Annotated in this window: 158 protein-coding genes, 2 tRNA genes and 1 pseudogene; 107 read left to right on the top strand and 54 right to left on the bottom strand. The window is 66.2% G+C overall.

All coding sequences use genetic code 11. From position 1 onward, the window contains the following. The 5 genes from HNP55_RS19360 to HNP55_RS19380 form a co-directional block, all read left to right on the top strand. On the top strand, positions 1–209 hold a 209-nt coding region (locus HNP55_RS19360; protein ID WP_184303256.1), incomplete at its 5' end, for a transposase. Positions 210–298: 89 nt separating this feature from the next. Then, positions 299–661 (top strand): hypothetical protein, encoded by a 363-nt coding sequence (locus HNP55_RS19365; RefSeq protein ID WP_184303258.1) that lies wholly within the window; start codon positions 299–301, stop codon positions 659–661. Next, entirely contained in the window at positions 658–834 is a 177-nt protein-coding gene (locus HNP55_RS19370) for a hypothetical protein (RefSeq protein WP_184303260.1), read from the top strand. Before HNP55_RS19365 ends, HNP55_RS19370 begins: the two co-directional genes overlap by 4 nt. A gap of 51 nt (positions 835–885) precedes the next feature. After that, a complete protein-coding gene (locus HNP55_RS19375) occupies positions 886–1344 on the top strand; it encodes a hypothetical protein (protein WP_184303262.1) in 459 nt (152 codons plus the stop codon). Continuing rightward, positions 1308–1847 (top strand): UPF0149 family protein, encoded by a 540-nt coding sequence (locus HNP55_RS19380; RefSeq protein WP_348648735.1) that lies wholly within the window; start codon positions 1308–1310, stop codon positions 1845–1847. The genes HNP55_RS19375 and HNP55_RS19380 overlap by 37 nt, the downstream gene beginning before the upstream one ends. A gap of 14 nt (positions 1848–1861) precedes the next feature. Here the strand turns inward: HNP55_RS19380 and HNP55_RS19385 are convergent, their stop codons facing one another. Then, the gene (locus tag HNP55_RS19385; protein ID WP_184303265.1) at positions 1862–2542 is read right to left on the bottom strand and encodes an FMN-dependent NADH-azoreductase; all 681 of its coding nucleotides are present in this window, start codon (positions 2540–2542) and stop codon (positions 1862–1864) included. A 128-nt stretch (positions 2543–2670) separates the two neighbouring features. On the opposite strand from HNP55_RS19385, the gene gcvA reads away from it, so the two are divergent. Further along, a complete protein-coding gene (gcvA, locus tag HNP55_RS19390; RefSeq protein WP_184303267.1) occupies positions 2671–3552 on the top strand; it encodes a transcriptional regulator GcvA in 882 nt (293 codons plus the stop codon). 191 nt (positions 3553–3743) lie between these two features. Here gcvA and HNP55_RS19395 read toward each other — a convergent pair whose 3' ends face one another. From HNP55_RS19395 to HNP55_RS19405, 3 genes are read right to left on the bottom strand one after another with little or no spacing between them, the layout of a single operon-like run. Continuing rightward, positions 3744–5204: a TolC family protein gene (locus tag HNP55_RS19395; RefSeq protein WP_184303269.1), complete on the bottom strand. Its 1461-nt coding sequence runs from the start codon at positions 5202–5204 to the stop codon at positions 3744–3746. Between the two features lie 18 nt (positions 5205–5222). Continuing rightward, on the bottom strand, positions 5223–8288 hold the full coding sequence (locus HNP55_RS19400; protein ID WP_184303272.1) for an efflux RND transporter permease subunit: 3066 nt from the start codon (positions 8286–8288) through the stop codon (positions 5223–5225). 16 nt (positions 8289–8304) lie between these two features. Beyond that, the gene (locus HNP55_RS19405; protein ID WP_184303274.1) at positions 8305–9426 is read right to left on the bottom strand and encodes an efflux RND transporter periplasmic adaptor subunit; all 1122 of its coding nucleotides are present in this window, start codon (positions 9424–9426) and stop codon (positions 8305–8307) included. Between the two features lie 306 nt (positions 9427–9732). Between HNP55_RS19405 and HNP55_RS19410 the strand changes: the two genes are divergently transcribed. The 5 genes from HNP55_RS19410 (at position 9733) to HNP55_RS19430 (ending at position 14581) form a co-directional block, all read left to right on the top strand. Beyond that, on the top strand, positions 9733–10779 hold the full coding sequence (locus HNP55_RS19410; RefSeq protein WP_184303277.1) for an AraC family transcriptional regulator: 1047 nt from the start codon (positions 9733–9735) through the stop codon (positions 10777–10779). Positions 10780–10912: 133 nt separating this feature from the next. Further along, positions 10913–11305 carry a LiaF transmembrane domain-containing protein gene (locus HNP55_RS19415; protein ID WP_184303280.1) on the top strand — a complete coding sequence of 131 codons (393 nt, stop codon included), beginning with the start codon at positions 10913–10915 and terminating at the stop codon, positions 11303–11305. Continuing rightward, positions 11302–11997: a LiaI-LiaF-like domain-containing protein gene (locus HNP55_RS19420; RefSeq protein WP_184303282.1), complete on the top strand. Its 696-nt coding sequence runs from the start codon at positions 11302–11304 to the stop codon at positions 11995–11997. The genes HNP55_RS19415 and HNP55_RS19420 overlap by 4 nt, the downstream gene beginning before the upstream one ends. 262 nt (positions 11998–12259) lie before the next feature. Beyond that, a complete protein-coding gene (locus HNP55_RS19425) occupies positions 12260–13000 on the top strand; it encodes a hypothetical protein (RefSeq protein ID WP_184303285.1) in 741 nt (246 codons plus the stop codon). 234 nt (positions 13001–13234) lie between these two features. Further along, positions 13235–14581 carry a S1C family serine protease gene (locus HNP55_RS19430; protein WP_184303288.1) on the top strand — a complete coding sequence of 449 codons (1347 nt, stop codon included), beginning with the start codon at positions 13235–13237 and terminating at the stop codon, positions 14579–14581. Positions 14582–14669: 88 nt separating this feature from the next. Here the strand turns inward: HNP55_RS19430 and HNP55_RS19435 are convergent, their stop codons facing one another. The 3 genes from HNP55_RS19435 to HNP55_RS19445 are packed head-to-tail and all read right to left on the bottom strand — an operon-like array spanning position 14670 to position 17367. Continuing rightward, positions 14670–16142, bottom strand: a complete 1473-nt coding sequence (locus tag HNP55_RS19435) for a peptide MFS transporter (protein ID WP_184303289.1) — start codon at positions 16140–16142, stop codon at positions 14670–14672. After that, positions 16139–16729, bottom strand: coding sequence for a hypothetical protein (locus HNP55_RS19440; protein WP_184303292.1), 591 nt, complete (start codon positions 16727–16729; stop codon positions 16139–16141). Before HNP55_RS19440 ends, HNP55_RS19435 begins: the two co-directional genes overlap by 4 nt. After that, the gene (locus tag HNP55_RS19445) at positions 16726–17367 is read right to left on the bottom strand and encodes an MBL fold metallo-hydrolase (protein ID WP_184303296.1); all 642 of its coding nucleotides are present in this window, start codon (positions 17365–17367) and stop codon (positions 16726–16728) included. The genes HNP55_RS19440 and HNP55_RS19445 overlap by 4 nt, the downstream gene beginning before the upstream one ends. A 612-nt stretch (positions 17368–17979) precedes the next feature. Between HNP55_RS19445 and HNP55_RS19450 the strand changes: the two genes are divergently transcribed. The 8 genes from HNP55_RS19450 to ccoG all read left to right on the top strand — a co-directional run bounded on the left by HNP55_RS19450 (position 17980) and on the right by ccoG (position 29690). Beyond that, positions 17980–19038: a YhcG family protein gene (locus tag HNP55_RS19450; protein ID WP_184303299.1), complete on the top strand. Its 1059-nt coding sequence runs from the start codon at positions 17980–17982 to the stop codon at positions 19036–19038. Positions 19039–19200: 162 nt separating this feature from the next. Then, entirely contained in the window at positions 19201–20544 is a 1344-nt protein-coding gene (locus HNP55_RS19455; protein WP_184303302.1) for an SWIM zinc finger domain-containing protein, read from the top strand. Beyond that, on the top strand, positions 20541–22109 hold the full coding sequence (locus HNP55_RS19460) for a DUF5691 domain-containing protein (RefSeq protein ID WP_184303305.1): 1569 nt from the start codon (positions 20541–20543) through the stop codon (positions 22107–22109). Before HNP55_RS19455 ends, HNP55_RS19460 begins: the two co-directional genes overlap by 4 nt. Positions 22110–22119: 10 nt before the next feature. After that, positions 22120–23214 (top strand): ATP-binding protein, encoded by a 1095-nt coding sequence (locus tag HNP55_RS19465; RefSeq protein WP_184303308.1) that lies wholly within the window; start codon positions 22120–22122, stop codon positions 23212–23214. A gap of 5 nt (positions 23215–23219) precedes the next feature. Continuing rightward, positions 23220–25469, top strand: coding sequence for a DUF5682 family protein (locus tag HNP55_RS19470; protein WP_184303311.1), 2250 nt, complete (start codon positions 23220–23222; stop codon positions 25467–25469). Beyond that, positions 25466–26644, top strand: a complete 1179-nt coding sequence (locus HNP55_RS19475) for a VWA domain-containing protein (RefSeq protein ID WP_184303314.1) — start codon at positions 25466–25468, stop codon at positions 26642–26644. Before HNP55_RS19470 ends, HNP55_RS19475 begins: the two co-directional genes overlap by 4 nt. A gap of 101 nt (positions 26645–26745) precedes the next feature. Beyond that, complete coding sequence (locus HNP55_RS19480) at positions 26746–28068, top strand: sigma-54 interaction domain-containing protein (RefSeq protein WP_184303316.1); 1323 nt, start codon at positions 26746–26748, stop codon at positions 28066–28068. Positions 28069–28244: 176 nt separating this feature from the next. Continuing rightward, a complete protein-coding gene (ccoG, locus tag HNP55_RS19485) occupies positions 28245–29690 on the top strand; it encodes a cytochrome c oxidase accessory protein CcoG (RefSeq protein WP_184303319.1) in 1446 nt (481 codons plus the stop codon). A 17-nt stretch (positions 29691–29707) separates the two neighbouring features. Here ccoG and HNP55_RS19490 read toward each other — a convergent pair whose 3' ends face one another. The 3 genes from HNP55_RS19490 to HNP55_RS19500 all read right to left on the bottom strand — a co-directional run bounded on the left by HNP55_RS19490 (position 29708) and on the right by HNP55_RS19500 (position 34812). Then, positions 29708–32398, bottom strand: a complete 2691-nt coding sequence (locus HNP55_RS19490) for a bifunctional acetate--CoA ligase family protein/GNAT family N-acetyltransferase (protein ID WP_184303322.1) — start codon at positions 32396–32398, stop codon at positions 29708–29710. 48 nt (positions 32399–32446) lie between these two features. Then, entirely contained in the window at positions 32447–33373 is a 927-nt protein-coding gene (locus HNP55_RS19495) for a histone deacetylase family protein (RefSeq protein ID WP_184303324.1), read from the bottom strand. Between the two features lie 575 nt (positions 33374–33948). After that, entirely contained in the window at positions 33949–34812 is an 864-nt protein-coding gene (locus HNP55_RS19500) for an HDOD domain-containing protein (RefSeq protein ID WP_184303326.1), read from the bottom strand. A 140-nt stretch (positions 34813–34952) separates the two neighbouring features. Between HNP55_RS19500 and HNP55_RS19505 the strand changes: the two genes are divergently transcribed. Beyond that, complete coding sequence (locus HNP55_RS19505; RefSeq protein ID WP_221439692.1) at positions 34953–35648, top strand: transglutaminase-like cysteine peptidase; 696 nt, start codon at positions 34953–34955, stop codon at positions 35646–35648. A gap of 46 nt (positions 35649–35694) precedes the next feature. Then, complete coding sequence (locus tag HNP55_RS19510; protein WP_184303328.1) at positions 35695–37629, top strand: LapD/MoxY N-terminal periplasmic domain-containing protein; 1935 nt, start codon at positions 35695–35697, stop codon at positions 37627–37629. Here HNP55_RS19510 and HNP55_RS19515 read toward each other — a convergent pair. Further along, positions 37622–38182, bottom strand: coding sequence for an NUDIX hydrolase (locus tag HNP55_RS19515; RefSeq protein WP_184303330.1), 561 nt, complete (start codon positions 38180–38182; stop codon positions 37622–37624). The genes HNP55_RS19510 and HNP55_RS19515 overlap by 8 nt on opposite strands. 40 nt (positions 38183–38222) lie before the next feature. Between HNP55_RS19515 and maiA the strand changes: the two genes are divergently transcribed. Next, positions 38223–38864 carry a maleylacetoacetate isomerase gene (gene maiA, locus HNP55_RS19520; protein WP_184303333.1) on the top strand — a complete coding sequence of 214 codons (642 nt, stop codon included), beginning with the start codon at positions 38223–38225 and terminating at the stop codon, positions 38862–38864. Then, positions 38861–39661, top strand: a complete 801-nt coding sequence (pgeF, locus tag HNP55_RS19525; protein ID WP_246448547.1) for a peptidoglycan editing factor PgeF — start codon at positions 38861–38863, stop codon at positions 39659–39661. The genes maiA and pgeF overlap by 4 nt, the downstream gene beginning before the upstream one ends. Here pgeF and HNP55_RS19530 read toward each other — a convergent pair. Further along, on the bottom strand, positions 39593–39919 hold the full coding sequence (locus HNP55_RS19530; protein WP_184303335.1) for a hypothetical protein: 327 nt from the start codon (positions 39917–39919) through the stop codon (positions 39593–39595). The two genes, pgeF and HNP55_RS19530, sit on opposite strands and share 69 nt — an antisense overlap. Before the next feature lie 430 nt (positions 39920–40349). Here HNP55_RS19530 and phaC point away from each other — a divergent pair, with 430 nt between their 5' ends. The 3 genes from phaC (at position 40350) to phbB (ending at position 44189) form a co-directional block, all read left to right on the top strand. After that, positions 40350–41996 carry a class I poly(R)-hydroxyalkanoic acid synthase gene (gene phaC / locus HNP55_RS19535; protein WP_409993761.1) on the top strand — a complete coding sequence of 549 codons (1647 nt, stop codon included), beginning with the start codon at positions 40350–40352 and terminating at the stop codon, positions 41994–41996. A gap of 24 nt (positions 41997–42020) precedes the next feature. Then, positions 42021–43202: an acetyl-CoA C-acetyltransferase gene (locus tag HNP55_RS19540; RefSeq protein ID WP_184303338.1), complete on the top strand. Its 1182-nt coding sequence runs from the start codon at positions 42021–42023 to the stop codon at positions 43200–43202. A 249-nt stretch (positions 43203–43451) separates the two neighbouring features. Next, positions 43452–44189: an acetoacetyl-CoA reductase gene (gene phbB, locus HNP55_RS19545; protein WP_184303340.1), complete on the top strand. Its 738-nt coding sequence runs from the start codon at positions 43452–43454 to the stop codon at positions 44187–44189. 73 nt (positions 44190–44262) lie between these two features. On the opposite strand, the gene HNP55_RS19550 is transcribed toward phbB, so the two are convergent. Next, positions 44263–45081: an IclR family transcriptional regulator C-terminal domain-containing protein gene (locus HNP55_RS19550; RefSeq protein WP_184303360.1), complete on the bottom strand. Its 819-nt coding sequence runs from the start codon at positions 45079–45081 to the stop codon at positions 44263–44265. Between the two features lie 73 nt (positions 45082–45154). On the opposite strand from HNP55_RS19550, the gene HNP55_RS19555 reads away from it, so the two are divergent. The 16 genes from HNP55_RS19555 (at position 45155) to HNP55_RS19630 (ending at position 63646) form a co-directional block, all read left to right on the top strand. Next, positions 45155–45973 (top strand): TIGR00266 family protein, encoded by an 819-nt coding sequence (locus HNP55_RS19555; protein WP_184303362.1) that lies wholly within the window; start codon positions 45155–45157, stop codon positions 45971–45973. Between the two features lie 151 nt (positions 45974–46124). Then, complete coding sequence (locus tag HNP55_RS19560) at positions 46125–47156, top strand: YncE family protein (protein WP_246448548.1); 1032 nt, start codon at positions 46125–46127, stop codon at positions 47154–47156. After that, positions 47156–47932, top strand: coding sequence for a polysaccharide deacetylase family protein (locus tag HNP55_RS19565; RefSeq protein ID WP_184303364.1), 777 nt, complete (start codon positions 47156–47158; stop codon positions 47930–47932). Before HNP55_RS19560 ends, HNP55_RS19565 begins: the two co-directional genes overlap by 1 nt. Beyond that, on the top strand, positions 47932–48903 hold the full coding sequence (locus HNP55_RS19570) for a sterol desaturase family protein (protein WP_184303366.1): 972 nt from the start codon (positions 47932–47934) through the stop codon (positions 48901–48903). The genes HNP55_RS19565 and HNP55_RS19570 overlap by 1 nt, the downstream gene beginning before the upstream one ends. A 78-nt stretch (positions 48904–48981) precedes the next feature. Continuing rightward, positions 48982–49881, top strand: coding sequence for an EI24 domain-containing protein (locus HNP55_RS19575; protein WP_184303368.1), 900 nt, complete (start codon positions 48982–48984; stop codon positions 49879–49881). Beyond that, entirely contained in the window at positions 49878–50675 is a 798-nt protein-coding gene (locus HNP55_RS19580) for a competence/damage-inducible protein A (protein WP_184303370.1), read from the top strand. The genes HNP55_RS19575 and HNP55_RS19580 overlap by 4 nt, the downstream gene beginning before the upstream one ends. A 244-nt stretch (positions 50676–50919) precedes the next feature. Further along, positions 50920–52335 (top strand): type I glutamate--ammonia ligase, encoded by a 1416-nt coding sequence (gene glnA, locus HNP55_RS19585; protein ID WP_184303372.1) that lies wholly within the window; start codon positions 50920–50922, stop codon positions 52333–52335. A gap of 145 nt (positions 52336–52480) precedes the next feature. Then, a complete protein-coding gene (locus HNP55_RS19590) occupies positions 52481–53014 on the top strand; it encodes a hypothetical protein (RefSeq protein WP_246448549.1) in 534 nt (177 codons plus the stop codon). Positions 53015–53082: 68 nt separating this feature from the next. Beyond that, positions 53083–54189 (top strand): nitrogen regulation protein NR(II), encoded by a 1107-nt coding sequence (gene glnL, locus HNP55_RS19595; RefSeq protein WP_184303375.1) that lies wholly within the window; start codon positions 53083–53085, stop codon positions 54187–54189. 27 nt (positions 54190–54216) lie between these two features. Further along, complete coding sequence (ntrC, locus tag HNP55_RS19600; RefSeq protein WP_184303377.1) at positions 54217–55692, top strand: nitrogen regulation protein NR(I); 1476 nt, start codon at positions 54217–54219, stop codon at positions 55690–55692. Between the two features lie 200 nt (positions 55693–55892). Continuing rightward, positions 55893–56231 carry a hypothetical protein gene (locus HNP55_RS19605; RefSeq protein WP_246448550.1) on the top strand — a complete coding sequence of 113 codons (339 nt, stop codon included), beginning with the start codon at positions 55893–55895 and terminating at the stop codon, positions 56229–56231. A gap of 94 nt (positions 56232–56325) precedes the next feature. Further along, positions 56326–57918 (top strand): PepSY-associated TM helix domain-containing protein, encoded by a 1593-nt coding sequence (locus tag HNP55_RS19610; protein ID WP_184303379.1) that lies wholly within the window; start codon positions 56326–56328, stop codon positions 57916–57918. 18 nt (positions 57919–57936) lie between these two features. Then, a complete protein-coding gene (locus HNP55_RS19615; RefSeq protein ID WP_221439693.1) occupies positions 57937–58251 on the top strand; it encodes a DUF3325 domain-containing protein in 315 nt (104 codons plus the stop codon). 502 nt (positions 58252–58753) lie between these two features. Beyond that, positions 58754–60922, top strand: coding sequence for a TonB-dependent siderophore receptor (locus HNP55_RS19620; RefSeq protein ID WP_184303382.1), 2169 nt, complete (start codon positions 58754–58756; stop codon positions 60920–60922). An 81-nt stretch (positions 60923–61003) separates the two neighbouring features. Continuing rightward, positions 61004–62290: a solute carrier family 23 protein gene (locus tag HNP55_RS19625; RefSeq protein WP_184303384.1), complete on the top strand. Its 1287-nt coding sequence runs from the start codon at positions 61004–61006 to the stop codon at positions 62288–62290. Positions 62291–62665: 375 nt separating this feature from the next. Continuing rightward, positions 62666–63646 (top strand): DUF2806 domain-containing protein, encoded by a 981-nt coding sequence (locus HNP55_RS19630; RefSeq protein WP_184303386.1) that lies wholly within the window; start codon positions 62666–62668, stop codon positions 63644–63646. Positions 63647–64089: 443 nt separating this feature from the next. Here the strand turns inward: HNP55_RS19630 and HNP55_RS24885 are convergent. Continuing rightward, positions 64090–64258 (bottom strand): annotated as a pseudogene (locus HNP55_RS24885) (transposase); the annotation flags it as partial. Positions 64259–64547: 289 nt separating this feature from the next. On the opposite strand from HNP55_RS24885, the gene HNP55_RS19640 reads away from it, so the two are divergent. After that, positions 64548–64766 (top strand): hypothetical protein, encoded by a 219-nt coding sequence (locus HNP55_RS19640; RefSeq protein ID WP_221439694.1) that lies wholly within the window; start codon positions 64548–64550, stop codon positions 64764–64766. Between the two features lie 17 nt (positions 64767–64783). On the opposite strand, the gene HNP55_RS19645 is transcribed toward HNP55_RS19640, so the two are convergent. Together HNP55_RS19645 and HNP55_RS19650 are read right to left on the bottom strand one after the other, a co-directional pair. Beyond that, positions 64784–65176: a VOC family protein gene (locus tag HNP55_RS19645; protein ID WP_184303387.1), complete on the bottom strand. Its 393-nt coding sequence runs from the start codon at positions 65174–65176 to the stop codon at positions 64784–64786. Between the two features lie 55 nt (positions 65177–65231). After that, positions 65232–67346: a hypothetical protein gene (locus tag HNP55_RS19650; RefSeq protein ID WP_184303389.1), complete on the bottom strand. Its 2115-nt coding sequence runs from the start codon at positions 67344–67346 to the stop codon at positions 65232–65234. 201 nt (positions 67347–67547) lie between these two features. On the opposite strand from HNP55_RS19650, the gene HNP55_RS19655 reads away from it, so the two are divergent. After that, positions 67548–69824, top strand: a complete 2277-nt coding sequence (locus HNP55_RS19655; protein ID WP_184303391.1) for a hybrid sensor histidine kinase/response regulator — start codon at positions 67548–67550, stop codon at positions 69822–69824. Here the strand turns inward: HNP55_RS19655 and HNP55_RS19660 are convergent. Together HNP55_RS19660 and HNP55_RS19665 are read right to left on the bottom strand one after the other, a co-directional pair. Next, a complete protein-coding gene (locus HNP55_RS19660; RefSeq protein WP_184303393.1) occupies positions 69803–70465 on the bottom strand; it encodes a response regulator in 663 nt (220 codons plus the stop codon). The two genes, HNP55_RS19655 and HNP55_RS19660, sit on opposite strands and share 22 nt — an antisense overlap. Before the next feature lie 147 nt (positions 70466–70612). Further along, positions 70613–71566 carry an MBL fold metallo-hydrolase gene (locus tag HNP55_RS19665; protein ID WP_184303395.1) on the bottom strand — a complete coding sequence of 318 codons (954 nt, stop codon included), beginning with the start codon at positions 71564–71566 and terminating at the stop codon, positions 70613–70615. Positions 71567–71623: 57 nt separating this feature from the next. On the opposite strand from HNP55_RS19665, the gene def reads away from it, so the two are divergent. Next, a complete protein-coding gene (def, locus tag HNP55_RS19670; protein ID WP_184303396.1) occupies positions 71624–72160 on the top strand; it encodes a peptide deformylase in 537 nt (178 codons plus the stop codon). Between the two features lie 83 nt (positions 72161–72243). Beyond that, positions 72244–74292, top strand: coding sequence for a DUF6600 domain-containing protein (locus HNP55_RS19675; protein WP_184303398.1), 2049 nt, complete (start codon positions 72244–72246; stop codon positions 74290–74292). Between the two features lie 4 nt (positions 74293–74296). Here HNP55_RS19675 and HNP55_RS19680 read toward each other — a convergent pair whose 3' ends face one another. Then, positions 74297–74881, bottom strand: a complete 585-nt coding sequence (locus tag HNP55_RS19680) for an arylesterase (RefSeq protein WP_221439703.1) — start codon at positions 74879–74881, stop codon at positions 74297–74299. 106 nt (positions 74882–74987) lie between these two features. Here HNP55_RS19680 and HNP55_RS19685 point away from each other — a divergent pair, with 106 nt between their 5' ends. Then, positions 74988–75701 carry an ABC transporter ATP-binding protein gene (locus HNP55_RS19685; RefSeq protein ID WP_184303402.1) on the top strand — a complete coding sequence of 238 codons (714 nt, stop codon included), beginning with the start codon at positions 74988–74990 and terminating at the stop codon, positions 75699–75701. Here HNP55_RS19685 and HNP55_RS19690 read toward each other — a convergent pair. From HNP55_RS19690 to msrB, 5 genes are all read right to left on the bottom strand, one after another. Next, on the bottom strand, positions 75698–76264 hold the full coding sequence (locus HNP55_RS19690) for a DUF2062 domain-containing protein (protein ID WP_184303404.1): 567 nt from the start codon (positions 76262–76264) through the stop codon (positions 75698–75700). The genes HNP55_RS19685 and HNP55_RS19690 overlap by 4 nt on opposite strands. A gap of 286 nt (positions 76265–76550) precedes the next feature. After that, on the bottom strand, positions 76551–77354 hold the full coding sequence (locus HNP55_RS19695; protein WP_184303406.1) for a peptidylprolyl isomerase: 804 nt from the start codon (positions 77352–77354) through the stop codon (positions 76551–76553). Positions 77355–77443: 89 nt separating this feature from the next. Next, entirely contained in the window at positions 77444–77731 is a 288-nt protein-coding gene (locus HNP55_RS19700) for a BolA family protein (protein ID WP_184303408.1), read from the bottom strand. Beyond that, positions 77728–78399: a septation protein A gene (locus HNP55_RS19705; RefSeq protein WP_184303410.1), complete on the bottom strand. Its 672-nt coding sequence runs from the start codon at positions 78397–78399 to the stop codon at positions 77728–77730. The genes HNP55_RS19700 and HNP55_RS19705 overlap by 4 nt, the downstream gene beginning before the upstream one ends. A 16-nt stretch (positions 78400–78415) precedes the next feature. After that, on the bottom strand, positions 78416–78838 hold the full coding sequence (gene msrB / locus HNP55_RS19710; RefSeq protein ID WP_184303412.1) for a peptide-methionine (R)-S-oxide reductase MsrB: 423 nt from the start codon (positions 78836–78838) through the stop codon (positions 78416–78418). Between the two features lie 245 nt (positions 78839–79083). Between msrB and HNP55_RS19715 the strand changes: the two genes are divergently transcribed. The 6 genes from HNP55_RS19715 (at position 79084) to HNP55_RS19740 (ending at position 85828) form a co-directional block, all read left to right on the top strand. Beyond that, positions 79084–80730: a 3-(methylthio)propionyl-CoA ligase gene (locus HNP55_RS19715; RefSeq protein ID WP_184303414.1), complete on the top strand. Its 1647-nt coding sequence runs from the start codon at positions 79084–79086 to the stop codon at positions 80728–80730. 74 nt (positions 80731–80804) lie between these two features. Next, on the top strand, positions 80805–82046 hold the full coding sequence (locus HNP55_RS19720) for a branched-chain amino acid ABC transporter substrate-binding protein (RefSeq protein WP_184303415.1): 1242 nt from the start codon (positions 80805–80807) through the stop codon (positions 82044–82046). Between the two features lie 63 nt (positions 82047–82109). Then, entirely contained in the window at positions 82110–83069 is a 960-nt protein-coding gene (locus HNP55_RS19725) for a branched-chain amino acid ABC transporter permease (protein WP_221439704.1), read from the top strand. 2 nt (positions 83070–83071) lie between these two features. Further along, complete coding sequence (locus HNP55_RS19730) at positions 83072–84361, top strand: ABC transporter permease subunit (RefSeq protein ID WP_184303419.1); 1290 nt, start codon at positions 83072–83074, stop codon at positions 84359–84361. After that, positions 84358–85128 carry an ATP-binding cassette domain-containing protein gene (locus HNP55_RS19735; RefSeq protein ID WP_184303421.1) on the top strand — a complete coding sequence of 257 codons (771 nt, stop codon included), beginning with the start codon at positions 84358–84360 and terminating at the stop codon, positions 85126–85128. The genes HNP55_RS19730 and HNP55_RS19735 overlap by 4 nt, the downstream gene beginning before the upstream one ends. A 4-nt stretch (positions 85129–85132) precedes the next feature. Continuing rightward, on the top strand, positions 85133–85828 hold the full coding sequence (locus HNP55_RS19740; RefSeq protein ID WP_184303578.1) for an ATP-binding cassette domain-containing protein: 696 nt from the start codon (positions 85133–85135) through the stop codon (positions 85826–85828). A 119-nt stretch (positions 85829–85947) separates the two neighbouring features. Here HNP55_RS19740 and HNP55_RS19745 read toward each other — a convergent pair whose 3' ends face one another. Then, positions 85948–87234 carry a lipase family alpha/beta hydrolase gene (locus tag HNP55_RS19745; protein WP_184303423.1) on the bottom strand — a complete coding sequence of 429 codons (1287 nt, stop codon included), beginning with the start codon at positions 87232–87234 and terminating at the stop codon, positions 85948–85950. Positions 87235–87358: 124 nt separating this feature from the next. Between HNP55_RS19745 and HNP55_RS19750 the strand changes: the two genes are divergently transcribed. The 6 genes from HNP55_RS19750 to HNP55_RS19775 all read left to right on the top strand — a co-directional run bounded on the left by HNP55_RS19750 (position 87359) and on the right by HNP55_RS19775 (position 94171). Then, the gene (locus HNP55_RS19750; protein ID WP_184303426.1) at positions 87359–89452 is read left to right on the top strand and encodes a 3-hydroxyacyl-CoA dehydrogenase NAD-binding domain-containing protein; all 2094 of its coding nucleotides are present in this window, start codon (positions 87359–87361) and stop codon (positions 89450–89452) included. A gap of 25 nt (positions 89453–89477) precedes the next feature. Beyond that, positions 89478–90653, top strand: coding sequence for an acetyl-CoA C-acyltransferase (locus HNP55_RS19755; protein ID WP_184303428.1), 1176 nt, complete (start codon positions 89478–89480; stop codon positions 90651–90653). 158 nt (positions 90654–90811) lie between these two features. Continuing rightward, positions 90812–92623 carry an acyl-CoA dehydrogenase gene (locus HNP55_RS19760; protein ID WP_184303429.1) on the top strand — a complete coding sequence of 604 codons (1812 nt, stop codon included), beginning with the start codon at positions 90812–90814 and terminating at the stop codon, positions 92621–92623. Positions 92624–92626: 3 nt separating this feature from the next. Next, positions 92627–92836, top strand: a complete 210-nt coding sequence (locus HNP55_RS19765; protein WP_184303431.1) for a hypothetical protein — start codon at positions 92627–92629, stop codon at positions 92834–92836. Positions 92837–92916: 80 nt separating this feature from the next. Beyond that, entirely contained in the window at positions 92917–93708 is a 792-nt protein-coding gene (locus HNP55_RS19770; protein ID WP_184303432.1) for an SDR family oxidoreductase, read from the top strand. A gap of 13 nt (positions 93709–93721) precedes the next feature. Beyond that, positions 93722–94171, top strand: a complete 450-nt coding sequence (locus HNP55_RS19775) for a PaaI family thioesterase (protein ID WP_184303434.1) — start codon at positions 93722–93724, stop codon at positions 94169–94171. A 17-nt stretch (positions 94172–94188) separates the two neighbouring features. On the opposite strand, the gene HNP55_RS24710 is transcribed toward HNP55_RS19775, so the two are convergent. Then, positions 94189–95745, bottom strand: coding sequence for a methyl-accepting chemotaxis protein (locus HNP55_RS24710; protein WP_184303436.1), 1557 nt, complete (start codon positions 95743–95745; stop codon positions 94189–94191). 418 nt (positions 95746–96163) lie between these two features. Here HNP55_RS24710 and HNP55_RS19785 point away from each other — a divergent pair, with 418 nt between their 5' ends. The 5 genes from HNP55_RS19785 (at position 96164) to HNP55_RS19805 (ending at position 101560) form a co-directional block, all read left to right on the top strand. Further along, positions 96164–97708, top strand: coding sequence for a methyl-accepting chemotaxis protein (locus HNP55_RS19785; protein WP_184303438.1), 1545 nt, complete (start codon positions 96164–96166; stop codon positions 97706–97708). Positions 97709–97805: 97 nt separating this feature from the next. Further along, positions 97806–98843: an NADP-dependent oxidoreductase gene (locus HNP55_RS19790; RefSeq protein ID WP_184303440.1), complete on the top strand. Its 1038-nt coding sequence runs from the start codon at positions 97806–97808 to the stop codon at positions 98841–98843. Further along, a complete protein-coding gene (locus HNP55_RS19795) occupies positions 98843–99310 on the top strand; it encodes a GNAT family N-acetyltransferase (RefSeq protein WP_184303442.1) in 468 nt (155 codons plus the stop codon). The genes HNP55_RS19790 and HNP55_RS19795 overlap by 1 nt, the downstream gene beginning before the upstream one ends. A gap of 2 nt (positions 99311–99312) precedes the next feature. Continuing rightward, positions 99313–100215 carry an SDR family oxidoreductase gene (locus HNP55_RS19800; RefSeq protein WP_184303444.1) on the top strand — a complete coding sequence of 301 codons (903 nt, stop codon included), beginning with the start codon at positions 99313–99315 and terminating at the stop codon, positions 100213–100215. 61 nt (positions 100216–100276) lie between these two features. Beyond that, positions 100277–101560 carry an NAD(P)/FAD-dependent oxidoreductase gene (locus HNP55_RS19805; protein WP_184303446.1) on the top strand — a complete coding sequence of 428 codons (1284 nt, stop codon included), beginning with the start codon at positions 100277–100279 and terminating at the stop codon, positions 101558–101560. 121 nt (positions 101561–101681) lie between these two features. On the opposite strand, the gene HNP55_RS19810 is transcribed toward HNP55_RS19805, so the two are convergent. Together HNP55_RS19810 and HNP55_RS19815 are read right to left on the bottom strand one after the other, a co-directional pair. Next, entirely contained in the window at positions 101682–102860 is a 1179-nt protein-coding gene (locus HNP55_RS19810; RefSeq protein ID WP_184303448.1) for a hypothetical protein, read from the bottom strand. A gap of 6 nt (positions 102861–102866) precedes the next feature. Continuing rightward, positions 102867–103757, bottom strand: a complete 891-nt coding sequence (locus HNP55_RS19815) for a hypothetical protein (protein ID WP_221439696.1) — start codon at positions 103755–103757, stop codon at positions 102867–102869. A gap of 194 nt (positions 103758–103951) precedes the next feature. On the opposite strand from HNP55_RS19815, the gene HNP55_RS19820 reads away from it, so the two are divergent. The 13 genes from HNP55_RS19820 to HNP55_RS19880 all read left to right on the top strand — a co-directional run bounded on the left by HNP55_RS19820 (position 103952) and on the right by HNP55_RS19880 (position 118333). Beyond that, complete coding sequence (locus HNP55_RS19820) at positions 103952–106306, top strand: Tex family protein (RefSeq protein WP_184303450.1); 2355 nt, start codon at positions 103952–103954, stop codon at positions 106304–106306. 171 nt (positions 106307–106477) lie between these two features. Then, entirely contained in the window at positions 106478–108697 is a 2220-nt protein-coding gene (locus HNP55_RS19825; protein ID WP_184303452.1) for a TonB-dependent receptor plug domain-containing protein, read from the top strand. A 13-nt stretch (positions 108698–108710) separates the two neighbouring features. Further along, positions 108711–109829 carry a phospholipase gene (locus HNP55_RS19830; RefSeq protein ID WP_184303453.1) on the top strand — a complete coding sequence of 373 codons (1119 nt, stop codon included), beginning with the start codon at positions 108711–108713 and terminating at the stop codon, positions 109827–109829. A 247-nt stretch (positions 109830–110076) separates the two neighbouring features. After that, on the top strand, positions 110077–111984 hold the full coding sequence (thrS, locus tag HNP55_RS19835) for a threonine--tRNA ligase (protein ID WP_184303455.1): 1908 nt from the start codon (positions 110077–110079) through the stop codon (positions 111982–111984). Positions 111985–112056: 72 nt separating this feature from the next. Next, a complete protein-coding gene (gene infC / locus HNP55_RS19840) occupies positions 112057–112602 on the top strand; it encodes a translation initiation factor IF-3 (RefSeq protein WP_082679750.1) in 546 nt (181 codons plus the stop codon). Between the two features lie 236 nt (positions 112603–112838). Beyond that, positions 112839–113042, top strand: coding sequence for a 50S ribosomal protein L35 (gene rpmI / locus HNP55_RS19845; protein WP_184303457.1), 204 nt, complete (start codon positions 112839–112841; stop codon positions 113040–113042). Between the two features lie 25 nt (positions 113043–113067). Further along, a complete protein-coding gene (gene rplT, locus HNP55_RS19850) occupies positions 113068–113424 on the top strand; it encodes a 50S ribosomal protein L20 (protein ID WP_184303459.1) in 357 nt (118 codons plus the stop codon). Between the two features lie 134 nt (positions 113425–113558). Beyond that, positions 113559–114596: a phenylalanine--tRNA ligase subunit alpha gene (locus HNP55_RS19855; protein WP_184303460.1), complete on the top strand. Its 1038-nt coding sequence runs from the start codon at positions 113559–113561 to the stop codon at positions 114594–114596. A 42-nt stretch (positions 114597–114638) separates the two neighbouring features. After that, positions 114639–117053, top strand: coding sequence for a phenylalanine--tRNA ligase subunit beta (pheT, locus tag HNP55_RS19860; protein WP_184303462.1), 2415 nt, complete (start codon positions 114639–114641; stop codon positions 117051–117053). Between the two features lie 42 nt (positions 117054–117095). Next, positions 117096–117521: an integration host factor subunit alpha gene (locus HNP55_RS19865; RefSeq protein ID WP_184303464.1), complete on the top strand. Its 426-nt coding sequence runs from the start codon at positions 117096–117098 to the stop codon at positions 117519–117521. A 37-nt stretch (positions 117522–117558) separates the two neighbouring features. After that, positions 117559–118113 (top strand): MerR family transcriptional regulator, encoded by a 555-nt coding sequence (locus HNP55_RS19870; protein ID WP_184303465.1) that lies wholly within the window; start codon positions 117559–117561, stop codon positions 118111–118113. A 44-nt stretch (positions 118114–118157) separates the two neighbouring features. Further along, positions 118158–118234: transfer RNA gene (locus HNP55_RS19875), tRNA-Pro, on the top strand. A gap of 22 nt (positions 118235–118256) precedes the next feature. Beyond that, positions 118257–118333 (top strand) — tRNA-Pro (locus HNP55_RS19880). Between the two features lie 71 nt (positions 118334–118404). On the opposite strand, the gene HNP55_RS19885 is transcribed toward HNP55_RS19880, so the two are convergent. The 3 genes from HNP55_RS19885 to HNP55_RS19895 all read right to left on the bottom strand — a co-directional run bounded on the left by HNP55_RS19885 (position 118405) and on the right by HNP55_RS19895 (position 121591). After that, positions 118405–119034 (bottom strand): exopolysaccharide biosynthesis protein, encoded by a 630-nt coding sequence (locus tag HNP55_RS19885; protein WP_184303467.1) that lies wholly within the window; start codon positions 119032–119034, stop codon positions 118405–118407. Positions 119035–119040: 6 nt separating this feature from the next. Further along, positions 119041–119442 (bottom strand): hypothetical protein, encoded by a 402-nt coding sequence (locus tag HNP55_RS19890; RefSeq protein WP_184303469.1) that lies wholly within the window; start codon positions 119440–119442, stop codon positions 119041–119043. A 109-nt stretch (positions 119443–119551) separates the two neighbouring features. Further along, entirely contained in the window at positions 119552–121591 is a 2040-nt protein-coding gene (locus HNP55_RS19895; RefSeq protein ID WP_184303470.1) for a diguanylate cyclase, read from the bottom strand. A gap of 252 nt (positions 121592–121843) precedes the next feature. On the opposite strand from HNP55_RS19895, the gene HNP55_RS19900 reads away from it, so the two are divergent. Both HNP55_RS19900 and pbpC read left to right on the top strand, forming a co-directional pair. Beyond that, positions 121844–127810, top strand: a complete 5967-nt coding sequence (locus HNP55_RS19900; protein WP_184303472.1) for an alpha-2-macroglobulin family protein — start codon at positions 121844–121846, stop codon at positions 127808–127810. Then, positions 127807–129912 (top strand): penicillin-binding protein 1C, encoded by a 2106-nt coding sequence (gene pbpC, locus HNP55_RS19905; protein ID WP_221439697.1) that lies wholly within the window; start codon positions 127807–127809, stop codon positions 129910–129912. Before HNP55_RS19900 ends, pbpC begins: the two co-directional genes overlap by 4 nt. Before the next feature lie 6 nt (positions 129913–129918). On the opposite strand, the gene ydiK is transcribed toward pbpC, so the two are convergent. Next, positions 129919–131007 (bottom strand): AI-2E family transporter YdiK, encoded by a 1089-nt coding sequence (gene ydiK / locus HNP55_RS19910; RefSeq protein WP_184303474.1) that lies wholly within the window; start codon positions 131005–131007, stop codon positions 129919–129921. 57 nt (positions 131008–131064) lie between these two features. On the opposite strand from ydiK, the gene ybaK reads away from it, so the two are divergent. Genes ybaK through HNP55_RS19925 form a run of 3 tightly spaced genes read left to right on the top strand, consistent with a single transcriptional unit; the run spans position 131065 to position 132640 of the window. Next, positions 131065–131559 carry a Cys-tRNA(Pro) deacylase gene (gene ybaK, locus HNP55_RS19915; RefSeq protein ID WP_184303476.1) on the top strand — a complete coding sequence of 165 codons (495 nt, stop codon included), beginning with the start codon at positions 131065–131067 and terminating at the stop codon, positions 131557–131559. Between the two features lie 6 nt (positions 131560–131565). After that, complete coding sequence (gene plsY, locus HNP55_RS19920) at positions 131566–132279, top strand: glycerol-3-phosphate 1-O-acyltransferase PlsY (protein WP_184303478.1); 714 nt, start codon at positions 131566–131568, stop codon at positions 132277–132279. Between the two features lies 1 nt (position 132280). Continuing rightward, positions 132281–132640, top strand: a complete 360-nt coding sequence (locus HNP55_RS19925; RefSeq protein WP_184303480.1) for a RidA family protein — start codon at positions 132281–132283, stop codon at positions 132638–132640. On the opposite strand, the gene HNP55_RS19930 is transcribed toward HNP55_RS19925, so the two are convergent. Beyond that, a complete protein-coding gene (locus tag HNP55_RS19930) occupies positions 132624–133907 on the bottom strand; it encodes a M56 family metallopeptidase (RefSeq protein WP_184303482.1) in 1284 nt (427 codons plus the stop codon). The two genes, HNP55_RS19925 and HNP55_RS19930, sit on opposite strands and share 17 nt — an antisense overlap. Beyond that, positions 133900–134274 (bottom strand): BlaI/MecI/CopY family transcriptional regulator, encoded by a 375-nt coding sequence (locus HNP55_RS19935; protein ID WP_221439698.1) that lies wholly within the window; start codon positions 134272–134274, stop codon positions 133900–133902. The genes HNP55_RS19930 and HNP55_RS19935 overlap by 8 nt, the downstream gene beginning before the upstream one ends. 116 nt (positions 134275–134390) lie before the next feature. Between HNP55_RS19935 and HNP55_RS19940 the strand changes: the two genes are divergently transcribed. Then, positions 134391–134738, top strand: coding sequence for a glutaredoxin family protein (locus HNP55_RS19940; RefSeq protein WP_184303484.1), 348 nt, complete (start codon positions 134391–134393; stop codon positions 134736–134738). Positions 134739–134847: 109 nt separating this feature from the next. Here the strand turns inward: HNP55_RS19940 and HNP55_RS19945 are convergent, their stop codons facing one another. From HNP55_RS19945 to HNP55_RS19975, 7 genes are all read right to left on the bottom strand, one after another. Then, the gene (locus HNP55_RS19945; RefSeq protein ID WP_184303486.1) at positions 134848–135480 is read right to left on the bottom strand and encodes an L-threonylcarbamoyladenylate synthase; all 633 of its coding nucleotides are present in this window, start codon (positions 135478–135480) and stop codon (positions 134848–134850) included. Positions 135481–135501: 21 nt separating this feature from the next. Further along, entirely contained in the window at positions 135502–136362 is an 861-nt protein-coding gene (locus HNP55_RS19950) for a sterol desaturase family protein (RefSeq protein ID WP_184303488.1), read from the bottom strand. A gap of 95 nt (positions 136363–136457) precedes the next feature. Then, positions 136458–137108, bottom strand: coding sequence for a PEP-CTERM sorting domain-containing protein (locus HNP55_RS19955; protein WP_184303490.1), 651 nt, complete (start codon positions 137106–137108; stop codon positions 136458–136460). A gap of 213 nt (positions 137109–137321) precedes the next feature. Then, positions 137322–138215 carry a 3',5'-nucleoside bisphosphate phosphatase gene (locus tag HNP55_RS19960; RefSeq protein WP_184303493.1) on the bottom strand — a complete coding sequence of 298 codons (894 nt, stop codon included), beginning with the start codon at positions 138213–138215 and terminating at the stop codon, positions 137322–137324. 38 nt (positions 138216–138253) lie between these two features. Further along, a complete protein-coding gene (locus HNP55_RS19965; protein ID WP_184303495.1) occupies positions 138254–140131 on the bottom strand; it encodes a methyl-accepting chemotaxis protein in 1878 nt (625 codons plus the stop codon). Between the two features lie 115 nt (positions 140132–140246). Beyond that, positions 140247–141983, bottom strand: coding sequence for a single-stranded-DNA-specific exonuclease RecJ (recJ, locus tag HNP55_RS19970; RefSeq protein WP_184303496.1), 1737 nt, complete (start codon positions 141981–141983; stop codon positions 140247–140249). After that, positions 141980–142924 carry a hypothetical protein gene (locus HNP55_RS19975; protein WP_184303498.1) on the bottom strand — a complete coding sequence of 315 codons (945 nt, stop codon included), beginning with the start codon at positions 142922–142924 and terminating at the stop codon, positions 141980–141982. The genes recJ and HNP55_RS19975 overlap by 4 nt, the downstream gene beginning before the upstream one ends. Positions 142925–143042: 118 nt before the next feature. Here HNP55_RS19975 and HNP55_RS19980 point away from each other — a divergent pair, with 118 nt between their 5' ends. The 3 genes from HNP55_RS19980 to sixA are packed head-to-tail and all read left to right on the top strand — an operon-like array spanning position 143043 to position 146478. Then, positions 143043–143921, top strand: coding sequence for a UDP-2,3-diacylglucosamine diphosphatase (locus tag HNP55_RS19980; protein WP_184303585.1), 879 nt, complete (start codon positions 143043–143045; stop codon positions 143919–143921). Between the two features lie 9 nt (positions 143922–143930). Then, positions 143931–146012, top strand: a complete 2082-nt coding sequence (gene ppk1, locus HNP55_RS19985) for a polyphosphate kinase 1 (RefSeq protein WP_184303500.1) — start codon at positions 143931–143933, stop codon at positions 146010–146012. Between the two features lie 4 nt (positions 146013–146016). After that, complete coding sequence (sixA, locus tag HNP55_RS19990) at positions 146017–146478, top strand: phosphohistidine phosphatase SixA (protein WP_184303502.1); 462 nt, start codon at positions 146017–146019, stop codon at positions 146476–146478. A gap of 68 nt (positions 146479–146546) precedes the next feature. Here sixA and ppx read toward each other — a convergent pair whose 3' ends face one another. Beyond that, positions 146547–148070, bottom strand: a complete 1524-nt coding sequence (gene ppx, locus HNP55_RS19995) for an exopolyphosphatase (protein WP_184303504.1) — start codon at positions 148068–148070, stop codon at positions 146547–146549. Between the two features lie 107 nt (positions 148071–148177). Here ppx and HNP55_RS20000 point away from each other — a divergent pair, with 107 nt between their 5' ends. Then, entirely contained in the window at positions 148178–148999 is an 822-nt protein-coding gene (locus tag HNP55_RS20000) for a dienelactone hydrolase family protein (RefSeq protein WP_184303506.1), read from the top strand. Between the two features lie 93 nt (positions 149000–149092). Beyond that, on the top strand, positions 149093–149872 hold the full coding sequence (locus HNP55_RS20005; RefSeq protein WP_184303508.1) for a ZIP family metal transporter: 780 nt from the start codon (positions 149093–149095) through the stop codon (positions 149870–149872). Positions 149873–149918: 46 nt separating this feature from the next. Here HNP55_RS20005 and HNP55_RS20010 read toward each other — a convergent pair whose 3' ends face one another. The 3 genes from HNP55_RS20010 to HNP55_RS20020 all read right to left on the bottom strand — a co-directional run bounded on the left by HNP55_RS20010 (position 149919) and on the right by HNP55_RS20020 (position 152515). Further along, positions 149919–150353 (bottom strand): universal stress protein, encoded by a 435-nt coding sequence (locus HNP55_RS20010; protein ID WP_184303510.1) that lies wholly within the window; start codon positions 150351–150353, stop codon positions 149919–149921. Positions 150354–150436: 83 nt separating this feature from the next. Next, positions 150437–151288 carry a sulfurtransferase gene (locus HNP55_RS20015; protein WP_184303512.1) on the bottom strand — a complete coding sequence of 284 codons (852 nt, stop codon included), beginning with the start codon at positions 151286–151288 and terminating at the stop codon, positions 150437–150439. A 114-nt stretch (positions 151289–151402) separates the two neighbouring features. Next, entirely contained in the window at positions 151403–152515 is a 1113-nt protein-coding gene (locus HNP55_RS20020) for an aromatic ring-hydroxylating oxygenase subunit alpha (RefSeq protein WP_184303514.1), read from the bottom strand. A 437-nt stretch (positions 152516–152952) separates the two neighbouring features. Here HNP55_RS20020 and HNP55_RS20025 point away from each other — a divergent pair, with 437 nt between their 5' ends. The 4 genes from HNP55_RS20025 to folE2 all read left to right on the top strand — a co-directional run bounded on the left by HNP55_RS20025 (position 152953) and on the right by folE2 (position 157005). Continuing rightward, positions 152953–153204, top strand: a complete 252-nt coding sequence (locus HNP55_RS20025) for an exodeoxyribonuclease VII small subunit (protein WP_184303516.1) — start codon at positions 152953–152955, stop codon at positions 153202–153204. Further along, complete coding sequence (locus tag HNP55_RS20030) at positions 153189–154103, top strand: polyprenyl synthetase family protein (protein ID WP_184303517.1); 915 nt, start codon at positions 153189–153191, stop codon at positions 154101–154103. The genes HNP55_RS20025 and HNP55_RS20030 overlap by 16 nt, the downstream gene beginning before the upstream one ends. 11 nt (positions 154104–154114) lie before the next feature. Continuing rightward, positions 154115–156058 (top strand): 1-deoxy-D-xylulose-5-phosphate synthase, encoded by a 1944-nt coding sequence (gene dxs, locus HNP55_RS20035; protein WP_184303520.1) that lies wholly within the window; start codon positions 154115–154117, stop codon positions 156056–156058. A gap of 152 nt (positions 156059–156210) precedes the next feature. Further along, positions 156211–157005 (top strand): GTP cyclohydrolase FolE2, encoded by a 795-nt coding sequence (gene folE2, locus HNP55_RS20040; RefSeq protein WP_184303522.1) that lies wholly within the window; start codon positions 156211–156213, stop codon positions 157003–157005. Here the strand turns inward: folE2 and HNP55_RS20045 are convergent. After that, positions 157002–157931 carry a LysR family transcriptional regulator gene (locus HNP55_RS20045; protein WP_184303524.1) on the bottom strand — a complete coding sequence of 310 codons (930 nt, stop codon included), beginning with the start codon at positions 157929–157931 and terminating at the stop codon, positions 157002–157004. The two genes, folE2 and HNP55_RS20045, sit on opposite strands and share 4 nt — an antisense overlap. 91 nt (positions 157932–158022) lie before the next feature. Here HNP55_RS20045 and lysA point away from each other — a divergent pair, with 91 nt between their 5' ends. From lysA to ahpF, 3 genes are all read left to right on the top strand, one after another. Further along, a complete protein-coding gene (lysA, locus tag HNP55_RS20050; protein ID WP_184303525.1) occupies positions 158023–159276 on the top strand; it encodes a diaminopimelate decarboxylase in 1254 nt (417 codons plus the stop codon). 118 nt (positions 159277–159394) lie between these two features. Next, complete coding sequence (gene ahpC / locus HNP55_RS20055) at positions 159395–159958, top strand: alkyl hydroperoxide reductase subunit C (protein ID WP_184303527.1); 564 nt, start codon at positions 159395–159397, stop codon at positions 159956–159958. Between the two features lie 177 nt (positions 159959–160135). Then, entirely contained in the window at positions 160136–161704 is a 1569-nt protein-coding gene (gene ahpF, locus HNP55_RS20060) for an alkyl hydroperoxide reductase subunit F (protein ID WP_184303529.1), read from the top strand. Positions 161705–161837: 133 nt separating this feature from the next. On the opposite strand, the gene rarD is transcribed toward ahpF, so the two are convergent. Then, positions 161838–162719: an EamA family transporter RarD gene (gene rarD / locus HNP55_RS20065; protein ID WP_184303531.1), complete on the bottom strand. Its 882-nt coding sequence runs from the start codon at positions 162717–162719 to the stop codon at positions 161838–161840. Further along, entirely contained in the window at positions 162716–163519 is an 804-nt protein-coding gene (locus HNP55_RS20070) for a pseudouridine synthase (RefSeq protein ID WP_184303533.1), read from the bottom strand. The genes rarD and HNP55_RS20070 overlap by 4 nt, the downstream gene beginning before the upstream one ends. Before the next feature lie 192 nt (positions 163520–163711). Here HNP55_RS20070 and HNP55_RS20075 point away from each other — a divergent pair, with 192 nt between their 5' ends. Next, entirely contained in the window at positions 163712–164107 is a 396-nt protein-coding gene (locus HNP55_RS20075) for a hypothetical protein (RefSeq protein ID WP_184303535.1), read from the top strand. Between the two features lie 149 nt (positions 164108–164256). On the opposite strand, the gene HNP55_RS20080 is transcribed toward HNP55_RS20075, so the two are convergent. Continuing rightward, entirely contained in the window at positions 164257–164658 is a 402-nt protein-coding gene (locus HNP55_RS20080) for a YchJ family protein (RefSeq protein WP_184303537.1), read from the bottom strand. A 209-nt stretch (positions 164659–164867) separates the two neighbouring features. On the opposite strand from HNP55_RS20080, the gene HNP55_RS20085 reads away from it, so the two are divergent. Continuing rightward, positions 164868–167354, top strand: coding sequence for a UvrD-helicase domain-containing protein (locus HNP55_RS20085; RefSeq protein WP_184303539.1), 2487 nt, complete (start codon positions 164868–164870; stop codon positions 167352–167354). A 41-nt stretch (positions 167355–167395) separates the two neighbouring features. Here the strand turns inward: HNP55_RS20085 and HNP55_RS20090 are convergent, their stop codons facing one another. From HNP55_RS20090 to HNP55_RS20105, 4 genes are all read right to left on the bottom strand, one after another. Next, positions 167396–169363 (bottom strand): PhoX family protein, encoded by a 1968-nt coding sequence (locus HNP55_RS20090; protein WP_184303541.1) that lies wholly within the window; start codon positions 169361–169363, stop codon positions 167396–167398. 167 nt (positions 169364–169530) lie between these two features. Beyond that, complete coding sequence (locus HNP55_RS20095) at positions 169531–170364, bottom strand: BPSS1780 family membrane protein (RefSeq protein ID WP_184303543.1); 834 nt, start codon at positions 170362–170364, stop codon at positions 169531–169533. 67 nt (positions 170365–170431) lie between these two features. Then, entirely contained in the window at positions 170432–171487 is a 1056-nt protein-coding gene (locus HNP55_RS20100; protein WP_184303545.1) for a homoserine kinase, read from the bottom strand. Between the two features lie 116 nt (positions 171488–171603). Then, complete coding sequence (locus tag HNP55_RS20105; RefSeq protein WP_184303547.1) at positions 171604–171924, bottom strand: hypothetical protein; 321 nt, start codon at positions 171922–171924, stop codon at positions 171604–171606. A 52-nt stretch (positions 171925–171976) separates the two neighbouring features. On the opposite strand from HNP55_RS20105, the gene polA reads away from it, so the two are divergent. From polA to HNP55_RS20130, 5 genes are read left to right on the top strand one after another with little or no spacing between them, the layout of a single operon-like run. Beyond that, positions 171977–174730 carry a DNA polymerase I gene (polA, locus tag HNP55_RS20110; RefSeq protein WP_409993760.1) on the top strand — a complete coding sequence of 918 codons (2754 nt, stop codon included), beginning with the start codon at positions 171977–171979 and terminating at the stop codon, positions 174728–174730. Between the two features lie 30 nt (positions 174731–174760). Further along, positions 174761–176029 (top strand): lipoprotein-releasing ABC transporter permease subunit, encoded by a 1269-nt coding sequence (locus HNP55_RS20115; RefSeq protein WP_184303551.1) that lies wholly within the window; start codon positions 174761–174763, stop codon positions 176027–176029. Then, the gene (locus tag HNP55_RS20120) at positions 176022–176708 is read left to right on the top strand and encodes an ABC transporter ATP-binding protein (RefSeq protein WP_184303553.1); all 687 of its coding nucleotides are present in this window, start codon (positions 176022–176024) and stop codon (positions 176706–176708) included. Before HNP55_RS20115 ends, HNP55_RS20120 begins: the two co-directional genes overlap by 8 nt. Positions 176709–176755: 47 nt before the next feature. Then, positions 176756–177622: a formyltetrahydrofolate deformylase gene (gene purU, locus HNP55_RS20125; RefSeq protein WP_184303555.1), complete on the top strand. Its 867-nt coding sequence runs from the start codon at positions 176756–176758 to the stop codon at positions 177620–177622. Between the two features lie 6 nt (positions 177623–177628). Further along, entirely contained in the window at positions 177629–178468 is an 840-nt protein-coding gene (locus HNP55_RS20130; RefSeq protein WP_184303557.1) for a TatD family hydrolase, read from the top strand. Here HNP55_RS20130 and HNP55_RS20135 read toward each other — a convergent pair. After that, positions 178426–179235, bottom strand: coding sequence for a mechanosensitive ion channel family protein (locus HNP55_RS20135; protein ID WP_184303587.1), 810 nt, complete (start codon positions 179233–179235; stop codon positions 178426–178428). The two genes, HNP55_RS20130 and HNP55_RS20135, sit on opposite strands and share 43 nt — an antisense overlap. A gap of 128 nt (positions 179236–179363) precedes the next feature. Here HNP55_RS20135 and HNP55_RS20140 point away from each other — a divergent pair, with 128 nt between their 5' ends. The 5 genes from HNP55_RS20140 (at position 179364) to HNP55_RS20160 (ending at position 184557) form a co-directional block, all read left to right on the top strand. Next, entirely contained in the window at positions 179364–179843 is a 480-nt protein-coding gene (locus HNP55_RS20140; protein ID WP_221439699.1) for a DNA-deoxyinosine glycosylase, read from the top strand. A 4-nt stretch (positions 179844–179847) separates the two neighbouring features. Next, positions 179848–180639, top strand: coding sequence for a spermidine synthase (locus tag HNP55_RS20145; protein ID WP_184303559.1), 792 nt, complete (start codon positions 179848–179850; stop codon positions 180637–180639). A gap of 8 nt (positions 180640–180647) precedes the next feature. Further along, a complete protein-coding gene (locus HNP55_RS20150; protein WP_184303561.1) occupies positions 180648–182438 on the top strand; it encodes a GspE/PulE family protein in 1791 nt (596 codons plus the stop codon). Positions 182439–182574: 136 nt separating this feature from the next. Continuing rightward, complete coding sequence (locus HNP55_RS20155) at positions 182575–183039, top strand: tripartite tricarboxylate transporter TctB family protein (RefSeq protein ID WP_184303563.1); 465 nt, start codon at positions 182575–182577, stop codon at positions 183037–183039. 9 nt (positions 183040–183048) lie between these two features. Further along, on the top strand, positions 183049–184557 hold the full coding sequence (locus HNP55_RS20160; RefSeq protein WP_184303564.1) for a tripartite tricarboxylate transporter permease: 1509 nt from the start codon (positions 183049–183051) through the stop codon (positions 184555–184557). The last annotated feature ends 271 nt before the right edge of the window (positions 184558–184828 follow it).

The raw sequence follows: 184828 nt of genomic DNA on the forward strand, positions 1-184828 counted from the left end.
CCAACGCCATCGAGAGCGTGAACGCGCGGCTACGCAAGATCATCAAGACGCGCGGACACTTCCCCAGCGACGATGCGGCCACCAAGCTGATCTGGTTGGCCTTGAGAAACATCACCCAAGACTGGGGACGCCCAGGGCATAACTGGAAATCTGCGATGAACCAGTTCGCAATCCTCTACGAAGACCGATTCACGAAATCGAGCCCGTAAGATCCCCAGCCAGCTTCACGAAATCAGTGAAGGTTCAATGAGCCTCACACACGGAAATTCGGACAGCCCCGGGCTGGAACCTGCAGCGCATGCTGTCGAAGATCAACTACCGCATCCACACCGATGCTATCAAGGACACCTTGATCCCGCCCACCATCACCAAGGCGCAGGCAGGCCATGTGTACGCCAGCGAGGCCGACTTGCTGAATGTGGCGCTCTTTGGGCAAACCGCCAAACAGTGGCAAGACGCTCATCCCGACGCAGACGGCAACCAGCGCGACCACGCCACGCTGGAACAACTGGTGGTGCTGACCAACTTGGAAAGCCTCAACGCTGTTTTCATCCGCCAAGGCCTGCCCGCCCCGGAGCGCTTGTACAAGCTCAACGATATCGCCATCACGCAAATGCGCAGTTTGCTGAGCGATCACAACATCAAACGACTGGCGTCATGAGGAACGAGAATACAAAGCTGAATGAGGTGCGCTACTCGCGTCGGGTGGGGATGGCCGAGATCGACTTGCGCGCCACCAGTCGCGAATTTCTGGAAATTGAAAAGGCCATTGCAGCAGCCAAGCACAAGCACAAGGTCTTTTTGAAGGAGCTGGGTCTCAATCTGCTGCCATAAACCGGCGCCAAAGCCCAGATTGAGCTGCCAATTTTCCGAACAAGCTCCACCATGACCGACGACACCGAACTCATTCACTCCCCGTTGGAGCAAACCGTCAGCGGCGAAGGCCATGTCCTGCGCATTCTGATTTACCGTGGCCCGGACGAGCCCTGGGTTTTGGAGATCGAGGACGAGCAGGGCACTTCCACGGTGTGGCGCGAGCAGTTTGAGTCCGACCAGGCCGCGCTGGACACCGCTCTGTCGGCCATCGAAGAAAATGGCGTTCAAGGATTTGTGTCGAATGACCCGCAAGCGGCCGACGAAGGCGACCCCATGGCGCCCTTGACGGATGCGGAGCTGGAAGAGCTCGACCAGCTCTTGTTATACGAGGTCGATGCCGAAGACAGCATGACGCTGGGAATGCTGGACGGCTTTTGCACGCCCTGGCCATCGGGCCCGAGACCCTGCCGCCCAGCCGCTGGCTGCCCAAGGTGTGGGGGCAAGACACTGCCATGGCGCCAGCCATGAGCAGTGTGGAGGACCTCAACCATTTGCTCGGCTTGGTGATGCGCCATTTCAACAGCATCTTGTCGGGCTTTGAGGCGCAGCCACCGGTGGTGGCCCCGTTTTGGGAGATGCGCGTCACCGCGGCCGGCAAGTTTGAGGACGCTGAGGCTTGGGCTTATGGCTTTGGCGAGGGTGTCAAGCTCAACCGTTCGGCCTGGCAAGCCTTGCTGCAAGACCCCCAGGGTCGGCGCTGGTACCGGCCCATAGGCTTGCTGGGTGAAGACGGGTTCTCGGCCGACCAAGACGAGCTGACCGAGACCCCTGCACAGCGCCAAGCCCTGGCCGCCGAGATCGAAGACAGCTTGATCCGCATCCACGCTTTCTGGCTGCCGTTGCGCCAGGCCCTGCAAGAGTGCCATGTGGCCCAGCGCTTAAGCAGCAAGGTCCGTCGCAACGAACCTTGCCCCTGCGGCAGCGGCAAGAAGTTCAAGAAATGCTGCGGGGCGCCGGCGGAGTTGCAGTGAGAGGTGGAAACGGATTAGCCCGGCGTGGCCACCTGCAGCATGTCCACCAGCACATCCACGCGCTGTTCGGCGGCGGCGATGGACTGCGCCAGCCGCTCATCGGCGAACTCGTCGTATTCGATCGCGGCGCTGTGGAACTCGTCCACGCCCAGGTATTTGAAGGCGCTGGCGATGCTGCCTTCCACATGGTTCATGCCTGCCATATGGCCGCCCGCCTCGTAGCCGAAGTCACCGCGTGAGGACAGCAGCACGATGCGCTTGCCCTGCCCCTTGAGCATGGGCCAATAGGGCAGGCCGGGGCGGCTGCGGTCAAAGCCAAAGGTGCGGCCGACGCGGACGATATTGTCGATATAGGCCTTGAAGGGCGCGGGCGGGCCGAAGTTGTACATGGGCACGCCCAGCACCAGCAGGTCGGCTTGCAGCAACTCGTCGACCAGGGCATCGCTCTCGGCCAGCACCTGCTGCATCCAGTCTTCGCGTTGCGCCTGCGGGGTGAAGGCGGCATGCACCCAGGCGGCGCTGACGGGCGTGGGCGGCGCCACGCCGACGTCGCGATAGCTGCACCTGTCATGCGGTCTGGCCGCCATCCATCGGGTGACGAAGCGGTGGCTGAGGCGTCGGGTGTGTGAGCCATAGGGCTCGCTGCCGGAGCGGCCGGGTCTGGCGCTGGCGTCGATGTGCAGCAGATGGGTCAAGGCAAGGTGTCCTCAGGGTGGATGGATGAAAATGATTGGCGCCTGGAAGACGCAACAGGAATGTATTCATCGGGAACCATGCCGGCAAATGATGATATTTTTCCTGCTTTGCAATATTCAATTCATCTATGCAAACCAGAAAGCTGCCGCCTTTGGCGAGCTTGCGAGCGTTCGAGGCCACGGCCCGGCATATGAGCGCCAAGCGGGCGGCGCAGGAGCTGGCGGTCACGCCGACGGCGATCAGCCATCAGCTGCGCCAGCTGGAGGCCTGGCTGGAGCAGCCGCTGTTCATCCGCCAGCCGCGCCAGCTGATCTTGACGGAGGCGGGTCGGCAGCTGTTCGAGGCCTTGCGCCAGGGTTTTGATTTGATAGCTCAAGCCCTGGCCGAGCTGCGCGCCGCAAGGGCTAGGCCCATGCTCACCATCAGCACCACGCCCACGCTGGCGGCGCGCTGGCTGCTGCCGCGTTTCAAGCGCTTTCACGCCGACCATCCCGGCTACGACTTGAGGCTGCACAGCTCTTACGATGTCGTGCCTTTGGACGGGCGTGGCGCCGATGTGGCCATTCGTTATGGCAGCGGCGAGTGGCCGGGCATGGTGGCCGAGAAGCTGTTCGATGTCAGCTTTGCGCCGGTCTGCAGCCCCAGGCTGAATTTGCGCGAGCCGGCCGAGCTCTTGCATCACACGCTGCTGCACTACGAGTGGCAGGAGGGTGTGCCGTCCCCTGCGACCTGGCCGGCCTGGCGCAAGCTGGCCGGGCTGCGTGGCTTGAAGAGCAGCGCCGGGCCGGTGTTCTCCGACGAGAACCATGCGGTGGCGGCGGCCATTGCCGGGCATGGCGTGGCCTTGATCGATTCGGTCTCGATCGCCGCGGAGCTGAAAGCCGGCTTGCTGGTGCAGGCCTTCGGCCCCCACATGCCGGGCCTGGCCTATTACCTGGTCTACCCGGAGGCGCGCCGTGGCGAGGCGCTGATGGCGTCCTTGCTGCAGTGGCTGCGCGAGCCGGCCTGAGTCGCGTAGCGGCCCAAAACAAGCAACTCAGGACAGGGCTTTTGCCCTTGGACAGCGGCCCGGCAGGCCGAGGGTTCGTGGCTCGATCTCGATGGACAAGGACCTGGGCAAGACCCTCCATCCCGTCCCCACCCTGGGCCAGAGCAGGGGCATGGCTGCCGAGGTGACGCTTGCCTCCCGCTTGCATGCCCTCAGCCTGGCTGCCAAGCCCCCAAAGCCAAATGCACCTGCACAAAAGCTTGCAGGGCCTGCGCCTGTTGCTGCAGGCTGCGCCGCTGCGCGTCCAGGCGCTGCGCCTCCGAGCTTAGCGCTGCGAGCTGGGGTTCCAGGCCTAGCTTGTGGCGTTCGCGCGTGTAGCGCGCCGCCTCTGTCGCCGCGAGCTCGGCCGTTTGCGTTTCCTGCCAGGCGATCACCTGGGCGCGCCAGCCGCGCAGGGACGACTCGCCCTCGGCCAATGCTTGCAGCACGGTCTGCTCGAACTGGGCCCAGAGGCGTTCGCTACCGGCCTGGGCGGCAGCTTCACGAGCATGGCGTCGGCCAGCATCCAGCCAGTCCCATTGCAGCGTGGGGCCGGCGGCGTAGCGCAGGGCACCGGCCTGGCCCAGGTTTGAAAAGCCTTCATTGAGGCCTAGCGTGGCGGCCAAGCTCAGGCGCGGCAGGTGGGCACGCTCGGCCAGCACCTGCTGACCCAGACCGGCGCGCAGTGCGGCATCGGCCCGGGCGACTTGCGGCAGGCGCTGCAGCAGGCCCTCGCTGAGCTGCAAGCTGTGTTGCAGCGGCAAGATTGGCAGGGCCTGGGGCTGGCGCAGCGCGGCCAGTTCCAGGTCGAGGGCGGCCGGCGTTTGACCGCAAAGCAGGGCGATGGCGGCTAAGTTTTGCTGCAACTGAGCTTGCAGGCCGGCGTGCTCGGCAATGCGCAGGGCTTGTTCGCCTTCGGCGGCGCGCAGCTCGCGGGCATCGGCCAGTCCGGCCTTCACACGGGCTAGCAGCTGCTGACGTCGCACCTCGGCCAGCTCCAGCTGCTGTTGGCCCAGTGCCAGCCCTTGCTGGCTGGTGCGCATTTGCACATAACGGTTTACCAGCTCGGCCTGCAGCAAGGCTTGGGCTGCGTGCAGATCGGCTTGTGCCATGCCCAGTTCGCGCTCAGCCACGGCCTGGGCCGTGGCGACACGGCCGAACAGGTCCAGTTCCCAGCTCAGGCTTTGGCTGAGGCCGATCAACCGTTGTTCGGGTGGGCGTGGCAGCCCCTGGGCATAGGGGTCGACCTCGGGCAGGGAGGCGCGCGAAATCTGGGCCGAGAGACCCAGGCTGCCCTGCGGCCCGCCTTCGCGGTTGGCCAGGCCGGCCAGGGCCCGGGCTTGCTTCACGCTGGCCAGGGCGGCTTTGAGGTCGAGGTTGCGGGCTTGGGCTTGCTGCACCAGGGCGTCGAGCTGCGGGTCTTGCAGGGCCTGCCACCAGGCTGTCGTGGCTGAAGGTGCAGGCAATGCCTGCTGAGGCAACGGGGCCGCGGCCGGCAGCCGCGTGTCAAGCCGCGCTTGCAGCTCGGGCAATTGGCTGGGCGGGGCGACGGCGGCGCAGCCGCCCAGCGTCAACACTTGGGCCCAGAGCAGGGCCAGCGCAAGCAAAGAAGGGGAGGTTCGAGTGGGCAACATAGCAAGTAGTCCTTGGGTTCAGCGGGCGGCTGGGGCTTGGGGCGCCGGCACGCGGTAGAAGGCGGCATACAGGGCCGGGATCAGGCCCAGGGTGATCAGGGTGCCTAGCGCCAGCCCGCCCATCATGACGACGGCCAGGCTGGTCCAGACCGCGCCGCCGAAGAAGTACAGCGGCATCAAGCCCAGGATGCAGACCGCCTTGGTCATGACGATGGGGCGCAGGCGCTTGGAGGCCGCGTCTTCGATGGCGGCAGCGGGCTCCATGCCATTCGCAATGGCCTCGTCGATGGCGTCCAGCAGCAGCACCGCGTTGTTGACGATGATGCCGGCCAGGGCCAGCAGGCCGAGTGTGCCTACAAAGGTCAGGGTCGTGCCGCTCAGTTTGAGCGCAATCGCCGCGCCTATGCTGACGAAGGGAATGCTGGTCATCACGATCAGGCTTTTGCGCAGGCTCTCGAACTGCCAGACAAAGAGCAGGAACATGGCCACCACGCAGGTGGGCAAGAGGGCGGTGATGGCATGGTTGGCATTGGCGCCTTCCTCGATTTCGCCGCCCAGCTCAATCTGCACCAAGCCATCTTGTTGCAGGCGAGCCAGCTCGGGCTGCACCGCATCGGCCAGGCTTTGTGCTGTCCAGCGGGCGTGGTGGGCACTCAGGGTGATGACGCGCTTTTGGTCCACGCGCTGCAATACCGAGGGTTGCCCGGCCAACGCCACGCGGGCGACTTGGCCCAGCAGGACGCGGCCTTGTCCGTCAGCCCGCTCCAGCGGCGCGGCTTGCAACTGCTGCAGCCGTTCGCGTAACTCCAGCGGGCCGCGCACCAGCACGGGCAGCAAGGTATCGCCCTCGCGGAATTGCGTGACCGCCTCGCCCGAGAGCAGGCGCTCCAGGCTGTGCGCCACCTCGGCGCTGCTGATACCAGCGGCGGCCGCCTTGACCTGATCCACCTCCACAGCCACATGCAGGATCTGGCGCTCGGCGTCGCTGCGCACATCCACCATCTCGGGCAGGGCGTTCAGGGCCTGGCTCAGCTGCTCGGCGGCGGCGCGGTGCGAGTGGCCATCGCTGCTGCTGATGCGGAACTCGGCCATGCCCGACTCGGTCGAGCCCATGGAGAAGCGCTTGGGCTCGAAACGGACCTCGGGGAAGAGGGCGGGCAGCTCGCTGCGCAGGCGCTGCAGCGCTTGCTCATGCGTGAAGCCCGGCGCCAGGGTCAGCACGGCATAGGCGCGGTGGCTGGCCGGTGTAGGCGGGTTGAGCGCCAGGATGAAGCGAGGGCCACCGTCGCCCACATACACGGCCTGGCTTTGCAGCTCGGGGAAGCGCTTGCTGTCGCTCAAGGCCTGGCTGATGCCTTGGGCCGTGGCCAGGGTGGTGTTGCCGCTGGTGTCGGGCGCCAGCTCGATGGCCATCTGCAGCTGGCGGCGCTCGGAGGCCGGCATCAGCTCGGACGGTACATGGGCGAACAGCCAAGCCGCAGCGGCCAGCAAAGCCACCATGGTGCCGATGTACAGCGTTTTGTGGCCCAAGACCCAGCGCACCTTGCCGCGGTACCAGCCGGTCAGGGCCTCGACGGCGCGCGCCATGCGGCTCAGCTCGGCATGGTGCTGGGCAAAGCGTTGGCACAGCAGGGGCGTCACGGTCACCGCCAGCAGCAGGGACAGCAGCAGGGCAATCGCCATCACCAGGCCCAAGCTGCGCAGATACTCGCCGGTCTCGGTCTGGCTTAGCACCAGAGGCATAAAGGTCAGGATGATGGCCAGCGAGGACACCAGCAAGGGGATGAACATGGTGCGGCCGGCGGCGGCCGCGGCGCTGGCCCGATCCTCACCCAGCGCGAGGCGCCGCTCCATGTCCTCGGCCACGACGATGGCGTTGTCCACGAACAGGCCCAGGGCGATGATGATGGCGCCGATCGAGATGGTGTGCAGCTCGATGCCCAGCAGCTTCATCAGCACCAAGCTGCCCAGCACCGTGGTGGGCACGATGGCGCCGACGATCAAGCCGGTGCGCAGGCCCAGGAAGAGCACCACCACGCCCATGACGATGAGGGTCGTTTCCAGAAAGACCTGGCTGACCTGCTTGAGCTGTTTGGTGACGATCTGGGCCTGGTCGGTGATGGGCGCCAGGCTCATACCCGCTGGCAGCTGGGCTTGGATCTGTGCCACCTCGGCGCGCAGACGCTCGGCAAAGCTGATCACATTGAGGCCGCTGTCCATGGCCACAGCGATCACCGCGGCCGCCTGGCCATCGACAAAGGCGCCGGTGGAGGCAGGGTCCTGCGGCACGCGCTCGATGCGCGCCAGCTGGCTCAGCGGCAGCCAGCCTCCGCCGGGCAAGGCCACCGGTGTACGGCCCAGCTCGGCGATCTCCTGCGCGTCGCCGCTGACGCTCAAGCCCAGCTCGGCGCCGCCCACCTGGGCGCGGCCGGCCGGGGCCAGCACATTGCGCTCGGCCAGGGCTTTGGACAGTGCCGCGACCGACAGGCCCTTGGCCTGCAGGGCGGCGACGTTGGCGACCACCTGAACCTGCTCCTCGCGCAGGCCATGCAGGCTGACCCGGTCCACACCGTCCAGGCGGTAGAGCCGGTCGCGCAGCTGGCGGGCCTGCTCGCGCAGCTCGCCCGCGCTGTAGCCGGGGCCGGTCAGGCCCAGGGTCAGCATGGCGACGCGGCCAAACTCATCGTCCACCAGCGGGCCGGTGGCGCCTTGCGGCAGGCGCGGCTGAAGTTCAGCCATGCGCTTGCGCAGGCGCTGCCAAACGGCGGGCAGGGCCTGGGTGCTGACCTCGGGTTTGAGTTCCACGTAGGTGAAGACAAAGCCGGGCCGCACCGTGGTCTTGATGCGTTTGACCTCGGCGATGCTGCGAATCGCTTCTTCGGTGGGCTGAGCCACCAGCGACTCCATGCGTTCGGTGCTGGCGCCGGGTACCAGGCTCAGCACGGTGGCGTTGCGGATGGTGACTTGTGGTTCTTCGGTGGAGGGGAAATCCAGTGCCAGCCACAGGCCCGTCAGAACCAGAGCCAAGGCGGCGAGGAAAGCAAAACGCGGGCGCTTGAGTGCGTAGTCGGAAAGGCTGCTCATGATGGGCTCCGTCACTTCAGCGCAGGCTGCTGACGGGCTTGACGCGGGCGTCCGCCGCCAAGCTGTGGCCACCAGCCAGCACCACGCGTTCACCGGCTTTCAAGCCTGCCAGCACCTCGACTCGGTCACCCTGGGTGGCACCCAGGCGTACGTCCACGCGCTCCAGCGACTGGCCATCGGCCTTGAGGCGCAAGACCTGGGGATTGCTCTTGGCTCCCGGCCCCTCGACCGCGCGCAGCGGCACCCAGACAGGGCCGTTTGCAGCGGCCGGACCTTGTTGCAGGCGTATGGACAAGGTGTCGCCGACGCGGGCCTGCGCAGGCAGCTCGAACACCGCACGGCGTGCACCGCCGGCCTCCTGGCGCGCCGACAGGCGCAGCAAGCGGCTATCCAACTCGCCCTCGGGTGTCAGCAAGGCAGCGCGCTGCCCCACGTTCAAACCCTTCAGGTTTGGGGGCAGCAAGGCCCAGAGTTCGCGCCCGGCGCCGTCCATGGTGATCACCGCCAGGCCCGACCCCACCGTCTGGCCAACTTCTAGCTGGCGAGCTGCGATCACACCATCAAAGGGCGCACGCAGCTCAGCCTGGACCCGGTTCCAAGCCGTGTTCTCGCGCTGCGACTGGGCGGCGGCCAGGGCGGCCTCGGCCATGCGCAAGTCGGCTTGAACGGCGCTCCATTCGGCCTCGCTGGCGGCCTGCTGCTCGCGTGCGGCCTGCAGGCGCTGATGCCTGCGGCGGGCCTCATCCAAACCGGCTTGCAGGCGCTGGATCTCGGCTTGCGCGGCGCCCAGCTGGGCTTGCGTCGGCGCCAGATCCAAGCTGGCCAGCAACTGGCCGCGTTTGACCGCATCGCCAGGCTCCACCAAAACCTGGCGCACCAGGCCGGGCAGGGCAAAGGCTAGCTCTGCACGCTGGCGGGCGCGCACCTCGCCGATGAACTCCGGCCCCTGGCTGGAGGACGATTGGGCGTCAGCGACCAGCACGGGCCGAGTTGGCGCGGCCGGGCTGGCCTTGCCCACGTCGGCCTGCTGGCTGCAAGCTGCCAAGCCCGTGCCGAGCAAAGCCAGCAAGGCCAAGCGTAGGCCGGGTGTGATGATGGAACTTGGGGTGCGCGAGGCGCTGTTTGGGTGATGTGACATGGCGGCGTAGCTTCGAGTTGGGTATCTGCCTAAATGGTCAGTTAGGCGCAATCGGACGCCCCGAACTCTAGTAAATTCGCTGCTCTTTTTGGGGGACAATTTCGGTCAAATATGGGGCAGTTTCGGACAAAGAAAGCGAGTGCATAGGCGACCGACTTCTGCCTGCATTTGCGACGTTTTTATGAAAACATCAAACGCATAGTCCGTTTGGATTCGGCTTTGATTGAGCTTGTCACGGTGGTACAAAACCGGCCAAGCTTGAGAAAATATCTGTATCGTCATCTGGCTCGTTTCTCGCCTACCGTCATGAAGCAAAGCCCCCCCGTCCCCGAGCCCGATTCACATGCCGACCCGCGCAGCCAGGCCAATCTGGTGCCCTCGGTCGCGCGGGTGCTGCTGGCCTTGGCGGAGGAAAGAGGCCTGTCCATGGAGCGCCTGTGCCGTGGCCTGGGCATCACGCCGCAGACCCTGGTCGAGGAAGATGTGCTGGTTTCACACCAGCAGACCCGGGCCCTGATCCAGCGGGTGCAGCGCGAACTGAACGAGCCCGCGCTAGGCATGGCCGTGGGCGCCCGCCAGACGCCCATCGCCTGGGGCCTGGCCGGCTTGGCCATGCTCAGTTGCGAAACCTTGGGCGAGGCGGTCAGCTACGGCCTGGAGCGCCAGGCCCTCATTGGCTCCATGACCTCCTACCTGATCAGCCTTGACGGTGAGCGCCTCTTGGTCAGCTCAACGCCTCACAATTTCGACCAAGAGATCGAGAGCTTTTTGGTGGAAGAGTCATTCGCCGGCGTGGTGGCGATGGTGCGAGCCATGGTGGGGGTGAGTTTCAAGCCCTTGCAGGTGGACTTCGCCTATGCCTGCCCGGCGCAGCCGCGCCTGTATGAGCGCTTCTTCCGCTGCCCGGTTCGCTTCAACGCCGACGAGCACCGCATGACGGTGGATGCCCAATGGCTGCGGATGAGGCTGCCGGGTTACGACAGGCTCAGCAGCGAAGTGGTGCGCAAGCAGCTCAATCGATTGCTGCCAGCCCCCATCGGCCAAGACGACCTCTTGGCTTCGGTGGTCAGCCGCATCCGCTATGGCCTGCGGGACCGGCCCTCGCAACGCGGCTTGGCGGCGCAGGTCAATATCAGCGAACGCACCTTGCGGCGTCGCCTGGTGGCACAGAACGCTGGCTACCGTGAACTGCGCGAAACGGCCTGCTACGAGCGGGCGCGCGACCTGCTGATCAACACCGAACTCAGCATCGCTGAGGTCGCTCAGGCCTTGGGCTACACCGACGCGCGTTCCTTCCGGCGGGCCTTCAAGCGCTGGTCGGGTGAGCTGCCCACGGCTTTTCGCAAACCTTGAAGCGAGGCAGGGCCAACATCTGTCGGTCTTTGCTGTCGTTCACACCTCCCGCCTGTCCGTTCGTCAAATAGATTTCGACAGTGCCGCGGCCCTCGCTTATCGTGGCGGGCATCACAAAAACGAGCGCAAGCCCATGTCGATAAAACCACCCCGCAAGGGCCGCCCCCAGGATCATGTTTTCGCCGGCCTGTGCCTGATCGTCATCGGCCTTGTGGCCCTGCTGGAGCAAAGAGGCTATCACCTGATCGCCTGGCTCTGGGCCCATTGGCCTTTGGCGCTCGGCGCCGTCGGCCTGGTGCGATTGGTAACGGCGCGTGATCTGAACCAGGTCGGCAGCGGCGTCTTGATCCTGCTGCTCTCGGCCTGGCTCTATGCCTGCGAGATGGCTTATCTGGGCATGGACTACTACAACAGCTGGCCCGTCCTGCTGGTCGGCCTGGGTCTGTGGAAATTGGTGTTGGGCGCCTTGAGCCTGCGCCAGGAAAACACCGTGGAAGTGACAGTGCCGGAGCAGAAGCAGCCATGAAACGAGCACAAGATTCAAAGCAGCAGCTCCTGTTCGGCCTGGTGCTGACGCTGCTGGGCCTGGCCTTTTTGCTGGACAACTTCCACGTCTTCGATGTGCGCCGCGTCCTGCCTTTCTGGCCCCTGATCCTGATCGCCCTGGGCGCGCTCAAGCTCAGCCAGGATGCCGACGCGCGTGGCCGTGGCATCGGTTTTGCCCTGATCGCCGTGGGCAGCTTGCTGACCCTGCGCCATCTGGGCATCTTCGACTTCCGCTGGCGCGATTTCTGGCCTCTGCTGCTGATTGGCGCCGGCGTGCTTGTGATGTTCCGCGGCCGCCTGGCCTGGGAGCAGAGCGGCGGCGCCGCGACGGTGGAGCTGCTGGAGGAAGACCGGGTGCAGATCAGCACCGTCTTGAGTGGCAACCAGTCCAAGCTCAGCAGCCCGCGCTTCGCCGGCGGCGAGATCAAGGTGGTGATGGGTGAAACCCTGCTGGACCTGCGCCAGGCCTCCATCGAGGGTCCGGCCCAGCTCAATATCCTGGTCGTGATGGGCTCGGTCAAGCTGCTGTTGCCGCCGGACTGGAGCGTCAGCGTGAAAGGCAAGCCCTTGTTGTCCGAGATCAGCGACAAGACCACGCCGCCGCTGATGAGCAGCAAACAGTTGCTGATTCAGGCCGAGCTGGTGCTGGGCGGTCTGGACTTACGCAACTAAGCGCGGCTCGCAAAACTCTCCTGGCGTCGTTACGCCGTCTCGCCGTAGCAGCTGTACTGTCTTCGACGGCGTGCCTAGCCAGGACCACTGCGCTGAGTTGTGTTCGCCGCTCTACGCCCGACCCTGGGCAAGCCGATCACCAGCCCCGGCGACGCCAAGACCTGAGGGTAAGGCCGATAGATGGGCATATTCACCATGCCCGTCAACCTACCGGCCTGGCTTGAAGTTAGCAGCTCTGTCGCTACAACTCTTCAGGCCATCCATGACCCAGCCAATCAGCTTTCTTCGGCCGTCGGCAACACCTCGGCGCAGCGGCCCCAGCCGCCTCGCGGTGCTGCTGCCCAGCCTGATGTTGGCCGCCTGCGCCCTGCCACCCAGCTCGCGCATGGCGGCGCCGGCCGATATTGCGCCTCAGGCCTTGGTGCTGGATGTGGCCCATCGCAGCCGGGCCACCGGCTTGCTGATCGACGAGTCCTTCGAGCTAGGCCCTTATCGCATCGGCAAGGTCAAACGTGGCCTGAGCAGCAATAGCAGCTGGGGTATCGACAAGGTTTCCTCCGCCCAAGGCAGTGAACACTTCAGCTACGGCTTTCAAGGCCAGCAGGAATGGCAGGGCCACTGCGAGCTGCGTTCCAAAGGCCTGTACCTCCAGCTCAAGCAGGGCCGCCTTGAAGACGAAAAATCCCAGCTGCAATGCAGCTGCCAGAGTGCAGCGGAGCAGGTGCAGTTGAAGCTGGACGATGAATGGCGTCCCCTGCAAGGCGAGATGGTGCTGGGCCAAACTCGCTACGCCATGCGGCAATACCTGTGGGGCAATAGCGATGGCGGCCTGCGTTCGCCCGCCGTGGGCTACCGGGTCGAGCAGATGGGGGGTCAAAAAGGCGTGGCCGCCGTCGAGGTGCTTTACCCGGGCCGCGTTTGGCAACTGCACAGCCTGCCCAAGGAACAGGGGGAGCCCATGGCCTGCTTGCTCAGCGGGCTGATGATTTACGGCTCCAGATGAGGCCCGGCCACCGGCGGACTCGGAACTTGTCCGTCGGTGGCCGGGGCGCGGAAGGCAGGGCGTTTTGAATGCTGGCAAGGCACAGACTCTCGGTGGATAAGCGCGGCCAACGGCACACAGCGCAGCGCTCCTGGCCAGACTCGTCCAGCGGGGCTGCTCGGCTGGCATAACATGCGGCCTCGCATGTCCGGCCAGCGGAGGAGCTGGCGGGCGCTGACACCAGGAGATTTCCCTATGACGACGATTCCAGGCGCCTTGAATCAGCTTGCGCTTTCATCCGCTCGCCGGCCCCGCTGGGCGGCCCTGTCTCTGGCGGCCGGCCTGACCGGCTGGGCCTTGAATGCCGTTGCAGATATCCCGCCGCCGCCCAAGTTCAGCCAAGCCGAGGCACGCTCGGTCAAGGGTGAGGACTTGAAGTCCACGGTCTCGGTGGAGAAGATCAAGATAGGCATTCTGCAGGGCGATGAGCTGGGGCATTCCCGTTTTGGCTGGTTCTGTGTCAATGAGCAGCCCATGGTGGTGAATGAGGCCTTTTTGAATAACTATGGTGCGCTGATCACCAGCGTTACCACGCAAGAGCTCAAGCGCCTCGGTTATCCGCTGGCCGGTGCTGGCAAGTCCAATGCCTTTGATACCGATATTGCCGCGGCACCCGACTTCCGCCTGGGTGGCATCGTCAAGGAGGCCAAGTTCGAGATCTGCTCGCTCAATGGCACGGCAGAGGGCTGGATTCAGTTCAAGATCGATTGGGCCCTGTACTCGGAGCGCCTGCAAAAAGTCGTCTATCAGGCCAGCGCAGAGGGCTTGGGCCAGAGCAAGGACAAGATCACGGATCTGGGCAAGCGGGCCATGATTTCCTCGCTTAGCAATTTCGTCGCCGCGCCCGAGTTCCTGCAGGCACTCAAGGCCGGCAAGCCGGCCGAAGTGTCGGCCGATGGGGCGGCGTCAGCCTCAGCCTCCGCTGCCTCATCCGCCCAAGGGGCGGCCGCGTCGCCCAATCTGTTGACGCTCAAGGGTGGGGCCCTGGCCCCGGGGGGCGCCTTGAAGAACCAGACGGCGCTGCGTGCGGCCGTCGTCACGCTGGAGACGCCCTCGGGCAGCGGCAGCGGTTTCTATATCGACCGGGAAGGCTATTTGCTGACCAATGTGCATGTGGTCAAGGGGGCCAAGTTCGTCAAGGTCAAGATGCAGAACGGCGACAAGCTGGTGGCCCAGGTGCTCAAGCTCAATGAGCGCAGCGATGTCGCCTTGCTGAAGACGCCTGCCGTGGAACTGGAACCTTTGAATCTGCGTGCCACGGCGCTGGATGTGGGAGAGGACGTGTTCGCCATCGGCTCGCCCTTGGGCGTGCTGACCAATTCCATGACCCGCGGCGTGCTCAGCGCCGATCGCAGCTTGCAAGGCCGGCGCGTCCTGCAAAGCGATGCCGCCGTCACTTTTGGCAGCAGCGGCGGTCCCTTGCTTGATGCTGAAGGCCGTGTCATCGCCATCACCCAAGGCGGGGTGGACGCTGGCAAGGGCTTCAACTTTTTCATTCCTATCCAAGAGGCTTTGCGCAGCCTGGAGTTGAGCGTCAAGTAGGGCGAGGTCTCGTCACCGCGGCGGCAAAGCGGTTGCCGCCGCGGAAGTCCCGCCTGGCCCCGCCGCCCTGTATACGGCCTCTGCTGCTTCAAACCGGTTCTTGCTTCGGCTCGCCAATCAGGCGCCGCAGCCTCGGCACCAGCACGATCAGCAGCACGCCCACCAGCACGCTGCCCAGGCCTAACTGGGTGAACAAGCTGGCATAGGCCGGGTTGCTGACCAGGGCGCTGCCGCCCTCGGGCTGGGCCACGCTGCCGGAGAAATCGGCGGCGAAGAGCGAGGCCAGGCCGGTCACCAGCATCCAGCTGCCCATCATCACGCCCTGGTATTGGCGCGGCGCCAGGCGGCCAATCATGGCGTAGCCCACCGGCGAGATCAGCAGCTCGCCCAGGGCCTGCAGCACATAGCTGGTGAACAGCCAGCTGAAGGCCACCTTGCCCTGGCCATCGGCCAGCGCAATGCCCAGCGGCAGGACCAGAAAGCCCAGGCCCATCAGCAGCAGCGAGGCGGCAAACTGCTGTGGCACATCGACCGGCCAGCCGCGCTCACGCAGGCGCGCGAACCAGGCCGCCAGCAGCGGGCCGCCCAGCACGATCACCACGGTATTGATGTTCTGCACCCATTGCGGCGCGATGGTCACGCCCCATAACTCCAGCTTCACATTGCCCACGGCAAACAGCTGCAGGCCGCTGGGCGCCATCTGGTAGAGCGACCAGAACATCAGCGAACCCAGGGTCAGGATCAGATAAGCCCACATGCGCTTGCGCTCGGCCAGATCCTTGTGGCGCAGCGTCAGCACGACCAAGGCCAGGGCTACGCCGGCCGACACGGCCTTGACCAGATACTCCGTGCCCTGCGGGTTTTGCAGCAAGAACCACAGCAGCGGCACCAAGCCCAGCAGGATCGCCATGCCCACGGCCAGACGCAGCAAGAACTCGCGCCGGCTGGCTTGCAGCAGCGGCGTGTTGATGTCCGCCAGCACCCGCCAGTAAAACAGGGCCAGCACGATCGCCACCGCATTGCCCAGAGTGGCGAACCAGAACAGCTCGGTGTACCGCTGCGTCAGCTGGTAATGGCCGGCCACGGTGAAGCCGACGAAAAAGCCGATATTCATGCCCGCGTAATTCCACAGGAAGGCGGCCTCGCGCCGGTTGTCCTCGGGGGCAAAGCGCTGGGTCAGCATCATGTTCAAGCAGGTGACGTTGAGCCCGCTGCCGGTCAGGAACAAGGCCAGGCCCCAGAGCAACGCTTCGGTCGTGCCGGCCGTCATGGTTGCGCAGCCCAGCAGTTGCAAGACCATGCCGCCCACAAAAAGATTGCGGTTGCTCAAAAACCGCCCGCCCAGATAACCGCCAAACAGATGCAGGCCGTAGTTGAAGGCGCCAAACACGCCCATGATCAGGGTCGCCTTCTCGGCGCTGAATTTCAGATGCCCGGTGGCATACAGCACCAGGCTGGAATACAGCACCGCAAAACCCAGGGTGGCGAAGATCTGGATGAAGAACAGCACGCCCGCCCCGGGCGGGATGGCGGCCAGCCGGGCTGAAAAAGAGAGGCTCATGGGGATCTTGCTGTGGTGGTTGGGGGCGAGATATTAGCCCCAGGCACGCTGGCACAGTCCGCCACGCCCTGGCGGTCGACCGCCAGGCGGAACTTCAGGCCTTTCGGCAGGGCGCGCCATTGCGCCAGGGGCAGGGCGCAGACCCAGGCCTGGCCGCTGGCGGCCTGCAGCTCCAGCTCGTAAACCTCATGCCGCTTGCCCAGGCGCTGCGGGCTCAGCTCATCGCTGCCTTGCTTGAGGATGGGTTGGGGCCAGCGCGGCGGTTCCGGGTCCAGCCCCGCCTGCCGGGCCTGCCACAGCGCGCGCCAGGTGGGCAGAGTGTAACGGCAATGCTCGGCGGGCTGGCTGCGCCGGCCTGCCGGGTCGGCCAGCAGGCGCCGGCTCTGCACTTGCGCGCCGGCGGGCAGCTCATCGCACCAGGCCGAGCCCAGCTCGGCAATCTGGCGCTCCACTTCAATCTCCAGCCGCCAGCTCTTGCGCAGCAACTCCACCTCCACCCCGCGCGGGCCGAACAGGCGCCAGGCCATGGCCGCAAAGCCCAGCAGACAAGCCGTGGCCAGGGCCACACGCAGCCAGGCGATTTTCATGTGCCGCGCACATAGGGGTTGCTGCGCCGCTCCTGGCCAAAACTGCTCTCGGGGCCATGGCCGGGGATGAAGACCGTTTCATCCCCCATGGGCCAAAGCCTCTCGGTGATGGAGCGGATCAGCGTGGCATGGTCGCCGCCCGGGAAGTCCGTGCGGCCTATGCTGCCGGCAAACAGCACATCGCCTACAAAAGCGCGCTGGATGGCGGCGGAGTGGAACACCACATGGCCGGGTGTATGACCCGGGCAGTGGCGCACGCTCAGGGTCTGACGGCCGATTTCAACGGTATCCCCATCGGCCAGCCAGCGCGTCGGCGTGAAGCTCTCGGCCGCAGGGAAGCCAAACATCTGGCTCTGCTTGGCCAGCCCATCAATCCAGAACTGGTCACCCGGGTGCGGCCCGATGATGGGCAAGCCCTGCTCCCGCGCCAACTGTCCGGCGCCGCCGGCATGGTCGATGTGCGCATGGGTCAGCCAGATGGCCTTGAGGCTCAGGTCTTGCGCCTTTACCGCGGACAGCAGCTTGGGCAGCTCGCCACCGGGGTCGATCAGCGCCGCGTCCCGCGTTTCATCGCACCAGAGCAGGGAGCAGTTTTGCTGGAAGGGGGTGACGGGGAGGGTGAGGTAGTGGAGGGGCATGGGGGCATTTGAAAACAGAGAGTCGAACTTGATTGTTCTTCGGAATGATGTCTTTGTTGGCCTCAGTTTTCGACATGAACGACCTGCTGCTGACGAAGCGTGCTTATCGCCTACCTACCAAGCTCCAATGATTGCGGGAGCTTTCAGTGATCTTGCCCTCGGATTCCGTATCCCATCACCGCTCGGTCATGGGATACGGAATCCGAGGGCAAGATCAGACTTGGTAGATGCGCTGATAGTCTGCCAAAGAGAGAAGATGTCGCTTGGTCACGGAATATCACCTGTCGATTGAGGGAATGTCTTCCCCGTCAGTCATGTGAGGATGGTCGGGGGCTAAGTTCCGCATTGTTCCGTAGGTGGTGTGCTGTTGATGTCAGATCAGGTTGACTTGGCCTGCGGCACACAAGCCCAGGACGATATGCGCGCTGGCGCCGGGCGCGGCGTCGGTCAAGGTGGCGCAGGGTTTGATTGTGCCGGCCATATAGCCGCCGTTCAGAATAGACCAGCGTTGATCGCGTGCAGCGAGATGCGGGAGTAGCATCCGTTCCCGAAATAACGCCAGTCCATTCCCATCGCTGCCCTTGTCCCGCCCATGGATGCCCGAGAACCCGCATGAGTAGCAAGCCAAAGAAAGCCCCCGCCTCCGTGCACGCGCAACTCGAATCCGCCACGCTGCAGCCTCTGCTTGCCGAGCTTGGCGCGCTGATCCGTCTGGGCCGGCAGCAGGCACTGCGGGTGGTGGATCAGGTGCAGGTGCAGACTTGCTGGGAACTGGGCCGGCATATCGTGGAGTTTGAGCAAGGCGGCGAGGCGAGGGCGGCTTATGGTCAGCGCTTGCTGCCGCTCTTGGCCGACGGCTTGATGGCCGAGTTTGGTAAGGGTTTTGACGCCACGAATTTGCGTCATATGCGGGGTTTCTTCTTGGCTTTCCCAATTCGCGACGCACTGCGTCGCGAATTGAGCTGGACGCATTACCGTAGCCTGCTCAAGCTGGAAAGCACCAGCGCCCGCGACTGGTATATGAACGAGGCCGCCAGCCAAAACTGGAGCACCCGCGCGCTGGAGCGGCAGATTGGCACGCTTTACTACGAGCGCCTGTTGTTGAGCCAGGACCGTGCGGCCGTGGAGCACGAGGCGCGGGTGAATTTGCAGACCGAGGCGCAGGCGAGCAGCCCGCGCGCTTTTGTGCGTGACCCCGTGTTGCTGGAGTTCCTGGGCCTGCCGCAGGCCGGGGCGCTGCTGGAGAGCGAGCTGGAGCAGGCGTTTATCAATCAGTTGCAGGGCTTTTTGCTGGAACTGGGCAAGGGCTTTGCCTTTGTGGCGCGCCAGCAGCGACTCAGCACCGAGAGCAAGGATTTTTATGTGGACCTGGTGTTCTACAACTATCTGCTCAAATGCTTTGTTATTTTCGATCTCAAGCGTGGTGAGCTGACGCACCAGGACATCGGGCAGATGGACATGTATGTGCGCATGTATGACGAGCTCAAGCGCGGGCCGGACGACGGGCCCACGGTAGGCATCATCCTGTGCGCGCAGAAGGATGCGTCCGTGGTGCGCTACTCGATGCTGCAGGGCCACGAGCAGCTGTTTGCCAGCAAGTACAAGCTGGTGCTGCCCAGCGAAGAAGAGTTGCGCGCGGAGTTGGACCGCGAGCGTGGCTTGCTGGCCTAAGAACGTGTTTGCGACCCCATTGGGATCGCAAACACGTTCTAAGAGGATGCCGACGCTGCCGAAGCCCCCCCCTTTTTGCCCCTAAACTCCCTCCCCAAACACCTGCCCACCAGCCCCGCTGGAAGGGCCATGAAAAACATCTCGGGGAGGAAGCTTCAGCCCATGCTGAGCGATGAAGCATCGATATGCGCGCTGGCGCCTGATCCGGCCTCGGTCAAGGCGGCGCGAGGCCTGGTGGCGCCGGCTAAATGGCCGCTGCTGGGCCAGGACTCGCGGGCCGTCTGGGGGGAATGCCAGGGCAGCGGCGCCAAGCCCTACCAAACCCAGGTGGACTTGAGCGGCCCGGCCTTCCGCTGCAGCTGCCCCAGCCGCAAATTCCCCTGCAAGCATGGCCTGGCCTTGTTGCTGATGCGTGCGCAGGACGCCGCGCTGTTCGCTGCCAGCGAGGCGCCGGCCTGGGTCGGCGAATGGCTGGCCACGCGCAGCGAGAAGGCGCAGAAAAAAGAAGAGAAGGCGGCCGAGAAGGCCGCCATGCCCGTGGACCCGCAGGCCGCCGCCGACCGCCAGGCCCAGCGCGAGGCGCAGCGTTGGCAGCGTGTCACGGCCGCCGCGGCCGAGCTGCAGCGTTGGCTGGCCGATCAGCTGGCGCGAGGCCTGGGCAGCCTGAACCCGGAAGTGATCAAGAGCTGGCACACCATGGCCGCGCGCCTGGTGGACGCCCAGGCCCCCGGCCTGGGCCAGCGTGTGCGCGAGGCGGCCCAGGGCCTGCACGCGGGCGAGGACTGGCCCGAGCGCAGCCTGCAGCGCCTGGGCCTGCTGCAACTCGCCTGTGAAGCCCTGGCCCGCCGTGAGACCTTGAGCGCCGAGTTGCAGGCCGATCTGCGCAGCCTGGTGGGCTGGCCGCATGACAAGGCCGAGCTGCAGGAGACCGGCGAGAAACTGGCCGACCAATGGACCGTGCTGGGCCAGCTCACCGAAGAGCGCGAGGACAAGCTGAGCGAAAGGCGCGTGTGGCTGCAGGGCGCGGCCAGCGGCCGGCGCGCCTGCCTGCTGGACCATGTGTTTGCCGGCAAGGGCTTTGAGCAGGTCTGGCCCACGGGCGCCGTGCTGCAAGCCACCCTGGTGTTTTTTCCCGGCGCGGCGGGCCTGCGTGCCTTGGCCCTGGACAGCCAGGCCTTGGAGCAGGCCGCGCACTGGCCCAGCGCGACGCTGGCCGAGGAATGGCAGCAACTGGCCCTGCGCAGCGCCCGCAGCCCGTGGTTGAATCTGCACCCCTTGCTGCTCAGCGAAGCGCTGCTGTTGAACCGGGGCGAGGCCACCCTGGCCGTGGCCGGCGGGCAAAGCCTGGTGCTGGATCTGGGCGAGGCCGAGCGCTGGCGCCTGCTCGCCGTCACCGGCGGCCAGGCCGTGCAGCTGATGGGCGAGTGGGACGGCCGGCGGCTGCGCCCACTCACGGCCTGGGCGGGGCAGGGCGCCCCGGTGCTTTGGCAAAGGAGCTTGGCATGAGTGCTGCGACCGGTATCTGGGCGCCCCTGCTGCCCGTGGCCATGGTGGGCAGCGAGCGCCATGCGGCCGCACTGCCCAGCTGGCCCGGCGCGGTGGGCGCGCTGCTGGCTCAATCTACCGCGGCGGCGCCCGATGCGGCCACGGCCGTGCTGCGTGCCTGCGCGGTGCTGGCGGCCTGCAGCCAGGCGGGCGCGCAGGGCGCGGCCTGGGCGGGCGAACTGCCCGCGCCCTGTGCGGCCGACCCCCTGCCCGAGCCGCGGCACCCCGGGCTCTGCGCCCAGATGGCCTGGGCCTGGCAAGAGGGGCCGGCGCGTTTGCAGCATGAGTTGTGTGGGCTGCTGGCCCGCGCCGGCCAGCGCCTGCCGGCCGAGCAACTGCCGGCCGCCCTGGAGCAGGGCCGCCGCTCCCTGGCCCTGCGGCCCTGGCTGCCGCCGGTGCTGGGCACGCGCGGCCTGTGGCTGGCCGCGCAGCATGACGATTGGCGTTATGCCGCCGGCGTGGCGGCCGAGGCCGCCGATGAGACCCGCTGGACCGAGGGCAGCGCCGAGCAGCGCCTGGCCTTGCTGGCGCGGGAGCGCGCGCAAGACCCGGCGGCGGCCCGCGAGCGCCTGCGCCTCGCCCTGCCCGAGCTGGGGGCCAAGGAGCGGGCCGAGCTGCTGGGGACGCTGAGCCTGAACCTGGGCGATGCCGATGCCGAGCTGCTCGACGGCCTGCGCGCCGATCGCAGCCGCGAGGTGCGCCAGCAGGCCTTGGGCCTGCTGCTGTGCCTGCCCGCGGCCGCCCACCCCAGCCGGGCCGCACAGCGCATGGCCTTGCTGCTGCGCCAGGAGCGCGCGCTGCTGCTCAAGCGCTGGGTCTTGCATGCCCCCGAGGCGGTCGGCGAAGACTGGAAGGCCGACAACCTCGAAGCCACGCGCCCCCAGCATGAATCGCTGGGCGAGCGCGCCTGGTGGCTTTACCAACTGGTGCGCCAGGTGCCGCTGGGCTGGTGGCAGCAGCACACCCAGATGGCGCCCAAGGATTTGCTGCAATGGGCCGCCGCCAGCGATTGGGCCGAGGCCTTGCTGCGCGGCTGGCGCGATGTGCTGTTTGCCGCGCCCGCTGCCGCCGCGGTGCCCGACTGGTGCCGCGCGCTGCTGAGCGCCTGGCCGGCGCAAGGCCTGCGCGACGAGAGCAGCGCCGTGCTGGCCCTGCTGCCCTTGGCCGAGCGCGAGCAGCATTGGCAGCGCCAGCTGGCCGGCACGAATCTGGGGCTGTCTACGCTGCTGAGCCAGGTGCTGGCCGCCCTGCCTTTGCAGGGTCAGCTGTCGCAGGAGTTCTCGCTGGCCGTGGCCGACAAGCTGCTGCGCCGCCCGCTGCAGACGCCGGACGCCGCCCTGCGCGATGACTATCTGCTGCGCAGTCTTTTGCCCGATCTGTGCTGCGCCCTGCATCCGGCCGCGTTGGCTCGCCTGGAGCCCTTGCCGCGCAGCGAGGACGAAACCGCCAGCCTCGCCAACACCTTGCACAGCGCCACGCAGGTCATCGCCACCCGGCGCGCCCTGCATGCCTCTTTTCCTAACTGAGACCGACCCCATGAACACGCCCAATGCCACCCCCGTGATGCGCCAGCACGCGGAAGTGCAGTACGCCGAGGAACTGGCCGAGCTGCGCAAGATCGACACGCGGCCCCGGCCCGAGAACTGGCAGCTCTCGCCCTGGGCCGTGCTGCGCTATCTGATGGGCGGCACGCTGGACAATGGCTTTGAGATCAGCCCCAAATACATCGGCAGCGCGCGCCTGATGGAGATCGCCGTGGCCACCCTGGCCACCGACCGCGCCCTGCTGCTCTACGGCGTGCCGGGCACGGCCAAGTCCTGGGTGTCCGAACATCTGGCCGCGGCCATCAGCGGCAACTCCACCTTGCTCATCCAGGGCACGGCCGGCACCAGCGAAGAGCAGCTGCGCTACGGCTGGAACTATGCCCAGCTGCTGGCCCATGGCCCCTCCGACAAGGCCCTGGTGCCCAGCCCGCTGATGCAGGCCATGCGCATGGGGCGCATCGCCCGCGTCGAAGAACTCACCCGCATTCCCGCCGATGTGCAGGACAGCCTGATCACCGTGCTGTCCGAGAAGACTCTGCCCATCCCCGAGCTGGGCAGCGAGGTGCAGGCGGTGCGCGGCTTCAGCGTCATCGCCACCGCCAACAACCGGGACAAGGGCGTGAACGAGCTCTCCTCCGCGCTCAAGCGCCGCTTCAACACCGTGGTGCTGCCGGTGCCCGCCAGCGAGGCCGAGGAGGTGGCCATCGTCGTCAAGCGCGTGGCCGAGATGGGCCAGGCCCTGCAACTGCCCGCCGAACCACCGGCGCTGAAGGAGGTGCGGCGCATCGTGCAGATCTTCCGCGAGCTGCGCAATGGCAAGACCGAGGACGGCAAGACCCAGCTCAAATCGCCCAGCTCCACGCTCTCCACCGCCGAGGCCATCTCGGTGATCAATAGCGGCATGGCCCTGGCCGGCCATTTTGGCGACGGCGTGCTGAGGCCCCAGGATATGGCCGCCGGCCTGATCGGCGCGGTGGTGAAAGACCCGGTGCAGGACCAGCTGGCGTGGAGCGAGTACCTGGAAACCGTGGTGAAGGAGCGCAGCGACTGGAAGGACCTGTACCGCGCCTTCCGCGAGCTGAACTGAGCCCCATGACGGTTCGCTACTTCGGCATACGCCACCATGGGCCGGGCTGCGCGCGCAGCCTGCTGCGGGCGCTGCAAGACTTCGCGCCCGAGCTGGTGCTGGTGGAGGGGCCGCCCGAGGGCGAGGCCTTGCTGCCCTTTGTGCTGGCCCCCGGGATGCGGCCGCCGGTGGCCTTGCTCAGCCACTGCCCGGATGAGAGCCGGCTGGCCGTCTACCACCCCTTTGCCGAGTTCTCGCCCGAGTGGCAGGCGCTGCGTTGGGCCGCGCAACAGGGCGTGCCCCTGCGCTTCATCGACCTGCCCCTGGTGCACGGCCTGGCGCTGGAGAAGGCGCGGCGCGAGGCCGAGCTTGAAGCCGCAGAGGCGAGCGAAGACGCCGCTGCACCCCAGGCTTCCGACCCGCTGGACTGGCTGGCCCATGCCGCCGGCTATGCCGACGGCGAGGCCTGGTGGAACCACCGGGTGGAGGAAGGCAGCGACGGCGAAGACCTGTTCGCCGCCATCAACGAGGCCATGTGCGCGCTGCGCGCCGAGTGGAGCGAAACCCGCCGCGGCGAGCACGCGCAGCGCCGTGAAGCGCTGCGCGAGGCCTTTATGCGCCAATGCGTGCGCGCGGCCCAGAAGGAAGGCCATGCCCGCATCGCCGTGGTCTGCGGCGCCTGGCATCTGGGCGGCCTGCAGGGGCCGGCCACGGCCAAGGCCGATGCCGCCCTGCTCAAGGGCCTGCCCAAGCTCAAGGTGCAGAGCACCTGGGTGCCCTGGACCTACCGCCATCTGGCCGCCGCCAGCGGCTACGGTGCCGGCGTGCAGGCCCCCGGCTGGTACGAACATCTGTGGCAATGCGGCCAGAGCGGCGCGCCGCGCAGCGTGGGCTGGCTGAGCCGGGTGGCCCGGCTGATGCGGGAGCGTGATCTCGACTGCTCCAGCGCCCATCTGATCGAGGCCGCGCGCCTGGCCGACGCCCTGGCCGCCCTGCGCGAGCGGCCGGCCCCGGGCCTGGAGGAACTGCACGAGGCCTGCCGCACGGTGCTGACCCTGGGCGACGAAACCGTGCTGCGCTTCATCCACACCGAGCTGGTGGTGGGCGACCGCCTGGGGGCCGTGCCCTCCGATGTGCCCACCGTGCCTTTGCAGCGTGACCTGGAGCAGGCCCAGAAAAGCCTGCGCCTCAAGCCCGAGGCCACGCAGAAGACCCTGGACCTGGACCTGCGCAATGCCAATGACCTGGCCCGCAGCCAGTTGCTGCACCGGCTGAACCTGCTGGGCCTTGACTGGGGCAGCCTGGCCAAGGTGGGGCGCAGCAGCCGTGGCACCTTCCACGAGCTGTGGACGCTGCAATGGCAGCCCGAATATGCGCTGGCGCTGATCGAAGCCAGCCAGTGGGGCCAGACCGTGGCCCAGGCGGCCAGCGCCCGCGTGCTGGACCGCTGCGCCCGGGCCGAAGGGTTGGAGGAACTCTCGGCCCTGGTCGACCAGGTGCTGCTGGCCCAATTGCCCGAGGCCACGGCCGCCGCTGCGGCCGCCCTGGAAGCCCGGGCCGCGCTGACCGGCGACACCCCGCAGCTGCTGGCCGCCCTGGCGCCGCTGGCCAATGTGTACCGCTACGGCAATGTGCGCCAGACCGACGCGGCCCTGGTGGGCCATGTGCTGGACAGCCTGATCCTGCGCGCCGCCATCAGCCTGCCGCTGGCCTGCAGCGCGCTGGATGACGCCGCCGCCGATGCCCTGCGCAAGCTGCTGCTGGGCGCCCATGCCGCCGTGGGCCTGCGCGAGGGCGAGGCCCAGACCCGCAGCTGGCAGCAGGCCCTGGCCCAGCTGGGCCGGAGCCGGGCCGCCCACCAACTGCTGCAGGGCGTGGCCACGCGCCTGCTGCTGGACGCCGGTGTGTGGGCCAGCGAGGAGGTGGCCCAGGCCATCGCCCTGCAACTCTCCAGCGGCGCCGAACCGGCCCGGGCGGCGGCCTGGCTGGATGGATTCTTGAACCGCAATGCCGTGGTGCTGCTGCACGATGCCAAGGTCTGGCGGCTGGTGGACGACTGGTTGGCCGGGCTGAGCGAGGCGCATTTCGTCAGCGTGCTGCCCCTGGTGCGCCGCAGCTTCGCCGCCTTCGAGGCCGGCGAGCGCCGTGACCTGGCCCAGCGCGCCGCCCAAGGTGGGCAGCCGCAGGCCCCGATCGCCATCGCGCCCGCATGGGACGAGGCCCGTGCCGCGCTGGCCCTGCCGCTGTTGCGCCAATTGCTGGGAGTCAATGCATGAACGAAGCGTCGAACGATGCCGAACGCCTGCGCCGCTGGCGCCTGGTGTTAGGCAGCGAGGCCGAGACGGCCTGTGGCAGCCTGGTGGGTGCCCAGGCCGAGATGGACCAAGCCCTCACCGCCCTTTACGAGGCCGACGGCCCGGGCGGCCTCAAGTCCGGCCAGCGGCGCGGCGGGCGTGGTGGCTCCGCACCGGGCGTGGCGCGCTGGCTGGGCGATATCCGCAAATACTTCCCCAGCTCGGTGGTGCAGGTGATGCAGCACGATGCGCTGCAGCGCCTGGACATGCGCGACCTGCTGCTGCAGCCCGAGATGCTGGCTGCGGTGCAGCCCGATGTGCATCTGGTGGCCAATCTGATGGCCTTGTCGGGGGTGATACCGGCCGGCACCAAGGCAACCGCGCGCCTGGTCGTGCGCAAGGTGGTGGACGAGTTGATGCAGCGCCTGGACGAGCCGCTGCGCTCGGCCGTTAGCGGCGCGCTCGACCGCAGCCAGCGCAATCGCCGCCCCCGTCATGCCGAGATCGACTGGCACCGCACACTGCGCGCCAACCTCAGGCATTGGCAGCCCGAGTACCGTACCGTCGTGCCGCAGACCCTGCTGGGCTATGGCCGCAAGGCCCGCAAGCCGCAGCGCGAGGTGGTGTTGTGCATAGACCAGAGCGGCTCCATGGCCAACTCGGTCGTGTACGCCAGCATCTTCGGCGCCGTGATGGCCAGCCTGCCGGCGGTGGCCACCCGGCTGGTGCTGTTTGACACCGCCGTGGTCGATATGAGCGAGCAGCTCGAGGACCCGGTGGAGCTGCTGTTCGGCGTGCAGCTGGGCGGTGGCACCGACATCAACGGCGCCGTGGGCTATTGCCAGAGCCTGATCCGCGAGCCGCGCAACAGCATCCTCGTGCTCATCTCCGATCTGTACGAGGGCGGTGTCGAGGACAACCTGCTGCGCCGCGCCGCCGAGCTGGTGGAATCGGGCGTGCAGTTCATCACCTTGCTGGCGCTCAGCGATGAAGGTGCGCCGGCCTATGACCGTGGCCTGGCCACCAAGCTGGCCGCGCTGGGTGTGCCGTCCTTTGCCTGCACGCCCGACGCCTTCCCGGGCCTGATGGCCGCCGCCATCCGCCGCGACGATGTGGCGGTTTGGGCGGCGGCGCAGTCGCTGGTGACGAGCCGTTGAGATGGTGGCCCGGCTCAATCCCGCCGCGGCAGCATTCTCGGACAGCGTCGGCCCTTGGCAGCCCTGGCAGACAATGACTGCCAAAGTCCACGCCATCCACCATGAGCTCCATCCAAGCGCTGCCCGTCCAAGCCCTGCTGTCCTTCCTGGAGCATGAGCCCCAGCCCGCCATCGTGCTGGACCCGCAATACACCATTCTGGCGGCCAATAGCGCTTACCGGCGCCAGTTCGGCGCGCTGGAGCAGCCCTTTCTCGGGCGCAAATGCTTCCAGGTCTCGCATGGCTACGAGCTGCCCTGCGATCAGGCGGGCGAGCATTGCCCGATGAAGAAGGCGAGCGAGGCCAGGGCGCCGGACCGCGTGCTGCACATCCACCACACACCGCGCGGCCCAGAGCATGTGGATGTGGAGTTACGACCCATCCTCGACGCCGGGCAGCGGGTGATCGCCTTCGTCGAACGCATTGCCACCGTGCGCAGCGCCTCGGCGCGGCCCAGCGCCGAGGGCCTGGTGGGCCAGGGCCCGGCCTTCACGGCCGCGCTGGCGGCCTTGCACAGGGTGGCGCCGGCCATGCTGCCGGTGCTGCTGCTGGGCGAGTCGGGCACGGGCAAGGAGTTGTTCGCGCGCGCCCTGCACGAGTCCAGCCCGCGCAGCGCCGGGCCCTTGGTGGTGGTGGACTGCTCGGGCCTGCCCGAGAGCTTGTTCGAGAGCGAGCTGTTCGGCCACGAGAAGGGCGCCTTCACCGGGGCCTTGCACCGCAAGCCGGGCCTGGTCGAGACGGCGCGGGGCGGCACGCTCTTCCTCGACGAGATCGGCGATGTGCCGCTGTCCATGCAGGTCAAGCTGCTGCGCTTGATCGAGTCCGGCAGCTTCCGTCGCGTTGGCGGCTTGGAGACCTTGCAGGCCGATTTCCGCCTGGTCGCGGCCACCCACAAACCCCTGGCCACGCTGGTGGAGCGCGAGCTGTTCCGGGCCGATCTGTACTACCGCATCAATGCCTTCCCCATCGAGCTGCCGGCCCTGCGCCAGCGCCGGGAGGACATCCCGCTGCTGGTCCAGAGCATTTTGCAGCGCAGCGGCGGCGGCCACCGCTGGCGCATCCAGGCCGAGGCCATGGCCTTGCTGCAAGCCCATGCCTGGCCGGGCAATATCCGCGAGCTGCGCAATGTGCTGGAGCGTGCCAAGCTGTTTGCCGACGATGGCCTGATCCGCCCCGCCGCCTTGCCGCCGGCCTTGCTGCAGCCGGCCATCGGGGTGCGAGGGGGCTTGTCGCTGGAGGCGGCGCCGGACTGGCGCTGGCCGGACGCGCGCCTGCTCGCCTGGGCTCGGGCCTTCCCGGGTTCGCGGGCCGAGATGGCGCGTCAGCTGCGGGTTAGCGAACGCAGCCTGTACCGTCGGCTCAAGGCCTTGCAGTCCCTGCCCTGAGCTTATTTGGCAGTGGGTGACTGCCAAGGGCTGCCAATTTGGCAGTGCCAGCCCTGGCCCAGGGCGTCAGCGGCCCTGGATTCGCCGGCCGAGCGGGCCCCGGCCCTGGCATGGTTCTTGATTCTTTCCGGCCATGAGCAAGCCTGCTCGCAACCGATAGCGCCGCAAAGAATCCCATGGAAAACTCCGCCCCCATCCCCCAGGGCTCCCAAGCGTCCGACGAAGCCGCCGAGTACAAAAAAATCTGGCTTTACCAGGCGCAGAGCAAGATCTACCCGCGCTCGGTCAGCGGCCTGTTCAGCCGCTGGCGCTGGGCCATGGTGGCGCTGACCCAGCTGCTGTTCTACGGCCTGCCCTGGCTGGACTGGGGCAGCCGGCAGGCCGTGCTGTTCGAGCTGGATTCGCGCCGCTTCTACATCTTCGGCCTGGTGCTCTACCCGCAGGACTTCATCTATCTGACGGCGATGCTGCTGCTGTCGGCCTACGCGCTCTTTCTGTTCACCGCCGTGGCCGGGCGGCTGTGGTGTGGCTACACCTGCCCGCAGACGGTGTACAGCGAAATCTTCATGTGGATAGAGCGCCGGATCGAGGGCGACCGTGCCGCCCGCATGCGGTTGGACCAAAGCCCCTGGACGCTGGAAAAGCTGGGCCGCAAGGCCGGCAAGCAGCTGGCCTGGATCGCCCTGGGCCTGTGGACGGGCTTCACTTTCGTGGGCTACTTCACGCCCATACGCCAGCTGGCGGGCGCCGTCCTGAGCCTGGGCACCGGGCCCTGGGAGACCTTCTGGGTGCTGTTCTACGGCTTCGCCACCTATGGCAATGCGGGCTATATGCGGGAGCAGGTCTGCAAATACATGTGCCCCTACGCGCGCTTCCAGAGCGCCATGTTCGACAAAGACACCTTGATCATCAGCTACGACGCCGAGCGCGGTGAGCCGCGCGGCGCGCGCGGCAAGAAGGTGGATGCCAAGGCCGCGGGCCTGGGCTCCTGCATAGACTGCAATCTGTGCGTGCAGGTCTGCCCCACCGGCATCGACATCCGCCAAGGCCTGCAGTACGAGTGCATAGGCTGCGCCGCCTGCGTGGACGTCTGCGACGGGGTGATGGACAAGATGGGTTATGCCCGTGGCCTGGTGCGTTACGACACCCAGCACGGCCTGCAAAACCACTGGGACCGCGGGCAGCTGCTGCGCCGCATGTTCCGGCCCCGGGTGCTGATCTACAGCGCCATCCTCTTCCTCATCAGCGGCGCCTTGCTGTGGAGCTTGCTGACCCGCACGCCCTTCCGGGTCAATGTGGTGCGGGACCGGGCCGCGCTGGCGCGCCAGGTCGAGGACGGTTTCATCGAGAACGTCTATCGCCTGCAAATCATGAACGGCACCGAGCAGGTGCAGAGCTATGCGCTCAGCGCCGAAGGCCTGGACGGCCTGCGCTGGAGCGGCCCCGAGCGCATGAGCCTGGCTCCGGCCGAGGCGCGCTGGGTGACGCTGTCTCTGCGCATCCCGCCCGAGTCCGCCCAGGCCGCCGGCACCGGCGCCAAGCCCATCCTGATCAAGGCCCGGATGAGCGGCTCGGACAAGCAGCGGGTGGAGAAATCGACTTTTGTGGTGATCAGGCCTTGAGGCGGGCCGGCGCCCGCTCACAAGCCATGCGTCACCAGTTTGAAGTCGCGGTCTTCTTCAAAGGGCTTGATGGCGAAGCCCAGGCTGTTCATCAGCTTGAGCATGCCGGGGTTGTTGGCCAGCACCAGGCCCTGGATCTCGTGCAGGCCTTTCTCGCGCGCCACGTCCATGATGCTTTCCATCAGCCTTGAGCCCAGGCCCAGGCCCTTGAAGTCATCGGCCACCAGCAGGGAGAACTCGCAGCTGGATTGGTCGGGGTTGGTGATGTAGCGGGAGACGCCGACGATGCGTTCGCTCTCGCTGATCTCGCCGTCCGGCCCGGCCACGCGCTGCCTGGCCACGGCCACCAGGGCCATCTCGCGGTCGTAGTCGATCAGGGTGAAGCGGGCCAGCATGGAGGGCGGCAGCTCCACCATGCTGGAGACAAAGCGGAAGTAGCGGCTCTCGGGGCTGAGCCGTTGCACCAGCTCCTGCAGCATCTGCGCGTCGTCGGGGTGTATGGGCCTGACGGTGTATTCACCGCCACCGCGCAGCGGCCACACCTGCTCGTAGCGCGCGGGGTAGGGCAGGATGGCCAGGTGGTTGTAGGGGCTGGAGCGGCCGCTGATGGCGGGCGGCGCGTTGTCGATCAGGATGCGGGCGTCCACCGCCACGGCGCCATGCTCGTCGATGATGATGGGGTTGATGTCCATCTCGCGCAGCTGGGGCAGCTCGCAAACCATCTCGGACACGCGCAGCAGCAACTGCTCCAGCGCGTCCATGTCCACGGCGCTGGCGCCGCGCCACTCGCCCAGGGTCTCGGCCACGCGCGAGCGTTCGATCAGGCGGCGCGCCAGGAACTGGTTCAGCGGCGGCAGTTCCATGGCGCGGTCGTTGATCAGCTCGATCATGGTGCCGCCGGCGCCGAACACGATCACCGGGCCGAAGGGCTCGTCGGTGACCAGGCCGATATAGATCTCGCGCCCGCGCTTGGCCGCCGCCATCTTCTGCACCGTGATGCCCTTGATGCGGGCCTCGGGCTGCAGGCGGGCAACCCGCTCCATCATGTCGTTATAGGCGTCGCGCACGGCCGCACCGCTGGCCAGATTGAGCACCACGCCCTGCACATCGGATTTGTGGCTGATGTCGGGCGAGGCGATCTTGATGGCCACCGGGAAGCCCAGCTGGGTGGCGATCATCATGGCCTCGTTGGCGCTGCGCGCCAGGATGGTGTTGGTGACCGGGATGTGGAAGGCCGACAGCAGGGTCTTGGACTCCATCTCGGTCAGCACCTTGCGGCGCTCGGCCAGCACGCTTTCGATCACCAGGCGGGCGCCCTCGATATCGGGCTTGGCCAGGGTGGAGAGCGGCGGCGGCGTCTGCTGCAAGAGCAGCTGGTTTTGATAGAAGGAGGCGATATTGCCAAAGGCGCCCACCGCCGCCTCGGGCGTGCGGAAGCTGGGGATGGCGGCCTCATTGAGCAGACCGCGCGCGGCCAGCACCGAGGTGTCGCCCATCCAGCAGCACAGCAGGGGCTTGCCGATATTGCGCTTGATGTCGGCCAGGCCGCGCGCCACGGCCGCGGCGTCGCCGCCGACCTTGGGTGAGTAGATGGCCAGCACGCCGTCGATCTGGCGCTCGCGGCAGGCGGCCTCGATGGCGGCCTTGTAATGCTCGGCCCCCGCTTCTTCCGAAAGATCGATCAGATCGTGCAGCGAGGCCTGCGGGGGCAGCAGGGGCTGCAGGGCGGCGATGGACTCGGCCGAGAGCTTGCCCAGGCTGAGCGAGATCTCGTTGATCCAGTCGGCCGCCAGCACGCCGGGCCCGCCGCCATTGGTGACGATGGACAGGCGCTTGCCCACCGGGCGGTAGCGCGAGGCCAGGCATTTGGCGGCCGAGAATAACTCGACGAATGAGCGCACGCGGACGGCGCCGGCGCGGCGCAGGGCGGCGTCGAACACATCGTCGCTGCCGACGATGGTGCCGCAATGGGTTTGCGCCGCCTCGTTGCCGGCCGGCTTGCGGCCGGCCTTGAGCACCACCACCGGCTTGGCATTGGCGGCCATGCGCAGGGCGCTCATGAAGCGGCGCGCATTGGGGATGCCTTCGACGTAGACGATGATGCTGTGGGTCTGCTTGTCATTGGCCAGGAAGTCCAGCACCTGGGCGATGTCCACGGCGGTATTGGGCCCCAGCGAGACCACCGAGGAGAAGCCCACGGCATTGTTGCTGGCCCAGTCCAGCATGGAGGTGGTCAGCGCGCCCGACTGCGAGACCAGGGCCAGCGGGCCGGCGGCGGCCAGCGGGCCGGCCGCGCTGGCGTTGAGCTGCAGGCTCGGGCGCTGCAGGCCCAGGCAGTTAGGCCCGAGCAGAAACATGCCTTCGCGGCGGGCGATGCGCTTGAACTCGGCCGCCTGCTCCAGGCCTATGCCGCTGGAGATCACCAGGGCAGCGCGGCAAGTCATGCGGCCGGCAACCTCCAGCGCGGCGGCCACGTCCTGCGGCGGCAGGGCGATGATGGCCAGGTCCGCCTGGGCTTGCGCCAGCTCGGCCAGGGTGCCGGTGGTGTGGATGTCCAGGAACTGCAGGCTGCCGCTGTAGCGCTGGGCGCGCAGGGCCGCGTGCAGGGCCTGGGCATGGGGCGTCAGGCCGGCCGCGTTCTCGGCCTGGCCGGCGAATACGACCACGGATTGGGGCTGGAACAGCTGGGTGAGATAGTGTTTGTCCATGGATTTTGCGGTTATGTCCGGTACGGCCTTGTGAGCCGGCTCAGGCTTTCAATCGGCGCCTATCAGCACCTTGACATGGGCGGCCACGCTGCGCGCCAGCGGGCTCAGCACATAGCCGCCTTCGAGGCAGGAGATCACGCGGCCCTGGCTGTGGCGCTCGGCCACCGCCATCAGCTGCCGGGTCACCCATTCGAAATCGGCCTCGACCAGGCCAAGATTGCCGCCATCATCTTCGCGGTGGGCGTCGAAGCCGGCCGAGATATAGATCAATTGCGGCTTGAATTGTTCCAGCGCCGGCAGCCATTGCTCGGTGACGGCGGTGCGGAACTGCTGGCTGCCCGAGCGAGTGGGCAGGGCCACATTGATCATGTTCCTGGCCTGCGTGTCCTCGCCGCTGAAGGGGTAGAGGCCGCGTTCGAAGATGGAGCACATCAGCACCCGCGGGTCGTCGCGCAAGATGTCTTCGCTGCCATTGCCGTGGTGCACGTCGAAGTCGATCAAGGCCACGCGCTCAACGCCGTGCACATCCAGCGCATGGCGTATGCCCACGGCCACATTGTTGAAGAAGCAAAAACCCATGGCCGCCGCGTGTTCGGCATGGTGGCCGGGCGGGCGCACGCAGCAAAAGGCGCTGGGCGCTTCGCCCGTGACCACCAGGTCGGTGGCCAGCACGGCCGCACCGGCCGCACGCATGGCGGCGGTCAGGGTGTGGGGGTTCATGCGGGTGTCGGGGTCGACCTGGTGGTGGCCTTCGCTGGGCGAGGCGTCGATCAGCTCGCGCACATAGAGCGAGGAGTGGGCATGGCCCAGCTGGTCCAGCGTGGCCAGCGGCGCGTCGTGGGCCTGCATATGGTCCAGCAAGCCCTTGATCAGCAGATGGTCCCGGATGGCGCCCAGGCGTTCCGGGCATTCGGGGTGCTGGGCACCCATTTCGTGGCGGGCGCAGTCGGCGTGGCTGATGTAGGCGGCGAGCAAGGCGGTCTCCAAAATCACCCTGGATGATGATGACGTCTTGCCATGCTTGGCCGCGCCGGCTGGGTGTTAGCGCCAGTCTGGCCGTCGGCCCTGACCGCAGCTTTACAAGGGTCCGCAAAAATTGCCCTGCACCTTGGCGGCCTCTGCCGAGGTGGTGCGTTACTTCGTTTCTTTTCTGCTGTGTTCGACGGCCCTGCGGGGAGTTGGTATCTGACCGAGGCGACGCGCAGCGAGCCGTGTGGTTTTCGCATGTCCCGTGTTGCCTGGGCTGCGGCGCTTGGCTTTGGCGGGCGGCGCGAAGCGCCATCGTGAACTGACTCGCGCCCCCTGTCTGAACGGAGCGTAGCGGAGAGAGTTGGGCGCGGCCTGTCAAAGCCAAGTGCCGCAGCGGACCCCGCAGGGGCCAGGCATTCGGGTCGCCTTCTTTTGCTTACTTTTCTTGGCGACGCAAGAAAAGTGAGTCGCCTGCCGGGGCGAATTCCCGGCTGGGCCTTGGCAAAGGGTGAAGCAGCAGGGAGCCGGCACCACCAGAATCAAGCGCAAGGAAAGCGCACAACCCCAGCCGGCACGCCCGCTCAAGCGTGATCCAGCAGATCGCGCAACTGGTCGTCCCAATGCTCCAGATCCTCGCCGCTGATGTGCAGCCACTCCATCGCCTCGCCGTGGTGCTCGGCCCAGTCGGCGTCCTCGGGCAGGCCTTCGTGGACCCGCATCAGATGCTCGGCGATCAGGCCGGCGGCGATCAGGGTGTGGACCTCGGGGCTGATGTCGGAGTGGCCCAGCGAGGCAAAGTCGTGGTGCAGGCGGATGGCGGCCATCAGTTCGGGCGCCATATTCCAGGCCCGCACCAGCAGGGCGCCGGCCACGGCGTGGTCGGTTCGGTGGTTGGCGTTCTCGGTGGCGATGAAGGAGCGGTCGATGCGGGCCGCCGCCTCCACCAGGGTGGAACCATAGCCGCGCAGGCTTTGCAGCAGCACCGGGATGCCCACATGGGCGAACAGGCCGTAGCTATGTGCCAGCTCGGGCGAGAGGCCGGGCAGCTGGCGGGCGATGAAGGCCATGGCCTGGGCGCGCTTGGCCGAGCGCTCCCAGAAGCGGGCCAGATGCGGGTTGTTGACGGGAATGGCGTTGCGCAGCAGAAAACCCGTCATCACGGCCGAGGTCTCGTTCAGGCCGATGCGGGTCATGGCCTGGCCCACGGTGGAGCAGGGCATGCCGTCGGCCAGATGGACAGGGCTGTTGGCCAGGCGCAGCAAGGTGGCGGACATGGCCACATCGCTGGCCGCGATGCGGGCCACCTCGGTCAGGTCGGGTTGGCTGCTGGCCATGGCCTGCTGCAGGCGGGCCAGCAGATCGGGGCAGGGCGGAATAATGATTTGTTTGAGCGGCCCGGACTGGCGTGCTTTGTCAATTTCTTGGCGGATGGCTTGGGTGCTCATGGGATGCGGGGAAAAATGGGCTCTTTACCGGGTACTGCCAGTGGCTGCAAGGGGAAGACAGCCTGTAAAGTGCGTTGAATTATGGCCTTGGGATGCCGTGCAAAAAGCCTGTAACTCGGAATTAATGGACGCTTTCCCCCATGCTTTTTAGCGGCTCACGCTCAGCAAAGCCAGGCTCGGCCGGGCTGGCGCGCGGGTGGCTGCGCCTGGGCGCCACCCTGGCGCTGGCGAGCCTGCTGATGTTCTCGCCCAGCGCGGCGCTGGACCAGGCCAGGCTGCTGGAGGCGGCGGCCAGGTTCAACCCCCGCACGCTGGCCGAGGCGCAGCAGGTGCTGCAGCTGATCGACAAGGTTCTGCCGCTGGACGAGGAGGCGCGCTTGAGCCAGGTCAACCGATTTTTCAACAAGCGCATCGAGTTCCGCGAGGACATCGAGGTCTGGGGCAAGATCGATTACTGGGCCAGCCCGCTGGAGTTGCTGGACAAAGGCCGCGGCGATTGCGAGGACTATGCGATTGCCAAGTACTTCAGCCTGGTCTCGGCCGGGGTGCCGGTGGCCAAGCTGCGCATGGTCTATGTGCGGGCCTCGCTGGGCGGGCGCTCGGTCGCCCATATGGTGTTGGCCTACTATGCGCAGCCGGGCGCGGAGCCGCTGATTCTGGACAATTTGATTGCCGACGTCAGGCCGGCCTCGCAGCGGCCCGATCTGCAGCCGGTGTTCAGCTTCAATAGCGAAGGTTTGTGGCAGGGTGTGGGTGCGACCTCGGCGGGGGATCCGCTGCAGCGCCTCTCGCTCTGGCGTGATTTACTGGCCAAGGTGCAGGCGGAGGGATTTTGATGCGCTTGTTTGTACATTCGATCGCGGGCTTTTTTGAGGGGATGCCATGTCCTTGATGCGTCAGGTCTGGTTGCTGGTCCTGGGTGTGGTGCTGCTGTCGCTGAGCGCCAGCGTGGCCGTTTCCACCGCCTCGGTGCGGATCCTGCTGCAGACCCAGCTGCAGATCAAGAACAGCGACAACGCCCAGGCCCTGGCCCTGGTGCTGTCGCAGCAGCAGGGCGATGCGGTCTTGATGGAGCTGCAGATTTCGGCCCTGTTCGACACCGGCTACTACCAGAGCGTGGTCTTGCGCGGGGCGGACGGCAAGGCTTTGCTGGAGCGCCGGGCCACGCCGCGCGCCAGCCTGGCGCCGGCCTGGTTTGTGGCCCTGGCCCCCATCGCGGCCCGGCCCGGCCTGGCCCAGGTCTCGAATGGCTGGAATGCCATCGGCTCGGTCGAGGTGCTGAGCCAATCGGCCTACGCCCATGATGAGCTGTGGGCCAGCTCCACCCGCATCGCCCTGGTGCTGGTCTGCATCGGCGGGTTGGCGGGTCTGGGGGCTTTATCGGTGCTGCGCCGCATACGCCAGCCCCTGGACGCGGTGGCCGCACAAGCCCGTGCCGTGGTGGACGACAGCTTCAATCTGCTGCCCGAGTCCGGTGTGCCCGAGCTGCAAGGCCTGACCCAGGCCATGAACACCATGGTCTTGCGGGTCAAGACCATGTTCGAGGCCCAGGCCGAGCAGTTGCGAGCCCTGCGCCTGCAAGCGCATTGCGATCCGCTGACGGGCATGAGCAGCCGCAAGCATTTCATGGCCGAGCTGGACTCGGCCCTGCGCCGTGACGAAGGCCCCAGCCATGCCGGCCTGCTGCTGCTGCGCCTGCGCGATCTGGGCGGGCTCAACCAGCGCCTGGGCCATCCGGTGGTGGACCAGATCCTGCTGGCCCTGGCCCAGGCGCTCAAGGCCTACCCCGAGCAGGTGCGCGGCTGCCTGGGCGGGCGCCTGAACGGCTCCGACTTCGCGCTCTGGCTGCCCGCGCCCGATGTGGCGGCCGACACCGCCCGCGCCCTGGCCGAGGCCTTGCGGGCCAGCCTGCCGGCTTTCGGCGGCGGCATCCAGCTGGCGCTGAGCGCCGTCGAGCTGCCGCGTGAGCAGGCCCTGGCCCATTGGTTTGGCGAGGCCGACGCGGCCCTGGCCCGGGCCGAAAGCCAGGGCGGTTTTGCGGTGGAGGCGGTGGCACCGCTGGCCCAGGCCAGCAGCGAGGCGACCCTGCTGGCCTTGGGCGAGCGGGTCTGGCGCCATCAGATCATTGCGGCGATCAAGGACAAGCGCGCCCACCTGGGGGCCTACCCGGTGCTGGACCGGGCCGGTCAGCTGCTGCATCTGGAATGCCCGCTGCAGCTGCAGCTGGAACCGGGCGGTGCTTATGAGTCGGCCACCCGTTGGCTGCCCCTGGCCTTGCGCAGCCGCTTGACGGCCGAGGTCGATCTGCTGGCCGTTGGCCTGGCCCTGGAGGCGATTGCCCGCGACGGCCAGCAGCGCTGCGTCAACCTCGCACCGGCCAGCCTGCTGGACGGCAGCTTTGTCGCCCGCTTGCGCGAGATCGTCTTCCACGAGCCGCAGGCGGCCCGCAAGCTGGGGCTGGAGCTGGCCGAATCGGCGGCGGTGCAGCATTTCGATCTGCTGATCGAGCTGGGCCGCCAGCTGCGCCCGCTGGGCGTCAAGCTGGGCCTGGAGCATGCCGGGGCCGGCCTGGCCCAGGTGGAGCGCCTATACCAGGCGGGCCTGGACTATGTGAAGCTGGACGTGGCCGTGGTCAGCGGCGTCTCGGGCGATGCGGCGCGCGCCGCTTTTGTGCGAGGCATGCTGGTGATGTTGCGCAGCCTGGCGCTCAAGGTCTATGCCGAGGGCCTAGTGGATGAGATGGATGTGCAAGCCTTGTGGGACTGCGATCTCGATGGCGTGACGGGGCCCTGGGCGACCGCGCAAAAAATCAGCTGATGTCCGCGCAATGCAAGGCGTAGGGCCGGCCCAGGCGGCGGTCCTCGAAAAAGCGCCTGAGGGTTTCGCGCACGGTGCGGAAGGCCAGCTCGTCCCAGGGCAGCTCATGCTCGTGGAAGAGCCGGGCTTCCAGCGTCTCCGGGCCGGGTTTGAATTCGGTGGAGAGCAGGCGGGCGCGGTAGTAGAGGTGGATCTGGCCCACCGGCACCACATTCATCAGGCAGTACAGAGGCAGCAACTCGATCTGCGCGCCGGCCTCCTCGTCGGTCTCGCGCTGGGCGCCCTGGGCGCTGGTCTCGCCCAGCTCCAGAAAGCCGGCGGGCAGGGTCCAGAAACCATGGCGGGGCTCGATGGCGCGGCGGCATAACAGCACCTGCACCTGATCGCCTTGCTCCCAAAAAGGCAGGGTGCCCACCACATTGATGGGGTTCTCGTAGTGGATGGCTTCGCAGGCGCTGCAGACGGCGCGTTCGCGGTTGTCGTCCGCGGGGACGCGGTAGTCCACGGCGGCGCCGCAGCTGGGGCAGAACTTGTATCGATGAGGCGTCCACATAGCGCTTCAGTGTAGCGGCCGCATGGCATCATCGCCCTCCATGGAACTCTTCAACTACTTTCGCTCCTCGGCCTCTTACCGCGTGCGCATTGCGCTGGCGTTGAAGGGGCTGGATTACGACTACCGCGCCGTTCATCTGGTCAAGAACGAGCATCTCGACCCGGCCTATGCCTCGGCCTCCGTCTCCCGCCTGGTGCCGCTGCTGCGCGACGGCGAGGGCTTGATCAGCCAGTCCATGGCCATCATCGAGTACCTGGACGAGACCTACCCCCAGCCGCCCCTGCTGCCGCCCGACGCCCTGGGCCGTGCCCAGGTGCGCGCCCTGGCGCAGGACATCGCTTGCGAGATCCACCCGCTGAACAATCTGCGCGTGCTGCGCTACCTCAGCAAGGAGCTGGGCGTGGACGAGGACGGCAAGAACCGCTGGTACCGCCACTGGGTGGAGAGCGGCCTGGCCGTGGTGGAGCAGCGCCTGAGCCAGCCCGGCGCCAAACACGGCGCCTTCTGCTGGGGCGACACGCCCGGCCTGGCCGACTGCGTGCTGGTGCCGCAGATCTTCAACGCCCAGCGCTTTGACTGCCGCCTGGACCATGTGCCCACGGTGATGAAGGTGTTCGCCAACTGCATGGCCCTGGATGCCTTTGCCAAGACCCAGCCCAGCGCCTGCCCGGATGCGGAATGACAGCGAATAACGTTAAAAACGAGCTGACAAAACCGCATCCCGACTGGCTGCTGCCCGAGTTCGGCCCCGGTGTGGCGGCCGAGGGTTTCATGACCACGCGCGCCGGCGGCGTCAGCCAGGCCCCGCATGCCAGCATGAATATCGGCAGCGGCGTGGACGATGAGCCCGCGGCCGTGGCCGAGAACCGCCGCCGCGTCGCCCAGGCCAGCGGGGTCACCCCCGTCTACGTCTGGCAGGTGCATGGTGCCAAGGTGCTGCATCTGCAGCCCGAACATGCCTTGCCCGGCGCGCGCCCGGTGCAGGCCGATGCCAGCATCAGCACCTCGCCCGAGCTGGCCGTGGCCATCCAGGCCGCCGATTGCCTGCCGGTGCTGTTCGCCGCGCCCGGCGGCGTGGGCGGAGCCCACGCGGGCTGGCGCGGCCTGGCGGCCGGGGTGCTGGAGCACACGGTGCAGGCCTTGTGCGAGGCGGCCGGGTGCCGGCCCGAGCAGGTGCAGGCCTGGCTGGGCGCCTGCATAGGCCCGCAGGCCTTCGAGGTGGGCGCCGAGGTGCTGGCCGCTTTCGGCCGGGCGGATGCGCCCGTCGACTCGGAGTTCTTCCGCTACCAGCCCAACACCCAGGGCGAGCCGCGTTGGCGGGCCGATCTGCCCGGCCTGGCGCGCCAGCGTCTAAGGGCCGCCGGTCTTATTCACATCCGCGGTGGGCACTGGTGTACCCATAGCGAAAGCTCAAGGTTTTTCTCCTTCCGCCGGGAGGCGCAAGGGGGGCGTATGGTGGCCGTGCTGCGTCTGCGCTGAGGCCTCGGGCGGCGAGCCAAGGGTTTTCCGCTGCCCCTGATTCGCGTCTCGCCAGGCCGCCAGATCGGCCTGCTCCTGGCGCTGCTTCGCCGCTCTTCTGGCCGGAGATCCCATCACATAGAGCAGGATGGAAATAGGTAGCACTCCGTACAGCAAAAAGGTGATCACCGCGCCAAGAATGCTTCCCTGGGTGCTGGTGGCTTCGGCCAGGGCCATCATCAGGGCCACATAGCCCCAGGCAATTGCGATCAGATTCATGACATGTCAAGACGAGGTAAGGGATCAAGGTTACAACAAGGTGTCGGACTGAGGCCGAGGCGGGGGCTGTTGCAAAGCCGTCCGCAAGGCCGCGCAGCCGGCCTCTTGGGCCAGGAAGGCCCGAATTTTCTGAGAGACTGGCAGGCCTGTTGGGGCCCAGTTTCGAGCTGTGCCGAAGAGGTTTGAACGCTGCCATTGATCGCGAGAGTTTTTGGGCGTGCCGCCCAGGAGTTTTGTGTTTTGTGGGGTTCTTGCTTTCGCTCAGCGCTTGGCTTGTTATCTGTTCGTTGGCTATCGTTAGAAGGTCTTTGTCGGGAATCTCATGGCACGCAAAACAAAAGCTTCGTCCGAATCCACGCAAAACGATTCCTCCTCCTCCATCCCTGATCCCCTGGCCGCGGCCAAGCACGCGGCAGAAGAGGCCTCCGGCATGGCCGCCGGCCTGGGCGAGATGTGGAACTCCATGCTGAGCCTGCAGATCCCGCCCAGCGCCTTGAGCGAGCTGCAAAGCAATTACATCAAGCAGGCCACCGAGCTGTGGAATAGCGCGCTGCAACTGGGCGGCCAGCCCGCGCCCAAGGCCAAGCCCCTGGGCGACCGCCGCTTTGCCGACGAGGCCTGGAACGCCAACCCGGCCGCGGCCTTCATGGCCCAGCTCTATCTGCTGAACTCGCGCACCCTGCAGCAGATGGCCGACAAGGTGCAGGGCGAGGAAAAGACCCGCCAGCGCATACGCTTTGCCGTGCAGCAATTCGTCGACGCGGCCGCGCCCAGCAACTTCCTGGCCCTGAACCCCGAGGCGCAGAAGCTGGCCCTGCAGACCCAGGGCGAGAGCATCGCCAAAGGCATGCAGCAGCTCTGGGCCGATGTGCAGCGCGGCCATGTCTCGCAGACCGACGAGAGCGCCTTCGAGGTCGGCCGCAATGTGGCGACCACGGCCGGCGATGTGGTGTTCGAGAACGACTTCTTCCAGCTGATCGAGTACAAGCCGCTGACGGCCCAGGTGCATGAGCGCCCCTTCCTGCTGGTGCCGCCCTGCATCAACAAGTTCTACATCCTCGATCTGCAGCCCGAGAACTCGCTGATCCGCTATGCGGTGGAGCAGGGCCACCGCGTCTTCGTGCTGAGCTGGCGCAACCCCGACGCCTCCTGCGCCGCCTGGACCTGGGACGACTACATCGAGCATGCCGTCATCAAGGCGATCGAGGTAACGCGTGAAATCAGCGGCGCCGAGACCCTCAACACCCTGGGCTTCTGCGTCGGCGGCACCATACTCGCCACGGCCCTGGCCGTGCTGGCCGCGCGCGGCCAGCAGCCGGCCGCCAGCCTGACCCTGCTGACCTCGCTGATCGACTTCTCCAGCAACGGCATCCTGGACATCTTTGTCGACGAGGCCTCGGTGCAATTGCGCGAGAAGAGCATAGGCCCCGATGCGCCCAAGGGCCCCGGCCTGCTCAAGGGCCAGGAGCTGGCCACCACCTTCAGCTTCCTGCGCCCCAACGATCTGGTCTGGAACTATGTGGTGGGCAACTACCTCAAGGGCGAGGCGCCACCGGCCTTCGACCTGCTGTACTGGAACGGCGACTCCACCAATATGCCCGGCCCCATGTATTGCTGGTATCTGCGCCACACCTATCTGCAGAACGAGCTGAAGATCCCCGGCCGCCTGAGCGTCTGCGGCGAGCAGATCGACCTCGGCCTGATCGAGGCGCCGGTCTATATCTACGGCTCGCGCGAGGACCATATCGTGCCCTGGGACGCGGCTTACCGCAGCACCCAGGTCTTCAAGGGCAAGCAGCGTTTTGTGCTGGGCGCCTCGGGCCATATCGCCGGCGTCATCAACCCGCCGGCCAAGAAAAAGCGCAGCCACTGGATAGGCAGGACGGCGGCCTTGCCCGCCACGGCCGAGCAGTGGTGGGCGGGCGCCGAGGAGCATGCGGGCAGCTGGTGGACCGACTGGTCCCAATGGCTGGCCAGCCACGCCGGCGCGCAAAAGCCCGCGCCCAAGACGGCCGGCAGCCGCAAGTACAAGGCCCTGGAAGCGGCGCCCGGCCGCTATGTCAAGCAAAAAGCCTAATCTTTATCTTCAACGGAGACTGATATGACGACAGATATCGTGATCGTGGCCGCCGCGCGCACCGCCATCGGCAAGTTCGGCGGCACGCTGGCCAAGACTTCGGCGGTGGAATTGGGCGCAACCGTGGTCAAGGACCTGCTGCGCCGCAGCGGCCTGGAGGGCGGGCAGATCGGCGAGGTGATTCTGGGCCAGGTCTTGACGGCCGGTGCCGGCCAGAACCCGGCCCGCCAGACCGTGATCAAGAGCGGCCTGCCGCAGGCCGTGCCGGCCATGACCATCAACAAGGTCTGCGGCTCGGGCCTGAAGGCGGTGATGCTGGCGGCCCAGGCCATACGCGACGGCGACAGCGAGATCGTCATCGCCGGCGGCCAGGAAAGCATGAGCCTCTCCCCGCACGTGCTGCCGGGCTCGCGCGAGGGCCAGCGCATGGGCGACTGGAAGCTGGTGGACACCATGATCACCGACGGCCTCTGGGACGTCTACAACCAATACCACATGGGCATCACGGCCGAGAACGTGGCCAAGCAGTACGGCATCAGCCGCGAGCAGCAGGACGCCCTGGCCCTGGCCTCGCAGCAAAAAGCCGCCGCCGCCCAGGACGCCGGCCGCTTCAAGGACGAGATCGCCGCCGTCAGCATCGCGCAGAAGAAGGGCGACCCCGTCATTTTTGATGCCGACGAGTTCATCAACCGCAAGAGCAATGCCGATGTGCTGGCCGGCCTGCGCCCCGCCTTCGACAAGGCCGGCAGCGTCACCGCCGGCAATGCCTCGGGCCTGAACGACGGCGCCGCCGGCCTGCTGTTGATGTCGGCCGCCAAGGCGGCAAGCCTGGGCCTGACGCCGCTGGCCCGCATCGCCTCCTACGCCAGCGCCGGTCTGGACCCCGCCATCATGGGCATGGGCCCGGTGCCCGCCGCCCGCAAGGCCCTGGAGCGCGCCGGCTGGAAGCCACAAGACCTGGACCTGCTGGAGATCAACGAGGCCTTCGCCGCCCAGGCCTGTGCCGTGCATCAGGAGATGGGCTGGGATCTGAGCAAGGTCAATGTCAACGGCGGCGCCATCGCCCTGGGCCATCCCATCGGTGCATCGGGCGCCCGCATCCTGGTCACGCTGCTGCACGAGATGCAGCGCCGCAATGCCAAGAAGGGCATCGCCTCGCTGTGCATAGGTGGTGGCATGGGCGTGGCCCTGACGGTGGAGCGCTGAGCGGCCCGATAAACGCGGGAATCAAACGCAGGATTCAAGCGCACCCTCAAAAACCCGTATAGGGCCAACCCGCTTGACCCTTGGCGGGGCTTGCGGGACTCTTGATTGCCCTGTTGTCGGTTTTTTCCTGAATCGCCTTTTCCGCGTCTTTCCATCACCAAGAGACAAGTCGCAAGCAGCAGATATGGACGCGGCGCTGCGAGCGACCCAGACGTTGAACATCCAGCCGTGGAGGCGAAGGAGAACTTTATGAGCCAGAAGATTGCATATGTGACCGGCGGTATGGGTGGCATCGGAACCGCCATGTGCCAGCGCCTGCACAAAGAAGGTTTCAAGGTCATCGCCGGCTGCGGCCCCAGCCGCGACTACGACAAATGGCTGAGCGAGCAGGCCGCCCTGGGCTATACCTTTTACGCCTCGGTGGGCAATGTGGCGGATTGGGAATCCACCGTCGCCGCCTTCGCCAAGGTGCGGGCCGAGCATGGCCCCGTCGATGTGCTGGTCAATAACGCCGGCATCACCCGCGACGGCATGTTCCGCAAGATGAGCCGCGCCGATTGGGACGCGGTGATAGACACCAACCTCAACTCCATGTTCAACGTCACCAAGCAGGTGATCGAAGACATGCTGGAGCGGGGCTGGGGCCGCATCATCAATATCTCCTCGGTCAATGGCGAGAAGGGCCAGTTCGGCCAGACCAATTACTCGGCCGCCAAGGCCGGCATGCACGGCTTCACCATGGCCCTGGCCCAGGAAGTGGCGAGCAAGGGTGTGACGGTCAACACCGTCAGCCCCGGCTATATCGGCACCGATATGGTCAAGGCCATACGCCCCGAGGTGCTGGAGAAGATCGTCGCCACCATCCCGATCAAGCGCCTGGGCACGCCCGAGGAAATCGCCGCCATCGTCGCCTGGCTGGCCGGCAATGATTCCGGCTTCACCACCGGCGCCGACTTCAGCTGCAATGGCGGCTTGCATATGGGGTGATGTGATTCGGCCAAGGCCGGTTGCGAAGGGCGGTGGCGCGAGCCAGCCGCCCTTTTTTTCATGTGCGCCCTGTTCAGCCCTTGATCTGCACCAGCCTCGAGATCTGCCGGGCGGCGTCCAGCAGCTTGGGCAGGCAGGTCTCCAGCATGGCCTCGGGCGGCGTGCGGTTGACCTGGGCACCGATATTCAGCGCCGCCAGGGTGCGGCCGCCGCGGTCCTTGATGGGCGCGGCCAGGGAGACCAGCCCTTCCTCCAGTTCCTGGTTGACCAGGCACCAGCCTTGCTCGCGCACCTGGGCGATACGCTGGCTGAGTTCGGCCGTGCTGGCCACGGTGCGCATGGTGTGGCGGGGCAGGCGCTGGGCGTCCAGCTGGGCCAGCTGGGCCGTCAACGCCTCGGCATCCAGATCGGCCAGCAAGACCCGGCCCATCGAGGTGCACCAGGCCGGCAGGCGGCTGCCCACGCCCAGGTTCACGCTCATGATCTTGCGATTGGGCATGCGCAGCACGTAGACGATGTCGCTGCCTTCCAGCACGGCGGCCGAGACGCTCTCGCCCAGCTCGCTGGCCAGGGCCTGCATCACCGGTTCGGCAAACTGCCACAGGGGCTGAGCCGAGAGATAGGCAAAGCCCAGGTCGAGGATCTTGGGCGTGAGGCTGAACTGGCGGCCGTCGCAGGCCACGTAGCCGAGCGTTTCCAGCGTTAGCAAAATGCGACGCGCGCCGGCCCGGGTCAGCTCGCAACGCTTGGCCACCTCGCTGAGGGTCTGGCGCGGTGCTTCGGCGCTGAAGGCGCGAATCACCGACAGCCCGCGGGCAAAAGACTGCACATAGCTGTCGCCGGGTTTGAGCGCCTCGCTGGCAGGCGGATGAACTTGCGTCTTTTCTGTCATGCGGCCCAGTATAGGCAGGCCACCTATGCCCTAATATCCGGCCCCATTGCTTCAGTTACTTCAGGAGATTTCCATGGCCATGGATGTTGTCGATTACGAGATCAAGGGCGCCGAGATGCAGTTCGTCGAGGTCGAGCTGGACCCGGGCGAGGCCGCCATCGGCGAGGCCGGCAGCATGATGTTCATGGACGCGGCGATCGCCATGGACACGGTGTTTGGCGACGGTGCGGCCAGCGGCTCGGGCGGCGGCCTGTTTGGCAAGCTTTTGAGCGCGGGCAAGCGCCTGGTGACGGGCGAGTCCTTGTTCACCACGGTCTATACCAATAATGGCTCAAGCAAGGCCCGCGTGGCCTTTGCCGCGCCTTATCCCGGCAAGATCCTGCCCATGGATCTGCGCCAGCTGGGCGGCACGCTGATCTGCCAGAAAGATGCCTTTCTGTGCGCCGCGCGCGGCGTCTCGCTAGGCATCGCCCTGCAGCAAAAGCTGGGCGTGGGCTTCTTCGGCGGCGAGGGCTTCATCATGCAGAAGCTGGACGGCGACGGCCTGGCCTTTGTGCATGCCGGCGGCACCGTGGTGCGGCGCACTTTGCGCCCCGGCGAGACCGTGTTGGTGGACACCGGCTGCGTGGTGGCCTACACGCCCGGCGTCAATTTCGAGATCCAGTATGTGGGCAAGATCAAGACGGCCTTGTTCGGCGGTGAGGGCTTGTTCCTGGCCAAGCTGACGGGGCCGGGCGAGATCTGGCTGCAAAGCCTGCCCTTCTCGCGCCTGGCCTCGCGCATTTTTGCGGCGGCGCCGCAGCGCGGCGGCTCGCGTGAAGAAGGCTCGGTGCTCGGTGGCCTGGCGGCCGGCGGTTTGCTGGGCGGGCTGCTGGGTGGCGATGACGATTGAGTCGTGTTGAGCGCGGCCTGCCCAGGCCTTGACGGTTCGCAAGCGGGCAAGGCCGGGCGGGCTACTACACTGTGAAGGGCGGCGAGGCCAATATGTCTTGCCGCCCTTTGCTTTTGCTCCAGATCCATTGATTCAGCCCGAGGTTGCCCTGATGTTGTTTAAGTTCCGGTCGCGCGTTCTCACGGTGTGTGCCCTCAGTCTTTGCGCGGCCGCTCTGCCTTTCTCGGTGCTGGCGGCGCCGCCGGCCCCGGCCGCCAATGCCGGCAAGCCCATCTTCGTGCTGAACTCGCTGGATGCCGATATCAGCGTGATCGACCCCGTCACCTTCACCCAGGTCAAGCGCATCCCCACCGGCAAGGAGCCGCACCACCTCTATCTGACGCCGGACGAGAAGTCCTTGCTGGTGGCCAATGCTCTGGGCGATTCGCTCACCTTCATCAATCCGGCCACGGCCGAGGTGCAGCGGGTGCTGAACGGCATTCCCGACCCCTACCACCTGCGCTTCTCGCCGGATATGAAGTGGTTCGTCACCGCCGCCAACCGGCTGGACCATGTCAGCCTGTACCGTTGGCTGCCGGGCGATGTCAACAATCCCATGCAACTGGTCAAGCGCATCCCCGCGCCCAAGACGCCCAGCCATTTATTCATCGACAGCAAGAGCACGGTGCTTTATGTGAGCCTGCAAGACAGCGATGAACTGCTGGCCGTGGACCTGGCCACCCAGGCCCCGCGCTGGAAGATCAAGGTGGGCCAGATGCCGGCCGACATCTTTCTGACGCCCGATGACAAGCACATCCTGGTGGCCCTGACCGGCGCCAAGGAGGTGGAGGTCTACGACGTGACGGGCCCGGCACCCAAGCTGGTCAAGCGCCTGCCCACGGGCAAGGGCGCCCACTCCTTCCGCGCCTGGGGCGACAAGCGCCATGTGCTGCTCAGCAACCGCGCGGCCAATACCATCAGCAAGATCGATCTGCAGAGCTTTAGCGTGGTGGACGAGTTCCCCGGCCCCAGCGGCCCGGACGATATGGAGGTGCTGGGCGACGGCAAGACGATTCTGGTGACCTCGCGCTGGGCCGGCAAGCTGACGAAGATCGACAGCCAGAGCAAGAAGGTGATCCAGCAGGTCAAGGTCGGCAAGTCGCCGCACGGCGTCTGGACCCTGGACCATATGCCGCGCCAGTGATGCGCAAGCTCTGCCTGCCCATGCTGGCCTGGTTGTTCGCGTCGCCCGTGCTGGCGGCCTGCGCCAAGCCGGTCTATCTGACGTTTGACACCGGCCATATGGGTGTGGCGCCCCTGGTGGCGCAGACTTTGAAGAAGTTCGATGCCAAGGCCAGCTTCTTTCTGGCCAATGAGCCCACGCAGAGCGGCGGCCAGACCCTGGACGCCGAATGGGCACCCTGGTGGAAGGCGCTGGCGGAGCAGGGCCATGACTTCGGCCCGCACACCTGGGATCACGACACCTGGCTGCAAGACCTGCCCGAGGGCCGCTTCAAGATGCGCACCGCCGCCGGTGTGCAGACGCCGCGCATCCGCGAGCTCAGTGCCCAGCAGTATTGCGAGAGCCTGAACAAGGTCGCCCAGCGCTTCAGCGAGATGACGGGCCGCAAGATGGGGCCCTTGTTCCGCGCCCCGGCCGGCAAGACCTCGCCGGCCCTGCTGGCCGCCGCCAAGGCTTGTGCTTACACCCATGTGGGCTGGAGCGCCGCGGGCTTTCTGGGCGATGAGCTGCCCAGCGAGCGCTACCCCAATGCCCTGCTGCTGGAGCGCGCCCTGCGCGATATTCGGCCGGGCGATATCTTGATGGCGCATCTGGGCATCTGGTCGCGCCAGGACCCCTGGGCGCCGGCCGTTCTCCAACCCTTGATGCAGGGGCTGCAGGACCGGGGCTTTTGCTTTGCGCCGCTGCGGGAACATCCGCGCTACGCGCCCTTGTTTGCCCCGGCACGGACACCTTGATGGAATTCTTCAGCGAGCTCTTTGGCCAGGCCCAGCTGTGGCTGTTTGAGACCCTGGTCCAGCCCCTGGTCTTCAATCTGGGCGGCGGCAATCTGCTGGAAGACGCCTTCGCGGCCACCGGCTGGCTGCTGGTCGGCCTGCTGCAAATCCTGGTGATGCTGACGGCCATACGCGGCCTGGAGGCCTGGCGGCCGGTGGAAGAGCAGGGCGACGCGCAAAGCCGCGCCGAGGTAAGGGTGGACGTGATCTACACCCTGATCCATCGCCTGGGCCTGTTCCGTCTGGCCATGTTCTTCAGCATAGACCCGGCCTGGGACTGGTTGGCCGGCGAGATGCGCCTGGCCGGCGTGCCCAGCTTCCAGCTCGATGCCTTGTGGCCCGGCGTCAGCGATCTGCCCCTGGTCAGCTTCTGCCTCTATCTGCTGGTGTTCGACTTCGTCAATTACTGGCTGCACCGCGGTCAGCACCAGTGGGACTGGTGGTGGGCCCTGCACAGCCTGCACCACAGCCAGCGCCGCATGAGCATGTGGAGCGATAACCGCAACCACCTGCTCGACGATGTGCTGCGCGATGCCGTCTTCGTGCTGCTGGCGCGTTTCATCGGCGTGGAGCCGGGCCAGTTCGTGGCCCTGGTGGCGATCTCGCAGCTGATGGAGAACCTCCAGCATGCCAATGTGCGGCTCTGGTTCGGCCCGCTGCTGGAGCGCCTGCTGGTGAGCCCGCGCTTCCACCGCCGCCACCACTCCATTGGCATCGGCCATGAGTCTGCGGGCCGGGGCACGCTGGGCGGCCACAACTTCGGCGTGCTCTTCCCCATTTGGGATCAGCTCTTCGGCACCGCCGACTTCAAGCTGCAATGGGATGCCACCGGCGTGCGCGACCAGTTGCCGGAAGAGGGCGGGCGCGACTACGGCCGCGGTTTCTGGGCCCAGCAGCGCCTGGGCCTGCTGCGGCTGTTCAAACGGGCTTGAGCGGGCCGGGCACTCAGTAAGATGGCGCTCATTTAGACGCAAGGTGAGCGAGGAGTTGCCAGTCCCATGGTCCATTCAATGAGTCGGGTTGCCGATGCCTTCTGGCGTGCGGCGGCCTATTGTTTCCGGCCGCGCGTGATCGCGCTGTCTTTGCTGCCCCTGCTGGTGTCGGCGGCCCTGGCCTTTGGCCTGGGCTATTTCTTCTGGGAGGATGCGGTCACCGGCATGCGCGCCACGCTGGACTCCTGGCGCCTGATCGACACCTTGCTGGGCTGGCTGGACCATGTCGGCGCGGCGGGCTTTCGCAGTGCGCTGGCGCCCTTGCTGGTGCTGGCCTTCGCCCTGCCGGTGATCGTGGTGCTGAGCCTTTTGCTGGTGGCCTTGCTGATGACGCCCACCCTGGTGCATCTGGTGGCGGACCGGCGCTTCCCGGCGCTGGAGAAAAAGCAGGGCGGCCCCTGGTGGAAGGCCTTGAGCTGGTCGCTCTGGCATGGCTTGCTGGCCATTTTCGCGCTGCTGGTCAGCATGCCGTTCTGGCTGATCCCACCCCTGATACTGATCCTGCCGCCGCTGATCTGGGGCTGGCTGGGCTACAAGGTCTTCGCCTTTGATGCCTTGGCCGAACATGCCTCGGTGCAGGAGCGCCGCCAGCTGATGCGCCAGCACAAGCTGCCCTTGCTGATGCTGGGCCTGGTGACGGGCTATCTGGGTGCGGCGCCGGCCGCCATCTGGGCTTTTGGCGTGATGGCCGTGGCCCTCGCGCCCTTGCTGGTGCTGGTGTCCATCTGGCTCTACACCCTGGTGTTTGCCTTCTCCACCCTGTGGTTCACGCATTATGTTTTGGCCGCGCTGCAGGAGCTGCGCGAGGCGCGCGCCGAGGGCGCCAAGCCCGCCAGCATGCCGCCGCTGGCCGAGCTGCTGGACCCGCCGGCCGCGGCGCCGCTGCTGCCGTCCCCACCCGAGCAAGGCCCCGTATGAAAGTCGGTTTGATCATCATTGGCGACGAAATCCTGTCGGGCAAGCGGCGCGATATGCACCTCGCCAAATTCATCGAGCTGCTGGCCGCCCGTGGCATGCAACTGGCCTGGGCCCAATACCTGGGCGATGAGCGGGAGCACATCGCCGCCCAGCTGCGCCAGGCCTTTGCCAGCGGCGATCTGGTGATCAGCTGCGGCGGCATCGGCGCCACGCCGGACGACCACACCCGCCAGGCCGCCGCCGCAGCGCTTGGCCGCGAGCTGGTCCTGCACCCCGAGGCCAAGGCCTTGATCTGGGAGCGCATCTGCCTGATGGCCGATGAGCAAGGCCAGGCAAGACCCGAGCCCGAGGCGGGCGACACTTTGCGTCGGCTGGAGATGGGCCTGTTCCCGCAGGGCGCGGACATCATCCCCAACCCCTTCAACAAAATCCCCGGCTTCTCGGTCGGCACCGTCTATTTCGTGCCCGGCTTCCCGGTGATGGCCCACCCGATGATGGAATGGGTGCTGGACCAGCGCCATGCCGATCTGCACCGTGCCCTCGGTGTGCAGGAAAAGTCCTTGATCGTGCAAGGCGCGATGGAGGCCAGCCTGAGCCCGCTGATGGAGGCGGTGGAGTCGGCCTTCGCCGGCATCAAGGTCTTCAGCCTGCCCAGCGTCGATCACCCGCAATGGGGCCGCCATATCGAGCTGGGCGTGAAGGGCGAGGCGGCCCAGCTGGACGCCGCCTACGCCATGCTCAAAACCGGTGTGATCGACTTTGGTGCCCATATTGGCACCGAGTTGGTGCGATAGCCTGGCCGGCGCCGCATTGTTTTGGTGCGTCCTGCCGGGCCAAGCTTGTACTTCTTTGGTGCAGGGCAAGCCGCAAGCCCCTGGCTTCCCCGCATAATTCCCCCGCACCAGTGCCAAGCCTCTCTTGCACAGTGTTGGCACACAAACTGCTTTGTCAAAAACACGGTGCATGATTGTTGTTAGAGCGCGTGCCGAACAAATTCGTTCCAGTCCACCCCAAGATTTACCCCGCTAGGAGCTATTGATGGCCAAGACCGTCGCCGACGTGATGAAGATGGTGAAAGAAAACGAAGTCAAGTTTGTTGACTTCCGCTTCACCGATACCCGTGGCAAGGAGCAGCATGTGTCTGTGCCTGTCTCGCATTTCGACGAAGACAAATTCGTCTCCGGCCATGCTTTCGATGGCTCCTCGATCGCCGGCTGGAAGGGCATTGAAGCCTCGGACATGCTCTTGATGCCCGATCCCAGTACCGCCAATATCGACCCCTTCTTCGAAGAGCCCACGCTGTTCATGAGCTGCGACGTGGTCGAGCCCAGCGATGGCAAGGCCTATGAGCGCGACCCGCGTTCGCTGGCCAAGCGCGCCGAAGCCTATCTGAAGTCCTCCGGCCTGGGCGACACCGCCTTCTTCGGCCCCGAGCCCGAATTCTTCATCTTCGACTCGATCCGCTGGAACGTGGACATGTCGGGTTGCTTCGTCAAGATCGATTCCGAAGAAGCCGCCTGGAACACCGGCAAGGACTACGAGAACGGCAACCACGGCTATCGCCCCAGCGTCAAGGGCGGCTACTTCCCCGTGCCCCCGGTCGACTCGGGCCAGGACATGCGCTCGGAAATGAGCTTGATCCTGGAACAGCTGGGCATCCCGGTTGAAGTGCATCACCACGAAGTGGCGAATGCCGGCCAGATGGAAATCGGCACCCGCTTCAGCTCCCTGGTCGAGCGCGCCGACTGGACCCAGCTGCAGAAGTACGTGATCCAGAACGTGGCCCATGCCTACGGCAAGACCGCCACCTTCATGCCCAAGCCCATCGTCGGCGACAACGGCAGCGGCATGCACGTGCACCAGTCGGTCTGGAAGGACGGCAAGAACCTGTTCGCCGGCGACGGCTACGGTGGCCTGAGCGAGTTCGCCCTGTTCTATATCGGCGGCATCATCAAGCATGCGCGCGCCCTGAACGCCATCACCAACCCCGGCACCAACTCCTACAAGCGCCTGGTGCCTGGCTACGAAGCCCCGGTCAAGCTGGCCTACTCGGCCCGCAACCGCTCGGCCTCGATCCGCATCCCCTTCGTTGCTAACCCCAAGGGTCGCCGCATCGAAGCCCGCTTCCCCGATCCGCTGATGAACCCCTATCTGGGCTTCTCGGCCCTGCTGATGGCGGGCCTGGACGGCGTGGAAAACAAGATCCACCCGGGCGAAGCCGCCACCAAGGATCTCTACCATCTGCCGCCGGAAGAAGACGCGCTGGTGCCCACCGTCTGCCACAGCCTGGAACAGGCGCTGGAGTATCTGGACAAGGACCGTGCCTTCCTGACCAAGGGCGGCGTGTTCACCGACTCCTATATCGACGCTTACATCGAGCTGAAGATGCAGGAAGTGACCCGCATGCGCATGACCACCCATCCGGTGGAATTCGATATGTACTACACCCTGTGATGAAAACGCGGCGCCCTATTGCCCTGGGCGCCGCGGCTACTGGCACAGGCGGCTGTGCAGGTAAAGGGACGGCTTCGGTCGTCCCTTTTTTTGCCTGCCGGCCGGCCTTTGCCAGATCTTCTTCCGCTTGGGCCACAATCCGGCCATGTTGATCCGAACCGCTTCGCATAAACGCAGTCCTGGCGCGCCCTTGCATCTGGCCTTGGCCTGGCTCCTGCTGGCGGCCGCTGCCAGCTCCGCGCAGGCGCAGTCGCCGGTCTACCGCTGCCCCGGGCCGCCGGTGCTCTACACCGACGCGCTGTCGCCCAAAGAGGCGCAGGACAAAGGCTGCCGCAGCATCGAGGGCACCCCCATCACGGTGCTGCAATCGCCCAAGCCACGGGCCAATGCGGGCGCTGCGGCCACGCCTTCTTCGGCGGGCTCGGAGGCGGCCAAGGTCGATCCGGCCCAGCAGCGCAATCGCGACAGCGAGCGCCGCCGGGTGCTGGAAACCGAGTTGCGCGAGGCCGAGGAACGCCTGGCCACCGCCCAGCGTGAATTGCAGGCCGGTGCCGAGCGCAAGGGCGATGAGCGCAATTACCAGCGCTATCTGGATCGCATGAGCGAGCTCAAGGCCAATGTCAGCCGCCAGGAGAACGATATCCAGGCGCTTAAACGCGAGATCAGCAAGCTGCCTTAAGCGCTGCTCTTGGCGGTATTGCGCTGCGCTATCGCCAAGGTTTTGCGCCGGGGGCTGGTTCCCACACCATGAGCGATAGCAGCCCACACAGCAGCCCCAATTTCGAGGCCTTTGACACCCTGGCCACCATGGTGGCCGTGGTGCAGGCCGATGGCGAATGCCTGTTCGCCAACGCGGCCTTCGAGAACGCCATGCGCTTGTCGCGCCGCGCGGTGCAGCGCAGCCAGCTCTACGACTGGTTTGTCGACAGCCAGCGCCTGCGCGACACCGTGCAGGGCGTGGCCCGCAACGCCTATTCCAGCAGCCGCTTCGACGCCTTGCTGCGGCGTGGCGCCCGCCAGGCGCTGCCGGGCGGCCAGGCCGACGAGCTGCCGGTGCATGTGATCGTCTCGCAGACCGAATTCGAGGATCTGGTGCTGGTCGAGCTGATCGAGAACGCCCAGCAGACCCGCCAGGACCGCGAGGAGCGCAGCTTCGACCAGGTGCAGGCCACCAAGGAGCTGACCCGCAATCTGGCGCACGAGATCAAGAACCCGCTGGGCGGCATCCGTGGCGCTGCGCAGTTACTCGCCATGGAGCTGGCGCCCGATCTGCAGGAGTACACCCAGGTCATCATCCACGAGGTGGACCGCCTGCAATCCCTGGTCGACCGCCTGCTCGCCCCGCACCGCCACGCGCCGGTGGTGGGCGATGTCAATATCCACGAGATCTGCGAGCGGGTGCGCAGCCTGATCCTGGTCGAGTATCCGCGCGGCCTCAAGATGGTGCGCGACTACGACACCTCGCTGCCCGACTTCCGTGGCGACCGCGAACAGCTGATCCAGGCGGTGCTCAATATCGTGCAGAACGCCGCCCAGGCCTTGCAGCCGCAGATCCAGGCCCAGATTCAAGGCGAGGGGGCCCGCATCACCCTGCGCACCCGGGTGGCGCGCCAGGTCACGATAGGCAAGCAGCGCTGGCGCTTGGCACTGGAATTGCATGTGGAAGACAACGGCCCCGGCGTGCCGGCCGAGATCCGCGAGCGCATCTTCTTTCCCCTGGTCTCGGGGCGGGAGGGCGGCACCGGTCTTGGCCTGACACTCGCGCAAACCATCGCCCAGCAACACCAGGGCATGATCGATTGCGAGAGCGAGCCGGGCCGGACCGATTTTCGAATGACCCTGCCATTGCCCTGACCCGAATCAGCCGTACAGGAACGCTGCATGAAATCCATCTGGGTTGTTGACGACGACCACTCCATCCGTTTCGTGCTCGAGAAGGCGCTGAGCCGCGAGGGCCTGCCGGTGCGCACGTTCAGCAATGCGCGCGATCTGCTCGCCGCGCTGGACACCGACAGCCCCCAGGTGCTGGTGTCCGACATCCGCATGCCGGGCGGCTCGGGGCTGGACCTGCTGGCCAAGGTCAAGGCCAGGCTGCCGCAGCTGCCCGTCATCATCATGACGGCCTACTCCGATCTGGACAGCGCCGTCGCGGCCTTCCAGGGCGGGGCCTTCGAGTACCTGCCCAAGCCTTTCGATCTGCCGCGCGCGGTCGAGCTGATCCGCCGGGCCCAGGAAGAAAGCCAGCGCGAGGCCGTGGCCGAGGAAGCCGCGGCCCAACTGCCCGAGATGCTGGGCCAGGCCCCGGCCATGCAGGACGTGTTCCGCGCCATCGGTCGCTTGAGTCAGAGTAATGTGACGGTTTTGATCACCGGCGAATCCGGCTCCGGCAAGGAGCTGGTGGCCCGCGCCCTGCACAAGCACAGCCCGCGCGGCGATGCCGGCACAAACGGCCCTTTTGTGGCCATCAACACGGCGGCCATCCCCAAGGATTTGCTGGAGTCCGAGCTGTTCGGTCATGAGCGCGGCGCCTTCACCGGCGCCCAGGCCAGCCGGCGCGGCCGCTTCGAGCAGGCCGATGGCGGCACCTTGTTCCTGGACGAAATCGGCGATATGCCGCTGGACCTGCAGACTCGCTTGCTGCGCGTCCTGTCCGACGGCCAGTTCTACCGCGTCGGCGGCCACAGCCCGCTGCGATCCAACGTCAGGGTGATCGCGGCCACCCACCAGAACCTGGAGGAGCGGGTGCGCCAAGGCGCCTTCCGCGAAGACCTGTTCCACCGCCTCAACGTGATCCGCCTGCGCCTGCCCGCCCTGCGCGAGCGCAGCGAGGACGTGCCCGTGCTGGCCCGCTTCTTCCTGCAGCGCAGCGCCACCGAGCTGGGCGTCGAGCCCAAGCGCCTCAGCGACGCCGCGCTGGCGCGCTTGAGCGGCTTCGACTACCCCGGCAATGTGCGCCAGCTGGAAAACATCTGCCACTGGCTCAGTGTGATGGCACCCAGCCAGCTGATCGAGGCCAAGGACCTGCCGCCCGAATTGCTGGGTGTGCCGGCCGCGACAGCGCCGGCGCCCGCCCCGGCTCTGCTCGAAGCAGAGGTCGTGCTGCCGTCGCTGGCGGCCGCCGCCGCCGCGGATCCAGACACCGAGGCCTGGGTGACCGAGATGGCCCTCGAGGCCCGCCGCCTGCTGGCCACGGGCCAGACGGATGTGTGGGAGCAGCTGAGCCGCCGCTTCGAGGCCAGCCTGATCCTGACCGCGCTGGACATGACCCGAGGCCGCCGCATCGAGGCGGCGCAGAAGCTCGGCATAGGCCGCAACACCATCACCCGCAAGATCCAGGAGCTGGGGCTGGATGTGTGAGCCTGTCCAAGCCCGGCTGCATGGCTGGGGGGGCAGGGCGAGAGAGCAGCTTGCAGAGCCTATAATAGGAATCATTCGCAGATAGATCGGCGAATGAAACCCCCGCTCGCCAGCCCCTGGCCGCTCCCGCGGTCTGCCAGCATGCCCTGATCGCAAACCTGGCTTGCCGGCCTCCGGGTGGATGCCGGCATGGCAAAGCTATGCCCCCAATAACTTCCGCCCCAAGGCCGGCCGGCTCCGTCATTGCGGCCTTGTCCTGGCGCTATCGACTCGCCGTGTTCTCGCGTGCCGCAGCGGCCCTGCTGGGCGGCTATCTGCTGGCTGCGGCGGTCGCGGCGGCCACGGCGGTCTATCTGCCTGTGCTCGCGCCCATCACCCGCAACGAGGCCACGGTGGGCGGCACCATGCTGGCCTATCTGCTCTATGCCATCGCATTCATGGCGGCCTTCGCCTGCCTCAGTGCCTGGCGCGCATGGATGTACACCCTCGGACCCGCGCTGCTGCTGGCCGCCCTGGTCTGGCTGCCGCGCTGGCTTTGAAGCTAACGGCTCCCTAAACTTTTCTCACAACGGTAAACACCATGATGCGTTCACCTCCCTTGCCCCTGGCCACCCTGGGCTGCCACTGCTGAGCATGCGAGCCGATGGTGCGCGCGAGGGGCTGCGCCAGGCCATGGCCTGGCTGCATACCTGGGCAGGTTTGCTGCTGGGCTGGCTGTTGTTTGCGATTTTTTTGAGCGGCACGCTGGCATTCTTCAAACATGAGCTCAATCACTGGAGCCGGCCCGAGCTATGGGGTCACGGCCGGGCGGGCGTGCTGGACGCCGTGCAACTGGCCCAGGCCGAGGCGCGCCTGCAGGAACTGGCTCCGGCCACACAGAACTGGCGCTTGACCGCGGCGGACGAACGCCGGCCACTGGTTCAGCTGAGCTGGCGCGAGCCTGCCCAGCAAGCCGGCCAACGTGCGCGGCTGGCGCAGCGCTGGTTGCACCCCCAGAGCGGCCAGGCCATCGAGACGCGTGCCACCTTCGGCCTCGGCGAATTCTTCTACCGATTCCATTTCGAGCTGCGCACGGCCCAGCAAAGCCGCTGGATTGAGCAGGGGCGCTGGGCCATAGGCCTGGCGACGCTGCTGATGTTTGTGGCCCTGCTCAGCGGCATCGTCACGCACCGGCGATTTTTCAAGGACTTCTTCACCTTCCGCCCGCGCGCCAAGGCCGCCCAGCGCGCCTGGCTGGACGCCCACAACCTCAGCGGCGTGCTGGTGTTGCCGTTTTATTTGATGATCACCTTCAGCGGGTTGATGCTGTTCCACTCGCTTTACATGCCGGCCGGCATCGCGGCCGCCTATGGCGCTGAAAGTGAACGTTATTTCAGCGAGCTGAGGGGCGATGCGCCGCAGCCGCGCAGCCCCAACACGGGCGCCGCCAAGGGCAAGACCTTGCCAGCCGCTTTGCCCCTGATCGGCCAGGCGCGCTGGCAGGTGCTGCTGGCTCAGGTGGAGCGCGAATGGCCCCAGGGTCGTATCGAGACGGTGGCCATGCAGCGCGTGGGCGAGCAGGCAGTGCTGGAGTTCAGCCGCCATGATGGCGACCGGCTGCAATACGACGGCCCGCGCCTGCTCTTCGACGCGGTCAGCGGCCAGCGCCTGCATCTGGCCGACACCCGCGCCCCGGTCGCGCGCAGCTATGGCGTGCTGGCCGGCCTGCATATGGCCCGCTTTGCCGATCTGTCGCTGCGCTGGCTGCTGTTTGGCTTGGGCCTGCTGGGCAGCGCCATGATTGCCACCGGCCTGCTGCTGTGGAGCGTCAAGCGCGCGGCGGACGATGAGCGCCGCAAGCGCGCCAGACCCCTGGGGCGTCGCCTGGTGGATACGCTGAATCTGGCCGCTATAGCCGGCCTGCCACTGGCGATGGCTGCACTGTTCTATGCCAATCGCTGGCTGCCTCTGGCGCTGGAGCAGCGGCCCGATCGGGAACTCAACTGCTTCTACCTTGCCTGGGGCGCCAGCCTGCTGCTGGCCGCGGCGCTGCCGGATGGGCGCGGCTGGCGCGCCCTGCTGGGCCTGGCCGCCCTGGCCTTTGGCGGCCTGGCCCTGGGTTTTGGCGGTCCCTGGGGCATGCAGCTTTCGCTGGGCGCCGCGGCCCTGTTGCTGGGCGGGCTGGCCTGGCGCTGCGGGCCGCGTCAGCAGACAGTCATCACCGCACCAATGGCAAGGGGGGCTTGAGCCATGATGCTCCACCCCATGTTCTGTTTGCTGGCGGCCTTTGCCCTGCTGTGCCTGGCGATGGAACGCCACCACGAAGAAGCGCTGGGCCAGGCCCCCAGCCCGCGCCGGCAACGTGCGCTGCGCGGCCTGGCCGTGCTGGCCCTGCTGGCTTCCGCCTGGGCGCTGCCGGCACGGGCGGATTGGGGGCTGGCCTGGGCCGCCTGGTTTGCCCAGCTCTCACCGGCCGCCCTGTTCGCCACCTTGTTGGCCACCTGGTGGCCACGCTATCTGCCGGCGGGTGCGACCGGCTCGGCCCTCGTGGCGGTGCTGCTCGGAGTCCTGGCGTTCTGAATGTCCTGCCGACCCATCACTGGGTCGTCTGCCTTGCAGGGCCCCGTCTGCTTTGGGTTCTTGGTGGGTCAAGCTGCATGCCGCTTGTTTTGAATGTTATGTTAGGATGAGAATTATTCTCAATTGAGGATGTGAGGCGCCCGCTGGTTTGAAACACCAGCCTGGGCGCCGCAGCCAGCCTGTTGCCGTCTCGACGGTTTGCCAGCATGCAAGTCCGGTTTTTCCCCCGGTGCAGCCGGGCGCTTGTGCGCCAGCTGCCTGAGAACCTGTCTGGATCACGAGTCATGCTGAAGCACAAGCTGCAATTTTCTCCGGCGCGTCCTGCGCTGCCCGCCTCGCCGCCCTGGTGAGGCGCTGAGGCCGAGCGCCTGCACGGCGCCTCAGCATCCCCCTTTTTGTTTCTCGATTCTTCTTGCCGCGCTCCAGATGGAGCCGCGGCCAGGACGGTCTTTGCCCGGCGTTTGCGCGGGCCGATTTTGATTTCTCCACAACGGTAAACACCATGAAGTACCAAGCAACTCTGAGCATGACTGCGCTGGCCTTGTTGATCGGCCAGGCCTGGGCCGCCGAGCCAGCCGCAGCGCCAGCGGCGGCGGCGTCGGCACCCGCTGCCGCGGCGTCGGCTGCCGAGATCTCATTGCCGCTCGTGCGGGCCAAGGGCCGCAGGGAAAATGCCAGCGGCCCGATCGAGGGTTTTGTGGCCCGCCGGGCCGGCAGCGGGATGAAGGGCGATATTGCGCTGATCGAGACGCCGCAGGCGATCACGGTGGTGACGGCCGACCAGATCGAGGCCCAGGGCGCCACCGCTTTGCGCCAGGTGACCCGTTATATGGCCGGTGCAAGCTCGGCCACGCTGGACAGCCGGGCCGACCGCATCAGTGCGCGCGGCGGCAGTGTGGACCAATACCTGGACGGCATGCTGCGCAGCCATGGCTTTGCGAACAACACCCGCCCCGACCCCTATACCCTGGAGCGCGTCGAGCTGGTGCGCGGCCCGGCCTCGGTGCTGTACGGCCAGGCCAGCCTGAACGGCTTGCTGAACCTGGTGTCCAAGCGCCCGCAGTTCGAGACCCAGCGCGAAGTGCAGGTGCAGCTGGGCAGCTTCAAGCGCCGGCAACTGGCCACCGATCTGACCGGCCCCCTGGGCGAGCAATGGGCATACCGGCTGGTGGCGCTCAAGCGCGACAGTGGCACCCAGGTGAACCATGTGAAGGACGACCGCCTGCTGCTGGCCCCCTCGCTGACCTGGCAGCCCGGCGCCGACACCTCGCTGACCCTGCAAGCCCTGCACCAGCGTGACCGCAGCGGCTCGCTGATCGGCTTCTTCCCTTGGCAGGGCACGCGGCTGCCCAATGGCAGCTTCGGTCGCATTCCGACCTCGACCTTCATCAGCGAGCCGGGCTGGGACGCCTACAACACCGACCAGGACTCGATCGGCTATCTGTTCAGCCACCGCTTCGCGGAGCACCTGACCCTGCGCCAGAACCTGCGCCACAGCCAGAGTTCGGGCGACTACCGAACCCTCTACACCAGCTTCAGCGCCACCGGCCGGCCGGTCTTCAACGCCGATGGCCGCAGCCTCGAACGCGATCTGGTCTGGCAGCGCAACGACAGCCGCATGACCCAGCTGGACACCCAGCTGGAAGGCCAGCTGCGCTCGGGTGGCTGGCAGCATCAGCTGCTGCTGGGCCTGGATGTGCAGCGGAATGTCGGCAGGGATCGCAACCTGTTCGAGCGCAGCACCGCCATCGACGCCTATGCGCCGGTCTACGGCAACTTCAAGCCACCCGCCGCGCCCACCGAGGTCTCGCGCACCGAGCAACGTCAGCTGGGCCTGTATCTGCAAGACCATATCAAGCTCGGCTCGCGCTGGGTGGCGGTGCTGGGCTTGCGCCATGACCGCGCTCGCAGCGACACCTCGGACGACCCCGATGCCAAGGTCGATGACAAGGCCCTCAGCAAGCGCGCCGGCCTGCTTTACCAGTCGGGCCTGGGCGTTTCGAGCTATCTGGCCTATACCGAGTCCTTTAAGCCGGTGGGCGGGGTGGACTTCTACAAAAAGCCCTACAAGCCGCAGGTCGGTGAGCAGTGGGAGCTGGGCCTCAAATGGCAGCCTCAGCACAAGCGCCTGTCCGCCAGTGCCACGATTTACGATCTGCGCGACACCAACCGGCTGACCCCCGATCCGGCCCAGCCCAATAACAGCTTGCAGATCGGCGAGGTGCGTATCCGTGGCCTGGAACTGGAAAGCGCGGGCAGCCTCGCCGGCGCGGGCCTGGGCTTGTGGGACTGGACCCTGGCCTACGCCTATACCGACGCCAAGATCAGCCGCAGCAATCGCTCCGACCAGGGCCAGGCCGTGGCGGGTGTGCCGCGCCACAGCGCCTCGGCCTGGCTGACCCACCACTTCAGCCTGGCCGGCCACGAGGGCTTCAGCGCCGGCGCGGGCGTCCGCCGCGTGAGCGGCGCCTGGGCCGGCAGCACGCGCATCAGCACACCGGCGGCGACCCTGTTCGATGCGATGCTGGCCTACGAGCGGGGCGATTGGCGCCTGGCGCTGAACGCAAACAATCTGGCCGACGAGGTGCAGATTTCCAACTGCCTCTCGCGGGGCGATTGCATGTACGGGGATCGCCGCAGCGTCAACGCCAGCCTGGGCTATCGCTTCTGAGCCTGCGGCCCCAGGGACTTTCCTGGGGCCGCCCCGCCGAGGCCTCACTACACTCCTGCCCATTCTTTGCAGGAGCATGAAATGAGTTACTTCCCCAATTGGCGCGAGGTCACGGCCGCCGACGGCCGCGCCGTGGCCCCCGACGAGCGCCTGCCCTGGCCGCAAACCCTGGCCATGGGCTTGCAGCATGTGATCGCCATGTTTGGCGCCACCGTGCTGGCCCCGCTGCTGATGGGCTTTGATCCCAATGTGGCGATTTTGATGAGCGGCATCGGCACGCTGATCTTCTTCGCCGTGGTGGGTGGGCGAGTACCCAGTTACCTGGGCTCCAGCTTCGCCTTCATCGGCGTGGTCATCGCCGCCACCGGCTATGCCGGCAGCGGGCCCAACCCCAATATCGGCCTGGCCCTGGGCGGCATCATCGCCTGCGGCGCGGTCTATCTGGGCGTGGGCCTGCTGGTCAGCCTGCTGGGCACGCGCTGGATCGAAAACCTGATGCCGCCGGTGGTGACTGGCGCGGTGGTGGCGGTGATAGGCCTGAACCTGGCCGCCATCCCCATCAAGAATATGGCGCCCACCGGCTTTGATGCCTGGATGCAAGGCCTCACCTTCCTCAGCGTGGCCCTGGTGGCGGTCTACACCCGCGGCATGGCCCAGCGCCTGCTGATCCTGATCGGCCTCATCATCGCCACCCTGGGCTATGCCTTGCTGGCCAATGGCCTGGGTCTGGGCAAGCCGATTGATCTTTCTGGCGTGGCGCAGGCTGCCTGGTTCGGCCTGCCCAAATTCGCCGCGCCCCAGTTTGACGCGGGCGCCATGCTGCTGATCGTGCCGGTGGTCGTCATTCTGGTGGCCGAGAACCTGGGCCATATCAAGGCCGTCAGCGCCATGACGGGTCAGGATCTGGACCGTTATATGGGCCCCGCCTTTGTGGGCGACGGCCTGGCCACCATGGTCAGCGGCGCCGCCGGCGGCACCGGCGTGACCACCTATGCCGAGAACATCGGCGTGATGGCCGCCACCCGCATCTACTCCACCCTGATCTTTGTGATCGCCGCCTTGCTGGGCGTGCTGCTGGGTTTCTCGCCCAAGTTTGGTGCCCTGATCCAGGCCATTCCGCTGGCGGTGATGGGCGGGGTCAGCATCGTCGTCTTCGGCCTGATCACCGTGGCCGGCGCCAAGATCTGGGTGGACAACAAGGTCGATTTCTCCGACAGCCGCAATCTGATGGTCGTCGCCATCACCCTGGTGCTGGGCACCGGTGACTACACGCTCAAATTCGGCGGCATGACGCTGGGCGGCATCGGCACGGCAACCTTCGGCGCGATCTTGCTGTACGCCTTGTTGTCGGTGGGAAGGAGGGCTTGATTTGCGGGTAGGTGGCTTGGGTTGGGGGACTGCATCTTGATGACCTACCGTGGCGGCTGATCAGTGCGGTGCAAAGCATCAGGCCTGCCTTGTCGTCGCGATCTCGCTTCAAGATCCGTGGCCCGGCCACCTCAGCGGGCCTTCGTGAGACGAAGCGCTGCTGCAAAATGCTGAACTGTTATTGCTTTTGTTAGATACAGCCCGTGAAGAGAAAAATCAAACTCGACAAGACCTTGGCGCCAGCACCGATGGGCTGTTGTGGGCGACAGGGATTTTTAGGGCGACAGGCTTTTGTCGCTCGACAAAAAAGTTAGGGCGCACGATTTCGCAGGCAGTGCTCGCGCAGATCCAATAGCGCCCCCAAAGGAGAACTTGGTGCCATTTGAAATCAAGGACCTAGCCGGCCTAAGCCAGCCAGTCACGAAACTTATCGAGGTAGTTTCCTCGGCATTAGGTACTCGCTTTCGGCCCGGCAATGTTGTGCGGGACGCCGATGCCAGAGCATATGAGATCAAGGCTATAGCCAGAGCAGAAGCAGAAGCCGAAGAAATACGGCGCGCCGTAAAGCTTGACGCCCTTGTAGATCGTATCGAATCTGCAACTGGTGGAGATCAAGCACTAGCTGCGCGAGCGAGGCAGCGTCTGCTAACTCGTGAACTTGAGGGTCAATTAAATGTTGAAGCCATCGCCAACGAAGCGATAGCAGCGCTACCGGCCGCTGTATCAAATGATCCCGTCAATGAGGATTGGCGCCGAAAGTTCTTTCTCCACGCAGAGAATGTATGCGAAGCGGACATGCAGTTTCTTTGGGGCAAGGTACTGGCTGGAGAGATCGCAACACCCGGTTCGTTCAGCGTACGCACCCTTGACGTCCTAAGGAATCTGTCGAAGCACGAAGCAGAGACCTTTCGGCGCGCCTGTACCTGCGCAATGCAGGATGGCTGGATCGCATTGCCCGGCCATGACATGAACACGGCATTGGTGCCGCACGGAATAACCTACACCGATATCCTAACCTTGCGCGATGCTGGCCTCCTGGCGGATGGCGACAACCTTCACAAAAACTTTAGCGCGCAGGGTCTGGTTCCCGAGCCAAGCAAGTTGCAGTTGGTTCTGTTCAACAATCAGACGTTAATACAAGTTTCCGGTCCGCCACTCCAACATTTGCGCATTTCGTCGCTCATCTTCACTACCGCTGGCCGTGAACTTCAAAGGCTCATTGAGCCGTTGCCCAATGAGCACTACTTCAAAGCCCTTGGAGCGTACCTGCGGACGCAGTCGCTTACTGTCAAGCGTGGCATTCCAGTCGTGCAGGACGGTGGACAAACAATCTTGTCGTTTGAAGCTGATTTGTAGTCAGTCACCTGCTAGTGCGCCCTAACGAGTAAGGATAGATCGCGCTCCGCCGCGATCTGATCCGTTTGTTGGACAGGCCCGCTGGGGGCACTCAGGTGATGAGTTATGGCCACTGTAGATTGATCCGAGGGATCGAGTGGCGTTGGGCGATCTGGATGGACCATGGCCCGACTGCAGCGAAGGGTCAAGCGTCCAGATGACGCCAATGATGCGGGCTTGGCCCCTTGCCGGGCAGCGCTTTTCCTGCAGTCTGCGCAAGTGTCGCGCAGACTGCGTGATGTGAGTTGTTTTGTCGCGTTACTGCTGGTTCGTGTCCGTGCTGGGCTGGCCGCAGCTGCAGCGCCAGACCGGGCGCGCGGGCGGCTCGGCGGCCGGGATGGCTGGAGCCATGCGCTGGGTGAGTTGCAGCAAGCGCAGGGTGCGCCGGCTGTTGTGGTGCAGGAAACCGAAGTTGCGGGCCCGCTGCAGACCTTTGGGCAGGACGTGTTGCAGCAGCAGCCACAGGAAGTCGGCGCCGGGCAGGGTTCGGGTGGCGGGTTTGCCGGTCTTGGCGTCGCGCCAGCGGTAGGTGATGTGGCCGTCTTGGCAGCGCAGGATGTCGCTCTCCTGGATCTCGCCTCGGTAGAGATAGCGGCCCTGGTCTGCTACTCAAGCCCAAAGCGCCCTTTGCCAGCGTGGATCTTGCCGAAGTCGCTGGTATGTTCAGAGGCAAGGTGGCGCTTAAAACCGACGCCGAGATTGAGGCCGCCCTGGTGCGCGACATGCGCAGGCGCTGGCGAGATCGCGAATGATCGCGATTGACACCAATGTCCTGGTACGGCTGTTGCTCGCCGACGATCCGGTCTAGAGCAAGGCCAGCCAACAACTGTTTGCTACCGAGACGGTCTTCATCCCGGATGCGGTGCTGCTGGAAACCGAGTGGGTCTGCGGTCTGCCCAATGTCAGGGTGAGTGATGGCCGCCTGTTTGTGCAGGTGATTGATTGGCACGAAGCCGGTTTTGACTTTGCCGATGCCTTCCATCTGGCGCTTGGCAAGGATCAGGAGGCGCTCAAGACCTTCGATGCCGCCTTCGTCAAGAGCGCCCAGAAGCTCACCGACAGGCGTGTGGACAGGCCCTGAATGGCTTGGAGATATTGCTACTCAACCCGATGGCACGCCACACAAAGCTTGTTGCCCTCCGGATCGCGGAAATACGCGCCGTAGTAATCGGCGTGGTACTCCGGCCTCAAGCCTGGCGGACCTTCGCAGCGGCCGCCATGGGCCAGGGCAAGGGCGTGGGCTTGCCGCACTTGCGCGCGCGACTGCGCGAGCAAGGCCACCATCTGGCCGTTGCCGGGCTGGTGGGCTTGGCCGTCAAAGGGGCGCCCGATCAGGAATAACGGCCGTGGTTCCGGGGACGATTGCCAGCCGGCCCAGGGCCGGGCCTCGTCTTGAAAGCGGAACTGGATGCCCAGCGAGTCCAGCAGGGGTTTGTAGAAGGCCAGGGCGCGCTCAAAGTCGCTAACGCCCACCATGATGTGTGAGAACACCTGAGCACTCCTTGTTGAGTCATGCTCAGGAGTCTAGGGCTTTGCCGGCCGGTCCTCAGGGCAGTTGCCGCGTCGTCGTGAGCTGGTTGCCCAACACCGTGGTGGCCACGCTGATGGAGCCCGCGGCCGCGGCTTGCGTGGGCTTGGCCAGATTGCCCGCGTACAGGCGCTTGCTGTTGAAGCTGCAGCCAGTTTCCATGCCGACGGCATTGGCCTCGGCGTTCAAGATGTAGTCGCCGCCGCTGTTGAAGAGGCCGAAATTGCAGTTGTCTGCCCGCGAGCCATAGGCGGAGGACTGGGTGTAGGCGATTCTGAACACATCGTCCAGCACGGCCGTGCTGCTGGCCGCAACAGCCGCGTTGACGGCCGCGATCGAGGCCGGCGTGACGCTGCCGATCTGGGCGAACAGGTGCTGGGCATTGGCCAGCGCAAAGGCCTTGGACAGGGGCACGGCTGAGATTTCATACGGGAAGGCGCTCACCACCTGGCCCGAGCCTGCCGCCTTGAGGGCCCAGATGTAGACGCGGCCGGGCATGACCTGGCTCTCGTCCATGCAGGGCGTGCCGGCCGCGGGCAGGGGGGATTGGGCGGCCAGATCGGTGCAGGACAACAGGCTCTCTCGCTTGCCATAAAAGCCCTTGCCGTCGCCGACGATGTAGTGGCTGATGAAGGGGTCCGCCGAGCGCGTCAGCGTCAGCTTGGTCTTGTCGCCCACGGGCGCGGCGGGTTTGCCGCTGAAGGCCACAATGCCGGGGCCGCGCACATCCACCTTGTCCACGTCCGGCATGCCGCCCTCCATGGCTGCTTCGATGATGTTGCGCTCGAGGTGGAAGGCGCGCTCGCGCCGCAGGGCGGCCAGGCCGCTCTGGCCCTCATCGCGCGCCACGCGGGCGGCCATATGGACCTCCAGCCGCTGCGTGCCGGCCCAGCGCCAGCCGCCCGGGCAGCCGCCGTAGGCCGCGGATTTGATGAATTGAAGAGCCTCCGTATTGCCCTCGACCCTCACGCTCACCCAGGCGCTGCGGGCCTTGCCGGCACTGTCCAGCTGCACGGGCGAGCCGCCGCGTGGGCGCGCGCCCAGGATGGTGGCCACCTTGTTGTCCACGGCCGCATCGGTGAGCACGGCGATTTCGGCGCTGCTCAAGGGGCTCAAGTCCTTGTGGGCCAGGCCCTTGGCCTGCAGGGCAAAGCCGGCCGTGGCGGGCGCCTCCCCGCTGCTCAGCACGCTCACCACCTGTGCCTGGCCGAGGCCAAAGGCCTTGAAGCTGGGGTCGATAAAGGGTTCGACCTGGGCCGCCGTCGGCGCTTTGAAGCCGCTGCTGGGGTAGAGCGCGTTCAAGGAGGCCAGGCAGGCCTGGATCTCCGGCAATACGCCCGCCACGGCGTCGGCCTCCTGCACCTGGGCCGTGCTGGGCGGGGTGATGGTCAGGGCATTGCTGCTGTCCAGCTGGCCGATGACGGTTTGCGTGGCCACCAGGCTCACCGTGGCTTGGCCCGCCGCATTGCTGCCGAGCACGATGCGGTCCAGCACGCCGTCCAGGCCCGTGCCATCGGCCTTGAAGGCACCGCTCAGCGGGTCCGTGCCGGCGCTGTTGAGCGGGGCGATCATGGCCGTCACCTGGCCCAGGGCGTCCTTCAGCCGCGTGCCGCCGGTGGCGGTCTGCAAGGCCGTCAGGCAGGCGGCGGGCACGCTATTGCTGCTGTCCGGCAGGCAGGTCTCGCTCAGGCTGCTGCCGGCCGGTGCGCCCGCCGCTGCGGCCACGATCAAATCGGTCAGCGGCGTGATATTGACCGTCTGCCCGACGGCCGTGGCGATGGAGGTCAGCACCGTCTGCTTGCCGCCCACCGTGCCGGTGACGCTGAGCAGAAAGGGCGCCGTCATGCCGCTGACATCCACCGTATAGGCACCGCCCGCGCCCACCGCCGCCAGCGGCGAGCGCTTGCCCTTGATGTCGATGGCCAGCACCGAACCCTCAATCGCCGCACCCGCCGCCGCCGTGCCGCTGAGGCTAGGGCTGGGGGCGGGCGCCGGTGCTGGTGCTGGTGCTGGTGCCGGTGCCGGTGCCGGGCTGGGGCTGCTGCTACTGCCGCCGCCGCAGGCGGCCAGCAGCAAGGCGAGGGAACAGGCCGACAGGGCGGCCTGGCGCGAAACAGGGGCGGGGGTGTGCATGGACGTTCCTCTTGATTTGATGGCACTCGTGGGCGGCACCCGAGCAGGTGCTAGCGAGGCAAATCATGGAGAAAACGTCGGCTCCCGGCTATCGGCCATTTGGCCGAAACCGATGGGCGAATCCCTGTGAACCCCCGCCCCCAAGCTGAGCAACAATCGCCCTTCATTTTTCCGGGAATGTCGATGGCCGGTGCTCGCTTCATGTCTGTCGCAGTATTGCGTCTTCTTGCATGCCTGGTCTTGCTGCTGCTGGCCGCTCGCCTGCAGGCTGAAGCGCCCACGCTGCAAGCCATCGAGCGCATCGACTGGCTCAACCCCGCCGGCCAATGGCAGCCCCAGGCCTTGCCGGACGACTGGGGCCGGCGCGGCCTGGCGCGGCCCGGGCGTCAGCAATACCGCTTGCAGATCGAGTTAGCGGCCAGCGTGCAGCCCTGGGCGCTGTGGTCGGCGCGCCTGCCCCTGCACCATCGCATCCGCTTCAACGGCCAGCTGATCAGCGACACCCTGGAGATGGCGGATGCCTTGCAGCCCCGCACCACGGCCTTGCTGCTGCCCTTGCCCGCGCCCCGCCAGGGTTTGAATGTGCTGGAGATCGAGGAGCAGGGTGGCCCGCGCGCCGGCCTGGGCACGCTGTGGCTGGGGCCGGCGCCGGAGGTGGCGGCCCAGGCCCAGCGCTACCGGCGCATCTGGGTCGATCTGTCGCGCACCCTCAACGGCCTGGCCGGCGGCGCGGCCCTGTGCGCGCTGCTGCTGTGGGCGCGGCGGCGGGGCGAGGCGACGCTGGGCTGGTTCGGCCTCTTGGTGCTGCTGCTGTCGCTGCGCAATATCGCGTTTGTCGAGCCCGGTGCGGCCTCGCCGCCGGGCGCCAGCCTGCTGATGTATCTGCTGGTGTGCGGCGGCAATGCCTTGTTCAGCCTGTTCGCCGCCAGCACCGCCGGCCGCATGACGCGGCGCTGGCTGCTGCCCATGCTGGCCGCGCCGCTGCTGGCGACCCTGGCCGGCTTGGCCAGCGGGGGCGAGGCCCTGGCCGTGGACCGTGCCCGGGTCTATGCCTACCCGCTGCTCATCCTCTCCTCGCTGATGGCCGCCGGCCTGCTGTGCCGGGTGGCGGCCCGGCTGCCACAGCGCCGGCTGCTGGTGCTGGCCCTGAGCGGCCTGATCTTCGTGGCCAGCGGGGTATTTGACTATCTGCTGCAATCCGGCCGCCTGCCCCAGCACTGGGAGTTCGTGCTGCCCTGGACCGGGCCCTTGCTGGCGCTGAGCTACGCGGCCGTGCTGGGCGGGCGCCTGGTGCGGGCGCTGGAGGAGTCGGAGCGCGCCGGCCTGGTGCTGGAGCAGCGCGTGCGCGAGCGCACCCTGGCGCTGGAGGCGGCCAATGCCACCAAGAGCCGCTTCCTGGCCGCCGCCAGCCATGATTTGCGCCAGCCCATGGTGACCATAGGTCTCTTGATCGGCGTGCTGCGCGAGCAGCTGCAGTCGCCCGCCCAGCAGCGCCTGGTGGCGCGGGTGGACGAGGCGGTGGCGGCCATGGAGTCGTTGCTGGCGGGCTTGCTGGACCTCTCGCGCCTGGAGGGCAGCGGCCTGCGCGTGCGGCGCGAGCCGGTGGGCTTGCAGGCTCTGGTGCAGGCCGTGGCCACCCATGAGAGCGAGGCGGCGCGGGCCAAGGGCTTGCGCCTGCGCCTGCGGGTGCCGCCCGCGGCCTGCGTGCTGGGCGATGCGGTGCTGATCGAGCAGATGCTGCGCAATCTGGTCGTCAACGCCCTGCGCTATACCGAGAGCGGCGGCGTGCTGGTGGCCGTGCGCCGCCAAGGCGCTGGCTGGCGCCTGGCCGTGCATGACAGCGGACCCGGCATCGCGGCGGCGCAGCAGGCCCGCGTCTTCGAGGATTTTGTGCAGCTGGATAACCCGCAACGCCAGCGCATCCAGGGCCTGGGTCTGGGCCTGGCCATCGTCAAGCGGGCGGCGGCGCTGCAGGGTTGCGAGGTTTTGTTGCGCTCGGTGCCGGGCCGGGGCTCCTGCTTCAGCTTTGTGCTGCCGGCCGCGGCCCTGCAAGCGCCGGGCATGGCGGCGGCGCCGGCCCAAGCCCTGGCGGCCGAGCCCGATCTGCGGCAGCGCCAGATCTGCCTGGTGGAGGACGACGCGGGCGTGCGCGAGGCCCTGGCCCAGCGCCTGCGCGGTTGGGGCGCGCGGCTCAGCCTGTTCGAGAGCCCGGCAGATCTGCGGGCCGCGCTGGCCCGGGGCGAGCTGCCGGCACCGGCCCTCCTCATCAGCGATATGCGCCTGCCCGGCGGCAATGGCCTGGACGTGGTGGCGGCCCTGCGCGCCGCCCACGGGGCCGGCCTGCCGGCCCTGATCCTGACCGGCAACACGGCGCCCGCGGACCTGGCCGAGCTGGCCGCCAGCGGTCTGCCGGTCTTGCACAAGCCTTTCCGCGCCGAGCAGCTGGCGGCGGCTATTCAGCGCCTGCTGGCGTCCTGAGCCGGCGTTTTGAGCTTGAGGCCCAGGCGCGCGGCCTGCACCACGGCCTGGGTGCGGCTGCTGACGCCCAGGCGGCGATAGACGGCCTCCAGATGGGTCTTGACCGAGGACTCCGACAGGCCCAGCTGGCGGCAGATCAGCTTGTTGGACCGGCCTTGCAAGAGCAGCTGCAGCACATCGTGCTGGCGCGGCGTCAGCTCGGGCGGGCCGGCCATGGGTGGGGCCGTGGCCAGCAGGTTGGCGGGCAGATTGATGCCGCCCTGCAAGGTCTCGACCAGGGCCTGCAGCAGCTGCTGGCTGCTGGCCTGCTTGGGCACAAAGCCGCTGGCGCCCAGCTCGATGGCGGCCTGCACGGTCTCGGCCCTGTCATCGGCCGAAAGCACGACCAGGCGCAGCCCGGGCGCTTGCGCGCGTATGCGCTGCAGGGCTTGCAAGCCGCTGGCATCGGGCAGGCCCAGGTCCAGCAGCACCAGGTCCAGGCTTTCGTCCTTGTCCTCGTCCAGCTGGGCCAGGGCCTGGCCCAGGCTGGCCGCATGCCACAGCTCGACCTCGGGGAAGCGAGCCTCAATCAGGCTGGCCAGGGCCTCGGCCAGCAGCAGGTGGTCGTCCACCAGCAGGATTTTCAAGGGCTGCAGGCTCATATCAGTTATCCATGGCGCTGCGCGCTACCCGCGACGCCTGAAACCAAGTACAAAAAGTCAACCACAGAGTCACAGAGACACAGAGAAAACCAGCTCCGAATTCCTCTGTGTCTCTGTGTCTCTGTGGTCGTATTTGAATTTGGAGTTTCATTTCAATTTGTCCAGCCAAACGCCTATACCTTGCGCATTCAGCTCGATGTCCATCTGCAGCAGCTCCAGCTGCGCCTCCGGGCTCAGCCGCGCGCCGCAGCCATGGGCCTCCAGGCTGCCGAGGTAGAGCGTGCTCAAGCCCTGCTTGAGCAGGGCGTGGCGCTCGGGCGAGCGGGCCACCCGGTGGGCCAGGGCCACGCTGGCTTCCAGCAGGCGCAAAAGCCCCAGGCTCAAGGCCTTGGGTGAGCCGACGCGGCCGTAATGCGTCAGATACATGGACTCGGGCTCATGGCTCAGCAGGCGGGCGATGGAGGCGCGCAGCGCCTCGGGCTCGAACTGCACCGGCGTGCTGGTGGGCATCAGCCAGGGGCCTTGCTCGCTGTCAAATTCGCGGTAGCTGAGGCCGAAGGTGTCGCCGCTGAACCAGCCGCGGCTGCGGGCATCCCAGATGCAGTGGTGGTGGCGGGCGTGGCCCGGGGTGTCGAGCAGCAGCAAGGGCCGGCCGCCCAAGTCGATCTGCATCTCGTCCCGGCTAGCCAGGGTGCGCGCCTCGTCGACGGGCAGCAACTGGCCGTAGGAACGCAGCATTTCTGCCTCGCCGTAAACGGCCAGGGCGCCGGCCCACAGGGCGCTGGGGTCGATCATATGGCGTTGGCCGCGTGGGTGGACCAGCAGGCGGGCTTGAGGCAGATGCTGCATCAACAGGCCCACGCCGCCGGCATGGTCCAGATGCACATGGGTGGGGATGACCCAGTCCACCGCGTCTGGCTTCAAACCCAGGGCCTGCAATGCCGCCAGCAGGCGCGGCACGGCATGGTTGGTGCCGGTGTCGATGAAGGCGGCACGGCCCTTTTCAACCATCAGATAGGCCGCGTCGAAGCGCGGGCGCTGGAAGCCGGTGTCGATGGCGTAGATGCCATGGCCCAGGTCTTCGACAAAGTCCAGATTCATCTTTGCTGACTCCTAGAATCATGCGAACAACGATAACCCAAGGATGAGAGGCAGCCGATGACGGTGCGCGAGATTTTGAAGATGGGCGACCCGCGCCTGCTGCGGGTGGCGCAGCCCGTGAGCAACTTCGGCACGCCCGAGTTGCGCGCGCTGATTGCCGATATGTTCGACACCATGAAAGCCGCCAACGGCGCCGGCCTGGCCGCACCGCAGATCGGTGTGGATCTGCAGTTGCTGATTTTTGGCTACCAGAGCAATGTGCGTTACCCCGATGCGCCGCCGGTGCCGCCCACGGTCCTGATCAACCCTGTCATCACGCCCCTGTCCGATCAGCTGGAGGAGGGCTGGGAGGGTTGTCTGTCGGTGCCGGGCCTGCGCGGCGTGGTGGAGCGTTTTGCGCGCCTGCGTTACAGCGGCTTCGATGCCGAAGGCCAGCCTTTCGAGCGCGAGGCCGAGGGTTTTCATGCCCGGGTGGTTCAGCACGAGTGCGACCATCTGCAAGGCGTTCTCTACCCCATGCGGGTCAAGGACTTCAGCCGCTTTGGCTACACCTCGGTACTGTTTCCTGAACTGGACCCGGCGGCCGACGATTGAGGAAAAGCGATTGAAATAGTTTGTAAGTCCTGTCGGCAGATGGGCGGGCTCAAGCGTTCAGCTGCCACGACAAGGAGCAAAGCATGACGCGATCAAATGCTGCCGCCTGGCCGCTGACGGCCAATTCACAGGGACAACAAACCCTCTTCCAGCGCCTGTGCCTGGGCCTGCTGCTGGGCCTGGCCCTGCTGGCGGCCAAGCCGGCCCTGGCCGATCCACCCATGCGGGCGGGCCGGGTGGCCGAGGTGGTGGGCGATGCCTGGCTCTTCGACGCCGAGCGCAGGGAATGGGTGCGCCTGCTGCGCAACCAGACCGTGGCCGAGGGCGACCGCCTGCGCACCGATGAGCGCTCGCGCGTGAGCCTGCGCGTGGGCTCCACCAGCTTGTGGGTGGACGAGCGCAGCGATCTCGAATTCACCCAACTTGACGAGGGCCGTGTGCTGCTGCAACTGGCCCGCGGTGATCTGGGCCTGCGCCTGCGCTCGCCGGAGGCCGTGGCCGAGTACAAGGTGCAGACCCGCGAGGGCATGAGTTTTGCCGAGCGCGAGGGCCTGTACCGGGTCGAGCAGCTGGACCGCGGCAGCAAGGTCTACGCCTTGCAGGGCCGGCTGCGCTTTGAGTCTGGCCGAGGGGGCGATGTGCCACCCGTCTGGCTGGAGGGCGGTGAGCAGGCCGAGCTGTGGTGGGCCAATGGCCCGCGCGCCGAGAGGCAGCGCCTGCAGGGCGACAGCTTTTCCGACTGGGTGCTGGCGCAAAGCCGGGCCGAGGGCGACCGGCTGCCCACCGTGACCCAACGTTATGTGTCGCCCGAGATGACGGGTGCCGAGGACCTGGATCGCCATGGCCGCTGGGAGCAGTCGCCCGAGTACGGCGCCATCTGGATTCCCACCGTCGTGCTGGCCGACTGGGCTCCTTACCGCTACGGCCGCTGGGCCTGGACGGTGCACTGGGGCTGGAGCTGGGTGGACGATGCGCCCTGGGGCTTCGCGCCCTTCCACTACGGCCGCTGGGTGCACTGGGGCAATCGCTGGTGCTGGGCGCCGGGCTCTTATGTGCTGCGCCCGGTCTATGCCCCGGCCTTGGTGGCCTGGGTGGGGGGCGGCGTCAGCGTGGGTGTGAGCATTGGCAATAGCCGCCCGCCGCCGCGCTACGGCTGGTATCCGCTGGCGCCGCGTGAGGTTTATGTGCCGGGTTATCGCCACAGCCCGGGCTACGAGCACAGGCTTAATTACGAACGCGATCCGGTGACGGTGCAGCGCCCCCATCGCAATCGCGAGGTGTTTGGTGCCGTCAGTTATCTGCCTGGCCAGGGCGGCCCGGCCCGGCCCATGCCGGTGGCCGAGCTGGGGCCTGTGCGAGCCCTGCCCACGGCGCCGGCCCGCAATGAGCTGCAAGGCTTTTTGCCGCAGCGGCCCGGCAACGAGGCCAGCACGCCGCAGACGACCAACCGGCCGCTTGCCGAGGGTAACGGCGCCGGCATGCCCTGGCGCAGCGAAAACGCCGGCCGCCGCGAACGCGAACGGGAACGCGATTTCGCCGGCCCCGAGCCGGTGCGCAACGCGGCTTTGCCCAGCCAGGCGGGCCAGGTCGTGAATCCGAACCCGAACCCGGGTCGCCCGGCCGATCTGCCTTGGCGTGGCAACCGGGAACAAGAAGCACGTCAGAACCCACCGCAGAACCAGGCGGTTCAGCCTCAGCCACAACAACAGCCACAACAACAGCCACAAGCTCAGCAGCCGCCGGTGCTGAATAACGGCCTGCCGCAGCGGTCGGCCGACTCACGCGAGCGGAGCTGGGAACGGAACGCCGAGCGCAATCAAGAACGCAATCAGGAGCGCAACATCGAGCGGCGGATGGAGCCGTCGATGGATCGCAGCGGCCCGACTCGCAGCCCGGCGTTTGAGCGCCAGCAAGAGCGGCAGATGGAGCGGCCGATGGAGCGACCGATGGAGCGTCAGATCGAGCGCCAGCCCGAGCGGGCCCGTGCCATGGATCTGCCCCAGCGCGCGCCCGAGGCGCGCCCGCCCAGCCCGCCACCCGCAGCTCCGGTGGCACAGCAGCAGCAAGGCCCGAGCCGCGGCGAGGCCAATGGCCCGCCGCGCCGAGGCGGGACGGAGCAGGACAAGCGCTGACGCCTTATTTCAGCAGCGGTTTGAGCCGGGCCCAGACGTTCTCAAGCATCTGCGGATGGGCTTTGGCCAGCGGGTGGATGCGATCGCTCTGGAACCAGTCCAGCGCGTCGGGGCGATCGGCGATACCGCTCAGCAAAAAGGGTAGCAAGGCCGTCTTCTCGGCCTTGGCTACCTCGCCGAACAGGGCGGCGAACTCGCGCCCGTAGCTGGCGCCGTAATTGGGCGGCAGCTGCATGCCGGCCAGCAAGACCTTGGCACCGGCCGCCTTGGCCGCACGCGTCATGGCCAGCAGATTCTCGCGTGTGCTGGCCAGTGCCAGGCCGCGCAAGGCGTCGTTGCCGCCCAGCTCGATGATGACGATGGCCGGCTGGTGCTGCTTCAGCAAGGCGGGCAGGCGGGCGCGGCCGCCGGCCGTGGTGTCGCCGCTGATGCTGGCGTTCTGCACGGTGTAGGACGATTTTTGTTCCTGCAGCCTTTGCGTCAGCAAGGCCACCCAGCCCGTGCCACGCGCCAGGCCGTATTCGGCCGAGAGGCTGTCGCCCAGCACCAGGATCTTGGCGCTGTTCGCACGCGCAAGACCCGGCAGCATCAGGGCCTTGGCCCACAGGCTAAAGTGCAGCAAGTTCTTGGCGAGGCTGCGCCGCCCCGGCGAGCCCAGCGTCTCGGCCTTTGTCGTCTTCATCAGGTCTCTTTCCATGTCCCAAACACATACCGCTGCCGGTGTTCCGGTGGTCGCCGTCGACAAGATCTGCAAAAAAGTGCAGGACGCCAGCGGCGAGCTGAGCATTCTGCATGACATCTCCTTCACGCTGCGGGCGCAGGAGTCGGTCGCCATCGTCGGCGCCTCGGGTTCGGGCAAGAGCACCTTGCTGGCGATTCTGGCGGGGCTGGACAGGCCCAGCAGCGGCACGGTGAGGCTTGGTGGCGAGGACATTTTTGCCCTCAGCGAAGACCAGCGCGCCGCTCTGCGCGGCGCCCAGCTGGGCTTTGTGTTCCAGAGCTTTCAGCTGCTGCCCAATCTGACGGCGCTGGAAAACGTCATGCTGCCGCTGGAGTTGCGTGGCGAGCGCGAGGCGCGCACCCTGGCCACGCAGATGCTGGGCCGGGTGGGCCTGGCTCAGCGCCTGAGCCACTATCCGCGCGTGCTGTCGGGCGGCGAGCAGCAGCGGGTGGCGTTGGCGCGGGCCTTTGTGCAGCGGCCGGCCCTGCTGCTGGCCGACGAGCCCACCGGCAGCCTGGACTTCGCCACCGGCGCCGCCGTGATGGCCTTGATGTTCGAGCTCAACCGCGAGGCCGGCACCACCCTGGTGCTGGTGACGCATGACACGCAAATCGCCCAGCGCTGCGAGCGCCAGCTGCGCATCGAGGCCGGCCGGCTGGTGCAGGACGAGGAAAAGCTCTCCGCCTAGGTTTTTCGTTGGCGCGCGCGTTCGCGCAGCCGGCGCCAGCGCTCGCCGCGGATGACGGCCCACCAGGCGAAGTAGACCAGCAGATAAAGCAGGCTGCCCAGCACCAGGCCGGCCAGGGGCAGGCCGATCAGCAAGGGCGTGCCCAGGGCCTGCACCCACAGCCAGAGCGAGGGCAGCCAGGTGTCGGGGTGGCTCCAGTCCAGGGCCAGCATCTCGGGCGTGGCGATGGGGCCGTCGTGTCCCGAGACGAGGCGGCCCAGAAAGATGGCCAGGCTCCAGATCGGCAGCAGGGTGAAGGGATTGGTGATCCAGGTGGCGGCCACGGCCGCCGCCACATTGCCGCGGAACAGAATCGCCGCGGCGGCGGCCAGGGGCATTTGCGTGGGCAGGGGGATCACCCCCACGGCCAGGCCCAGGCCGGCGCCCAGCGCGACCCGGCGCCGATGCGCCACCCACAGCCAGGGGCGCGGGCCCAGGTAATTGCCCAGCCAGCGCAGGCCCGGCGTCTTGGCCAAGACATCGGGGTGGGGCAGGATGCGGCGAGCGAAGCGGGTGGCGGGCACGGGAGTCTCTTGGGTGCAGATGCAAAAACGCCCGCGCGGGCCAGGAGCCTGTCGGGCTTGGGGCGGGCCGCGTGCGGGCAGTTCTGAAGCGGGGCGCCAGGAGTCTGTCGGGCTTGGGTCGCCGACAGCGGGAATCGGCCCCAGCGAGGCCAGTTTTTGCCGGATTTGCAGCCCCATAGCTCAGCTATGGGGCAAAAAGCCGGTAAAAAATGGACCGCTGCGGTCGATTTCTCGCCGGCGATTCCCAAGTCCGACAGACTCCTGGGTGCCCCGGTCAGCTTTCTCGTTAGCGCGAGAACTTGTAGTCGGTCTTGGCCTTTTCGCGCAGCTCTTGCTGGAAGCCGGCAACCTTTTGCTGGTTCAGGCGCTGCACGATCTGGGCCTTGACGTCATCAAAGGCGGGGAACTGCGCTTCGCGCGAGTCTTCCAGCTTGATGATGTGGAAGCCGAACTGCGACTTCACCGGGTTCTGGGTCATCTCGCCCTTCTTCAGCTCGCTCAGGGCCTTGGTGAACTCGGGCACATAGCTATTGCCATTGGCCCAGTCCAGATCGCCGCCGTTGACGGCCGAGCCGGGATCCTTGGAGCTGGCCTTGGCCAGGTCTTCGAACTTGGCGCCGCCGTTGATCTGCTTGATCAGGGCGATGGCTTCGTCTTCCTTTTCCACCAGGATGTGGCGGGCACGGAATTCCTGGCCGCTGTTCTGGGCCTTGAACTTGTCGTACTCGGCCTTGGCATCGGCGTCGCTGACGGGGTTCTTTTTGGCGTAGTCGGCGAACAGTTCGCGGATCAGCAGGCTTTGGCGGGCCATTTCCATCTGCAGCTTGTAGTCGCTGGAGGCGGGGATGCCGCGCTTCTCGGCTTCCTGCATGAAGATTTCACGCAGCACGACTTCGTCCTTGACCTGGGCTTCCAGCTCGGGCGAGCGCTGTTGTTGGCCGCCCTTGACCACCTGGTTGATCAGCTGTTCAACACGTGCCTTGGGCACGGGCTTGCCATTGACGATGGCAACGTTTTGCGCGCTGGCCGACATGGGCAGGAGCGCAGCGGACAGGGCCGCGACGGAGGCGGCGAGCACAAACTTCTTCATGGGCATGGGCTTTAGGTGAAAAAACTGCGCCTGAGGCGCAGAGATAGGGGTCGGATGCGGTGAAGGTCAAACGCTTTTGAAGAGCCGAATCAGCGTTCGTCCGCTGCGCGGGCATCAATTGCCAGCGCGTGGATGCCCTGCTGCATCAGCTCACCGAGGGCATGATATACGAGCCGATGGCGCGCCACGCGGTTCAGGCCGCTAAAGCGTTCGCTGACGATGAGCAGGCTGTAATGCCCGCCCTCGCGCGCGCCAGCGTGTCCGGCATGTTGGTGGCTGTCGTCCTGCAGCCGCAGCTCGCTCGGTGCCAGGGCCTGGCGCAGGCGGGTTTCCATTTCGGCCAGGGAGGCCTTGGGGGTGATTGGGCTTGGGTTCATGGCAGGGGCTTGGAGTCGGTGCTGGCAGGCTGGGCGTCGTCGCCCTCATCGGCCGGCGGCGTCAGATGGCGGCTCAGGTAAACGCCCTGGCCCAGGGTGAAAAGAATGATCAGGCCGGTCACGCCAAAGACCTTGAAATTGGCCCAGTCCGCGGTGGAGAAGTTGTAGGCCACATAAAGATTGAGCACGCCCATGGCGGCGAAGAACAGCACCCAGGCGCGGTTGAGGTTCTTCCACACCGCTGCCGGCAAGTCCAGGTCCTTGCCCAGCATGGACTTCAGCAGGTTTTTGCCGAAGAAGGCCTGCGCGGCCCAGAACACCAAGGCCATGGCCCAGTAGAGGCCGGTGGGCTTCCACTTGATGAAGGTCTCGTTGTGGAACCAGATGGTGGCGCCGCCCAGGCTGACGACCAGGCCCAGGCTGATCCACAGCATCAGGTCGATCTTCTTGCCGCGCAATTTGGTGATCAGGGCCTGCAGCAGGGTGGCGACCATCACCACCAGGGTGGCCAGCAGCACCGGGCCTTCGTCCAGCCCGACCTGGCCGCCCGAGACCAGAAAGCCCAGATGCTCGGTGGCGAAGGCCGCTGCCCAGGCCTTGTGGCTGTCGGCGTATTTGAAGGTGCCGAAGAACAGGATCAGCGGTAGGAAATCGAGCAGGAGCTTCATCGAGGGCAGGGGGCGGTCAGCGCGAGGGCTTGAAGTCTATCGCGGCCGAGTTGATGCAGAAGCGCTCGCCGGTGGGTTCGGGGCCGTCGGGGAAGACATGGCCCAGGTGCGAGCCGCAGTTGTTGCAGCGCACCTCGACGCGCACCATGCCATGGCTTGGGTCCACCACCCGCTCGACCACCTCGCCGTTGATCGGCGCGTAATAGCTGGGCCAGCCGCAGCCGGCGTCGAACTTGGTCTGGGCCTCGAACAAGGGCGTGCCACAGCCCACGCAGAGGTAGCGGCCGTCCTCGAAGTGGTCCCAGTACTTGCCGCTGAAGGCGCGCTCGGTGGCGGCATGGCGGGCGACCTGGTATTGCATGGGGTCGAGCTGGGCGCGCCATTCGGCGTCGCTTTTCTGCACGGCGTAGCTGGGATCCTGGATGGGTTTGGGGCTCATGGTCGTCGGGGCCTCGCGGCCGGGCTGAGGGAGAGTGCGGGCCAGTGTAGTCAGGCCCTGCCGGCCTTGCAGGGCTGTGGTCTTGGCACCCGCCGACAGTGGCGCTCAGCGCCGGTGAATACCCCTAGAGGACTTGCCCTGAAGGTGTAACGCGGGTGACTATGGGGGCGATCAATGCCGGCATAGACTCGGCGGCAACAAGGCTTCCGGCCACGCACGGGGGCTCAAAGCAAAGGAGACAGGTGATGGCGTTGATGGGTCAGATGATGGCGATGCCGCTGCTGATTTCGTCCTTGATCAAGCATGCCGCCCGGCATGCCGGGGACACCGAAATCGTCAGCAAACGGGTCGAGGGCGATCTGCATCGCACCACCTGGGCGGCGGCCGAGCGGCGCAGCCGCCAACTCGCCCAGGCCCTGGCTCGCTTGGGGCTCCAGCCCGGCGACCGCGTTGGCACGTTGGCCTGGAATGGCTACCGGCATCTGGAAATCTATTACGGCAGCTCGGGCTCCGGCCTGGTCTGCCACACCATCAACCCCCGCCTTTTTCCCGAGCAGATCGCCTGGATCGCCAACGACGCGCAGGACTCGGTGCTGTGCTTCGACCTCAATCTGCTGCCCCTGGTGGAGAAGCTGGCCCCCGGCCTGCCCAGCATCAAGCACTTCATCGTGATGACGGACCGCGCCCATATGCCGGCCCAGACCACGCTGGCCGGCCTGCTTTGCTATGACGAGCTGCTGGACGCCGAGGATGGCCGTTATGCCTGGCCCGAGTTCGACGAGAACACCGCCTGCTCGCTGTGCTACACCTCGGGCACGACGGGCCACCCCAAGGGCGCCGTCTACAGCCATCGCTCCACGCTGCTGCACACCTATGCCTCGGCCCTGCCGGACGCGCTGGACTGCTCGGCCCGCGATGTGATCCTGCCCGTCGTCCCCATGTTCCACGTCAACGCCTGGGGCCTGCCCTATAGCTGCGCGCTGATCGGCTGCAAGCTGGTGATGCCCGGGCCGTTTCTGGATGGCCAATCGCTCTACGAGCTGTTCGAGAGCGAGGGCGTAACCTTCAGCGCCGGCGTGCCCACCGTGTGGCTGGGCCTGCTCAATTATGTGAAGGCCAACAATCTCAAGTTCAGCAGCTTCAAGCGCACCGTCATCGGCGGTTCGGCCTGCCCGCCGGCCATGATGAAGAGCTTGCAAGAGGACTATGGCGTCGAGGTCATCCACGCCTGGGGCATGACCGAGCTCTCGCCCATAGGCACGCTGTCCAAGCTCAGCGCCAAGCAGCTGCAGCTGCCCAAGGAGGCGCAGCAGCGCCTGCTTGAAAAACAGGGCAAGGCGGTGTTCGGCATCGATATGGCGATTGCCGACGATGCCGGTCAGGCCCTGCCCTGGGACGGCCAGGTCACGGGCAATCTGCTGGTGCGCGGCCATTGGGTGATAGACAGCTATTACGGCGAACACAGCTCGCCGCTGCAAAGCCTGGACGGCGAGCCGGGCTGGTTCCCCACCGGCGATGTGGCCAGCATCGATGACTACGGCTTTATGCAAATCACCGACCGCAGCAAGGACGTGATCAAGTCGGGCGGCGAGTGGATCAGCTCCATCGAACTGGAGAACATCGCCATGGCCCACCCGGCCGTGTTCGAGGCTGCCGTGATCGCCTGTGCCCATCCCAAATGGGATGAGCGGCCCTTGCTGGTGGTGATCAAAAAGCCCGAGGCCGAGCTGACGCGCGAGCAGTTGCTGGCCTTCTTCGAGGGCCGCATCGCCAGCTGGCAGATCCCCGACGACGTGGTGTTTGTCAGCGAGATTCCGCACACCGCCACCGGCAAGATCCAGAAGCTGCGCCTGCGCGATCAGTTCAAGAGCCATCGCCTGCCGGGCCTCTGATGCCCGCGAGGCAGGGCGGCCGCTGCGGGCCGCCGCCGTCCCCTTCCATGTCCGTCCATCCACAGGAGACTTCGATGCTTGCTGCCCAACATCTGCTGAAGAACACCGTGATTGCTGCGCTGCTGCTGAGCGGGGCGGCGGCCTTTGCGCAAAAGGGTGAGACGGTCAAGATCGCCTGGATAGACCCGCTCTCCGGCCTGATGGGGCCGGTGGGGCAGAACCAGGTGAAGAGCTTCCAGTTCTTTGCCGAGAAGTTCAACGCCAGCAACCCGGCCGGGGTGAAGTTCGAGATCATCGCCATCGACAACAAGCTGAGCCCGGCCGAGTCGCTCAATGCCCTCAAGTCCGCCATCGATCAGGGCGTGCGCTATATCAGCCAGGGCAATGGCTCCAGCGTGGCCCTGGCCCTGGTGGACGCGGTCAACAAGCACAATGAGCGCAACCCCGGCAAGGAGGTGCTCTACCTCAACCACGCCGCGGTGGACCCCGACCTGACCAATAGCAAGTGCAGCTACTGGCACTTCCGCATGGACGCCGACACCTCCATGAAGATGGAGGCCATCACCACCTTTCTGAAAGACCAGGCGGACGTCAAGAAGGTCTTTCTGCTGAACCAAAACTATGCCCACGGCCAGCAGGTGGCCAAGTACGCCAAGGAGATGCTGGCGCGCAAGCGGCCCGATGTACAGATCGTCGGCGAGGACCTCCACCCCCTGGCCCAGGTGCGCGACTTCGCGCCCTATGTGGCCAAGATCAAGGCCGCGGGGGCCGACACCGTCATCACCGGCAACTGGGGGTCTGACCTGTCCCTGCTGGTCAAGGCGGCCAATGAGGCCGGTTACCAGGGTAAGTTCTTCACCTACTACGCCGGCGTCACCGGCACGCCCACGGCCCTGGGCGCCAATGGCGCGGGCCGGGTCTACCAGGTGGCCTACAACCACTACAACATGGGCGGGCAGATGGGCAAGTGGATGACGGAGTTCCAGACCCGCTTCAAGGACGATTTCTACACCGGCACCGTCATCCACATCTACAGCCTGCTGGGCGCGGCCATGGCCAAGGCCAAGAGCACCGATCCGGTCAAGGTGGCGGCGGCCCTGGAAGGGCTGAAGGTGCAGAGCTTTGGTGGCGAGGTGGAGATGCGCAAGACCGACCACCAGCTGCAGCAGCCGCTCTATATCTCGGTGTGGCAGAAGGCCGATGCCAAATACCCTTACTCGCCCGAGGGCACGGGCTATACCCTGGCGCCGGTCAAGACCTATGAGTCCTATGTCTCCTCCACGCCGACCTCCTGCCAGATGAAGCGCCCCTCCTGAGCCGCCGTGGATCAGGTCCTCATCAATCTGCTGAACGGCCTGTCCTCGGGCCTGCTGCTCTTCATGCTGAGCTCGGGCCTGACCCTGATCTTCAGCATGATGGGCGTGCTCAATTTCGCCCATGCCAGCTTTTATATGCTGGGCGCCTACCTGGCCTACAGTCTGGTGGGCGCGCTGGGCTTTTGGCCGGCGCTGATCCTGGCGCCCTTGTTGGTGGGGGTCTTGGGCGCCGGCTTTGAGCGCATGGCCTTGCGGCGGGTGCACAAATTCGGCCATGTGCCCGAGCTCTTGATCACCTTCGGCCTGTCCTATGTGCTGCTGGAGTTGGTGCAGCTGATCTGGGGCCACACGGCCGTGCCCTTCGGTCCGCCACCGGCCCTGCAGGGCTCGGCCTTCACCATCGTCCAGAGCCCCGCCCAGGGCCTGTCCCTGGTCTGGGGGGCGGCGGGGCCGGCGCTGTGTGCGGCGGCCGCCTGTTCCACCTTTCCGCTGACCCGTTTCTTCATGATGGGCGTGGCCCTGGCCATGCTCTTGGCCCTGTGGCTGCTGCTGACCCGGACCCGCATCGGCCTGGTGATCCAGGCCGCGCTGACCCACCCGGAGATGGCCGAGGCCCTGGGCCATAACGTGCCGCGTGTGCTGATGCTGGTGTTCGGCAGCGGCTGCGCGCTGGCGGCCCTGGCGGGGGTCATCGGCGGCATCACCTTTGTCACCGAGCCCCATATGGCGGCCATCGTCGGCTCCATCATCTTTGTGGTCGTGGTGGTGGGCGGGGTGGGTTCGCTGGCCGGGGCTTTTGTGGGCTCGCTCTTGATCGGCCTGCTGCAAACCCTGCCGTTGACGGTGAACGGCTCCCTGGCCAGCCTGCTCACCGGCTGGGGCTTGCCTATCACGCCGCAGACGCCGGGCTACCCCTTGCTGCGTCTGTCCATGGCCGAGGTGGCGCCCATCCTGCCCTATCTGCTGATGGTCTTGATCCTGATCTTCCGGCCCAAGGGCTTGCTGGGCAAGCGGGAGGATTGAACGTGGCGCGCGAGTTCCATTTCAAACCCCTCAACGTCGGCCGCTGGCTGGTCTGGGGTGTTTATGCCCTGATGCTGATCGTGGCGCCCCTGCTGTGGACCAGCAGCCTGGCCCAGGCTTTGCTGAGCCAGATCGGCATTGCCATCATCGCCTGCCTGGCCTACAACATCTTGCTGGGCCAGGGCGGCATGCTCAGCTTTGGCCATGCCATCTACAGCGGCCTGGGCGGCTTTCTGGCCATGCACACCCTCAACGCCGTTAGCGCCGGCACGCTGGCCCTGCCGGTCAGCCTGGTGCCGCTGGCGGGCGGCCTGGCGGGCTTGTTCTTTGCCGCCTTGTTCGGCTATGTCTCGACCAAAAAAGCCGGCACGCCCTTCGCCATGATCACCCTGGGCCTGGCCGAGCTGATCTGGTCCATGTCCCTGATGCTGCCCGAGTTCTTCGGCGGCGAGGGCGGGGTGACGGGCAATCGGGTGGTCGGCCGCGCCGTGCTGGGCATCAGCTTCGGCCCGCAGGTCCAGGTCTATTACCTGATCGCGTTTTACTGCTTTGTCTGCACCGCCCTGATGTTTGCCTTCACCCGCACGCCCTTGGGCCGCATGCTCAATGCCGTGCGTGACAACCCCGAGCGCGTCGCCTTCATCGGCTATGACACGCAATGGGTGCGTTATCTGGCCTTCATGATCTCGGGCCTGTTCGCCGGCATCGCGGGTGGTCTGGCGGCGCTGAACTTCGAGATCGTCACGGCCGAGGTGGTGGGGGCGGCGCGCTCGGGCGCCTATCTGCTCTTCACCTTTCTGGGCGGCGCCACCTTTTTCTTCGGGCCCATCATCGGCGCGCTGTTGATGGTGGTGGCCCTGGTGCTCTTGTCCGAGCTGACCAAGGCCTGGCTGCTCTACCTGGGCCTGATCTTTGTCTTCATGGTCATGTATGCGCCGGGCGGTTTTGCCAGCCTGATCATGATGAATCTGCGGGTGGCCGCTTTCGGCAAGCTGCGCAAGCTTTTGCCCGCCTATCTGGCCCTGGGCGGTACGGCCCTGGCCGTGCTGGCGGGCGCGGCGGCCATGATTGAAATGCTCTACCACCGCCAGCTGAACGAGGCCCTGGGCCCCAAGCTGCGCTTTCTGGGGGTGGGCATGGACAGCAGCGCCATCGACGCCTGGGTGGGGGCCGGCCTGCTGATGGCCGTGGGCCTAGGCCTGTTCGAGCTTTCGCGCCGCCAGTTCAAGCGCGAGTGGGACGAGACGCAGGAAGAGATCGAAAAAGAAATCAAACGCCGGGAGCTGCTGTGAGCACGAGTTATGCCCTGGAACTGCTGGACCTGCGCAAAAACTTTGGCAAGACCGAGATCATTCGCGGCGCCCAGCTGCAGGTGAGGGCGGGCGAGCGGGTTGCCGTCATCGGGCCGAATGGGGCGGGCAAGTCCACGCTCTTCAATCTGATCAGCGGCCGCTTTGCGCCCAGCAGCGGCGAGATTCGCCTGCACGGTGAGCGCATCGCCGGCCTGCCGCCCTACCAGATCAACCGCCGCGGGCTCGCGCGCAGTTTCCAGGTCTCCAATCTCTTCACCCGGCTCTCGGTGTTCGAGAACATCCGCTGCGCCGTGCTCTGGAGCCTGGGCCATCGCTATGCCTTCTGGAAGTTCCTGGCCGATCTGGAGGATGCTAACGAGCGAGCCGAGCAGGTGCTGGCGATGATCAAGCTGGACCGCCGCCGCGATGTGCTGGCCATGAACCTCAGCTACGCCGAGGCGCGGGCGCTGGAGATAGGCATCACCATCGCCGGCGGCTCCAGCGTCATCCTGCTGGACGAGCCCACGGCCGGCATGAGCAAGAGCGAGACGCAGCGCTTCATCCAACTGATCCGCGAGGTCACCGAGGGCAAGACCTTGCTGACCGTGGAGCACGATATGGGCGTGGTGTTCGGCCTGGCCGACAAGATCGCCGTGCTGGTCTACGGCGAGGTGATTGCCTTCGACACGCCCGAGGCGGTGCGCGCCAACGCGCGGGTGCAGGAGGCCTATCTGGGCTCGGTGTTGGCGGAGGCGGCGCATGGCTGAGCGCATCTTGAAGCTGGACAATGTCCACGCCTTCTATGGCAAAAGCCATGTGCTGCATGGTGTCAGCATGGAGCTGAGGCCGGGCGAGATCGTCAGCCTGCTGGGCCGCAACGGCTCGGGCCGCTCGACCACGGTCAAGACCATCATGGGCCAGGTCGACGGCCAGGGCTCGATCAGGTTCGGCGAGCGCGAGCTGCTGGGCCGCAAAGCCTATGAGATCGCCCACTGGGGCCTGGCTTATGTGCCCGAGAACCGCGATATCTTCCCCAAGCTGACGGTGCAGCAGAATTTGCTGTTAGGTCAGAAATCGGGGGCGCGGAATCCGCGCTGGAGTTTTGAGGATATGTATCGCATGTTCCCGCGCCTGCGGGAGCGTCAGCACACCGAGGCCGGCGTGCTCTCGGGCGGCGAGCAGCAGATGCTGACCCTGTGCCGCAGCCTGATGGGCGACCCTGATCTGATCATGATCGACGAGCCTACCGAGGGCCTGGCGCCGATGATTGTGGAGCTGGTGGCCCAGTATCTGAAGACGCTGAAGGAGCGCGGCATTGCCGTCCTGCTGGTGGAGCAGAAGCTGGCCATCGCGCTGGAGATTTCGCAGCGCTGCTATGTGATGGGCCACGGCCGCATCGTCTTCGAGGGCACGCCGGAGGAGCTGCGCGCCAATAGCTATATCCGCAAGGAGTGGTTGGAGGTGTAGGGTCCGCAACTTTTGTCTTGTTCGACGGCCCTGTCGGGGCGAACTCCCGGCAGGGCCTTGGCAACAGAATGACGCAGCGACTGAAGCTGGAGTCAGCGCAACAGAAGCTCGACGCCCATTCAAGCCAGCCACTTCAGCAACTGCTCCGTCACCCGCGGGCTGTCCAGCAGGGCCATATGGTTGGTCTTGTAGGCCAGCCAGCGCCGCGCGGCCGGGAAGTGCAGATGGCGGGCCGCATCCTCGTGCTGGCCCAGGGCGCTGTCCACCGTCACCAGACCGTCGCCCAGCAGGCGCTCGCTCAAGCTGCCGCGGCGGCCGGCGGTGGTGGCGGCGATGGCATAACAGTCAACTCCAGCGGGTAGGGGCAGGGGCTGGCGCTGATCGGGCCGGGGATCAAAGCGGTCATGGCCCTGCCAGTCGGCGTCCAGCACATTGCCGTGGCGCAGATCGGTGATGCCGGCGCTGCGCAGCTGGCCCAGCTTGGCCAGGGGCGCGGTGAAGCTGCTGCTGCCCAGCAGCTGGTCCAGCCCGTGGCCGGCCCGTTCCAGCGGTGCACCGTGATGCGGCGTGCCCAGGAACACGATGCGGCTCAGGCGCGCCGGCCAGTCCATGCCCTGGGTCTGCGCGCTGTGCACGGCGCTGCGTATCAGCAGGCCGCCCATGCTGTGGGCCAGCACGCGGATCTCCTCCACAGGCCTGGGCCAGCCCCCCAGCAATTGCTCCAGCGCCGCGGCCAGGCGGTGGCCGTTTTGCGAGATGTGCAGGCCGCTGTTGTAGCGCAGATAAACCGGGTTGAGCCCGCCCGCGGCGCACAGCGCCGGCACATGGCCGCCATGCTTGATCTCGCTGCCGCCAGGGCTGTCGATATGGCCCGGCGCCTCGTCACCCATCCAGGCCCGTTCGTTCATGCACAGGCCGTGCACCAGCAGCAGGATGCGCGGCCCCACCTGCTGGGCCGAGGGCCAGCGCCCGCCCTGCAGGACCTGGCCCTGCCAGCGCAAGCTCATGCCGCTGGCCAAGGGGTTGTCGCTCGCCAGCAGATGGTCGCCCAGGATGCCGTTGAGGGCGGCCAGCACGGCCTCGCGTTCCGGCGTCGGCAGATGCTGGCGGCCCAGTTCATCGCTGAGGCTTTTCGCCAGCCAGGGCTCCAGGCCGGCCAAGGCCCGGTCCAGGCCGCGGCCCAGCATCTCGGCCGCACCGTAGAGGCTGCGGTAGACCAGGCCGGTGACGCCGCCCGTGCGGCCCTTGGCGGGACCGGCCACGCCCAGGCGGTCCCAGACCGATTGATGCACGCCTTCCACCACCCGGGTCAGGCCGGTGCCGGCCTGCACGGCCAGTTGGCTCAGCGCGCGTGCATCGCTGGCCTGCAAATGCCGGCTGCGCTTGGGCCTGGGGCTTGTGCTCATGGCCCATTGTCACGGCTGGGACAGGCTTGTGCAGGGTTTGCTGTCTAGAATCGAACGAGCGTTCTTTTTTTGACCGGCCGCTGCAAGTGGCTGGCAAGCCCATCCCGATGAGAGGACCCAAGGCATGACAGCGATTTACGAAGTTCGCGGCAGCGTGGCCGTGATCACCTTGAGCAACCCGCCGGTCAACGGCCTGGCTTACGAGACTCGCAAGGCCGCAGCGGCGGCCATCGAGCAGGCCGAGAACGACGCCGCCGTCAAGGCCTTGCTGATCACCGGCGCCGGCAAGGCTTTTTCCGGCGGTGCCGATATCAAGGAATTCGGCAGCCCCCTGGCCCTGGCCGAGCCCAATCTGCTGAGCCTGATCGCCCTGGTCGAGGCCTGCAGCAAGCCGGTGGTGGCCGCGATCCACAGCGTCTGCATGGGGGGGGGCCTGGAGCTGGCCCTGGGCTGCCACTACCGTGTGGTGGCCCCCGGCAGCAAGATCGCCCTGCCCGAGGTCAAGCTGGGCCTGCTGCCAGGCGCTGGCGGCACGCAGCGCCTGCCGCGTGCGCTGGGGGTGGAGCCTGCGCTGAATATGATTGTTAGCGGTGAGCCGGTGAACGCTGAAGTGCTGGCCCAGGTGCCCGGCCAGAAGCTGTTTGACCGGGTGCTGACGGGCGATCTGCTGGCGGAGGCCCTGGCCTTTGCCGAGGCGGTGGCCGACAAGCGCCCGCTGCCACGCGTGCGCGATCTGAAGGCACAGCATGCCAAGCCGGAGGCCTTCTTTCAATTCGCCCGCAACAGCGTGGGCGCGATGAGTAAGAACTTCCCCGCGCCCCTGCGCTGCCTGGAGGCCGTGGCGGCTGCGGTGAATATGAGGTTCGACGAGGGCATCCGCAACGAGCGCGAGGGCTTTGCCGCCCTGATGGTGACGCCCGAATCCAAGGCCTTGCGCCATGCCTTTTTTGCCGAGCGTGCGGCCTCCAAGATCGCCGACGTGCCCGACAGCACGCCGCTGCGCCCCATCGCCAAGGTGGCCGTCATCGGCGCCGGCACCATGGGCGGCGGCATCGCCATGAACTTCCTGAATGCCGGCCTCCCCGTCACCCTGCTGGAAACCCAGCAAGCCGCGCTGGACCGGGGTGTGGCCACCATCAGCAAGAACTATGAGGCCCAGGTCAAGAAGGGCAAGCTGAAGGAGGACAAATACCAGCAGCGCATGGCCTTGCTGAGCACGACGCTGGCCTATGCCGAGATCGCCGATGCCGATCTGGTGATCGAGGCGGTGTTCGAGGAGATGGCGGTCAAGGAGGCCGTGTTCAAGCAGCTGGACGCGGTGATGAAGCCCGGCGCCATCCTGGCCTCCAACACCTCGACGCTGGACCTCAACAAGATCGCCGGCTTCACCCGGCGCCCGCAGGACGTCGTGGGCCTGCATTTCTTCAGCCCCGCCAATGTGATGAGGCTGCTGGAGGTGGTGCGCGGCGCCGCCACGGCCAAGGACGTGCTGGCCACCGTGATGGCCCTGGCCAAGAAGATACGCAAGACGGCGGTGGTCTCGGGCGTCTGCGACGGCTTCATCGGCAACCGCATGATCGAGCAATACAGCCGCCAGGCCGGCTTTTTGCTGGACGAGGGCTGCAGCCCCGCCCAGGTGGACCGTGCCGCTGAGAAATTCGGCTTTGCCATGGGTCCCTTCCGCATGGGCGACCTGGCCGGCAATGACATCGGCTGGGCGATACGCAAGCGCCGCTATCAAGAAAAGCCCGGGCTGCGTTATTCCAAAAGCGCCGATCTGCTCTGTGAGCTGGGCCGCTTCGGCCAGAAGACCGGCGCCGGCTGGTACGACTACGCGCCGGGCAAGCGCGATGCCATTCCTTCCGAGCTGGTGGCAAAGATGTTGGACCAGCATCGTGCGGCACTGGGCATCACGCCGCGCCAGATCGGCGACGAGGAGATCGTCCACCGCCTGGTCTTCTCCCTGGTCAACGAGGCCGCCCATCTGCTGGAGGAGGGCATTGCTCAGCGCGCCTCGGATGTGGACATGGTCTATCTGAGCGGCTATGGCTTCCCCCTGTGGCGCGGCGGCCCCATGTGCTATGCCGACACGCTAGGCCTCTTCAATGTGCAGCAGGCCATGAAGCGCTTTGCCAGGAACCCGCTGGACGACGGCGAGTTCTGGCAGCCCGCGCCCCTGCTGGCGCGCCTGGTTGCCGAAGGCAAGTCATTCACCTGAAGCCGTAGATTAGGAAAGCCGCATCATGAGCAATGCCCTCATTGTTTCCACCGCCCGCACGCCCTTGGCCAAGAGCTGGAAGGGCGCTTTCAATCTGACGCACGGCGCCACCCTGGGCGGCCATGTGGTCAAGGCCGCCGTCGAGCGGGCCGGCATCGCTGGCGCCGAGGTCGAGGATGTGCTGATGGGCTGCGCCACGCCCGAGGGCGCCACCGGCAGCAATATCGCCCGCCAGATCGCCTTGCGCGCCGGCCTGCCCGTCACGGTCAGCGGCATCACCATCAACCGCTTCTGCTCCAGCGGCCTGCAGACCATCGCCCTGGCCGCCCAGCGCATCATCGCGGGCGAGGGCGAGGTCTTTGTGGCCGGCGGGGTGGAGAGCATCTCCTGCGTGCAGAACGAGGCCAACCGCCACATGATCACCGACCCGGACCTGCTGAAAGCCAAGCCGGAGATCTACTGGAATATGTTGCAGACGGCCGAGCAGGTGGCCAAGCGCTACCAGATCGGCCGCGAGCGCATGGACGCCTACGGCGCGCAAAGCCAGCAGCGCGCCTGCGCCGCTCAGGCGGCCGGTTATTTCGCGGCCGAGATCGCGCCCATCGCCGTCACCATGGGTGTGGCCGACAAGGTCTTGGGCCTGACGACGCGTGAAGTCACGCTCAGCGTGGACGAAGGCCTGCGCGAGGGCACGACGGTGGAGGGCATCAGCGGTCTGCGCTCGGCCCTGCCGGGCGGCCTGATCACGGCCGGCAATGCCAGCCAGTTTTCCGACGGCGCCGGCGCCTGCGTGCTGACCAGCGAGCGCTATGCCCAGGCCCATGGCCTCCGGCCCCTGGGCCGCTTCCTGGGTTTTGCCGTGGCCGGCTGCGAGCCCGACGAGATGGGCATAGGCCCGGTCTTCGCCGTGCCCAAGCTGCTGAAGCGCCTGGGGCTCAAGGTCGCGGACATCGACCTCTGGGAGTTGAACGAAGCCTTTGCGGTGCAGGTGCTTTACTGCGCCGATACGCTGGGTATCCCGATGGAGCGGCTGAACGTCAACGGCGGCGCGATTGCGGTGGGCCATCCCTACGGGGTGTCGGGCCAGCGCCTGGCCGGCCATGCCTTGATTGAAGGCAAGCGCCGCGGCGCCAAACTCGTTTGCGTCACCATGTGCATCGGTGGTGGCATGGGCGCGGCGGGCGTGTTTGAAGTCTTGTGAGCATGCCAGGCGCCCTGGCGGCGCCCGGCGTTCGCGGAGAAACTTTCAATTCAATTGCAACCACAGAGTCACGGAGACACAGAGGTGAATCGGCTTTCTGGCTTGCATTTCTCAGTGCCTCCGTGTCTCTGTGGTTGCATTTCGGAGTTTTGTTTCTCATGAGCATGCGCCGCACGCTCGACTTCTTGTTGACCGACTGGTTGCGGGTGCCCGCGCTCACCCAGCGTGAGCGCTTTGCCGAGCACAGCGCCGAGACCTTCGCGGCCGTGCTCGACACCTGCGAGAAGATCGCCGCCGATAAATTCGCCCCCTTCAACCGCCTCAGCGATGTGGAGGAGCCGCGCTTTGATGGCGAGCGGGTGCATCTGCCCGCCAGCACGCAGGCGGCGGTCCGGGCCTATGCCGAATCGGGCATGCTGGCCGCAGCCCAAGACTATGAAGTCGGCGGCATGCAGCTGCCCTGCGTGATCGAGATGGCGGCCAATGCCTTCTTCAGCAAGGCCAGCGTGGCCATGGGCGCTTACGCCATGCTCACCAGCGGCAATGCCAATCTCTTGATGGCGCATGGCACGCCGCGGCAGCGCGAGGTGTTTGCCCAGGCCGAGTTTGCCGGCCGCTGGTTCGGCACCATGTGTTTGAGCGAGCCGCAGGCCGGCTCCAGCCTCTCGGACATCGCCACCCGTGCCGTCGCCGACGGGGCGGACTTTGCCGCCGATCCCCTGGGCCCGCGCTATCTTCTGCGCGGCAACAAGATGTGGATCTCGGCCGGTGAGCATGAGCTGAGCGAGAACATCATCCATCTGGTGCTGGCCAAGATCCCCGATGAGCAGGGCCAGCTGATACCGGGCGCGCGCGGCATCTCGCTCTTCATCGTGCCCAAGCATAGCGTTGATGCGCAAGGTCAGCTGACCGGCCAGCGCAACGATGTGAGCCTGGCCGGGCTCAACCACAAGCTGGGCTTTCGTGGCACCAGCAATTGCCTGCTGAACTTTGGCGAGCGCGGCGGCGCCGTCGGCTACCGCGTCGGCGCGCCGGGCGAGGGCCTGGCCTGCATGTTCCATATGATGAACGAGGCCCGCATCGGCGTGGGCCTGGGTGCGGTGATGCTGGGTTATGCCGGCTACGAGGCCAGCCTGGCTTACGCGCGCCAGCGCCCGCAAGGCCGGGCCATGGGGCCGCAAGGCAAGGATGCCGGCAGCCCGCAGCGGCCCATCATCGAGCATGCCGACGTCAAGCGCATGTTGCTGGCGCAGAAGAGCTATGTCGAAGGTGGGCTGGCCCTGGCCCTGTTCTGCGCCCGCCTGGTGGACGAGTTGCACACCGGCGAGGCCGAATCGGCCCGGCAGGCCAAGCTCTTGCTGGAGGTCCTGACCCCCATCGTCAAGAGCTGGCCCAGCGAGTGGTGTTTGGAGGCCAACTCCCTGGCCATCCAGGTGCTGGGCGGCTATGGCTATACCCGCGACTTCCCCGTCGAGCAGTACTGGCGCGACAACCGCCTGAACATGATCCACGAGGGCACCCACGGCATCCAGGCCTTGGATTTGCTGGGCCGTAAGATCGCCATGCAGGGCGGCCAGGCCTTGCTGGCCCTGGCCGGCCGCATCAACACCACCGTGGAGCGAGCCCAGCAAGACGCGGGCCTGATGAGCCTGGGCCATGAGCTGGCGGCGGCGCTGGCGCTGCTGGGCGGCGCCAGCAAAAAGGCCTGGGCCAGCGGCGAGCCCGGCGATCTCGATGAGGCCCTGGCCAATGCCACGCCCTATCTGCAGGCTTTTGGCCATGTGGTGCTGGCCTGGATCTGGTTGGATGTACTCTTGAGTCTGCCCGAAGGCGAAGATGATTTCGCCCGCGGCAAGCAGGCCGCCGCGCGTTATTTCTACGCCTACGAGCTGCCCAAGATCAATGCCTGGCTGGCCGTGGTGGCGCGGCGTGAGTCGCTGTGCCGTGAGATGCAATCCGCATGGTTTTGATGTATGCACCCCAAGACCCTGGTCTGGATCGAGCGCCTGGTGTGGATCTTCATCTACATCGGTGCGCTGCTGGCCGTGCTGGGCCTGTTCGTGATTCGCCAGCGCCTGGACGATGAGCTGGGCCAAAGCCTGGGCAGCGGCTTGCTGCTGCTGGGTGGCGCCGGTGTGGGCCTGGGCGTGCTGCTGATCTGGCTGCGCTCGCGCTGGAGCTGAGCCCGCACACAAGTTCCGGAAGGAACTTGTGTGCGGGCTCAGCCTTTCTTTTTTTTTTGACGAACTCTGGAGCGATGCTCATGAGCACTTCCGTGCAATCCCTGTTCGACCTCGGCGGCCAGGTGGCCTTGATCACCGGCGGCTCGCGCGGTCTGGGCCTGCAGATCGCCGAGAGCCTGGGCGAGGCCGGCGCCAAGATCATGCTGACTTCGCGCAAGGCGGCCGATCTGGAAGAAGCGGTCGCCCATCTGCAGGCGCGCGGCATCGATGCCCGCTGGATCGCCGCCGACGCGGCCGACGAGCTGCAAGCCCGGCGCGTGGTCAGCGAGACCCTGGAGCGCCTGGGTCAGATCGACATCCTGGTCAATAACGCCGGGGCCAGCTGGGGTGCCCCGGCCCAGGAGCATCCGCTGGAGGCCTGGGACAAGGTGATGGACCTGAATGTGCGCAGCCTCTTCGTCTTTGCCCAGGCGGTGGCCCAGCAAAGCATGATTCCGCGCCGCCACGGCCGCATCATCAATATCGCCTCCATCGCCGGACTGGCCGGCAACCCCAGCGCCATGAAGACGATTGCCTACAACACAAGCAAGGGCGCGGTGGTCAACTTCACCCGTGCCCTGGCGGGGGAGTGGGGCGAGTTCGGCATCACGGTCAATGCGCTGGCGCCGGGCTTCTTCCCCAGCAAGATGACCAAGGGCTTGCTGGCCGCGCTGGGTGAAAACACTCTGGCCGCCGCCGCGCCCCTGCGCCGCATCGGCGATGATGAGGATTTGAAGGGTGCGGCCCTGCTGTTCGCCTCACGCGCCGGCAAGCACATCACCGGCCAGATCCTGGCGGTGGACGGCGGGGTCAGCGCCATCCACGGAGCTTGAGCGAAGCGCAGCCATGAGTATTGAATTTCCGGTCCACATTCCCTTTGTCGAAGACCTGGGCCTGAGCCTGCAGCGCATGGCCGGCGGCGAGGCCGAGCTGCACCTGGCGCTGCAGGCCAGGCACCTCAACTCCTGGGCCGTGGCCCATGGCGGCCTGTTGATGACCATGCTGGACGTGGCCATGGCGCATGCGGCGCGCAGTGTGCACATCGGGGCGGGCGGCCATCTGAACGCCGGCCCCGGCGTCGTCACCATCGAGATGAAGACCTCTTTTATGCGGCCGGGCGAGGGCGAGTTGCGCGCCCTGGGCAAGCTGCTGCACGGCAGCGCGACGCTGGCCTTTTGCGAGGGCTCGGTGTTCGGCCCCGGGGGCCAGCTCTGCGCCCACGCCACCGCCACCTTCAAGTACATCAAGGCCCTGCCAGGGGTGGGGCGGGCGATCAAGCCCTTGCAGACTCGTTAGGGCCTGTTAGCGCAGGTTCAGCGCGCGACCTTGAAGAAGGCCATCGCGTCCACCAGCTGCCGCGCCTGCTGGCGCAGGCTTTCGGCGGCGGCCGCGCTTTCTTCCACCAGGGCGGCGTTCTGCTGGGTGACCTGATCCATCTGGGTGATGGCCTCGCCGATCTGTGAGACACCGGTGCTTTGTTCGCGGCTGGCCGAGCTGATCTCGCCCACGATATCGGTCACGCGTTTGATGGCGCCGACGATCTCATGCATGGTCTTGCCGGCCTCGTCCACCAGACCCGTACCTTGCTCCACCCGCTCGACGCTGGCGGCGATCAAGGCCTTGATCTCCTTGGCCGCCTCGGCGCTGCGCTGGGCCAGGCTGCGCACCTCGGAAGCCACCACGGCAAAGCCGCGGCCCTGCTCACCGGCGCGGGCCGCCTCCACCGCCGCGTTCAGGGCCAGGATATTGGTCTGGAAGGCGATGCCGTCGATGACGGTGATGATGTCGGTGATCTTCTTGGAGCTGTCGTTGATGCCGCGCATGGTCTCGACCACCTGGCTCACCACCGCGCCGCCCTGGGTCGCCACATCGGAGGCATTCATGGCCAGCTGATTGGCCTGCTGCGAGTTGTCGGCGTTATTGCGCACGGTGGAGCCCAGCTCGTCCATGGTGGCGGCGGTTTCTTCCAGCGCGCTGGCCTGTTGCTCGGTGCGCTGGCTCAGATCGGAATTGCCCTGGGCAATCTGCGAGCTGGCCGTGGCCACGCTCTCGGCATTGCTGCGCACGTTGCCGACGATGCCTGCCAGGGTCTGACGCATGCTCTCCAGGGTCTGGGCCAGTTGGGCGGTTTCGTCGCGACCCGCCGTCTCGATGGGCTGGCTCATATCGCCTTCGCTCATGCGTTGGGCGCTGGCCATGGCCCGGCCCAGGCTTTGGGTGACGTTGCGGCTGATCAGCAGCCCCAGGCCTACGCCCAGGCCCAGGCTCAGCACAATCAGGGCGATGGCCCAGTTGCGGCTGCTGGTATAGCGCTCGGCGTTGGCCTTGATCAGTTTTTCGGAGTTGGCCTCCTTGACCTTGGTCAGCGCGGTCATCTGGTCATCGACCTTGTTGACGGCGGGGCCAAAAGTCTTGAACAGATAGTCGGCCGCCTCGGCATTGGTATCGAGCTTGCTGGCCTTGATTTTTTCAACCAGACCGTTCAAAACCGGCTCGTAGGCCTTCCAGTGCTCATCCAGCTTGGCGAACTCGGCCCGGCCCTTCTCCGACCAGAACAGGGGGCGCGCCGCCTCCATATTCTGCTTGGTCAGTGCCACATCGGCCTTGACCTTCTCCAAGGCCTTGGCGCGGGCTTCGTCCGTTGTGGCCAGCAAGGCGTTGCGCGCGCTGCGGCCGATGTAGAGCAGGTCGATATTGGACTCCTTCATATACGACAGGCCCAACATTTCCTTCTCGTACAGCTGCACGGTGGACTCGTTGATGTTTGCGGTGTTGGACAGGCCTTGCAAGCCGATGACCAGGCTGAACAAGGCCACAACGACGAAGCTGGCGATCAGCTTGGTGGAGATCTTGTAGTCAGAGAGATTCATACACTGGACTCCGTACGGTTGAGAGGAAAACCAAGGCGACAGGGATGATCAATGTGCCTCGACGCCCATATTCCTGGTATCGGCCATTTGACGAAATTCTGATGTGCGGCTGAATCTTTGAGGGCAGGCCGTAAGTCTTGCCCGGAGGCGCCGCACGACTGATTTGAACAAGCCAGTCCTTGCTTGGCTATCCGTCCCTTGAGCTGTTGCTTAGAGGCGACTGGCGCCGGGTTTCCGCTTGCAATTGAGGTTAGTGGCGGAGATTTCTGGCTCATTTCCGGGCTCAAGCACCTTCATCTTCTTGGCAAAAGGCCGAAGACTGCTTTTGGATCTATCCCAGCCTGGGATTTGCCGATTCACCTAGGCCGTACCGGCGTCCTGCGGGTGATTTGCATCTATCAAATACAGGAGTTGCGCCATGGGTCAGACGTCTTCGTTCGGAATCGCCAGAAAGCTTTACCTCGTTTCATTTGCCCTGGTTCTCGGCTTGGCCGTGGTGGCCGTGCTGAGCTGGAACGCCCTGGGCCAGGTGGCGGTCAATGCGCAGAAAGCCAGTGAGCTGCGGGTGCCGCAGCTGATGCGCATGGACTCGGCCCAGCTCAATCTCACCCGGGTGTCCTTGCAGGTTAGGCATGCCATGCTGGTCCGCACACCGGAGGACTTGGCCGCGACCCTGGAGGACATCGGCAAGAAGCACAAGGCGATCGATGAGGCCCTGGCCCAGTATGGCGCGGCCGTGACTTCGCCCGAGGGCAAGATCGCGATTGAAAAGATCACGACCCTGTTCAAGGAGTTCTGGCTGATCGGCGGCGAGAACCTCGAGTTCGTCAAGGCCGGTAAAAAGGACGAGGCTTTTGAGCAATTGGTCAAGAAGACCATCCCGGCCCGCAATGCCATTTTGACCGTAATGGCGGATGAAGTCGCGCGCCAGTCCAAGGCCTTGAACGGGGAGATCGATGAGATCACCGCCGCCTCCAGGTCGGTGCGCAATCTGGTCGTGGCGCTGGTGCTGGTGGTGGCGCTGGGCTTGACCCTGTCCTCCTGGTTTATCGCCCGCGTGCTGCAGCGCCGTGTCGAGGTGACCCAGCAGGCGGCCGAGCGGGTGCGTGACGGCAATCTCAGCGTGCAGATCCATGATGCGGAGAGCGACGAGTTCAGCCCCTTGTTGCAAGCCATGAAGGATATGCAGGGCGCCCTGGGCAAGGTGGTGGGCACGGTCCGCAGCAATGCCGAGAGTGTGGCCACGGCCAGTGCCCAGATCGCGCAGGGCAATCAGGATTTATCGGGCCGCACCGAGCAGCAGGCGAGTGCGCTAGAGGAAACAGCGGCCTCCATGGAGCAGTTGGGTTCCACCGTCAAGCAGAACTCCGACAACGCCCGCCAGGCCGATCAGCTGGCCAAGAATGCCTCGACGGTGGCCGAGCGCGGTGGCCGCGTGGTGGAGGAGGTGGTGGGCACGATGAAGGACATCAATGACAGCTCGACGAAGATTGCCGACATCATCAGCGTCATCGACGGCATTGCCTTCCAGACCAATATCCTGGCGCTGAATGCGGCGGTGGAGGCGGCCCGTGCCGGTGAGCAAGGCCGAGGCTTCGCGGTGGTGGCGGGCGAGGTGCGCAATCTGGCCCAGCGCAGCGCCGAAGCGGCCAAGGAGATCAAGTCGCTGATCACGGCCAGCGTGGACCGCGTGGAGCGCGGCACCCAACTGGTCGATCAGGCGGGCAGCACCATGCAGGAGGTGGTCAGCGCCATCAAGCGGGTGACGGACATCATGGGAGAGATCAGCGCCGCCAGCATGGAACAAAGCCAGGGCGTGGCCCAGGTGGGGGAGGCGGTGACGCAAATGGATCAGGCCACGCAGCAGAACGCCGCGCTGGTGGAGGAAAGCGCCGCCGCCGCCGAGAGCCTGCGCAACCAGGCCTCGCAGCTGGTGCAGGTGGTGGCTGCGTTCAAGATCTGAGTCGGCGGCCGCTGGTCTTGTCGCCCATGGGACTGGGGCGCTGAATTTGGCATGATTCAATTCAGCACAAATTTGCATTCCCGCAGGAGCCCCTCCCATGAGTCAAGACAAGACCCTCAACCGCCAGATCCTCCTGGCCTCGCGCCCCCAGGGCGAGCCCAGCAGCCAGAATTTCATCCTGCGTGAGCAGCAGCTGCCCACGGCCGCCGAGCTGGCCGAGGGTCAGGTCTTGATACGCAATCACTTTCTGAGCCTGGACCCCTATATGCGCGGCCGCATGAATGACGGCAAGAGCTACGCCGCGCCTCAGCCCTTGGGCGAGGTGATGCTGGGCGGCACGGCCGGCGAGGTCGTGGCCTCCAGGAACGCCAATTTCACTGTGGGCGACAAGGTGGTGGGCATGGGCGGCTGGCAGGAGTATTTCCTGGTCGATGCCACCCAGCGCGGCGTGCTGCAAAAGGTGGACACCACGCACATCCCGCTGTCGGCCTACCTCGGCGCCGTGGGCATGCCCGGCGTGACGGCCTGGTATGGCCTGGTCAAGATCATCAATCCCAAGGCCGGCGAGACGGTGGTGGTCAGCGCCGCCAGTGGTGCGGTCGGCAGCGTGGTGGGCCAGCTGGCCAAGGCGCGCGGCGCCCGCGCCGTCGGCCTGGCCGGTGGCGCCGATAAATGCCGTTATGTGGTCGAGGAGCTGGGTTTCGACGCCTGCATCGACTACAAGCAGCACCCCGATCTGCGCTCGCTGTCGGCCGCCCTCAAGGCGGCCTGCCCGGACGGCATCGACGGCCACTTCGAGAACGTCGGCGGCATGATTCTGGATGCGGTGATGCTGCGTGCCAATGCCTTCAGCCGCGTGGCCATGTGCGGCATGATCTCCGGCTACAACGGCGAACCCATCCCCTTGGCCGCGCCCCAGCTGATCCTGAGCAATCGCATGAAGGTCGAGGGCTTCATCGTCAGCGAGCATATGGACGTCTGGCCCGAGGCCTTGAAGGAGCTGGGCGGCCTGGTCGCCAGCGGCAAGCTGAAGTTCCGCGAGTCGGTGGCGCAAGGCATTGCCGCCGCACCCGAAGCCTTTCTGGGCCTGCTCAAGGGCCGCAACTTCGGCAAGCAGCTGGTCAAGCTGGTCTGATGAGTTCGCTGCTTTGGCAATGCGCGCCCCTGGCCGAGCTGAGCACGATCCAGCTCTACCAGGCCCTGGCCCTGCGGGCCCGGGTCTTTGTGCTGGAGCAGCAATGCCTTTATCTGGACCCGGACGGTGTCGATCTGCGCTGCTGGCATCTGCTGGGTAGCGATTCCGGTGGCGGCTTGCTGGCCTATGCCCGCTTGCTGCCGCCCCTGGCCAAGGGGCCGGCGCACCGTTTGCCCGAGATCGGCCGGGTGGTGACGGCGCCCGAGGCGCGCGGTGCGGGCCAGGGCCGGCAGCTGATGCAGCAGGCCTTGCGGGAATGCGCGCGCCTGTGGCCGGGGCAAGACCTGGCACTCAGCGCCCAAGCCCATCTGCAAGGCTTTTACACCAGCCTGGGTTTCGAGCCCGTCTCGGCCGTCTACGACGAAGACGGCATTGCCCACATCGATATGCAGTGCAAAGTGAGGTGAATATGAAGACCGATCAAGGCAGGACCGCCGTCATCACCGGCGCCGCTTCGGGCTTCGGCCTGGAGCTGGCGCGGCTGGCGGCGGCGCGTGGCATGAATCTGGTGCTTTGCGATGTGCAGGCCGATGCGCTGGAACAGGCCGCGGCCGAGTTCGACGGCCTGCCCCTGCTGGCCCAGCGGCTCGATGTGTCCAAGGCGGCCGAGATGGAGGCCTTGGCCGCCGCCGTCAAGCTGCGCTTCGGCGCACCCCACCTGGTCTTCAACAATGCCGGCGTGGGCGCCGGCGGCCTGCTGTGGGAGAACAGCCTGGCCGACTGGGAATGGGTGCTGGGCGTCAATCTGATGGGTGTGGTGCATGGCGTGCGTCTGTTCACACCCATGATGCTGGCCGCAGCCGCGGCCGACCCGGCCTACCGGGGCCATATCGTCAACACAGCCTCCATGGCCGGCATGGTCAATGCGCCGAATATGGGGGTTTACAACGTCTCCAAACACGCGGTCGTGGCCTTGAGCGAGACGCTCTATCAAGACCTGGCCCTGGTGACGCAGCAACTGCATGCCGCGGTGCTCTGCCCCTTCTTCGTGCCCACCGGCATCGCGCAAAGCCATCGCAACCGGCCGGCCGAGCTGGCCGCCGCCAAGCCGACCCAGAGTCAGCTGGTTTCGCAAGCCATGAGCGACAAGGCCGTGTCTGCCGGCAAGGTGACGGCGGCCGAGGTGGCCGCCATGGTCTTCGCGGCCGTGGATGCGGGCCAGTTCTACATCTTCAGCCACCCCAAATCCCTGGCCGGGGTGCAAGAGCGCATGGAGGATGTGATGCAGCTGCGCAATCCCAGCGACCCCTTCAAGGACAAGCCCGAGCTGGGCGCGCAGATCGCCGCCGCGCTCAAGGCGGCTGGCGGCTAGCCGGGGGCAGGGCGGGGGAATCTGGCACACTCCCTGCCCCGTTCTCTTTCCGCGCCTGCCCATGTCCTCCTCATCCCCCAGCACAAACAAACACGCCCTGGTCATAGGCGGCGGTCCGGCCGGGCTGATGGCGGCCGAGCGCCTGCGTGCGGCCGGCCTGGCGGTCGAGGTCTGCGATGCCATGCCCTCGGTGGGACGCAAATTCCTGCTGGCCGGCAAGGGCGGTTTGAACCTGACCCATGCCGAGGACAAGGCCGATTTCATTCAACGTTATGCCGAGCGCAGCCCCGAGGTGGCGCACTGGCTGGACCGCCTGGACGCCGAGGGCCTGCGCGCCTGGGCCGCCGGGCTGGGCGTGGACACCTTTGTGGGCAGCTCGGGCCGGGTCTTCCCCAGCTCGATGAAGGCCGCACCCCTGCTGCGCGCCTGGTTGCACCGCCTGCGCGAGGCGGGTGTGCGCTTTTCCATGCGTCAGCGCTGGCTGGGCTGGGCGGCCGACGGCCAGCTGAAATTTGCCGGTGAACAAGGGCAGGAACGCCTGCTCAAACCCGATGTGCTGGTGCTGGCCCTGGGCGGCGCTTCGTGGCCGCAGCTGGGCTCCAACGGCGCCTGGCTGCCCCTGCTGGCGGCACGCGGCGTGAGCATCGCGCCCTTGCAAGCCGCCAACTGCGGCTTTGATCTGGGCCTGCGCCGCGCGGGTGCAGAGGCCATGGGCTGGAGCCCGATGTTCGCCGACAAATTCGCCGGCCTGCCCATCAAGCCGGTGGCCCTGCATTTCGCCAGCGCCAAGACGGGCCGCCAGTTCGCCCGCCAGGGCGAGTTCGTGGTGACGGCCAGCGGCATCGAGGGTTCCCTGGTTTATGCCGCCGCCCATCTCTTGCGCGAAGAAATCAAGGATCAGGGCGAGGCCCTGATCCATCTGGACCTGCTGCCCGACCGCTCGGAGGACTTTGTCGCCGCCGAGGTCGCGCGCCCGCGTGGCCCGCGCTCGCTTTCTACCCATCTGAAAAGCAGATTAGGCATCGAAGGCCTGAAGGCCGGCCTGCTGCACGAGGTGCTGAGCAAGGAGGAGTACAAGGACGAGGCCTTGCTGGCCCGCACGCTCAAGCGCCTGCCCCTGCGTCTGAAGGCGGCCCGTCCGGTGGCCGAGGCCATCAGCACGGCCGGCGGCGTGCGCCTGGAAGAGCTGGACGCGGGGCTGATGCTCAAGGCCTTGCCGGGCGTGTTCTGCGCCGGCGAGATGCTGGACTGGGAGGCGCCCACCGGCGGCTATCTGCTGACCGCCAGCATGGCCAGCGGCGTGCTGGCGGGCGAGGGCGCCGCGCGCTGGGCCCTCGCGCAGTAAGAGCGGCTAACAAAACTCTCCTGGCGTCGTTGCGCCGTCTCACCGTACCAGGTGTACTGTCTTCGACGGCGCGCCTAGCCAGGACCGCTGCGCTGAGTTTTGTTAGCCACTCTAAAAGGTTTCAGGGCTTGGGCGGGTTCAAGTCGGCCAGCTTTTGCTGGGCCGTGCTCACGTCCTTGCCGTATTCGTCCAGATAGCGCTGACGCTCCTCGCTGGTCCACTCGGCGCTGGAGAAGCTGCCGAGCGCATGGCTGGCGCTGCTGTAAACCAGGCCGGGCCAGCGCGGCATCATGGCGCGGTCGGGGAAGCGGTCGGCCACGAGCAAAAAGCCCTGCACATCGCGCAGCCTGAGCGGGAAGGTGGGCTGCAGATCCTGCACGAGCTTGCCGAACAGGCGCAGGCGGAATTCCTGCTGGCCAGCCTCCACCTCCTCGTTGAATTGCAGCAGGGCAAACATCTGACCCTTGGCGTCCTCGACCCGGGCGCTGACCACATAACGCCCGGCCTGGGCGACCTTGGCGCCGACGAGAAAGTCCAGCGAGCCTTGTGCGATTTGCTCGCGCACCTGGCCCGTCCATTGCGCCGGAATCAGGGGCTGGTAGACGGTGTCGAAGCTGATCTGGCCCAGGCGGCCATTTTGGTTGTACTGCACTTGCACCCGCAGCGTGCCGGCAAAGTCGGCAAAGCCCTGGCTGGCCGGGTTGAAGGCGGCGCGCAGGACGCCGTCGCCAGCGGCCACAAAGCTCAGGCCCACCTGGGGCCGGCCCAGGGCCTGGCGTGGGTCGGGCAGGTCGAAGGCCAGGGCGCGGGTGGCCAGCAGGGGCAGGGCCTTGCCGCTGGCGTCCAGCGCGGCGATGCTGAAGTTCACCGTCTCCGTGCCGCTCATGAAGACGCGGTCCTGTGTGCTGACGATGCGCACGCCGTCCACGCCCTTGCCGTCGGGCGTGCGCATGGGCGACTCCGACACCACCGGGGCAAAGGGCTGGCGCTGGTCGGGGTGCTCGCTGATGGGGCGCGACTCGGGCGGGTAGCGGGTGGCTTGCTTGTAATGGTCCAGGCTTTGCTGGGCCCGCTCCAGGCGCTGCTGCCAGACCTGGCGCTGGGCTTGGGCATCCTGCCTGGCGGCCAATTTGAGCGGGCTGGTGTTGGCTGGTGCTGGCGCCGAGGCCGGCGCGGAGGCGGCGCTGGCCCGCAGCTGCACCCCTGCCTCGGCCGGCGCCGGGCTGCGCAAGGCCAGCACGACCAGGCCGGCCACAAGCGCCAGCCCCAGCAGCAGGGCCGCCCATTGGCGCGTGCTCATCAGGCCTCAGTTCGCGTTGGTGACCATATCGGCCCGCACCTTGCCGACCACGCCGCCCCAGTTGCCATTGGTGTAGTGGTTATAGGCCTCCGCATCGTCGCGGAAGACGACGGAGTGGTTGCTCCACTTGGCCCGTCCGCCCTCGACGGCGGCCGTGCCCAGGGTCAGGTCATTGCACAGCCAGTCGCTGGGGTTGCAATAGCTGCCCCCCGAGCTGCCCGAGACGCCACCCGAGGAGTGGTAGGCCACGGCTTCGTCGTCCTGGCCCGGCAGGATGAAGGAGTAGGCCGTGCCCTTGGCGCCGGCGTACATATAAAACATCTTGGCGCGGGTGTTGTTGTGGTCGTACATGGCACGCGCGGTGCTGGTCTTGAGGTCGGCCACCAGGGGCTCGGACATCGCCCAGCTGCCGGCGTCCGAGAGCTCGCTGCCGCCGGCGGCACCGGCCGCCACATTGACCCATTTGATATTCCAGCCGGTCTGCGTCGTGCCGTCGCTATTGGCGCATTGGCCATCGCTGCCGGGGCTGGCGTTCTTCTTGTAGCGGCTGCTGCCGCCGTACATGGAGAGGGTGTAGCCCATCATCAGATTGCCGGCGCTGTGCACCGCCACATAACACCAGTTGGGGCCGGTGCAATAGCAGTCCAGGGCATTGCGCACCAGATAGTTCTGGTCGGAGATGTGGTTGTAGCCGTCCCAGTTGACGGCCTTTTTGTTGATGCCGGCGGCCGTTGTGGCCGGGCCCCAGTAAGTGAAGTCGGCATAGTTGCCGGCCACGCCGCCGCCGGTGCGGCCGTTGACCCAGAGCGAGTAATTCGTGGCCCAGGCGGCAGAGGCTGCGGCCAGGATGAGAACCAGGGCGCCGCCCAGGGCTTTGCGGGGGGTGAGGATGCGCATGCGCTGTCTCCTGTTCGGTTTTTGTCTGCGCAGCATAGACAGCCGCGTCGGCCCGCCCTATTCATGCAAACCCGTGCTGACCTAGGGGAAGGTTAGGACGACTCAAGGCGGGTTCTTGTGCCTGGCCCGCCCGCCGGCCTGTGGCAAACTCCGCCGCTTCCGGTTTTCAAGTGATCCCCGACGATCCCGACGCTTTGGACAAGATCCTGCTTCAAATTGCCGCCGAACTGCAGGTTCGGCCGGCCCAAGTCAACGCCGCTGTTGAACTGCTCGATGGGGGCGCCACCGTCCCCTTCATCGCCCGCTACCGCAAGGAAGTGACCGACGGTCTGGACGACGCCCAGCTGCGCGATCTGGAGGCCCGCCTGGGCTATCTGCGCGAGCTGGAAGAGCGCCGCGCCGCCGTGCTCAAGAGCATCGAAGAGCAGGGCAAGCTGACGCCCGAGCTGCGCGCGCTGGTCGAGGCCGCGCCGACCAAGCAGGAGCTGGAAGACCTCTACCTGCCCTACAAGCAAAAGCGCCGCACCAAGGGCATGATGGCTCGCGAGGCCGGCCTGGAGCCGCTGGCCGACAAGCTGTTTGCCGACCCGACGCTGGATCCGCAGGCCGAGGCCGCCGCCTTCCTCAACCCCGATGCCGGTTTTGCCGACGCCTTTGCCGTGCTGGACGGCGTGCGCGACCTGCTCTCCGAGCGCTGGGCCGAGGACGCCTTGCTGATCGGCAAGCTGCGCGAATGGCTGTGGGAGGAGGGCTTGTTCCGTTCCAAGCTGATGGAAGGCAAGGACGAGAACAACCCCGATGTGGCCAAGTTCCGCGACTACTTCGATTACGACGAGCCCATCAAGACCGTGCCCTCGCACCGCGCCCTGGCCGTGTTCCGTGGCCGCACCCAGGAGTTGCTGGACGCCAAGCTGGTGTTGGACGAGGAGACCGTGGCCGGCCAGCCGGGCCTGGCGGAAGGCCGCATCGCCCGCCATCTGGGCTGGAGCCATGCCAATCGCCCGGCCGACGCCCTGATCCGCAAGACCGTGGCCTGGACCTGGAAGGTCAAGCTCAGCATGAGCCTGGAGCGCGATCTGTTCTCGCGCCTGCGCGAGGAGGCCGAGCGCGTCGCCATCAAGGTGTTTGCCGAGAATCTGCGCGATCTGCTCTTGGCCGCACCGGCCGGCAAGCGGGTGGTGATGGGCCTGGACCCGGGCATTCGCACCGGCGTCAAGGTGGCGGTGGTCAGCGACACCGGCCGGGTGCTGGACACCTGCGCCGTCTTCCCGCACGAGCCGCGCAAGGACTGGGAAGGCTCCATCCACACCCTGGGCCGCTTGTGCGCCACCCATGGTGTGAACCTGATCGCCATTGGCAATGGCACGGCCAGCCGCGAGACCGACAAGCTGGCCGCCGACCTGATCAAGCGCATCCAGCAGCTGGCCCCCGGCACCGAGATCCAGAAGGTGGTGGTCAGCGAGGCCGGTGCCTCCATCTACTCGGCCTCGGAGTTCGCCTCCAAGGAGCTGCCGGACCTGGACGTTACTTTGCGCGGTGCCGTCTCCATCGCCCGCCGCCTGCAGGACCCGCTGGCCGAGCTGGTCAAGATCGACCCCAAGAGCATCGGTGTCGGCCAGTACCAGCACGACGTCAACCAGAGCGAGATGGCCAAGACCCTTGACGCGGTGGTGGAAGACTGCGTCAACTCGGTGGGCGTGGACCTCAACACGGCCTCGGCGCCCCTGCTCTCGCGGGTGTCGGGCCTCTCCGCCACCGTGGCGGCTTCCATCGTGCGTTGGCGCGATGCCAATGGCGCCTTCAAGAGCCGCAAGCAATTGCTGGACGTGACGGGCCTGGGCCCCAAGACCTTCGAGCAGGCGGCAGGCTTTTTGCGTATCCGCGATGGAGAGAACCCGCTGGACTTCTCCGGCGTCCATCCCGAGACTTACCCCGTGGTCGAGCGCATCCTGGCCGCCGTCAAGCGGCCGGCCGCCGAGGTGATGGGCAAGAGCGATGTGATACGCACGCTCAAGCCCGAGGCCTTTGCCGACGAGAAATTCGGTGCCATCACCGTCAAGGACATCCTGGCCGAGCTGGAGAAGCCCGGCCGCGACCCGCGCCCCGACTTCAAGGTGGCCCGCTTCAGCGAGGGCGTGGACGATATCAAGGATTTGCAGGAGGGCATGGTGCTGGAGGGCACGGTCTCCAACGTCGCCCAGTTCGGCGCTTTTGTGGATCTGGGCGTGCACCAGGACGGCCTGATCCACGTCAGCCAGCTCTCCAACAAGTTCGTGGCCGATGCCCGTGAGGTGGTCAAGACCGGCGACATCGTCAAGGTGCGGGTGCTGGAGGTGGACCTGTCGCGCAAGCGCATCTCGCTGACCATGAAGCTGGATGCGCCCGTGCAGAAGAGTGGCGCCAAGGCCGACAACAGCTACCGGCCGGCCGCGCGCAACGAGCGTGCGGGCGGCGCTGCGGGCGCTCATCGCCCGGCCGCGCCCGCCAGCGCAGCGGCCGGCGGCAGCGCCATGGCCGCGGCTTTTGCCAAGCTGCAGAGCAAGCGTTGAGCCCGCTTGGCGGGCCACTTGCGAATGGGCGGCAGGGCTGGCAGATGAGGGCCTGATTTCCACCATTGGTCGCATTGCGGCAGACAGCAGATGGGCTAGCACTTATGGTGCGCGCTGGTTTTGATCTCAAACAAAGCAGCGAAGCCCCCCGCTGAACCCTTGGAGTATTTCTTGAAGCTCTCCTCAGTTGCCGCCGCCTGTGCCGCTCTTGCTTTCTCCTTGCATGCCCCCGGCTCGCAGGCCCAGGACGGCCAGCCCGGCAGCGATGCGCAGCCCCGCCCCGGTGCCAGGCTGGAACGCGTCGAGATCACGCGTCAGAACAGCGACACCGATCTGCGCCGCCGCGCCTCGGTGGCCAAGCAGATTTATGGCCGCGAAGAGATCGCCAAGTTCGGCGACAGCAATGTGGCCGATGTGCTCAAGCGCCTGCCCGGCGTGACGGTGGCCGGCGGCGCGCCCCGTATGCGCGGCCTGGGTTCGGGCTACACCCTGATCCTGATCAACGGCGATCCGGCGCCGCCCGGTTTTGCCCTGGACCAGTTGGACCCGGCCCAAGTCGAACGCATCGAGGTCAGCAAGGGTCCGACCGCCGACCAGAGCGCCCAGGCCGTCGCCGGCAGCATCAACATCATCCTGAAGGACGCGCCGCGCGTCAGTCAGCGCGATCTGCGCCTGGGCCTGGGCTATGGCGCCGTGCGGCCCACGCCCTCGGCCACCGTCACCTACGGCGAGCGCTTCGGCGATGTGTCGCTGTCGCTGCCGCTCTCGGTGTTTGAGTGGCGCGGCCAAAACAACTTCAGCACCGAGCGGACGCTGGGCGCATCCCCTCAGGTCTACAGCCGCCAGGGCGAGCAGGCCAATTGGGGCCATGGCTTCAATACCTCGCCACGCCTGAACTGGAAGCTCAGCGACGAGGAGAGCCTGTCCCTGCAGGCCTTTGTGCAAAAAGGCTATTGGAACAATCGCCAGAGCTTTGACAAGCAGCCGGCGCAGCAGCAGCTGCCCTTTGCCGATGACGATTCCTACAACCATGGCACCTGGCAGAACCTGCGCGGCAATGCGCAGTGGATCAATCGCTTCAGCGATTCACAGCGCATCGAGCTCAAGCTGGCGCTGCAGGACTCCAAGGGCAATTACGACAATATGAGCTACCGCGAGCTGCTGCCCGGCGCCGGCCCGCAGCCCTTCCGCAACACGGTGGGCAATAGCCATGACCAGAGCCTGATCCAGGGTGGCAAGTATGGCCAGCTGCTGGGCGATGAGCACAGCCTGACCGTGGGCTGGGAGCTGGAATGGCGCAAGCGCGATGAGCTGCGCACCCAGACCCAGAATGGCGAGGTCTTGCAACCCAAGTACGACAATCAGCTCTTCTCGGCCGGCATTGAGCGCCAGGCCTTGTTTGTGCAGGACGAGTGGGAGCTGTCGCCCCAGTGGTCCACCTATCTGGGCCTGCGCGGCGAGCGCATCCACTCCAGCAGCCGCGGCGCGGAGCAGCGCTTCAGCAATACCAGCACCGTGGTGACGCCGCTCTGGCATCTGAACTACAAGCTGGACCCCAAGGGCCGCGACATGATCCGCGCCAGCGTGACGCGCAGCTATAAGGCACCGGATCTGAATGCACTGCTGGCCCGCCCGCTGACGAATATCGTCAAGCCGGTGTTCGCGGCGGACGGCACGACGCCGCTGCCCAACGACGAGCTCAACCCCGACCGCGCAGGCAACCCCCAGCTGAAGCCCGAACTGGCCACCGGCCTGGACATCGCCTTCGAGAAATATCTGAGCGGTGGCGGCATGGTCAGCGTGGGGGCTTTTTACCGGGGCATCACGGACCTGATCCGTAACAGCGTGTCGCTGGAGACGGTGGACTGGTCGCCCCTGCAGCGCTATGTCTCGCGCCCGGTGAATTTCTCCAAGGCCCAGACCATGGGCCTGGAGCTGGAAGTGAAGGGCCGCGCCGGCGAGCTGCTGCCCTCGCTCTTCGATCCCAAGCTGGCGCTGAATCTGCGCGGCAATCTGAGCCTCTACCACTCCAATGTGGAGGCCTTGGCCCTGCCCAATAACCGCCTGGACGGCCAGCAGCCCTGGTCGGCCAATCTGGGTTTTGACTACCGCCTGAGCAGCCTGCCCCTGAGCACCGGCATGTCCCTGGCCTACACGCCGGGCTATGTGACCCAGCAGACGCTCAGCCAGTCGCTGGACCAGTCCAATAGCCGCTCGCTCGATGTCTATGCACAATGGGTGTTCAACAAGTCCGCCTCGCTGCGTTTCTCGGCCAGCAATCTGGCGCCGCTGGATACCCGCTCCCTGACCCTGCTCAGCGATGGCAGCAGCACCCATGTCTTGCGCGCGTCACGCACCCAGTTCGGCCTGGCGCTGGAACTCAAGCTTTGATCTGATCGGGCCCATGACGACGAGCACATCTGCACTGCTGATCTACGCCGGCCCGCGCGCCAAGGCACGCTTGCTGGAGCGCGGCCTGCGCCCGGAGGATGTGCAGGTCGTGCCCGCCGCTGCCGGTGGCCCCAAGGGCCTGATCCTCGGGCCGCTGGACAAATTCATCTTTGGCGAATGGCTGGCCCGCAGCCAGCAGCCCGTCCATCTGATGGGCGCCTCCATCGGCGCCTGGCGCATGGCCACGGCCTGCCTGAGCCGCAATGCCGCCGAGGTGGAACGCGAGTTTGAGACGCTGGCACAAGGCTATGTGCACCAAAGCTATGACGAGGAGCGGCCTGCCGGCAGCGCTGCCAGGAAGAACAAGATGCCCTCGGCCGCCTCCGTCAGCAAGGGCTTTGCCGCCAAGCTCGACGAGGTCTTCGGCGGCCGCGAGGCCCTGGCCCTGAGCCACCCCCGTTTTCGTCTGCATGTGCTGGCCTCGCGCGGCCGGCGCTTGCTGGCCAGGGAAGGGCGCTGGCGCACGCCGCTGGGTTATACGGCGGCCTTTGCGGCCAATCTGCTGTCTCGCCAGGCCATGGGGGGCTGGTTGGAACGGGTGAGTTTTTCAGACCCGCGCACGCCCTTGCCCCTGCCGCTGGACGATTTCCGCAGCCATCAGGTCGAACTCAATGCGGGCAATTTCCAGCCCAGCATTCTGGCCAGCTGCTCCATTCCCTTTTGGTTGCAGGCGGTGCATGACATCCCCGGCGCGCCGCGCGGCGCCTACTGGGACGGCGGCATCACCGACTACCACCTGCATCTGAACTACGGCGCCATGGCGGGTGAGGGGCTGGTGCTGTACCCGCATTTCCAGCGCCAGCTCGTGCCCGGCTGGCTGGACAAGGCCTTGAAGCGCCGCCATGGCGCCACGCCTTTTCTCGACAACGTCGTGCTGCTGGCGCCCAACCCGGCCTGGATCGCCACGCTGCCGGGCGCCAAGCTGCCCGATCGCTCCGACTTCCAAAAGTTTGGAGATGACATGGCCGGTCGCGCCCGGCAATGGCTGCGCGCCATTGCCGAGAGTCAGCGCCTGCGCGATGAGTTTGCAAAGTCTTGCGAGGCCGCTTCATTGCAGACCCTGGATCTGTAAGCAGGGCTACAATCGCTGCACGATCAACGAACAAGGGCGAGAAAGGCATCATGGTTATGACACCGCGAACTACGAGCACCTCCACAAAGGTTTAGTCGGCCGCGGCTTGTCACGTCTTTCTCAGCTGCCTCTTGTCAGGCAGCCCCCAGCAAAAAGCGCGGCACAGTGGCCGCGCTTTTTCATTTCTGGGTTTGCTTTGAGGCTTGGGAGTCCGGGCAGTCCCACAGAATTTCGGAGTATTGAAAACATGATCTCGATTCAATTGCCTGACGGCTCCAAGCGTGAATTTCCGCAAGCCGTCACGGTGGCCGATGTGGCCGCCTCCATCGGCGCCGGCCTGGCCAAGGCTGCGCTGGCCGGCCGCGTCGATGGCCAGTTGGTGGACACCAGCCATTTGATCGCCGCCGATGCCCAGCTGGCCATCATCACCGACAAGGATGCCGATGGCCTGGAAGTGATACGCCACTCCACCGCCCACTTGCTGGCCTATGCCGTCAAGGAGCTGTTCCCCGAGGCCCAGGTCACGATAGGCCCGGTGATCGAGCATGGCTTCTACTACGACTTCGCCTACAAGCGACCCTTCACGCCGGACGACCTGGCCGCCATCGAATCCAAGATGGGCGAGCTGGCCAAGAAGGACGAGAAGATCGTTCGCTCGGTGCTGCCGCGCGATGAGGCTGTGAGTTACTTCAAGGGCCTGGGCGAGGCCTACAAGGCCGAGATCATCGAGAGCATCCCGGCCGATCAGGCCGTCTCGCTCTATGCCGAGGGTGCTTTCACCGACCTCTGCCGCGGCCCCCACGTGCCTTCCACCGGCAAGCTCAAACACTTCAAGCTGATGAAGGTGGCCGGTGCCTACTGGCGCGGCGATCACCGTAACGAGATGCTTCAGCGCATCTACGGCACGGCCTGGGCCAGCAAGGATGATTTGCAGAAGTATCTGCTGATGCTGGAGGAGGCCGAGAAGCGCGACCACCGCAGGCTGGGCCGCGAACTTGACCTGTTCCACATCGACGAGCATTCGCCCGGCACCGTGTTCTGGCACCCCAAGGGCTGGACGATCTGGCAAGAGGTGGAGCAGTACATGCGCCGCGTTTACCGCGAGAACGGCTATCAAGAGGTCAAGGGCCCGCAGATCCTGGACAAGGGGCTGTGGGAGAAGTCCGGCCACTGGGATAAGTACCGGGACAATATGTTCGTCACCGAGTCGGAGAAGCGCGACTACGCGCTCAAGCCGATGAACTGCCCCGGCCACATCCTGATCTTCAATCACGGCATCAAGAGCTACCGCGACCTGCCCCTGCGCTTCGGCGAGTTCGGCCAATGCCATCGCAACGAGCCCACCGGCGGCCTGCACGGCATCATGCGGGTGCGCGGCTTCACCCAGGACGACGGCCATATCTTCTGCACCGAAGACCAGATCCTGCAAGAGTGCGCCAACTTCACGACTTTGCTGAAAAAGGTCTATGCCGATTTCGGCTTCACCGACATCGTCTACAAGGTGGCGACACGCCCCGAGGCCCGCATCGGCACCGACGAGTATTGGGACCGCACCGAGCAGGTGCTGATGGAGTCGCTGCGCCGCTCGGGTTGCGACTTCCAGATCGCGGCAGGCGAGGGCGCGTTCTACGCCCCCAAGATCGAGTACGCCCTGAAAGACGCCCTGGGCCGCCAGTGGCAGTGCGGCACGATTCAGATCGACTCCAATATGCCGGAGCGTCTGGGCGCCGAGTTTGTCGACGAAGACGGCCAGCGCAAGACCCCGGTCATGCTGCACCGGGCCATCGTCGGCAGCCTGGAACGTTTCATCGGAATTTTGATCGAACAGCATGCCGGCGCCCTGCCGGTCTGGCTGGCGCCGACCCAGGTGGTGGTGGCCAATATCACCGATGCGCAGGCGGATTACGTCGCTGAAATCGTGAAATCGCTGGAGAAACAAGGGCTTAGAGTCCAGGCCGATTTGCGCAACGAGAAGATCACGTATAAAATCCGCGAGCATTCTTTGCAAAAGGTTCCGTACATCCTGGTCGTAGGCGACAAGGAAAAGGCAAATGGAACCGTTGCGGTGCGCGCCCGTGGCAAGCAAGATTTGGGTGTGATGGCTCTGGCAGACTTCCTCGTGAAGGCCGCAGCCGACGTCGCTCAAAAGGCTTGATTTTTGTCACCCGAGGCGCGCTTTTGTTTTGTTTGGGCCCCGCGCCTCGGGGTTCGTTGAAAGGTATCCACCATCGCTACTTTTGCTGACCGTCGTGCTGTTCCTGAGCGCAAGCATCGGCTGAACCGTGAAATCATGGCTCCCGAGGTTCGTCTGAACGGCCCTGAGAATGAGCCGCTCGGAATTGTGAGCATCCAGGAAGCGCTGCGCATGGCGGGCGAGCTGGACGTGGACGTTGTCGAAATCTCCGCCACCGCCACACCTCCGGTGTGCCGCCTGATGGACTACGGCAAGTTCAAGTACATCGAACAAAAGCGCGCCGCCGAGGCCAAGTCCAAGCAGAAGGTCATTGAAATCAAGGAAGTCAAGTTCCGCCCGGGTACGGACGAAGGCGACTACCAGATCAAGATGCGCAATCTGCGCCGCTTCATCGCCGAGGACGGTGACAAGGGCAAGGTCACGCTGCGCTATCGCGGCCGCGAGATCACCCACCAGGACATCGGCATGCGCCTGCTGGAACGTATCCGCGACGAGCTGGCGGATGTGGCGGTGGTCGAGAATATGCCGCGCCTGGAAGGCCGGCAGATGATCATGGTTCTCGCTCCTAAGAAACGTTAGCCCCCGGCCTGCGGGTACGCAGGCACACCCCCCGAGGGGGTGCAATTGAAACCGAGCTTGTGCTCGGTTTCAATTGCATGAGCCGTCCTTGGGGCGGCCCGGCGAACGGCTCTTGGGCCGAACGCCACAAAATCAAGCCCGTCGATTTGGTCATCGGCGGGCTTATCAGTCTCCTGAGGCTGGCAAGTGTTGAGAGGCCCTCAACCGCCCCAGGGACATCTTAAAAGGAGCATCTCATGCCCAAAATGAAGACCAAGAGCAGCGCCAAGAAGCGCTTCCGCGTGCGTCCGGGTGGTACCGTCAAGCGCGGTCAAGCGTTCAAGCGCCACATCCTGACCAAGAAGTCCACCAAGAACAAGCGCCACCTGCGTGGCACGGCCACGGTGCATGAAACCAATATGGGTCACATCGCTCAGATGCTGCCCCTGGCTGGTCTGTAAACCACTTAACTAAAGGAGATTTAATATGCCTCGCGTTAAACGTGGTGTTACCGCTCGTGCCCGTCACAAGAAGGTCCTGGCTCTGGCCAAGGGCTTCCGTGGTCGTCGTAAGAATGTCTTCCGCATCGCCAAACAGGCGGTGATGAAGGCAGGTCAATACGCCTACCGTGACCGTCGCGCCAAGAAGCGTGTGTTCCGTGCCCTGTGGATTGCGCGTATCAACGCAGCAAGCCGCGGCCTGGGCCTGACCTACAGCAAGTTTGTGGCTGGCCTGAAGAAGGCTCAGATCGAGATCGACCGCAAGGTCCTGGCCGATCTGGCCGTCAACGATCCTGCTGGCTTCGCCAGCATCTTCGCCAAGGTCAAGGCTGCACTGGCTTGATGCCTGTTGCCGCCTTGTTGCGGCATCCGGCAAGCGCTGAACCTCGCGGTTTGGCGCTCAGCAACCTCAAAGGCCGACACCATGGTGCTCGGCCTTTTTTTATTTCCGCCCGAACGAAGAATTTTGGCTTCAAGATGACTGATCTCGAACAATTGCTGCAGACGGCCCAGAGCGAATTCGCGGCCGCCGCCACGCCCGCCGATCTTGAGAACGCCAAGGCGCGCTTTCTGGGCAAAGCCGGTCGTGTGACCGAGTTGCTGAAGGGCCTGGCGGCCCTGCCCGTCGATGAGAAGAAGGCGCGCGGCGCCGAGATCAATGTCTTGAAATCCGGCATCGAGGCCGCGCTGACGGCCCGTCGCCAGGCCTTGGCCGACGCCGAGTTGGCCCTGCAGCTGAAGGCCGAAGCCCTGGATGTGAGCCTGCCCGGCCGCCAGCGCGGCAGCGGTGGCTTGCATCCCATCACCCGCGCGATGGAGCGCATCGAGGCCATCTTTGGCTCCATGGGTTTCGATGTGGCCGACGGCCCCGAGATCGAGAACGATTGGTTCAACTTCACCGCGCTGAACACGCCGGCCGACCACCCGGCCCGCTCCATGCATGACACCTTCTATGTCGAAGGCGGCCATGTTCTGCGCACCCACACCAGTCCCATGCAGATTCGCTATGCGGTCCAGCATGTGAAGCGCCACAAGGCCTTGATCGATGCCGGTCAGCCCATGCCCGAGATCCGCGTCATCGCCCCCGGTCGCACCTACCGGGTGGACAGCGATGCCACCCATTCGCCCATGTTCCACCAGGTCGAAGGCCTGTGGGTGGGCGAGAACATCAGCTTCAAGGATTTGAAGTCGGTGTATGGCAACTTTCTGCAGCAGTTTTTTGAGTCGGACGAGCTGGCGTTGCGCTTCCGCCCCAGCTACTTCCCCTTCACCGAGCCCAGCGCCGAGATCGACATGATGTTCGCCACCGGCCCGCTGAAGGGTCGCTGGCTGGAGGTGTCGGGTTCCGGCCAGGTTCACCCCCAGGTGATCCGCAATATGGGCCTGGACCCCGAGCGCTACATCGGTTTCGCCTTCGGCTCCGGCATCGACCGCCTGGCCATGCTGCGCTACGGCGTGAGCGATCTGCGCCAGTTCTTCGACGGTGATTTGCGCTTCCTGTCGCAGTTCAAGTGAACGACAAGCAAATCAAAGTCCGAGAACTCAAGAGAACACATCATGCAATTTCCTGAATCCTGGCTGCGGTCTTTTTGCAACCCCGCGCTGAACACCCAAGAACTGGCCGAGCTGCTGACCATGTCCGGCCTGGAGGTCGAAGAGCTGCGCCCCGTGGCTCCGCCTTTCCACGGCATCGTCGTGGCCGAAATCCTGTCGGCCGAGCAGCACCCTAACGCCGACAAGCTGCGCATCTGCCAGGTCAATGCGGGCGGGCCTGAGCCCCTGCAAATCGTCTGCGGCGCCCCCAATGCGCGCGCCGGCATCAAGGTGCCCCTGGCTACTGTGGGCGCCGAGTTGCCGCCCGGCGAAGACGGCAAGGCCTTCAAGATCGGCGTGGGCAAGCTGCGCGGCGTCGAGAGCTTTGGCATGCTGTGCTCGGCCCGCGAGCTCAAGCTGAGCGAAGAGCATGGCGGCCTGCTGGAACTGGCGGCCGAGGCCCCCGTGGGCCAGAACATCCGTGAGCATCTGCAGCTCGACGACACCTTGTTCACTCTCAAGCTGACGCCCAATCTGGCCCATGCCCTGAGCGTCTACGGCATCGCCCGCGAGGTCTCGGCCTTGACCGGTGCACCGCTGCAAACGCCGAGCTTCGCGCCCGTGGCCGTGAGCCATCAGGACAAACTGCCGGTGCGTATCGAGGCGGCCGATCTGTGCGGCCGTTTCTCCGGCCGCATCGTGCGCGGCGTCAACACCCAGGTGCAGACCCCTGCGTGGATGGTCGATCGCCTGGCCCGCTGCGGCCAGCGTTCGGTCTCGCCCCTGGTGGACATCTCCAACTATGTGATGTTCGAGCTGGGCCGGCCCTCGCATATCTTCGATCTGGACAAGATTCACGATGAGTTGGTGATCCGTTGGGCCAAGCCCGGCGAGACGCTCAAGCTCCTGAATGGCAATACCGTGACGCTGGACGAGACGGTGGGCGTGGTGGCGGACGCGCAAGCGCCCGAGTCCCTGGCCGGCATCATGGGTGGCGAGGCCACGGCCGTGTCCGACAGCACCCGGAATGTCTACGTCGAGGCGGCGTTCTGGTGGCCGGGGGCGGTGATGGGTCGCTCGCGCCGTTTCAACTTCTCCACCGATGCGGGTCACCGCTTCGAGCGCGGTGTGGACCCGGCGCTGACCGTCGAACATATCGAGCGCATCACCCAGCTGATCCTGGACATCTGCGGCGGCCAGGCCGGCCCCATGGACGACACGATTGCCGCGCTACCCGAGCGCAAGCCCGTGGCCCTGCGGGTGGCGCGTGCATCCAAGGTCATCGGCATGCCGGTCTCGCAGGAAGATTGCGCCCGCGTCTTCACCCGCCTGGGCCTGGCCTTCACCGAGGCACCCGGCGTCTTGACCGTGACCCCGCCCAGTTTCCGCTTCGATCTGCAGATCGAGGAAGACCTGATCGAAGAAGTGATCCGCGTGCTGGGCTTTCCCCAGCTGCCCGCCACGCCGCCGCTCGCGCCGGTGGTGGCCAAGGTGGCCTCGGAGTCGCGCCGCAGCGTGCATGCCTTGCGTCACGCCCTGGCCGGCTGCGGCTATTTTGAAACTATCAATTTCAGCTTCGTCGAAGCCCGCTGGGAAAACGAGTTAGCCGGCAACAGCAATCCCATCCAGTTGCTCAACCCCATCGCCGCGCCTCTGGCCGTGATGCGGACCAGCTTGATCGGCAGCCTGATCAACACCTTGCGCTACAACCTGGCGCGCCGTGCGCCGCGGGTGCGTTTGTTCGAGATCGGCCGTGTCTTCCTGCGCGATGCCTCGGTGGTAGAGAGCGACGCCAGCATCGCCGGCGTTCATCAGCCCATGCGCGTGGCCGGCCTGGCCTTTGGCCCGGCCGAGCAGCAACAGTGGAGCCAGCGTGAGCGTCAGGTCGACTTCTTCGATGTGAAGGGCGATCTGGAGGCCTTGTTCGCCCCACGCCAGCTGCGCTTTGTCGCGGCCGAGCACCCGGCCCTGCATCCGGGCCGCAGTGCTCGCATCGAGCTGGATGGCCAGGACATCGGTGTGATCGGCGAGCTGCATCCCAAGTGGCGTCAGGGCTATGAGCTGCCCAGCGCGCCCATCGTGTTTGAACTCGATCTGCCCGCCGTGCTGTCGCGCCCGCTGCCGGCCGCCCAAGCGCTGCCGCGCCAACAGTCCGTTCTGCGCGACCTGGCCGTTATCGTGGGCGAGGGCGTGACGCACGAAGCCTTGATGCAGACGATTCAGTCGGCGCACAGCGGCCTGATCCGTTCCGCCAAGCTCTTCGACGTGTTCAAGCCCAGCCAGGCCAGCAGCGATCTGAAGGAGGGCGAGCGCAGCATGGCCGTGCGTCTGGAGTTGCTGGACGACGAGGTGACGCTGACCGAAGAGCGCATCGAGCAGACGGTGTCCGCCGTCATCGAGGCCCTGGCCCAGCGCCTGGGCGCGCGCCTGCGGGCCTAAGGCAGCGGACCGGAACCAAAGGGGGAGCGTGGGCAAATCATGATGAGCAATCTGCACAAGAAGAGCGAGCCAAACGTCCGGCCTGAGGGCGAGGGCGCCGATCCTGCGGCTGCTGCAGCCAAGCCTGCGGCCCGGGTGCTCCTGCCCAGCCTGGAAACGCCCACGCTGACCAAGGCCGAGCTGTCCGAACTGCTGTTCGACAAGCTGGGCCTGAACAAGCGCGAGTCTAAGGATATGGTCGAGGCTTTTTTCGACATCATCCACGGCAGGCTGGTGGAGGGCGATGACGTCAAGCTCTCGGGCTTCGGTAACTTCAATATCCGCCGCAAAGCACCTCGCCCGGGGCGCAATCCACGCACCGGCGAGTCAATCCCTATCAAGGCCAGAGATGTGGTGACATTTCACGCCAGTCACAAACTCAAGAGCCTGGTGCAGGGCGATGTTTGCGACGAAGACGACATCGAGTAGAGTCTGAGCTCCCCGGACTCCCAGACGCCAGACCCGCATGAGCAATGCGCTTCCAGCCATCCCCGCCAAACGCTATTTCACCATCGGTGAGGTGAGTGATCTGTGTGGTGTGAAGCCTTATGTGCTGCGCTATTGGGAGCAGGAGTTCAGCCAGCTCAAGCCGATGAAGCGTCGCGGCAATCGGCGCTACTACCAGCATCACGAGGTGCTGCTGATCCGCCGCATCCGTGGGCTGCTGTACGAGCAAGGCTTCACCATCAGTGGCGCCCGCAATCAACTCATCGACGCCAGCGCTGCCCGGACGGCCGAGGCCAGGTTTGCTCCGTCGCCAAGCGCCCTGGAGGGTGCAGGCCTTGACGCTGAAGATGAGGGTCAGGCCCTGTTGGCGGACCTGCTTGTCGGCCCGGCCCTCAGGGCGAGCAGCGCTCCAGCCGCAGGAACGAGTGCATCCGCGACAGCCCATACCAGCGAGGCGCGCAGCCAGCTGGAGGTGAGTGCGGTGCAGGCGGCCGCGGGCGAGCAACTGCAACCTTGGTCTCTGAGCCAGGTACGCGAAGAACTTTTCGCCATCCGCTCCACTCTTTTTGTCTGAATCTCGCAGAGCCCAGAAAAATGGGCTATACTGCGAAGCTCAGTCGGGGCGTAGCGCAGCCTGGTAGCGCACTTGCATGGGGTGCAAGGGGTCGTGAGTTCGAATCCCACCGTTCCGACCAGAAACAAAAAGAGAGATCAAATCGGAGCGTAGCGCAGCCTGGTAGCGCACTTGCATGGGGTGCAAGGGGTCGCGAGTTCGAATCCCGCCGTTCCGACCATTGATACAACAATGAAACGCGTTAGCAGCTCAGGCCGCTAACGCGTTTTTCTTTTGTCCGCCGATCTGTTCTCAAAGCAAGCCGCCGGCCCAGGCCTGCACGCGCCGGGCGATGTCCAGCAGCACATGACCCGTCAGCAGGGCAAAGGCCACGGCGCCCGAGCCCACCAGGGCCGAGGCCAGCAAGGCCAAGCCATCGCGGAACATCCAGCCCAGGCTCAGCAGTACCAGGCTCAGGCTGGGCAGCACATTGCCCAGGGGCAGGGGCAGCAGGATCAGCAAGCCCATCAAGGCGATCCAGACCCGCCAGCCTGCGTGGGTGCGGCTGTGGCTGGTCCAGGTCCAGCGGGCCTTCATCAAGCGGTCGGAGAGCCCGTACATCCAGGCCAGAAAGCGCAGGCAGCGGCGCGACCACAAGGCATTGAGACGGACCCGGCCCAGGCGCTCCGGCACGATGCTGCCGTCCAACTGGCTGCTCCAGCGCCAGGCAATCACAAAGATCACAAAGCTCAGCAAGGTGCCCACCCCCGCCATGGGCATGACGCTGAGCACGGCCATCAGCAGCAGCAAGACGGCGGCCGAGGCCTCGCCATGCAGGTGCAGCAGGTCCGGCAGGCTGAGTTGCTGGGGCGCGGGCCGCTGAGCCGTATCCACATGCGCCTGGGCGGCGCGGCTGAAAACTTCGGCAAGCTGCTTGGACATGCGGGCTCAGATGCCGGCGCGTTGCTTGAGTGCGTCCAGGCTCGGCAGGCGGCCCAGCAGCAAATGGCCGGCGATGGCCAGGACCAGCATGAGGACCATGCCCAGCAGCCACAGCAGCCAGATCAGGGGTTCCAGCCAGCCCATGGCCGAGCCCAGCATGGGCAGCACATCACGGCCGGCCGAGAGAGCCCAGAGCACGGCTTCCTGCGCCAGCTTGATGGAAGCCGGGTCCAGCCACAGGCTGACCCAGGCCGGCACCGGCCATTGGGCCGCGGCCGTTCCCACCGCCGCGGCATCGCCGCTGGCCAGCAATTGGGCGGCCCATTCGCTCAGGGCGATCACCAGCAAGGCGCCGCCGGTCCACAGGGCGCTCAACAGGGCGAAAACAATCCAGACAGCAATTTTCATCGGAGGGGTGGTCGTCACGGCGGAATGCCGCGGGAGCCTGTGCTTGAAGTAAGAAGGGCTCCACCATAGCCTGCCAACCCCGCATGAAAAACAACAGAGTTGCTGAGAGTTACTGATGTTTTTCGGAAGATTCCCTGCCGTGCTCCGCCGGCGTCTGGCTGTTGCGAACCGTGCCGCGCCCGGCTCTTTTTGCGGCATAACTGGCCAGATCGGCGCGCATCAACCAGTCCGCCGCGCTGCCCATGTCTTCGCTCAACGCAGCCACCCCGACGCTGGCGCCTACGCTCAGTCGCTGGCCCTGCCACTCCATGCTCAGGGTCTGGATGGCCTGGAGCAAATCGTGGGCCACGCGCTCGGCGCCGTCGCCGTGGCAGCGCTCCAGCAGCACGGCGAATTCATCGCCGCCCAGGCGCGCCAGCAAATCGCCGGCGCGGATGGCTGCCGCCGCCACATCGGCCACGGCCTTGAGCATGGCGTCGCCTGCGGCATGGCCCTGGCTGTCGTTGATCTCCTTGAAGCGGTCCAGATCAAAGGCGATCAAGGCGGCCGGCTTGGCCCGCGAACGCATGGCGTAGACGGTTTCCAGGCGCTGCATGAATTCGCGCCGATTGGCCAGGCCGGTCAGGTTGTCGTGCTTGGCCGACCATTCCAGGGCCAGGCGGGAGCTGACCTCCTCGGAGATGTCGCTGACCGTCCAGATCGCGCCGGCATCATGGTCTTGCGGATCTACGGGTTGGCCCGACAGACGGCCCCAGAAGGTGCTGCCGTCGGCACGCAGCATCTGCCAGTCGCCCTGGTAGTGGCGGCCGGCCTCGAAGGCCTCGCGCACCTGGGGGCTGAGCGCATCGAAATCACCCTCGAACGCGTAGATCAGGCGGGTGGGTTGGCCCAGCAACTGCTCGGCCGTGTGGCCGAACAGCTTGCAAAACGCCACACTGACCAGCTCGAAGCGGCGCCGCCGGCTGAAGGCGATGCCTATCGGCGCGGCCTCCATCACCGACTGCAGCCGCCCCAGGATGAAGGCATTGCTGGCCTCGAAATTGGCCCGCTCGCGCGCCACCCGCTGCAAGACTTGCTGCAGCTGGGCCACCTCGCCACGGCTGTGGGGCCAGTCCTGATTCACATCGATGGCGCCGTCGAACAAGTGGCTGGCGCGCTGACGTAACTGGCTCAAGGGCTGCAGCAGCCACCAGATCAGGGCCGTCAAGACGGTGGCCAGCACGGCGGCGATCGAGAGCGTCCAGATCACCGCCTGGTGCTGGGCCGCGGCCAGCGGCGCCAGCACGGCGCGGGTTTCGCGGGCGCGCCAGACCATCCAGTCCTGCGCCGGCACACCGGCCGCACCCAGCAGTTCCTTCGCGTCGCGCAGGTGCAGACCGGCCGGCTCCAGCGGCTGGCCGGCTTGCTGCCAGGCCTCAAAGCCATTCCGCAAACGCGGCTCCAGGCGGATGGAGCTGCCCACCAGCTTGCTATCGGGATGGGCCAGGATCAAGCCCTTGGCGTCGCTCACCACCACCAGCACGCCGTCCTCACCGCCCACGCTTTCGGCCACGCCTTCCAGCAGGTTCTGGCTTTGCAGGCGCAGCACGGCGCCCATCACCGCCCAGACGCGGCCTTGTTCCATCAGTGGCTGGGCCAGGATGACGACGGGCTCCTTGCTGACCCGGCTGATCAGCGGCGCCGACACCTGGGGCTGGCCCAGGCGCAGGGCCTTGGTGAAGTAGTCGCGGTCCTGCACATTGACCTCGGGCCGGCGGAAGCCGGTTTTGTCCACCGTGCCCAGCAGATTGCCGCCCGTATCCACCATGAAGAAGCTGCTGAAATTGGTCTGCAGGCGCAGATGGGTCTGCAGGAACTTGCTCAACTCCTCGGGGTGCAGGGTCGCGGGCTGCACATCCTTGGCCAGCGCGGTCAGTGCGCGCTGGTGTTGCACCATCCGATGAGCCAGCAGGGAAGCGGTGCGCACGGCCTCGCTGACCTCGGCGTGCTGGCGCTCGGACAGGGTGGCGGATTGGGCCTTGTGGATCAGCACCAGCACCGAGGCGCTCATGCCAATCAGGAGCAGCAGCAGACCGGCCAAGCCGACCTGGAACTTGAGGGTCTCGAAGCTGCGAACCACGCGCTGCAGCAGGGGCAGTCGCTCAGTCATGGAGGGCTTGGGGCTGGGGCATGGTGGAGGCGTGGTGGTGGCGGCGAGGAGCTGAGGCTGGCGATGGCGGGCAGGGCGCTCATGCCCGCTATTCAGCGCATATGGCGAGAGCAAAGTTTAGGTCAAGCGGGGGGACCTGCCCGCCGGGCGCTGGATGCGGATATTTCGAGCCTCAAAGCCTGCGCGCCCAGGCCAGGGAATGCCGTGGAATGGGCCTAGACTTCCGCCCAAATCTACCGCGTGGGAGGGCCGATGAGCCAGCGTTTGAAGAAAGTTCTGCCGCAAGTCAAGGTCGGCCGGGTCTGGGCGGCCGCGCTCCTGGGCCTGCTGGCCGGTGTTTGGCCCGGGCAAGCCGCCGTGGCGGCAATGGTGGCGATGACGCCCTCGGGCCAGGTCAGCGACTTGCGCCAGCTGCGCCTGGTTTTCTCCGAGGCCGTGGTGCCGGCCGGCGATCCGCGCCTGGCCGCCCCGGGCGAGTTGCGCTGTGCGGGCCAAGCCAAGCCCGTGGCCGGCGATGGGCGCTGGGCCAGCGAGCGCGAGTGGTTGTTCGATCTGCGTGAACCCCTGGCCGCGCAGAGCCGCTGCACGCTCAAGCTCAGCGAGGACTTCAAGCCCCTGGCCGGTGTGACGCTCAGCGGCGCGCGTGAATTTTCCCTGCGCAGCGGCCCGGCCCTGGTCGTGCGAACCCATCCCTGGGAGGGCAGCCAGATCGAGGAGGACCAGCACTTCCTGCTGCAGTTCAACGGCGTGGTCAGCGATGCGGACCTGGCCCAGCGGGCCTGGTGCGAGGTCGAGGGCCTGGGCGAGCGCCAGCCGGTCAAGCGGGTCAAGGGCCCGGTCCTGGAGGCGGTGCTGAAGTCCGAGGGGATCGGCGCAGCACAAGCCGCCCGCGCCGTCCTGCTCAGCTGCCAGCGCCCGCTGCCGCCGGACGCCCATGTGCAAATCAAATGGCAGCATGCCGAACAAGGAGGCAAGGGCGCCAGCAAGGCCGAGACGGGCGTGCAGCGCTTCGAGTTCCAGGTGCGCCGCCCCTTCAGCGCCGAGTTCACGTGCGAGCGCGAGCGGGCCAACACGCCCTGTCTGCCGATCCGGCCTCTGCGTGTGCTCTTCAGCGAGCCGGTGCCGCGCGAGCTGGCCCTGCAGCTCAAACTGCAGCCCAAGCGTGGCGCGGCCATCGCGCCAAGCCTAGACAAAGACAATAAGGAAGCCGAACTCAGCGAGGCTAGCTTCCAAGGCCCGTTCGCCGAGAATGCCGAGTTCAGCATCGTCCTGCCCAAAGGGCTCAAAGACCGCAGCGGCCGGCCGCTGAGCAATGCCGACAGCTTCACGGCCCTGAAGGTGCAGACCGCTAGCGCGCCCCCGCTGGCCAAGTTTGCGGCCGCGCCTTTTGGCATTCTGGAACGCGAGGCCAAGGGCCCCGCCATCCTGCCCATCACCATGCGCCATGTGCAGAGCGACTGGGCGGCCGGGCCGAACAAGGCCTCGCCCGGCGAGATCCGCATCAAGCGGCTGCAAAGCGATGCCGAGGTGCTGGCCTGGTACGCCAAGCTCAAGCGTTATCACGAGTCCGTGCTGCCGGCCCGTGAGTTGGGCCTGCCGGCCTCGGAATGGGAGGAAATCGTGCCCGGCCAGGATGCTCGTGGCAACCCGGTCGATCGCAAGGTGCCGCGCTATGTGCACAGCCGCGAGGCCTCCTTGCTGCAGCGCGAAGCGGGCACCGAGACCCTGGCCCTGCCGGCCCCGGTCGACGGCAAGGCGGGTGAAGCCCGGCCCTTCGAGGTGATAGGCCTGCCCCTGGCCCAACCCGGCTACCACGTGGTGGAGCTGAGCTCGCGCCGCCTGGGCCAATCGCTGCTGGACAAGGCCGCGCCCATGTATGTGCGCACCGGGGTGCTGGTCACCAATCTGGGCCTGCACTTCAAGCTGGGCCGGGAGAACAGCCTGGTCTGGGTCACCAGCCTGGACAAGGGCAAGCCGGTGGCCGACGCCGAGGTGGCGGTGAACGACTGCCGCGGCAAGCGCCTGTGGGCCGGCCGCACCGATGGCCAGGGCCTGGCCCGCATCAGCGAGAGCCTGGATGAATTGAGCTTGAAGAAAGGTCGCAATGGCAAGGAGCGCTGCGAGGCCGAATACGGCCTCTTCGTGACGGCCCGCAAGGCCGACGCGCAAGGCCAGACCGATATGGCTTTTGTGTTCAGCAACTGGAACAAGGGCATCGAGTCCTGGCGCTTCAATCAGCCGACCTCCAGCCAGCGCGAGCCCGATGTGCGGGCCCACACGGTGCTGGATCGCAGCCTCTTGCGGGCCGGTGAGACCGTCTCGATGAAGCACTTCTTCCGGCTGGAAAACAGCCAGGGCCTGGCCCTGGCCACCGCGGCCCAGCTGCCCGATCAAGTCACGCTCACGCACGAGGGCAGCGGCCAGCAAATCGTCTTGCCTCTCAGCTGGCCCAGCCCGCGCAGCAGCGCGACGCAGTGGCAGATTCCGGCCAATGCCAAGCTAGGCAGCTACAGCATCACGCTGGAGCGTGGCGCCGCCAAGTCTGGCCGGCAGGCCTGGCATAGCGGCAGTTTCCGTGTCGAGGAGTTCCGCCTGCCCCTGATCGACGCACGCCTGAGCGGCCCCAAGACCTTGCCCATCGCGCCTGCTGAGCTGCGCCTGAGCGCCCAGCTCAACTACCTCTCCGGCGGCGGGGTGGCGGCGGCGCCGCTCAAGCTCTCGGCCGTGCTGCGGTCTCGAACCGTGCAGTTTGCGGGTTATGAGGAGTTCAATTTCTCGCCCCCGGCCAGCGACGACGGCAAGGCCAGCCGGTCGGCCAGGGAGCCCATGGAGGAGGATGAGGCCGAGGCCAGCCGCCCGCGTGACAGCAAGCTGGTGGCCGACAAGCTGGCCACGCTGACCGACCGCAACGGCGCGGCCGAGGTCTTGCTGAAGACGCTGCCCAAGATCGATCAGCCCAGCGAGCTGCAGGCGCAGATCAGCTTTGCCGACCCGAATGGCGAGACCAAGACCGCCTCGCAGAGCTTCAATCTCTGGCCCGCCAAGCTGGTGCTGGGCTTGAGGGCAGGCAGCTGGGGCAGCAATCGCGGCAAGATCAAGTTCAGTGCCCTGGCCCTGGACACGGCCGGTAAACCACAAGCCGGCCAGCGCCTGGAGGTGCGTGCCCGCCTGAACCAGACCCTCAGCAGCCGCAAGCGCATGGTGGGTGGCTTCTATGCCTACGACAACCATGTGGAGCGCAAGGACCTGGGCGCCCTGTGCAGCGGCACGAGCGATGCGCACGGCCTGCTCCACTGCGAGTCCGAGCTGGACGCTGCGGGCGAGGTGGAGCTGATCGTTCAAGCCAAGGACGCCGATGGTCGTGCCGTGCAGGCCGCCACCACCGCCTGGCTGACCCGCCAGGGCGAGCTCTGGTTTGCGCAAGACAACGACGATCGCATCGACGTGCTGCCCGAGAAAAAGCGTTACGAGCCCGGCGAAACGGCCAGGCTGCAGGTGCGCATGCCTTATCGCGAGGCCACGGCCCTGGTCGCCATCGAGCGCGAGGGCGTGATCGAAACGCGCCTTGTCACCCTGCGCGGTGACGACCCGACCATCGAGCTCAAGATTGACAAGGCCTGGGCGCCTAATGTTTTTGTCAGTGTGCTGGCCCTGCGCGGCCGCATCCATGAAGTGCCCTGGTACAGCTTTTTCAGCTGGGGCTGGAAGGCGCCCATCAACTGGTGGCAGGCCTGGCGCGAGTCGCGCAACACGCCGGCGCCGACGGCCCTGGTCGATCTGGCCAAGCCCTCCTTCAAGCTGGGCGTGGCCCCTCTGCAGGTCGGCCTGGCCGAGCATCAGCTGCAGGTGACGGTGAGCACTGATAAGGTTCAGTACAGCATCCGCCAGAAAGTGCAGGCCCGTATCAAGGTCGAGCAGAACGGCCGGCCACTGCAGGACGCGGAAGTGGCTTTCGCGGCGGTGGACGAAGGCCTGCTGCAGCTGGGCCCCAACGATTCCTGGGACCTGCTCTCGGCCCTGATCCAGCCGCGCAGCTGGGGCGTGGAAACCGCCTCGGCGCAGAGCGAAATCATCGGCCGCCGTCACTATGGTCGCAAGGCCGTGGCGGCCGGCGGTGGCGGCGGCCATGCGGCCACCCGCGAGCTGTTTGACACCTTGCTGCTCTGGCGGGCCGTGGTCAAGCTGGACGCCCGGGGCGAGGCCGTGGTCGAGGTGCCGCTGAATGATTCGCTGACCAGCTTCCGCCTGGTCGCCGTGGCCGATGCCGGGGCGCAGAAATTCGGCAGCGGCCAGACCACGCTGCGGGTGACGCAGGACTTGCAAGTCTTGTCCGGCCTGCCGCCGCTGGCGCGCGAGGGCGACCGCTTCCAGGCCATGGTGACGGTGCGCAACAGCACCACGCGGGCGATGAAGCTGCGCGCCACGCTGCAAGGCCAGGTGCCAGGAAGCAGCGAGCCCCTGAAGCTGGCCCCGCAGGAGCTGAGCCTGGCCGCCGGTGCGGCGCAGGAGCTGCAATGGCCCGTGACGGTGCCCGAGGGCGCCCAGCGCATCGATTGGGAGCTGGCGGCCCAAGAGCTGGGGGGCAGCAATGCCCAAGACCGCGTCAAGCTCAGCCAGCGCGTCGTGCCGGCCGTGCCCTTGCAGGTCTTGCAGGCCTCGCTGAACCAGCTGGACGGCAAGCTGAGCCTGGCCCTGGCCCCGCCCGCCGATGCCTTGCCAGTCAGTGGCCCCAAGCAGGGCGGCGTCAACATCAGCCTGCTGCCGCGCTTGGGCGGCGAGCTGCCCGGCCCGCGCCGCTTCTTCGAGACCTATCCCTACAGCTGCCTGGAGCAGCAGAGCTCCAAGGCCCTGGGCCTGCATGACGAGGCGCAGTGGCAGGCGGTGATGGCCAAGCTGCCGGGCTATCTGGATGCCGAGGGCCTGGCGCATTACTTCCCGCCGCGCGCCGAGGCTGGCGCCAGCGGCAGCGAGCGCCTGACCGCCTATCTGCTGGCCGCCGCCCAGGAGGCGGGCCGTGAGATCCCCGCGGCCGCGCGTCAGCGCATGCTGGACGGCTTGCAAGCCTATGTGGAAGGGCGTTTGGTTCGGGCCTTCTGGACGCCCAAGCCCGGCCAGTTGGACGGCGAGGTGCGCCGCCTGAATGCCTTGGAAGCCTTGTCGCGCTACGGTCGGGCCTCGCCCGCCTTGCTGAGCACGGTGGACGCCAAGGCCTTGCCCACCTGGCCCACGGCCGCGGTGCTGGACTGGCTGCAGATCCACCAGCGCCTGAAGACCGCGCCCGAGCGCGACAAGCGCCTGGCCGAGGCCCAGAACCTGCTGCGCAGCCGCCTCACTTACGCCGGCACGACGCTCAAGTTCAGCAACGAGGAGGGCGATGCCTGGTGGTGGTTGATGGACAGCGCCGACGCCAATGCCGCGCGCCTGATCCTGGCCCTGGTCGACGAGCCGGCCTGGGCGCAGGAGCTGCCGCGCCTGCTGACGGGCCTGCTCGGCCGCCAGCGCCAGGGCGCCTGGTCCACCACCACGGCCAATCTCTGGGGCGTGCTGGCGCTGGACAAGTTCAGCGCGCGGTTTGAAAAGACGGCGGTCGCCGGCCAGACCGTCGCCAGCCTCGGGAGCCAGACGCAGAAGTTTGATTGGGCCGTCAAACCGGCCGGGGGTCAGTTCTTGCTGCCCTGGCCTGCGGCCGCAAACGGCAAACTCGAGCTGACTCAGGAAGGCGCGGGCAAGCCCTGGGTGACGCTGCAATCCTTGGCTGCCGTGCCGCTGAAGTCGCCGCTTTACTCGGGCTACCGCATCACCCGCACGCTGCAGGCGCTGGAGCAGAAGCAGGCCGGCAAATGGAGCCGTGGCGATGTGATCCGGGTGCGCCTGGAGCTGGAAGCCGCCAGCGATATGACTTGGGTGGTTTTGTCCGACCCCTTGCCCACCGGTGCGGCCGTGCTGGGCTCGGGCCTGGGCGGGCAGAGTTCCTTGGTGGCCGAGAACGATGCCGACAAGGCCAGCAGGAACACGGTTTGGCCCAGCTACGAGGAGCGTGCCTTCGAAGCCTGGCGCGGCTACTTCGAGTATCTGCCGCGCGGCAAGCACCAGATCGAGTACACCATTCGCCTCAACAATGCCGGCCGTTTCCAGCTGCCCGGCACTCGGGCCGAGGCCATGTATGCGCCGGACAGCTTCGGCGTCTTGCCGCAGCAGCAGATGGAGGTCCTGCCTTGAGAGCGTGGGTGATCGCGCTGCTGTTTTTCAGCGTTAGCGCCCAGGCCCAACCCAGCTTTCAGTCCGTGAAGGCCGCCCACCGAGTCTCGGACTTCACCCTGCTGGACCGACGCGGCGAGGCCTTGCAGACCCTGCGCCTGGACCTGCAGCGCCGCAGCCTGGACTGGTTGGCCCTGGAGCAGATGTCGCCCGCGCTTTTGCAGGCCTTGCTGCTGGGCGAGGACCGGCGCTTTTACGAGCACAGCGGGGTGGACTGGAGTGCGGTCGCGCGCTCGGCCTGGGCCAATCTGTGGAACAGCCGCACACGCGGCGCCTCCACCCTTACCATGCAGCTGGCCGGCCTGATCGACGAGGGCCTGGCCCGCCCGGCCGGTGGCCGCAGCCTGACGCAGAAGATCGGCCAGGCCTTGCTGGCCACACGCCTGGAGCAGCGCTGGAGCAAGGCGCAGATCCTGGAGGCCTACCTCAATAGCGTGCCGCTGCGCGGCGAGCTGGTGGGCGTCAACGCCCTGGCCCAGACCCTGTTCGCCAAAAGCCCGGCGGGCTTGACGGCGCAGGAGGCCGCCCTGGTCGCGGCCATGGTGCGCGCGCCCAATGCCGGCCCGGTCTTGCTGGCCCAGCGGGCTTGCGCGCTCTTGCAAATGCCCGAGATGGGGCAGGGCGGCCCCGCCTGGAACTGCGCGCCGCTGCGTGGCCAGATCGAGGCCTTGCTGGCCCGCCGCGCCAGCCCGGTGCTGGGTCCGCAGCTGGCGCCCCACTACGCCCGCCGCGAGTTGAGCGCCGAGGGGCCGTCGCGCCAGCGCAGCACGCTGGACGCCGGCCTGCAGCGCCTGGCCTTGCAAAGCCTGAAACAGCAGCTGGCCGAGCTCTCGGGCCGCAATGTGGAGGACGGCGCGGTGCTGGTGCTGGACAACGCCAGCGGCGCCGTGCTGGCCTGGGTGGGCAGCAGCGGCGAGGCCTTCTCCCTTGCTGCCCAGGTGGACGGGGTGCTGGCGCGGCGCCAGCCGGGCTCCACCCTCAAGCCCTTTATCTACCAGCTGGCGCTGGAGAAAAAAATCATCACCCCGGCCAGCCTGCTGGACGACTCGCCGGCCCAGATCGCCACGCCCGCCGGCCTCTATCTGCCGCAGAACTATGACAAGAGCTTTCGGGGTTATGTCTCGGCCCGCGCGGCCCTGGGCAACAGCCTCAATGTGCCGGCCGTCAAGCTCGCCGCCATGCTGGGGGTGGACCCGGTCTTTGCCCGCCTCAATGCCCTGGGCCTGGACCTGCGCGAGAGTGCCGGCTTTTACGGCCTCTCCCTGGCCCTGGGCAGCCCAGATGTGAGCCTGCTGGCGCTCAGCAATGCCTATCGGACGCTGGCGCGCGCTGGCTTGTACAGCGAGGCGGCAAGCACTAACGCCGCACCGGCTCGCCAAGTGCTGGACCCGGCGGCCAGCTTCATCGTCAGCGATATGCTGGCCGACAACAATGCCCGCGCTCTCAGCTTCGGCCTGGACAGCCCGCTGGCGACGCGCAGCTATGCGGCCGTCAAGACCGGCACCAGCAAGGATATGCGCGACAACTGGTGCCTGGGCTATAGCTCGCGCTACACGGTGGGCGTGTGGGTGGGCAATGCCAGCGGCGCGCCCATGCATGGGGTCAGCGGCATCAGCGGCGCGGCGCCCGTCTGGGCCAGGCTGATGCGCTATCTGCACGAGGGTCGGCCCTCCATCGCGCCCAAGCCGCCGGTGGGCCTTGTGAAACAGCCGGTGAGCTTTGAGGCCCAGCGCGAGGCGGCGCGCGAGGAGTGGTTCATGGCCGGCACCGAGCAGGCGCAGATGCGGGCCAGCGCTCAGATGCAGGGCCAGACCCAGCAAGGCATTGCCAGCCCGCGCGATGGCAGCATCTTCGCTCTGGACCCCGACATCCCGCCCCAGGCCCAGCGCCTGCGCTTCTCGGGCCAGGCCGGGCGTTGGGAGCTCAACGGCAAGACCCTGGGCCAGGGCACGCAAGTGTTCTGGTCCCCCTGGCCCGGCAAGCACCGTTTGCGCTTGCTGGACGGGCGGGGTCGGGTCTTGCAGCAGCTGGGCTTTGAGGTCAGGGGGGCGACGGTCAAATAGGCCGGGTCAAGATTGCTTGGCTTCGGCCTGGCCTTCTTTCGGCATCTGATCCCCAATCCAGGCCAGGGTCAGGGTGTAGGTCACGGCCAGCACCACCGGGCCGATGAAGAGGCCCACCAGGCCAAAAGCCAGCAGGCCGCCGATGACGCCGGCAAAGATCAGCAGCAGGGGCAGGTCGGCGCCTTTCTTGATCAGCCAGGGGCGCAGGACGTTGTCCAGCAAGGTGATCAGCGTGGTGATGACCAGCAGCACCGTGCCCCAGGTCGGCTCGCCCGACCAGTACAACCAGGCCACGGCCGGGCCCAGCACCAGCACCACGCCGATCTGGGCCAGGCAGGCCATGAACATCACGGCCGTCAAGAGGCCCGCAAAAGGCACGCCCACCAGCAGCAGGCCCAGGCCGCCCAGGGCGGACTGCACCATGGCCGTCACCACCAGGCCCAGGGCCACGCCGCGTATGGCTTGGCCCGCCAGGGTGATGACTTGATCGCCCTGGGTGCCCGCCAGGCGCAGGGCAAAGCCGCGCACGCCGCGTGCCGCGCTTTCACCGTAGAGGTAGAGGATGGCCGCGATCGCCACCGTCATCATGAACTGCATGCCGATCAGGCCCAGATTGCCGGCCTGCGAGGCCACCCACTTCAGCGAGCTGCCGAAATAGGGCTTGATCATGCCGACGATGGGGCCGACGCCGTCCACCGCCACCCGGTGCCACAGGCCGCCCAGCGTCTCGCCCACCAGGGGCAGGCCCAGCAGCCATTGCGGCGGCTCGGGCAGCTTGGCCTCGCTGAGCGAGTTGAACAGGGTGACGACGCTGTCGGCATGGGTGACCACCGTGCTCAGGGCCACGCTGAGCGGCACGAACAAGAGCAGCAGCAGGACCAGCACCATCACCGAGGTGGCCAGGCCGCGCCGGCCCCACAGCCGCGCCTGCACCGCGCGCATCATGGGCCAGGTGGACACCACCACCATCGTGGCCCAGATCAGCGGGCCGAGAAAGGGGCGCATCACCCACAAGGACATGAAGAGCAGCAAGGCCACGCTCAGCAGGGCCAGCAGATTGCGGGTCAGTTCGGGTTTGGGAGATTGGACGCTCATGGCTTTGATGGTGATGTGTGGCCTGGATTCTGACCTCAGTCTGAGAAAATATTCGCCATGAGCAAGAAAACCGTTCACGTCAGCGAGACCCCGGCCACCCAGTTGCTGCGCCAGCACAAGATCGCCTTTACCGAGCATGTGTACGACTATGTGGAGCATGGCGGCACGGCGGAGTCCTCGCGCCAGCTGGGGGTGGCCGAGCACGAGGTGGTCAAGACCCTGGTGATGCAGGACGAAAAGGCCCAGCCCCTGATCGTGCTGATGCATGGCGACCGCCAGGTCAGCCTGAAGGAGCTGGCGCGGCAAATCCCAAGCAAAAAAGTCGAGCCCTGTAGACCTGAGGTGGCGCAGCGCCACAGCGGCTACATGGTCGGCGGCACCTCGCCCTTTGGCACGCGCAAGACCATGCCGGTGTTTGTGGAGGCCTCGATTCTGGAGCTGCCGCGCATCTGCATCAATGGCGGGCGGCGTGGTTTCCTGGTCGGCATCCCGCCGAAATTGCTGCTCGATCTGCTGGCGGCCCGGCCCGTGCATTGCGCCAGTGCAGAATAGCGCCCCATGCAAGACACCTTATTTCCTCTCTTGGCCGCGCTGGGCGGCTACCTCATCGGCTCGCTCTCCTTTGCCGTCATCGTCAGCCGGGCCATGGGCTTGTCGGACCCGCGCAGCTATGGCTCGGGCAACCCCGGCGCCACCAATGTGCTGCGCTCGGGCAATAAGGCCGCGGCCATCCTGACCCTGGTGTTCGACGCACTCAAGGGCTATGTGCCGGTGCTGCTGGTGGGCTTGTTTGGTGCCCGCTGGGGCCTGGGCGAGGGCACGGCGGCCCTGGTCGGCCTGGGCGCTTTTCTCGGCCATCTGTGGCCGCTGTTCTTCCGCTTCGAGGGCGGCAAGGGCGTGGCCACGGCGGCCGGCGTGATCCTGGCGCTCAACCCCTTGCTGGGCCTGGCCACGCTGGCCACCTGGCTGATCATTGCCTACTTCTCGCGCTACTCCTCGCTGGCCGCCCTGACCGCCGCCTGCTTCGCGCCCTTCTACGAGATGCTGATCTGGGGTACCGGCCCCATCGTCGGCGTGCTGCTGCTGATGGCCTTGCTGCTGGTGTGGCGCCACGAGGCCAATATCAAGAAGCTGTTGAACGGCACCGAGAGCAAGATAGGCCAAAAAGCCGCCGCCGCGGCGCCGGCCGGCAGCAGCAAGAAACATCCGCATGGCCAGGGCCCCAAGCCTGCCGGCCATTCGCACCACCATTCCAAAAAGAAAGGTTCCTGAAATGTCTGCTAACTCTTCAATTCAGCGCTTCGACGTCGGCGCTCGCATGTCCGAGATGGCCGTCTACAACGGCGTGGTCTATCTGGCCGGGCAAATCCCCGAGGATGCCAGCCAGGACATCCAGGGCCAGACGGCCCAGGTGCTGGCCGCCATCGACGCCTTGCTGGCCCGTGCCGGCTCAGACAAAACCAAGATCCTGCGCGCCCAGATCTTCATTGCCGACCTGGCCGATTTCCCCGGCATGAACGCCGCCTGGGATGCCTGGGTCGTCCCCGGCCACACGCCACCCCGCGCCACCGTCGAGGCCAAGCTGGCCCGGCCGGAGTGGAAGGTGGAGATCGTGGTCACGGCTGCGGTTTGAGGGCGGAGGCGGGAATCAGATTGACCACCCGCTCCAAGGCCAGTGCAGGGCCCTGGGCTGCGGAAGTCACTTGCATCTGCATCAGCTGACCCGCCGCTCCAATCTGGGTGTGCCAGCCCGTATGGGCTTGCAAAGGGCGGCCGTCACTGAAGCGGCTGTGAATGCGCAAGTCGCCTGAGGGTTCTTGCGTCACGGTTGTCACGATGCGCCAAGCACCGTTCGCGTCACCCTGATCCCACTCGACCGTGGCGGGCACGTTCAGTGCTGTGATCAGGCGTGGTTGCGCGACTTTCTCTCCGTTGAAGCTCATCGTCAGCTTCAGTTCCACCAGCTGCTTGTCTGGCGCTGGTTCCGCCTGCGCCAGATAGGCGCCGCCCAGGCCGCTGAGCAGCAGAAGGCCGAGCAAGCCCTGGCTTGCGTGCCGCCGCAGCGCTGAGTGGGGGGCGTGGGTTTTCAACATGGCAATCCTTTCAATCAAAGGGTGGGTGGTGGGAAGCATCCAGGAGCAACTGCCGGGGGCCAGCATGGGCCGCAAGCCCTGGGCGGCCAGCAAGGCCTTGGCATAGGCCGCACGCTGGGTTGGACGGCGCTGCAGCACCGCGGCATCGCAGGCCAGTTCTTGATCGTGTCGCAGGCGCCGCCAGGCCAGCCAGGCCAAGGGGTTGAACCAGTGCAGGCAGCAGAGCAGGCAGGCCAGCAGGTTCCAGGCGTTGTCGCACCGGCGTTGGTGTTGCAGCTCATGGGCCAGGATGAGGCGGCGCTCGGCCGGCGTAAAACGCTGCTCGAAGTCCTGGGGCAGGGCGATGCGGCCGGGCCAAACGCCGATCAGCGCTGGGCTGGCGCCTGCCGGGAGGCGGGCAAGCTTGCTGGCGCGGGCCCGCGAGCCTGGCTTGGGCCAGATCAGCTGTTGATTGACGGCGCGCTGCCGGCGCCACTGCATCGCCGTGACGAGCACTGCACCCGCAGCCCACAAGCTCAACAGCAGCAGTTCGCTATTGCCGGCGCTTGCCGGCAAGCGGCCCAGCACGGCGGCTGCCATGCCCTCCGAACCCTGCGCCGCACTCCCCCAAAAAACTTGTACCGGCTCCTGCGCAGGCCGCGGCAAGCAGGTGCTCAGCAACAGGAGAGGCAGCAAGGCCCAGCTTTTGCGTGCGGCGTCGGGGCCCGCCAGGCGCAGCAGCCAGGGGCGCAAAGCCAGCACAAGGATGACGCCCAGACTGAGCAGCAGGCTTTGGCGAAGCAGGAGCGTGAAGAGGGACTCAATCATGATCCAGGTCTTTAAGCAGGCGTTTGAGTTCGGCCACATCGCTGGGCTTGAGCCGGCCCTGGGCCGAGAACTGCGCAAGCAGGGGTGCCAGGCGGCCACCGAACAAGCGGTCCAGCAACTTGCTGCTTTGCTCGCCCACCCAGTCCTCTCGCCTCAAGACAGGGGAGTAGAGGTAACGCCTGCCTTCGGCCACGGCGCTGATCGCACCCTTGTTGAGCAGGCGGTTGATGAGCGTCTTGACCGTGGCCAACTGCCAGGCCTGCTGGTCCTTCAGGGCGACGGCAATTTCTTCGGTGGACAAGGGGCTGCTGTTCCACAGCACCTCCATCACCTGGGCCTCGCTATCGCTGATACTGTTCATCGCCATGATTCGATTACGCGTGTAAACATGATGGATTGTTTACGGATGTAATCGATCTTGTCAAGCGAAGAAACCTTGTGAGATCAGAGACCGAAATGCCTGCGCGCCCCTTGCTTCCCCCCATGCTTCGCCAGCTACTGCCGCTGGGCCTCATCCTGGCTTTGGTGATGGGGGCAACGCATTGGCTGCAGTCCTCGCATCGGCAAGTCCAGGCTCAGGTCTTGCGCGAGCTGGCCCGCCCCGGCGACATCCGCATGATCTCCTCCACCACCTGCGTGTTCTGCGAGAAGGCGAGGCGCTGGCTGGTGGCCGAGTCCGTGCCCTTCGAGGAATGCTTTATCGAAACCGACGCGGCCTGCATGGCCGAGTACCGGGCGCGCGGCGCGCGTGGCACGCCGACGATGGTGGTGCGCGGCCAGACCCAGCTGGGTTTCGACAAGGAAGGGCTCAGTCAGGCCTTGCGGCCCTGATACGGTTTTGCCTTCAAACGCATAACTTCGTTGGTTTGCCTTGCCGTGCTACAGCACTGTCTGCGGCATGCCGCCTTGTTCTACGCTTGAATGCAAAACCGTATGAGCGTCAGTCGAAGCTGAGCCCCAGCTTGTCTGGGTCGCCCTGGCCGCGCCGCACCAGCACCGGCTCGTCGCCGCTGAGGTCGATCACCGTCGTGGGCTGCAGGGCGCAGGCACCGGCGTCGACGATGACTTGCAGCAGCTTGTCAAAGCGGGCCGAGATGTCGGCCGCGTCGTTGAGCGGCTCGTCCTCGCCCGGTGGGATCAGGGTGGTGGCCAGCAGGGGTTGGCCGAAGATGGCCAGCAGCTCCTGCGTCACCTTGTGGTCCGGCACCCGCAGGCCCAGGGTGCGGCGCGAGGGGTGGGAGAGGCGGCGCGGCACTTCTTTCGTCGCCTCCAGGATGAAGGTGAAGGGACCGGGCGTGGCCAGCTTGAGCAGGCGGTATTGCCGGTTGTCGACCCGCGCGTAGCTGGACAGCTCGCTGAGGTCGCGGCATAGCAGGGTCAGGTGGTGTTTGTCGTCCACGCCGCGGATGCGGCGCAGGTTCTCCACCGCCGACTTGTCGTCCAGGCGGCAGACCAGGGCGTAGCTGGAGTCGGTGGGGATGGCCGCTATGCCGCCCGCCTGCAGGATCTGCGCGGTCTGCTTGAGGAAGCGGGCTTGCGGGTTGTCGGGGTGGACTTCGAAGGTTTGAGCCATGGATCTATTGTGGCAGCTGCTTCATTCCTGTACTGCGCGAACGGCCGGACTGGTTTTGCCGGGGCGGAAAGGGTGGAAGAGCTGGGCCGGCAAGGTCTCGGGCAGGACATCCTCGATGCCATAGGTTTTGGGGAAGGCGTCCTTGGGCAGGTAGTGGGTGCCGAACAGCCGGTCTATCCAGGGAAACAGGGCGGCAAAGTTCTTGTTCACGACGGATGCGTCGTCGTTGGCATGGTGCCAGTGGTGGAAGGCGGGGCTGGTGATGAGCTGCTCCAGCGGCCCCAGGCGAATCTTGCTGTTGCTGTGGATGAAGAAGGCCCACAAGGTATTGAGGCCCGTGAAGAGGATCAGATTCATGTCTACGCCCTGTTGGGTGTCCAACTGCACCAGGCCCAGAAAGAACAGTGGAGTGAAGCTGACCGTGCGCGCGAACACCAGATCCAGGGGGTGGGCGCGCGTGTTGACCAACCAGTCCAGCTGCTTGGGGCTATGGTGGATGGCGTGCAGCCGCCACAGGTCGGGCCAGTGATGGGACCAGCGGTGGGCCCAGTAATAGGCGATTTCTCCAATGACCAGGGTGGCGGCCAAACGAACCGGCGTTGGCAGCTCGCGCATCAGCGCAAACCAGGATGGCGGCAGCAGCACATGGCCTGTTGCGACGACCATGGCCGTGGTCAAGACCATGAAGAACGCGGGGGTCAGGCAGCCAAGAAAATAGTAGCCCAGGTCTTGCAGCCAGTGCTCCCTCAGTACCGGCTGTTTGCGCAGCGTTGCCAGCCGCTCCAAGGGCAGCATCAGGGCCGCGCCCAGGAATAGCCAAAAAAAGGCGGCAATCAGGCGTAGATGGAAGCTGCCGATCATGTCGGCCCATTGCTCAATCATCTTGTTCTCCCTGGAGGGCAGATCGGCATCTGCAGTGCATCCGGCGCCTGGCAATGATGCAAGGCGCCGGGCAGAACCCGGGCGGGGCCCTGCGATCAGCCTTGTTGCTTGCGGCGGCTGATGAGGGCACCGATGCCGATCAGACCACCCAGCATCAGCGCGTAGCTGGAAGGCTCGGGCACGGCGGCTGCGGCCGTGAGGCTGACGCCGTCCAGGTTTAGGATTTCGGGGTTGGCCCCGGCACCAAAGACGGCGAGGAACTTCAGTTGCTGGGTTGTGGCGGAGGCGGTGAATTGCATATTGTTGAGCTTCCAGCCGAGGCCGGGCTGGGTGTTCACGCCGGACTTGGCAGCGCTGTCGCCCAAGCTCACATCCCAGTGGTCCCAGGCTCCCGAGTTGGTGTGATTGGACATGGAATAGAAGCTCAGATCATAGGTCTGACCCACGACCAGCCCGCTGATGCTTTGTGTCAGTCCACCCACGCTGAAGCGTGGGGCATATGCTTTCAGTGACATGACGCCAAAGTAATCGCCCCCTTCTGGGGAAGGTGTGGCGCCATAGCTCTTCCAGCGCTCACCACCTGGTGTGATGAAAGACCAGTTGGTGGGTGCGGTGTAGTTGGTGTAGCTGTTGCCGGTCATGCCGTTCATGCTGCCGTTTTTCACCAGATTTGTGGCAGCAGAGGCATGGGTGACTGCCAGAACGAGGGCAGAAAGCGCCAGGGTGTTGTGGATAATTTTTTTCATAAATGATTAAATTGATGCACTTTAAATAACTCGATCTACCTGATGAGTTCTATCAATTTAACCATTTTTGCTGGATTGAAAAACCTGTATTCGAGGGACTTGACATCGAAGTGATAAAAACTACCGATTGCGAACCAAGCTGTGCAAGACCATCGGGTTTGGCCGACAGGGCTGGGCAATGGAGGGGCGCGGTCACATGCCACTGCTGCCCGCTTACCGCGGCCAGTGAATCCTGTCCCGCAGCAGTTCCCAGATGGGCTTGAGTCGGCCCGACAAGCCGTCCAGCCGCCCCAGATCAACCCGGCTTTCCTCGGGCGAGTGGAAGTCGGAGCCGCGTGAGGCGTAGAGATCGAACTCCAGCGCGGTCTCGGTGTACTTGATGGCTTCGGCGGCGGAGTGGCTGCCGGTCACGACCTCGATGCCACGGCCGCCATGGCCCATGAACTCGGTGATCAGGGCGTATTCCTCGGTGGGCGTGAAGGCGTAGCGGGCCGGGTGGGCAATCACCGCCTGACCGCCGGCCTCATGGATCCAGCGCAGGGCATCACTGAGCTTGGCCCAGCGGTGCTCCACATAACCCGGCTTGCCCTCGGTGAGGTAGCGGCGGAAGACCTCGCTCACATCGCTGCAATGGCCGGACTCGACCAGAAAGCGGGCGAAGTGGGTGCGCGAGATCAGCTCGGGGTTGCCGACGAATTTGAGCGCGCCTTCGAATGCGCCCTTGATGCCTACCTGGGCCAGGCCGGCCGCCATCTCGCGGGCGCGCGGCTCGCGGCCGCCACGGGTATTGCGCAGGCCTTCGATCAGGGCGGGGTTCTGGTGCTCAAAGCCCAGGCCCACGATATGGACCACGCGGCCGGCAAAGCTGACCGAAATCTCCACCCCGGTCAGATAGGGCAGGTCCAGGGACAGGGCCGTGTCCAGCGCGCGCTGCTGACCGCCGACTTCGTCGTGATCGGTCAGTGCCCACAGCTCCACGCCCTGGGTCTTGGCGCGGCGGGCCAGTTCTTCGGGCTGCAAAGTGCCGTCCGACACGCGCGAGTGGCAGTGCAGATCGGCATTGGTGCTGACGTCGAGGGCGCAGCGCGGGCTTGGGGTTTGCTTCACCCGGCCATTCTAGGTCGCGCCCCCGCTTGCACGAGCGCTCAGAGCCGGAAGGCCCGCACCGCGCCCTCCATGGCCTGGGCCTGGCTGCGCAAGGCCTCGGCCGAGGCGGCGGACTGCTGCACCAGGGCGGCGTTCTGCTGGGTCATGGCGTCGATGGCGCGCACCGCCTGGCCCAGGGCCTGGGTCTGGCCGGCCTGCTCTTGGGCCTGCTGGTCCATGCCCTGCATCACCGCGGTGACCTCCTGCACCTTGGCGACGATTTTCTGCATGGCCGCGCCGGCGTCCACCGCCAGCGAGGAGCCCTGCTCCACCCGCTCGCTGCTGCCGGCAATCAAGACCTTGATGTCTTTCACCGCCGCGCTGCAGCGGCTGGCCAAGGCCCGCACCTCGGCGGCGACGACGGCAAAGCCGCGGCCCTGCTCGCCCGCCCGTGCCGCTTCGACGGCGGCATTCAGGGCCAGGATATTGGTCTGGAAAGCGATGCCATCGATCAGGCCGGTGATCTCGCCGATCTTGCGCGAGGCCTGCTGGATGCCGTTCATGGTCTCCACCACCTGGCCCACCACCGCGCCGCCCTGGGCGGCCATGCCGCTGGCGCTGAGGGCCAGGGTCGAGGCGTCGGCGCTGGCGCGGCTGCTGCTTTGCACGGCGCGGTCCAGCAGGTCCACGCTGGAGGAGGTTTGCTGCAGATGGGAGGCGGCGGTCTCGGTGCGGTCGGCCAGGTCTTGGTTGCCGCCGGCGATCTCCTGCGCCGCCAGGCGTATGCCGCCGGCGCCGCGGTGGATCTGCCCCACCAGCTCGCGCAGCTTGATCTGCATCTCGGCCATGGCGGCCAGCACCCGGCCCAGCTCGTCGGCCCGGCCGGCGGGCACGCTCTGGCTCAGATCACCGGCGGCGATGCGCTCGGCCACGCCCAGCATCTGCTGCACCGGCAGCAGCAGCTGCCGGCTGGCCCGCCAGAGCACCAGGCCCAGCAGGCCCAGCAGCAAGGGGGTGAGCAGCAACAGCAGATTGCGCTGCACGCGGGCCTCGGCGGCGCGGGCCTGCAGGCGCTGGTCCAGCACCTGCATCACCTGGCGGGACAGCTCGGTCTGCTGGCCGGCGGCGCTGGCAAAACCGGCGGCCAGTTGTTCCAGCGGGTAGTTCACGTCCTGGGCGGCGGCCTGCATGGTGGCGTCCACCAGGCGGCGTTGCTGCTCGGCCTGGGCCAGCAAGGGGCCGAGGCTCAGGCCCAGGGCCTCGTCCGCCTCCTTGGCGGCCTGCAATTGCTGCTGCATGGCCTCGGCGTGCAGGCGGTAGCGGGCCAGGGCGGCGCTGACGCGCGCCACATCGTCGACGGCGGCGGCGCGCGCAATGCTGCTCAGCTCGGACAAGGCGGCCTCCACCTGGGGTGCGGTCTGCAGGCCGGCCAGGATGGCGTGGTGGCTGGCGGGCTCGGGGTCCAGCAGCAGGCCCTGGCCGCGGTTGAAGGCATTGATGGCCCGCAAGGCCTGGCTCTCCAGGGCCTGGTGCCGGCTCAGCAGCTTGTTGCCATCGATCTGGCCACCGCCCAGCTCTTGCTGCAAGCCTTCCAGGGCCTCGGCCAAGGCCTGGGCGGCCGGGTCTTGGCGGGCCAGGTCGCGCAGGCTTTGCCGGGCGGCGAGGGCGGCGGCCGGCAGCTCCTCGCGGGCGGCGGGGCGGCTGGCCAGGGCCTCGACGGCGAGTTGCTTGTGGGCATGCAGCAGGCTTAGCGAGCGCTGCCACTGCTTGTTGACGGGCAGGCCCTGGCTCTCGCGGGCGATATGGTCCAGCCGGCCCAGCAGCTCGCGCAGCAGCAGGCCGCTGGGCAGCAGGCCCAGGGCCAGGGCGAGCAGGGCGATCAACAGGAGGCGGGATTTCAGACTCGGTGCTTGCTTGATGCCGAGGGAGAAATTCATGGCGGCGCGCCTGGGTCAGGCCTTGTTTCAATGACCCGATTGGAGGCCTGCCGCATGTCAGTGCTGTGACGAAGTTAGGTGTTTACCCGGATTCGTCTGGCGGGGCGTGCATAGTTCACAGCAAAGCTTCCACCACCAGTTGCACCCGCTGCTGGCCCTGGTATTCGTCCAGGCTGAGGCGGTAGGCCAGGCGGCCGTGTGTGGGCACGGGCTCGATATGGCCGAACCAGATGGCCTCGCGCAGCACACCGGCCTGGCGCAGGCGCAGCTTGAGGTGGCGCTCGCCCACGATGCGCTGCGAGACCACCTCCACCTCGTCGCAGAACAGCGGCGCCTCGAAGGCCTGGCCCCAGACCTGCGCCTCCAGCTCGCGCACGGTGGCGGGCGTGTGCAGCTCGGGCGGCAAGGGGCCGTCGGTGCGCAGCTGGCGGGTCAGCGCGCTAGCGTCCAGCCACTCGGCGGCGACCTCCTGCAAGGCGGCATCAAAAGCCTCGAAACCGTCTTCCACCAGGGTGCAGCCCGCCGCCATGGCGTGGCCGCCGAACTTCTTCAGCAGCTCGGGCCGGCGCTTGCTGACCAGGTCCAGGGCGTCGCGCAGATGAAAACCTGGGATGGAGCGGCCCGAGCCCTTGAGTTGCCCATCTGCCCCCCGTGCAAATACGAAGCTAGGCCGGTGGATGCGGTCCTTCAGGCGCGAGGCGATGATGCCCACCACGCCCTCGTGGAACTCGGGCTCGAACAGGCACAGCGCCGCCGGCGGCTGGCCCTGCAGCAGGGGCTGGCGCAGCAGCTCGGCCAGCTTGAGTTCGGCCTGCTCCTTCATGCCGGCCTCGATTTCGCGGCGCTCGCGGTTGATGGCGTCCAGCTGCTTGGCCAGCTCCAGCGCGCGGCCGGGCTCATCGCTGAGCAGGCACTCGATGCCCAGCGTCATGTCCGACAGCCGCCCCGCCGCATTGATGCGCGGCCCCAGGGCAAAGCCCAGGTCAAAGGCATTGGCGCGGCCGCAGTCGCGGCCGGCGGCGCTGAACAGGGCGGCAACACCGGGCTGCACCCGGCCGGCCCGCATGCGCTTCAGCCCTTGGGCCACCAGGCGGCGGTTGTTGGCGTCCAGCTTGACGACGTCGGCCACCGTGCCCAGGGCGACCAGGTCCAGCAAGCCATCCAGCTTGGGCTGGTTGGTGGCGTCGAAGCGGCCGCGCCGGCGCAGCTCGCTGCGCAGGGCCAGCAGCACGTAGAAGGCCACGCCCACGCCGGCGATATTCTTGCTCTCGAAGCCGCAGCCCGGCTGGCTGGGGTTGACCAGGGCGTCGGCGGCGGGCAGGGCCACGACGCCGTCGACGAGGGCGGGCAGGTGGTGGTCGGTCACCAGCACCTTCAGGCCCAAGGCCTTGGCATGGGCGACGCCGGCGATGCTGGCGATGCCGTTGTCCACCGTCATCAAGACCTGCGGTCGCTGCGGCAGGGCCAGCTCGACGATGGCCGGCGTCAGGCCATAGCCGTGGATGGCGCGGTCCGGCACCACATAGCCCAGCTGCTCGGGCCGGGCGCCCAGCAGGGCCAGGCCGCGCAAGGCCACGACGCAGGCGGTGGCGCCGTCGCAGTCGTAGTCGGCCACCAGGCAGATGCGCTCGCCGGCCTCGATTGCGTCGGCCAGCAGCCGGGCGGCCTCGGCATTGCCCTTGAGCGTGTCGGGCGAGAGCAGGCGGGCCAGGCCGTCGTCCAGCTCGGCCGGGTCCTGCACGCCGCGGGCGGCGAAGAGCCGGGCCAGCAGGGGCGGCACACCGGCTTGCTCCAGGGCCCAGGCGGCGCGGGGCGGCACATCGCGGGTGCTCAGCAAGGGCGCGTTGTTCATAAGGCCTCCAGCAGGCTGTGGACCTCGGCGCGTGGCGGCAGCCAACGATGGAGGGTTTTTTGCAGGGCGCTGCGCGGCGGCAGGGCATAGCTGCGGGCGAAGCGTTCGCCGCACAGCGTCAGCCGGGCCGGCTTGCCCAGGCGGGCCTCGCTCAGCAGATGGGAGACGGCGCCATCGTCCAGCCGTGCCCAGGCCTCGGCCCAACTGGCCCAGTCTTCCATCAGCAGGGGCTGGCGCAGGCTGCTGTCCACTTGCAAATCGGCGGGCAGGGCTTGGCTAGCGCCCGCTTCGGCGCCGCAGCCGCTGATCCACAAGGAGTTCAGGGGCAGGGCCTTGCGGGCTTCGCGCGCCTCGTTCAGCGGCTGGCGATGCAAGAGCATCTGGGCCTCGTTTTGCAGCGTGCGCAGGCGACGGGCCTCGGGCATCCAGGTGGCGACATTGCGTTGCACCACCCGGTCCAGGCTGGCGCTCGCCAGGCCCGCCAGGCTGGGGTGGCCGAGCAGCCATTGCAGCGGGCTCAGCCAGTGCGCCCGCCAGCCTTCTTCGGCCGGCCACAGCTCGGCCATGGCGGCAAAGAAGGCGCGCGATTCATCCTCGTCCAGCGCCAGCAGCTCGGGCGCGTAGGCGCTGACCTGGTCGCTGCCCACGGCCAGGTGCATGGGGCTCAACAAGGCCCAGGCCTGCTCCGCCTGGCCGCCGAGGCCGGCCTCGGCGGCCAGCCAGGCGGCGGTCGGCAGCGGGCCGGCGTCAGTGCCCAGGCCGCGCTCGCGGGCCAGCGCCAGTTCGAAGGGCGTGTTGAGGCTGTACTCGTCGCTGCCCAGGGCCTGGCCCTCGGGCTTGAGCAGGCCCAGCAGGGCCGAGAGATGGGGCAGGGCCAGGGTGCCCAGGCTGTGCTTGCAGGCCTCGCCCAGGGCGCTGGCGTGGGGAATCATCAGATGCATGGGGGCATTATCGAGGGCCGGGCTTTGTGTGGCCCGTCATGCAAGCTTCACACGGCTGCCACGGCTCCGACATGGGCGGGGCCGAGACTGCAGAGCCATGCAGAACGACCATGCCCTGATGCGCGCCGCCGCCACGGCTGCGGGTGCCTTGCTCGACCCGACCGCCGAGGGAGGCGAGGGCGCCGATACGCCCAGCCGCCGCTACCGGACGGTGTGGATCTCCGATCTGCATCTGGGCACGCCCGGCTGCCAAGCCGAGGCCTTGCTGGACTTTTTGCGCGAGGTGGAGTGCGAGCAGCTCTTCCTGGTCGGCGACATCATCGACGGCTGGCAGCTGCGCCGCAGCTGGTACTGGCCGCAGGCGCATAACGATGTGGTGCAAAAGCTTTTGCGCAAGGCGCGCAAGGGCTGCCGGGTCTTCTTCGTGCCGGGCAATCACGACGAGTTCGCCCGCAAATACCTGAACCACAACTTCGGCGGCATCGAGGTGGTGAAGGAGTGGGTGCACGAGACGGCCGACGGCCGCAAGCTCTGGATCACCCATGGCGATCTGTTCGACGGCGTGATCCAGTGCGCCAAATGGCTGGCCCATCTGGGCGACACGGCTTACGAGATCACGCTCAAGCTCAACCGCTACCTCAACCATCTGCGCGCCAAGTTCGGCCTGCCCTACTGGAGCTTATCCAAATACCTGAAGCTCAAGGTCAAGCGGGCGGTCAGCTATGTCTCGGACTTCGAGGTGGCGGTGGCCCGCGAGGCGCGCAAGCGCGGCGTGCAAGGCGTGGTCTGTGGTCATATTCACCATGCCGAGATGCGCGATATCGACGGCATTCTTTACTGCAACGATGGTGACTGGGTGGAGAGCCTGACTGCCCTGGTGGAGCATGCGGACGGCACGCTGGAGATTCTGGACTGGAGTTCTACCCCCGCCAGCCTGCCGCTGGCGCTGCAAAAAGCCCGGCCCGCCTTGGCCAAGGTCCTAGAGTCCCAGCCCTAAAATCGTTTCATGAACCCAGCCGTAGACAAAGCCACTCCCACCTCCATCATCCCAGCCCTGCTCAATCGCGAGAAAGCCATTCTGGAATTCAACCGGCGCGTGCTGGCCCAGGCCCAGCGCCTGGACGTGCCGCTGCTGGAGCGGCTGCGCTATATCTGCATCGTCTCCTCCAATCTGGACGAGTTCTTCGAGGTGCGCTTCGCCGATATGCTGGACGCCGCCCGCGACCCGCAGAGCCAGGTCGATAACCGCGATGTCGAGCGGGTGGCGCGCGCCGCCCACACCTTGATCGACGAGCAGTACGGCATCTTCAACGAGCAGCTGATGCCCTTGCTGCGCCGGCAGGACATCACCATCCTCAACCACGCCGACCGCAACGAGGCCCAGCGGGCCTGGGTGGCGCGCTTCTTCGAGCGCGAGGTGCGGCCCCTGCTGATGCCGGTGGGCCTGGACCCGGCCCACCCCTTCCCGCAGGTGGCCAACAAGTCCCTGCACTTCATCGCCCGCCTCTCGGGCAAGGATGCCTTCGGCCGCGACAACCGCATCGCCATCGTCAAGGTGCCGCGGGTGCTGCCGCGCGTCATCCGCCTGCCCGATTCGGTGGCCCAGGGCCAGCAGGCTTTTGTGCTGCTGACCAGCGTGATACGCGCCCATCTGGAGGAGCTGTTCGGTGGCCGCAAGGTCGAGGCCTTCTCGCAGTTCCGCGTCACCCGCGACTCCGATCTGGAGGTGGACGAGGAGGAGATCGCCAATCTGCGCAATGCCCTGCGCTCGGGCCTGACCACCCGCCACTTCGGCCGCGCCGTGCGCCTGGAGGTGGTCAATACCTGCCCGGCCGAGTTGTCCCAATTCCTGCTGGAGCAGTTCGACCTGCCCGAGGCGGCGCTTTACCGGGTCAACGGCCCGGTCAATCTGGTGCGGCTGAACGAGCTGATCGACCAGACCGAGGCGCCCGAGCTGCGCTTCGAGCCGCACGAGCCGGCCTGGCCCCAGGGCCGGCTGCCGCGCCAGAAGTCCATCTTCGAGCGCCTGGCGCGCAAGGGCGATGTGCTGCTGCACCATCCCTTCGAGAGCTTTGACCCGGTGGTGGAGTTTTTGCGCGAGGCGGTGGAAGACCCCGATGTGCTGGCCATCAAGCAGACGATTTACCGCACCGGCGCCAAATCGGCGCTGATGGACCTGCTGATCGAGGCGGCCCGCCGCGGCAAGGAGGTGATGGCCGTGGTGGAACTCAAGGCCCGCTTCGACGAGGAGGCCAATATCAACTGGGCCGAGCGCCTGGAGGCCGTGGGCGCCCAGGTGGTGTATGGCATCGTGGGCTTCAAGACCCATGCCAAGCTGCTGCTGGTCACAAGGCGCGAGGGCGCCAAGTTTCGCCGTTATGCCCATCTGTCCACCGGCAATTACAACCCGCGCACGGCGCGCTTCTACACCGATCTGGGTTATCTGAGCGCCGACCCCGAGCTGTGCAGCGATGTGGACTCGGTGTTCCGCCAGCTGGCCTCGCTGGGCAAGATCAAGACCCCGCGCCGCCTGCTGCTGGCCCCCTTCAATATGCACAGCCGCATGCTGGAGCTGCTGGGCCAGGTGGAGGCCGCCGCGCGGGCCGGCAAGCCGGCGCGCCTGGTGGTCAAGATCAATGCGCTGACCGATGCCGAGCTGATCGAGGGCATTCTCAAGGCCGGCCAGGCCGGCGCCAAGGTGGACCTGATCGTGCGCGGTGCCTGCATGCTGCCGCCGGGCCTGCCCGGCATCAGCGACAACATCGTGGTGCGTTCCATCGTCGGCCGCTTTCTGGAGCACACCCGGGTCTGCTACTTCCAGTGGGGCGAGGGCGAGGAGGACACGGCGCTCTACCTCTCCAGCGCCGATTGGATGAGCCGCAATATGTTCCGTCGCATCGAGGTGGCCTGGCCGGTCAACGACGCGAGGCTGCGCCAGCGCATCATCGACGAGGCCCTGGTGCCCTATCTGCACGACGGCCTGGACGCCTGGCAGCTGGGGCCGGACGGGCATTCCACCCGTATCTCCACCCAAGGGCCTTGCGCCCAGCATGCGCTGATGCGGCTGTTCCGCGCCCAGCGGGATTGAGCCCATGGACCTGATTCTGTGGCGCCATGCCGAGGCCGAATTGCTGCGCGAAGGCGGCAGCGATCTGGAGCGCTGCCTGACCCGCAAGGGCGAGCGCCAGGCCGCCCGCATGGCCGAGTGGCTGAACCGGCGCCTGGCCGCCTCGACCCGGGTCCTGGTCAGCCCGGCCCAGCGCACCCGCGCCACCGCGGCGGCTCTGGGGCGCGAGCTGCGCATCCTGCCCGGCCTGGCGCCCGAGGCCGGCGTGGCCGATCTGCTGGCGGCGGCGCGCTGGCCCGGCAGCAGCGAGCCGGTGCTGATCGTGGGTCATCAGCCCACGCTGGGCCTGCTGGCCGCCGAGCTGCTGACGGGCAGCCCGCAGCCCTGGGCGGTCAAGAAGGGGGCGGTCTGGTGGCTGCGCTCACGCCAGCGCGAGGGGCAGCAGGAGGTGGTGCTGCAGGCGGTGCAGGGGCCGGATTTTCTCTAGACCTTGCGGGACAGACCGCCCGAGGGTACCCCCGAGTAGCTCTGTCCCCAACTGACTAAGCGCAACCCTCAAACCAGCGCTAACTCCAAGACCCCGCTGCGTGCCCAGGCCGCTACTTCTTCCTGCAGCAGGAAGAGGGTGCGCGGGTGTTCGGCGGCCCAGGACTTGGGCAGGTTCAGCGCCACCTTGCGGCCCTGGCGGCTCAGGCGCAAGGCTTTGGTCTCCACCGCCTCGCGGGCATGGCTTTTGATCACGGCCAGGCGCAGGCAGAGCAGTTGCCACAGCAGGCTTTCGTCGCCCAGCACCGCCTCCAGCTTGCGCAGGCCGCCGCGCTGGCCCAGGGCCAGATCGCCCAGGCGCTTGAGCTGGTTTTGCGAGAAGCCGGCCGCGTCCACATGGGCAAGCAGATAGGCGCTGTGGCGGTGGTGGTCGTGGTGGGAGACCATCATGCCCATCTCATGCAGGCCGGCCGCCCAGGCCAGCTCGCGCTGGCGCTCGCGCGGGGCGCGTGGCTGCAGCTGCTGGTAGAGATGGAGGGCGATGCCTTGCACCCGCTCGGCCTGGGCCAGATCGACCGCAAAGCGCTTTTGCAGCCCGGCCACCGAGGCCTCGCGCATATCTTGCCGGGCGCTGCCCTCGGCTGTCAGGCTGGACTCCAGGCGCTCCACCAGATCGAAGATCACGCCCTGGCGCAGCGCGCCCTTGGCGGGCAGCAGCTCCCGGATGCCGAACTGGGTCAGCAAGGTGTAGAGAATGCACAGGCCGCCGCCCACGACGGCGCGGCGGTCCTCCTTCAGGCCGGGCAGCTTGAGCTGGTCCATGCTGCCGGCTTCCAGGCATTGCTGTATGCACCAGCGCAAGGCCTCGGGGGTGATGCGGCCGTCGGTGATGCCGGTGGCGGCGAGGATTTGCGCCACCGCGCCAACAGTGCCCGAGGAGCCCAGGGCCTGCTGCCACAGCGTGGGCTTGAACAGGGTCAGCGCCTCCTCCAGCTCGGCACCGGCGGCCACCTGGGCGGCGCGGAAGGCTTCGGCCGTGAACAGGCCTTTGGGGAAAAAGCGCAGGGACAGGCTGACGCTGCCGACCTGGAAGGACTCGGCCACCTGCGGGCGCCGGCCACGGCCCAGAATCATCTCGGTGGAGCGGCCGCCGATATCGATCACCAGGCGCGGTTTGTCGCCGGGCTGCAGGCGGGCCACGCCGGCAAAGATCAGGCGCGCTTCCTCGCGGCCCGAGATCACCTCGATGGGGAAGCCCAGCACCTCCTGGGCGCGGGCCAGAAAGGCGTTGCGGTTCTTGGCCTCGCGCAGGGTCTGCGTGGCCACGGCCCGCACTCGCGTGGGCGGGAAGCCTTGCAAGCGCAGGGCAAAGCGCTGCAAGCAGTCCAGGCCACGCTGCATGGCGGCCTCGGTCAGCATGCCTTCGGCGTCTAGGCCGGCACCCAGGCGCACGGTTTCCTTCAGATACTCCAGTCGTTTGTATTGGCCGCGTGGCAGCTGCGCGATCTCAAGCCGGAAGCTGTTGGAGCCCATATCGATGGCGGCCAAGGGTGCGGCGAGGTCCGGGGTGGTGGAGGCGGGATGCAAAATCATGCGGGCCATTGTCGTGGCAAACAAAGCCCATCCGGCCGCAAGCCAGGCGGCTTTCAAACGCTTACCTAAAATGCCTGCGGTTCTCCCACCACAGATTGCCACTATCCATGAGCCAAACGACTTCCGCTGCGTCCCTGGGCTATGCCGCAGCCGCCCAGGCCTCGCTGGCGCAGGCGATTCACACCCCGGCCACAGGCCTGCAGGCGGGCCCGTTCAGCCTGGATGTGGCGGGCTTTGCATTGAGCGGCTACAGCGCCCGGCCGCTGGCTGTGGACAAGCCACCGGTGATTTTGCTGATTAGCGAAATCTTCGGCGTGCACGAGCACATCGCCGATGTGGCCCGGCGGCTGGCGCAGCAGGGCTATTGGGCGCTGGCCCCGGCGCTGTTCCTGCGCCAGGGCGATGCCGGCGCCTACCGCGACATCCCGACGCTGATGCAGGACGTGGTCTACAAGGTGCCGGATGCCCAGGTCATGGCGGATCTGGATGCCGTCCTCGCCTGGGCCCAGGCTCAGGGCGGCGATGTGGGCCGCCTGGGCGTGACGGGTTTTTGCTGGGGCGGGCGCATCAGCTGGCTGTACGCCGCCCACAACCCGGCCGTGCGGGCCGCCGTGGCCTGGTATGGACGCGTGATCGGCGTGTGCAGCGAGCGCACGCCGGCCCACCCCATCGACCGGGTGGGCCAGCTGCATGGCCCGGTGCTGGGCCTGTACGGCGGCTGCGACGAGGGCATCGCGCTTGACACGGTTGATAAGATGAAGCTTGCTCTGAAGAAGGGCTCGGTGGCCGCGCAGCGTAGCGAGATCCACGTCTACCCGCAGGCCCCGCATGCCTTCTTTGCCGACTACCGTCCCAGCTATCGCCAGGACGAGGCCGTCGATGGCTGGCAGCGATGCCTGGCCTGGTTTGCGGTCCATGGCGTTGTGTGAGTTTTGCCCACAGCAAGGCTCGAAGAGTGGATGGATGACCGCGTCTCGGAGGGCGCGGTTCTTGTTTGGTTTTAAGCCCAGCCCGGGATTTCGATGACTCTTTTTTATATCGTGCTGGCCACCTTGTCGGGTGGCCTGCTGTCTGTTTTGATCGCGGCCAGCCTGACGGTGAGCCTGCTGGGTCGCATCGTCAAGAATTTGGTCAGCCTCTCCACCGGCGTGCTGCTGGCCACGGCCTTGCTGCATGTGCTGCCCGAGGCCTTCGAGAGCAAGGCCAGCCCGCATGCCTTGTTCATGGTCTTGCTGGGCGGCCTGATGTTCTTCTTCCTGCTGGAGAAGGTGGAGCTGTACCGCCACACCCATCATCACGAGGGCGATGGTCACCACCATCACCACCACTTCGACGTCGAGCAGGCCGGGCGGGGGGGCTTGAGCGTGCTGGTGGGCGACAGCATCCACAATTTCTGCGACGGCATCATCATCGCCGCGGCCTTTTTGGCCGACCCGCATCTGGGCCTGGTGACCTCGCTGGCCATCGTGGCGCACGAGATCCCGCAGGAGGTGGGCGACTACATCGTGCTCTTGAACGCGGGCTTCAGCCGCCGCAAGGCCTTGCTCTTCAACGCCATCTCGGGCCTGGCGGCCGTGGCCGGTGGGGTGCTGGGTTATTTCGTCGTCGGCCCCTGGGAGGCGCTCTTCCCCTATCTGCTGGTCGCGGCCAGCAGCAGCTTTGTCTATGTGGCGGTGGCGGACCTGATCCCGCAGCTGCAGCGCCGCCTGCCCTGGCGGGACACGGTCTTGCAACTGGCCTGGCTGGCGGCCGGCATAGGCCTGGTGATCCTGGTGGTGGCCGCCTCCGGTCACGAGCATTGAAAAAGCCGGCCGCTGCGAAGCGGCCGGCTTTGATCGCTGGCTGGATTCAGCGCACGACCAACACAGGAATGGTGCAGTGGGTCAGCACCTTCTGGGTCTCGCTGCCCAGCAGCAGGGCTTGCACGCCGCGGCGGCCGTGTGAGGCCATCACCACCAGATCGCATTGATGGTTGTTGGCGGTTTCGATGATGGCTTCCCAGGCGTGCAAGGCCTCGACGGTGAAGCCCTCGCAGGCGACGCCGGCCTCGGTGGCCTGGTCCAGCACCAGCTTGACGCGGGCGCTGGCAATGCGCTCTTGCGCATCAAAGAATTCCTGCGGCGGTGTGGGCTGCATTTCCGACACGGCGCTGTAGGGGAAGGGCTCCTTGACGCTCAGCGCATACAGCTTGGCGCTGTGCACGCGGGCCAGGCCGATGGCGGTGTTGAGCGCCTTGGCGCTGATCTCGGAACCGTCGGTGGGGACAAGAATTCGCTTGAACATGGCAGTGCTCCTGATCTTGGATGGGTCAAGCCAGTTTGGCCGGGACGGCCGGCCTCCATCTTGCGCTAAATCAAGATGATGGGCTAACCGGTCGCCACCGGGCGCTTGGGGTCGGCCGACCATTCGCTCCAGGAGCCCGGGTAAAGCCTGGCGCCGGCCAGGCCGGCATGCTGCATGGCCAGCAGGTTATGGCAGGCGCTCACGCCGGAGCCGCATTGGTGCACGACCTCGTCGGCCTGGCGTAGGCCCAGCAGGGCGGCAAACTCGGCCCGCAAGAGCTCGGCGCTCTTGAAGCGGCCATCCGCCTGCAGATTGTTCTTGAACAGGCGGTTGCTGGCGCCGGGGATGTGGCCGGCCTGGGCGTCCAGCGGTTCGACCTCGCCACGGAAGCGCTCGGGCGCGCGGGCGTCGATCAGCAAGACCTGGCCCAGGCGGGCTTGCAGTGCATCCGCATCGATGGTGTCGACCAGGGCCGGGCCGGGCTCAAAATGCGCGGCTTGTGGGACCGTCACCGTGCTGCTCAAGGCGCCGCCCTGTGCGGTCCAGGCGGGCAGGCCGCCGTCCAGGACGGCCACTTGGGCATGGCCTAGCCAGCGCAGCATCCACCACAGGCGGGCCGCGACCATGCCGCCCTGGGCGTCGTAGGCCACGACTTGCCGGCCCTGGCTCAGGCCCAGGCTGGCCATCTTCCGCGCAAAGCCCTGGGCCTCGGGCAGGGGGTGGCGGCCGTTGTGGCCGGTCTTGGCGGCGCTCAGGTCGCGGTCCAGATGCAGATAGTGGGCGCCGGGCAGATGGCCGGCCGCAAATGCTTGTTCGCCGGCCTCGGGGGCGGCAAGGTCGAAGCTGAGGTCGATCAGCAAAGGGGCAGGGCCCGCGCTCAGCAAGGCTTGCAATTCCTGGGCGCTGATCAGGGTCTGGTAGGGGCTGTTGCTCATGGTCGGGGAGTCCTCCTTGAATGGGCTGCCGGCCATTGTGACCGCAGGGAGTTCTGCCCATGCAAAACGCCCGCAAGGCCGAGGCCATGCGGGCGTTGTTTTGGGGGCGCAGGCTCAGGGCGCCAGCTTCATCTCGCGCCGGTACCACTCGTGGAAGTGCAGCATGCCGTCTTCCATCGGGCTTTGGTAGGGGCCGACCTCGTTGTCGCCGCGCGCCAGCAAGGCCTTGCGGCCCATGTCCATGCGCAGGGCGATTTCGTCGTCCTCGATGCAGGTCTCCATATAGGCGGCCTGGTGGGCCTCGACGAACTCGCGCTCGAAGGCGGCGATTTCCTCGGGGTAGTAGAACTCGACGATATTGGCGGTCTTCTGCGGCCCTTGCGGGAACAGGGTGGACACCACCAGCACATGCGGATACCACTCCACCATGATGTGCGGGTAGTAGGTCAGCCAGATCGCGCCCGATTTGGGCGGCGTACCCGCGCGGAACTTGAGCAATTGATCGTGCCAGCGCTGGTAGACCGGGGAGCCAGGCTTGGCCAGATCCTTGTGGATGCCGACCGTCTGCACCGAGTGGTTGCGGCCGAATTCCCAGGCCAAATCATCACAAGTGACGAACTGGCCCAGGCCGGGGTGGAAGGGGCCGACGTGGTAGTCCTCCAGATAGACCTCGATAAAGGTCTTCCAGTTGTAGTCGCACTCATGCACATGGACCTTGTCCAGCACATAGCCGCTGAAGTCCAGCTCGGCCTTGGGGCCCAGTTGCGCCAGATGGGCGCCGACATCGTGGCCGTTGTCCTCGAACAGCAGACCGTTCCACTCGCGCAGCGGGTAGTTCTTCAGGTTCAGGCAGGGGTCGTGGTCGAAATGCGGGGCGCCGATCAGCTCGCCCTTGAGGTCATAGGTCCAGCGGTGCAGGGGGCAGACGATATTGCTGCGGGTATTGCCGCGCCCGCGCAGCATCACGGCCTGGCGGTGGCGGCAGACATTGGAGATCAGTTCCAGACCTTGGCGGGTGCGCACGATGGCCCGGCCTTCGCCTTCCTGCGGCAGTGCGTAGTAATCGCCGACCTCGGGCACCGCCAGGGCGTGGCCGAGGTAGCGGGGCCCAGGTTGGAAGAGCAATTCCTGTTCTTTGCGGAACAGGTTCTCATCGAAGTATGAAGAAACGTGCAGCTGCGTGTTGCTGCGCTCAAGAGCCGCGCGGGAAATACTCAGGTCGGACATGATCCAAGTGGGTCTCCAAGAAACCAAATGTCATCTCAAGGCCGCGCTGGCCTGCGCGAACCTAGGCTGACGCCCCGGACGTCGGGATTGTGACAAAAGACCGGCAATGGTGAGGATTTGCATCGTGCCGGCAAGGCAGTTTGCGCCATGGCCCCTGGTGTTTCCACGGACCCTTGCGCAAAGAAGAGGAATCAACCTGAAGAGAAAGGGCCGCTGCTACATCGGGCCCTGGCCTCTGAAATCAAGCCTGAGCCCGAACGCAGACCTGGGTTCCGTCCCAGGAAACAGGATGGGCCCCTTCGACAGGAGTCCGGGATTGTATCTCTTGACAAGAATGTGTCCCTCATTTGTCAAGCCTGCCCCTCTTCTGGGGCGTGGCGCTCGGATGACAATGCGGCAGTCTGTACTGACTACAATCGCCGTTTTCCCGCGCAGCCATGACAAAAAGCAGTACTTCAGCAAAACATGCCTCGAAAGAAGCCGTCGCGCTCAGCTATGAGCAGGCCTTGGCCGAGCTGGAGCAATTGCTTGCCGGCATGGAGGCCGGGCAGCTGCCGCTTGATCAATTGCTGGAAAGCTATCGGCGTGGCGCCGAGTTGCTGGGTTTCTGCCGCGCCAAGCTCCAGGCCGTAGAACAACAAGTCAAGGTGCTTGAGGGCGAGGGATTGAAACAATGGGGAGATTCCTGAGCGTGGACGCAGGTATTTTTGAACAGTGGATGCAGCGCTCGCTCGCTGCCTGTGAGTTGGCCCTGGATCGCTTCGTGCCCAGTGACGCGCCTGCCGGCCTCGGCGAGGCCATGCGTTACGCCGTCCTGGACGGCGGCAAGCGCCTGCGGCCCCTGTTGGTGATGGCGGCGAACGATGCGGTGCGCGGCGATGCCGAGGCCGCCATGCGGGCCGCCTGTGCGGTGGAATTGATCCACGCCTACTCCCTGGTGCACGACGATATGCCCTGCATGGACGACGATGTGCTGCGCCGGGGCAAGCCCACCGCCCATGTCAAGTTTGGTGAAGCCCGGGCCATGTTGGCCGGCGATGCCATGCAGGCCCTGGCCTTTGAGGTCTTGACGCCCGATGCGGCCGACAGCGCCATGCCACCCGCCCTGCAAGCGCGTCTGTGCTCCCTGCTGGCCCGCTCCGCCGGTCATGCCGGCATGGCCGGTGGCCAGGCGATTGACCTGGCCAGCGTCGGCCAGCAACTGGACGAATGCACCTTGCGCGATATGCACCGCCGCAAGACCGGCGTGCTCTTGCAGGCCAGCGTGATGATGGGGGCGGCCTGTGGCCAGGCTTCCGTGCAGGCCCTGACGCATTTGTCCGAGTTTGGCGCGGCCCTGGGCCTGGCCTTCCAGGTGGTGGACGATATTCTGGACGTCACCCAGGACTCCGCCGTGCTGGGCAAGACGGCCGGCAAGGACCAGGACGCCAACAAGCCCACCTATGTCAGCGTGCTGGGCCTGGAGCCCGCACGCGCCCTGGCACAAGAGTTGCGCGACCAGGCCCACAAGGCCCTGGCCGCCAGCGGCCTGACCCATACCGCCTGGCTCAGCCTGCTGGCCGATATGGTGGTCGAGCGCCAGAACTGAGCCAGCAAGCCATGCCTTACTCTCTTTTGCAGACCATCAACAGCCCGGCCGATCTGCGCCGCCTGCCGCGCACCGAGCTGGTCAAGCTGGCCGGCGAGCTGCGTGCCTTTGTGCTCGACACCGTGTCGCGCTCCAAGGTGGGCGGCCATCTGGGTTCGAACCTGGGCGCGGTAGAGCTGACCGTGGCCCTGCATTACGTCTTCAACACCCCGCATGACCGCCTGGTCTGGGATGTGGGCCACCAGACCTATCCGCACAAGGTGCTGACCGGCCGCCGCGAGCAGATGCACAGCTTGCGCCAGCAAGACGGCGTCAGCGGCTTCCCGCGGCGGGACGAGAGCGAGTACGACACTTTTGGCACGGGCCATTCCTCCACCTCGATTTCGGCCGCCCACGGCATGGCCATGGCGGCCAAGATCAAGGGCGAGGACCGCAAGGCCGTGGCCATCATCGGCGATGGTTCGATGACGGCCGGCATGGCTTTTGAGGCGCTGAACAATGCTGGCGTGCCACATGGCGGCCTGCTGGGCGATGTGCTGGTGATCCTGAACGACAACGATATGTCGATCAGCCCGCCCGTCGGCGCACTGAACAAATACCTGGCCCGCCTGATGAGCGGCAGCTTCTACTCCGCCGCCCGCGAAGGCGCCAAGAGCGTGCTCAAGAACACGCCCTTGTACGAGTTCGCGCGCCGCTTCGAGGAGCACACCAAGGGCATGGTCGTGCCCGGCACCATTTTTGAAGAGTTCGGCTTCAACTATGTGGGGCCCATCGACGGCCATGACCTCGACGCCCTGATCCCCACGCTGGAAAACCTGCGCGACAAAAAAGGCCCGCAGTTCCTGCATGTGGTGACCAAGAAGGGCCAGGGCTACAAGCTGGCCGAGGCCGATCCGGTCAAGTACCACGCGGCCTCGGGCGTGTTCGACCCGGCCGTGGGCTTTGTCAAATCGACGGCGCCGGCCAAGACCACCTTCACCCAGGTGTTTGGCGAATGGCTGTGCGATATGGCCGAGCAGGACAAGCGCCTGGTCGGCATCACGCCGGCCATGCGTGAGGGCTCCGGCATGGTGGAGTTCCACAAGCGCTTCCCGACCCGCTACCACGATGTGGGCATTGCCGAGCAGCACTCGGTCACCTTCGCCGCCGGCCTGGCCTGCGAGGGGCTCAAGCCCGTGGTCGCCATTTACTCGACCTTTTTGCAGCGCGCCTACGACCAGATGTTGCATGACGTCGCCCTGCAGAATCTGCCGGTGGTGTTTGCGCTGGACCGCGCCGGTCTGGTCGGTGCCGACGGCGCCACCCATGCCGGCAATTACGACATCGCCTTCACCCGCTGCATCCCCAAGATGTCGGTGCTGACGCCGGCGGATGAGAACGAATGCCGCCAGGCCTTGTTCACCGCCTTCCAGCACGCGGGTCCGGTGACGGTGCGCTATCCGCGCGGTGCCGGTGTCGGTGTGGCGATCCAGAAAGAGATGCAGGCCCTGCCCTGGGGCAAGGGCGAGATTCGCCGCAGCTCCGGCAAGCCCATGCGTGGCAACGCACCGGCCGCCCAGGCAGCGCCCCGTGTCGCCATTCTGAGTTTTGGTACCTTGCTCTATCCCGCCTTGGCGGCGGCCGAGTCCCTGGATGCGACCGTGGCCAATATGCGTTTCGTCAAGCCGCTGGACCACGAACTCGTGGCCGAACTGGCCCGCACGCACGATGCCCTGGTGACGGTGGAAGACGGCTGCGTCATGGGCGGCGCCGGCTCGGCCGTGATGGAGTCGCTGCAGGCCGCGGGCCTGAATCTGCCGGTCCTGCAGCTGGGCTTGCCCGACGAGTTCATCGAACACGGGGATGCGGGCCGCTTGATGGCCCAGTGCGGTCTGGATGCCGCGGGCATCGAGCAGGCCGTGTTGAAGCGCTTCGGCGCCCGGCCCGCCCTGCTTCGACCGGCGGCCAATCAATAAGGCTTTGGCGGGATCGCGCCTTGAGCTGGCAGATTCCGCAAGGCCTTGCGACGGCAAGCTTTTCGGGAAAGCCTCATGCTTGGCGACAGGTCCCGGGCTTTTTTCGCCCGCCCAATTTTTTGCGGCACACGCCCCTAGCTCAATAATCTCGCATGAACCAAGTCACTGCCGCCCTGCACATTCCTGATACCCAGAGTGAACGCGACGAGCGTCATCTCCTCATCCAGCGCGTCGGCGTCAAAGACGTGCGTTATCCCCTGCAGGTCTTGATCGGCCAGCAAGCGCAGGGCACGGTCGGCCAGTGGACGCTCGATGTATCGCTGCCGGCCGAGAAGAAGGGCACGCATATGTCCCGCTTCGTGGCCTGGTTGGACGCCTTGAACGCGCCGCTGGACGCCAACAGCCTGCGCGAGCTGCACGGCCAGATGCTGACCAAGCTGGAAGCGCTGGAGGGCCGCATCGAGCTGCGTTTCCCCTTTTTCATCCGCAAGCGCGCGCCCATTTCCGGCATTGAAAGCCTGCTGGACTACCAAGGCACCCTGATCTCCGAAACCCGCGCCGGCCTCACCACGGTCTGGGCCGAGGTGGCGGTGCCGGTCAAGAGTCTGTGCCCTTGCTCCAAGGAAATCTCCGACTACGGCGCGCACAACCAGCGCTCCCTGGTGACCATCCGTGCCGAGATGGCCGCGCAAGCGCCCAGCTGGCAAGAGCTGGTGCGCTTCGCCGAGGAAAGCGCCTCCAGCGAGATCTGGCCCCTGCTCAAGCGCAGCGACGAGAAGTGGATCACCGAACACGCCTACGAGAACCCCAAGTTCGTCGAAGACCTGGTGCGCGATGTGGCCCTGCGCCTGAATGCCGATGCCCGCATCGGGCGCTACACGGTGGATGTGGAAAATTTTGAATCCATCCACAACCACAGCGCCTACGCCCGCATCGAGCGCCTCTAAACCTGCAAGGCGCTCTTCAGCTCAAGGCTGATTTGCTGGACCTGCGCCTGTAGATCGGCCAGCAGCACTTGCGTGAGCGCTTGCGCCGGCCTGAACTGAGGCAGCAGGGCGCTGAGCTGGAAGGGCACGGAGACGCTGAGCCGGCGCAGCGCCAGGCCCTCGCCCGCCATTGCCAGCGCCGTCACAGGGTTGACGATGGCCAGGCCCAGACCGGCCTTGACCATGGCGCAGACGGCGATGGCGCTGTGCGTCTCCAGCCGCGCGCGGCGCTGCACGCCCTGCTCGGCGAACAAGGCGTCCAGTTGCAGGCGGTAGGGGTCATCGGCCGCCAGATTGATGAAGTCCTGGCCTTCAAAATCGCGTGGCTTCAACAGCTTTTTGCTCAGCAGCGCATGGCCGGTCGGTAGCACGCAGACCTCGTCCAGGCTCAGCAAGGGGACTCTTGCGGTGCCCGGCACGGCATGGGTCTGTTCGCTCAGGCCCAGGTCGTAGCGCTGGGCGCTCATCCATTCCTCCAGCAAGGGCGATTCCTGGGGCGTGATGGACAGCTGGGCCGCCGGGTAGCGCTGCAACAGCCGGGCGCAGGCGCCAGGCAGCAGGCCGTGGCTGAGCGCCGGCAGGCAGAGCACCGAGAGCTGGGCCTGCTCGGCCCGGCCCAGCTGGGCGGCGCGGCTGCAGATGCGGTCCAGGCCCTGGTAGGACCGCTGCACCTCCTCGAACAAGCTCAGCGCCCGGGCCGTGGGCTTGAGCCGGCCGTTCAGGCGTTCGAACAAGGCATAGCCCAGCAAATACTCCAGCCTTGCTAACTCCCGGCTCAGCGTGGGTTGGGAGCTGTGCAGCAAGCTGGCGGCGGCGGTCACGCTGCCGGCCGTCATCACGGCGCGGAAGACCTCGATATGGCGGTGGCTGATGGCGGCAGGATTCATATCAGGAATGAATGGTAGACGGAAATCAAAGCATTTGAATGAATGAGTGAACTGCGGCATCCTGGGCGCAGTTCAATTCACCGATCAAGCCATGTCTGCCTCGACCGTTTTGCCTCCCGTCCGCCTGCGCCAGCTGGCCCAGAGTTTCGGCACCCCGCTGTGGGTGTATGACGCGGCCCTGATACGCGCCCGCATCCAGGCCTTGCGCGCCTTCGACACCATACGCTTCGCCCAGAAAGCCTGCTCCAACACCCATATCCTGCGCCTGATGCGGGAGCAGGGCGTCAAGGTCGATGCCGTGTCGCGCGGTGAAATCCTGCGCGCCCTGGCGGCCGGTTACACCGCGGGCGGGGATGGCGATGAGATCGTCTTCACCGCCGATCTGCTGGACCGCGAAACCCTGGCCACCGTCGTGCAGCAGCGCGTGCCGGTGAACGCCGGCAGCATAGACATGCTGCATCAGCTGGGCGCGGCCTCGCAAGGCCACCCGGTCTGGCTGCGCATCAACCCCGGCTTTGGCCATGGCCATAGCAACAAGACCAATACCGGCGGCGAGCACAGCAAGCACGGCATCTGGCACAGCGATCTGCCGGCCGCCCTGGCCGTGATCGCCCAGCAAGGGCTCAAGCTGGTCGGCCTGCACATGCATATCGGCTCGGGCGTGGACTACGGCCATCTGTCCCAGGTCTGCGGGGCCATGGTGGAGCTGGTGCGCCAGGCCAAGGCGGCCGGCCATGATTTGCAGGCCATCTCGGCCGGTGGCGGCCTGTCCATTCCCTACCGCAGCGGCGAGCCCGTCATCGACACCGCCCATTACTTCGGCCTCTGGGATGCCGCGCGCAAGGAGGCTGAAACCATTGTCGGCCATGCCCTGGGCCTGGAGATCGAGCCCGGCCGCTATCTGGTGGCCGAGGCAGGGCAGCTGATCAGCGAGGTGCGCGCCTGCAAGGACGCGGGCCGCAATCATTTTGTGCTGGTGGACGCCGGCTTCAGCGAGCTGATGCGGCCGGCCATGTACGGCAGCTATCACGCCATGAGCCTGCTGCCGCAGGACGGCAGCGATGCGAGCGCGCGCCCCTCACGCGCCAGCGTGGTGGCCGGGCCTTTGTGCGAGTCGGGCGATGTCTTCACCCAGGGCGATGGCGGCGTGGTGCTGCCGCGTGAGCTGCCCGAGGCGCGGGTGGGCGATCTGCTGCTGATCCACGACACCGGCGCCTACGGCGCCTCCATGTCCAGCAACTACAACAGCCGGCCGCTGGCGGCCGAGGTGTTGGTGGACGGCGAACAGCAGCGCCTGATCCGCCGCCGCCAGACGGTGGAAGAGCTGCTGGCGCTGGAGGCATAGCCTGGGCCAATGAGGGCGATTTGATTAATCAAAACTAAGGCCGGCGCTCAGCCGATATGATTCCGTCATCCCTTAACCAAGACGTCTGAACCAGGCGTCTCAACACGACGGAAACATCATGTCTTTGATCAATACCCAAGTTCAGCCCTTCAAGGCCAGCGCCTTCCATAACGGCAAGTTCGTTGACCTGACGGAAGCCAGCCTGAATGGCAAGTGGTCGGTCCTGATCTTCATGCCGGCCGCCTTCACCTTCAACTGCCCGACCGAAGTCGAAGACGCGGCCGAGCACTACGCCGAGTTCCAGAAGGCCGGTGCCGAGGTCTATATCGTCACCACCGATACGCACTTCGCCCACAAGGTCTGGCACGAGACTTCGCCCGCCGTGGGCAAGGCTCAGTTCCCCCTGATCGGTGACCCGACGCACCAGCTGACCCGCGCCTTCGGCGTGCACATCGACGAAGAAGGCCTGGCCCTGCGCGGCACCTTCATCATCAACCCGCAAGGCCAGATCAAGACCCTGGAAGTGCATGACAACGCCATCGCCCGCGACGTCAAGGAAACCCTGCGCAAGCTCAAGGCCGCCCAGTACGTGGCCAGCCACCCCGGCCAGGTCTGCCCCGCCAAGTGGAACGAAGGCGCCAAGACCATCACGCCTTCGCTGGACCTCGTCGGCAAAATCTAAGGGCTCATTTGATTGAGCAGTCAGCCACAAGTCCCTGCCTCCCGGCAGGGGCTTGCGCAACAACCCCAGCGCGACCGCAAGAGTCACGCTGAAAACATCTCCAGCAGCTGAGGCTACCGGGTGTTTTCAGAGTGGCTTGTCTCGCCACGCCTGAATACATTCCCAAGGAGTAGCACCATGTTGGACGATGCACTGAAGACTCAGCTCAAGGCCTATCTGGAGCGAGTCACCCAGCCTTTCGAGATCAAGGCAAGTCTCGGCGATTCGGACGCTTCCCGCGAGATGCTGCAACTGCTGCAGGACATCGCCGCCATGTCCGACAAGATCACGCTGGCCACCGACGGCCAGGACGAGCGCAAACCCTCCTTCAGCCTGCAGCGCACCGGCACGGACATGAGTCTGCGCTTCGCCGCCATCCCCCTGGGCCACGAGTTCACCTCCCTGGTGCTGGCCCTGCTGTGGGTGGGCGGTCACCCGCCCAAGGTCGAGCCCGAAGTGATCGCGCAGATCCAGGCCCTGGACGGCGAGTACAGCTTCGAGGTCTATATGTCGCTGAGCTGCCATAACTGCCCGGATGTGGTGCAGGCGCTCAGCCTGATGGCCGTGCTCAACCCGCGTATCAAAACCGTCATCATCGACGGCGCCCTGTTCCAGGACGAGGTCAACCGCCGCGAGGTCATGGCCGTGCCCGCGGTCTACCTGAATGGCGCGCACTTCGGCTCCGGCCGGATGACGGTGGAGGAGATCGTCGCCAAGCTGGACAGCGGCGCCGCCGACCGCGACGCCGCCAAGCTCAGCGCCAAGGCGCCGTACGAGGTGCTGATCGTCGGTGGCGGCCCGGCCGGCGCGGCGGCCGCCGTCTACGCGGCGCGCAAAGGCATACGCACCGGCGTGGCGGCCGAGCGCTTCGGCGGCCAGGTCAATGACACCATGGCGATCGAGAATTACATCTCGGTGCTGGAAACCGACGGCCCCAAGTTCGCCGCCGCTCTGGAGGCCCATGTCAAGGCCTACGAGGTGGACATCATGAATCTGCAGCGTGCCGAGGCCCTGATCCCGGCCGCCAGCGAGGGCGGGCTGATCGAGATCAAGCTGGCCAATGGCGGCTCGCTGAAGAGCCGATCAGTCATCCTCTCCACCGGCGCGCGCTGGCGCAATGTGGGCGTGCCCGGCGAGCAGGAGTACAAGAACAAGGGCGTGGCCTATTGCCCGCATTGCGATGGCCCTTTGTTCAAGGGCAAGCGCGTGGCGGTGATTGGCGGCGGCAACTCGGGTGTGGAGGCCGCCATCGACCTGGCCGGCATCGTCGCCCATGTGACCCTGATCGAGTTTGGCGATGCCTTGCGCGCCGACGCGGTGCTGGTCAGCAAGCTCAAGAGCCTGCCCAACGTCAGCATCCATGTGAGCGCCCAAACGACCGAACTCACCGGTGCCGAGGGCAAGCTGAACGGCCTGAACTACACCGACCGCGTCAGCGGCCAGGCGCATCGCGTCGAGCTCGAAGGCGTGTTCGTGCAGATCGGCCTGGTGCCCAATACCGAGTGGCTCAAGGGCGTGGTGGAGCTGTCCAAGCACGGCGAGATCATCGTCGATGCACGCGGCCAGACCTCGCTGCCCGGCGTCTTCGCCGCCGGCGACGCCACCACCGTGCCCTTCAAGCAAATCGTCATCGCCGCCGGCGACGGCGCCAAGGCGGCCCTGAGCGCCTTTGACTATCTGGTGCGCCTGCCCGTCGTCAACGCCTGAGAGGCTGAGAACTTTTTACTGCGCGGCCGCCATGCGTCGTTGGGCGGTGCTCGGAATCCTCACGTACAGGGAGTACGTTCCGGCATCCGCAGCTCCGTCCGCCTAGCTTGACGACCGCTCGCTACAAAAGTTCTCAGCCTCTGAGCCGGCTCTGCCAGAGGCCGTCCAGGCTGTAGACAGCCAAGGCGGCCCAGATGAAGGCAAAGCCGGCCAGGCGGCTGCCACTCATGGGCTCGTGATAGAGCCAGACGCCCAGCATGAACTGCAGCGAGGGCGAGATGTATTGCAGCAGGCCCAGCGTCGTCATCTGAATGCGGCGCGCGCCGGCCGCGAACAGCAGCAGCGGAATCGCCGTCAGCGGGCCGGCAAACAGCAGCCAGGCGATGGTGCCGGGCTCGCCCTGCGCCAAGGCGCCCCGGCCCTGCCAGCTCATCAGCCCCAGGGCCACGGCGGCAAGCGGCGCCAGCAGCAGGGTCTCCAGCGCCAGGCCCTCCAGCGCACCCAGCGAGGCCATCTTGCGCATCAGGCCGTAAAAGCCAAAGCTCAGGGCCAGCACCAGGGCGACCCAGGGGATGTGGCCGGTCTGCAGGGCCAGCCACAGCACGCCGACGGCGGCCAGGCCCACGGCCAGCCATTGCAGACGGCGCGGCCGCTCCTTCAGCACGAGATAACCCAGAGCCACATTGACCAGGGGGTTGATGAAATAGCCCAGGCTGGCGTCCAGCACCTGGCCTTGCTGCACGGCCCAGACATAGACCAGCCAATTGCAGCTCAGCAGCAGGGCCGAGAGGCCGAAGCGCGCCAGCAGCCTGGGCTGGCGCAGCACCTCGCCCAGCCAGGCCCAGCGGCGCAAGACCAGCAAGACCGCCATCACGAAGACCATGGACCAGAGCGTGCGGTGCAGGATCACCTCCAGCGCCGGCACCTGGGCGATCTGCTTGAAGTAGAGCGGGAACAGGCCCCAGGCCAGATAGGCCAGGGCGGCGTAGACGGCTCCTCCCACACTGGCGCTCATGCCGCAGCGCTCGGATCGTTATTGTTCTGCTGGCTGCTCATCCCACCCACCCCGTTCTGGCTTGTTTGAGCGGGCATTGTCTCTGCCTCTGCTCCATCGTGCTGCCACAGGCCTTTGCCCTGCAGCGCGGCCCATTCCGGCCCCAGCGGCGCCTGCAGATCCAGCATCTGCCCGCTCACCGGGTGGCGGATCTGCAGGCGCAGGCCGTGCAGCCACAGGCGTTGCAGGCCCAGAAACTCGGCGACGGCCCGGTTCAGCGGCCCCTTGCCATGGGTGGCGTCGCCGATGATGGGGTGGGCGATGTGCTTGAGGTGGCGGCGGATCTGGTGGCGGCGGCCGGTTTCGGGCCTGGCCTCGACCAGCGCCAAGCGGGTCTCGGGGAAGCGGCCATCGCTGCTGAAGGGCAGGCTGAGCCGGGCCAGGCGCTGCCAGTCGGTACGCGAGGGCAGCAAGACCTGACCCTGGGAGGGCAGCTCCGGGTCCTTGGCCAGCGGGTGTTCGATACGGCCGGCTGCTGCGGGCCAACCCCGCACCAGGGCGTGGTAGGTCTTGCGCGTCTGCCGCTGTTCGAAACAGAGGCTGAGGATCGCAGCCATCTCGGCGCTGAGCGCGAACAGCAGCAGGCCCGAAGTGCCCTTGTCCAGGCGATGGACGGGCCAGACGGGCCGGCCCAGCTGATCGCGCAGCAATTGCAGGGCGAAGACGGTTTCCTGCGCGTCCAGGCCGCTGCGATGCACCAGCATGCCGGCCGGTTTGTTGATGGCCACGAGCTGCTCGTCGGCGTAGATGATTTGCAACATGGGGCGGGTGATTTCTTTCCCTGAACCGGCTTTCAAGGAGCCGGAAAGCCGATCAAGACGGCGCTTTCGCACAAAGACACAGACTCTTACCGGGTGGCCCCCAAAGGGAGGGGTGGCCGGCTTCCTTGTGAATCGAAAGAATGTACTTCCGGGCCCCATGCCGCTCGGGCCTCGCAGTCCAAGGAGTTGACCATGCCGCAGATCTTCCACGTCGGATACCGTTCCCGCCTCGTCACCAGCATCGCCTATTTGCTGATGTTGCTGGGCCTGGCCGGCCTGGGCGTGAGCGCTTATCTACTGGGGTTCTCAAACTCGGGTCGTACCTTGTTGGGCCTGATCGCCTTTCCTTCGCTGATCCTGCTTGCCCTGTTGGCCGTGGCCGCGGGCCAGGCCTTGCTGCGCCGCTATGAATGGGGGCGCCGCCTGAGCTTTGGCCTGCTGGCCGCCCTGGTGCCCAGCCTGCCGGCCCTGCCTTGGCTGACCGATGGCCATATCCTGCTGGCGCTGCTCTGCCTGGGCCTGAGCGCTGGCCTGCTGTGGCTGGCCTTGCGTTTGAACTCGCGCGGCGTGCGCCAGGAGTTCGCCTGAGAGGGTGAGAACTTTTTACTGCGCGGCCGCCATGCGTCGTTGGGCGGTGCTCGGAATCCTCACGTACAGGAAGTACGTTCCGGTTCCTGTGCTCCGTCCGCCTAGCCTGACAGCCGCTCGCTACAAAAGTTCTCACCCTCTGAGGCGGCTCAGCGGATCTCGCCGTCCAGATAAAGCCAGGCGCCGTCCAGCCGCACAAAGCGGCTGATCTCGTGCAGGCGCTGGGCGCGGCCGCCCCATTTGCTGCGGGCCACAAACTCCACCCAAGCATGTTCGGCGTCCTGCTGCACATGTGTTTTCACTTGCAGGCCCAGCCAGCGCAGGCCGGGCTCATTTGGCGCCAGGCTGCCAGGCCGGGTGTCGGGGTGCCAGGTGGCGAGCAGATAGTCCAGCAGATCCAGGGTGTAGGCGCTGTAACGCGAGCGCATCAGGCGCTCCGCATCGGGCGCGCCGAGCTGGCCGCTGCTGGCAAATATCTGGTGCAAGGGGCCGCAGCATTGGCCGTAGCTCAGTTTGCTTTCACAGGGGCAGGGTGAGGACATGTCTTTCATCGGGCCGCATCATGCCTCAAGGGAGGGGCTGTAGAACCCAGCGCGAGGGCGCCGCGATCGGATTGGGATGGAATGCAAGGCGAAATTTTTGCCAATAGCCCAGCTATTGGCAAAAATTTCAACGCAGCAGGCCGCCCAATTCCGATTGATGGCGCGGCGCGCTGGGTACTACAGCCCCTCCCAAGTGCAAGCCTCTCTAAAATGCGCGGATGAACCTGCCCCCGTCCGACGATTTGTTTGCCGCCCCCGAGCCCGCGGGCCTGCTGAAGAACCTCAACCCCGAACAATATGCGGCGGTGACCGCGCCGCCGGAGCCGGTGCTGATCCTGGCTGGCGCCGGTTCGGGCAAGACCCGGGTGCTGACCACCCGCATCGCCTGGCTTTTGCAGACGGGCCAGGCCTCACCCGGCGGCATCATGGCCGTGACCTTCACCAACAAGGCCTCCAAGGAGATGCTGACCCGGCTCAGCACGATGCTGCCGGTCAATGTGCGCGGCATGTGGATAGGCACTTTCCACGGCCTGTGCAACCGCTTTTTGCGTGCGCACTGGAAGCTGGCGGGCCTGCCCCAGGGCTTCCAGATCCTGGACGCCAGCGACAGCGTCTCGGCCATCAAGCGTGTCATCAAGGCCATGAAGCTGGACGAAGAGCGCTATGTGCCCAAGCAGGTGAGCTGGTTCATCGCCTCCGCCAAGGAGGATGCCCAGCGCCCGCAAGACATCGAGGCCTATGACGAGCAGAGCAAGACCCTGGTGGCCATCTACCAGGCTTACGAAGACCAATGCCAGCGCGAGGGCGTGGTGGACTTTGCCGAGTTGATGCTGCGCTCTTACGAGCTGATGCGCGATAACGCCGCCGTGCGCGAGCATTACCAGCGCCGCTTCCAGCATGTGCTGGTGGACGAGTTCCAGGACACCAACAAGCTGCAATACGCCTGGCTGAAGATGTTCTCGCCGCCGGCGCTGCGCCGGGGCGTGTTCGCCGTGGGCGATGACGACCAGAGCATCTACGCCTTCCGCGGAGCGCGGGTGGGCAATATGGCGGACTTCGAACGTGAGTATCGGGTGGGAGGCGTCATCAAGCTGGAGCAGAACTACCGCAGCTTCGGCAATATCCTTGATTCCGCTAACGAGCTGATCAGCCGCAATAGCAAGCGCCTGGGCAAGAATCTGCGCACCGAGGCCGGGCCCGGCGAGCCGCTGCGGGTCTACGAGGCCGCCAGCGATTTCGCCGAGGCGCAATGGCTGATCGAGGAGGCCCAGGCCCTGCACCGCCAGGGTTTGCGCCGCCAGGAGATCGCCGTGCTCTACCGCAGCAATGCGCAGTCACGGGTGATCGAGTCGGCGCTCTTCAATGCCGGCATCCCCTACCGGGTGTATGGCGGCCTGCGCTTTTTCGAGCGGGCCGAGGTCAAGCATGCGCTGGCCTATCTGCGCCTGCTGGAGAACCCGAACGACGACACCAGCTTTCTTCGCGTGGTCAACTTCCCGACCCGTGGCATCGGTGCCCGCGCCATCGAGCTCTTGCAGGATGCGGCGCGGCTGTCAGGACGCAGCCTGTACCAAAGCGTGGGCGCGGTGGCCGGCAAGGCCGGCAGCAATCTGCTGGCCTTCACCAGCCTGATTGACTCCACCCGCAATCTGACCCAGGGCCTGACCCTGCGCGAGATCATCGAGCAGATTCTGGAGAGCTCGGGCCTGGCCGAGTTCTACCGCAATGACAAGGACGGCGCCGAGCGCCTGGAGAACTTGGGCGAATTGGTCAACGCCGCCGAGGCCTTTGTCACACGGGAAGGCTTTGGCAAGGACGCCGTGGCCCTGCCGGTGGATGAGTTGTCGCCGGGCGCTATTTCCGCAGGCCTCCCGGCGGCCGTGGCGCCGGCCCAGGAGACGCTGGGCCGCCCCGAGTCTCCTGACTCCCCCTTGGGGGGGCGGACGACGCAGAGCGTCGGCCTTGGGGGTCGGCGTGTCACGCCGGACGCCGAGACGGGCGAGATCATGTCGCCCCTGGCCGCCTTCCTCACCCATGCCTCGCTGGAGGCGGGCGACAACCAGGCGCAGGCCGGCCAGGACGCGGTGCAGCTGATGACGGTGCACTCGGCCAAGGGCCTGGAGTTCGACGCCGTCTTCATCACCGGCCTGGAGGAAGGCCTGTTCCCGCACGAGAACTCGCTGACCGACCCCGAGGGCGTGGAGGAAGAGCGCCGCCTGATGTATGTGGCCATCACGCGGGCGCGCCAGCGCCTCTACCTGTGCTTCAGCCAGACCCGCATGCTGCACGGCCAGACCCGCTACAACGTCAAGAGCCGCTTTTTTGACGAGTTACCCGAGGCCGCGCTGAAATGGCTGACACCCAGGAACCAGGGCTTTGGCTCGGGCTTCGCCAAGGAGTACCAGGACAGCTGGTCGCGCGGCTCGGGCCTGAAGTCGGTGGTCGGCGCGGGCCGATCTGCTGAAAAACCGAGTTACGAGGCCGCGCCGGTGCCGCGCAGCATGAAGGCGGCGGCCGCCGAAAAAGTGGCGGCCGAGTTCGGCGGGCTCAAGGTGGGCAAGGGCGTCTTCCACACCAAGTTTGGCGAGGGCGTCTTGATGACGCTGGAAGGCACGGGCCAGGACGCCCGCGCCCAAGTCAACTTCGGCCGCCACGGCATGAAGTGGCTGGCGCTGGCTGTGGCCAAGCTGACGCCGATTGACTGAACTTGGCCGCTGGTGCCGGCCGTGTTCAGGGCTTCCAGCGATCAGGCTTGCAGCTTGCTCAGCTTGATGCTGCTGGCTTCGGCCGTCAGGTAGCCGACGGCGGCGCTGAAGCCATCGTTGTAGTTGGCGCGCACCAGCGGGTCCAGCGTGCTCTTGACGAGCTTGTGCACCGAGCCCCAATCGCCGGGGTGCTGGAAATTGCTGGTGATATAGGTCCAGCCATTCAAATCGTCCACCACGCCCAGGCCGGTGGCTTCGGCGCCGGCCGGCATCGAGATCAGGCGGCTCAGCTGCTTGGTGTCGACGTTATAGGCCCAGACAAAGTTGTTGACGTGGTAGCCGCTGTCTTCGCCGATGAAGAGGGTGCGCAGCTTCTCGGAGAACTTCAGGTTGTCGGGGTTGCCGATCTTGTCCGGATGGGCCAAGTTGCCCAGGGCGTCGGCGGCGATGTCCTCACCCACCAGCAAGGCCTTGGTCTGCGAGGGCACCCATTCGCTATTGATGGCGCCGCCGCCGCTGTCCTTCTGGCCGGCGCTCAGATTGTGAGCCAGCACACCACCGGCGACCACGGCCTTGTCCAGCGAGATGCCATAGGCTTCATTCCACTTGGCATTGCCGCGCACCATCGAGTCAACGATGTTCTGCAGCGCGGAGTAAGCGACCTTGTCCTTGATATTGACCGTCGTGCCTTCCATCTTGGTGAAGGCCATGCTGGCGCCCTTCAGGGCCGCGTAGCGATGGGTTTCCAGGAAGGCGGCGGCCTTTTCCATGCCGGGCTTGAGCTTGACCCATTGCGGCTTGCCATTCAGCCAGATCTTGGTGAAGCTGGCGTCCGCCGGGTCGCTGGTGGAGACCGTCATGATGTCGGTGGGCGCCAGGGTGTTGGCCAGGGCTTCGATCTCGGCACTGGTGGCGGAGCCCAGCTTGATCCAGCTGATGGCGGTAGCAGGCGCTGCCGGATCGAGCGAGAAGCCGGCGGCCAGCTTGGCCACGTAGAGCGAGCCGGCGGAGAGGTCTTGCTCCTTGTCTGCCACAAACATGAAGAAGCCGCCGTTGGTGGCGTCGTCGCCCATCAGGGCGGTGCGCTTGTCGGGCATGACCTGGATCAGCTCATGCGAGATGCGGCCCATGCAGTAGTGCTTCTTGATCGTGCCCGTGCCGTCGGGGTTGACCGTCACCTCGGGCAGATGGCCGTAGTGGTAGGGCTTGGCCGTCGTCTCGTCGCCGAACAGATTCTTGCTATAGGCCTTGAACATGCTGTTCGAGGCGATGGTGAAGGCGTCGGGTTCGTACTCTTCGCTGGACAGATGGGTGCCCCAGGGCGAGAGGCTGGAGCCGCAGGTGATCCACAAACCATGCGCGGACGAGGTGTCGACATTGTGGTACTTGACCAGGCTCAGCTTGCCGCTGGCGGGGTCTTGGTCCAGGGTCAGCACGGCGATGGGCGAGGGCAGGGTGCCGTAGGCATCGGCCTGGGCCTGGTTGCGGGTGACGTATTCGAACTGCACGACGGCGAACACCGTATTGCCCTTGACGCCCGCCACCTTGGCGCCGGGCACGCTCAGCAGCGAGGTGCCGTCCGGGCAGTCGGAGAAGAACTGGCGCTCCTTGCCCGCCACCGATTTGTCCAGGATGGGCTGGTTCTTGATGTCCACATAGCCGCCGGCCAGCACGCTGCCGCCCTTGCCGTCGGGCACCTGGCTGCCGGTCATGAAGAAGGGGGCGTAGGCCAGCTTGAAGCTTTGCTTCGTGCCGTCGCCCAAGCTCACTTCCAGGGTGGAGGCCACATGGGTGGTGGCCATGGCGGCGGCGTTCGTCAGGCCGGGGGCGGCCATGGCGCCGAAGCTGGCGGACACCATCTGGGCCGCGGGCAGTGGGGCGTCACCGCCGCCGCAGGCGGACAGCAGGCTGCTGGCGCCCAGGCCGGCCATGCCGGTCAAGGGCAGCATCAGCGGCGTGCCCAGGAATTTGAGGGCCTGGCGGCGTGAGGCTTGGATGGGTTTGGACATGAAAACATTCCTCCAGTATTTTTCGGTTCGGCTGGGGCAGCCGTGTGATCTGTAGCGGCGTGCTTCCGTGGAAACCCGCGCTTCTTGTGACCGAAAATGTAAGAAAGAGGAATGACTTTTTGATGACAACTCGCGGCGCCCGCCCATGGCCTTGGCGCCGTGGGCAGTCAGCGTTTGTCCTTGAGCAGATCGCCCGGAGCGCCGAACATAAAGCAGTCGATGAAGGTGAAATACAGCGAGGCGTAGAACACCGTTGACAGCAGCAGGCCGCAGGCCATGGCGAGGATGGGCAGGACCTGGCCCAGGCCCAGCAGGCCGGCCAGCAGGCTGCCGCTCAGGCCCAGGCCCATGATCAGCGCGCCCCATAGCAAGGCGTTGTAGGCAAAGGCCCCGCGGTTGCGCCAGACGCCCAGGGTGCTGGAGAACAAGGCCTGCATCAGGCCCTGGCCGCCCCAGTGCACCAGGGCCGGCGCATGCCAGAAGGGCACGGACAGCAGGGCCGCCAGTGAGAGGCGGGTGATGGCGCCCCACAGCAGGGCGGGGTTGGCGGCGGCCTCGGCGATCTTGTCGGCGGAGGCGCCTTCGCCCATCAGCTTTTGCAGCTCGTCCATGCTGCCGCCGTCGATCCAGCCGGTCAGATAGCTGATGGCGACGGTGGCCAGGGCGTAGCAGGCGCCCAGCAGCAGCTGGGTGTTGCGGCGCTCGGGCGTCAGCTTGAAGGGCATCAGATAGACCGAGGCCGTGGGCGTCTGGTTCTGCAGCACCAGATGGGTGGCCAGCATGAAACCCAGGGAGAGCTGGGGCAGGGCCATCAGCAAGAGCATCACGCCCACGCCCGGCACCATCAGCAGCAGCATTGAGACGAACAGAAAAAGCGAGAACAGGCCGGCCAGGGCCATGGGGCGGCGCTGAAAGACTTTGAAACCGTGTCGTATCCACAGCATGCCGTTGCGGCTGGGCACGGTTTGCAGGTGCAACATCATCGGAGGGGGCGTGCTCAAGATGGAAGGCTCAAGAGTAGGAGGGTTCAAGGGGAGGGAGCAGGACGAAGTGCATCCGAATAATGGATTAGTTTTCAGGCATGGCATGCCAGGGATTCTGGATGCGCTCGCGCAGCACGCGCTCGAAATGGCCGGGATCGTGCGGGGTCAGCAGGGTGGCGTCGCGCGGCAGATGCACATCCCACAGGCGTGAGACCCAGAAGCGCAGGGCGGCGGCGCGCAGCAGGGCGGGCAGCAGCCGGTGCTCAGTCCCGCTCAGCGGCCGCACGCCCTCGTAGGCCTGCACAAAGGCCTGGGCGCGGGCCTCATCGAGCCGGCCGCTGGCCAGGTCTATGCACCAGTCGTTGAGGCAGACGGCCAGGTCGAACAGCCAGGTGTCGACGCCGGCGAAGTAGAAGTCGAAGAAGCCGCTGAGGCGTTCGCGGCCGGGTAGACCCAAGTCCACGACGGGCCGCTCCCGAGTGGACGGCACCCCCTCGGGGGGGCTGTCGCCGGGCGACAGCTCAGGGGGCACAGGTTCAAACATGACGTTGTCGCGGAACAGGTCGGCGTGGATGGGGCCGCGCGGCAGTTCGGCATAGCCGGCCGAGGCGGCCAGCTGCTGCTGGTAGGCCAGCTCGCTTTGCAGCAGCTCGGCACGGGCGGCGTCCAGATGGGGCAGCAGCACCGGCACCGTCTCGGTCCACCAGGCCAGGCCGCGCAGATTGGGCTGCTGCAGGGGGAAGTCCTGGCCGGCCAGATGCATGCGGGCCAGCTCGGCGCCGACCTGCTCGCAGTGGAAGAGGTCGGGCGCCAGTTGGTGGCCGCCGCGCAGCTTGTTGACGAGGGCGCAGGGCTTGCCCTGCAGCTCGAACAGGATCTCGCCCTCGGCATCGGCCTGCGGGTCGGGCACGGCCAGGCCGCGCGCGGCCAGATGCTTCATCAGCTGCAGATAGAAGGGCAGCTGGGCAAAGCTCAGGCGTTCGAACACCGTCAGCACGAACTCGCCGCGGTCGGTGTCCAGAAAGTAATTGGTGTTCTCAATGCCGGCCTTGATGCCGCGCAGGCTCAGCAGATTGCCCAGTTGCAGGCGAGAGACCAGGGCTTGGGCCTGGGCCGTGGAGACGTCGGTAAATACGGCCATATCAATGAGCGCTTGTGCGCATATTCGGGCGTTGGGCTCTGGCGCTCAGCGGCCGCAAGGCGGGCGCCACGGCTGCCCGCTTGCCGAGGCTTGAGCGGGCCAGAGGCGCTTGTGGATCAGAAAGTCAGCAAACGCCAGACTCTTTGGCCCGCCGCGCCACGGCTGGCGCCATTGCCGATGGATGGATCGCGACTCGCGTCGCCCATGATGATTTCATAGCCGGGTAGGGCGCTGTTCTTGGGCTGGACCGAGACCTTCTGGGTCTGGCCGCGCACACGCATCTCTTCGATGCGGTTGCTGTCATCCTCGATCACCGTCTGCTGAACCTTGGCATCGGGCACTTTCTGCGCCTCGGCGGCGGGTTCGGCGGCCCAGGCGCTGCCACAGGCAAGACAAAGTGCCAGCAGGGCGGGCAGGGGGAGGTGCGAGGTGAGCATGGCGGCATTCTAGCGAGGCTGGCGTGGCCGGGCTTGCACGACAATGCGGGCCATGAGCAAACCCATTCTTCTGCTGGTCGACGGTTCCAGCTATTTGTACCGCGCCTACCATGCCATGCCCGATCTGCGTGGCCCGGAAGGTGTGCCCACCGGCGCCATCCACGGCATGGTGGCGATGATGAAGCGATTGCGCGATCAGGTGGCGGCCGAGCATGCGGTCTGCGTCTTCGACGCCAAGGGCCCGACCTTCCGTGACGAGTGGTACCCCGAGTACAAGGCCCAGCGCGCCCCCATGCCCGATGCCTTGCGCGAGCAGATCGCCCCCATCCACGAGGTGGTCAAGCTGCTGGGCTGGCCCATCCTGGAGGTGCCGGGCATCGAGGCCGACGACGCCATCGGCACGCTGGCCCGGGTGGCGGCCGAGGCCGGCCATGCGGTGGTGGTGTCCACCGGCGACAAGGACATGGCCCAGTTGGTCAACGCCGACGTCACGCTGATCAACACCATGAGCAATGAGTCGCTGGACATTGCCGGCGTCACCGCCAAGTTCGGCGTGCCGCCGGAACGCATCATCGACTACCTGACCCTGATGGGCGACACGGTGGACAATGTGCCCGGCGTCGAGAAGGTCGGCCCCAAGACGGCGGCCAAGTGGATTGCCGAATACGGCTCGTTGGACGGCGTGATCGCCAGCGCCGACAAGATCAAGGGCGTGGCCGGCGAGAATCTGCGCAAGGCCCTGGACTGGCTGCCCATGGGCCGCAAGTTGGTGACCGTCAAGCTGGACTGTGATTTGAGCGGCTATGTGCCCGAATGGCCGGCGCTGGAGGCCCTGGCCCTGCGTGAGGTGGACCTGGCAGGATTGCAGGACTTCTACACCCGCTACGGCTTCAAGACCTGGCTGAAGGAAGTCAGCACGGCGCTGGCACCCCAGCCGGCGCCGGCCGCCAGCAACGGCGATCTCTTTGCCGATTTGCCTGCGCCAGCTGCAGCGCCGCTGGACTCGCGCTACGACACCATTCTGGACTGGGCCGCCTTCGAGGCCTGGCTGGCCAAGTTGCGCGCCGCCCCCTTGGTGGCCCTGGACACCGAGACCGATTCGCTGGAACCCATGCTGGCCCGCATCGTCGGCCTCTCCTTCAGCGTCAAGGCGGGCGAGGCGGCCTACATCCCCTTGCGCCACGAGGGGCCGGACGCGCCCCAGCAACTGCCGCTGGACGAGGTGCTGGCCCGGCTCAAACCCTGGCTGGAGGACGCGGCGGCGCCCAAGCTGGGCCAGAACCTCAAGTACGACACCCATGTGTTCGCCAACCACGGCATCGCCTTGCGCGGCGTGGCGCATGACACCATGTTGCAGAGTTATGTGCTGGAGGCGCACAAAACCCATGGCCTGGGCGCCCTGGGCGAGCGCTATCTCGGCCGGGCGGGCGTCAGCTATGAGGATTTGTGCGGCAAGGGCGTGAACCAGATTCCCTTTGCCCAGGTGGAGGTGGCCCGGGCCGCGCATTACTCGGCCGAGGACTCGGATATGTGCTTGCAGGTGCATGAGCAGCTGTGGCCGCAGATCGAGGCCGAGCCCGGCCTGCTGCGCGTCTACCGCGAGATCGAGATGCCCACCAGCGCCCTGCTGGCCCGCATCGAGACGACGGGTGTGCTGATCGAAGCGGCCCGCCTGCAGGCCCAAAGCCATGAGCTGGGCCAGCGCCTGCTGGCGCTGGAGCAGGAGGCTTATGAGATCGCCGGCCAGCCCTTCAATCTGGGCAGCCCCAAGCAGATCGGCGAGATTCTGTTCAACAAGCTGGGCCTGCCCGTGGTGAAGAAGACCGCCACCGGCGCGCCTTCGACCGACGAAGAGGTGCTGGACAAGCTGGCCATGGACTACCCGCTGCCGGCCAAGATCCTGGAATACCGCGGCCTGGCCAAGCTCAAGAGCACCTACACCGACAAGCTGCCGCTGATGATCAATGCGCAGACCGGCCGGGTGCACACCAATTACGCCCAGGCGGTGGCGGTGACGGGGCGGCTGTCCAGCAATGAGCCGAATCTGCAGAACATCCCCATCCGCACGGCCGAGGGCCGACGCGTGCGCGAGGCCTTTGTGGCGCCACCGGGGCATGTGATCGTCAGCGCCGACTACTCGCAGATCGAGCTGCGCATCATGGCCCATATCAGCGAGGACCCCGGCCTCTTGCGCGCCTTTGGCGAGGGCCTGGACGTGCACCGCGCCACGGCGGCCGAGGTCTTCAACACGCCGGTGGGCGAAGTCACCAGCGAACAACGCCGTTATGCCAAGACCATCAACTTCGGCCTGATCTACGGCATGGGCGCCTTCGGCCTGGCGCAATCGCTAGGCATCGAGCAGAAGGCGGCGCGCGATTACATCGACCTCTACTTCAACCGCTTTGCCGGCGTCAAGAAATACATGGACGACACCAAGGCCCGCGCCGCCGAGCTGGGCTATGTGGAGACCTTGTTCGGCCGCCGCATCTATCTGCCCGAGATCCGCGGCGGCAACGGCCCGCGCAAGGCCGGGGCCGAGCGCCAGTCCATCAATGCGCCCATGCAGGGCACGGCGGCCGATCTGATCAAGCTGGCCATGATCGCGGTGCAGGCCGCGCTGGACGCGCAGGGCAAACAGACCCGCATCGTCATGCAGGTGCACGACGAACTGGTGTTCGAGGTGCCCGCGGCCGAGCTGGACTGGGTCAAGGCCGAGGTGCCGCGGCTGATGGCCGGCGTGGCCCAGCTCAAAGTGCCCTTGCTGGCCGAGGTGGGCGTGGGCACGAACTGGGATGAGGCGCATTGACAGGTGTTGAAGCGGTTAGCATGCCTGCCCATGAATTGGCCTTTTGAATTGCAGATTGGTTGGCGCTACACCCGTGCCGGCCGTGGCGGGCGGCGCAACCGCTTCATCTCCTTCATCTCCGGCGTCTCGATGCTGGGCATTGCGCTGGGCGTGGCGGCCTTGATCATCGTGCTGTCGGTGATGAATGGCTTCCAGAAAGAGGTGCGCGACCGCATGTTGTCGGTGATCGCCCATGTGGAACTGCTCAGTTACAACGGCGACGCCTTGCCCGACTGGCAGGCCACGGCGGCCAAGGCCCGGCAGGACCCGGCCGCTGGTGGGCAGATCGTGGCGGCCGCGCCCTTTATCGCCTCCCAGGTCTTGATCGCCCGTGGGGATGAGATGCGCGGCGCGATTTTGCGCGGCATCGAGCCCGCGGCGGAGAGCCAGGTCACGCCCCTGGCCGCGCAGCTGAAGGACGGCGCCTTGTCGCGCCTGCACGCCGGCGACTGGGGCATCGTGCTGGGCGTCGAGCTGGCGCGCCATCTGGGCGTGAAGGTGGGGGACAAGATCACCGTGGTCTCGCCCAGCGGCGATGTGACGCCGGCCGGCACCACGCCGCGCATGCGTCTGTTCACCGTGGCCGGCACCTTCAACGCCGGTCATTACGAGTACGACAGCGGCATGGCCTTGATCCATGTGGCGGACGCCGCCAAGCTCTTCCGCGTGGCCGGGCCCTCGGGCGTGCAGCTCAAGCTGAAGGATGTCTACCGCGCCCGCGAGGTCGGCGACGAGTTGGCGCAGAGCATGGGCCCGGAGATCCGGGTGCGCGACTGGACCCGCAGCAATGCCAACTGGTACGACGCGGTGCAGGTCGAGAAACGCATGATGGGCATCATCCTGACCCTGATCGTCGCGGTGGCGGCCTTCAACCTGGTCTCCACCCTGGTGATGACGGTGACGGACAAGCAGGCCGACATCGCCATCCTGCGCACCCTGGGCGCCAGCCCGCGTTCCATCATGGGCATCTTCATGGTGCAGGGCGCCACCTCGGGCGTCATCGGCACCTTGTCCGGTGTGGGCCTGGGGCTCTTGGTGGCCTTCAATATCGATGTGATCGTGCCCTTTATCGAGCGGCTTTTGAACACCAGCTTCCTGCCCGGCAGCATCTATCTGATCACCAAAATGCCTAGCGATCCGCAGTGGGCCGATATCTACCCCATCGCCCTCATCTCCCTGATCCTGGCCTTTCTGGCCACCCTCTACCCCAGCTGGCGAGCCAGCCGCGTGCAACCCGCGGAGGCTTTGCGTTATGAGTGAGCCGATTGTTTTGCAGGGCTTCGGCCTGGAGCGGCGCTTCAGCGAGGGTGAGCTGGATGTGAAGGTCTTGTCCGGCGTCGATGTGACGGTGCGGCGCGCCCAGACCCTGGCCATCGTCGGCGCCTCGGGCTCGGGCAAGTCCACCTTGCTGCATCTGCTGGGTGGGCTGGACAAGCCCTCGGCCGGCCGCGTCGTGCTGATGGGCCAGGAGCTCAGCGGCATGAGCGAGGCGGCGCGCGGCGACTGGCGCAACCAGCATCTGGGCTTTGTCTACCAGTTCCATCACCTGCTACCCGAATTCAGCGCCGTGGACAATGTGGCCATGCCCTTGCGCATACGCCGCATGCCGCAGGCCGCGGCACGCGAGACCGCCGCCCAGATGCTCAGCCGGGTTGGTCTGGGGGCGCGGCTGAAGCATAGGCCGGCCGAGCTGTCGGGCGGCGAGCGCCAGCGGGTGGCGATCGCCCGCGCCCTGGTGACCCAGCCGGCCTGCGTGCTGGCCGACGAGCCCACCGGCAATCTGGACCGCACGACCTCGCAAGCCGTCTTCGAGCTGATGCTGGCCACCGCCCGCGAGCAGGGCACGGCTTTTGTGATGGTGACCCACGACCAGGCCCTGGCCGCGCAATGCGAGGCGAGTCTGAGCCTGCTGGGCGGGCAGGTGCAGCTGGCGGCCTGATTGACACGCGGGTTTGATTCTTCTCTTTCCCAGAAAAAATTTCTGCCATGAGTTCCAAAAAGCGCTTCATCCTCAAGCTCAGCTGCCCCGACCGGGCCGGCATCGTCCACGCCGTCACCGCTTATCTGCTGGAGCAGGGCGGCAATATCCTCACCTCGGCCCAGCATGGCGACGAGGATCACCAGCGCTTTTTCATGCGCATCGAGTTCGAGTGCGCGGCCGGCGCCGAGCAGGCGGCCCTGTGCCAGAGCTTTGCGCCCCTGGCCGAGCGCCTGCAGATGGACTGGGAGCTGGTGGACAGCCAGGCCAAGACCCGGGTGTTGCTGCTGGTCTCCAAGCTGGGGCATTGCCTTAACGATTTGCTGTTCCGGGTGCAGACCGGCCATCTGCCGATCGAGATTCCGGCCATCGTCTCCAACCACCGCGACTTCTACCAGCTCGCGGCCTCGCACAACATCCCCTTCCACCACTTCCCCTTGCTGAACGCCAGCGAGGAGCAGAAGCAGGGCCAGGAGCGCAAGATCCGCGAGGTGATTGAAGAGAACCAGATCGATCTGGTGGTGCTGGCCCGCTATATGCAGATCCTGTCGCCCGAGTTGTGCCGCGATCTGGCCGGCCGGGCCATCAATATCCACCACAGCTTTCTACCCAGCTTCAAGGGGGCCAAGCCCTACCACCAGGCGCATCAGCGCGGCGTCAAGCTGATCGGTGCGACGGCGCACTACGTCACCTCGGACCTGGACGAAGGCCCCATCATCGAGCAGGAGGTGGCCCGCATCGACCACAGCCTGGCGCCCGAGCAATTGGTGGCCATAGGCCGCGACACCGAATGCGTGACTCTGGCCCGCGCCATTCAATGGCATGCCGAGCATCGGGTGCTGATGAATGGCAATCGGACGGTGGTATTCCGCTAACGCCCAATGTGGATAGACAGCCACTGCCATCTGGACGCCCCGGAGTTCGAGCCGGACCGGGAGGCGGTGGTGGCGCGCGCACGCGCGGCCGGCGTCACGCAGTTGGTGCTGCCGGCCGTGGCGGCCAGCAACTTCGAGACCGTACGCGCCCTGGCCCACCAGCATGGCCTGGCCTATGCGTTAGGCATACACCCGCTGTATGTGATGCAGGCCCAGGATCAAGACCTGGCCCTGCTGGACGATTGGCTCACGCAGTACCGCACGGACCCGCACTTGGTGGCCGTGGGCGAGATCGGGCTGGATTTTTTCGTGCCCGGCCTGGATGCGCAGCGCCAGCAGCATTTCTACATCGAACAATTGAAGCTGGCGCGCCGCCACGGCCTGCCGGTGATTCTGCATGTGCGGCGCAGCGCCGATCAGCTCCTGGCCGGCCTGCGCCGCCTGGCGGTGCCGGGCGGCATCGCCCACGCCTTCAACGGCAGCGCGCAACAGGCCCAGGCCTTTGTGGACCTGGGCTTCAAGCTGGGTTTTGGCGGCACGTTGACGTTTGAGCGCTCCCTGCAGATCCGGCGTTTGGCGGCCGGCCTGCCCGAGGCCGCCCTGGTGCTGGAGACCGATGCGCCGGACATCCCGCCGCACTGGCTTTACAAGACGGCGGCCGAGCGGGCGGCCGGCGCCAGCATGCGCAACGAGCCGGCTGAGTTGCCGCGCATCGCCGAGTCTCTGGCCGACTTGCGCGGCTGGACGCTGGCGCAGACGGCCGCGCTCTGCACGGCCAATACGCTGGCCGCGCTGCCCGGGCTTCAGCGGTTGCGCGGCGCCACCGGCGTCTCGGGCACCGGGTAGCCGGCCGTGCCAAAGGTGGTGACGATGGCCTTGTGGGTGTCGAAATAGACCTGCCAGTAATGGTCGGTATGGGCATAGGGGCGCACGCAGAGCAGGGGGCCTTCGGGGGTGAAGCTGAGGATCTCCACATCGGGGGCGGGCGTGCTGGCGACGTTGGGGATCTGGGCCAGCGCGGCCTTCAGGCGGGCGATGGCGTCCATGGGGTCCACCGAGTTGGCGATCTTGGCCTGGCAGTCCACCCGCCGCACCGGCAGGCTGGAATAGTTCTGAATCGTGTCGGAAAAAATCTTGTTATTGCCGATGATGGTCTGCACATGGTCGCCGGTGACCAGGGTGGTGCCGAACAGGCCGATCTCCACCACCGTGCCGCTGACGCCGCCGACCTGCACAAAATCGCCCACCTTGAAGGGCCGCAGCACCTGCATGAAGACGCCGGCGGCGAAATGGGTTAGCAAGCCACCCCAGGCCGTGCCTATGGCCAGGCCGGCGCCGGCCAGCAGGGCGGCGAAGGAGGTGGTCTTGACGCCGAACACGTCCAGCACCGCCAGGGCCAGCACGATATTGAGCATGACCGTGAGGATGGAGCGCAGATAGGTGGACAGCGTGGAGTCGATTTTCTTGCCGCGTTCCAGTGCGCCGGCGAACAAGCGCACCAGCAGCCCTATGATCCAGCGGCCTATGATCCAGACCGCCAGCGCGGCCAGGATCTTCAGCGCGAAGTCGGCGCCCTGGGTGCTGAGAAAATTCCAGATCGCTTCCGTGTTCAAGCCTGCAGTGTTCATTGCCGTCTCCTGTGACTAAACCAATCGTGCCATCCCAGTGCAAAACCGATGATTCGGCTTGCGTCCTCGGGCGAGGCATTGAACGACAGGCCGGGGCAGAGCGCCTACAGGGTTTGCCGCCAATCTGGTCGCCACGTGCGAAATTGCTCGTTTTGGGTAGCTTCCCCGGCGTCGCTTCTTTGCAAAGCCAGCGTTATTACGCACATCCGCGCAATCAGTTCTGGCCCATCCTGGCCTCCTTGTGGGATGAGGACCTTGCCCGTCTGGACTACGTTGGCCGCGTGGCCATGGCCCAGGCCCATGGCTTGGCGATCTGGGATGTGTATGAGAGCTGCTTGCGCGTGGGCAGCCTGGACAGTGCCATCCAGCAAGCGCGGCCGAATGATTTGCTGGGCCTGGCCGCGCGCATGCCGCTGCTGCAGGCCATCGCCCACAATGGCGGGGAATCGGCGCGTCATAGGGCTTTGACGCAGACCCTGGGCCTGCCCGTCTACAAACTGCCTTCCACCAGCCCGGCCCATGCGGCCTGGTCGCTGGAGCGCAAGCGGGAGGCCTGGCGTGAGGTGCTGCAGCGCCATGGACTTTTGGAGTAATTTTTTGAGCAAGACCAAGAACAACAAGCCGCCCGCCTGGGCCCCGGCGACCCTGTCCGAGTTTGAAGGCGTGCGCTTTCTGCATCTGGACAGCATCTGGGTGCAGGGCGCCATGCGTATACGCAAGCCCCAGCAGCTGGAGCTGGAATACATCCAGCGCATGATGGTGTGGATGTTGTGGCGCGAGAGCGCCCAGGTCCGCGAGGGCCATGCCATCCAGCTCGGCCTGGGGGCGGCCGCCATCACCCGCTTTTGCCACAAGGTCTTGCGCATGCAGACGACGGCGGTGGAGATCAACCCCACGGTGATCAGCGCCTGCCGGGCCTGGTTCCATCTGCCCGAGGACGATGGACGGCTGAGGGTCGTCAATGCCGACGCGGCGCGCTGGGTGCAGGAGCCCGAGCATTTGCAAAGCGCCCAGGTGCTGAATATCGACCTTTACGATCACGACGCCGCCTCGCCGGTGCTGGACGACGAGGACTTCTACCGCCATTGCCACGGCCTGCTGGCGGACGGCGGCCTGATGACGGTCAATCTGTTTGGCCGCGACGCCAGCTTTGCCCGCAGCGCCACCCGCATCGCGCGGGTGTTCGGATCCGATCAGGTTTGGAGTTTGGCCCCGACCAAGGAGGGCAATACCATCGTGGTGGCGGCGCGCGGCGTGCAAGTGCCGGAGCGCGAGGAATTGGAGCGCCGAGCGGCTACCATCGAGTCGCAGTACGGCCTGCCGGCGCGCAAATGGTTGCGCCTGGTGCGGCCGCTTCCCTTGAACCTCATCCAACAGCTGCGAGCCTGAGATCCACCATGACCTTGAAAGCCAACCCAGTCTCCGCGGCGCCCAAGCTTGAGGGCCGGCTGGACTGGCGGGCCATGCTGCACTGGCTGCAGGAGGACGGGCTGATAGACGCCGACCAGGTGGCGCGCACCCAGACTCGTTTTGCCGCGGGTGATAGCGCTTTGCACCCGCTCGTGCGCCTGGGCCATGCCGGCCTGACGCGGCTGGACAATGGCAAGGCCCTGGACATCGACGCCTTGACCGAATGGGTGGCGGGCCGGGCCAAGCTGCCTTATCTGCGCATCGATCCGCTCAAGGTGGAGGTGGGCCGGGTCAGCGATGTGATGTCGGTCGGCTATGCCGAGGCCAAACGCTGCCTGCCGGTGCAAGTGGGCCTGACCGAGGTGACCATCGCCACCTCGGAGCCTTTCGACACCTCCTGGGTCGCGCAGATCGAATCGCATATGCGCAAGCCGATCAAGCGGGTGGTGGCCAGCCCCCTGGAGATAGCGCGTTACACCACCGAGTTCTTCACGCTGGCCCGCTCGGTGCGCGCGGCGGCCAAGGCGGGTGAATCGAGCCAGGTCGCCAGCTTCGAGCAGTTGGTGGAGCTGGGCCGTAGCAATAAGCAGTTAGATGCCAATGACCAGGGCGTGGTCCAGGTGGTGGATTGGCTGTGGCAATACGCTTTCGACCAGCGCGCCAGCGACATCCATCTGGAGCCGCGCCGCGAGATGGGCGTGATCCGCTTCCGCATCGACGGGGTCTTGCACACGGTTTACCAGTTACCTCCGACGGTGATGAGTGCGATGACCTCGCGCATCAAGCTGCTGGGCCGCATGGATGTGGTGGAGCGGCGCCGGCCGCTGGACGGCCGCATCAAGACCCGCAACCCGGCCGGCGACGAGGTGGAGATGCGTCTGTCCACCTTGCCCACCGCCTTCGGCGAGAAGATGGTGATGCGCATCTTCGACCCCGACACCGCCGTCAAGGATCTGAGTCATCTGGGTTTTTCCGGCCACGACAGCGAGCGCTGGGAGAAGCTGGTCACGCAGGCCCACGGCATCATTCTGGTGACCGGGCCCACCGGCAGCGGCAAGACCACCACGCTGTACTCCACGCTCAAGCGCCTGGCGACCGAGGAGGTGAATGTCTGCACTATCGAAGACCCGATCGAAATGATAGAGCCGGCCTTCAACCAGACCCAGGTGCAAACTGGCCTGGACCTGGGCTTTGCCGAGGGCCTGCGCGCCCTGATGCGGCAGGACCCTGACATCATCATGGTGGGCGAGATCCGTGACCTGGCTACCGCTGAAATGGCCATCCAGGCGGCGCTGACCGGCCATCTGGTGTTCTCCACCCTGCACACCAATGATGCGGCCTCGGCCATCACCCGGCTGACCGATCTGGGTGTGCCTTCTTATCTGATCAGCGCCACGGTGATCGGCGTGCTGGCCCAGCGCCTGGTGCGCACCCTGTGCAATCACTGCAAGGTGCCGGACCCTGCCGTGACCCGGGATACCCTCAACGAGATGCTCAAGCACTGGCGCATGAATGGCGGCGTCAAGCCTTACAAACCGGTGGGCTGTCTGGAATGCCGCAACACCGGCTACCGGGGGCGGGCGGGGCTGTATGAGTTGCTGACGATAGGCGAGTCGGTCAAGACCCATCTGCACCCGACGCCCGATATTTCCGCCCTGCGCCGGCAAGCCGTGCAAGAGGGTTTGCGGCCGCTGCGGCTGGCCGGCGCGATGAAGGTGGCCGAGGGCATGACGACGCTGGAAGAGATTCTGCGCAGCACGCCGCAGTGGCAGGGCTAGCTCTGTTCACGCGCGAGTTTTGCTGGGACTTGTGTCCACTGGTAAGCGGTGTCATCAGCGGGGTCAGGTCTTGCCTTTTGCCTGCCTAGAATGCGAACCCGCGCAGCCTGCGCGCTGAGACTATTGGGGAATCCGAATGAAGATCAAGAGCCAACGTGATTTCTGGTCGGGGCTGATGTTCGTTATCGTGGGCGTGGTGTTCGCCCTGGGCTCGACCAATTACAGCTTTGGCTCCTCGGCCCAGCCCGGCCCGGCCTACTTTCCGTTCTGGCTGGGCGTCTTGCTCGCCGTGCTGGGGGGCATGGTCTTGTTCAAGGCCTTGAGCATTGAGTCCGAAGGCGGCGATCCGATCGGCAAGATCGCCTGGAAGCCCTTGTTGATCCTGGTTGGCGCCATCGTGTTCTTCGGCCTGGCGCTGCCGCGCCTGGGTCTGCTGCTGACCCTGCCCGTGCTGGTGACCTTGTCGGCCCTGGCCGGCCAGGAATTCCGCTGGAAGGATGCGCTGCTCAATAGTGTGGTGCTGACGGCGGGCAGTTGGCTGATCTTTGTCTGGGGGCTCAAGCTGGTGATTCCGGTTTGGCCGGTGATGTTCGGCGGCTGAGGGCAGAGCATGGAATTGCTGAACAATCTTTTGCTGGGCTTTCACGTCGCGCTGAGCTGGCAGAACCTGCTTTACGCTTTTGGCGGGGCCGTGCTGGGCACGCTGATCGGGGTCTTGCCGGGCCTGGGGCCGGTGGCCACCATCGCCATGCTTTTGCCCTCCATCTATTCCCTGGATGCGACGCCGGCCCTGATCATGCTGGCGGGCATTTACTACGGAGCCCAGTACGGAGGCTCGACCACGGCGATTCTGATCAATGTGCCGGGCGAGTCCAGTTCGGTGGTCACCGCCATCGATGGCTATCAAATGGCCAGGCAGGGCAGGGCGGGTGCGGCCCTGGCCGCAGCGGGCCTGGGCTCCTTCTTCGCAGGCTGCGTGGGCACGATCATCATTGCGGCGTTCGCGCAACCGCTGATCGTGATGGCGGCCAATTTCGGTCCGGCCGAGTACTTTTCTTTGATGGTGATGGGCTTGGTGGGGGCGGTCGTGCTGGCCTCGGGCTCCCTGGTCAAGGCCATCGCGATGATTGTGCTGGGCTTGCTGCTGGGACAGATCAATACCGATGTGATTTCGGGTACGCCGCGCTTTTCCTTTGACATCCCCGAGTTGACCGATGGCATCGGCTTTGTCGTCATCGCCATGGGGGTGTTCGGCTTTGGCGAAATCATCGCCAATCTGGGTCAACCGGAAGAGCAGCGCGAGGTCTTCACGCACAAGGTCGAGGGCCTGTGGCCCACCAGGCAAGACTTCCAGGAAGCCTGGCCCTCGGTCGTGCGTGGCACGGCGCTGGGCTCGGTGCTGGGCGTCTTGCCGGGCGGCGGCGCCTTGTTGGCATCTTTCGCGTCCTACACCCTGGAAAAGAAGATCGTCAAGAATCCGCGCATTCCCTTTGGCAAGGGCGCGATTCAAGGCGTGGCCGGCCCTGAGTCCGCCAACAACGCCGGCGCCCAAACCAGCTTCATTCCCATGCTGACCCTGGGCATCCCGCCCAATGCGGTGATGGCCTTGATGGTGGGTGCGATGACGATCAAAGGCATACAGCCGGGTCCGCAGGTGATGACCAGCAACCCTGAACTGTTCTGGGGCCTGATCGCCTCCATGTGGGTGGGCAATCTGATGTTGATCGTGCTGAACCTGCCGCTGATCGGCGTCTGGATCAAGCTGCTGACCGTGCCCTACCGCTTTCTGTTCCCGGCCATCGTGGTGTTCTGCTGCATCGGCACCTACACCTTGAGCAATAACAGCTTCGATGTCTATATGACGGCGGCCTTTGCCCTGGTCGGCTATGTTTTTTACAAGCTCAGTTGCGAGCCGGCGCCTTTGCTGCTTGGCTTCATCCTGGGTCCCATGATGGAAGAGAACCTGCGCCGCGCCCTGCTGCTGTCGCGCGGTGACTGGGGCACCTTTCTGGCGCGCCCCTTGTCGGCCGGCCTGCTGATCGCGGCCTTGCTGATGGTCGTGATCGTGCTTTTGCCCACCATCAAGAGCAAGCGTGATGAGGCCTTCCAAGACGACTGACAGCCAAGTTTCCGAACGCCTGGCGGAACTATCCGACCGACTGCCTCACAACCTCGAAGGCGTCTTCGCGTAAATTTCTCAAAATCTTGCTGCAAGAGCAAAAATCCTGTGCTACAGTAGAGGGCTTCGCTGCTAGCAAGTCTTCTGTTTCGGAGGCGAGCAAGGCGATGTGGCGGAGAAAAGAAGTGAGTGAAAAGCGCGGCAAACAAAATGTTTAAAACGCTTGACGAGTTTAAGAAAAACAAGTCATAATCTCGCTTCTGTGCTGCTG

The sequence above is a fragment of the Roseateles oligotrophus genome (assembly GCF_014204525.1).
GTDB lineage: Bacteria > Pseudomonadota > Gammaproteobacteria > Burkholderiales > Burkholderiaceae_C > Paucibacter_A > Paucibacter_A oligotrophus_A.

Bases quoted from the DNA above. Each gene is read 5' to 3' on its own strand.
- HNP55_RS19540 (WP_184303338.1), top strand. From the start codon at position 42,021: ATGACGACAGATATCGTGATCGTGGCCGCCGCGCGCACCGCCATCGGC.
- HNP55_RS19720 (WP_184303415.1), top strand. From the start codon at position 80,805: ATGCTTGCTGCCCAACATCTGCTGAAGAACACCGTGATTGCTGCGCTG.
- purU (WP_184303555.1), top strand. From the start codon at position 176,756: ATGAGTTCCAAAAAGCGCTTCATCCTCAAGCTCAGCTGCCCCGACCGG.
- glnL (WP_184303375.1), top strand. From the start codon at position 53,083: ATGAGCGATAGCAGCCCACACAGCAGCCCCAATTTCGAGGCCTTTGAC.
- ntrC (WP_184303377.1), top strand. From the start codon at position 54,217: ATGAAATCCATCTGGGTTGTTGACGACGACCACTCCATCCGTTTCGTG.
- HNP55_RS19725 (WP_221439704.1), top strand. From the start codon at position 82,110: ATGCTGAGCTCGGGCCTGACCCTGATCTTCAGCATGATGGGCGTGCTC.
- HNP55_RS19695 (WP_184303406.1), bottom strand. From the start codon at position 77,354: ATGAAGAAGTTTGTGCTCGCCGCCTCCGTCGCGGCCCTGTCCGCTGCG.
- HNP55_RS19500 (WP_184303326.1), bottom strand. From the start codon at position 34,812: ATGAGCACCCAAGCCATCCGCCAAGAAATTGACAAAGCACGCCAGTCC.
- HNP55_RS19590 (WP_246448549.1), top strand. From the start codon at position 52,481: ATGTTGATCCGAACCGCTTCGCATAAACGCAGTCCTGGCGCGCCCTTG.
- gcvA (WP_184303267.1), top strand. From the start codon at position 2,671: ATGCAAACCAGAAAGCTGCCGCCTTTGGCGAGCTTGCGAGCGTTCGAG.
- HNP55_RS19890 (WP_184303469.1), bottom strand. From the start codon at position 119,442: ATGAAAATTGCTGTCTGGATTGTTTTCGCCCTGTTGAGCGCCCTGTGG.
- HNP55_RS19885 (WP_184303467.1), bottom strand. From the start codon at position 119,034: ATGTCCAAGCAGCTTGCCGAAGTTTTCAGCCGCGCCGCCCAGGCGCAT.
- HNP55_RS19395 (WP_184303269.1), bottom strand. From the start codon at position 5,204: ATGTTGCCCACTCGAACCTCCCCTTCTTTGCTTGCGCTGGCCCTGCTC.
- HNP55_RS19930 (WP_184303482.1), bottom strand. From the start codon at position 133,907: ATGATTGAGTCCCTCTTCACGCTCCTGCTTCGCCAAAGCCTGCTGCTC.
- HNP55_RS19665 (WP_184303395.1), bottom strand. From the start codon at position 71,566: ATGAATCTGGACTTTGTCGAAGACCTGGGCCATGGCATCTACGCCATC.
- HNP55_RS20030 (WP_184303517.1), top strand. From the start codon at position 153,189: ATGGGGAGATTCCTGAGCGTGGACGCAGGTATTTTTGAACAGTGGATG.
- ydiK (WP_184303474.1), bottom strand. From the start codon at position 131,007: ATGAGCGTCCAATCTCCCAAACCCGAACTGACCCGCAATCTGCTGGCC.
- HNP55_RS20000 (WP_184303506.1), top strand. From the start codon at position 148,178: ATGAGCCAAACGACTTCCGCTGCGTCCCTGGGCTATGCCGCAGCCGCC.
- pgeF (WP_246448547.1), top strand. From the start codon at position 38,861: ATGACAGCGAATAACGTTAAAAACGAGCTGACAAAACCGCATCCCGAC.
- rplT (WP_184303459.1), top strand. From the start codon at position 113,068: ATGCCTCGCGTTAAACGTGGTGTTACCGCTCGTGCCCGTCACAAGAAG.
- HNP55_RS19365 (WP_184303258.1), top strand. From the start codon at position 299: ATGCTGTCGAAGATCAACTACCGCATCCACACCGATGCTATCAAGGAC.
- folE2 (WP_184303522.1), top strand. From the start codon at position 156,211: ATGAACCAAGTCACTGCCGCCCTGCACATTCCTGATACCCAGAGTGAA.
- HNP55_RS19550 (WP_184303360.1), bottom strand. From the start codon at position 45,081: ATGACAGAAAAGACGCAAGTTCATCCGCCTGCCAGCGAGGCGCTCAAA.
- ahpC (WP_184303527.1), top strand. From the start codon at position 159,395: ATGTCTTTGATCAATACCCAAGTTCAGCCCTTCAAGGCCAGCGCCTTC.
- thrS (WP_184303455.1), top strand. From the start codon at position 110,077: ATGATCTCGATTCAATTGCCTGACGGCTCCAAGCGTGAATTTCCGCAA.
- HNP55_RS19620 (WP_184303382.1), top strand. From the start codon at position 58,754: ATGAAGTACCAAGCAACTCTGAGCATGACTGCGCTGGCCTTGTTGATC.
- HNP55_RS19940 (WP_184303484.1), top strand. From the start codon at position 134,391: ATGCTTCGCCAGCTACTGCCGCTGGGCCTCATCCTGGCTTTGGTGATG.
- HNP55_RS19865 (WP_184303464.1), top strand. From the start codon at position 117,096: ATGAGCAATCTGCACAAGAAGAGCGAGCCAAACGTCCGGCCTGAGGGC.
- HNP55_RS19605 (WP_246448550.1), top strand. From the start codon at position 55,893: ATGCCCCCAATAACTTCCGCCCCAAGGCCGGCCGGCTCCGTCATTGCG.
- rpmI (WP_184303457.1), top strand. From the start codon at position 112,839: ATGCCCAAAATGAAGACCAAGAGCAGCGCCAAGAAGCGCTTCCGCGTG.
- HNP55_RS19430 (WP_184303288.1), top strand. From the start codon at position 13,235: ATGACGACGATTCCAGGCGCCTTGAATCAGCTTGCGCTTTCATCCGCT.
- pheT (WP_184303462.1), top strand. From the start codon at position 114,639: ATGCAATTTCCTGAATCCTGGCTGCGGTCTTTTTGCAACCCCGCGCTG.
- HNP55_RS19680 (WP_221439703.1), bottom strand. From the start codon at position 74,881: ATGCTGCCGGGTCTTGCGCGTGCGAACAGCGCCAAGATCCTGGTGCTG.
- HNP55_RS20100 (WP_184303545.1), bottom strand. From the start codon at position 171,487: ATGGCCGTATTTACCGACGTCTCCACGGCCCAGGCCCAAGCCCTGGTC.
- HNP55_RS19805 (WP_184303446.1), top strand. From the start codon at position 100,277: ATGTCCTCCTCATCCCCCAGCACAAACAAACACGCCCTGGTCATAGGC.
- HNP55_RS19560 (WP_246448548.1), top strand. From the start codon at position 46,125: ATGTTGTTTAAGTTCCGGTCGCGCGTTCTCACGGTGTGTGCCCTCAGT.
- HNP55_RS19570 (WP_184303366.1), top strand. From the start codon at position 47,932: ATGGAATTCTTCAGCGAGCTCTTTGGCCAGGCCCAGCTGTGGCTGTTT.
- msrB (WP_184303412.1), bottom strand. From the start codon at position 78,838: ATGAGCCCCAAACCCATCCAGGATCCCAGCTACGCCGTGCAGAAAAGC.
- HNP55_RS19510 (WP_184303328.1), top strand. From the start codon at position 35,695: ATGTCCTTGATGCGTCAGGTCTGGTTGCTGGTCCTGGGTGTGGTGCTG.
- HNP55_RS19375 (WP_184303262.1), top strand. From the start codon at position 886: ATGACCGACGACACCGAACTCATTCACTCCCCGTTGGAGCAAACCGTC.
- ccoG (WP_184303319.1), top strand. From the start codon at position 28,245: ATGGAAAACTCCGCCCCCATCCCCCAGGGCTCCCAAGCGTCCGACGAA.
- HNP55_RS19785 (WP_184303438.1), top strand. From the start codon at position 96,164: ATGGGTCAGACGTCTTCGTTCGGAATCGCCAGAAAGCTTTACCTCGTT.
- HNP55_RS20130 (WP_184303557.1), top strand. From the start codon at position 177,629: ATGTGGATAGACAGCCACTGCCATCTGGACGCCCCGGAGTTCGAGCCG.
- HNP55_RS19925 (WP_184303480.1), top strand. From the start codon at position 132,281: ATGTCTGCTAACTCTTCAATTCAGCGCTTCGACGTCGGCGCTCGCATG.
- HNP55_RS20115 (WP_184303551.1), top strand. From the start codon at position 174,761: ATGAATTGGCCTTTTGAATTGCAGATTGGTTGGCGCTACACCCGTGCC.
- HNP55_RS19575 (WP_184303368.1), top strand. From the start codon at position 48,982: ATGAGTCGGGTTGCCGATGCCTTCTGGCGTGCGGCGGCCTATTGTTTC.
- HNP55_RS19450 (WP_184303299.1), top strand. From the start codon at position 17,980: ATGAGTAGCAAGCCAAAGAAAGCCCCCGCCTCCGTGCACGCGCAACTC.
- dxs (WP_184303520.1), top strand. From the start codon at position 154,115: ATGCCTTACTCTCTTTTGCAGACCATCAACAGCCCGGCCGATCTGCGC.
- HNP55_RS19965 (WP_184303495.1), bottom strand. From the start codon at position 140,131: ATGAATTTCTCCCTCGGCATCAAGCAAGCACCGAGTCTGAAATCCCGC.
- HNP55_RS24710 (WP_184303436.1), bottom strand. From the start codon at position 95,745: ATGAATCTCTCTGACTACAAGATCTCCACCAAGCTGATCGCCAGCTTC.
- polA (WP_409993760.1), top strand. From the start codon at position 171,977: ATGAGCAAACCCATTCTTCTGCTGGTCGACGGTTCCAGCTATTTGTAC.
- HNP55_RS19445 (WP_184303296.1), bottom strand. From the start codon at position 17,367: ATGCCCCTCCACTACCTCACCCTCCCCGTCACCCCCTTCCAGCAAAAC.
- HNP55_RS19610 (WP_184303379.1), top strand. From the start codon at position 56,326: ATGCGAGCCGATGGTGCGCGCGAGGGGCTGCGCCAGGCCATGGCCTGG.
- HNP55_RS19515 (WP_184303330.1), bottom strand. From the start codon at position 38,182: ATGTGGACGCCTCATCGATACAAGTTCTGCCCCAGCTGCGGCGCCGCC.
- HNP55_RS20080 (WP_184303537.1), bottom strand. From the start codon at position 164,658: ATGAAAGACATGTCCTCACCCTGCCCCTGTGAAAGCAAACTGAGCTAC.
- HNP55_RS19705 (WP_184303410.1), bottom strand. From the start codon at position 78,399: ATGAAGCTCCTGCTCGATTTCCTACCGCTGATCCTGTTCTTCGGCACC.
- HNP55_RS19900 (WP_184303472.1), top strand. From the start codon at position 121,844: ATGAGCCAGCGTTTGAAGAAAGTTCTGCCGCAAGTCAAGGTCGGCCGG.
- HNP55_RS19650 (WP_184303389.1), bottom strand. From the start codon at position 67,346: ATGCACACCCCCGCCCCTGTTTCGCGCCAGGCCGCCCTGTCGGCCTGT.
- HNP55_RS19770 (WP_184303432.1), top strand. From the start codon at position 92,917: ATGAGCACTTCCGTGCAATCCCTGTTCGACCTCGGCGGCCAGGTGGCC.
- HNP55_RS20005 (WP_184303508.1), top strand. From the start codon at position 149,093: ATGACTCTTTTTTATATCGTGCTGGCCACCTTGTCGGGTGGCCTGCTG.
- HNP55_RS19460 (WP_184303305.1), top strand. From the start codon at position 20,541: ATGAGTGCTGCGACCGGTATCTGGGCGCCCCTGCTGCCCGTGGCCATG.
- plsY (WP_184303478.1), top strand. From the start codon at position 131,566: ATGCAAGACACCTTATTTCCTCTCTTGGCCGCGCTGGGCGGCTACCTC.
- HNP55_RS19475 (WP_184303314.1), top strand. From the start codon at position 25,466: ATGAACGAAGCGTCGAACGATGCCGAACGCCTGCGCCGCTGGCGCCTG.
- HNP55_RS19955 (WP_184303490.1), bottom strand. From the start codon at position 137,108: ATGAAAAAAATTATCCACAACACCCTGGCGCTTTCTGCCCTCGTTCTG.
- HNP55_RS20160 (WP_184303564.1), top strand. From the start codon at position 183,049: ATGGAATTGCTGAACAATCTTTTGCTGGGCTTTCACGTCGCGCTGAGC.
- ppx (WP_184303504.1), bottom strand. From the start codon at position 148,070: ATGATTTTGCATCCCGCCTCCACCACCCCGGACCTCGCCGCACCCTTG.
- HNP55_RS19800 (WP_184303444.1), top strand. From the start codon at position 99,313: ATGAAGACCGATCAAGGCAGGACCGCCGTCATCACCGGCGCCGCTTCG.
- HNP55_RS20090 (WP_184303541.1), bottom strand. From the start codon at position 169,363: ATGTCCAAACCCATCCAAGCCTCACGCCGCCAGGCCCTCAAATTCCTG.
- HNP55_RS19615 (WP_221439693.1), top strand. From the start codon at position 57,937: ATGTTCTGTTTGCTGGCGGCCTTTGCCCTGCTGTGCCTGGCGATGGAA.
- HNP55_RS19480 (WP_184303316.1), top strand. From the start codon at position 26,746: ATGAGCTCCATCCAAGCGCTGCCCGTCCAAGCCCTGCTGTCCTTCCTG.
- HNP55_RS20020 (WP_184303514.1), bottom strand. From the start codon at position 152,515: ATGTCCGACCTGAGTATTTCCCGCGCGGCTCTTGAGCGCAGCAACACG.
- HNP55_RS20105 (WP_184303547.1), bottom strand. From the start codon at position 171,924: ATGCTCACCTCGCACCTCCCCCTGCCCGCCCTGCTGGCACTTTGTCTT.
- HNP55_RS20015 (WP_184303512.1), bottom strand. From the start codon at position 151,288: ATGAGCAACAGCCCCTACCAGACCCTGATCAGCGCCCAGGAATTGCAA.
- HNP55_RS19370 (WP_184303260.1), top strand. From the start codon at position 658: ATGAGGAACGAGAATACAAAGCTGAATGAGGTGCGCTACTCGCGTCGG.
- HNP55_RS19405 (WP_184303274.1), bottom strand. From the start codon at position 9,426: ATGTCACATCACCCAAACAGCGCCTCGCGCACCCCAAGTTCCATCATC.
- HNP55_RS19700 (WP_184303408.1), bottom strand. From the start codon at position 77,731: ATGAACCCAAGCCCAATCACCCCCAAGGCCTCCCTGGCCGAAATGGAA.
- HNP55_RS19945 (WP_184303486.1), bottom strand. From the start codon at position 135,480: ATGGCTCAAACCTTCGAAGTCCACCCCGACAACCCGCAAGCCCGCTTC.
- HNP55_RS19435 (WP_184303289.1), bottom strand. From the start codon at position 16,142: ATGAGCCTCTCTTTTTCAGCCCGGCTGGCCGCCATCCCGCCCGGGGCG.
- HNP55_RS19410 (WP_184303277.1), top strand. From the start codon at position 9,733: ATGAAGCAAAGCCCCCCCGTCCCCGAGCCCGATTCACATGCCGACCCG.
- HNP55_RS19950 (WP_184303488.1), bottom strand. From the start codon at position 136,362: ATGATTGAGCAATGGGCCGACATGATCGGCAGCTTCCATCTACGCCTG.
- HNP55_RS19745 (WP_184303423.1), bottom strand. From the start codon at position 87,234: ATGAGCACAAGCCCCAGGCCCAAGCGCAGCCGGCATTTGCAGGCCAGC.
- phaC (WP_409993761.1), top strand. From the start codon at position 40,350: ATGGCCGCCGGCCTGGGCGAGATGTGGAACTCCATGCTGAGCCTGCAG.
- HNP55_RS19660 (WP_184303393.1), bottom strand. From the start codon at position 70,465: ATGAGCCTGCAGCCCTTGAAAATCCTGCTGGTGGACGACCACCTGCTG.
- HNP55_RS19980 (WP_184303585.1), top strand. From the start codon at position 143,043: ATGCGCGCCGCCGCCACGGCTGCGGGTGCCTTGCTCGACCCGACCGCC.
- HNP55_RS20120 (WP_184303553.1), top strand. From the start codon at position 176,022: ATGAGTGAGCCGATTGTTTTGCAGGGCTTCGGCCTGGAGCGGCGCTTC.
- sixA (WP_184303502.1), top strand. From the start codon at position 146,017: ATGGACCTGATTCTGTGGCGCCATGCCGAGGCCGAATTGCTGCGCGAA.
- HNP55_RS19555 (WP_184303362.1), top strand. From the start codon at position 45,155: ATGGCCATGGATGTTGTCGATTACGAGATCAAGGGCGCCGAGATGCAG.
- HNP55_RS20085 (WP_184303539.1), top strand. From the start codon at position 164,868: ATGAACCTGCCCCCGTCCGACGATTTGTTTGCCGCCCCCGAGCCCGCG.
- HNP55_RS19400 (WP_184303272.1), bottom strand. From the start codon at position 8,288: ATGAGCAGCCTTTCCGACTACGCACTCAAGCGCCCGCGTTTTGCTTTC.
- HNP55_RS19565 (WP_184303364.1), top strand. From the start codon at position 47,156: ATGCGCAAGCTCTGCCTGCCCATGCTGGCCTGGTTGTTCGCGTCGCCC.
- HNP55_RS19490 (WP_184303322.1), bottom strand. From the start codon at position 32,398: ATGGACAAACACTATCTCACCCAGCTGTTCCAGCCCCAATCCGTGGTC.
- HNP55_RS19795 (WP_184303442.1), top strand. From the start codon at position 98,843: ATGAGTTCGCTGCTTTGGCAATGCGCGCCCCTGGCCGAGCTGAGCACG.
- HNP55_RS20075 (WP_184303535.1), top strand. From the start codon at position 163,712: ATGCCGCAGATCTTCCACGTCGGATACCGTTCCCGCCTCGTCACCAGC.
- lysA (WP_184303525.1), top strand. From the start codon at position 158,023: ATGTCTGCCTCGACCGTTTTGCCTCCCGTCCGCCTGCGCCAGCTGGCC.
- HNP55_RS19810 (WP_184303448.1), bottom strand. From the start codon at position 102,860: ATGAGCACGCGCCAATGGGCGGCCCTGCTGCTGGGGCTGGCGCTTGTG.
- HNP55_RS19760 (WP_184303429.1), top strand. From the start codon at position 90,812: ATGAGCATGCGCCGCACGCTCGACTTCTTGTTGACCGACTGGTTGCGG.
- HNP55_RS19775 (WP_184303434.1), top strand. From the start codon at position 93,722: ATGAGTATTGAATTTCCGGTCCACATTCCCTTTGTCGAAGACCTGGGC.
- HNP55_RS19440 (WP_184303292.1), bottom strand. From the start codon at position 16,729: ATGAAAATCGCCTGGCTGCGTGTGGCCCTGGCCACGGCTTGTCTGCTG.
- HNP55_RS19715 (WP_184303414.1), top strand. From the start codon at position 79,084: ATGGCGTTGATGGGTCAGATGATGGCGATGCCGCTGCTGATTTCGTCC.
- phbB (WP_184303340.1), top strand. From the start codon at position 43,452: ATGAGCCAGAAGATTGCATATGTGACCGGCGGTATGGGTGGCATCGGA.
- HNP55_RS19685 (WP_184303402.1), top strand. From the start codon at position 74,988: ATGTCCCAAACACATACCGCTGCCGGTGTTCCGGTGGTCGCCGTCGAC.
- HNP55_RS19470 (WP_184303311.1), top strand. From the start codon at position 23,220: ATGACGGTTCGCTACTTCGGCATACGCCACCATGGGCCGGGCTGCGCG.
- recJ (WP_184303496.1), bottom strand. From the start codon at position 141,983: ATGAACAACGCGCCCTTGCTGAGCACCCGCGATGTGCCGCCCCGCGCC.
- HNP55_RS19420 (WP_184303282.1), top strand. From the start codon at position 11,302: ATGAAACGAGCACAAGATTCAAAGCAGCAGCTCCTGTTCGGCCTGGTG.
- glnA (WP_184303372.1), top strand. From the start codon at position 50,920: ATGGCCAAGACCGTCGCCGACGTGATGAAGATGGTGAAAGAAAACGAA.
- ybaK (WP_184303476.1), top strand. From the start codon at position 131,065: ATGAGCAAGAAAACCGTTCACGTCAGCGAGACCCCGGCCACCCAGTTG.
- HNP55_RS19465 (WP_184303308.1), top strand. From the start codon at position 22,120: ATGAACACGCCCAATGCCACCCCCGTGATGCGCCAGCACGCGGAAGTG.
- HNP55_RS19755 (WP_184303428.1), top strand. From the start codon at position 89,478: ATGAGCAATGCCCTCATTGTTTCCACCGCCCGCACGCCCTTGGCCAAG.
- ppk1 (WP_184303500.1), top strand. From the start codon at position 143,931: ATGAACCCAGCCGTAGACAAAGCCACTCCCACCTCCATCATCCCAGCC.
- HNP55_RS19415 (WP_184303280.1), top strand. From the start codon at position 10,913: ATGTCGATAAAACCACCCCGCAAGGGCCGCCCCCAGGATCATGTTTTC.
- HNP55_RS19975 (WP_184303498.1), bottom strand. From the start codon at position 142,924: ATGCATCTGATGATTCCCCACGCCAGCGCCCTGGGCGAGGCCTGCAAG.
- HNP55_RS19935 (WP_221439698.1), bottom strand. From the start codon at position 134,274: ATGGCGATGAACAGTATCAGCGATAGCGAGGCCCAGGTGATGGAGGTG.
- HNP55_RS19895 (WP_184303470.1), bottom strand. From the start codon at position 121,591: ATGACTGAGCGACTGCCCCTGCTGCAGCGCGTGGTTCGCAGCTTCGAG.
- HNP55_RS19815 (WP_221439696.1), bottom strand. From the start codon at position 103,757: ATGCGCATCCTCACCCCCCGCAAAGCCCTGGGCGGCGCCCTGGTTCTC.
- HNP55_RS19455 (WP_184303302.1), top strand. From the start codon at position 19,201: ATGCTGAGCGATGAAGCATCGATATGCGCGCTGGCGCCTGATCCGGCC.
- ahpF (WP_184303529.1), top strand. From the start codon at position 160,136: ATGTTGGACGATGCACTGAAGACTCAGCTCAAGGCCTATCTGGAGCGA.
- HNP55_RS19790 (WP_184303440.1), top strand. From the start codon at position 97,806: ATGAGTCAAGACAAGACCCTCAACCGCCAGATCCTCCTGGCCTCGCGC.
- HNP55_RS19855 (WP_184303460.1), top strand. From the start codon at position 113,559: ATGACTGATCTCGAACAATTGCTGCAGACGGCCCAGAGCGAATTCGCG.
- def (WP_184303396.1), top strand. From the start codon at position 71,624: ATGACGGTGCGCGAGATTTTGAAGATGGGCGACCCGCGCCTGCTGCGG.
- HNP55_RS20045 (WP_184303524.1), bottom strand. From the start codon at position 157,931: ATGAATCCTGCCGCCATCAGCCACCGCCATATCGAGGTCTTCCGCGCC.
- HNP55_RS19580 (WP_184303370.1), top strand. From the start codon at position 49,878: ATGAAAGTCGGTTTGATCATCATTGGCGACGAAATCCTGTCGGGCAAG.
- HNP55_RS19765 (WP_184303431.1), top strand. From the start codon at position 92,627: ATGCACCCCAAGACCCTGGTCTGGATCGAGCGCCTGGTGTGGATCTTC.
- maiA (WP_184303333.1), top strand. From the start codon at position 38,223: ATGGAACTCTTCAACTACTTTCGCTCCTCGGCCTCTTACCGCGTGCGC.
- HNP55_RS19655 (WP_184303391.1), top strand. From the start codon at position 67,548: ATGTCTGTCGCAGTATTGCGTCTTCTTGCATGCCTGGTCTTGCTGCTG.
- rarD (WP_184303531.1), bottom strand. From the start codon at position 162,719: ATGAGCGCCAGTGTGGGAGGAGCCGTCTACGCCGCCCTGGCCTATCTG.
- HNP55_RS20150 (WP_184303561.1), top strand. From the start codon at position 180,648: ATGACCTTGAAAGCCAACCCAGTCTCCGCGGCGCCCAAGCTTGAGGGC.
- HNP55_RS20070 (WP_184303533.1), bottom strand. From the start codon at position 163,519: ATGTTGCAAATCATCTACGCCGACGAGCAGCTCGTGGCCATCAACAAA.
- HNP55_RS19830 (WP_184303453.1), top strand. From the start codon at position 108,711: ATGACGACGAGCACATCTGCACTGCTGATCTACGCCGGCCCGCGCGCC.
- HNP55_RS20025 (WP_184303516.1), top strand. From the start codon at position 152,953: ATGACAAAAAGCAGTACTTCAGCAAAACATGCCTCGAAAGAAGCCGTC.
- HNP55_RS19675 (WP_184303398.1), top strand. From the start codon at position 72,244: ATGACGCGATCAAATGCTGCCGCCTGGCCGCTGACGGCCAATTCACAG.
- HNP55_RS19425 (WP_184303285.1), top strand. From the start codon at position 12,260: ATGACCCAGCCAATCAGCTTTCTTCGGCCGTCGGCAACACCTCGGCGC.
- HNP55_RS19750 (WP_184303426.1), top strand. From the start codon at position 87,359: ATGACAGCGATTTACGAAGTTCGCGGCAGCGTGGCCGTGATCACCTTG.
- HNP55_RS19530 (WP_184303335.1), bottom strand. From the start codon at position 39,919: ATGAATCTGATCGCAATTGCCTGGGGCTATGTGGCCCTGATGATGGCC.
- HNP55_RS20010 (WP_184303510.1), bottom strand. From the start codon at position 150,353: ATGTTCAAGCGAATTCTTGTCCCCACCGACGGTTCCGAGATCAGCGCC.
- HNP55_RS19870 (WP_184303465.1), top strand. From the start codon at position 117,559: ATGAGCAATGCGCTTCCAGCCATCCCCGCCAAACGCTATTTCACCATC.
- HNP55_RS19505 (WP_221439692.1), top strand. From the start codon at position 34,953: ATGCTTTTTAGCGGCTCACGCTCAGCAAAGCCAGGCTCGGCCGGGCTG.
- HNP55_RS20155 (WP_184303563.1), top strand. From the start codon at position 182,575: ATGAAGATCAAGAGCCAACGTGATTTCTGGTCGGGGCTGATGTTCGTT.
- HNP55_RS19625 (WP_184303384.1), top strand. From the start codon at position 61,004: ATGAGTTACTTCCCCAATTGGCGCGAGGTCACGGCCGCCGACGGCCGC.